The organism is Roseateles depolymerans (assembly GCF_003387155.1).
Taxonomy (GTDB): Bacteria; Pseudomonadota; Gammaproteobacteria; order Burkholderiales; family Burkholderiaceae_C; genus Roseateles; species Roseateles depolymerans.
In genome coordinates this window covers 821,066-1,050,556 of record NZ_QUMT01000001.1, presented here as the reverse complement: position 1 = coordinate 1,050,556, position 229,491 = coordinate 821,066, and the positions used below count along the sequence as shown (strand labels likewise).

The following is a 229,491-nucleotide window of genomic DNA, read 5'->3' as shown; positions in this document are numbered from 1 at the left end:
TGCTGGACCTGGCCCCCGGCGCCCTGATCCCCATCCATCTGGCCGACGCCACCGTGCTGGTGGAAGGCTCGCCGCTGATGCGCGCGGCGGTGGCCGAGCACCACGGCAAGCTGTGCCTGACCTCTTTTGAAGACCTGGAGTGATTGATGATGAGTGATACCGACCTGATCGCCGGTCTGCTGAATGAGCCGCCCGTGGAAGACGTCCCTGTGCTGGACCCGCGGCCGCCGTCGCGCGACCTGCCGGCCCTGATGCGCAAGATTCCGGTGACCCTCACGCTGGAGGTGGGCGAGGCGCGGCTGTCCCTGCATGACCTGGCCCAGCTGCGCAGCGACAGCGTGGTGGAACTGGACACCCTGGCCGGCGCGCCGCTGGTCATCAAGGTCAACGGCACGGCCATCGGCCATGCGGAAGTCGTGGTCAGTGGCGACAGCCATGCGCTGCGCGTGCTGGACATCGACGGGCTGGACCTGTCGTCGCTGGGCTGACATGGCCGCGGGCGCCGCATTGCGGAACCGGATGCTGGCGGCCCCTGCAGGGCTGCGCCGCGCCTGCGCGCGGACGGCCGGGCCGATGCTGGGGCTGGCGACCGGCCTGACCCTGAGCCTGGCCTGCCATCCCGCCGTGGCCACCACCATCAAGATCGCCGGTGGCAACGCCGCGGGCGGCGGCGGTGAGTTCACGCTGAAGACGCAGGTGCTGGTCATCATGACGCTGCTCGGGCTGCTGCCCGTGCTGGTGTTGATGATGACCTGCTTCACCCGCTTCGTCATCGTGCTGTCGCTGCTGCGGCAGGCGCTGGGGCTTCAGCAGGGCCTGCCCAACCGCCTGGTCACCGGCATCGCGCTGATCCTGACCATCCTCGTGATGCGCCCCATCGGCGTGCAGGTCTACGACGAAGCCCTCAAGCCCTACGACGACGAGAAGATCACCCTCAGCCAGGCGCTGCGCGTGGCCGAGGCGCCCATCTCCCGCTTCATGCTGGCCCAGACCAGCAAGAGCGCCCTGGCCCAGATCGCGCAGCTCTCCGGCGAGACGGCAGTGACCAAGCCGGAAGACCACAGCTTCCCGGTCAAGCTGGCCGCCTTCACGCTGTCGGAGCTGAAGACCGCCTTCCAGATCGGCTGCATGCTGTTCATCCCCTTCCTGGTCATCGACCTGGTGGTGTCGTCGGTGCTGATGGCCATGGGCATGATGATGTTGTCGCCGCTGGTCATCTCGCTGCCGCTCAAGCTGCTGCTGTTCGTGCTGGTGGACGGCTGGACGCTGACGGTCAACACGCTGGTCTCCAGCGTGCGGGGCGTGGGCGGCTAAGCCCGGAAGGAGCGGATGATGACGCCGGACATGGCCATCGACCTCATCGGCGAGAGCCTGAACCTTACCCTGGTGCTGGTGCTGGTGCTCATCGTGCCGGGCCTGCTGGTGGGGCTGATGGTGGCGCTGTTCCAGGCCGCCACCCAGATCAATGAGCAGACCCTGTCCTTTCTGCCGCGGCTGCTGGTCACGCTGCTGGTGGTGGGCGTGACCGGGCGCTGGATGGTCGGCATGCTGATGGACTTCTGCGTGTCCGTGTTTGAGCGGGCCGCGCAGTGGGTCGCCTGAGGCACCGCACGGGTACGGACACACGGACGGGGACCACGCCGTGGACATCGACTTCAACCAACTGACCGCCTGGCTCGCCGCGCTGTGGTGGCCCTTCTGCCGCACCATGGCGCTGCTCAGCGCCGCGCCCACCATCGGCGATGCCGGCATGCCGGTGTCGGTGCGGGCGCTGCTGTCGCTGGTGCTGGCGGTGGTGCTGATGCCGGTGTCGCAGACCACGGCGGTGACGGTGTCGGCGTTTTCGCTGCAGGGCATCGTGGTGGCGGCCGAGCAGGCCCTGCTGGGTTTGGCCCTGGGCCTGACCTTCCACCTGGCCATGGCCGTCATCGGCGTGCTGGGCTTCCTGCTGTCCTCACAGCTGGGGCTGGCCATGGCGGTGCTCAATGACCCGATCAACGGCAGCTCGTCCGACGTGGTGGGCGCGCTGCTCAATGTGCTGTGCGTGCTGGCCTTCTTCTCCATGGACGGGCATCTGCTGTTCACCGCCGTGCTGGGCGAGAGCTTCCGCGCCTGGCCGGTCGGCGCCGGGCTGTCGGCCATTACGCTGCAGAACCTGGTCTACAACCTGGCCTGGGTCTTCTCGGCGGCGCTGCTGCTGGCGCTGCCGGTGGTGGCCGCCACGCTGGTCGTGCAGATCGGCATGGGCTTCCTCAACCGAGTGGCGCCTGCGCTCAATCTGTTCTCGCTGGGCTATTCGCTGGTGACGCTGTTCGGGCTCTTCATGCTCACCCAGATGCTGGCCTCGGTGCCGGCCCACTACCTGCGCATGACCCAGCACCTGCTTCAGCTGATCGAGCAGGGCATGCGCGCGCCGGGAGGTCTGCATGGCTGAGGGCAGCAGCGGCGACAAGACCGAAAAGCCTTCGGAGCAAAAACTCCGCAAGGCTCGCGAGCAGGGCCAGGTGGCCCGCAGCAAGGACGTGGGCGCCGCCGTGGGCTTGCTGCTGGGGCTGAAGCTGCTGGTGTGGCTGGCCCCGCGCTACCTGGAAGATTTCGGCCGACTGTTCCGGCTGGTGCTGGCACCGCTGGATGGCGAGCCGGGCCTGGGCGCGCTGGACGCCCGCTGGGGTGACACGGCGCTGGAAGCGTTGTGGCTGATGGGATCGATGGTGCTGCCGCTGCTGGCCCTGCCGGCGGCGGTGATCCTGGCGACGCAACTGGGCGGCGGGCTGTCCTTCGCCACGCAGCACTGGGCGCCGCAGTGGTCCCGGATGAATCCCCTGTCCAACCTGGGCCGGCTCTTCAGCACCAAGCACTACAGCGACCTGGCGGCCACGCTGCTCAAGACCCTCGGGGTGCTGGCGGTGCTGATCTGGATGGTGGCCGGCATGGCCCACGATTATGTGCGGCTGCAGGGCCTGCCCCTGCCGCAGGCCCTACTGCAGGCCGGCAGTCTCACCATGGATGCGCTGCTGACGCTGGCCGTCGTGCTGGCGCTCTATGCGATGGTGGATGTGCCGCTGCAGCGGCTCTTCTTCCTGCGGGGCCAGCGCATGACCAAGCAGGAAGTGAAGGACGAATACAAGCAGAACGAAGGCCGCCCCGAGGTCCGCCAGCGCATCCGCCAGCTCCAGCAGCAGCTGGCCCGGCGCAGCATCCGCAAGGCGGTGCCGGAGGCGGATGTGGTGATCGTCAACCCGCAGCACTATGCCGTCGCCCTGCGCTACGACAGCCAGCAGGCCGAGGCACCCTATGTCGTGGCCAAGGGCGTGGACGAGATGGCGCTCTACATCCGTCAGCTGGCCCGTGAGTTCCAGGTGCAGCAGCTCGAACTGCCGCCGCTGGCGCGGGCCCTCTACAACACCTCGCAGGTACAGCAGCAGATTCCCGCGACGCTCTATCAGGCCGTTGCCCAGGTGCTGAGCTATGTGATGCAGCTCAAGGCCTTCCGCAGCGGGCAGCGCAAGACCGAACCGCGCCTGTCCACCGACCTGCCCGTGCCCGCGCATCTGTCGGACCCGCCGGGCAGCACCGACCCTTCTCCTGATCCGCGCCCATCCGAGGACCGCCGATGACCCCCTCCTCTCCCTTCCGCCAGCGCCTGGCCGACCTGCGTGAACTGCGGGTTGCCGCGCCGCTGTTCCTGCTGGCCATCCTGGCGATGGTCATCCTGCCGATGCCGCCGGTGTTGCTGGATGTCCTGTTCACCTTCAACATCGTGCTGGCCCTGGTGGTGATCCTGGTCAGCGTGAACAGCAAGCGGCCGCTGGACTTCTCCATCTTCCCGAGCGTCATCCTGGCGACCACGCTGATGCGGCTGTCGCTGAACGTGGCCTCCACCCGCGTGGTGCTGCTGCATGGTCATGAGGGCACGCATGCCGCCGGCAAGGTGATCGAGTCCTTCGGCAATGTGGTGATCGGCGGCAACTTCATCGTCGGCCTGGTGGTGTTCGTCATCCTGATGGTGGTGAACTTCATCGTGGTGACCAAGGGCGCGGAGCGGATCTCCGAGGTGTCCGCGCGTTTCACGCTGGATGCCCTGCCCGGCAAGCAGATGGCGATCGACGCCGACCTCAATGCCGGCCTGATCAACCAGGAGCAGGCGCAGAAGCGCCGCAAGGAAGTCGGCACGGAGGCGGACTTCTACGGCGCCATGGACGGCGCCAGCAAGTTCGTGCGCGGCGATGCGATCGCCTCCATCCTCATCCTGCTGATCAACCTGGTGGGCGGCGTCGCCATCGGCGCGTTCATGCATGGCCTGAGCCTGGCCGAAGCGATGCGCCAGTACGGGCTGCTGACCATCGGTGACGGCCTGGTGGCCCAGATTCCGGCGCTGCTGCTGTCGTCCGCCGCCGCGATCATCGTCACCCGCGTCAGTGATTCAGGGCAACTGGAGACGCAGGTCAGCGAGCAGATGCTGGCCTCGCCGCAGGTGCTCTACAGCGCCGCCGGCGTGATGCTGGTGCTGGCGCTGATTCCCGGCATGCCCTGGATGGCCTTCAGTGCCTTTGCAGTCGCCCTGGCCTATGCGGCCTGGCGCATGTCGAGCCGCCCCAAGGAGGCGGTGCAGGCGGCCACGCCGGTGGCCGCGGCCCTGGTGGCGGGCGCACCGCCGGAGATCGACTGGCAGGCCCTGCCGGTGGTGGAGGCCGTGTCGGTGAGCCTGGGCTACAAGCTGGTGAGCCTGATCGACCCCGGCCAGGGCGCGCCGCTGCAGACCCGCGTGCGCGGCATGCGGCAGTCCCTGAGCGAGACGCTCGGCGTGCTGCTTCCCACACTGCAGGTGCGGGACGACCTGTCGCTCAAGCCGAGCCAGTACGCCATCTCGCTCAGCGGTGCGGTGGTGGCGCAGGCGGAGCTGTATCCGGACCGGCTGATGGCGATTGCCTCCGGCCAGATCTTTGGCGATGTGGATGGCATTCCCGGCTTCGACCCGGCCTACGGCATGCCGGTCACCTGGATCACGCCGGAGGACAAGGCCCATGCGCTGGGGCTGGGCTACCAGGTGGTGGATGTGCCCAGCGTGGTGGCCACGCATGTCTCCAAGGTCATCCGCGAGCAACTGCCCGAGCTGCTGCGCTTTGACGACATGGCGGCGCTGATGGAGCGGCTCAATGCCATCGCGCCCAAGCTGGGCGCCGCTCTGGACAAGGCCTACACCCATGCCCAACTGCTGAAGGTGATGCGGCTGCTGCTGACCGAGGGCGTGTCGGTGAAGGACATCCAGACCATTGCCTCGACCCTGGTGGAAAACGCCGAGGCCACCAAGGACCCGATCCTGCTGGCGGCCGAGGTGCGCTGTGCTCTGAAGCGCCAGATCGTGGCGCAGTTGCAGGGGCCGCAGCAGGCGCTGTCAGCGCTGAAGGTGTTCAACCTGGGCAGCGAGCTGGAAAACCACCTGCTCAATGCGCTGAACCAGGCACGGGCGGGCGGGGCCAAGGTGCAGCTGGACAGCTTCCCGGTGGACCCGCAGTTGCTGTCGCAGTTGCAGCAGCACATGCCCGGCGCGCGGGATCAGATGAAGGCCCAGGGCACGGCGCCGGCGCTGCTGGTGATGCCGCAGGTGCGGCCGCTGCTGGCGCGGTATGCGCGGCTGTTTGCGCCGGGCCTGGCTGTGCTGTCCTACAACGAGGTGCCGGATCAGAAGGAAATCGCGGTGGTGGGGACGCTGGGTTGAGCCGGGTCCCGACCCTGCACCTGCCCGGGGGTCTGCCCCTGGCCCAACTGCGCCCGTCCAAACTCCTGCTGCACGAGCTGGTCGTACAGGGCCTGCCCGTCGTCCCAGCAGAGGTCCTGCGCCTGCGCGCCATTCCATGAGAAGCCCATGAAGAGCGTGATGCCGCCGCCGGTGCGCGGGTCCAGCACTCGGGCGCTGTAGTCCGCCAGGCCGGCCCAGTGGGCTCGCTGCACCGCATCCGGTGCCTTGCCCGCCGCTGCCTGCATCTGCTGACGCAACTGCTTCATCTCCTCGCGCATGAGAGTCCGGCTGTCATCCACGGCGGCGCCCGGCGCATTGATGCGCTCGGCCAGCAGCTCCAGATAACCGCGCTGCAGGTTGCGGCGGATCGGCGTCACGCGGTGGCCTGAGGGCAGCTCGGTGAAGATGCCCTGCCGCAGGTCCTGCAGCAACTGGTCCACCCCATAGGCCTTGTCGCCCAGCAGCGCGGACTGGTCCTGCATGCGGCGGGTGCGGGCCTGGTCCAGCAGGTAACGCAGCAGCGCGCGCTGGTAGACCTGCAGCATCATGTTGGGCTCCCAGGTGCGCAGCCGCTCGGTGACCGTTGGCTCCAGCAACCACTGCGGCGTGGCGAACAGCTGTTCATTGAGCAGCTTGACCGCACGCGCCTGCTGGACGCGCGACACCGGCTCGGACACCGGTCCGGGCTGGTCGTTGTGCTTGTTCTGCACACGGTAGCCGCCCACCAGCGCAATGACGTGGCTGAGCTCCCGGCCCCATTGACCCGCCAGGGTGCGGTAGAGCTGCTCCACCGTGCGGTCGTCCTGGCCGTCCCGCACCGTCGTGGACGGCAATTGGCGAACAATGCGCTTGAGGTTCTGGATGCCCAGCGTGGTGGCCGTGACCGCATCCGCATCCCCGATGGCCTCGACGTTCTCGCCGGCATCACCGCCGTCCGCCTTGGGCGAGGAGAAGCGCAGCCAGGGCTTGCTGTCCTGCTCGCGGGCCCAGGCATTGAGGGCGGGCAGTTCCTCCTCCGGTGTCTTCGCCGACGGGATGGGGGTGTAGCCCCAGCGGGTGGCGAATACGTCATAGGGGCCGACGCCGGGAATCAGCAAGGCCGGGTCGACCTTGTCCTCCGGCTGCACCAGGTAGTTGAAGCGCGCATAGTCCATCAGCGAGGGCACATGGCCCATGGTGCGCAGCCACTGCGGGTCCCGCAGCTTTTCCACCGGATACAGCGAGCTGGACTTCATGTTGTGCGGGAAGCCCAGCGCATGGCCCACCTCGTGGCTCACCACGAAGGTCACCAGCTCGCCCATCAGGTCGTCCGGCAGCGGCAGCTGGCGGGCGCGCGGATCGACGGCGCCGGCCTGGGTGATGTACCAGTCCCGCTGCAGCTGGAGGATGTTGTGGAACATCACGACATTGGCATTGAGGATCTCGCCGCTGCGGGGATCACTCAGGTGCGGGCCGTAGGCATTGGCCACCGGCGACGGCACCCAGCGGATGATGCTGTAGCGCACGTCCTCGGGGTCGAATTCCGGGTCTTCTTCCTTGGTCGGGAAACGGCGCGCCTGCACCGCGTTCTTGAAGCCTGCCGCTTCGAAGGCCTTGTTCCAGGCTTCCACACCCTTTTTCACGTACGGGACCAGCGCTTCGGGCGTTGCGCTGTCGATGTACCAGACGATGGGTTTGATCGGTTCGCTCAGGGGCGCGTCCGGGTCCTTCTTTTCAAGCCGCCAGCGGGTGATCAGCCGGTCGCGCTTGAGTTCCTGGCCGCTGGCGCCAAAGTCCACGCGGGACACGTTGAAGAAGCCGACCCGGTCATCCATGAAGCGCGGCCGCATGGCTTCCTTGGGCAACTGGACGATGTTGTAGGCGATGTTGACGCTGCCCGCGCGAGACGGCGAGGACGGCGGCACCACCGGCATGCCGGGGATGATCAGCGGCTGCGCGCCGATCTGGTAGGTCTGCACCGCATCGATGCGCACGCTGGCCGGGAAGGCCTTGGTCTGGTCGATGTAGCTGCGCGAGGGGTCCGGGCCGCTGCCGCGCAGCATGCTGCGGGCGCTGAAATCGCCGACCTCGCTCAGGAACAAGCGGCTGACCTCGATGACGGGTGCGCCGTCCTTGCCCAGCGTCTCGACCGGAAAGCTCGCCAAAATGGGGTCACGCTGGGAGCGCTGCACCGCGTCCGCATTCGGCTTGCCGGGGTCGGTGACGAAGGCGTGGGAGATCTGTTGCAGGTAGAGCCGGTTGTTCTTCAGGACGAAGCGGACCACGTCCTCGTTCAGCGCGCGGCCCACATGCTCCACCCCGGCCGGCACCTGGGTGGCATTGGCCACCATCAGCAGGGGCTGGTCCAGCAGTGCCTTCGGGATTTCGAAGTACAGCCGGGTCTTGATGGTGTGGATCTTGAACAGGCCGTCCTGGGTCTTGGCGTCCGGGGTGATGACCTTGTCGTAGGGCTTGGGCTCGGACGGGTCGATCGCCGTGGGCGCGCTGGCGGCGGAGGCGCCGGGGGTGGACACCAGAGGGACGCGGGACAGCGGCACCACGCCGCGTGGGCCGGAGGCGGGCTGGGCGGCCGGCGTCGGGGCGGCGGCAGCCTTGTCAGCGGTCTTGGGCGTACCAGGGCCAGTAGCAGCGCAGGCGCTCAGCAGCGCCACCGACACCATCGTGAGTCCGAACTGTCGTTTCATCTATCCCTCGGGGAAACCTTCCGTCGGGCTGATGCTAGCGCGTGCGGAGAGGGGGATCCGGGCAGAGGGAGAAATTTACCGAGGCGGCGAACCATTGAAGCGCGATTGCGAACGGCCTGACTGGACTCGCAAAAAAGAATGGCAGCCCTGACGGCTGCCCTTTTCATCGCGGATGTGCAAGGTCCCGCGAATGCCTCGAAGAGGGCCCTCCAGGGGCCCGCCGCATCACGACTTGGTGATCCGGAACCAGTTCAGGTTGTAGCCGCCATTGCGCACGGCAATGCCGAACTTGCGCTGGCCGGCCGGCAATTGCACCGTGTGCTTGACGGTCACCCAGTTCTGCCAGCCGCCGGTGGACGGAATGTTCACCGACCCATACACCACGCTGCCGCCCGCTTCTTCCAGTTGCAGGTTGCCGCCGCCATTCAGGCTCGCGACCCGGTATTCAATCGTGTAGGTGCCGGCCGTGGCGATGTTGACGGTCGGGTAGGACAGCCAGTCTCCGGCGTCCAGATAGCCGACATTGAGACCGCCGCCTGAATCGGTCGTGGCTTCGGTCTGCACGCCGCTCATCGCGTCAAAGTTTTCCGCTTGAATGGTGATGCCGCTGTCCACCGGATCGCCTGACCGGCTGATGTCCACCCAATTGAGGTTGAACCCGCCCGACTTCGCCACGATCCCCAGCGTCTGTTGGCCGGCCGGCAGGGAGACGGTCTGCGTCACTGTCGTCCAGTTCTGCCAGCCGCCGGTGGACGGCAGGTTCACCGTGCCATACACCGCGCCGCCACCGCCCTTTTCCATCTGGATGGTGCCGCCACCGGAGGCACTGGCCACGCGGTACTTGACCACATAGCTGCCAGCGGCCGGCACATTGACGTCATAGGTCAGCCAGTCGCCGGTGTCGATGTAGCCGACATTGCTGCCGCCATTGACGTCCGTCGTGGCTTCCACCTGCACGCCGGACATCTGGCAATAGGCTTCCGCCTGGATCTGCGCCGGAATCGAGACACGCGTGCAACCCGGTGTCGGTGCCGGGCCGGCGGGCCAGCCGCCGATGATCTGCTTGGTCAGGGCACCGGATGCGGTGAGCTGGCCCGCGGACCAGCCGCCCTGACTGCTGGCGCCCGGCACCAGGGCCGATGCGCCTTCGGACTTGTCATTCAGCGCCCAGTTGGCATTGCTGATGCCCTTGGCCTTCATGAAGTCCACCCAGGCCCAGGTCTCGCTGGTGGCGACGCCGCCATCCCCGCTGGCCCCGACCGAGCCCCATTCCGTCACGAACAGTGCAATGCCATTGTTCAGCGCGGTCTGGGCCTTGTCGCGCAGCCATTGGCCGTGACTGCCGGCGTAGAAGTGCAGCGTGTAGGCGATGTTGGCGCCGCTGATCGGGTCCCGCGAGGCGGCATCCACATCCTGAGACCAATTGGGCGTGCCCACAATGATCAGGTTGTCCGGGTCCACCGCGCGAATGGCATTGATCACCGCCTGCGCATACGGCTTGATGGTGCCGCTCCAGGAGATGTTCAGCGGCTCGTTGTAGACCTCGTAAATGACGTGATTGTTCTTGCCATAGGTGCGGGCCATTTCATCGAAGAAGGCCACGGCCTGGGCGCGATAGTCCTCGGCATGATGGCTGTGCCAGTCGATGATGACGTACATGTCGTTGGCAATGGCGGCATCCACTACGGCCTTGACGCGGGCCTTGTTGCCGGCCGGGTCCTGCAGGTAACCGCCCCCTTCGTCCACGCCCATGGCCACGCGAATGACGCGGGACTTCCAGTCATTCTTCAACCAGCTCACCACATTGCCGTTGTAGTACTTCTCGCCGCCCCAGCCGGTGTTACTCCAGAAGAGACTATTGCCGGCAAAGCTGGCGGGCTGCCCACCGGCCAGGATCTTGTTGCCGCTGACGGACAGCGGGGCAACGTCCGCCATGGCAATGGCGGTGTGGCCGATCAGCAATGCGGCCAGCAGCGCGTGACGCGCGGTGCACAGGGACTTCAGCTTCATGACGAGGCCTTTCTTGAGCAATGAATTGGAAGCGGACGAGTGCCCCTCCCAGGGCTTCTCAACGCCGGGAAAGTGTTCCATGCAAGCGTGTTAGCGTGCTCCCATCAACCAGCAACAGTTGGCAACTTGCTGCTAACGACGCAATGCCGCGGACGGCGGCTCGTGTCACCGATGGCAATGACAGTCCAGCATTCACGGATCTTCGTCATGGCCTTGAATGGATGCGAAACGCCGGCCGCGTTCCCGAAGTCAAGGCTGCAGATAATCAGCCGATGAATGCCACGCCCACCCTCGCCCCATCGACCGCCGATCCAGACCTCCTCCACACGCTCCGCGCCCTGGAAGTGGAGCTGCATCATCCAGGCGTACGCTGTAACGCTGAGCGGCTGGCGCAGCTGATGCATGAGGACTTCGATGAAGTCGGCCGCTCAGGACGCATCTACACGAGGGAGACGGTCACACGCTTGCTGCTCTCCCAAGAGCAGCCGCCGGCGATCGTGCCGGATCGCTTCCGGCTGGTGATGCTGGCCCCGGATGTGGCCTTGCTCACCTACCGAAGCGCCCATCGGCAAGCCGATGGCTCGTTGACCCTGCACACGCTGCGCTCGTCCGTGTGGACGCACAGCCTGCAGGGCTGGCAATTGCGGTATCACCAGGGCACGCCAGCCGCCGAGACCTGGGATCGTCCCGAAGAGACCGCGTTGACTCACACATCGCACCCATAGAAGCCTCGGCACACGTTCAGAAACGCAGCCGACGCAGAATTCACCGTCGGCCCTCCCGCCGCCGCTTCCGGTGCCCCCCTGATGTCGTCCATCTCCCCGCCCACCGAGCCCGCTCAATCGCCCGAGTTCTCTTTCCGCAAGATCGCCCTTCCGGCGTTCGGGCCGTCGTTGCTGTTCGGTCTGGGGGAAGGCGCCATCCTGCCCATCGTGCCGCTGATGGCGCGGGACCTGGGCGCTTCGGTGTCGATGGCCGCCTTCGTGGTCACGCTCATCAGCCTGGGGTCGCTGCTCAACAACGTGCCGGCCTCGCTGATCACGATGAAATGGGGAGAGCGCGGCGCCATCATCGCCGCGGGCATCTGGAGCGCGCTGGGCATGTGCCTGTCGGTGTTTACCCACGAGCTGGTGTTCTTCGCGGCGGGCTGCTTCATGGTGGGCATGTCCCAGGCGGTCTACAACCTGGCGCGGCAGAGCTACCTGACCGAGGCGGTGCCGCCGCTGTATCGGGCGCGTGCCTTGTCCACGCTGGGTGGGGTGATGCGGATTGGCATGTTCATCGGGCCCTTTCTGGCGGCCGGTGCCATTCATCTGTTTGGCGTGTCGGCGGCGTTTGCAGTGGGCATTGCCGGGGTGCTTTGCGCGGCGGCCATCGGGGCGCGCCTGCCGGACTTGCAGGCCCCTCCCCTGCCCGCTGGACAGGCCGCTCCGGCACCGGTGAACTTCCGCAGCATCTTGCGGGACCACCGGCATGTGTTTCTCACGCTGGGCCTGGGCATCTTGCTGGTGAGCGCCGTGCGCTCGTCGCGGCAGGCGGTGATTCCGCTGTGGGCCGATCACCTCATGCTGGCGCCTGCGGCTGCGTCGTTGATCTACGGTCTGTCCGGTGGCGTGGAGATGCTGCTGTTCTATCCGGCCGGTCGGGTGATGGACCTGAAGGGCCGGCGCTGGGTGGCGGTGCCGTCGATGGTGACCATCGGCGTGGCCATGCTGCTGATGCCGTGGACCACGGGCATGACCTCACTGCTGATCGCAGCCATGGCGGTGGGCATTGGCAACGGCATTGGCTCGGGCCTGATCATGACGCTGGGGGCGGATCATGCGCCGCGACTGGGGCGGGCGTATTTCCTGGGCGTGTGGCGATTCCTGTCGGACGTGGGTGGATCCAGTGGGCCGGCATTGCTGTCGGCGCTGATTGCGACGGTGTCGCTGTCGGGGGGGATTGCGGTCACTGGGCTGCTGGCATTGCTGGCGGCTTTGCTGCTCGGGATGTGGATTCCGCCGAGACGTTGATGAGCACCCTCCCAGACACCCCGCCAGCCGTCAAAGATGACAGCCGGGAGCACCCAATTGCGGGCGCCTGGCGTCCCATGCTTTGTGACATCGTCCGTTGCTTTGTGGAGGGTGATTACGCCCTTTCAAAAGGCGTTGATGGCGTCGATCCGGTTTCATCGGAAAAAGCCCAGCACATTCGTGACGCCTTGGAGGACTACGGCGCCACGCTGGTCGAACTGCCTGAAACGACGTGGGAGACGTCGGTGGCGCAGTGGACCGGCGACTTTTGGGACGTGTTCGTCGATCTGTGGACGGCCGAGGAAGGGCAGAGTGACCTGGTCCTTCAAGGGCGGGTCACGGAGTCTGAGGACGGTGCTCGGTTCTCGATACACCTGGTTTATGTGCCCTAGTGATTGGGTTACACAGCGCATGAAGCATCTTCTAGCCTGCATCCCTTTGGCGACAAGCCTTGTCTGCGGCTTGGCCCAGGCTGGGGTTCCTACACGGCCACCACCTTGGTTCTGATTCGGCCTTTGATGGGTGACCGGGAATGCAAGGTCGTTTCGACTTCGCCGCCCAGCGGGCTTTTAAGAATTCAGTCGGCGACCTGCCGATGAGGGGTCGCGACTCGCGCGAGGTGTGCCGTGTGTCCTCTGGCCGCCACCAGCGTGCGCATGACAACGGCCGGCAAGCAGAGGCGGACGGGTGGCTCCGGGTCGCTCATGCTGGGGTCTGATACTCCGGTTTACGCCTCAGTGTCGAAATGCCCCACTGCGTGGAGCAGGTCGTGATGACGCTTGCTGCTGATGCCGCTGCGTTGCTCGTGCGCCAGTGCGTGCGTGGCATTGGGCAGGAACAGGAATTTCGGGCGACTCCCCCCATTCTGAAACTCGACTTGAACCTCAAGGCTCATGGTCTCGGCATAGCCGGGAATGGTGTTGGCGAGAGTGCCGGTCGCCGTGGCACCTTGCAGGGCGTCATCGTGGAAGCCCGCGACGTAGCGATCATGAGTCGCCTTGTTGACCTCCACCCAGACGCCCCAGCAAAACTGGTCCTCACGTTCCTGGAACGGAAGAGGAAGAATTCCGCGCAGAAAGAATCTGGATTCGTCGAGCGTGCAGAGATCGGCATTGCTGCGCGACTTTGTGTAGCGCTCGAGGTAGTTCAATGCGTGCACTTCGTCGGGGAGACGGAAGCCATAGTCGGTCGGAAGACCCGCATGCACTTGGCCGCAGGTCGAGCAGGTGAAAGAGGCATCGGTCATTGGGTGTTGTCCTTCTCAATGATGACGAGGTGGAGTTCTCGTCTGGTCACTTGGTCATGACTCCGGTCTCTTCACTTCCCGCCATGGAGCAATCGCTGAAGGACGCTCCGCAGGGATTCTCGGTGACCGTGGACCGCCCCTGTCACAAGCACAAGCTCGATGGATTCAGAGTGCAATTGGGACATTCACATGGGAGACAACAAGCAACATCACGCATCGTCTTCATCAGCAAGAAGTTGCTGAAGGCGGCGCGGATAGTTGTTCAGGAAGTCCTGCGTGATGGCGTAGTGTTCCGTGTCTTCATAAGCCACCTCACTCAGACCAGAACTGTCGAACTGAATGATCTTCGCATGGGGATAGGACAGCAGGATGGGTGAATGCGTGGCAATGATGAACTGCGACTGATCCTCCACCAGCTGGTGGATGGCTCTGAGTGCCGCCAGTTGCCGGTTGGGTGACAGTGCCGACTCCGGTTCATCGAGCAGATAGATGCCGTTGCCGCGCAGCTTGTGAACCAGCACCGCCATGAAGGCTTCCCCGTGGGAGCGCTCGTGCAGCGACCCACCATACCCCTGCACGTAGCCGGTGCTGTCCATGTAGGACGCCACGTTGAAGAAGCTTTCAGCGCGGAGAAAGTAGCCATCCTTCGGCTGCGGCACCCCCTTGGCGATCCGCAGCGCGTCATGCAAGGGAGACACGGAATCCACGGTGCTGAACTGGACATTCTTCGTCCCTCCCTCCGGCCCGAAACCCAAGGCCACGGCCAGGGCCTCCATCACGGTGGACTTGCCAGATCCGTTCTCGCCGACAAAGAACGTGACATTCGGATGAAACTTGATGTTCTCCAATTCACGAACAGCAGGAACACTGAATGGATAGGTATCGAAATCGAATTCGACGTCTGGTTTGAAGGATGCGTGAAGCAGATACGGCTTGACTCGACGGACCATTGCAATTCCTAACGGTGGCTGACAAGGAAGCTGGTCACTTGGTCATGACTCCGGTTGCGCCAGTACGCAGCCTGGCGCAAGCCGACTCACCCGTACACCGACTCCTCCGGCCGCCTCGCCAGCACCGCAATCGGCGGTGCCCACCGCTCCCCACGCGGCTTCTTGCTGGTCACCAGCGTAATCTCCGACGGCTCGAACACTTCCACGTTGTGGGTGATCGGCGTCGTCAGCAGATACTGCGCCCGCGTGCTCTTGAGGAAGTGGCCCACCAGCTGGATGTTGCGCACGTCCAGGTGAGCAAACGGCTCGTCGATGAACACGAAGCCGCCCGGCGCATCGTCGTCCTTCATCAGCCCGACCAGCAGGATCAGGCTCTTGAGCACCTGCTGCCCGCCCGACGCTTCCCCGTCGTTCAGCCCCACTTCTCCCTTGCCGTCGAAGTTGAACTTCACATGCAGACCCGCCTGGGCCAGCACCGTGTCGTCGTTGTCCAGATGCGGCAGTTCCGCCTGGGCATGCACCCCGGCCAGCTCGCCCAGCTCCTGCACATTCTTCTTGTAGCGGCGCACGGTGGCGCGCAGCACATCGATGTAGCGCTCGCGGGCATTGAAGGCGGCAATCCGCGCCATCTCATTGCTGGCCCGGCGGTCGTCCAGCTGCGTGGTCTGCTCCAGCACCGCCACCTGCATGCGCGCATGACGGTCCTGCACCTGCGGGTCGGTTTCCCACACGCCGGTGTCCAGTTCCTGCTGCACGTGACGGGCCGCAATCTCGGCCTGCTTGGCATTCTCGAATTCGTCCCGCAGCGCGGCCAGTCGCGTGGGATGTGTCCAGGCCGACGGGAAGCGGGCCTTGGCCTCGCGCGACAGGCGGGCCTGTGCCAGCAGATCATCGCGGCGGGACGCCCAGTCGCGTTCGGCCTTGGAGACGTTCTCTTCGCTCGCCTTCAGCGAGGCCTGCGCGGCTTCATAGTCCCGCTCGCTGCGAGTGCCCTGCGCCACGGCGCGATCGTGTTCCTGGTCCAGCGCCGCCATGCGGGTGGACGCCTCGATCCGCGACTGGCGCAAGCCCGGCAGTCGTGCACGCGCCTGCGCGAACTCCTCGGCCCGCTCCACCAGCTCCTGCGCGGCCTTGTGGCCCTGAGCGGCCCGATGGGCGTCCTTGAGCTGACGTTCGATGTCGACCTGCTCCTTGGCAATGCGCGACAGCTCCAGGTCGTAGCGGGCCAGCTCCTTCTCCAGCGACGCACGACGCGCATCCAGCGCCGAGACCCCAAACTGGAATTCCCGAGGTTCCACCCACAGGCTGCGGCCCCCGCGGCCGTCGCGATAGTAGGCATCCGGCGTGATCCATTCCCCACCGACCCGCGCACCTTCCTCGGTATCCGCCACACAGCGGATCGAGGCCAGCTGACGCAGCAGCCAGCCCGGCGCCTTGGCATTGAACTTCAGCACCGACAGCAGGCTGTGCTTGGGGCTCACCGCCGGGGCCTGTTCCCCATCGGCCACCACGTAGTGCCGATACCGCTCGCGCGAGGCCAGGCGGTAGGCCTGCGCTTCATCGCTGCTGTGGGCCAGCACCACCACCCAGCGGGACGGGCGCAGGAAACCTTCCGCAGCGGCACGCCACTGGTCGTCGGAGATATCGATGCAGTCGGCCAGCACATGGTGCTGGATGCCGGCTTCATCCAACGCCTTGCGAAAGCGCGTGACTTCCTGCGGCGGCGGCGGCAAACGCTGGCCGCTGAGCGCATCCATGGCCGACTGGGCCTTGCGAAGCTGGTCGTTGTGGCGCGTGAAGCTCTCCCGCAATTCATGCTGGCGCGTGCCCAGCTCTTCCAGCCGAGTGGTCAGTGCGGCGCCGTCGGTCTCGACCGCCGCCAGCGCCTTGAGGTCTTCCTCGCGCTTGACCAGGGCTTCCATCGGACGCTCTCCGTCACGCGCCGCCTCGAAGGCCTGACGGGCTTCCTTGCGCTGCGACTCCAGCTCGCTCTGGCGGTTGCGGGCCGCCTCCTGCGCCTGGAACAGCGACAGCAGGTGGGCCCGCTTCTCGCTCATGCCGCGTTCGTCGGAACGGGCGAAGAGCCGCTGACGATGCAGGTCGCGCAGCTGCTGCGCGGTGCGCTGGCGCTGCTCGCTCCATTGCAGCACCGGCACCACTTCGGTGGCCAGGCGCTCGCGCTCTTTCAGGCGCAGCTGATATTGCTGATAGCTGTTGACGCGGTTGGACAGGTCGGAGAGCTGCGCCTGCGCATGCGAGAGCTCATGCGTGGCCTGCTCCACTTCCTTGAGCAGTTGCTGCTGATGGTTGCGGGCCAGTTCATAGCGGTCCAGCACTTCCTGGTCGCCAAAGACTTCAAAGACCAGCCGCAGCAGTTCCTTCGGGGACAGTTCGCACAAGCGGTCGGTCTGCCCCTGCTCCAGCGCCAGCACGCGGCCGATGGCCCGGGTCAGGCCGGCAGCCTCCAGCCGCTTCTTCCAGGCCTCGATGCCCAGCCAGTCCTTGTCGGCCTTCTGGTCCAGCGCCTCGATTTCATGGACGCCATCGGCCAGGATGTAGCGGCGCACCCAGTCCCCGCCCTGACGCGAGATGCGGCACGCCAGGGTCACCTGGTCCGAATAGAGCAGCGAGCTGGCAAAGGGCCGGCTGCTGTTCTGACGGCCGCGCGGACGGTTGTCCACCAGCGCACGCAGCCAGGCGGTTTCCGCATTGGCGTGGCGGGCATAGGTCTTGTAGGTGCGGCCGCCGGAGCATTCCAGGCCCAGCAGGGTGCGCATCGCATCCAGCAGCGTGGTCTTGCCCGAGCCGTTCGGGCCGGCAATGGTGATGATGTTGCCGTCCAGCGGCATCGAGACGCGGCGGCAATAGTCCCAGTGCAGCAGTTCCAGGGATTGGAGATGAAACATCAGGAATCGCTCAGGTCAGATTCTTCGTTGTGGCGCGCGGCCAGGATGGCGTTGAGCAGCGGGCTGGCTTCGCCGTCGGTGGAGCGGGCCAGCACATCGGCCAGCGCGCCGTCCAGGATGCGCGGCGCCAGGGTGTCGTAGTCCAGCAGCAGGTCCAGCAAAGGTCCTTCGGCAATGTCTTCGCCTTTGCGAGTGATGAAGCCCTGACGCTCCAGCAGCTTGAGGTTGGCGTCCAGCCGCATCTTCTTGCCCAGCTGGTTGCCGAAGTCCGCCAGCAGGCTGCGGTAGGACAAGGTCGGCGCACTGCTCGCGGCGCTGGGCATCGGTTTGTCGGTGGCGAACATCTCGCCCTGCCCTTCGGCGGCTTCCTCGGCGCGGGCCAACTGGCGCTGGCGCTTGGGCAGCACGATCAGCGCCCACAGCACCACCAGCAAGGCCACGCCGTCGCGCGGCAGGTCCAGGTTGTTGTTGGACGCCAGGCCGGTTTCACCAAAGACCGCCACCTCGGCGGGACGCAGCATGGCCAGACTGATGTGGTCGGCATAGACGTTGTCCACGATGCGCATGCCCACGGCGGCCAGGCGCTCGTTGACGGCGCGCCAGAGTTCCTGGTCGATCAGGGCCCGGCGCACCAGCGGCTGGTTGCGGGGCAGCCAGCGTCGGGCCAGCAGTTGGGCCGCCAGATGGGCGGCGTCGTCGAGAGAGGGGCTCATGGCTGTGAAGAGGCTTCAGGGACCGGGGTGTCGTCGTCGCCAACAGGGTCGGCGCGCAAGGTGGGTCCAGGCGATGAGAGGGGCGCTTGCGCGGCAGCGGTGCCGGCAAGTGCGTCGGGGACAGCCGGCGACGCGGCTGCGGTGTTGGGCGGGGGCGTTTCAGTGGTGACTGCTACGGTGGTGGCGTCCGCGGTGGAGGCTCCAGCGGTAGTGGCATCCGCAGTGGTGGCATCCGCGGTGGCGACGTCCGCGACTGGGGCTTCCGTTGTTGGGGCTTCCGTGGCGGAAGCACCCGCAGCCGGGGCCGCCTCCGCCACCTTCTTGCGGCGGCCACGCTTGGGCGGTTCAGCGGGCGGCGGCGGCGCCAGGGGCGAGCCTTCCGGCTCCCGCGGCGGTTCCACGTCGGCACCGTGCAGCACGCCTTCGCTCATCCAGCGCACGTACTCGTCCTGCACCGGCCCCTGCTGGGCCGACCAGCGCACCCGCCACGGCTGGCGGGCCATGTCGCCGGTGGCGCCGGCCAGATGCTGCGCTTGCGGGTCCCCGAGCAGCGGCAGCAACTGGGCGCGATAAGCCGCGCGGGCATAACTGCCGCCGAGCACCGCCGGCCGCAGGTCGTTCATCGAGATGCCGGCCTGGTTCCAGGTGCCCAGCAGCGTCTGCAGCTCGCCCATGTCCGGCGGCAGGCTCATCACGGCCAGCTTGCCTTCAGGCGCCTGCAGCCCGTCGGGCAGCGGTTCCACCGCGGGCGGCTTGGGTCGGTCGCGTTCAAACTCCGCTTCGCAGGTGTCCAGCAGTTCATGCTGGGCCACGAAGACCGGATGCACCGGGCGGGACAGCGCCCCCAGCGCCAGGTTCTCCAGGAAAGGCACTTCCTGCAGCCAGCGTCGCACGTCGGTGGTGGTGATGCCGGTGGAGCCCAGCGTCACCCGCTGGCGGTCGGCCTGTTGCAAGGCCCGGTTGAACTGGCTGGCCATGGCCAGCAGGCGCGCCTGGGCCAGGCCCAGTTCACGCGCCAGCCGCTCCAGCCGCGCATTGCCTTCGCTCTGCGCCTGCGAAATGATGGCGGACAGCGCCTCGCTGGCTTTTTCCACCAGCTTGAGCGCGCGCTCAAAGCGCATGCGGGCGCGGCGAAGATGGAATTCCGATCCGGACGCGATGGCGTCCGCGAACTCGTTGTACAGCCGCGAGAGCTGCGCCAGCAGATGGTGCAGCTGCGCCGGCTCCAGCGTGCCCAACTGCTGCGCGCCGGCCACGTTGGCCAGCAGGCCGACCAGGTCACCGTCCTGGTCCTGCGCCTGCGTCAGCGGAGACACCAGCGCCATCAACTGCTGCGCCAGCGGCGTCACGCCGTAATGCTGATTGGAGCCGTCCCAGGCCAGCAACTGCGCATCGCGCAGCCGTTTGAGGACGAGGTCCAGCGCCTCGTCGCGCAGGACGTGGAAGTGCCGGTTGAGGTCGTCGCGGGTCAGGCGCGAATGCGGCAGGGTCATCAGCTCGATGAACACCCACACGCGCAGCCGCACCAGCGTGGACGGGCCGTGGAACAGCGCGCGGTGCGCCGCCAGCAAGGCCTCGTTTCGCTCCAGCTGCCACCACAGGAGGGATTCCTGCGGCAGTTGCCCCTCGCGGAAATAGTCTTCGAAGGAAGGTTCGGGGAGATCGTCGCGCAGCGGATCGTCCGCCACGCTTCCCGGGATCGCAGTCATGCGGTGATTATCCCAGCCTCGGCGGCCCCTCTCGACCGTGCCGATGGGGGTGAACCCGAATCCGGGCGAATGCTTGACAGCAGCGGAGGCCGCAGGTGCGGAGCCCTTGACGCGACGCGGACCGTCGGTCAGGCCGCCACCAGGCTGCGGCGCATCAGGCGCGCATCCGGACCAAAGCTGTCCAGCTTGTCCTGCAGCGCGGTAGACAGGGGGGCCGCGGCGTCCTGGAAGCCCAGCCGCTGCCAATAGGCGCCGGAGTCCTGCACGGCCACCAGGGCCACTTCCTGCAGGCCCATGTCGCGGGCGCGGCGCAGCACCTGCTCCACCAGCTTGTGGCCCAGCTTGTGCGCACGTCCGGCGGGCGAGACGGCCAGGTCGTGCAGATACAAGGTGCGCGGTGCGCGGGCCGGGGCCCATTCCGGTGCATCCAGCCCCGGCAGCTGATCGTCATCGACCGGCAGGCTCACCACGTAGCCCAGCGGCTGCTCGCCCTGGACGGCCAGGAAGGAGCAATGCAGCCCGCGGGTCGCGCGCAGCTTGGCCTGGAAGGCATCGGCGCTTTCGTGGAACTGTGGCGCGTAGCACTGGGCCTGCAAGGCCAGCACGGCCGGCACGTCCGCCGTATCGATCACTTTCAACTGCAACATGACTCAGAACACGCCCGCGGCATGCGACCTCAGCAGAGACGGCACCAGCGGTGTGAAAACAAGGACAAACAACAGGATGTTGAGCGCGGTGCTCAACCAGAAGAAGCGCCGAAAGCTCGGCTTGGCGCTTTTGTGTCGAAGCAAGTGTTGCGCCAGCAAGGCGCCGGGCCAGCCGCAAAGCAGCGCCAGGCCATGCAGCGTGTTTTCCTTCACACGCCACTGGCCGAGCTTGGCCGCACGCTTGTCCAGCGCATACACGATGAAGGTGGCCAGACTCATGGCCATGTAGACACCCCACAAGGCATGGGGCAGTGGCCAGGCCAGGTGCGTCAGCAGCACCAGGCTGGCGAAGACGGGAATGAGCCAGAGCTCGGCGTTGCTGGCCGTGGATGAGCCCGCATTGCCTGCTGCTGGGGCGGCGCCGGCTGCGCGTGGACCGGCAGGGCCCGCGCGACCCGCGGCAGCGCCACCGGCCGCCCGGCCAGCGCCGCTGCGAGCGGCTCCCGCAGCACCGGCACCATGGGTGCCACCAGCGCCAGGCGCGGGTCCAGCCGGTGCGGGCTTGGGCTCCAGGCTCCGCACGTTCATCGCGCGCGACTTGCCCTGCCCGTCCAGCCCGACCTCGTAGCTGACCCGCTCCCCCACGAAGGGGCGACGCGAGCGCAGACCGAAGGCGCGGGCATGGACAAAGATCTTCGACCCACCGGCCGAAGGCGCAATGAAGCCGTAGCCTTTGGCGTCATCCCACTGGATGACCTTGCCTTCCACCCGCATTCGTCCGCTCCGCGCCGTCCGTCTCCTTCAGTCCCTCAAGGCGAGGTCAGAAGCCCTTGCGCGGACCGGTGCGACGGCCCTGGAAGCCACCGCGGTCCTGGCGGTCATCGCTGCGCGGACCACGCGGAGCACCCGGCTTGCCCGCGAAACGCGGCGCGCCTTCCGGACGACCTTCGAAGCGGGCGCGGTCGTCAAACCGGTTGTCGCCACCCCGGAAGGCCGGACGTTCCTGACGGTCGCCACGCGGCTCGAAGCCACGGTTGTCGGCGCCACGCTGCGGACGCGGCTGGAAGCCGGCACCGTCACGACGCTCGCCGCCACGGCCCTGGCCGTCGCGTTGGAACGGGGGACGCTGGTCACCAAAACGCGGCGCGTCGGGACGACGGTCACCACGCGGCTCGAAGCGACCTTCCGGACGTGCATCCGGACGACCTTCGAAACGCGGCGGACGGTTCTCGAAACGGGCACCCTGGTCGCCACCACGCGGCTCGAAGCGCGGGCCGCGGTTGTCACCACGGTCGAAACGCGGGTCGCCGCCACGGCCTTCACCGCGGTTGTCGAAACGGGCACCACCGCCATGACCTTGGCCATAGCCCTGGCCATAACCACGGCTCTGGCCGCCACCGAAGCCGCCACGGTTGCCACCGCGGAAGTCACCTCGGGTGTCGCCACCGCGGGCATTGCGGTCCCGCGGGGGATAGATGCGCGGCTCTTCATTGCGCGGCTCCAGGCCCTCGATGCGAGAGACCGGGATGGATTGGGTGGTGAACTGCTGGATGCGCTTGATCATCGACAGATCCTGGCGCTCGGCCAGGGTCACGGCGATGCCGGAGCGACCTGCACGGCCGGTACGGCCGATACGGTGCACGTAGTCCTCGGCCTTCATCGGCAGGCCGAAGTTGATCACGTGGGAGATGGTGGGCACGTCGATGCCGCGGGCAGCGACGTCGGTGGCCACCAGCACGCGCAGGTCGCGGCGACGCAGCATCATCAGCGTGCGGTTGCGCTTGCCCTGCGGCATGCCGCCATGCAGTGCGGCCACGCGGTGACCGATTTCCGCCAGCGCATCGGCCAGCCATTCGGTGTCCTGCTGGGTGCTGGTGAAGACCACGGCCTGGTCCACGTCACGCTCGCCCAGGATGTGCTCCAGCAGCTTGCGCTTGTGCTGGCCGTTGTCGGCCCAGTGCAGACGCTGCTCGATGTTTTCGTGGGTTTCGGTGTGGCCGCTGACGTCGATGCGCTGCGGGTCCTTCATCAGCTGCTCGGCCAGGCGACCGGTGTGGCCGGCGAAGGTGGCCGAATACATCAGGGTCTGGCGGGCCACCGGCAGTTGCTGGGCCACGAACTCGATGTCTTCGATGAAGCCCATGTCCAGCATGCGGTCGGCTTCGTCCAGCACGAACATGGTGACGTTGTCCAGCTTGCAGCGACCGCTGTTGATGTGGTCCAGCAGACGGCCGGGGGTGGCGATCAGGATGTCCAGCGGGCCGCTGAGCATGCGCAGCTGCAGGGCGTAGGGCATGCCGCCCAGCACCGTGGCCACGCGCAGGCCCTGGATGTGACGGCCATAGGTCATGGCCGACTTGGAAACCTGCATGGCCAGTTCACGGGTGGGTGCCAGCACCAGCACGCGCGGGCCTTGCACCTTGACCTTGGGGCCGGTGGCACGGGCGGCACGGGCTTCGAGCACCTGCTGCAGGGCCGGGAGGATGAACGACGCGGTCTTGCCGGAGCCGGTGCGGGACGAGACCATCAGGTCGGCGCCGCCCAGGGCCGGCGGAATGGCGCGGGCTTGCACGTCAGTGGCGTGCTCGTAGCCGGAGTCCTTCACGGCGCGCTGCAGCGCCTCGTGCAGACCCAGGGTGGAGAAGGCCACGCCGGACGGGGCGGCAGCCACGGGGGACGCCTCGACGTCGGCCTGCGTGTCCAGCGTGCCGGTCTCGGCATCCATCTGGTCGTCGATCAGGTCGGCGTTCTGGGGGGCGTTCAGTTCTTGGTTCACAGTCATCTCAAGTCCAAAGAAGCGCCTGGCTGTCGGTGCGGCATGCAATGCCCACGGATGGCCGGGTCGCTGTCCGCCCGCGGGACACACGGGTGCCGCGGCGGAGGGTCATGTCGCTGGGAGAAAGCTCGCGTCGATCACCTGGGCTTGGCATGAAGATGCGCAAGGAGCCGGGTGAGGCGCCGGGGAACAGTCATAGCGACGGCATCGCCGCCGACCGAACCCGAGGGCTTGCAGTGCATCAAACACGTGAAGGCCAGGACGGCCAGCGTGTTGCAGACTCCAAAGAATCCCGAAGGATTCTGGCGGCCTGCGACGGACTGCAAAGTGGTCAGAGGAGACGTACGAAACATCGGGCAAGGGCCAGTGCCAAGAACTGCCAGTGCAAAGCACAGGCCCGCCGATGAAGAGCGCGAGTATAGCCTCACTTTCGGGGTTTCCCCTAGCCCCTCCCCCGTGTGCGGGGATAGGGGCCTTGAGAGACCCTCAAGGGCGGGCTTTCGTCACAGCCCGTCCAGCAGGGCCGGCAGCACGGCCATCAGCGCCTGCACATCTTCGGCATCCAGCCAGGTCGGCGGGGCATCCAGCCAGTGCGGGAAGCTCAGGCCCTTGGCATGGGCCTGGCTCAGCCCGGCATCCAGCGAGCCGCTGATCAGCAGCAGCGCCGCAGGAACGCCGCAGCAGTCATCGCCGCAGGCCTGCATCACCCGCTCGTCCAGCGTGGAGGCTTGCCAGGGCAGGTCAGCATGGATCACCGCGACGCGGTCCTGCGACAGCAGTCCGGCCGGGACCGCTGCCAGCGCATCGTCACTGGCCATCAGCACACCGGCCGGCGCATCGCGCCAGGCCTTGAGGGTGGCCGCGCGCTGCTCGGCGCTGTCACCCGCACGCAGACGGTGAGGCGGCAGGCGGCGCAGTTGCGGCGACTGGCCCAGACTGTCGAGCAGCGTTTCGGAGCGGCTGCAGACCAGCAGACGGCTGGCCGCCGGCGTGGCCGACTCCACCCAGTCGCGCCGCACCGCCAGCACCGCTTCCGCCTTGGCAGCCAGTGCCTGGCGTGATGACGGCGGCAGCAGTGCCAGCGCTTCCATCAGCTGCTGCTGCTCGGCACTGTTTAGGAAGGGACGCGCGGCCCAGCGCTCCAGCGTCTGGCGCAGTTGCTTCAGCGGTCCTTGCGGCAGGCTGCTGCCGGCGGCGTCCAGCCACATCGGCGTCAGCAGGCAGGCGGGCAGGCGCTCGTGCAGCTCGCGCTTGCGGCGGGACAGGATCACTGCTTCCAGCGCCTCGCGCACCGCCTTCTTGCCGGCGTCCTGCGGCAGTGCCGACAGACGCGCCCAGGGGCCGCGACGGGCGCTGTCCAGCCAGTCCACCCACTTCGTCAGCGCAGGCTGGCCCAGCGGTTCCTGATGCGCGATCAGCAGCAGCTGCGCGCCGGTGCGGCTTTCCAGGGCGCGCAGCGTTTCCAGCCGCGTGTCATCCATGAGGTCGATGCCGTCCACCACCAGCAGGGCTGGCGCATGGCGTGCGGTAGGCGCTTCCGCGACCGTCACCGCTGAAGCGCCCTCCCCCAGCCAGCGGGACAGGTCGCGCTGCCAGGCCGCATGGGCAGCCGCCGGAGCGATCACCAGGGCCGGGCTGGCACCGAACAGGTGGTCCCACAGCCGGATGGCGGCAATGGCGGCACCCCGTTGGCCCAGGCCCAGGTCGTCGGCCACCAGGGCGCGGCCGGCGCAGACGGCAAACAGCGCGGCTTCCCACTGGTGAGGCGACAGCGTGTCCTTCAACAAGGCCTGTGCGGCGGCACCGTCGGCGAGGAAGGCTTCCAGTCGGGACACCCGCGCCTGGGCGTCACGACCCCAGGCCAGTTGCGGCCAGACGGGCGCGTCCACCCGCAAGGGCACACCGGCGGCACGCGCCTGCGCCACCAGCGATTGCAGCCAGTCCTGCGACAGTTCCGCATCCCGGCGGTGACGCTCGTCCAGACCCGGTTGGTCGCGCAGGGCCGCGGGCACGTCGTTGCCGGCGATCCACTGCAGGCGGCGCTCGTCACCCGGCACCAGCCAGACCTCGGCCTCGCGGGCGGGCCAGCCGCCCTCCAGCGTGTCGTCCTGTTCATCGGTGAACAGCGCCATCAGTTCGTCACCGTGTTCGCAGTCGCCTTGCGCCAGGTAGCCTGCGCAATCGCAGCGCCACAGCGACCGGCCCAGCAGACGCAGGCGGAAGGTGCCGCCGGTGTCGGCGTCGCGCAGCTCGTAGTCGCCGAAAACCGTGTCATCTTCGCGAGGGCCGAGGGTGAAGCGCAGAGGCGGTGGCGCGTCGGGATCGGCGTTTGCGGCGGCAGCGCTCAGGCTCGGCTTGCGGCGGTTGCGGGAGGGAGTGGGGGCTGCAGGGGCTTCGTCTGCAGGCACTTCACCAGGCTCGCTGGGGACGAAGGTGTCGCGGTGCGCGTCTTCGTCGCCGAAGGAATCGTCGGACTGTGAATGGCGGGCGCGCTGATCGTAGGTGCGGTCATCTTCACGGCCTTCCTCACGGTCGTCTGAGCGGTCGTACGAACTGTCCTCCGCATGGTCGTGCGCTTGGGGATATCGGTGTTCGTCCGACTGGTCGTCCGTCCGCTCGGACGCCGGCTGACGCCCTTTGCGCGCAGGCTTGCGATTGCGCTCTGGTCTGGGCGCCACGGGCGCAGGGTCGACCGGCTCGATCCCACCGACGGCCGCATCCAGGGCGGCGTCCGCTGCGAATGCATCGTCCTCATCGGACATCAGCGCCTGGAAGATGTCTTCGACGGCATCGTCGATGGACTCGGGCATGAGCGAGGCCGGCAGGACAGTGGGAGCCGGTGTCGGCGTAGCGGCAGCCCCGCGCGCGGATCGTGGCTTGGCCGGGCGCTTCGAGGCACGGGCGGCGGCTGCATCGTCGGAAACTTCCGATGCTGGCGAGGCGGCCGCCACGTCAGCGCCGATTACGGCGGCACCTGTTGCGCCAGCGCCAGCATCAGCATCAGCGACGTTGGCAGCGCCAGCGGCATCTCCAGCAAGAGTAGTGCCGGCGCCGTGCGCAGCAGCCTCGCCGACGGACGTGCTTGTGGGAGCTTGAGGGGTGGAACCGTCTCCGGCGATGGCTTCGTCAGCATTAGTGACCCCATCAGCATCGGTGGCCACCTCTGCACCAATGGCAGTCTCTGCATTGCTGACATCAGCGGCGGTTTTCGAAGCGCGACGCTTCGACGGCGCTGCGGCCTTGCCGGCTGCAGTCTTCGCGGCCTTGGCCTTCGGCGCGGTGGTCTTGGAGGCCTTGGTGGCTACAGGCTTGGCTTCCGCTGTCGCATCCGAAGGGGACTCGGTCGAAGCCGAAGCCGAATCCGACGCCAAAGGCGCCGCCGGCACGTCCGCCGGAAACAGATCCAGCGACACATCGCCAACGATCTCGGCAATGGCTTCCGCCGGCGCCATCGCGGCACGCGGCTTTCGCGCCGGAGCACGGCGCTTGGGGGGAGTGGTGGTCATGAAAGGTCCTGAGGCAGCAGCCGGGCGTCTCGCCAGCCGCGCACACTGTTGAAGACGGCAAGCGCATGGGCCCGCCGCAAATCGTCGAGATGGAGCCGGGCTTCGCGGATGCGGCCCTGCTCCAGCAGTTCTTCCCGCATGACGCCCGGCAGCAGGCCGGCGTCCAGCGGTGGGGTGAGCCAGGGGCCGTCCGGCCCGTCCAGCTGCACCGCCAGGTTGGTCAGGCAGCCCTCGGTGAGCTCGCCGTCCCGGTTGAACAGCAGCACATCCAGGCAGTCCGCCGGCTTGTGGTCCAGATGCGCCTGGTAGATCGCCCGGCGCGTCGTCTTGTGCTGAAGGAATTCGGCGTCCGGGCCGCGGGCATCCACCGGCGTGCGCGCCAGCGCCACCCACACCGGGGAGGTGTCATGCACCAGCGGCTGGATCTGCTGCGTCCATTCACCCTGGCGACCCACGGTGATCCGCACGCGCCACAAGCCGGCCGGATGCGCCGCTGCGATGGCAGCGAGCCGTTCCCGCACCGGCTCCAGCCCAGCTTGCAGATTGAAGTGGCGCAGCGTGCGATGCAGGCGCTGCAGATGCCGTGCCTCACGCTGGAAGACACCGTCCTCCAGGCGAAGCGTCTCCAGGGCCTCGATGGGGGCCTGCGCCCTGGAGAGGAATCGCAGCTTGGCACGCCACTCGTCGATCTCTGCCGCGGCGGCCGAATCCAGCGTGATGGCACTGCCGACGCCACACTCAGCACCCCCATCCTGCCGCAGCGTAACCGTGCGGATCGGCACGTTGAAGGTCGCCGCACCGCCGGGCTGCATCAGCCCAAGCGCGCCGGTATACCAGCCCCGCTGGCCTGGCTCCAGCTCGTGGATGATCTGCATGGCGCGGCGCTTGGGTGCACCGGTCACCGAGCCGCAGGGGAACAAGGCAGTGAACAGGTCGTCCAGCGCCAGCCCTGCACGGCTGATCGCGCTGACGGTGGAGGTCATCTGCCAGACCGTCGGCAAGGCATGCAGCTCGAACAGGCGCGGCACCCGCACCGACCCGGTCACCGCCACCCGCGACAGGTCGTTGCGCAGCAGGTCCACGATCATCAGGTTCTCGGCGCGTTCCTTCTCGCTGGTGCGCAGGTAGGCCTGCGCGGCCTCGTCGGCAGCGCGATCGCGGCCGCGGGGCGCGGTGCCCTTCATCGGCTGGGTCGAGAGCAGCCAGGTGTGGGTCGCCTCGGGCGTTTCCGGCAGCGGACGCCAGTCGAAGAACAGCTCCGGGGAGACGCTCGCGACGGTGTCGCCGTCCGCCAATCGCAGCAGCAGCGCGAAGCCGCCTGGCTGGGCCGCATGCAGGGCGAAAAAATAGGCGACGGGGTCGAAGTCGGGGCCGGCCTGCGCCCGCACGCGGGTGCACAGATTGACCTGGTAGCAGTCGCCCGCGCGGATGTAGTTGCGCACCCGCTCGATCTGGTCGGCCTCGGCGGCATCGGACTGCACGTCCTGCCAGGCCGACAGGTCATGCGCTCGCAGGGCTTCGGTGGCGGGCCACGGCTGCGGGGCAATGTCCCAGACCGCAAATTCGGCCAGCAGCGGCCTCGCGTCAACCGCACCGGCCGACATCGTGCCCTCGGCGTGCCCCCGTTCTGCGGGCGACAGCGGCAACGCCCCTGTCGCACGAGTCGTGGCAGAAGTCGCCTCAAAAATCGCCGCAGTGTCCAGCGCCGGATCCAGCGCCCCCGCCGCCTCATACCGCACCCCGCCCAGCACCCACGCCCCGGCCTGCGACGCCGCATGCGCCTCGCGCAGCACCGCCCGCAGCGACACCGGGTCGCGCGCGACCAGGCGACGCGCCGGCGGCTGCACAAAGCATCCGCGCACGCGTTCACCGTCCTCACGCGCCAGCGGGTGGCGCGGAAAGTCAAAAGCCGCCCACAGCATCGCCGGGCGGCGCGGGTCGTCCATGGTGTCCGGGCTCAGTCGAGCTTGAGGAAATGCTCGCGGTAGTGGATCAGCTCGTCAATCGATTCATGGATGTCCGCCAGGGCCGTGTGCTTCTGGGCTTTCTTGAAGCCTTCCATGGCAGCCGGCTTCCAGCGGCGAGCCAGTTCCTTCAGCGTGGAAACGTCCAGGTTGCGGTAGTGGAAGAAGTCTTCCAGCTTGGGCATGTAGTTGGCCAGGAAACGGCGGTCCTGGCAGATGGAGTTGCCGCACATCGGCGACTTGTTGGCCGGCACATAGGCCTTGAGGAAGTCGATGACGCGGGTTTGCGCCTCTTCCTCGCTGATGGTGGAGGCCTTGACGCGGTCGATCAGGCCGCTCTTGCCGTGGGTGCCCTTGTTCCAGGCATCCATCTTGTCCAGCGTCTCGTCGCTCTGATGGATGGCAAACACCGGCCCCTCCACGCGGATGGCCAGGGTGGGATCGGTCACCACCACGGCGATCTCGATGATGCGGTCGGTGTTCGGGAACAGACCGGTCATTTCCAGGTCGATCCAGATCAGGTTCTGGTCGCTCGGGGCCAGGACGGGCGTGGCGGCAATTGTGGCGGCAGGTGTGGCGGGCGTGGCGTCAATGCTCATGTGAATCCTTGTGGTGCCTCCAGGGGCGCAGACGGTGCCGCGCTGCGCCAAGGCAACAGCGGGGGACCGACATTGGGCGCGATTGTCGCAGCCCTGCGAGCGCTTCGGAAAGAAGTCCCCAATCCCGCTTTGCCGGCGCGCCCGGCCCCCGGGACCTACACTCCGGGACATGCTCAGTTCCGATTCCTGGTCCGTGTCCGCCCTCTCCGTCAGCCTGGCCTTCGTGGCGGCGCTGGTGCTGTCCTTCCTGGCCAAGCTGTGGCTCTCCGGCCGCCAGGTCCGCCATGTGGCGCAGCACCGCGACTCGGTGCCACCGGCGTTCGCCGGCACGGTGTCGCTCAAGGCCCACCAGAAGGCCGCGGACTACACCATGGCCCGCAGCCGCGTCGGCACCCTGCACCTGGCCTTTGATACCGCCCTGCTGGTGGGCTGGACGCTGCTGGGCGGGCTGGACCTGCTGAACCAGTGGATGCTGTCCTGGGAACCGCTGATCGGCCCGATGGGCTATCAACTGGGCCTGCTGGTGGGTTTTGCGCTGCTGTCCGGCCTGCTGGACCTGCCCTGGTCGCTCTACAACACCTTCCGGCTGGAGCAGCGCTTTGGCTTCAACCGCACCACGCTCCGGCTGTTCGTGATGGACGGCCTCAAGGGGATGGTGGTGGGGGCCGTCGTGGGCCTGCCCATCGCCGCCCTCATTCTGTGGCTGATGGGTGCGGCGGGCCACACCTGGTGGATGTGGGCTTGGGCCGTGTGGATGGGCTTCAACCTGCTGATGCTGGTGGTCTACCCCACGCTCATCGCCCCGCTTTTCAACAAGTTCGAACCGCTGGCCGATCCGACCATGCGTGAACGGGTGGAAGGGCTGATGGCCCGCTGCGGGTTTGCCGCCAAGGGCCTGTTCGTGATGGACGGCAGCCGCCGCTCGGCCCATGGCAATGCCTACTTCACCGGCCTGGGCGCGTCCAAGCGGGTGGTGTTCTTCGACACGCTGCTGTCCCGCCTCAACCCGCCCGAGGTGGAAGCCGTGCTGGCCCATGAGCTGGGGCATTTCAAGCGCCGGCATGTGCTGAAGCGGATGGTGATGATGTTTGCCTTGAGCCTGGCGGGTTTTGCCCTGCTGGGTCTGCTGAGCACCCTGCCCCAGTTCTTCCTGGGCCTGGGCGTGCGCCCCAGCCTGACGGCGCCCAACGATGCACTGGCCCTGCTGCTGTTCATGCTGGTGCTGCCCCCCTTCACCTTCTTCCTGACGCCGCTGATGGCCTTCTGGTCACGCAAGCATGAGTTCGAGGCCGATGCCTATGCCTGCGAGCAGTCCAGCGGCCGCGACCTGAGTGCTGCGCTGCTCAAGCTGCATGAGGACAACGCCGGCACGCTCACGCCCGACCCGGTGTTTGCGCGCTTTTATTACTCCCACCCTCCCGCGAGTGAACGACTCGCCGCCATCAGCGCCCTGAGCGGTCTGCCGACCGGCGTGGGCCGCCTGGACGGCGGTGCCGCATGAAGCCGGCGCAGATCGGGCTGGTGGTGCGCGGCCACGGCCGTCACTACGTGGTGGAAGACGAGAACGGCGAACGGGTGCATTGCCTGACCCGCGGCAAGAAAAGCGACTGCGTGGTGGGCGACCGGGTGCGCTGGCAGCGCAGCAGCGACCATGAAGGCGTCATCGACAAGCTCGAACCGCGGCGCAACCTGCTGTTCCGACAGGACGAGTGGAAGACCAAGAGCTTCGCGGCCAACCTGGACCGGTTGCTGGTGCTGGTGGCCGCCGAGCCACAGTTTTCCGAATCGCAGCTGACCCGCGCGCTGATTGCCGCGGACAGCGCCGGCATCACCACCGACATCCTGCTGAACAAGACCGACCTGCCGCAGGCCGAAGCGGCCCGCCAGCGCCTGGCGCCCTACAAGGCGATGGGCCAGCGGGTGCTGGAGCTGAGCCTCAAGGGTCGGCCGGACGAAGCACGTGAGACGCTGATGCCCCTGCTGGAAAACCAGGCCACGCTGGTGCTGGGGCCCAGCGGCACCGGCAAGAGCACGCTGATCAACCTGCTGGTGCCCGATGCAGGCGCGCAGGTGGGCGAGATTTCCCAGGCGCTCAACTCCGGACGCCACACCACGACCACCACGCAGTGGTATTGGCTGGACGACCGCCGCGAGACCGCGCTGCTGGATTCACCGGGCTTCCAGGAATTCGGGTTGCGGCAGATTCCCGCGCCGGAGCTGGCCAGTCACATGGCCGATTTCAAGCCCTTCCTCGGTGAATGCCGCTTCCACAACTGCAGTCACCGGCATGAGCCGGGCTGCGCCGTGCTGACGGCCGTGGAGGCAGGGAAGATCAGCCCGTCGCGCTACCGCATCTATGACGAGCTCTGGCAGGAGCTGAGCAGCCCGCCGCGTTATTGAGCGAGGACCAGCGCCGATCAGGGCCGATCAGGGCCGATCAGCGCTCCAGCCGCGGCTGCTGCTGCGGCACCTCGCGCACTTCCACGTCGACGATGTCACCCGCAGCGGGCGCGCCGAAGCCGCCCGCGCCACCGTGCATCGAGCCGCCCATGGACCCACCCATGGAACCGGCAGATCGACGGAAGGCCTGCGCGCGCATGTCCGCCGCCGTGCGGAAGACGCCGACGGTGGGCCGCTGCAGGCGACGCCCGCGGATCAGGCTCCACACCAGCAGCACGCCAAACACACACAGCCCCACCAGCAGCAGGGCCAGGAACAGCACGAGGAACAGCGCACCACGCAGGATGCGGGCCATCAGGGTCAGCAGTTCGGAAATCGTGTTCATCATCGAGTGAGTCAACCGCGCCCAATATAGGGCATCTTGGTGGCCATGACCGTCAGGAAAGGCACGTTGGCCGACAGCGGTAATTCCGCCATGTAGAGCAGTGCGCTGGCCGCATGGTCCACATCCATCACCGGTTCCGGCACCACGGCGCCATGCGCCTGCTGCAAGCCCTTGGAAAAGCTGGCGGTGAGATCGGTCTGGGCGTTGCCAATGTCGAGCTGGCCGGCGGCGATGTCGTAGGGGCGGCCGTCCAACGCCAGGGTCTTGGTCAGCCCGGTGATGGCATGTTTGGTGCTGGTGTAGGCCACCGAGCCCGGCCGCGGCGCATGCGCGGAAATCGAGCCATTGTTGATGATGCGGCCGCCCTGCGGGGACTGCGCCTTCATCATTGCAAAGGCCTCGCGGGCGCAGAGGAAGCTGCCGGTCAGGTTCACATCGACCACCGCACGCCACTGGGCGACGCTGAGCTGGTCGATTTCCATGCCCTTGGAGCCCATGCCGGCATTGTTGAAGAGCAGGTCCAGTCGGCCGAAGCGCTCCTTCACAGCGCGGAAAGCAGCCGCCACCTGGTGCTCGTCGCTGACATCGGTGGGCAGCACCAAAGCCTGTTGGGGCGCCGCTGCGGCGGTCTGCGCCAGGGCGTCTTCACGACGCCCCAGCAGGGCCACCTGCCAGCCCGCTTCCATCAGCTTCTGCGCGGCCGCCCGGCCGATGCCGGAGCCAGCGCCGGTCACCACGGCAATGCGGGACCGCGGTGCGGCCTCACGGTTCGTGGCAGCGCTGGATGCGCTGGATGCGCTGGAAGGCGCGGAGGAAGACAGGTCGGCGCTGGACGGCGCACGTTCGGACGTTGGGCGATCAGTCGAGTTCATGCCTCGATGATAGGACGACGTGCGTGCGCGTCCCTGCGCGGGGTTTCTTCCACCATGAGCGCCCACGTCGGCGCCGGCGTCTCCCCCCGCTAGCCCGCGCGGGCCAGTTCAGGCCGGCAGCAGGCCCCGTCCCTTGAGCATCGGCGCCACCTGCGCATCCCGTCCACGGAAAGCGCGGTAGGCCGCCCCGGGCTCGCGGCTGTTGCCCACCGCCAGGATGTTGTCCATCAAGGACCGGGCCGTGGCCGCATCAAACGGGTCTCCCGCTTCGACAAATGCCTCGTAGGCATCGCAATCCAGCACCTCCGCCCACAGGTAGACGTAGTACTGCGCCGCATAGAAGCTGCCCGAGAACAAATGCTGGAAGTGCGTGAGCCGGTGGTTCATGCCCACTGCCGCCGGCGCCCCCAGGCGCTGCAACGTCTCGCGCTCGAAGGCCACGACATCCGGCACGTCGCCGCTCTGCGCATGAATGGCCTGGTCCACCAGGGCCGACGCGCAGTAGCGCACCGTCTCGTAGCCCTGGTTGAAGGTGGCGGCGGCGTTGATCTTCTCCAGCAGTGCATCGGGAATCGGCTCCCCGGTGCGGTAGTGGCGGGCATGGCGCTTGAGCACTTCAGGCTCGGCCATCCAGTGCTCCATCAGCTGCGACGGCAGCTCGACGAAGTCCCGCAGCACCTGCGTGCCGGACAGCCGCTCGTACTCCACCTGCGACAGCAATCCATGCAGCCCGTGGCCGAATTCATGGAAGAGCGTGCGCGTGTCGTCGAACGACAGCAGCGTCGGCTCGCCCGGCGCGCCCTTGGCGAAGTTGTTGTTGTTCAGGATGATGGGCAGCGCCTCCATGCCGTTGCGGGCCTGCCAGCGCAGGGCATTCATCCACGCGCCGCTGCGCTTGGTCGGACGCGCGAAGTTGTCCTGCACGAACAGGCCGCGCAGATGGCCGTCGGCCTGGCGGACTTCGTAGACCTTCACGTCCGGGTGATAACCGGCGACCTGCGGCTGATGCACGAAATGCAGGCCGTACAGCCGGGTGGCGCAGTCGAACATGGCCTGCACCATGGCGTCCAGCGGGAAGTACGGTTTCACCTCCGCCTCGTCCAGCTGATAGCGCTGCTGGCGCACCTTCTCGGCGTAGTAGCGCCAGTCCCAGTCCTGGATGGCGTCGGGATGGCCCAGGCGCAGCCGCTCGGCATCCAGCAGGGCCCGTTCGCGTTCCACCGCGGCCTTGGCCGGCTCCCAGACCTGATCGAGCAGGCCCTGCACAGCGGCCGGCGAACCGGCCATGGTGTCGGCCAGCGCATAGTCGGCATAGTGCGCGTAGCCATGCAGCCGCGCCTGGTCGTGCCGCAGGCGCAGGATCTCGCGGATGATCTCGCGGTTGTCGCTTTCGCCCGCATGCTCGCCGCGGCTGACCCAGGCCCGCCAGGCCTGCTCACGCAGGTCGCGCCGTTCACTGAAAGTCAGGAAGGGCACGATCAGCGAGCGGGACAAGGTGATCACATGCGCCTGCTCGTCGGTCACGCCGCGGTCCAGCGCCGCTTGACGGGCAGCGGCGCGCACGAAGTCCGGCAGGCCGGCCAGTTCTGCCTCGGTGCGCAGCACGAGTTGGTAGCCGCCCTCGTCCGCCAGCACGTTCTGGCCAAAGCGCGTGTGCAGTTCCGCCAGCCGCTCCATCAGCGCCGCATAACGGCGACGCGCCTCGCCCTGCATCCGGGCGCCCGCACGGACAAAGTCCAGATGGATACGTTCCAGCAGGCGACGCTGCTGCGGGTCCAGGCCCAATTGATCCCGCTGTTCATGCAGCACTTCGATGCGCGCAAACAGCGCCGCATTCATGTAGACCGCATTGCTGTGCGCGGCCAGCGGCGCGGCCAGGCGGCGCTGCGCGGCTTGCAGTTCCGGCGAGGTGGCCGAAGCACTGAGGGTGGAGAACAGATGCTCCAGCGCCACCAGACGCCGACCACTGCGGTCGAAGGCCGCCACGGTGTTCTCGAAGCTGGGCGCCTCGTTCTGCGAGGCCATGAGCGCCAGCTCGGCCCGATGTTCGGCCAGGGCCTGCTCGAAGGCCGGCTCGAAGTGCTCCGCGCGGATGTCGGCAAACGGCGGCAAGCCGTAGGGCCCGTCCCAGGTTCTCAGCAGCGGTTGGGTCTCAGGCGACGCAGTCGTGGCGCGGGTAGCGGGCATTGGCATTCCTCAATGAAGATGGCGAGGATGCGCGGATCGCGCACACCCCGGCGTGCCGGACCATTGTAGGAATGCGATCCGTCCCCGCCAGTGCTCCAAAAGCGAAGTTGTGCGATTGAGAGGGGCTTGCCGTGCCGGCGCCCGCGCCTCAGACCACCAGCAGCCCCACCAGTACAGCGCACACCACCAGGAAAGGCAGGCTGATGCGGTGAAATTCCCGCAGTCCGTGCGGCTCGCGCGCCAGGCGCAAGGCGATCAGGTTGGCCATCGAGCCCAGCACGAAGCCGTACCCGCCCACGTTCACCCCCACCGCCAAGGCGGACAGCTGCGGCGTGCCACCAGCCAGCAGCAAGGTGGCCGGCACATTGCTGATGACTTGGGAGGTGAGGATGGACACGACATAGGTCGGCCACGCCACGTCGGTGGGCAGCTTCGCCATCCACTGGGCGATCCAGGGCAGCGCCACCAACTGATGCACCACCACGAACATCAGCACGAAGGTGGCCAGCAGGGCCCAGTCCAGGCGCATCAGCACCTGCCGCTGAAAGAGTGCAAAGGCCAGCACCACGATGCCCAGGGCCGGCAGCCAGACATGCAGTTCCAGCGACGCGACGAAGCCGATGAACAGCACGGCGGACAGCGCCAGCAGCCGGGGCTGGGTGCGCGCCGGCTCCTGGGGCGCGCCGACCTCGATCTTCGTGCCCGGCATGGTGATCAGGATGGTGATGAAGAGCAGCACCAGCATCACCCCCACGGCCGGGGCCATCATGCCCATGAAGCCGCCGAAGGACTCGCCGGTGCGGTGCCACAGGTACAGGTTTTGCGGATTGCCGATCGGGGTCAGCGACGAGCCGGCATTCACCGCCAGCGCTTCCAGCGCCACCAGCCGCGCCAGCGGCAACTGCGCCTGGGCGGCCAGTTCGCGGGTCAGCGGCACCAGCAGGAACAGGCTCACATCATTGGTGACCAGCGCCGCCAGCACGGCCGCCACGGCGCACAGCACCATCGCCAGTTGGCGGGCGGTGTGGGTGCGGGCCAGCAGCGCGCGGGCGGTGCCCTGCAGCACCCCGCTGCGCTCCACCCCCTGCGTGATGATGAGCAGGCCGGTCAAGGCGCCCATGGTCTGCCAGTCGATCATGCCCAGCCATTCCCGCGGCGACACCGGGCGCCACAGCGCAAAACCGATGGCCGCCACGGCCAGCCCCCACAGCAGGTGGTTGCCGCCGCCCGGCGCGTCCTGGGCAGCGGGCTCCTGGCGGGAGGGGGTCGGCGACGAAGGCAGGGCAGAACTCATGACAGGGTGGGCGACCGCAGCGCGGCCCCCGGAGTGGACGAGGACAGGCGCGCCTGACCGGTTTCCGGCATGCGCGCGGCAAAGAGCAGCAAGGCTGCACAGGCTACCAGGGCCAGCAGGGCGAATGCCGTGCCAGGGCCGGCGGTGTGCGCCAGATGCCCGGCCAGCAGGTTGCTGGCCGCGGCGCCCAGCCCCACACAGGTGCCGGCCAGGCCCAGCACCAGGCTGAAGTGGCCGCGGCCGCGCGTCAGGTCGCCGATGACCAAGGTGAGCATGATGCCAAACAGGCAGGCGCCCGCACCGTCCAGCAATTGCAGGGCCAGCAGGCCCAGGGGATGGTCCACCCGCAGATAGAGCAGGCCGCGCAGGGCCAGCACGGCGAAGGCGGTGAGGAACAGCGGACGGCGGGCGCGTCCCGGCGCCCAGCGACTCAGGGCCAGGCCGATGGGGATGCTGATGAGCTGAGTGGCGATCACGCTGCCCGAGAGCCACAGCGCGGCGCTGCCGTGGCCGCCGGAGCCGCCCAGGCCCGCGTCCCCGCGGTGGCCCAGCATCTGTGCCACCAGGGTGAGCATGGCGGCGTTGGCGAGGTGGAAGAGAAACGCGCAGGTGAGCAGCACTCGCAGGCCGGGGACTTGCCATAGGACGGTGGCGATCTGGCGCAAGCGCGTCATTGGTGACGTGGCGGTCAGGGCGTCGGCGGAGCCGTGCTCGGCGTCATGGTCCGCCCCTCGCGCCAGCCGCACATCGATGTCCTCACGGCGGATCATCAACGCCGCCCCCAGCGTGGGCAGCGCCAGCACCATCGCAAAGAAGAACATCGACCGCGGCCCGTAGCGATGGGCCAGCCAGCCGGTCCCCAGTGCCCACATCACGGTGCCGGCGGCGGACAGCGCACTGTTGCGGCCGATCCGCGCATCCAGGCCCTTGCGTCCCATCAGGCCCAGGCTCACCGCCGCCACCGCCGGGGCCACCAGCGCGCCGGCCACGCCCACCACCGACTGCCCCAGCAGGATCACCGCGAACGACGGCCAGTGCGCCATGACGCCGAGGCAAGCCGCGATCGTGGCCAGGGCCCCGGCGATCCAGCGCGGTGCATGGGCGCTGCGGTCGATCAGGGCCCCGGCCGGCGCCTGTGCAGCCAGGCCCGCCAGGGCAGACACCGACAGCACCGTGCCAATGCGCTGCGCGTCCCAGCCCAGCGCGCCCGACATGAACACGATCAGGAACGGCCCCACCCCGCCCTGCACGTCCGGCACCAGGAAGGCCAGAGCATCCAGGGCGCGGCGGCTTCGACGGGAGGGATGGAGAGTGGTCATGGCCGGTGCTGCAGGGGGGAGGTGGACGTGGACGAGAACGTGGACGTGGCGTTGGACATGGGCGTGGCGCTCGACGTGGCCGCGCCCGTCAGAGCGGACGACGCGGCACCGGGCCAGTCTCCAGCGGACGCAGCTCCCCGTTGCTGCCCGCCACCGCCGTCGCCTCCAGGGACGTGCCTTGCGCCGTCCGCGCGCCCCAGCCCTGCACCTTCAGCGAGGCACCGGTCTTCAGCTCCGTCGGCATGGCCGCGGCCAGATGCGGCGGGAAGCGGACGATGGTGCGGTCGGACAGCACCACGCCGTGCACATCGCCCCGGTCGTTGTAGAGCAGGCGCTCGATCCGCCCGCTGGCCGAGAGCTGGCTCAGCCCGCTGTCCGCTGCGCGGGGGCGCGGCACGGCGCCCGGCTGTGGCGGCTGGTCCGTGATGCTGCGCCCGTTGGCGCTCAGCGTCTGCATGCGCAGCACCGGCACGCCCGGCGCGCGCCAGCCACTGACCTGCACGGTGTCGCCCGGCTTGACGCTCTGCCCCACCGCATCGCCGACGTGCGGCGGGAAGGCCACCTGGGTCCCGTCGTTCAGCAGCAGGCCGTCGGCGTCCCCATTGGGATTCAGCAGGAACTGCACGACGGTGCCGGTGGCCGTGCTGTCGGCGGCCACGGGAGCGGGAGGCGGCAGCGGCGCTGCGGCGCCGTAGGGCATCGGTGCCGGTGGCAACGGACGCGCGCCGGGGGCTGCCGGTGCACCCGGACCGCCAGGGGCGGCCACCTGGGCAAAAGCGGCGGTGGCGGACATCAGGGTGGCAAAAATGGTCAGTCGCAGAGACATGGCGGACTCCTGTGGATGAAGGTCACCAAGCTCTCTCAAGACTTGTGCCAGCGACAAAACCTAGAGAAATCAACAGCTTGCGGATCAGACCCCGCATCTGGGCGGATGAATCTGAGACACCAGGTGTCTCGATTGCAGACACATCCGCGCAGCCGCGCGATGCACCGGATCGGGCTGACTACCATGGCAACGCCCCGTAACTTCATTGCCCCACCACCCCCGGCATGACTTCCCTGCGCACCCAGCTCACACTGTTCTGGATCCTGCTGCTGGCCGCCTGCGGCGCCCTGGCCGTCACCATGACCGTGCTCTACCGCTCCAGCGTCGGGGCGCAGGTCGCGGCCAGCCAGCAGGCGACGGAAGGGGCTTGCCGCACCTTGGCTGCCCGGCAGGCGCGGTCGGTGCAATCGGACCCATCCGCCGCAGGCCGCATCGACCTGATGCAGGTGCTGCTGCATCTGGTGCTGGTGGAAACGCCGCAGGTGGAAGGCGGCGTCTGGCGCGTGGGCGACGGCAATCTCGCGTATGCCTACCCGACCTATGAGGGCAGCGGTGAGAAACGCGATTTGCCTGCCGCCGAACAGCCCTTGATCGCCGAACTCGCGACCCAGGCTGCACACGACCAGGCCCTGCGGACCGACGTAGTGCGCGGCAGCCGGGAGGCGGTGGTGATCACCGCCTGCCCGCTGATGGGCGCCGGCCACGAACTGGCCGCCTGGACCATGACCCGTGCCAGCGGCAATGCCCTGGCGGCGCAGGGCACGCTGAGGGCGGGGCTGGGTGCGCTGCTGCTGGTGGTCCTGGGGTCGGCCGTGTGGCTGGGATGGCTGATGGCCAGCGGGCTGCGTCACGTCGGCGCCCTGCAGCGCCGCCTCGGCCAGGCCGCCACCGACGAGGCCGACATGCCGGCCCTGGACCCCACCGGCGTGCAGGAGCTGGACCGCATCGTCGACAGCTTCAATCGCTTTCGCATGCGCTTCAGTGCGGCGCAGGCCCGCATCCGTGAAGCGGACCAGCAGCGGGGCCGCGACCTGCGGCTGGCCACGCTGGGCCGCATGACCGGCGCCATCGCCCACGAGATCCGCAATCCGATTGCCGCGATGCGGCTCAAGGCGGAAAACGCTCTGGCCGCACCGGTGGAGCGGCAGGCCGATGCGCTGCGCAGCATCGTGGCCCAGGTGGACCGGCTGGACGATCTGGTGAAGAGCCTTCTGGGGCTGGTGCAGCCACTGCAGGTGCAGTGGCAGACGGTGGCACTCCAACCGTGGCTGGAGCAGCGACTGGCAGCGGCCCAGGCGGGGATGAGAACGAGCCTCCCGCCGGATGCGTCGCCGCCGGCGCTGATGCTGGATCTGTCGGGCATGTACGCCGATGAGGACGGCGGACAGGACGGCGGCGGGGACGGCAACACTCTCACTGCGCGGTTCGATCCGCTGCATCTGTCCCGCGCCGTGGACAACCTGCTGGACAACGCAGTGCGCCATGCTGCGCAGTCCACATCGGCCACATCGACAACACCGGCAGGGCCCATTGGCAGGGTGACGCTTCGGGCCTTGCGCACAGCCCAGGGCGGCTTGCTGCTGCAAGTGGACGACAACGGCGAAGGAGTTCCGCCGTCTCTGGTGCCCACTCTTTTCGAACCCTTCGCCACCGGCCGTGCGGACGGCACTGGCCTGGGCCTGGCGCTGGCCCGCGAGGTGGCATTCGCGCATGGGGGTGACCTGCGCCACGTGCCGCTGCCGCAGGCCCGCCCCGCCCCCATCAGCGGCAACAGCCACAGCCACAGCCACAGCCACAGCAGCCACAGCAGCAGCATCGCCACCGACGCTGGCACTTCCCCCGAAACGCCCCCTGCTCCCGGCACCCGTTTCGAACTGGAGATCCCATGGCACGCATCCTGATCGTGGACGACGACGCGGCCTTCCGCGAAGCCCTGCTCGAAACGGTGACCTCACTGGGCCACGACGCCGAGGAAGTCTCCCGCGGCGCGCAGGCCCTGAGCCTGATGAAACAGGACCACTTCGATGCCGTCCTGCTGGACCAGCGCATGCCCGGCGTGGACGGCCTGGGCGTGCTCAAGGCGCTGCGGGACCAGGGCGGCGCGGCGCCCCCGATCATCATGCTCACGGCCTACGCCGGCGCCGACAACACCATCGAGGCGATGCGCCTGGGCGCCTTCGACCACCTGGCCAAGCCCATCAGCCGCGACGCCGTGCAGGAGGTGCTGACCCGCGCGCTGCGCTCGCCCCAGCCGTCGACGCAGAGCGCGCAGCACCTGCCGGTGTCGGCAGGCCTGGCCGGCTTTGTGGGCGACAGCCCGGCCATGCGCGAGGTTCACAAACGGATCGGTCTTGCGGCGGCCAGCACCATGCCGGTCCTGGTGCTGGGCGAAACCGGCACCGGCAAGGAAATGGTGGCCCGCGCCCTGCACCGTCACTCGGACCGTGCGGCGCAGCCGTTCATCGCGGTGAACTGCTCGGCCATCCCGTCCGAGCTGCTGGAGAGCGAGCTGTTCGGCCACGTCCGCGGCGCCTTCACCGGCGCCACCGGCGACCGCCCCGGCTGCTTCCGCGCCGCCGACGGCGGCGTGCTGCTCCTGGACGAGATCGGCGACATGGCGCTGGAGACCCAGGCCAAGATGCTGCGCGTGCTGCAGGAAGGCGAAGTCACCCCGGTGGGGGCCACGCAGCCGGTGCGAGTAGATGTGCGGGTGGTGGCTGCCACGCACAAGGACCTGCCCGCGGCGGTGCGGGCCGGCCAGTTCCGCGAGGACCTGCTGTGGCGGCTGGACGTGCTGTCCATCCACATGCCGCCGCTGCGGGAGCGCACGGCGGACATCCTGCCACTGGCGCGGTATTTCCTGGAACGGGCCGCCGGATCGGGGCAGCCCAAGGCCCTGTCGCACGAGGCCGAGCAGGCGCTGCTGGCGCACCGGTGGCCGGGCAATGTGCGCGAGTTGCGCAATGGCATGGAGCGCTGCCAGGCGCTGAGCCCGCATCCGGTGATTGCGGCGGAGGACCTGCAACTGAACCGGTCCGGTCCGGGCCCGGAGACCGATACGGCGGGGCCCCTGCCGCCCTGGCTGGGCGGGACGCTGCCGGAAGCCGTGTCGCGGCTGGAGCGGGTGATGATCCAGCGGGCACTGGACGAGGCCCGCGGCAACCGCGCCGAGGCGGCGCGGTTGCTGGGCATTCACCGCCAGCTGCTCTATCGCAAGCTGGCGGCCTACGGGATGGAGTGAGTCCGTCCCGGCTTACTTCTTCAGGCCCAGTTCCTTCTTGACGGCCGCTTCGTCGGCTTCGTCGTAGGGACGGTTGGCGCAGCGCTTCTTCCAGTCGTCACGCTTGTCCTGCAGGGTCTCCACCGACTCGTTGAAAGCGTCCAGGGCCTTGCCCTGGGCATCCACGCGGTCATTGAAGGCCTTGTACTTCTCGGCGCGCTCGTTGCGCTCCTTGTTGAAGGCGTCGATCTTGGGCTGCAGGGTGTTGGCGCGGGCCTGGTACTCCTCCTGCTTGGCCTTGAGCTGGTCCTTCTCCATCTTGGCGGCATTGGCCTGGATGTCGGCGGCGAAGGCATTCAGGGACTCGATTTCGGCCTTGATGTCCTTGCTGCGGGTCTGCATCTCCTGCTCGCCCTTGTCCTGCTCGGCCTTTTCAGCCTTGAGCGAGTCGCGCTGGGCCAGAACTTCCTTTTCCTTGGCCTTCAGGGACACGCCCTCGTCGATCAGCGCCTTGTCTTCCTGCAGGCAGCTGCGCAGCTCGTCGCGGGTCATCAGCTTTTGCTTGGGCTTTTCCACCACGGGCTTGCTGACCTTGGCGTTCTTGGCATCGGCCTTGGGAGCGGGGGTTGTGGTCTGGGCGAAAGCCAGGCCGCAGGCCAGGAGAGTGGCCACGGCAGCGGTTGTACGCAGGGTGTGCTTCATGAAGATTTCTTTCGGTCCCGGTCCGGGATGTCTCGTCGGTGAGGCAGGAATGATAATGCGCCGCTTCAGTGTCCCCGTTTTCAAGGCCCCTCATGGCGCTCAAGGCCACCATTCACAAAGCCCAGCTTCAAATCTCGGACATGGACCGCCATGTCTACGGCGACCACAACCTGACCGTCGCCCGCCACCCGTCGGAGACCGACGAGCGGATGATGCTGCGCATCCTCGCCTACGCGCTGTACCAGCCGGAGAACGATCTGCGCGGCAAGCTCGAGTTCACCAAGGGCCTGTCCGAGGCCGACGATGCCGACCTCTGGCAGATCGACCTCACCGGCGAGGTGGTGCACTGGGTGGAACTGGGCCAGCCGGACGAGCGCCGGCTGCGCCAGATCCAGGGCCGCTCCGAGCTGGTGACGGTGCTCAGTTACGCGTCCAGCACCCCCGTGTGGTGGGCCGGCATCCAGAACAAGCTGACGCGCTCGCCCAAGCTGGCGGTCTGGCAGATTCCGGCCGACCAGTCCCAGGCGCTGGCGCAACTCGCCGAACGCAGCATGCAGTGGCAGGTGAGCATCCAGGACGGCACCGCCTATGTCACCACCGACAAGGGCGCCGTGGAAGTCACCCCGCAGTTGCTGAAAGGTCGTGAATGAAGGGCCGCGAATGAAGGGCCGCCAACATTGATCCCCCGGGAGCGTCGGTTGCAGCAGGCACCGTCGCCGCCCCCATCCTGATCCAGACGGAGACTCTCGTGACCGATCCGAACAGCACCATGACCGCCACGACCGACCCGGCCGCCGGCCCCGGCGACACCTCGCCCCCCGACGAATTCCTCTGGCTGGAGGCGCTGGACGGCGAAGACGGCGAGCGCGCCCTGGACTGGGTGCGGGCCCGCAATGCGGAGTCGCAGTCGGTGCTGCAGGCCCGAGCGGACTACGAGCCGATCCGTCAGGAGCTGCTGCAGTTGCTCAACGCCCAGGACCGCATCCCGCATGTGGCCCGCCGTGGCGACTGGTTCTACAACCTCTGGCAGGACGAAGCCCATCCGCGCGGCCTGTGGCGCCGCTGCCGCATCGAGGACTATGCGCAGCCCGAGCCGCCCTGGGTGACCGTGCTGGACCTGGATGCCCTGGGCCAGGCCGAGCAGCGCAGCTGGGTCTTCCACGGGGCCATCGCCCTGGCGCCGGACTACCGCCGCTGCCTGGTCTCGCTCTCCGACGGCGGGGCGGATGCCGCCGAGCTGCGCGAATTCGATCTGGAGACGCTGCGCTTCATCCCGGTCGAGGACGGCGGCTTCTTCGTGCCGGAGGCCAAGAGCGACGTGGAATGGCTGGACGAGAACACGCTGCTGGTGGGCACCGATCTGGGCCCCGGCTCGCTGACCGATTCCGGATATCCGCGCCAGGTGCGGCAGTGGGTCCGGGGCACGCCGCTGGCGCAGGCGCCGGTGGTGTTCGAGGGCGAAGCCTCGGATGTGTCGGTGGGCGCCAGCGTGGACCGCACGCCCGGCTACGAGCGGGTGTTCTTCAGCCGCTCGCTGGACTTCTACAACGAGGCCCGCTTCCTCTGGCGCGACGGCCAGCGCGTGCCCATCGACCTGCCCAGCGACATGAGCGTGCATGCGCACGGCCCCTGGTGGCTGCTGCGCCCGCGCAGTGACTGGACGGTGGCCGGCCACACCCATCCGGCCGGCTCCCTGCTGCTGCTGGACGACGAGGCCTTCTGGCGCGGTGAACGCCAGCCCCGCATCCTGTTCGTGCCCACGCCGGGACGATCGCTGGACGACTATGCCCTCACCCACCACCATGTGCTGCTGACCCTGAGCGAGCATGTGGCGAGCCGGCTGGAGGAATGGGACCTGTCGGCCCACCCGCCGGTGCTGCGCACCGTCCAGGCGCCGTTCCCCGGCACACTCAGCGTGCAGACCCTGCACGACCCGGAACTGCCGCAGGACCGCTTCGGCGACGACTACCTGCTGCACTACTGCGACTTCCTGACGCCGGACACGGTGAGCCTGGCCCATGCCGGCCGCGACGACCGCACGCCGCTGAAGCAGCGCGGCGCGCAGTTCGATGCCGCGGGCATGTCGGTGCAGCAGTTCTTCGCCCGCAGCGCGGACGGGGAGAACGTCCCCTACTTCGTCATCGGCGGTCCCGGTCAGGGCGCGGATACGCCCACGCTGCTGTATGGCTACGGCGGTTTCGAGGTGTCCCTGCAGCCCTGGTATTCCGGCACCAATGGCCGCGCCTGGCTGACCCGGGGCGGGCGGCTGGTGGTGGCCAACATCCGCGGCGGCGGGGAGTACGGTCCGCAGTGGCACCAGGCCGCCACCGGGGCGCACAAGCAGCGCAGCTTCGACGATTTCATCGCGGTGGCGGAAGACCTCATCCGCCGCGGCCTGACCCGGCCCGAGCGGCTGGGCATCATGGGCGGCAGCAATGGCGGCCTGCTGGTGGGCGCCTGCATGGTGCAGCGCCCCGAGCTGTTTGGCGCCGTGGTGTGCCAGGTGCCGCTGCTGGACATGCGGCGCTACCATCTGCTGCTGGCCGGTGCGTCCTGGATGGCCGAATACGGCGACCCGGACGATGCGCAGGACTGGGCCCATCTGAGCCGCTACAGCCCCTACCAGAACCTGAAACCGGGGGTGCGTTATCCGCGGGCGCTGTTCGCCACGTCCACGCGTGACGACCGTGTGCATCCCGGCCATGCGAGGAAAATGGCGGCACGCCTGCTGTCCCTGGGCCAGGCGTGCGACTACTACGAGAACATCGAAGGCGGGCATGGCGGCGCTGCGGACAACCAGCAGCGGGCGCAGTTGCAGGCCCTCGAGTTCAGTTATCTGTGGCAACAGCTCGGGGACCCGAAAGACCGCCAGTGATCCTGGCCGCTCCCGGTGAGACCCGGGGGCCTTTCGCCTGGCATGGAGAGCCCTGTGAATCTCGTCATCGAGCACCATCCGGACCAGCACTGCTTCCTGGCGCATCCGCAGCCGGGACTGAACTGCCGCCTCGACTATGAGCGGCACGGCGAGCAGTTGATCATCACCCACACCGGCGTGCCGGCCCAGTTGCGTGGGCAGGGGCTGGCGGGCCAGTTGGTGGAGACGGCGGCACGCTGGCTGGCCGCCCAGACCTTGCAACTGGTGCCGGGCTGCACCTATGTCCGTCACTGGCTGGCGCATCAACCGCGCTGGCAGCGCCTCACCGCGCCCACCGCCGCGCAGCGGGTGCTCAACGAATGGTTTGGCACGCCGGGGAGCGCGGAGGACGGCCAGATCCAGCCGAAGTGGTTCAAGAAGGATGCCGCGTTTGATGCCGAGATGCGCGAACGCTTCGGCGCAACGGTCGAGGCGGCGCTGGCCGGCGACTTCCAGGCCTGGGACCGCAACCCCTGGGGGGCCCTGGCGCGATTGCTGCTGCTGGACCAGTTCACTCGCAACATCTTTCGGGACACGCCGCAGGCGTTTGCTGGGGATGCCCAGGCGCTGGAGATCGCCCTGGCCCTGCGCCCTCATCTGCCCGCGCTGACGACCCTGGAGCGGTGGTTCGCGCTGATGCCGCTGGAGCATGCCGAATCGCTCGAGCGGCAGGAGGAATGCGTGGCCGCCTTCGAGGCACTGGTAGCGGAAGATGAGCGACTGGCTTCCGCGCTGGACTATGCCCGCAAGCACCGGGACGTCATCCAGCGCTTCGGGCGGTTCCCGCATCGCAACAAGATCCTGGGGCGGACGAGCACGCCCGAGGAGGAGGCCTTCCTGCGGGAACCCGGATCGCGGTTCTGAGGCCGCCCGGGCGGCCGGAACTACCGCGCGGGCGCGGGGGACGTCTGTCCCTGCTCCTGCTCCTGCAGCAAGCGCCACATCACCTTGCCGGAGCCGGACTTCGGCAGCGCGTCCACGAAGCTCACCAGCCGCGGCGCCTTGTACGGCGCCATGTGTTCATGGGCCCAGGCGATGATGTCCTGCTCGGTGGTCTTGCCCTTGGCCTCGGCTCGCAGCACGACCACGGCCTTGACCGTCTCGCCGCGGTAGGCGTCCTTGGATGCGATCACGCAGGCTTCCTGCACGGCCGGGTGCCGGTAGAGCAGCATCTCCACCTCCGACGGCCAGACCTTGTAGCCGCTGGCATTGATCATGCGCTTGAGGCGGTCGGTGATGAAGAAGTAGCCTTCCTCATCCATGCGGCCCAGGTCGCCGGTGCGGAAGAAGCGCTTGCCGTCCAGCTCGACGAAGGCGGCCTCGGTGGCCTCCGGCTGCTGCCAGTAGCCCTTGAACACCATCGGCCCGTGGGTGATGATTTCGCCCACCTCGCCCACCGGCAGCTCTTCCAGCGTGGTCGGGTCCACCACCCGCGAGTCAACGCCGAAGATCGGAATGCCCAGGCACTGCAGCTTGGCCCGCTCGGGCGGATTGCCGTGGCTGGGCGCGGCGGTTTCGGTCAGCCCGTACCCCTCGGCGAAGGTCAGCCCGAATTCCTCCAGCAGTCGCTCGGCCACCGCCTTGGGCATGGCCGCTCCGCCGCCGCTCAAGTAACGCAGGCTCGTCAGGTTGAAGCTGCGGTAGTTGGGGCTGGCGAAGAGGTCGATGATCATGGTGGGGATGCAGGTCCAGTGCGTCACCCGGTAGCGGGAGATCAGGCTGCCGCACAGCTCGCGGTCCCAGCGCGGCATGATCACCAGCGTCATGCCCGCATAGATCGGACCCAGCACCCCATACAGCGTGCCGGTGATGTGGAACATCGGCACCACCGCCAGCCCGACCGATTCCGCGCTGGCATAGCCCCATTGGCACCCGCCGCAGCTGTTGGACATCAAGGTGGCATTGGTGTGCACGCAGCCCTTGGGCAGGCCGGTGGTGCCGGAGGTGTAGGGCAGCATGGCCAGGTCATCCGGGCCGGCGGTGTGCGGGCCGGGCGTCAGCCCCTGGGCCAGCGCGTCGCGCCAGTCCACGGCACCTGCGGGCAGGTCGTGGCGGGCGGTCAGCCAGCTTTGCATCGACTCGGGCACCTGGCAGTCGGCGGCCGGGCCGTCTGGCGGCAGCATCTGCCAGTATTGGGTGACCAGCACCGCCGCCGGCCGCTGGGACGGATCCAGCCGGGCCGAGGCCGCGGCCACCACGCCGGCCAGCTCGCCGCTGCAGATCACCACCTTGGTCTGCGGATCGGTGAGGTAATGGCCGAACTCGTCTTCCCGGTTCATCGGGTTGACCGGCACCACCACGGCATTGGCGCGGTTCACCGCATAGAAGCTGACCAGGTACTGCGGGCAGTTCTGCATGAAGAGCACCACCCGGTCGCCGGTGCCCACGCCCTGCGCCTGCAGCCAGCCCGCCAGGGCCTCGGCCTGCGCGCGCATCGCGTCGAAGCTCAGGGTGGCCCCGAGGAAGACCGTCGCCGGTTTGTCGGGATAACGGGCCGCGGAGACCGCCAGGTTGAACCACAGCGAGGTCCGGGGAATGGCCAGCTCACGCGGCAGGCGGCGCGGCCAGTGGCTGTACTGCACCTGGGCCTGCGCCGGACGAGGGGTCACCACACGGGTCATGGTGTTGGTCTCCTTTTGTCTTTGTTCCATCTTCCCGCCAGCAGCCACGGATGTTTGTCCCGACAGCGACAACCCCGTCCGCAGCGTGCGGCCACCACACGCGCTTGGAGTGTGGTGTAAATCCTACTGGCCCTGCAAACGGGTGGTCCGGCTTGTGCCCCTGGCCCGTCGGTTGTTTAGCATCCGCAGTTTTATCGACGGCGGGGTCCCGCCAGCCTGCTCATGCGTGTGTTGCGCCGTTCAGCACTGTGGATGTGGATGCTCCTGGGGGCCATGGGCCTGTCGGCCCTGATGGGGCCTTCCGAGGCTCGCGCCGTGCCCGCCGAAACGCCCAGCCTGCAGGCGACCGCGAGTGCCGCCACCGGTCCGCTCCCCAGCCCGACCGGCCCGGTGGTGCTGAGCATCGGCGGCGCTCTGCGGCTGACCAACAAGGACGGGCTGGCGCAGTTCGACATGGCCATGCTCGAGCGCCTGCCGCAGACCAGTTTCCAGACCCAGACGCCCTGGTACGGGCAGCCTCGCAAGTTCACCGGGCCCCTGCTGCGGGACGTGCTGAATGCCGTGGGCGCCAACGGCACCGCCATCGAAGCCCGCGCCCTGAACGACTACCGCGTGACCATCCCCGTGGTGGACACCCAGCGGTATGACGTCATCGTGGCCCGGCTGATGGACGACAAGCCGATGCCGCTGCGCGACAAGGGCCCGCTGTTCATCATCTATCCCTTCGACCGGCATGCGGAGCTGCGCAGCAGTCTCTACTACGGCCGGTCGGCCTGGCAGCTCAAGCGGCTGGATCTGCGATGACCCGCAGCCCGACCTCCCGGGGCCTGAGCCCGACCCATCTGGCCGCACGCCGGCGGTGGCGGCTGCTCATGGCCGGCATCAGCCTGGTGCTGGTGCTGGCGCTGGCCTCCGTGGCCTGGCTACAGGCGCGTCAATACCAATTGCTCAACGGCACGCGGCGCTACCAGGACGACTATCTGGTCTGGAGCCTGTTCCAGTTCGAGACCGAATACCTGAAGCTGCGCCTGGCGCTGGAGCAGGCCGCCGGGCCCAGCCTGGCGGTGGATCCGGACCAGGTGGCCCAGCGCTACGAGATCTTCGTCAGCCGCCTCAGCCTGGTGGAGAGTGAGCATGCGGCGCAGGTGCTGTCCCACCATCCCGACTACCAGCGCACGGTGGCCCGCACCCAGGACTTCGTCCGATGGGCCGATGCGCTTCCGCTCAATGCCGCCCTGATCCGCGAGCATCCGGAGCGGCTGAACGAGGTCATCGAGCGGATGGAGCCGCTGGCCGATCCGATCCGGGAACTGTCGCTGACCTCCACCCATCATGTGGCGGAAGATGTGACCGAGCGCGATTCGGTGGTGCGCAGCCAGAGCCGGGTGGGCCTGGCGCTGACCCTGCTGCTGACCGGCCTCACCCTGTGTTTTGCATGGGTGGCGGTGCGCCAGTTCCGCCGGCTGGAGCGCTACGGCGTGAAGCAGCACAACCTGGCCGAACGCCTGCACGACGCCCAGCGGGAGGCCGAGGCGGCCAACCGCGCGAAGACGGTGTTCCTGGCCAACATGAGCCATGAGCTGCGCACCCCGCTGCAAGGGCTGCTGGGCATGCTGGGCCTGATGAAGGAAGCGCCGCTGACGCCGCAGCAGCAGGACCATCTGAAGGCCGCCAACGACTGCGCCCGTCACCTGCTCGCGGTGCTGGCCGACATCCTGGATGTCACCCGCATGGAAGCCGGGGGCCTGACCCTGTCGCCCGAGCCGCTGCAACTGGCCGCGCTGATGCGGGAACTGGAAGCGCTGAGCCGGCCGCAGGCCAGTGCCAAGGGCCTGACGCTGCATGTGTCCATCGCCGAGGACGTCCCTGGCTGGGTGGAAGCGGACCCGACACGGCTGCGCCAGATCCTGCTGAACCTGCTGAGCAACGCCCTGAAGTTCTGCGACCGCGGCCAGGTGGCCTGCAGCCTGCGCTGTGGCGTTGGGCCGCTGGGGGAAGACCTGCTGATCTTCGACGTCAGCGACACCGGGCCGGGCATGGACCCGGCCACGGTGGCGCGCCTGTTCCAGCGTTTCAGCCAGGGGGATGCGAGTGCGTCGCGGCGGCACGGCGGTGCGGGGCTGGGACTGGAGATTTCCCGGCGGCTGGCCCGTGCCATGGGCGGTGACATCCATGTGCAGACCGCGCCCGGGCAAGGCAGCCAGTTCAGCCTGGCGCTGCCGCTGCGGCTGGCGCCGCAGGCGGACCTTGCTGCGGAATCGAGGGTCGGTGCGAAGGTGGATGCGCTCCTGACGTCCACGACGCCGTGTTCGATGCAGCAGGTGGACGGAGATGGTCCGGTCACGGGTCTGCAGGTGCTGGTGTCGGAAGACCATCCCACCAACCGCTTGGTGGTCGAGGCCATGCTGCTGAAGCTGGGGCACCACCCCACGCTGTGCGAGAACGGCCTGCAGGCCTTGCAGCGGGTGCGTCAGCAGCGTTTCGACGTGGTGATGATGGACCTGCACACGCCGCAGATGGACGGGTTCGAAGCCACCCGCGCCATCCGCGCGCTGCCCGCGCCGAGGAGCCAGGTGCCGATCATCGCGTTTTCCGCGGATGCCTTCGATGAAACCCGCCAGCAGGCCCAGGAGGCCGGTGTGAGTGTGTTCCTGGCCAAGCCCGTGGAGCTGGAGGCGTTGCATGACTGCCTGCAGCGGGTGGCGCTGCGACCGGCCCGGCCCGAAGCGGCTTAGCGGCTCACTGCTTCAGCGGCTTGACGGCTGCCACGCCGCCTTCCATCAACGCGTGATCGAGCCGTCCGGCATTCAGATCACCACCGGCTCCGGCTCCAGCCGGATGCCAAAGCGCCCGTAGACGCTTTCCTGGATCGCCCGTGCCAGGGTCACCACCTCGGCCCCTCGGGCCTCGCCGCGGTTGACCAGCACCAGCGCCTGCCGGTCATACACCGCCGCACCGCCGACGCTCTTGCCCTTCCATCCGCAGGCGTCGATCAGCCATCCGGCCGCCAGCTTGAAGCTGCCGTCCGGCATCGGATAGTGAACGATGTGCGGATCGCGGGCGATGATGTCGCGACACTGCTCCGCGCTCACCACCGGATTCTTGAAAAAGCTGCCGGCATTGCCGATGCGGGCCGGGTCCGGCAGCTTGGCGCGGCGGATCTCGCAGACCCAGTCGAAGATCTGGCGGGCAGACGGCGCGGTGATGCCGGTCTCGGCCATCTTGCGCTCCAGGTCCAGATAACCCAGCTGCGGCACCCAGGGCTTGGGGCAGCGCAGACGCACCTTGGTGATGACGCTCTTGCCCGCCAACCCGCCGAAGCCGGTCTGCTTGAAGACGCTGTCCCGATAACCGAAGTTGCAGACCGAGGCCGGCAGGGTGACACGCCGGCCGGTGGTCAGGTCCACCACATCGACGTTCTCCAGGCGGTCCTTCACCTCGATGCCGTAGGCGCCGATGTTCTGCACCGGGGCCGCGCCCACCGTGCCGGGGATCAGCGCGAGGTTCTCCAGGCCTGGCACGCCCTGGTCCAGCGAGAAGGCCACCGCCTCGTGCCAGGACACGCCAGCGCCGGCTTCGATGATCCAGGCGTCGTCCCGTTCCTCCACCTGCAGGCCCGGGATCTCCATCTTCAGCACCACCGCGTCCACATCCCGCGTCAGCACCAGGTTGGAGCCGCCGCCCAGCACGAACTTGCTGGCGCGGCCCAGCTCCGGATGGTCCACCACCCGGCGCACATCGAGCTCTTCCCGGATGCGCACCAGCCGACGGGCCACGGCGGGCAGCCCGAAGGTGTTGTAGGGCTTCAGGTTGACGTCGGTCTCGATGAGCAGGCCATCTCGGCGCTCGGTCGGGGGGGTGGTGGGGGCAGACTGCATGGCAGAATTCTCGCCGAAGAATGCCGGTGGCCCCGGGCGCATGGCGCCCTGCCCGCCGCGCTGCTCCCAACAGACCCATCAGCAGTACATCCACATGCCCAGCTTCGACACCGTTCTCGAACCCGACATGGTCAAGGTCCGCAACAGCGTGGACGCCAGCGCCAAGGAAATCACCACCCGCTTCGATTTCAAGGGCACCAGCGCGTCCATCGAATGGAAGGACAAGGAAAAGGAAATCCACGCCACCGGCGACGCCGAGTTCCAGCTCGAGCAGATCGAGGCGGTGCTCTACGGCAAGCTGGCCAAGCAGGGCGTGGTGCTGGGCTTTGTCGACAAGCAGGAGAAGATCGAAAAACTCGGCGGTGACCGCGTCAAGCAGGTCTACAAGATCAAGTCGGGCCTGGAGGCCGCCGAAGCCAAGAAGGTGGTGGCCGCCATCAAGAACAGCAAGCTGAAGGTGCAGGCCGCCATTGAAGGCGACATCGTGCGCATCACCGGCAAGAGCCTGGACGACCTGCAGGCCGCCCAGGCCGTGCTGCGCAAGGAACTGGCCGACCTGCCGCTGAGCTACGACAACTACCGCAAGTAAACCGCCGCCGGTGCCTGCCTCAGGACAAGCATCGGCTCGACCCAAGAAGGGTCGTTGAGGCTGGCAGCGACAGGGCGCGCTGCGCGGGCGTGCGCCGCGCCTTACGCCGCGCACGCCACCGTGGAGGAGACGGGATGAGGGCATCACCAGGGCGTCCGGCGGGCGCAGAAGACGCCGCCGATGGGCAGGGACGACGCGCGCCCGCGCGCCAGACCGCGGGACTGTCGAGCGTGCCCGGCGCCCTCCACGGCGTGAGGCTCACGATCTCCGCGCTGGGCTTGAGCCTGGGCATGGGGGTGGGGCTGAGCCTCTGCGCCGCACCGGCATGGGCCGACAGCGTCAAGGCCTCCCAGTTCTACGAGGACGCCCTCAAGCGCTTTGAACGCCAGGACGTCGACGGCGCCATTCTCCAGCTCAAGAATGCCCTGCAGCAGGACGCGCGACTGCTGTCGGTGCATGTGCTGCTGGGCAAGGCCCTGCTCTCCCGCAGCGAAGCCGCCGCCGCCGAGGTCGAATTCAACGAAGCCCTGCAACTGGGCATCAACCGCGCCGAAGTGGTGGTGCCGCTGGCCCAGGCGCTGGTGGCGCAAGGAAAGCAGGCCGAGGTCTTCAAGCGTGCCGTGCTCACGCCGGACGGGCTGCCCGACGCGACCCGTCAGGCCTTGCTGCTGGTGCGCGCCGGTGCATCGTCCGACCTGGGGGATGCAACGCGCGCCCAGGCGCTGGTGGACGAGGCCCGCGCATTAAACCCGGCGCAGCCGGATGCCTGGATCGCCGAAGTGCCGCTGCGCATCCGCGCACGGCAGTTCGACAAGGCCGATGCAGCCGCAGACCGCGCCCTGCAACTGGCCCCGCGCAATGCCGAGGCGCTCTACCAGAAAGCCACCATCGCCCATGTGCAGGGGCGTCTGGACGAGGCCCTGCGCGGCTACGAGCAGGTGCTGGCCCTCGATGCGCGGCATCTGGAAGCGCAGGTGGCGCGGGCCGGCATCCTGGTGGATCTGGATCGTCGAGACACAGCCACATCCACCCTGCAGGCGCTGCTCAAGCAAGCGCCCAATGAACCCCGGGCGCTGTACCTGAGCGCGGTGCTGGCCGAGCGCCGCGGCGACGCAGCGGCGTCCGCGCAGTCGCTCAAGGCGGTGACCACGCAGCTCGACCCGGTGCCGATGGACTACATCCGCTACCGGCCGCAGGCCCTGATGCTCAACGGGCTGGCCCACTACGGACTGGGGGAGCTGCAAAAGGCCAAGCCCTATCTCGAAGCCGCGCTGCGCCAGCAGCCCGCCAGCCCGCTGGCCAAGCTGCTGGCCCAGGTCTATGCCGCCGAGCCCAATCCCGAGCGCGCCTCCGAAGTGCTGGAGGCCTATCTGAAGGCCTTCCCCGGCGACAGCCAGGCGCTGGTGATGATGGCGTCGCTGCAGATGACGCAGGGGCGCCATGCACGCGCCACGGCGCTCATGCAGGAAGCACTGCGAGGCCGGGATGCACCGGAGTTCCGCACGGCACTGGGCCTGTCGCTCATCCGCGGCGGGCAACTGGCTGGGGCGGCGCAGGAGCTGGAAAAAGCTTTCCAGAAGGATCCGAACCAGTCCTATGCGGGTCTGTCGCTGGCCACGCTCTACCTGCGCAGCGGCCAGGCCGCCAAGGCCACTGCCGTGGCGGACCGGCTGGTGAAGCAGCAGCCGCGCAACCCCAGTGCCTGGATGATGCAGGGCGCAGCGCGGCAGGCCAGCCAGGATGTGGCGGGCGCCCGCCAGTCCTACCAGCAGGCGCTGCAGATCGACGCGGCCCTGGTGGAGCCGCAACTGGCCCTGGCGCGACTGGACATCACCACCCGCAATGTCGACGCGGCGCAGGCCCGCCTGGACGGACTGCTGCGCACCGACGAGCGCAACCCGGACGTGCTGTTCGAACGCGCCCTGCTGAGCGAGGCTCGCGGCCAGACGGCCGAGGTGGAGCGCTGGCTGGCCAAGGCGGCTGATGCCAGTGGTCCCCGGCAGACGCGGGCAGACCAGGCGCTGGTGACCTGGCTGCTGAAGCAGGACCAGCCCGGCCCGGCGCTGGAAGCGGCCAAGCGCATGCTGGGCAAGGCGCCGGACGACACGCTGGCCAACATCACCTACGCACGGGCGCAACTGGCCAACCGGGACACCGCGGGCGCGAAGGCCACGCTCAACAGTGCATCGCGCCGGGCCGGCTTTGAGCCGCAGCCGCTGGTGGACATCGCGACCCTGCAACTCGCCGCGAAGGATCCTGCCGGTGCGGCCTACACGCTGGACAAGGCGCTGAGCGCCGCGCCGCAGCACGCGCCTGCGCTGGCGCTGTCGTCCACGGTCGCGCTGGCGCAGGGGCAAGCGGCGCAGGCCGAGAAGCAGGCGCGACAGGTCATCGCCCTGCAGCCCGGCCAGGCGCTGGGCCATCTGCTGCTGGCCGATGTGTTCCAGTCGCGCCAGCAGCCAACCCAGGCGCTGGAGGCCTTGCGCAAGGCGCACGAGGTGCAGCCCAGCAGCGGCACCCTGCTGGCGCTGATGCAGGCCCTGTCCCGCCAGGACGGCGGCAACAAGGCCGCGATCGATCTGGCCGAGCGCTGGCTGCGCGGTCGCCCTGATGACCTGGCGGCGTGGAAGGCGCTGGGAGACAGTCAGGCTCGCAGCGGCAACTTCGCGGCCGCGCGCAAGAGCTACGACAGCGCGCTGCGACTGCGGCCCTCGGACGTCGAGACGCTGAACAACCAGGCCAATGTGCTGATCCGTCTGGGAGAGACTGCCGCGGCGGTCCCGCTGGCGGATCAGGCGCTGAACCTGGCCCCGCGCAATGCCTCGGTGATCGACACCGCGGGCTGGGCCCATCACCTGGCGGGCCATGCCGACCGTGCGCTGCAACTGCTGCGGGATGCGCGGCTGCGAGACCCCGCCAATCCGGACATCCGCTACCACCTGGCCGCCGTGCTGGCCAAGGCGGGCCGGACCGCCGAAGCCCGGGAGGAACTGGAGGCCGCGCTCAAGAGCCGCAGCTTTGCCAGCGTGAAAGAAGCACAGGCCCTGGCGTCGACCCTCAGGTGAGGGGCTGCGTACGGTGTCAGGAAAATTTACATTTCCACCCCAACAGGGATAAAAAGATCCATAAGACGGCGCCAAGTGCTTGTCAGACAAGGCGATGGGCTTTCTGGCCCGGCGTTTGCTTCAAGACAGTGACTCAACGCCAACGGCCTTTAGGCCGGATCGATTTCGGGGGATACACATGCGGTTTGCGACTCAACGACTGATGCTGTGCGCGGCGTTTGCCCTCGGCGCGGCAGCGCCCCTGGTGGCCCATGCGGATGCCACCTGGACCGCCAGCAGCTGCACCACCAATTGCTCGGAGTCCGGCGACCCGGCCCCGAACGTCAGCTACAGCGCCTACTCGGCGGCGATCAACACCACCAATGGCGCTTATGTCAGCACCGGCGGATTTGCAAGCAGCACGCTGGCGTTCTACAGCGGTGGCGGTTTCGGTGTGGTGGCACCGTCGGGCGACACCCAGTCGCCCAATCACTCGCTGGACAACTACGGCTATCAAGACCTGATCCTTCTGAAGTTCGATGACCTGGTGAAGCTGACCCAGGTGAAGATCGGCTGGAGCCAGTACGACAGCGACATCTCCGTGCTGGCCTACACCGGCAATACGTCCGGCGTGAATGTGGCCAACACCATCAATGGCAAGACGGCCAGCACCCTGACGGGCAGCGGCTGGTCGCTGGTGGGCAGCTATGCCGACCTGGTGACGGGCACCAACAAGGCCATCAACGCGCAGGGCGTGAGCTCGAGCTGGTGGATCATCACCGCGTACAACTCGCAGCTGGGCGGCGCGCCGACCGGGGGGGATGGCAGCACCTCGGGTCTGACGCGCGGGCTGGGCACCAACTACGCCGGGTATGACTTCGTGAAGCTGTATTCGGTCAGCGGCACGGCCACCACCACCCGCCAGAACGTGCCGGAGCCGGCGACGCTTGCCCTGTCGGCCGTGGCGCTGCTGGGCGTGGCGGGCGTGCGTCGGCAGCGTCAGAAGCGTGTGAATGAGCGCGCGGAAGGTGAACGCGCGCAGGGTTAATGGATGTGCCGCCCAGGAGGCGGCGATCTCGCAAGATCAAGCACCCCGGAGGATGGACAGGGTCCGCCTCTGGGGTGTTTTTGCGTGGGCTGCTGAACCAGAGGCAGTTGGCGTTTCAGGGTACGAAGTCTCACAAACTGAGCGACGTGGAACGTCAATCGAAGTCTGATGTGCTAGATCGATACGCCTCTCACCAGAATTTCCACCAAGGTCTTTTGCCTTTTGCAGTCGGGGCTGGCTCAAGTAAAGCGACGATGGCGTCATGGCCTTGCAGCCGGGCAAGGTCCGCGGCTGTTTTCCCGGAAGCGGTCTTGATGGTGACGTCTGCGCCGCTCGCGAGAAAGAGCTGAACATTCTCAAGGCAGCCGTTCTCGGCGGCGCCATGAAGCGCCGTGTATCCATCCCCGCTATGCGCGTTCACGTCCTCGCCGGCCGCGAGTGCCTGCTTCAAGTGGCCCACTGCGGCTGGACTTCGAATTGCTGACCAATACTGAAGCGTGCTCATTGGCACAGCGTCGCCGAAGAGCGAATCCAAAGGGCTCCGTGAAGCTGCGTTCGCTTCGCCCACAACGCTCATCAGCAGTTTGTCTTGTTCCAGTGCCGACGCCTGCTCCGGCGTCAGTTGCAATGTCTTGTCCGTCATAAAGATTCCGTATCGAGTGGGGCCGAACGTGCGGTGGGCCGACGCACCACACACCCATGCTCATCGTTCCAAATGGAACAGGACGAGGTGCCAAAGCCTCGACTGCTTACCTTGGGTCAATCGCGCGGAAGAACGTTCCGCGAAGGATCGGCAAGAACATGATCAAGGGTGATGGGACGACCCGCGATTGAACGGTGGCGGGCGGGGACTGAGGTGGTCGTTAGTATGCTGCGGCCTGGCGCCTCGCCACCTCTGCAAAGCGCCTCCAGGGGCAGGACTCGGCAAAGGCTCTCAATTTCTCCACACATTCTTGCGTGGCGCCGCTGCGGTGCAGATCGTCTGCATCGGTCAGCGCAGCCATGAGCGCCTGATTCCATTTCCGCTCGTTGTCTCGCAGCGCAACAACAGCCAGAGCGAAGTCCTCGGGTGACAGCTCACCGGGCTGAGCATGCCCCGGGAGCGATTCCTCGACGTACTGCCGAAACCGCGAGCGGTGCTCTTCATCGGCCAACTGCGCCAGTTGCTCCACCGATCGCTTTGCAAACGCGTGGAACCAATCCACCAGATCTGGAGATACGTTGTCAGACATGTAGATCCCTAGTGGCCTCAGCGCACAAGCTCATCTTAAGCGGCCATCCTGTTTCTGACGATCCAGCTGGTTGTCATGCACCGTCCGTCGGCGCATTCGGGCGCCCATCACCCGCAGCGCCCGCATGGACAAATCCCCCACCCGGCACCCGGTAGATAATCGCCCCTGATGCGCCCCCGCGCCGGCCCACAAGGCCCGCTCCGGGCGCCGGTTGGAAACGAGGCGCCCACTCCTGCGTCCCTGATTTCTATACGTGATGGTGCCGTCCGCCGGCCTGGCCCCGCAGCCGCCCTACCCTGGCGGTGATGCAGGCGGCCTTGCCACGGGTCCTGCGTGACCCGCCGTGCGACGGTTCTTCAGACGATATTTATTTCAGCGACCCCCAATGCCCGCATACCGCTCCAGAACCACCACCGCCGGCCGCAACATGGCGGGAGCCCGCTCCTTGTGGCGCGCCACCGGCATGAAGGACGAGGACTTCTCCAAGCCGATCATCGCCGTGGTGAACTCCTTCACCCAGTTCGTGCCCGGTCACGTCCACCTGAAGGACCTGGGCCAGCTCGTGGCCCGTGAAATCGAAGCCGCTGGCGGCGTCGCCAAGGAATTCAACACCATCGCGGTGGACGACGGCATCGCCATGGGCCACGACGGCATGCTCTATTCGCTGCCCAGCCGCGACATCATCGCGGACTCGGTGGAATACATGGTGAACGCGCACTGCGCCGACGCCATGGTCTGCATCTCCAACTGCGACAAGATCACCCCCGGCATGCTCATGGCCGCCATGCGGCTGAACATCCCCGTCATCTTCGTCTCCGGTGGCCCGATGGAAGCGGGCAAGGTGCGCCTGGCCGTGCCCGGCACCGCCACCGTACAGATCAAGAAGCTGGACCTGATCGACGCCATGGTCATGGCCGCCGACAGCAAGGTCAGCGACGCCGAAGTGGCTGAGGTCGAACGCTCGGCCTGCCCCACCTGCGGCTCCTGCTCCGGCATGTTCACCGCCAACTCGATGAACTGCCTGACCGAAGCGCTGGGCCTGTCCCTGCCGGGCAACGGCACGGTAGTCGCCACCCATGCCGACCGCGAGCAGCTGTTCAAGCGCGCCGGCCGACGCATCGTGTCGCTGACGCGCGAGTACTACGAAGAGGAGAACGAGCGCGTGCTGCCGCGCTCGGTCGGCTTCAAGGCCTTCGAGAACGCGATGACGCTGGACATCGCCATGGGCGGCTCCACCAACACCATCCTGCACCTGCTGGCCATCGCCCGTGAAGCGGAGATCGACTTCACCATGGCCGACATCGACCGCCTCTCCCGCGTGGTGCCGCAGCTGTGCAAGGTGGCGCCCAACACCAACAAGTACCACATCGAGGACGTGCATCGCGCCGGCGGCATCATGGCCATCCTGGGCGAGCTGGACCGCGGCGGCAAGCTGCACACCGACGTCCCCACGGTGCATGCCCCTTCCCTCAAGCATGCGCTGGACCAGTGGGACATCGTCCGCACCCAGGACGACGCGGTGCGCACCTTCTACCGCGCCGGCCCCGCCGGCATCCCGACACAGGTGGCCTTCAGCCAGAGCGAGCGCTGGCCCAGCCTGGACCTGGACCGCGCCGAGGGCTGCATCCGCTCCGTCGAGCATGCCTTCTCGCAGGAAGGCGGCCTGGCCGTGCTCACCGGCAACATCGCCCTGGACGGCTGCGTGGTGAAGACGGCCGGCGTGGACGACAGCATCCTGGTCTTCGAGGGCAATGCCCATGTGACCGAGTCGCAGGACGAAGCGGTGGAGAACATCCTGGCCGACAAGGTCAAGGCCGGTGATGTGGTGGTGGTGCGCTATGAAGGCCCCAAGGGCGGCCCGGGCATGCAGGAAATGCTCTACCCGACGAGCTACATCAAGTCCAAGGGCCTGGGCAAGGCCTGCGCCCTGCTGACCGACGGGCGTTTCTCGGGTGGCACCTCGGGCCTGTCGATCGGCCACTGCTCGCCGGAAGCGGCGGCCGGCGGCGCAATCGGCCTGGTGCGCAACGGCGATCGCATCCGCATCGACATCCCCAACCGCAGCATCAACGTGCTGGTGTCGGACGAGGAACTCGCCCGCCGCCGTGCCGAGCAGGACGCCAAGGGCTGGAAGCCAGTCCAGCCGCGTCCGCGCAAGGTGTCGGCCGCGCTGAAGGCCTATGCCAAGCTGGTGATGTCGGCGGACAAGGGCGCGGTGCGGGATCTGTCGTTGCTGGACGACTGACTGTGTGCCTGCGGAGGTAGCGCCCTCGCGTGCCACTTCCGCACGTCGTTACGTCGTCACGTCACTACGTCGTCACGTCGTCACGTCGTCACGTCGTTAGGCCGTCAGCCTGTGACGCCTTGATGCCTTGGTGTCCCGACGTTTCAACCTTCTCATTCCCCGCCGTAGATCCCCACATACGGCGCCTGCCCCGGCCGCACCGAGCCGCGGTACATGCCCTCGGTGTTGAAGCCGAGGTGGACCGCGCCGTGGCGGTCGACGGCGATCAGGCCGCCGTCCCCGCCCACCTTCGGCAGTTCCTCGAACAGCACGCGCTTGCAAGCCTCGTCCAGGGACAGCCCGCCGATGCGCACCAGGGCCGCCACTTCATGCGCAGCCACCGCACGAATGAATGCCTCCCCCGTGCCGGTGCAGGAGACCGCCACGCTGCGGTCATCGGCATAACACCCGGCGCCGGGAATCGGTGAATCGCCCACACGGCCGGGGCGCTTGTTGGTCATGCCGCCGGTGGAGGTGGCGGCTGCCAGGTGCCCATGCAGGTCCAGCGCCACGGCTCCTACGGTGCCGAACTTGGTCTTCTCATCGATGGGCCCTCGACCCACTGCATCCTGCCCGTCATGGTCCAGCACCTGCCCCAGCGCGGACGCCTTCGCGTGCCGCAACTGCTCCAGCCGCTGCGGCGTGCCGAACCACTCCGGCGACACCATCTCCACGCCCTGCCCGATGGCGAAGTGCTCAGCCGCCCGGCCGATCATCAGCACATGGCCGCTGTGGGCCATGACTTCCCGCGCCGCCAGCACCGGATTGCGCAGACGCGTCACACCGGCCACGGCACCGGCGCGGCGGTCGCGCCCGTCCATGACGCTGGCATCGAGCTCATGCCGCTCATCAGCCGTGTAGACCGCGCCCTTGCCTGCATTGAAGAGCTCACATTCCTCTAGCTGGCGCACGGCTTCCACCACCACGTCCAGCGCGTTCTCACCCGCCTCCAGCCGGCGCCCACCGTCTTCGAGGATGACGCGCAGCGCTTCGCGATAACGCGCTTCAGCCTCGGGTGACATGGCCGCCCGGCGCAGGGTGCCCGCACCGCCGTGGATAGCGAGCACGGCACGTGCGGCGGCGCCGGGGCGGTCGCCAGCGGCAAGGGAGTCGGGCAGGGTCATGAGGATCTCCAGAGTGGCCGGACCATTGTCACAGCGGGCTGCCCCTTCATGTCCATCCTCGGCGGGGCATCACGCCCACCAAACGCACCGGGCGCTCCGAATGCCCCCCTGGCGGCTAGCTGCTTTGTCCCGCTTGAGACAGGGGGAAAACGAACGCTCGTGCTAAAAACTCCGGCAACGCCGGGGCGACCTGCCGGGCCCGCCCCCACATCCCGATCGAGGAGACACGCCATGGACCTGCAGTTCACGCCGGAAGAACAGGCCTTCCGGGCCGAGATCCGTCACTGGGTGGCCGACCACCTGCCCAAGGACATCAGCCACAAGGTGCACAACGCCCTGCGTCTGACCAAGGACGACATGCAGCGCTGGGCCCGCATCCTGGGCAAGCAGGGCTGGCATGGCTGGGCCTGGCCCAAGCAGTTCGGCGGCCCCGGCTGGAATGCGGTGCAGCGCCATCTGTTCGAGGAAGAATGCGCCCTGGCGGGCGCCCCCCGCGTGGTGCCCTTCGGCCCGGTGATGGTGGCGCCGGTGATCATGGCCTTTGGCTCCCGCGAGCAGCAGGAGCGGCACCTGCCCGGCATCATGAGCGGGGACGTCTGGTGGAGCCAGGGCTACAGCGAACCGGGCGCCGGGTCGGACCTGGCCTCGGTGAAGACCCGCGCCGAGCGCCGCGGCAATCTCTACATCGTCAACGGCCAGAAAACCTGGACCACGCTGGGCCAGTACGGCGACTGGATCTTCTGCCTGGTGCGCACCGACCCCACGGTCAAGCCGCAGGCCGGCATCTCCTTCCTGCTGATCGACATGAAGTCCCCGGGCGTGACCGTCCGGCCGATCATCATGCTGGACGGCGAACACGAGGTGAACGAGGTGTTCTTCGACAACGTCGAAGTGCCGGTCGAGAACCTGGTGGGCGAGGAGAACAAGGGCTGGACCTACGCCAAATACCTGCTGGCCCACGAGCGGACCAACATTGCCGACGTGAACCGCGCCAAGCGGGAGCTGGAGCGGCTCAAGCGCATCGCCAAGGCCGAAGGCGTCTATGAGGACAGCCGGTTCCGCGACCAGATCGCGCAGCTGGAAGTGGAGGTGGTGGCGCTGGAGATGATGGTGCTGCGGGTGCTGTCGGCCGAGAGCAGCGGAAAGCAGTCGCTGGATGTGGCGGGCTTGCTCAAGATCCGCGGCAGCGAGATCCAGCAGCGCTACAGCGAGCTGATGATGCTGGCCGCCGGGCCCTTTGCCACGCCCTTCATCCAGGAAGCGATGGAAGCCGGCTGGCAGGGCGACCACGTGGGCGCTGCCCACTGCGCGCCGCTGGCCAGCCACTACTTCAACTATCGCAAGACCACGATCTACGGCGGCTCCAACGAGGTCCAGCGCAACATCGTGGCGCAGACCGTGCTGGGCTGAGCGCCTTCATCGCCGCAAGGAGACCCTTCATGGATTTTGATTTCACCGAAGACCAGGAATCGCTGCGCGATGCGGTGCGCCGTTTTGTCGAACGGGACTACGGGGATGACCAGCGCCGCGCGATCCTCAAGGCCGGCGGCTTCTCCAAGGCCGCGTGGGACGGCCTGGTGGGCCTGGGCCTGACCGCGCTGGCGGTGCCCGAGGTGCATGGCGGCCTGGGCTTCGGCCCGGTGGATGCCATGGTGGTGATGGAAGAACTGGGCCGTGGCCTGGTGCTGGAGCCCTATGCGCAGGCGGCGCTGGTGGCGCCGGCAGTGCTGGCCCACGCCCCGGGGGAGCTGCAGGCCGACTGGCTGCCGCGCATCGCCGCCGGAGACGCCCTGCTGGTGCTGGCCCATCAGGAGCGGGCCGCTCGTTACCGCTTGGACGTTTGCGACACCCAGGCCACCGCGGATCACCGCGTGACCGGCCACAAGAGCGTGGTGAGCGCCGGCGCGCATGCCGATGCCTTCATCGTGCCGGCCAGGACCGACGGCGGCATCGCGCTGTACCTGGTGGCCCACGACGCGCCCGGCGTGGCCGTGCGGCCCTATCGTCTGCACGACGGCTCGGCTGCGGCTGAACTCACCCTGCGCGATGCCCCCGCCACGCTGCTGGTGTCGCCCGCTCATGGGCTGGCGGTGCTGGAGCAGGCCGTGGACATCGCCATCGCCGCGCAGGCGGCCGAAGCGGTGGGCGTGATGGACCGCTATGTGGCGCTGACGGTGGACTACATGAACACCCGCAAGCAGTTCGGCGTGGCCATCGCCAGCTTCCAGGCGCTGCGGCATCGCGTGGCCGATGTGAAGATGCAGCTGGAGCTGGCCCGGTCGATGAGCTACTTCGCCACGCTCAAGCTCAACGAGCCGGCCGAGGCGCGGCGCCGGGCGCTGTCCCAGGCGAAGGTGCAACTGGGCCAGTCGATGCGTTTCGTGGGCCAGCAGTGCACCCAGCTGCATGGCGGCATCGGCGTGACCGACGAGTATGTCGGCAGCCACTACTTCAAGCGGCTCACCGTGATGGAGATGCAGTATGGGGACACGATGCATCATCTGGGCGAAGTCAGCCGGCGCATGACGGACACCGCAGGCGTGTTCGCCTGAGCGGAGAACGGCGCGCAGCCGCGCGCCGCGCCCCCCGGTGCCGCGCAGGGGAACGCCAACAGGGTCCATGCGACCCTGGTCCCTGCGGCGCTGTCTACACTGGCCACTCCGCGTAGCAACCACTGGAGGGGCCATGGCGCCCGCTTCGTCTTCTGCATCCCCGTCTGCCTCGTCGGCCCCCGGCTCCTCGGGCAGCCTGTGTGATGTCGCCGGCCTGAGGGTCGGCCACTATCAGCATCCCCACGCTCCGACCGGCTGCACCGTCGTCCTCTGCGAGCAGGGGGCGGTCGCGGGCGTCGACGTGCGCGGCGCCGCGCCCGGCACGCGGGAAACCGACCTGCTGCGACCGGAGAACACCGTCTCCGTCATCCACGGTCTGGTGCTGAGCGGCGGCAGCGCCTTCGGCCTGGCCACCGCCGATGGCGTGATGCGCTGGCTGGCGGAGCGCGGCCACGGATTCCAGGTCGGCCAGGCGCGCGTGCCGATTGTCCCGGCCGCTGTGCTGTTCGATCTGTGGCTGCACGATGCACAGACGGCCCCGGATGCGGCGGCCGGACGAGCCGCCTGCGACGCTGCCACCGCCGACCAGCAGGCCAGGGGCAACGTCGGCGCAGGCGCTGGCGCGACCGTGGGCAAGCTGCTGGGCGTCCCCCGCGCCATGAAGGGGGGGCTGGGCATGGCCTCGCTGCGCATCGGCGGCGTGACGCTGGCGGCGATGGTTGCCGTCAATGCCGTGGGCGATGTGGTGGACCCGCGCACCGGCGAGGTCCTGGCCGGCAGCCGCGGCGCGGACGGGCAGCCACGCTCCTCGGTCCAGGCCCTGCTGGACGGCGAGCCGTTGGGCGGCGCCCTGTCCGGCAGTGCCACCACGCTGGGGGTGATCGCCACCGATGCCCGCCTCACCAAGTCCCAGGCCAACAAGCTGGCGCAGATCGCCCACGATGGCCTGGCGCGCAGCATCCAGCCGGTGCACACCGTCATGGACGGCGACGTGCTGTTTGCGGTGGCCACCGGCACGGCCGGCCAGGACGCCGACATGGCCCTGCTCGGCGCTGCCGCCGCGGAGGTGGTGGCACGGGCGGTGATCGACGCCATTGTGTCCGCCCGCTCGTTGCCGGACGTGCCGGCGGCCTGCGATCGGCCGGGCGCGGAGCAGCGACAATCGCCGGCATGAAAGCGTCTTCCCGTGCCCCCCGTCCCGTTGCCATCGACCAGATTCTTTTCAGCCAGGGTTTTGGCACCCGGCGTCATTGCGCGGCGCTGATCCGGCATGGGCTGGTGTCGGTGGCCGACCGTGTCATCGAGGACCCGGACGAAGCCTTCCTCACCGAGGGCCTGATCTTTGAAGTCGAAGGCAAGAGCTGGCCGTATCACGAGACGGCGCTGGTCCTGCTGCACAAGCCTGCGGGTTATGAATGCTCCCGCAAGCCGACCCATCATCCCAGCGTGCTGAGCCTGCTGCCGGCGCCGCTGCGCGAGCGGGACCTGCAACCGGTGGGACGGCTGGATGAAGACACCACCGGCCTGCTGCTGCTGACCGACGACGGTCCCCTGCAGCACAAGCTCACCAGCCCCAAGTACCACGTGCCCAAGGTCTACGAGGCCGTCTGCAAGGCCCCGGTGGACGACGAGCAGTTGCAGCGGCTGATGGCCGGCGTGCTGCTGGAAGAACGGGACCCGCGCCTGGCGGCGGAACCGGTGAAGGCCGCCCTGGCGCGTCGTCTTGCCGACGGACGGCTGGAGCTGACGCTGACCGAAGGCCGCTACCACCAGGCCAAGCGCATGGTGGCGGCGGTGGGCAACCGCGTGATGGCGCTGCACCGCCGGTCCATCGGCCAGCTCACGCTGCCGCAGGACCTGCCCGCCGGCGGCTGGTGCTGGCTGGACGAGGCCGGACGGCAGCAGGCGATGACCGCGGCTGATGCAGGCGCTTAAAGGTCTGCCCTTCTGCCGCCTGCCGCTCCACCGCCTGCCCCTCTGCCGCCGTCGCGGCTGACGCCCTCCCCTCTACCAGCGCCCGGTCTTCTTGCCCTGGGCCACCAGCAGGTCGGCCATGCCCAGCAGGCTGGTCAATTGGTCCGGCTCATCGGCCAGGTCCATGCTGTAGTGGGTGCACAGGTCGGTCCAGATGCCCTCCACCACTTGGTCCCGGTTGTCCGCCTGGAGTGCGCCTTCCTGGAAGCGGCTGTAGAGCTTGTCAGCCGCGGCGGCCATGACTCCGCGCCAATCGCCCGCGGGGCACTGGACGATGACCGGCGTGCCGGTCCCATCCGAGCGGAACCATTCCATGAGCTTGCCGATCTCCAGCAGTTCTTGAGGGGGCACGGCCTGGCCCTGCGTCAGCGGTGCGCGAATCAGCTCCATCGGACGCTGCGTGGGCACGATGTCCTTGCTTTGGACGAACACCGGCTCCCGGCTGACGTCCCGCGTCACGGGGGTCCCCCGAATCTGGGCCGACACTTCCATGCGGGTGGTCGTGGCGCCGAGTGCGTCTCCCAGCGGCACCTCACTGCGCCCTTGCCACTGGAATGTGGCGGAACTGTCCTCGTCGAACGGGCGCGTGCCGTTGTCCAGGGCATGGGCTTCGGCCGGTTCCGACTTGCCGCCCACATCCACCACGGCCGCGACGTTGTGCTTGAGGCACGCGACCGCCAATGCCAGCGCCTGCGCCGGCCCGGTCGGCTCCAGGATCAGCGTACCCGGGTTGGCCCAGGCGCCCACCAGCCGGGCGCCGCCCAGGCCCTTGAGCTGTGGATCGGTCGGGAACATTCGGTCGATCCGGATTCGATGCGGCGCGCCGGTGCTGCCCTTGAGCGGCGCGTACAGCGACGTGGTGGCCCAGCGGATCTGCTTCATCTGGTTGCAGATGTCGCGGGCGACTTTGGCGTGTCGGGTGCCGCTCGTGTCGCCAACGGTGGCCTGGGCCCCTGCCGCCATCGGGAAGGCCCGTTGCTGGATCTCGTCGGGATGGGGCGTGCCGCGCCGTTGGAAGGTGTCCCGCACCGTATGGGCCAGGGCCAGCAGCGCCGCCACGTGGACCGGTTCATTCAGCAATTGCGTGCTGCGGTTCATCTTCAACTTCACCACGGCTTCCTGCACCAGATCCTCGATGGCCTCCTGGTCCAGGCACTGGCCCGCCTTGCAAAGCCGGGAGACGTCCTGATAGATCTTCCATCCCGCTGCGAAAACGGCAGAGCGGTTGTCTCCGGACGGTGACTGGAACGCCACGTGGCAACCCGGCTGTGGCGGATCCGCCGCCAGCTCCCGGAATACCTTCAGCATCATGCTCGGCGGAATGGCGTGGGTCGGGTCCAGCGTCACGTACCAGTGGCGGCCGTCCGGGGTGGACCCTGCCGGCTGGATGCCCTTGGGGAAAGGCGTGGCCGTGCGGGGTACCAGGTCCAGGAGGACGGTCTCCAGGTCCGTCCCCAGACGCACCACATGCGTCACCTGATGCTCGTCCATGCCTTGCCGCCACAGCTGGCTCTGGCTCTGGGTCGGCGTGGCCATGGCCACAATGCCGCCGCCCAGCAGGTTGGCATGCAGCCGCTCGCTGAGCACCGGCCCGTTGCCGCCCCGGGTGGCGTCCAGCAGGGTGCTGGGTCGCACCGGCAGGGACGGGCCATGTTCGATGTACTTCTCCCCTTTGTTCAGGGCCTTCAGCGAATCCATCTGGCTGACGTCGCTCACCAGTTGCGCCGCGGGCTTCATCTGCGGGTGCCAGCCCGGCATGTCCCGGCTGTACTGGCCCGGAGGCAGCGGGAAGGACACGAGACTGCGGGGAGGGCTCACCTCCGGCGAAGCATCAGGCCCTGCATGAGGGGCAGCGAGGTCTCGCGTCGATGAAGAGAATAGTTTGTGAAGCAGCCTCATGAGGTCTCTCCTTGAAGGACAACTCACCCTCGGTGTTCCATGGCAATGGGTGGGGTGCCTACGTTGAGTCAACGGCGGGAGTTTTCAGGTGCAAACCAATCCCGCGTTGTCGATCAAACATTGATGCAATCGACAACCGAAGGCGGCCTCAGCGCCAGCGCATCGTCTTCTTGCCGATGTCGATCAGCAGTTCACTCATGCCCATCAGATGCGCCAGCTGTTCCGGGCTGTCGGCCAGATCGACGCTGTACTCCCGGCACAGGCCCGCCCAGATGTCATGGACGGCATCGAGGCGGTTGTCCTCGGTCAGCTCACCCTGCTGGAAGCGGCTGTAGAGCAGATCGGCGGCGGCCACCGCCGCGGCGCGCAGGTCACCGTCCGGGCATTGCAATGCGATGGTGTGACCCGGGCCATCCGCGCGGTAGCGCTCCATGATCACGGCGACGTCGTACAGCGCGCGAGGCGGCACCGGCTTGCCGGGCGGCAGGGGCGACTTGACCAGTTCCAGCGGCCTGATCTCCGCTTCTGTCTTTTCATCTTTCAGCGTGACCGGATCGACAGTGAGATCCCGCGTCACCGCCGAGCCGTTCACTCGCGCGGACACCAACATGCCGATCGAGGTGGCCCCGGGCAGATCCTCTTCCAGCGACTGCTCGCCCCGACGTCCCCACTCGAAGGCGGCGGTGCAGTGGCCGCCGAAAGACCGGCTGCCGTGGGCCATTGGATCGGGGCCTGCCCATGCGCTGAGCTCGCTGGGATGCGTGAGGTCAAACACCGCCGCGATGTTGTGCGAAAGGCAAGCCACGGCCAGCGCCAGCGATTGGTCCGCCGTCGGGCGCTCCAGCACCAGCGTCGCCGGTGTCGCCCAGGCGCCGCGCAGGTGCGCAGCTGCCAGGCCTTGCAGGCGCGCGTCGGGGATGAATCGACGCTCGCAACGAATGCGGCGCTGAAGGGCCCGGCTGCCTTCGAGCGGCCCGAATGACAGGCCCTGCAACGATGGGTCGTTGCGGATGGCGGCGCACCAGTCGCCAGCCCGGGCCCGCCGGAGGGCGGCGGCGTGCCTCGGCCCGGGCCGCACCGGCTCATCAGGCCCCAAGGATTCGAGCCTCACCTCGGGTTGCGGCAGGAATCGGACCCCCCGCTTTTGCAAACGGTCGCGCCACTGATGGCCCATGGCCAGCAGCGACGCCACATGGATCGGCTCGCTCAAGAGCTGCACACTGCGGTTGGTCTTCATCTGCAACACGGCCGCCGCCACGGCATGCTCGATGGCGGCGTCGTCCAGCGGCCGGCCGGCTTTTTGCAACTGACGCAGATCCTTGTACACCTTCCACCCCGCGCCGAAGACGGCGGACCGGTCGTCGCCGTCATACGACTGGAAGGCGACGTGAGCCTCGGGTGCCGGCGCATCGGCCATGAGCGCCTCGAAGGTGTCCAGCAGCAGGCTGGGCGGGATGGCCGTGGCCGGCGCGAGTTCGACGTCCCGATGGCGACTCAGCGCGCCATGGGCCTGGCCATCGGGCCTGCGCGAGCAGGCAGCCTCGGCGGCAGGGTCCAGGCCCAGATTGGCACGCTCCAATTCGCAGGACAGGCGCACCACATGGGTCACGCCATTCGCCTCCGCCTGCCAGCGCCACAGACGGGCCTGGGACACGGTGGGCGTGGCCATGACCACCACGCCGCCGGGCAACTTGTTGGCATGCAGCCGCTCCGACAACTCCGCCGGCCCTGACACCCGCTCGGGCTCCAGCAGCGAATGGGCCCGCACCGGCAGCGACGGGCCGCGCAGGATCAGCTTCTCGATGGGATGGCCCGCCACGGAATCTGGAATGTCTCCCAGCTCTTCCAGCAGCATCTGCGCGCGGCTGATTTGTGGAACCCACACGCTGTAGTCACTGGCCGGTGTATGGCTCGGCAACTCGATGAGGGGCGGGGTCGCCGCGGCCGCCGGCGATGGGCGGGCCGGCTTGATCGACGGTTCGAAGTGAGCAGCAAGACGACTGAACAATTTCAAGATCGTTCTCCTTTGCAAGACACGGGCGCCGCCACCAAACATGGAAGGCAGTGACTGGCTCAGTCCTGCGCAGGAGGTTTTCAGTTGCCAACCGTTGCCACGCTTGTCGTCAGAAACTTGATGCAATCGACAACTGACTGCGGTGGGACCCCTCCCCGACTTCGGTGGAAAACGAGCGCCAATCGCACAAACCAGGGCAGTCGGTGCGCTCTATCGACCGTTCAAGGGAATTCCCGACTCCCGGCCCCAACGGACTTGGGTAGAACCGGCGCCACAAAAGACGACCGGAACACACGCCCGGACGCGGCCGATTCGAATGGGAGCCACCGTGAACGTTGCAGGGCCGATAGACGGCGACACGCCAGTGGCCCTGGAGGTCCGGGCGGAGCGCTTGTCCGCGCTGCAGTCGCTGGTGCGTTTGCCGGCTGCCGTGGGCGCCCTGTTCAGCATCCTGCCGGTGGTGCTGCTGTGGCGGCATCTGGACCCCGCCGAACTGCTGTGCTGGCTCGCCGCGCGCTGGGCGATTTCCGCCTGGCGGGGCCTGGAGGCGCGCCGCTTCCTCAAAGGTCCGGTCCGGTTGCCGGACCTGCCTCGCTGGGAGCGCCGCTATCTGTCGGCACTGCTGCTGGATGGCCTGGCGTGGGGCATGGTCGGCGCGCTCTTCGCCACGCCCAATCTCCCGGAAATCGACGGGGCCGTCATGACCCTGCTGGTGGGCCTGGCCGCTTTCACCCAGGTGACGCTGAGTTCCTGGACCCGCGCACAGGCGCTGTTCGCCTCGCTGGTGCTGGCGCCGCTGATCGTGCGGCTGGGCCTGCAGGGCGGTGCGGTGGGCTGGCTCAGTGCCGGTGCCCTGGTGACCTTCTGGTTGCTGATGACCCTGGAATCGCGCCGGGTCGAAGCCCGGACGCTGGAGCTGCTGCGCCTGCGTTTCGAGCAGGCGCATCTGGCCGAGCAAAGCCAGCTGGCCCTGCATGCGGCGGAGGAAACCAGCAGCAGCAAGAGCCGCTTCGTGGCCATGATGAGCCACGAGATCCGCACACCACTGAACGGCATCCTGGGCATGGCGCAGTTGCTGGAGACGAGCGACCTGTCCGATCAGCAGCGACAGCAGGTGGACATCGTGCGCCGCTCGGGGCGGCATCTGCTGGGCCTGGTCAACGACATCCTGGACCTGGCCCGCATCGAGTCCGGCAAGCTGGTGGTCGAATCCCATCCGATGGACATGCGCGAAGTGGTCGGCGATGTCTGCCGGCTGCTGGGCGAGACCGCCCGCACCAAGGGCCTGCGTTTTGACTGGCAGGTGAGCGACGCCCTGCCCCCGCGAGTGATGGGCGATGCCTCCCGCATCCAGCAGATCCTGCACAACCTGGTGGGCAACGCCATCAAGTTCACCGACCAGGGCGGTGTGAGCGTGGAGGTCTCCCCGGTGCTGGACATGCGGGCCGGCACCCTGCTGCGCTGTGCGGTGCGCGATTCGGGGGAAGGCATTCCGGCGGATCAGCTCGAACGCATCTTTGCGCCGTTTGAGCAGGTGGTGGCGCGACGCATGCGTCGCCATGACGGCACCGGCCTGGGCCTGACCATCGCCCGTGAACTGGCACGCGCCATGGGCGGTGACCTGCGCTGCGCCTCCACGCCCGGCGTGGGGTCGGTGTTTGAGTTCTCGCTGCCGCTGCAGCCCGCCGAGGCCGGAGCGGCGGCCGAGCCGCCCGCGGCCCGCCCCCTGCCCACGCCCACCCAGGTGCCGCAGCTCACCGGGCGGGTGCTGCTGGTGGACGACAGCATGGTCAACCTGCTGGTCGCCTCCACCATGCTGCAGCAGTGCGGGCTGGCGGTCACCACCGCCGAAGACGGCCGGCAGGCGCTGGACCAGTTGCGCGGCCAGCGCTTCGACCTGGTGCTGATGGACTGCCAGATGCCGGAGATGGACGGCTTCAGCGCCACACAGGCCTGGCGGGAGGAAGAGGCCCGGCGCCGCCTGCCGCGCACGCCGGTGGTGGCGCTCACCGCCAGCGCCATCAACGATGACCGGGACCGCTGCACCCGCGCCGGCATGGACGACTTCCTGCTCAAGCCGTTCGAGATGGGGGACCTGCTGTCGCTGGTGGAGCGGCATCTGCCGTCATCCGCTGCGGCGCCTTCCGGCGTTGCGCCCGGCCCCCTGGCGGGACTCGCCACGCCCTGATGGAGGCCCGGCCGGGTCGCCCGCTTGCGCCTGCGCGCGCCGGGTCGGCGCCGCCAGCAGATAATCGGGCCCCATGCAGGTGTTTCGCGGCTTCCATCATCCGGGCATCGCGCCTCAGTGCGCGCTGACCATCGGCAATTTCGACGGCGTCCATCGCGGCCACCAGGCCATGCTGGCGTTGCTGCAGTCGGAGGCCCGTCACCGCGGCCTGCCGACCTGCGTGCTGACCTTCGAGCCGCATCCCCGGGACTTCTTCGCCCACAAGATGGGCCGCCCCGAGCTGGCCCCGGCCCGCATCGCGACGCTGCGCGACAAGCTCTCCGAGCTCGAACGCTGCGGGGTGGACCAGGTGGTGGTGCTGCGCTTTGACGAGCAACTGGCCAGTCTGTCGGCCCAGGACTTCATCCAGCAGGTGCTGGTGGACGGCCTGGGCGCCCGGTATGTGCTGGTGGGCGACGACTTCCGCTTCGGCGCCAAGCGCCAGGGCGACTACGCCACCCTGGACGCCGCCGGCCAGCGCCTGGGCTTCGATGTGGCCCGCATGATGAGTTACGAGGTGCACGGACTGCGGGTGTCGAGCTCGGCCGTGCGGGAATCGCTGCAGCGCGGAGACCTGGACGGCGCGGCGCGCCTGCTGGGCCGGCCCTATTCCATCTCCGGCCATGTCATCCATGGCCAGAAGCTCGGCCGCCAACTGGCTGAATCGCGCCCCGGCGCGCAGGACGGCTTCCGCACCCTGAACCTGCGCTTTGGCCATGACAAGCCTGCGGCCCACGGCATCTTCGCCGTTCGGGTGCACGGCCTGACAGGCCCGCAGGAGCCGCCGCTGGACGGGGTGGCCTCCCTGGGCGTGCGCCCCACGGTGGAGGACGCCGGACGGGTGCTGCTGGAGGTGCATGCGCTGGACTGGCCGGCCGCGCTGGCCGAGCGCCTGGGACCGGCCGAGGCCTACGGTAAACTCGTCCGCGTGGAACTGCTGCACAAACTGCGTGACGAAGCCCGTTTCAACGGTCTGGACGCCCTCACCGCCGCGATCTGGGAGGACGTCCGTCAGGCACGTGCGTACTTTGCCGATCAGGCCAGCACCCATGCGGCGGTGCGCCGCCAGACCACGCGCGACCGAATTTGAACCGCCCGCGTCCGCCGCCCCATGAGGAACGGCGGGCCCCGGCTCTCACCCCTGCTCGCGCGCCGACCGCCGTTCGGTCGCGCTTCCCTGCATCCCCGGCGCCCCAAGGCGCCGCTCCTGATTGCCACGCCACTTTATGACCGACGCCGCCGACGCCTCCTCCACCGGTTCCAACGCTGCGCCCACGGACTACCGGGCCACCCTCAACCTGCCGGACACCCCCTTCCCCATGCGGGGCGACCTGCCCAAGCGCGAGCCGGGCTGGGTGAAGGAATGGGAAGACCAGGGCATCTACAAGAAGCTGCGCGACGCCCGCTGCGGCAAGCCCAAGTTCGTGCTGCACGACGGACCGCCCTATGCCAATGGCCAGATCCACATGGGCCATGCGGTCAACAAGATCCTCAAGGACATGATCGTCAAGGCGCGCCAGCTGGAAGGCTTTGACGCGGCCTACATCCCCGGCTGGGACTGCCACGGCCTGCCCATCGAGAACCAGATCGAGAAGACCTACGGCCGCGGCCTGCCGCGCGACGAGGTGCAGGCCAAGAGCCGCGCCTACGCCACGCAGCAGATCGACCAGCAGCGCGTGGACTTCAAGCGCCTGGGCGTGCTGGGCGACTGGGACCATCCCTATCGCACCATGGACTTCAAGAACGAGGCCGGCGAGATCCGCGTGCTCAAGCGCCTGTTCGAGCGCGGCTTCGTCTACCGCGGCCTCAAGCCGGTGTACTGGTGCTTTGACTGCGGTTCCTCGCTGGCCGAGTTCGAGATCGAATATGCCGACAAGCAGTCCCCGGCCGTGGACGTCGCCTTCCTGAGCGCCGAACCGCAGAAGCTGGCGGCTGCCTTCGGCCTGCCGTCGCTGGACAAGGACGCCTTCACCGTCATCTGGACGACCACCCCCTGGACCATCCCGGCCAACCAGGCGCTGAACCTCAACCCCGACCTGCCCTACGCCCTGGTGAACACCGAGCGCGGCTACTTCGTGGTGGCCGAGGCGCTGGTGGAGAAGTGCCTGGCCCGCTGGGGCATCGAGGGCCAGGTGGTGGCGGTGACGCAGGGCCGTGCGCTGGAGCTGCTGAAGTTCAAGCATCCGCTGGCCCATGTGCATCCCGGTTTCGACCGCGAGAGCCCGATCTACCTGGCCGACTACGCCACCGCCGACGACGGCACGGGCGTGGTGCACTCGGCGCCGGCCTACGGCCTGGACGACTTCAACTCCTGCATCGCCCACGGTCTGGCCTTCAAGGACATCCTGAACCCGGTGCAGGGCAATGGGGTCTATGAGGCCGAGCTGCCGCTGTTTGGCGGCCAGCACATCTGGAAGGCCAACCCGGTCATCGCCGAGGCGCTGCAGAACGCCGGCCGCCTGATGGCCCACAGCAAGATCACCCACAGCTATCCGCACTGCTGGCGCCACAAGTCGCCGGTGATCTACCGCGCCGCGGCGCAGTGGTTCGTGCGCATGGATGAAGGCGAAGGCGTCTTCACCGTCGACAAGGCGCCCAAGACCTTGCGCCAGTTGGCCCTGGACGCCATCGATGTGACCAGCTTCTACCCGGAGAACGGTCGCGCGCGGCTGCACGACATGATCGCCGGCCGACCGGACTGGTGCATCTCGCGCCAGCGCAGCTGGGGCGTGCCGCTGCCCATCTTCCTGCACAAGGACACCGGCCAGCCGCATCCCAGGACGCTGGAATTCATTGAGCGCGCCGCGCAACTGGTGGAAGCCGGTGGCGTGGAGGCCTGGTCCAAGCTGGATCCGGCCGACTGGCTAGGCGCGGAAGCCGAGGCCTACACCAAGGGCCAGGACATCCTGGACGTGTGGTTCGACTCCGGCTCCACCTTCCAGCATGTGCTCAAGGGCAGCCATGCCGGCGCGGCGCATGAAAGCGGTCCGGAAGCCGACCTCTACCTGGAAGGCCATGACCAGCACCGTGGCTGGTTCCACTCGTCGCTGCTGATCTCTTGCGCACTGAACGACCGCGCGCCCTACAAGGGCCTGCTGACCCACGGCTTCACCGTGGACAGCAAGGGTCGCAAGATGAGCAAGTCGCTGGGCAACGGGGTGGATCCGCAGGAGACCAGCAAGCAGCTGGGCGCCGAAATCATCCGCCTGTGGGTGGCGGCGTCCGACTATTCGGGCGACATCGCCGGCGACAAGAAGATCCTGGACCGGGTGGTGGACGGTTATCGCCGCATCCGCAACACGCTGCGTTTCCTGCTGGCCAACGTGTCGGACTTCGATGCCGCCCAGCATGCCGTGCCGCTGGACCAGTTGCTGGAGGCCGACCGTTATGCGCTGGCCCGTGCGGCGCAGTTCCAGGAAGACGTGCTGGCCCACTACCAGCGCTATGAGTTCCATCCGGTGGTGGCCAAGCTGCAGGTGTACTGCTCGGAAGACCTGGGCGCGTTCTACCTGGACGTGCTGAAGGACCGGCTCTACACCACCGCCCCGGGCAGCCAGGCACGGCGGTCCGCGCAGACGGCGCTGTGGCACATCACGAATGCGATGCTGCGCTGGATGGCGCCGTTCCTGAGCTTCACCGCGGAGGAAGCGTGGAAGGTGTTTGCCGGCAAGCAGCCGGGCGAGACGCTCTTCACCGAGACCTTCTGGCGCTTTGATGCACCGGCCACGGAGCTGATCACCAAGTGGAACCGCATCCATGAAATCCGGGATGCGGTGAACAAGGCCATCGAGGACGTGCGCACCACCGGTGCCATCGGCGCTTCGCTGCAGGCCGAGGTGACGCTGGGCGTGCCGGCGGACGATCTGGCCCTGCTGCAGAGCCTGGGCGACGATCTGAAGTTCGTGCTGATCACGTCGGCCGCTTCGGTGGTGGCGGCGGACGCGCTCACCGTGACGGTGACGCCTTCGACGCACCAGAAGTGCGAGCGTTGCTGGCACTACCGCGCGGACGTGGGTGTGAACCCGGCGCATCCCACGCTGTGCGGACGTTGTGAGAGCAATCTGTACGGCGAAGGGGAAACGCGTCGGGTGGCTTGAAGACGGCTGCGCTCATCCGCAGCTTTAGTCGTCGGCTTTATTCGGCGACTTCAGCCAGCAGGTTGAGTGCGCCGCCTTGGTTGGCCGCTTGGGTCGGCCGCTTCAAACGGCTGCGTCCTGATAGGGACGCAGCCAATCCAGCCCAGCCGACGTGCCGCCCTGTGAAGGGTCGCGCCGGGGCCGGTATTCACAGCCGATCCATCCGGACCAACCGGTGGACGCGCTGATCTCGTCGATCAGGGCGAAGGCGTCCAAGGCAGGCAGTTCGCCCTGGTCCGGTTCGCCCCGATCCGGCACGCCCGCCACCTGGAAATGCCCCACCTGACCGGTGGGCAGCCACTTCTGGATCTGCGCCAGCACATCGCCTTCGGTGCGCTGGCAGTGGTAGAGATCCATCTGCACTTTCAGCCGGTCTGAACCGATGCGCGCCACCACGGCGTGCGCCTGGGCCTGCTCGCTGAGCAGGTAGCCCGGCATGTCGTGCGCGTTGATGGGTTCGATCATCAGGGTCAGGCCGCTGCCCTGGGTGGCGTCCAGCGCCCAGCGCAGTCGTTCTTCATAAACAGCCCAGGCGGTGGCGAGGTCCGCGCCCGGCGCCGGGCAACCCGCCAGGACGTGCAGACGCGGGCAGTCCAGTGCATGGGCCCAGTCGGCGCCCTGCTGCAGCGCGGCGCGGAAGTCGGCTTCCCGGTCCGGCAAGGCGGCCAGCCCTCGCTCTCCGGCGGCCCAGTCGCCGCAGGGTGCATTCATCAGCACCAGACGCATCGACACGTCGTTCAGCCGGTCCTGCAGGACGCGCAAGGGCCGGTCATAGGGGAAGGTGCATTCCACGGCCCGGAAGCCGTCGCGCGCAGCCGCCGCGACGCGGTCCAGGAACGGGAGATGGGGATACAGCCAGGAAAGGTTGGCAGCGAACTGAGGCATGGGCAGTGAGGTCCGGTCAGCGGCAAAGGGAACAACGAGGGAGCAACAAGGGGATGTTGGCCCTATGTGGGCGCTGGACACGCTTCCGCTTCACACGCTGACCGTAATCGTTTTGTAGAAAAGCATGCCGCAAATAATCGTTTTAAAGGCGCCGTATGCAAAAAGAAGAAAAACACGCTGGATCTAAGCCTTTGCCCGGCTGGATGCAACGTTCGGTGGGCACCTGCCCTTTGCACTGAAGCACAATGGGGCGCCGCGGATCAGCCGCGTTGGCCATCGCCTCACCGACCTCGATTCCAGTCCAGTTGTCGTCCCACGGAGAGCCTGAATGCGTGTTGCCTGCCTTGGACTGTTGGTGGCCTGCCTGACCGGACCTGCTCTGGCAGATGCACCCTCATGCTTCGGTGCCCGGCAAAAGGACAAAAGGAATGAACTGCAGGAACGGATTCTTGGCCAGACGCGGCAGCGCGCAGCTTCGCTTTGCGCTCAGCCCAAAGTGCAGTGCGACTTCCGCTGGCTCAACCTGGACAAGGGCAACGTTGCCGTGATGGTGTTGCTTGCGGTCGAAGACGGAGCGAGGTGCTTGTATCCCCTGGACGGCGGGTACATGGAGGTCTACGACCGTAAGGGCCGATTCATTCGCAAAGTGGACCACTGAGGAGCCGGGCTGACGCTCTTCAGCCGGGCCCGCTCCAATAACAAACGGCCCCTTGGGGCCGTTTGTCATGAGGGCTGCGCTTGCGCAGCTCCCTGGTCGCGGTCGCTGCACCGCCTCAACAGCACCTCCCGGTGCCACTGTTGAACCTCGCCTCCTGCCGTTGCCGAAAGAAGGCCTCATAGTCCAGCGGCGGCTGGTCCGGATGGGTGCGTTGCATATGCGCCAGGTAAGCGCCGTAATCGGCGCCCACCATCTGCTGATGCACCCCGCGCGCCATGTAGCGCCCGGCCTGCAGCAACTGCGCGGCAGCTTGCCTGAGCATGATCAGGCGTGACCCGTGGCCGTCGCGCCCGGCGGCAGCGGCTCGAACGGCGTTTCGTGCACCGTCGGCCGGCGCTCCGCCCGCGCCTTCAGGATGGCCTTCACGCTGTAGACCAGCACGCTCACCACCACGAACATGAAGACGCCGCACAGGGCCGCATCCAGACGGTCATTGAAGATCACCCGCTCCATCGCCTCCAGGCTCTTGGCCGGTGCCAGCACCTGCCCCGCCGCAAGCGAATCCGCATACTTCTGGGCATGGGCCAGGAAGCCCACCTTCGGGTCCGCGCTGAAGATCTTCAGCCAGCCGGCCGTCATCGTGCAGATCAGCAGCCAGCCTGCCGGCAGGATGGTCGTCCAGGCATAACGGTCCTTCTTCATCTTGTACAGGACCACCGTGCCCAGCAGCAGCGCCACGGCCGCCAGCATCTGGTTGGCAATGCCAAACAGCGGCCACAGCGTGTTGATGCCGCCCAGCGGATCCACCACGCCCTGGTAGAGGAAGTAGCCCCATGCCGCCACGCACAGACCGGTGGCGATCAGGTTGGCCGGCAGCGAGTCGGTGCGCTTGAGGGCCGGCACGAAGGTGCCCAGCAGGTCCTGCAGCATGAAGCGGCCCGCACGCGTGCCGGCATCCACCGCCGTCAGGATGAACAGCGCCTCGAACAGGATGGCGAAGTGATACCAGAAGGCCATCATCGCCTTGCCGCCCACCACCTGGTGCAGGATATGGGCCATGCCCACCGCCAGGGTCGGCGCGCCACCGGCGCGGGCCAGGATGGTGTTCTCACCCACGTCCTTGGCCGTTTGCACCAACATCTCCGGCGTGATCACGAAGCCCCAGGTGGACAGCGTGGCCGCCACCGCATCCGGCGTCTTGCCCACCAGGGCGGCCGGGCTGTTCATCGCGAAGTACACGCCCGGCTCGATGCAGGACGCCGCCACCAGCGCCATCACCGCCACGAACGACTCGGCCAGCATGCCGCCATAGCCGATGAAGCGGGCATTGACCTCGTTGTCCAGCATCTTGGGCGTGGTGCCCGAAGAGATCAGCGCATGGAAGCCCGACACCGCGCCACAGGCGATGGTGATGAACAGGAAGGGGAACAGGTTGCCTGCCCAGACCGGACCGTTGCCCTCCGCAAAGCGGGTGAAGGCCGGCATCTGCAGCGGCGGCGCCACCACGACGATGCCGATGGCCAGCGCGATGATGGTGCCGATCTTCAAGAAGGTGGACAGGTAGTCCCGCGGCGCCAGCAGCAGCCACACCGGGATGGACGCCGCAATGAAGCCATAGCCGATCAGCATCCAGGTCAGGGCCTTGCCGTCGTAGGTGAACAGCGGCGCCCAGGCCGGGCTCTCATGCACCCACTGGCCGCCCATGATGGCCAGCATCAGCAGCACGAAGCCGATGATGGACACCTCGCCGATGCGGCCCGGGCGGATGTAGCGCAGGTAAACGCCCATGAACAGCGCCACGGGAATCGTCGCCGCCACGGTGAACGTGCCCCAGGGCGAATCCGCCAGGGCCTTCACCACGATCAGCGCCAGCACCGCCAGGATGATGATCATGATCATGAAGGCGCCAAACAGCGCGATCACACCGGGCACCGTGCCCATCTCCTGCTTCACCAGGTCGCCCAGCGAGCGGCCGTCGCGACGGGTGGAGATGAACAGCACGATGAAGTCCTGCACCGCGCCGGCGAAGATCACGCCGGCCAGGATCCACAGCAGGCCGGGCAGGTAGCCCATCTGAGCCGCCAGCACCGGGCCCACCAGCGGACCGGCGCCCGCGATCGCGGCAAAGTGGTGACCGTACAGCACGTAGCGATGGGTGGGCACGTAGTCCAGACCATCGTTGTGTTTCCAGGCCGGCGTCTGGCGGGTGGGGTCCAGCCCCAGCACCTTGGTCGCCAGGAACAGGCTGTAGTAACGGTAGCCGATGAGGTAGACGCACAAGGCGGCCACAACGACCCAAAGGGCACTGACGGCTTCGCCGCGCGCCAGCGCCACGGTGGCCAATGCCACCGCCCCGAGAACGGCCACGCCCGCCCAGGCGAGGTGGCGACTCCAGTTGGACATGATGTCTCCTTATTCGGTGCGGCCGCAGGAGCGCGCACTCTGTATGCCAGTGCGGCAGTTTCGGTGCCTGACTGGTTCGGAACATCCGTCTCTTGGACTAGTCCTACGGCGTAGGACCACGTAGGGAATAACCCGGAAGGGGTAGGTTGCAGGAGGACCTCAGTCGTGGTCCCGATGCAGGCCGCGCGCATGCTCGACCGCATAGCGGATGAGGTCCGCCTGCCCGTCCAGTTCCAGCTTGCGCTTGATGTTCTGCCGGTGGGTCTCGACGGTGCGCACCGACAGGTTCAGCGCCTTGGCGATCTGCTTGCTGGATTCGCCCCGTCCCAGCGCGGTGAGGATCTCGCTCTCCCGCGGCGACAGCAGCGGCCGCGGCTGCTGGTTGCGGAACATGCGTCGGGACACGCCCGGACTCAGGAAGGTGCCGCCCGCAGCCACCGCGTCGATCGCGGCCACGATCTCTCCGCCCGGCGCATCCTTGAGCACATAGCCCCGCGCCCCGGCCTGCAGCGCACGCTGCACGTATTCGGGGTTGTCGTACATGCTGTACATCAGCACCCGCAGGTCGGCCTGCCGCTCCAGCATGGTCTGGGCCAGCTGGATGCCGCTCTGGCCGCGCAGGCCCACATCCAGCAGCACCACCTGCGGCTGGGTGGACACCAGCATCACCATGGCCTCTTCCGCCGACCCGGCCTCCCCCACCACCAGATACCGCGCTTCCCCCTGCAGCCGCGAGCGCACGCCCTCGCGCACCAGCGGATGGTCGTCCACCAGCAGGATGCGCACCGGGCCGGCTGGGGCCGACGAGTCTGGAACCGAAGTCTGGGCGTTCATGAGGCCGGATTCTCTCGCGCCAGACGACGGATGGCGGCCTCGCCCACGAAGGCCTCCAGCTGGGTGCCGTGGCCGGGGCTCGATTGCAGCTCCAGCGCGCCGCCCACCGACGCCATGCGCTCGCGCATGTTGCGCAGGCCGATGCCTCGCCGCGGGTCGCCCTGCTCGGCCGCGTCAGGATCAAAGCCCGCGCCGTTGTCCTGGATGCGCAGCAGCACGCCGCCGGCATCGGACCGGTCGGACTCGGGCGCGAAGTCCAGGGTCATGTCCACCCGGGTTGCAGCCGCATGCTTGACCACGTTGGTCAGCGCTTCCTGCGCCACCCGGAACAGCACGGTGTTCAGCAGCTCGGGCAGTTCCCGCGCCGTGCCGGCCACATGCAGGTCCACCTGCGGCGGGCCGGCTTCATCCAGCTCACGCGCCAGATGCGCCAGCGCCGCAGCCAGGCCCAGCGTGTCCAGCAGCGCCGGCCGCAGGTGATGCGACAGCCGCCGCACTTCCACCAGGCTGTGGTTGAGCCGCTCCAGCGCGCGGGGCAGCAGCATCGTGTCCCCGCTCTGCTGCACGGATTCGATCAGCAGCTTGGTCGAGACCAGCGTCTGGCTCACCCCGTCATGCAGTTCCCGGGACAGGTGCGCCCGCTCGTCTTCCTGCGAACGCACCACCTGATGCGCCAGCGCCCGCAACTTGGCTTCGGCCACGCGATGCTCGCTGAGGTTCAGGGCCAGCGCACTGGCGCTGATCAGTGCAACGCCAAAGACGGCGATGGCGGCAATCCACCACATGGTCTGGGCGATGTTGGCCTGCGCCTCCCGGTCCAGCTGTTGCAGCGTGGCCCGCATGCCGTCCAGATACAGGCCCGTGCCCACCATCCAGTTCCAGCGGTCCATGGCCACCACGTAACCGAGCTTGGGCGCCATGTCCCTGGACGACGGCTTGCGCCACAGGTATTCGACATAACCGCCGCCCGCGCGGGCCTGCCCGATCAGTTGCTGGATGGTCGGTCGGCCCAGCGGGTCGCGCAGCTCCCAGAGATTGCGGCCGATCAGGTCCGGCTGGCGGGAATGCATCAGCACCCGGCCCTGCAGGTCATAGACAAAGAAGTAGCCATCCTCGCCGTAGTCCAGCGCGGAGAGCAGGCGCAGCGCCTCGCGCTTGTCCGCTTCCACCTGCTCCGGACTGCCGGCATGGGCATACAGCGGCTGCAGCGTGCTGACGGCCAGCTCCACATAGTGGCGCAGTTCGTCGCGGCGGGCATCCATGTAGGTGCGCTCCATGGCCGCATGCTCCTGGGCGAGCAGTTGTCGCTCCTGCTGGCGGACGGCCACCGCGATCAGGAGCAGCGACGCCACCAGGGGCAGGATGGCAAGCAGCAGGATTTTCAGGCGCAGTCTCATGGCAGTCGCACTGTAGCGGCTGGCCAGGACCGCGCTGGCGGTACAGTTGCGGGTTTGATCCGCGTGCGTCCCCCCACATGGCCAAGTCCTCGTCTGCTGCCCCCTCCTCCGCCCGGCTGATCCAATGGCTGGGCCTGGCCCTGCTGATCATCATCGCGGACCAGTTCACCAAGGTGCTGATCCTCAACAGCTTCCAGTACGGGGACAGCCGCTACGTCACCAGCTTCTTCAACCTGGTGCGGGCCCACAACACCGGCGCGGCCTTCAGCTTCCTGGCCGGCGCCTCGGGCTGGCAGCGCTGGTTCTTCGTCGGCCTGGGCGTGGCCGCGACGGTCTTCATCATCTGGCTGCTGCGCCGTCATGGCCACCAGACCCTGTTTGCGACCGCGCTGAGCCTGATCCTGGGCGGTGCCGTCGGCAACGTGGTCGACCGCCTGCTGCATGGCTATGTGGTGGACTTCCTGCAGTTCCATTGGAACCAGTGGTACTACCCGTCCTTCAACGTGGCGGACAGCGCCATCACCGTCGGCGCCGTGCTGCTGGTGTGGGACGAGCTGCGGCGGGTGAAACGCAACTGAGACGGGCCGGGAGCCCGTTGTGACAGAGACGCTAAAAACGCGCTGTCATATCGATAACCAGGGCAGGAACGGGCGATCCTGACGGGGTTCGGGGCGATTGCCGCCAGGGGCCGCAGCGCCGCCCAGACGCGTCACCGTGACGCTCGTCGCGTTGTTTGCCACGCTCATCCACAGCGGAAGCAGCCCCGTGACGGAATAGGCATCACGCCGGATGCGCAGGCACGCCCGCGCGGCGACAATGCCTGCGTCCGAATGTAACCACGCGGCCACGACCCCACCGCTCCCATGCTCGATTTCTCCTGTCTGACCCACTACGACTGGCTCGATGTGCCGATGTGGGTCTATGACCAGGAACGGCAACGCAACCTTTGGGCCAATGCCGCTGCCCTGCAGTTCTGGCGCGCCGACAGCGCCGAAGAATTCCTCTCCCGCGATCTCACCGACACCAGCGCGGCCGTGGTGCAGCGTCTGGCCGTCAATGCCGCCGACCATGCCCAGAACAAGGTGGTGCGGGAGCAGTGGACCCTCTATCCCAAAGGCCAGCCCACCACGGTGATGCTGGTCTCCCGCGGCATCCGCACGCCCGACAAGCGCCAGGTGATGCTGTTTGCCGCCGACTCGCTGGTCAGCGGCGTGGACAAGAGCCTGCTGCGCGGGGTGGAGGCGCTGCAGCACACCTCCGTGCGCATCGCCGTGTTCTCGCTGCGCGACGGCAGCGTGCTGATGCGCAACCCCGCCGCCGCCATGTGCTTCAACGGCCTGCGCAAGACCATCGGCGCGACCGACTTCAGCGCCATGTTCCCCGATCCGGACCTGGCCAAGCGCATCGTCGCGCAGGTGCGTGCGGGGCAGACCTTCGGGGCCGAGCTGGAGCTGCACACGGCCAATGGCCGCCGCTGGCATGCGGTGGACGCCCGCCCGATGCGCGACCCGGTGAGCGGCGACGTGGTGTTGCAGCTCAATGCGCGCGACATCGGCGACTTCAAGGCCACCCAGGCCCAACTGGAAGCAGCGCGTGAAGCGGCTGAAGCGGCGAGCCAGGCCAAGAGTTCCTTCCTGGCCAACATGAGCCATGAGATCCGCACCCCGATGAACGGCGTGCTGGGCCTGACCGAGCTGGTGCTGCAGACCGAGCTGAACGAGCGCCAGCGCAAGTTCATCGAGCTGGCCCACAGTTCCGCCAAGGGATTGATGGTCATCATCAACGACCTGCTGGACATCGCCAAGATCGAGGCCGGCCGGGTCATCATCGACCAGGCGCCCTTCAGCCTGCACGACTGCCTGCGTGAAGCCCTGCATCCGCTGCTGCTGCAGGCACATGAAAAGGGCCTGCAGCTGCATGCCCGCGTGCAGCCGGGCGTGCCTCAGCATCTGCTGGGGGATGCGCTGCGACTGCGCCAGATCCTGGTGAACCTGGTGGGCAACGCTCTGAAGTTCACCGAGAAGGGCGAAGTGCGCGTGGAGATCGAACGCGCCGCCTCCAGCGAGGACAACATCGGCGGCCCGCTGCGCCTGCGCATCGCCGTGCACGACACCGGCATCGGCATGACGCCGGAGCAGATCGCCCAGATCTTCAGCCCCTTCACCCAGGCCGATGGCAGCATCACCCGTCGCTACGGCGGCACCGGGCTGGGCCTGACCATCGTCAAGCGTCTGGTGGAGCTGATGGGCGGTGAGGTGAAGGTGGAAAGCCAGGTGGGGTCCGGTTCCTGCTTCAGCTTTGAAGTGCGGCTGGCCCAGCCGGTGGTGCTGGACGAAGTGCTGCGCACCGAAACCGTGGACCTGCCGGTCGAAGACCAGGACGAGGACACCGACATCGACGGCCTGGCCCCCACCGTGCCGGCGGGGCTGGACGAATTGCCGTCCACCGTGGGCATCACCCGCATCAGCACGCCGCCGTCGGCAGTGGAAGACCCGCTGTCGGCGGACACCGTCGCGGCCGACTTCGACGATCTGCCGCCGGCCATCGGGCGTCAGCAGACGGCCTGATCCGGCACGGGCTGCCGCACGGCGGCGGCTTCGTGAGGGCTGGGCCCGCTCCGCCCTCCGTCCACCTGCGGCCAAAACGCTGCGCCTCGCCCCCCTGCTGAACTGGAGCGCCAGCGTTTCCACTATCTGGGATCCAACGCCTCGTGCCTTCCATCGTGTGGGGGCCGAGAGGGGACTTCCAACCGACCCACAGTGGATGCCTGCTGATGAGAGTTTCAGACCGGAGTGCCGGGGGGCTTGATCAAGCCGATCTGGCCGACGCACCCGATGAGCCAGCGCACGGAAGCGCCGAGGCTCCGCCACCTGCCCCTGGCGCCAAGGCCGACCTGGGACTCGATACCCGCTGCGGCGACCGCACTGAGCGTAGCGATGGCACCCGCCCCATCAGCCCTCACAAGGCAGCGTTCATGGCGCGAGCGGTCGTTCCCAGACCCATGACGCTCTCCGTGGAGGTGTACCGCCAGATCGCCAAGGACTACAAGATCCAGCATGGCATCGACATCCGGATCAACGGCGGCGACGACAACCCAATACTCCAGCAGGCGCAGCGGGAGTGGCTGCAAGAGGAAACCAAGGATCTGCAGGGTGACGAGACGGAGATCTCGAATGCGCTCCGCCAACTGACCATCAAGTCACAAACGGTGGGCCTGGCGCTGGGGCAGGCCGCTCAAACCATCATCGACCTGATGCCGCAAGCCGTCGCCCCCATCGCCTTCCTGCGTCCGTCTTTGGAGAAGCGCGTGACCGGCGTGACGACGGGGCCAAGTCATATGGCCGGGTTCATCATTACCCAGAAGCTCGTGATCGGCATCGCGCGTGACGAGCCGGAAATATACGGCGCTGCGGCGATATGCCCTTCACTGCGCTACGCAGAAACCAATCTCTCCAGTTTTATTCTGGAACCAAAGAAGGAAGTGGCTGCCCAAACGGATTCGAACTCTTGCGGTTCCCTGGCCATCAGTCTGCTGAAGGAGCTCTTGAAGAAGAATGCCCACCAGTTGCTCCATGACTGCCTCATCATCTCCAAGGCCGAGCATAAGGACCCTTCACAGGACCCGATCGTTGATCAGTTCCTGCCCTCACCGCAGTCCCTTCGCTACAGCCAATCGACCCTCTTCATCAAGGTCGCCCGAGCCATCGTGGCTGGCATGGAGCCGGAGGTCGATGTCCACCATCGGGGTCAGACCTATCGCGTGAGAACGCTGACGGGCCTGCAAGGGCTGGGCGCCCCCATGACCATGGTGGATGGCCGCCAGGCGGATGTGAGCGACTTCAGGGCCCGATGGTTGCAGCAATTCGACGAGGTCGCGATGCCGGCGCGGCGTGCCATGCAGTCCGGGCCTGAGGACGGCGGCAGGAACCTGTATCTGAACCATGTGGTCCACCGCCACGCCAGACGATTCAAACTCGCCGGAGGCGCGCTGGTCTAGCAGCACCACAACCCTCGAAGATTGGCTTTCTCCGAAAAGCCGCGCAGCACGGCTTTGGCGAAGCCTGCGCGTCAATCCAGCCGCAACACACTCGCGCCGGTCGTGCTGCGGCTTTCCATGTCGCGATGGGCCTGCTGCACCGCTTCCAGCGGGTACTGCTTTTCCACCTCGATCTTCACGTGGCCGCTGGCGACGACCCCGAACAGATCGTCCGCCATCGCCTGCGTGGCTTCGCGTGAACTCAGGTGGGTGAACAGGGACGGCCGGGTCAGGTAGAGGCCCTTGCCCGCCAGTGCGCTGGTGGGCACCGGCGGCACGATGCCCGACGCATTGCCGAAGCTGACCATCAGGCCGAAGTTGCGCAGGCAGGCCAGCGAACCCTCGAAGGTGCTGGCGCCCACCGAGTCATACACCACCTTCACGCCCTCGCCACCCGTGATCTCCTTGACCCGGTCGGCGAAATTTTCGCGCTGGTAGTTGATGGCCACCTCGGCGCCATGCTGCAGCGCCAGCTGGCACTTGGCATCGCTGCCGGCGGTGGCGATCAGCCGCAGTCCCAGCGCCTTGGCCCATTGGCAGGCAATCAGTCCGACGCCACCCGCCGCCGCATGAAACAGGACATGGTCCCCAGCCTGCAGGCCGCCTTGCGGCAGCGTCTTGCGCAGCAGGTACTGCACCGTCAGGCCCTTGAGCATCATGGCCGCGCCCTGCTCGAAGCTCAGGCTGTCAGGCAAACGCACCACGCAGCGCGCCGGCATGACACGCGCCGTGGCGTAGGCGCCAATCGGCTGGCTGGCGTAGGCCACCCGGTCGCCCACCTGCAGATGGGTCACGCCCTCCCCCACCGCTTCCACGACGCCCGCGCCCTCCAGGCCCAGGCCCGACGGCATCGGGATGTTGTAGACGCCGCTGCGCTGGTAGATGTCGATGTAGTTCAGGCCAGCGGCCTTCTGGCGGATGCGAATCTCGCCGGGCCCCGGATCCCCGACCTCCACCGTCTGTAGCTGCATGACTTCGGGACCGCCGGCCTGGCTCAGACGGACTGCACGTTCGCTCATGGGTGTCTCCTTCGAATGAGGGTGGAATCAGAGGTTCGGGGAGGTTCGGGACATCAGAAAGTGCCGGGGTAGGCGCCGCCGTCCAGCAGGATGTTCTGACCGGTCAGGTAGCCGGCATGGGCGCTGCACAGCATGGCGCAGAGGGCGCCGAACTCCGCCGCGCTGCCAAAGCGGCGGGCAGGAATGCCGGCGGCGCGTTGGTCCCGCACCTGGTCCAGCGGACGGCCGGACTTCTCGGCGCCGGCGGCTAGGGTTTTTTGCAGACGTTCCGTGTCGAACGCACCGGGCAGCAGGTTGTTGAGCGTCACATTGCGGCTGGCCAGTTGCGGCTGGCGGGCCAGGCCGGCGACAAAGCCGGTCAGACCGCTGCGGGCGCCGTTGGACAGGCCCAGCACGTCGATCGGCGCTTTCACCGCGCCAGAGGTGATGTTGACGATGCGGCCAAAGCCTCGCTCCGCCATGCCATCGACCGTCGCCTTGATCAGCTCGATGGGCGTGAGCATGTTGGCGTCCAGCGCGGCCAGCCATTGCTCGCGGCCCCACTGGCGAAAATCGCCAGGAGGCGGGCCGCCGGCGTTGTTGACCAGGATGTCCACCTGCGGACAGGCCGCCAGCGCGCTGGCGCGTCCCGCTTCCGTCGTGATGTCACCCACCACGGCCACCACCTGCACCTGGGGATTGAGGCCGCGCAATCGCGACGCCTGCGCCTGCAGCGCCTCTTCCCCGCGGGCGGTGATCACCACGTGGACGCCTTCGGCCACCAGCGCCTCGGCACATCCCGCGCCCAGGCCCTTGGAGGCCGCACACACCAGGGCCCAGCGGCCCGACAGTCCCAAATCCATCTTGTTCTCCTGCTAGTGTTGCGCCTCAGTATCCCGGAGCCTCGACAAACTTGCTGGGCACGGGCTACGCCGCTGGGCGCAGACCGAGCAGACCGGACTGTGGCGAAAACCCATCCGCCGCCTGTCCCCTGCCCTGTCCCATCCCGCGTGAATTCTCCACGCTTGTTACGAAGCGCTGCGCGGGCACCGCAAATTGACCTCAAGACGATTGGTTACAAGGTCGATCATTCCCAGACCGGCCCAGTACCGCTCGGCAGCAGGACCCGAGCACCTCCGGAGAGGCCGGCCAACAAGAATGATGGGAGCCGCCGGCCCAGAGGGCCAGGACGGCATCCTCTGCGAGAGAGGGACTCAGTGATGAGGTATTCGGAGAACATCGCCGAAAGTGCCAAGGCGCTGCGGGCTGCATTGCCGTTGATGTCGCGCCAGCGGGCGGCCTTGCATCCGGTGAGTTATGCGGTCTGGTATGAGCATGTGGTGAGCATGAATGCGGCGCTGAGCCGCGAGCTGCTGGCCTTGACCGAGGACGGCCGCTGCCTGGATGAGGCGCAGACCTGGTCGCTGTACCAGCGCCACATTGCCGAGCTGGACGAAGACCGGGCGGTGCATCTGTCCCGGGAGGTCGGGCAGGCGCTGGGCGGCGTGTCCGAGTGCACCGACCAGGCCAGCCACCAGATTCACCATTACGCCCGGGCGCTGGCCCATTGGCAAAGGGCCCTGGCCCAGGCCGGGCCCGGCCAGCACACCCAGGTGCTGGCCGCCGCCGTGCAAGGCACGCAGGACATGCAGGCAGCGGTCAGCAGCCTGCAGGCCCGCCTGGAGCTGACGCGGCAGGAAGTGGCCCGACTGCGGCAGGAGGTGCAACGGGTCCGCAATGAGGCGTTGCTGGACCCGCTCACCGGCCTGGGCAACAAGCGCGCGTTCGAGAAGGCCCTGGCTGGCTGCCTGCGCAGCCCCGACGCCGGCACGCCGGTGGCGCCCTGCCTGGTGCTGGGCGACATCGACAACTTCCATCAGTTGCGCCAGAGCCTGGACGAGCACCAGCTGGCGGACGTGGTGCACCAGGTGGCCAAGGTGGTCCGCAGCGTCGCCCAGAGTCACCATGTGGCGGTGCGGCTGGAGGAGCATGCCTTTGCCCTGCTGATGCCCGGTGCCGGTCTGCATGAAGCCCATCTGCTGGCGGAGCAATGGCGCCATGGCGCGGGACAGGTGGGACTGGATGCGGCCCACCGAGTCAGCCTGTCGGTAGGCGTGACGCAACTGGGCCGGGACGAGCCGGCCCAGCGTTTCCTGCTGCGCGCCCACGAAGCCTTGCTGGCTTCCCGTGCAGAAGGTCGCAACCGGGTGACGGTGCTGCCCTCGGATGAGCGTTTCGCGGCATGAGCGCGCCGTGCCTGCTTCGTCATAATCGGGCGTATCCCCCCGTCCGGGAAGGAAGGCTGCCGTGACCCTGATCCGAAGCTCGCTGCGCAATGCCGTGATGCTGGCCCTGCTGGTCGGGCTGCTGTTGCCCACCGGGGCCGTGCTGCTCTATGAACAGCAGCTCAGCCGGCAGACCGTCATGGACGATCTGCGCCGGGACCTGAACCGGGCGACAGAGGTGCTGGCGCTATCCCTGGCGGAGCCGATCTGGCAGGTGTCGCCGGATCTGGCGGAACCGATGGTCAAGGCGCAGGTGGACGACCCGCGATTCGTCTCCGTGTCCGTCACCGAGATTGCGGCGCAGCAGGCCTTCGTGGAGTTTCATCGGGCCGGCGGGGACCCACGGCTGACGCTCAGCGAAACCCGTCCCGTGCTGCGAGATGGTCGCGAGATCGCGAAGCTGACGGTGGTGATGAGCGCCGAGCCGCTGATGGCCCGCAAGCGGCTGGAGCTGTGGAGCATGCTGTGGCGCAGCCTGCTGACCTTGACGCTGTCGCTGGGCCTGATCCTGGTGGTGCTGCAGCGCCGGGTGCTGCATCCGATGGCGCGCCTGTCGCAGGCCGCCGATGAACTGGCAGCGGGCCAGTTGGACAAGCCGCTGGAGCTCGGCGGCGAGGATGAACTGGCGCGCGTGGGCAAGGCGATGGAGCGCATGCGGCTGGCGCTGCTCAAGGCCTTTGATGACTTGCGCGAACACGCCAGCACGCTGGAAGATCAGGTCGCGCAGCGCACCTATGAATTGACCCAGGCCAATGCCGAGGTCACCCAGGCGCTGGCGAACCTGAAGACGGCGCAACGGGAACTGGTGGAGTCGGAAAAGCTGGCCTCGCTGGGACGGCTGGTGGCCGGTGTGGCGCATGAGCTCAACACGCCGCTGGGCAATGCGTTGACGGTGGTGTCCGCGCTGGAAGACCGCTGGAACAAGCTGGACCGCATGCTCACCGACAACACGCCGATGCGTCGCAGCCAGCTGGAAGAACTGGTGAAGGACACCCGCCGGGGTCAGGACATCCTGCACCGGAATGTGCAGAAGGCGGCGGACCTGGTGCGGGACTTCAAGCAGGTGGCCATCGACCAGACCAGCGACACCCGCCGGGAGTTCGAACTGAGCCAGGTGGTGGAGGATGTGCTGGTGATGGTGGAGCCCAGCTTCAAGCACACGCCCTACCGCATCCGCACGGAGCTGGCGCCGGCGCTGCAGATGAGCAGCTTCCCCGGGGCGCTGGGGCAGGTGCTGACCAATCTGCTGATGAACACGCTGGTGCATGCCTTCGAGGGCTGCGAGCGCGGGCAGGTGATGGTCAAGTGCCGCCGGATCGACGAGCGCGAGGTGGAGCTGCGGGTGGAGGACGACGGGCGGGGCATGGATGCGTCGGTCGTGCGCCGGATTTTTGATCCGTTCTTCACCACCAAGCTTGGCAAGGGCGGCTCGGGGCTGGGCATGCACATCGTGCACAACATCGTGACGAATGTGCTGGGCGGGCAGATCGAGGTGATGAGCTCACCGGGCGAAGGCACGCAGATGGTGATGCGGCTGCCGGTGCAGGCGCCGCTGCGGGCGCAAGGGGATGACTCGCTCAGGGAATGACGCGCTCAAGGTATGGCGCGCTGATCGTGCGGACGCTGGGGCGGTAGCGGGTCGCGAGTAGCGAGTAGCGAGTAGCAAGTAGCGAGTAGCAAGTAGCGAGTAGCGGGCGGCAGCCGGGGGCGCCGCCCCAGTGCGCGCTTACTGCGAAGCGCCCGATGCGGCCGGCAGTGCCGCAGAGGCTGCAGCCATCGCCGCAGATGCAGCTTCAGACGCTGAGGGGCTCAGCGGCGCGGCGCTGGCCGCCGTGTCCGAATGGCCTCCGGTGACGTCATGCTTTTCGCCCGACATGTCGATGTTGCCGCCGCTGCGCATCAACACAAACAGCGCCAGGCCGGCGAAAACGATGAAGCCAAGGACGAGTTTCCACATGAGTCTATGTCTCCTGAATGCTGAAGAGGAATAGCTGCATTCTTGGGGGCTTGGCTGACACGAGGCTGAGGGCGCGCACGCGGCCACGCGCTCAGCCCACCGGAAAAGAACAACGGCCCCGGAGGGCCGTTGCATCTGTCATCGCTTCAAGCAGCGATCTCAGTCACGGGCGTAGATGTCCACATCCTTGGTCTCACGCACGAACAGCAGGCCGATCACCAGGGTGAGCGCAGCGATGCCGATCGGGTACCAGAGCCCGTGATAGATGTTGCCGTTCTGCGCCACCATCGCGAAGCTGATGGACGGCAGCAGGCCGCCGAACCAGCCGTTGCCGATGTGGTACGGCAGGCTCATGGAGGTGTAGCGGATGCGGGTGGGGAACAGCTCCACCAGCATGGCGGCGATGGGGCCGTAGACCATCGTCACATACAGCACCAGCAGCGTCAGGATGGCCACCGTCAGCGCGGTGTTGACCTTGGCCGGGTCCGCCTTGGTCGGATAACCGGCCGCCTTCATCGCATCGCCCAGTTCTTTCTTGAACGCGGCAATCTTCTTGGCGCTGTCCTCGTCGAACTTGTGGCCGCCCGCGGTCAGCGTGGCCGTCGGCACTTCGATGACGCGGTCACCCACCTTCACCTGACCGGCGCCTGCAGTACCACCGGCCACCGTCTCGTAAGTGGCGGCGGCCTGCGCCAATGCGCGCTTGGCGATGTCGCAGGGTGTGGTGAAGTCCACGTCACGCGCCACAGGGCTGCCTTGGAAGGAGCACTGGTTCAGGTCGGTCGTCAGCGTGATCTGCGCCGTGGCCTGGGCACGGGCCAGGTCCGGGTTGGCGGCGTTGGTCAGGGCCTTGAACAGCGGGAAGTAGGTCAGGATGGCCAGCAGCAGACCCGCCATGATGATGGGCTTGCGGCCGATCTTGTCCGACAGGGTGCCGAAGATCACGAAGAACGGCGTGCCAATCAGCAGCGCCACCGCCACCATGATGTTGGCCGACGCGGCTTCCACCTTCAGCACGCTGGTCATGAAGAAGAGCGCGTAGAACTGACCCGTGTACCCGACGACGCCCTGACCGGCCACCAGGCCGAACAGCGCCAGCAGCACGATCTTCAGGTTCTTCCATTGGCCGAAGGATTCGGACAGCGGAGCCTTGGAGGTCTTGCCTTCGGACTTCATCTTCTGGAAGGCCGGCGATTCATTCATCGACAGGCGGATCCAGACGCTGATGCCCAGCAGCAGGATGGACACCACGAAGGGAATGCGCCATCCCCAGGCGGCGAAGGTGGCCTCACCCAGCAGGGTGCGGGTGGACAGAATGACGATCAGCGACAGGAACAGACCCAGCGTGGCCGTGGTCTGGATCCAGGACGTGTACGCGCCGCGCTTGCCATGCGGCGCATGCTCGGCCACATAGGTGGCGGCACCGCCGTACTCACCGCCCAGGGCCAGGCCCTGCAGCAGACGCAGGCCGACGAGGATGACCGCCGCGGCCGGGCCGATGGTGTCATAGGTCGGCAGCACGCCCACGATGAAGGTGGACAGGCCCATGATCAGGATGGTCACGAGGAAGGTGTACTTGCGACCGATCATGTCGCCCAGCCGGCCGAACACCAGCGCGCCGAACGGACGCACGATGAAGCCCGCCGCAAAGGCCATCAGCGACGCAATGAACTGCGCCGTGGGGTCCAGCCCTGTGAAGAACTGCTTGCCGATGATGGCGGCCAGGGAACCGTAGAGATAGAAGTCGTACCACTCGAATACCGTGCCCAGTGACGAGGCGAAGATGACTTTCTTCTCCTCTTTGGTCATCGGCGCGCTGGTGCTGACTGCACTTGCAGTTGCCATGGGGTTGTCTCCTCGTTGTCACCCAGAATCTCCGACCGGGGATTCTTGAGCTGCGACTATCAAGGGGCCCTCTGACCTCTGTCTGACGCGATGCTTTCCGCTGGCTGACAAAACTGGGCCCAACCCTGAGCTGTCATTTCTTGATGCGGAATTTGGCCACCCTGTGCAGTGCAGCAAAGGGTATGTCCTAGCCTGCGTCTGTCAGGGTGCGCGGCGCGGCAGTGCGGACGGCAAGGACTGGGCGCGGTGCCAGTCCGGGCCGTCGAACCAAGGGTCCCCGTCCACGCAGGCACGCACCATCTCCAGCGCGTCCAGGCCCCAGAAGAGGCGCTCCCCCACGCCGATGGTCGGCACGCCAAATACGCCGCGGGCCACTGCGGCGTCGGTCGCCTCTCGCAGCGCGGCCTTCACCGCGTCGCCGGCCGGGTCCTGCACCGGGGCCAGGGCTTGTGTGAGACGCTGAAGGCGGTCCAGGTCGGTGGCCTCCTCGCCGCCTTGCCACACATGGCGCAGGACCGTCTCCACGGCATAGCGAGACGGCGTGCGGCCCGGCTCGGCCGTGCTCCACAGCAGGCGCAACAGCGCCAGCGGATTAAAGGGGTGGGTGGCCGGCAAGGTCAGCGGAATCTGCAGGCGGTGGCTCTGCCACAGCACCTGCCGATAAACCCAGTCCCGTTTGTGGAGCACCTCGGCCGGGCCCTTGTTGTCATGGGCCTTCAACACCGCGCCCAGGAAGATGGGGATGTAACGCACCGCCACGCTCCGTCCGGCCAGCGTCTGCGGCAGTTGCTCGAAGGCCAGCGCGGCGTAGGGAGAGATCGGGTCGAAGTAGAAATCCAGCGAGGTCACGGCAGCACTCCGTGGGTTTTCAGCAGGCTGCGCCGCTCCGGCAGCAGCGCCAGGATGCGGATGCGCTCGGCATCTCCCGCCTGGCCCCAGCCGGCGATTTCGGTGATCGTGCGGGCGCAGCCCTCGCACAGGCCGGTCGGTGCGTGCATCCGGCAGATGTTGATGCAGGGTGAGGCCACGCGGCCTTCCGGCGTGCGTGGGACCGTCGTCAAGATCGGAGTCGAGACAGGGATCGGGGCGCCAGCGTCGCTCATGACTGCATCACCTCGATCACCGGTGCGCCGGTCAGGCCGACCAACTGCTGCGGCGTCATCTGGAACACGCCGTTGGGATGGCCCGCCGCGGCCCAGATGACATCGAACCGGAACAGGCTGTCGTCGATGAACAGACGCGGCCCGGCACCTGCGTCGGCGGGCGCGAAGCCCAGCGGAGACACGCCCCCGATCGAGAAGCCCGTCCGCGCCTTGACGAAATCCGCATCAGCGCGCCCCAGCGGCCCGGTGTAGACCTGCAGCTTGCGCTCGTCCACCCGACGGTCTCCGGCGGCGATCACCAGCACCGCCGTGTCGTCCGCCTTGCAGCGGAACACCACACTCTTGGCAATCTGGCCCAGCGACACGCCCAGCGCATCGGCCGCTTCCTGGGCGCTGCGAGCCGAGGTGGTCAGCCAGAGCGGCTCATGGGCATGGTCCCGCTCGCGCAGGGCGGCACGCACCCGGTCAAAACCTTCCGACCGGGGTTCAACAGAGGGAGTGGACGGCGCATTCATGACCGGCATTGTGCCGCGTGCACACAGGGCCGGCGGTGTCTCCCAGGCGTCACCCCCTCAGGGCTGTCGCTAGGATGGGGCGTGCACGGGCTGCGGTATGGTGGACCGCATGAGCGAAGTCATCAGTCCCTTTGAACCGGCGTTCACCCGAAAGCTGTGCGAGATCTTCGAAGAATTCATCCGCTTCAACCAGGTGCTCGGCCTGAAAGTGGAGGCGCTGACCGAGACCACCGCCCGGGCCCATCTGCGGATGCGGCCGGAGCTGATTGGCCACTACGCCCATCAGCGCATGCATGGCGGCGTCATCAGCGCCACGCTGGATGCGCTGGGCGGGCTGGCCGCGATGGCGGCCATCAGCGCCCGGCACCGCGACGAAGCGCCGGACCGGCGCCTGGAACGCTTTGGCAAGCTGGGCACCATCGACCTGCGGGTGGACTATCTGCGGCCGGCCATCGGGGACTTGTTCCGCGCCGAGGCCGAGATCCTGCGACTGGGCAGCCGCGTGGCCAACATCCGCATGGCGTTCACCGATGAGCAAGGCCGCCTGCTGGCGACCGGGGCTGCGGCCTATATCGTGTCCTGAAGCGGAGCTGGACCGCCAGCACCGATTGGACCGATGGACCGGGCGGGGGCGATGGGGCCGACTGAGCCGGCTCAGCCGGCCAAGCTCGCCGGGTCGGCGGAACCGCCATTGGCGGGTAGCACCGCGTCCTTGACCGCGGCGATTCGGTACACACAGCGCCGCGCCCCCGCCAGCAGATGCTCAGACCGCTCCACGCTCACCCCGGGCCCCAGGCAGCGTTGGAACAGCGCGAGTTCCGAGCGACAGAAGCCCTGGCAGTGCGTCGCCGCCGCGCAGATGGGGCAATGGTCCTCCACCAGCAGCCAGTCACGCCCGGCCCGCTCGGCGCGGGCCATGTAGCCCTCCTCCGACCGCAGGCGGGCCAGTTCGCGCACCCGCTCGGCCAGGCTCTGGCTGCGCGACAGGGCGGCGGCATAACGCCGCTCACTGTCCTGTTCCCGGGCGGTGATGAGCTGGTCCAGGCCCGCGTCCCCGAACAGCACCCGGGCTTGCTGGATCAACTGCAGCGTGAGGTCGGCATGGCGATCCGGGAAGCGTCCATGACCCGCGGCGGTCAAGGCCCAGAGCCGGCGCGGTCGCCCGACACGGGCAGCCTGGGCCCCGTCGCCGCTGCTGTCGCGGGTGTCTTTGCGGGTGTCCTCGCGGGCGTCCACCAGCCCCATCGCCTCCAGCCGAGCCAGCAGCTTGTGCGCGCCCATCGGCGTGATGGCCAGCGCGGCCGCCAGCGTCGCCGCCGCCTGAGGTCCACGGCTCTTGAGCTCGAACAGCAGCCGGTCCTCGTTGCCGGTGGGCAGTTCGGTCGTCATGAATGCGTCCTCGCAAAGCGGATGAAACCCAGCGCGGCCAGCAGGCAGGTGCAGCCGCCCAGCAGCATGATCCACCGCGCGGACCACATGCCCAGCCCGCCGCCGATCAGGGCAATCAGGGTGTTGGACAGACAGAAGACCGTGGTCAGCAAGCCCATCACCCGGCCCTGCCCGTACGCGGCGAACCGCTCGGACATCCAGGCCGGCATCAACGCGTTGTAGAACGACAGCGGCACGCCCAGCAGCGGAATCAGCGCCAGACCCATCCAGGACGGCGCCAGGCTCAGGGCCAGCAGGCCGATGGACGCGACCACGGCAAAACGCGCTGCCCTGCGCAGCGGCGTGCGCCCGGAGCCGATGCGTGCCGCCAGCATGCTGGCCGCCGTCATCGCACCGCACTGGATGGCGGTGACCAGCGCGATGCCGCGGCTGTCCAGGCCCGCCTGCTGCACCATCCACAAGGGCGCGAATTCATACAGCGCATTCACGCCCAGGGTGTAGGCCATCTGCAAGGCGGCGAGGTGGCGCAGCACCGGGTCCGAGAGCAGACCCAGCGACTGCTGGCGTCGCATGGCCCTCAGCAGGGATTCCTGCGCTGGTGGCTGGGTGGACGCGGCTGCGGTCGCTCGCTGGGGCCGGTCATCCGGCAGGCTGTTGAGCAGCAGGGCCAGGCAAGGCACCAGGATCGCCGCGGACACCATGAACGGGACGGCCTCGCCCAGCGGCAGCGTCAGCCCGCCCAGCAAGGGGCCCACCAGCCAGCCGATGTACAGGCTCGCGTTGAGCCAGGCAAAGCTGCGGGTGCGGTCCAGTTGCGGATGCCAGTCCGCCAGCAATGCCCGCACGACGGCCACGTTGCCTTCCGTCAGGCCGGTCACGAACCGGGACAGCACAAACAGCGGGTAGTTGCGCTCGGCCAGCGCCAGGGCGCTGAGGCCATAACTGATCAAGGTGGCCGTCAGCGTGATGCTCAGCACCCGGCGGCGGCCGTAGCGGTCGGACATCGGCCCAACAAACAGACTGCCCACCAGGATGCCGGCCGGGTTGACCGCCAGTGCCAGGCCCATCAGTAGCTCTGGCGCCAGGCCGCCGAAATGGGTGAAGCTGTCCACCGGTCCGCCCACGAAGATGGGCGCCAGGATGGGGTACGGCAACGCCACACCGGCCGTGCTCATCAGCGACAGGGCACACACCGTCCACAGCAGCAGCTGGGGGTGGCGCAGGGGTGCTTGCGGCGCTGGCGTGGGCAAGGGCGTGGATGTGGACGTGGAGGCAGGGGCTGCGTCCCGGACCGAAGCGGAGGCGGGGGCCGGGGCGGAGGCGTCGGCCGGGGTGGGAGCGTCGGAGTTCTGCACAGCGCTCATTGTGCGGCCCCCAGCGGCTCCAGGCACAAGGCATAGCCGGGCCAGCCCCGATGCCGCCATTCCTCGCGGGCAGCATCGGCCAGCTTGATGCGATGGTCGTTCAGGCTCTCGAAGAGGCCGGGCAGAGCCCGTTGCCAGTCGGCTTCGTCGGCACGGCCCACATGCACCAGGCCCCAGGCGGGTTCGGGTCGGCGCAGGGCGATGTAGGCCGCCAGCAAGGCCCGCCAGAAGTTGCGCAGGATGCGCGGCAGGTCCAGGTCGAGCTCACGCGCCTGCGCCGCCTCGATCAGCACCCGCAAGGCATGGGTGCCGGTGACCAGGTGCAGCGCGGTGAAGTCATGGGTCGCCAGATAGATCGCCAGCGACGCTTCCGCCAGATCGTCCAGCGAGAGGCGAGGCCTGTCTGCGTAATCGTTGAAGCCGGGCAAGGCCTGCGCGGCTTGCAGCCGGGTCACGATCAGCGTGCCGCTGCGGGCCTCCAGAGGCAGCCGGTCATCCGCCCTCACCTGGGCCAGGGTGTCGCGCAGGGACAGCGCGCCGTCCAAGGTGCGGGGGGCTGCCTCCTCGTGCGCTTCCGGCGCTTTGGCCAGCCACGCCGCCAGGGCCGCTCGCTGTTCCGCGGCATGCCCCGACTGCAAGGCATAAGCCAGCCGGATGGCCGCATGGAAGGCGTCCTGCTCCGCAGACAGCAGCAGGCGCGGCAGCGCCTCCTCCAGCGTCGGCAGAGGGTCGGGCAGCGGCGATGCCGGCACCCCCAGACGGCGCCAGTGCTCGAGCTGGAGGCGATAGGCTTGCAACGGCGCCCCCAGGCGTCCCAGCGCGCCCAGCACCATCGGCAGGTGGTTGAACAGACGCAGGGATCCGGACGGGTAGTAAGTGTCGTAGCCCTGCGCTTCGTCCAGCGCCTCATGCAGGCCTTGCGGCCACGGAGGACCCTTGAGTTCCAGCTCGTTGCCGTCCGGGTCGAACAGATACAGCGAGGGCCCCTCCCCGTCCGCGCCGTAGCGCGAGCCGTAGCTGTCCACCGTCACGCCCTGGCGCTCCAGCCAGCGGCGCAGGCGCGGCTCGTCCAGCGTGTCCACCCGGAGGCACAAGTGGTCCATGTTGCGCCCCTCGCGGCCGGGGCCGGCACCACCGGCGCGACCGATGCGGCCGTCCAGCGTCACCAGGTCGATCAGTTGCGCGCCGGCCCTCAGCTGCACGAGCCCGATCTCGTCCTGACGCCGCTCGACCGAACAGCCCAGCAGGTCCACATAGAAATGCAGCGAGGCCGCGAGGTCGCGCACGCGCAGCACGAGATGGTCGATGCCCTGGACAGTGATCATGAAAGGCTCCTCGGCGAAATAGGCAAAGTGGGGCGGACTGACAAGCTGGAACCGATCTTCTCCGAAGGCCGTTAATAAATAAACTGTTTGTTTATTAACACCAACTGCGACAGGGAGACCGGACAATGTCGCCATGAGTTTTCGTGCCCTCCCCCTTCCTGACGACATCCCCGGCCGTCTGTGGCTGCACTCCATGCCCGGACGCCGTGAACGCTGGCCGGATTTCCTGGACGGCGCCCGGCTGCATCGCCTCAATCTGGTGGTGTGCCTGAACCCGCTGGACGAGGTCGAGTCGCTGTCGCCGCTCTACTTCAAGGCGATCAAGGAAGGGCGGCTGCCCTTTCGCTGGCTGCATCTACCGATGCTGAATTTCGGGCTGGCGTCGGAGGCGGCGGTGTTCCGCCAGGGCGTGGAACAACTGGCCCACGGCCTGAAGCTGGGCGACCGGGCCCTGGTGCACTGTGCGGCCGGCATGGGCCGCACCGGCACCCTGGCGGCCTGTGTGCTCAAGCGTCTGGGGCAAAGCGCCCAGGAGGCGGTGGAAGCGGTTCAGAAGGCGGGATCGAATCCGCAGTCCGCTGTGCAGACGGGGTGGATCGAGCAGTTCTGAGCGGGCCCTCAAGGGCCCCGGGGGATCAGGCCATCACGCCGAGCGGGCGTGCCGTCTTCCAGCGGCCGCGGGTGAAGTCCGGGAAGTCCTTGGCATTGCCGCGGTCGGCCACCGACTCGCAGGACAGCGGCAACACCGCCGACCATGCCGCCGCGTCATACACATCCTGGTCCATCGGCAGCCCCTGCCGCAGGTTGTAGATGACGCGCCACATCATGACGAAGTCCATGCCCCCCGCGCCGCCCTGCTGCGCCTGAGCCCCCAACTGCTTCCACAGCGGATGGTCGAAGCGGTCGAACCAGGACTTCATGTCGGTGTCCCATTCGCGCGAAGCGTCCTTCCCGGTGGCCGTCATCAGCTTGCGGCCGTCCATCGTCTCGATGGCGATCCGGTCGGGGAAGCCGCTGAAAACGCCGTTGGTGCCCACCACCGTGTTCAGCCGCGAGTAGGGACGCGGCGTGCTGGTGTCGTGCTGCAGCAAGATGGTGCGGCCAGAGGCACACTTGATCACGCTGGTGTTCACATCCCCGGTGATGTAGGGCAGCCGCGCATGAGGATGGCCGGGCGGCAATTCCCGGCTGGCATAAGCCGCCAGGCCCCGGGCATTGGAGCTCTGCGAGTTCAGGTAGTCGAAGCGGTCGCCCCGCTGGATGTTGAAGTACTGCGCCACCGGGCCGAGCCCGTGGGTCGGGTAGAGGTTGCCGTTGTGCTGGGCGTAGCGCAGCGTGCGCCAGGAGCCGGGGCCACGGGCCAGGTCCTTGAGCTGCTGGCGCAGGTCATGGAAATACGCGCCCTCCGCATGCACCAGCTCGCCGAACAGACCCTGGCGGATCATGTTCAGCAGCATCATCTCCTCGCGGCCGTAGCAGCAGCTCTCCAGCATCATGCAGTGGCGCTGGGTGGCCTCGGCGGTGTCCACCAGGAGCCAGCCTTCGTTGATCGTCAGCGCCGCCGGGGTCTCGATGAACACATGCTTGCCAGACTTCATCGCCGCCACCGCCATCGGCGTGTGCAGCTCCCAGGGGGTGGCGATGATCACCGCATCCACGTCGCCGCGGCCGATCAGTCGCTCCCACGCGCCGGAGCTGCCGGTGATGACCTCGGGCCGCGGAGCGCGGGCCTGGTTGATCACCGACAAGGTCTTGTCCAGGGCCTGGGCGTCGATGTCGGCAATGGCGGTGATGCGCGCGCCTTCGATGCGGCACAAGGTCTGCGCCAGTTCGGCGCCGCGCTGTCCCACCCCGATGAGCCCGACACGCACTTCCTGCAGCGCCGGCGCCTTCAGACCCATCACGCTCTTGTTGCCGGTGGGCAGCGGCGCCAGCGGGCCGCCCGAGGCGCAGCCTGCCAGGGCCGTGGCGGCGCCGGTGCTGAGCAGGCCGCCCAGCAGGCGGCGTCGGTCGGGGTGGTCGGGCCGGTCTTGGTCATCCATCGTGCGCATCTCCGCGTCTTGTGCCGCGCGATGATACGGTCGCCGCGACAATCACCCCATGTCCAACGCCCTCCCCCTGATGCATGTGGACGCACAGCGCATCATCATCCACAAACCGGCCGGCCTGCTGGCCGTTCCAGGCCGCGGCGAAGACAAGCAGGACTGCGCCTGGCATCGTGTGCGCGACGAGTTTCCCGAGGCGCTGGTGGTGCACCGGCTGGACCAGGCGACCTCGGGTCTGCTGGTCTTCGCCCGCGGTGAAGCCATGCAGCGCGCGCTCAGCGACGCCTTTGCGCAGCGGCAGGTGGAGAAGCGGTATGAAGCGGTGGTCAGTGGCCATGTGGATCAGGACCGGTTCGACATCGACCTGCCCTTGATCGCCGACTGGCCCAACCGCCCGCGGCAGAAGGTGGACTTCGAGGTCGGCAAACCGAGCCTCACCCGCGTGTCCGTGGTGCAGCGCGATCCGCAAGGCCTGACCACGCGGCTGTGGCTGGAACCGGTCACCGGTCGCTCCCACCAGCTGCGCGTGCATCTGCTGGCCTGCGGCCACCCCATCCTGGGCGACACGCTGTATGCGCCAGCACCGGTGCAGGCGCAGGCGCCGCGCTTGCTGCTGCATGCCCGTGACCTGTCGCTGCCGGCCTTGCTGGGCGAGCGCGCCCTGATCCTTCATTGCCCTGTCGAATTTTGAGGAGCTTCCATGGCTGAATCCCTTGCTTCCCCTTCCGCGCCTGCCGTCCGCGACTCGTCGGCGCCGCAGGCCTTCAGCGCGGCCGATGAGACGCTCAGCGCCGCCGGTCGCACCCTGACCCTGATCACCGGCAGCTCCCGCGGGCTGGGGGAAGCCTTGGCGCGTGAGTGCCTGCAGGCCGGCCATCAGGTGGTGGGCATTGCACGGGGGCGCAGCGACGCCCTGGAGCAGTTCGCCCGCGAGCACGGCTACCCGCTGCAGCAATGGCAGGCCGACCTGGCCGAGCCGCTGGTGATCGCCCGCCATGTCGGCGACTGGCTGCGCACCCAGCCTCAGGACTGGGCCGCCGTGAACCTGGTGAACAACGCGGGGGTGATCCCGTCGCCGGGGCCGGTGGAGGCCAGCACGCTGGAGGTCCTGTCCGGTGCGCTGCGGGTGGGCCTGGAAGCCACGCTGCTGATCAGCGCGGCCTTTCTGGAAGCGACCGCCACGTGGGCGGGGGATCGCCGCATTCTCAACATCTCGTCGGGCCTGGGTCGGCGGGCGATGGCCGGATCGGCGGTGTACTGCGCCGCCAAGGCCGGCATGGACAACCTGAGCCGCGCTATGGCGCTGGACGAGGCAGTGAAGGCGGCGCAGGGGCGGCCGTTCGCACGGGTGGTGTCGCTGGCGCCGGGGATCATCGACACCGACATGCAGGCCACCATCCGCAGCGGCGCCTCGGACGGATTCCCGGACCGGGACCGGTTCGTGGCGTTCAAGACGGAGGGCCAACTGGCCAGTGCGCAGGATACGGCCCGCAAGGTGCTGCGCTGGCTCGCCAGAGACGACTTCGGCCAGCAGGTGCTGGCCGATGTGCGGGAGGCATGAAACCCGGCGCTTGAGGCGCCGGGCGCTTCAGCCCAGCATGTTGGCGGCGCGCAGCAAGCCCATCAGCAGCATCCACAGCACCACCGACCGCCAGACCAGGCCCACCACGCTTTGCAGGTGGCCCAGCTGTGGCGGTTGGCCTCCCGTAGAGCCCTCAGCGCCGGTGGCGTCCATGTCGCCGCCCGCATCGAAGGTCTTGCTGCGGTCCGGCGTGACACCGGGAGCGGCACTGCCGCCCAGCTGCACCCCCACCGCCCCGGCGGCGGCCGCCAGGATGATGCCTTCGTTGCTGTGCGCCCACAGCGCAGCGTCCCGCCGCCAGCCGTTCACCGCTTCTTCGAAGTTGCCAACGATGGCAAAACCGGTGGCGGTCAGGCGGGCCGGCACGTGATCGATCAGCCCGAACAAACGGCGTGACAGCTGCATCAGCCGTTCATTGGTCGGTGCGTCCAGCGTGCGGCTCTTGAAGGCCCAGTAGCGGCCGGCAAACTCGGCCATGCGGTAGAGCACTGCACCGGCCGGGCCCAGGCCCAGCGCCGACAGCAGCACGAACCAGAAGAACACGCCGAACACATGCCGGTGCGCGGCCAGCAGGGAGTGCTCCAGCACATGCCGCAGCAGCTCGGTGCGGGGCAGCTCGCTTGCATCCAGGTGGCGCCATTCGGCCAGCAGGCGACGGGCTTCCAGCTCGTCCCCGCGCTCCAGGGCGTCGCGGATGTCAGTGAAGTAGTGGCTGAATTGCCGGAAGCCCAGGGTCAGGTAGAGCACCAGCACATCCAGCACCAGCGACAGCACCAGGCTGTAGCGGTGCAGCAGCATGGCCAGCAAGCCCACCAGCAGCGCCGGGCCCACCACCGTGATGGACCAGACCACCGCCGCATGGTGCGAGCGGCCGGCATCGAAATTGCGCCCCGTCCAGCGCACCCAGGCAATCATGCCCTGATGGACAGGATTGCCGTGCGGCAGAGGCTTGAGCTGCTCGCAAATCAGAGCGAGCAAGACCGCGATGAGGTTCATGGCCCGGGATGATAGCGGGACACCAGCGAACCCAGCCGCATTCGACCGGAATCAGATCAGCAGAAAACGATACAGATTGCGAAGCATGGCGGCCGTCGCCCCCCAGATGAAGAATTCGCGCGGGGCGGGCGGCGCGGCAGCGGGGGCGCTTGCAAGACCTGTCCCTGTCCAGGGCATGGAGAGGAACTGGCGGGAGCCGCCGTCCCATTCGAAGCGGTGGCGGCGGTGATGGGCCGGATTCATCAAGAAGGACAGCGGCACCTCGAAGGCCTCGGCCACTTCGCCGGTATCCAGCCGCAGATCGAAAGACGGCTGCACCAGCGCGACCACCGGCGTCACCTCATAGGCCGTCACCGTCCGGTACAGCGGCAACTGGCCGATGATGTCCACCAGCGGCGCCGGCAGGCCGATTTCTTCTTCGGCCTCGCGCAGCGCGGTGCGTTCCGGGGAACCATCCTCGGGTTCGGCCCGTCCTCCGGGGAAGCTGATCTGGCCGGCATGGTCCCGCAGATGGGCGGTGCGCTGCGTCAGCAGCACCGACAAACCCTGTGGACGCTGCACCAGCGGCACCAGCACCGAGGCCTGGGTGGGGGCTCGCTCGGTCAGCAGGCCGCCGTCGCCCGGAATCTCCGGATCAAAGGGCGGTGGACGGAGGAATCGCTCCCGCAGCGCCTCAGCGCTGAGCCGGTCGGCCGGGACCGCCGGCAGGTGGGCATCGGTGCCGGTGACGGGCACCAGCCAGGGTTCCTCGATGGCGGGACGAATCGGCAGCGTGGGCATGGAAAGGTCAGTGAGCGCCTGCAGTATGCCGGGAATGAAAAAACCGCTCCGAGGCGAGGCCTTGGAGCGGTTTCGAGCGGTTTTGCGCGGGTCCTGCGGGGACCTGAGCGGTCCGGCAGCGGCCAAAGAGCAGGCCAGCGAACCGACCCGCAATCTGGCCAACAATCAGGCCAGCTTTTCCTTGATACGTGCCGACTTGCCCGAACGCTGACGCAGGTAGTACAGCTTGGCACGACGGACGTCACCGCGGCGCTTGACTTCGATCGAAGCGATCAGCGGGCTGTAGGTCTGGAACGTACGCTCCACGCCTTCGCCGCTGGAGATCTTGCGGACGATGAAGTTGGAGTTCAGGCCACGGTTGCGCTTGGCAATCACGACGCCTTCGTAGGCCTGCACCCGCTTGCGGGTACCTTCCACGACGTTGACGTTGACGATCACGGTGTCGCCAGGACCAAACGCGGGGATGGTCTTGTTCAGGCGAGCAATTTCTTCTTGCTCGAGGATCTGGATCAGGTTCACAAATGACTCCTAGTGATCGTGCCCGCGCAAATGCGTTGTCAGAAACGATGGTGGGGCGTTGGACGCCCGGTGCATCATGTCTGGGGGATGGTGGTCTTGAGACACACGGTCTTGCGACACAAGGTCTTGAGACACACACCGCCCTTGGTAGGCCCGAGGAATTCGGAAAGCCTGGCCGGACAGAGGATCGGGAAAGCCCGCGATTATAGACGCGCAAACCGGACCGTCAAACAGCAAGAGGCCGGTGGGTTGTGGCTTTCGGCGCTTTAAGCGCTTTGGGCGCTTTAAACGACTTCAGGGCTCAAGCCCCGGACCGGCCCTTGGCGGTCTTGTCCGTGCCGGACAGGCTGGCCAGAAAAGCTTCGTCCTTGCGGCTGAGCTTGCCGTCACGCCGTGCAGCCTCGATCAGCTCCGGACGACGCTGCTGCGTCAGCGCCAGCGAGCGTTCCCGGCGCCAGCGGGCGATGTCGGCGTGATGGCCGGACAGCAGCACCGGCGGCACGGCCTGCACCCCGGCCGGTGTTTCCAGCACTTCCGGCCGGCTGTAGTGCGGACAGTCCAGCAGGCCATCGGAGAAACTGTCCTGCTCGTGGGAAGCCGCATCATTGAGCACCCCCTCCTGCAGACGGGTGACCGCGTCCATCAGCGCCAGGGCGGGCAGCTCTCCCCCGGAGAGCACGAAGTCGCCCAGGCTCACTTCCATCGTCACGTGACGGTCCAGGAAGCGCTGGTCGATGCCTTCATAACGGCCGCACAGCAGGATGGCGCCGGGCCCGGTGGCCAGTTCGCGCACCAGGGACTGGTCCAGATGGCGTCCCGTCGGGCTGAAGTGAATCACCACCGGCTCAGCCTGCGCGCGATCCGCCCGCACCGCCGTCATGGCCCGCTCCAGGGGTTCCACCAGCATCACCATGCCGGGCCCGCCCCCGTAAGGCCGGTCATCGACGCGGCGGTAGTTGTCCTCGGCGTAGTCGCGCAGCGGCCACAGGCGCACGTCCACCTGGCGGCTCTCGTACGCACGACGCGTCACGCCGGCCCGCAGGAAGGGCTCGAAGAGCTCCGGGAACAGGGTGATGACATCAAAGCGCATGGGGCTGGTCTGGACAGCGAAGCGGTGGGCGGTCAGCGGTGAGCAGGTCCGGGACGCAGCGCCGCACCGGCGGCCGGATCAGTAGTCCAGGCCCCAATCGACCGTGATGCGACGGCCGGACATGTCCACATCGCCCACATAGGCGGAGACAAAGGGGATGAGGATCTCCTGCTCGGGCTTGACCGGCGGCGTGAGACCGGGCGGCACGATGCGCAGGACGCAGTGCGGGCCGGTGTCGATCAGGTCGGTCACTTCACCCAGGGTCTGGCCTTCGCGGTTGACCACGGTCAGGCCAATGAGGTCGATCCAGTAATACTCGTCCGGATCGGTCTGGGGGAAGGTGGAGCGGGAAACAAAGATGCGCGCGCCCTTGAGCGCTTCGGCCGCACTGCGGTCCGACACGCCTTCGGCCTGGGCGACGATGCCGTCACCATGGTCGCGCACCGAAAGAATCTTGAGCACCGGCGGGACGGGGGTCCCGGCGGAAGGAGCGCCCGGGCGGGGCGGCGCACCATTCACCCGTTCGCTGGGCTTGAGGAACCAGCGGCGGGAATTGAACAGCGCGTCGGCATCGGCGGAATGGGACAGGATCTTGATCCAGCCCTTGATGCCCCAGGCGTCCAGCACACGCCCGACTTCAATGGCGTCCTCCGGCATGGCGGTGGACAGGTCATCGGTCAGGTCAGGCGCGTGTTTCATCGACAAATGTCAGACGTCAATCAGCTCAGGCAGCAGCGGCCGGAGCGACGGCAGCCTTCTTGGCCACGTCCACCAGACGAGCGACGGACGGCGACAGCTGTGCGCCCACGCCCACCCAGTACGCCACGCGGTCTTGAGCGACGCGCAGGGATTCGGCATTGCCCGAAGCCACGGGGTTGTAGAAGCCCACGCGCTCGATGAAGCGGCCGTCACGGCGGTTGCGGCTGTCGGTCACAACCAGGTTGTAGAACGGACGCTTCTTGGAGCCGCCGCGGGAGAGTCGAATCACGACCATGATCAATCCTTCAGTGTTTTCTAGCGTTCCACCGCACCAGGGAGACACACAGGGGCAAGCAGATCAAAGGGTAGAGTGGCGATGTGCGGCGCGCGTGTTGGGCGCATGGTTCCGCACAAAGACTCTGACGTGGCACTGTAGATACGCTGTCAGCCGCCCTCAACATCCAAGTTCCTCAGGGCTTTCACCCCAGAACTTCAGCCAAGAACTCACACCTGTCAGCCAGCGCCAAAACCGGGCATTATAAACTCGGGTTTGACGCTTTGTCCTCCTCCCCCAATGACCACATCCCCAAGCAGTACCGCTCCCCTCGTGATTCGTCCCAGCATGGAGGGTGACATCCCTGCCATCCAGCAGATCTACGAGCATGCGGTGCTCCATGGCACCGGCACCTTCGAGACCGACGTGCCCGACCGTGCCGAGATGGCGCGCCGGCGCACCGAAGTCCTCAGCCGCAGCCTGCCCTACCTGGTGGCCGAGCGGGACGGCCAGGTGCTGGGCTATGCCTATGCCAACTATTTCCGCCCCCGGCTGGCCTACCGCTATTTCGTCGAAGACTCGATCTACCTGTCCCCGCAGGCCCAGGGCCAGGGCATCGGCCGGCTGCTGCTGGCCGAGCTGGTGGCCCGCTGCGAGGCCGCCGGTGCCCGCCAGATGATTGCGGTGATCGGCGATTCCCAGAACCTGGGCTCCATCGGTGTGCACCGCACTTTGGGCTTCGAGCAGAACGGACTGCTGAAGTCGGCAGGCTGGAAGTTCGGCCGCTGGCTGGATGTGGTGCTGATGCAGCGCCAGCTGGGCCAGGGCGACACCAGCAGCCCGATCGCCACGCCGGCCGCCGCGGCCACGCCTGCCGGGGCCACGGCACCCGCTGCAGCCGCTGCATCGGCGGCCCCCTCCGCACCGTCAGCGCCCGCCGCTGACACCGCCCCCGCCGCATGAGCACCGTGGCCGGTCCTTCGCAGGAGCGGTCCTATCGCTCCAAGACGGTGGCGACCTGGCTGAGCTTTGCGCTCGGCAGCTTCGGTCTCCACCGCTTCTACCTCTACGGCCTGCAGGACCGCTGGGCCTGGGCCCATCCGCTCCCGACTTTGCTGGGCCTGTATGGCGTGCACCGCATGGACACACTCGGCCAGGACGACCATCTGGCCTGGCTGCTGATTCCGCTGCTGGGCCTGATGCTGGCCCAGAGCATGCTGGCGGGCATTCTTCACGGCCTGACGCCGGATGAGCGCTGGAACGAGCGCCACAACCCCGGCCTGCCGCCCCAGCGCACCGGTTGGGGGCCGGTGCTGGGCGTGGTGGCCTGCCTCATGGTGGGCGGCGCCTGCCTGATGGCGACGCTGGCCTTCTCGGCGCAGCGCTACTTTGAATCCCAGGTGGAAGCGGCGCAGGAACTGAGCCAGTAGCCTGAGCCAGTAGCCTGAGCGAGTAGCCCCATGACAAAGGCCCTGAGCCCCCGCTGAATCCAGCGGCCGGCATCAGGGCCTTTTTGTTGGTGCGGGGCGCTGCGCTCGAGATCGCCGCAGCGCCTACGCGACCTCAGAACAGCGTGAAACTCAGCCAGTAGAAGACACCACCGATGAAGGCCGACGCCGGGATGGTGAAGATCCAGGCCCAGACGATGTTGCCGGCCACGCCCCAGCGCACCGAAGACGCCCGCTGCGTGGAGCCCACCCCGACGATGGCGCCGGTGATGGTGTGGGTGGTGGAGACCGGAATGCCCAGGCCATTGGCCAGGAACAGGGTGATCGCCCCGCCCGTTTCGGCGCAGAAGCCGCCGACCGGCTTGAGCTTGGTGATCTTCTGACCCATGGTCCGCACGATCCGCCAGCCGCCGAACATCGTGCCCAGGCCGATGGCCAGGTAACACGCGCCGATCACCCAGGTGGGCGGCGAATGGTCGGTGCCGGAGGCATAACCGGAGGCGATCAGCAGCATCCAGATCAGACCGATGGTCTTCTGCGCATCATTGCCGCCATGCCCCAGGCTGTACAGGCCCGCGGACACCAGCTGCAGCCGCCGGAACCAGTTGTCCACCCGCAGCGGCGAGCTGCGCCGGAAGAGCCACGCCACGATCACCATCAGCAGCGAGCCCAGCACAAAGCCCAGCAGCGGCGACACGAAGATGAACAGCACCGTCTTGCCAATGCCGCTCATGACCAGGCCGTTGGTGCCGGCCTTGGCGATGGCCGCGCCCACCAGCCCGCCGATCAGCGCGTGGGACGAGCTCGACGGAATGCCATACAGCCAGGTAATGACGTTCCAGGAGATCGCCCCGATCAGCGCACCGAAGATCACATGGTGATCCACGATGCCCGGCGCAATGCTGCCCTTGCCGATGGTGGCCGCCACCTTCAGTTCGAAGAAGGCCACTGCCACCACGTTGAAGAAGGCGGCGAACAGCACCGCCTGCTGCGGCTTGAGCACCCCGGTGGACACGACGGTGGCGATGGAGTTCGCCGCATCGTGAAAGCCGTTCATGAAGTCGAACAGCAAGGCCAGCACCACGAGCATGGCCACGACCCAGAAGGCCACCTGCATCGTTCCCATCAGCCGACCCCGGATTACGAGTTCTCGAGGACGATGCCCTCGATCAGGTTGGCCACGTCTTCACAACGGTCGGAGATCGATTCCAGCTGCTCGTAGATCGCCTTGAGCTTGATCAGTTCGCGCACGTCCGGCTGCTCACGGAACAGCTTGGACATGGCGGCGCGCATGACGCGGTCCGCATCCGATTCCAGCTTGTCGATCTCTTCGCAGGTCTTGATGGCGGCTTCTGCCGTCAGCGACTCGCTCAGCTTGGGCAGCAGCGACACCGCATGCTGCACCCGCTCGCAGCACTTGGCGGACAGGTCGCCCAGGCGCAGCACCTCTTCCGGGATGGAGCGCACGTCGTAGAGCTGCATGGTCTCGGAGGAGTCCTGCAGCAGGTCCAGGATGTCGTCCATCGCATTGATCAGGCCGTGGATCTGCTCCCGGTCGATCGGCGTGATGAAGGTGCGATGCAGCAGGCGGTTCACCTCGGCGGTGATCCGGTCGGCATGGTGCTCGGCCTTGTCGACTTCAGCGGCGTATTTTTCACGCAGCGTGAGGTCGTTGTAGTTCTGGATCATCAGCATGAAGGCGCGGGCGCCCTCCACGATCTGGGCACCGTGCTGATTGAAGAGCTCGAAAAAATTGCCCTCACGGGGCAGTAACTTGCCGAAAAACATGGGTTCTCGTCACAAAAATTTCATCGCCGCGTCATACGGCAAGCCCGCAAGTGTAGCCGGGCCCACCGGATTGGGGATGGGGGCCCGCTGCCAGGCAGGCCGATCAGCAGGGAACACGCGCCGTTTTTTCCGCGATGTCCACGGGGTTCTGTGGGGCTTTGGCGCCGCGGGGAATGTGGGCTGACGCCAGGGAAATCCAGGGCCGGCGCGTCATGGCCGGGGCATACCGGAGGGGGCCCGAACGGGCTACGACGGCCACCAGAGGCCGCCTCAATCAGTCAGCGTTTGTGGGCAGGACCCAACGGTTCCCAAGTCAAGGGTTCGAGCGTTCGGGTCAGGGCCTGGTCCTGGACAGCCGCTTCATACTTGCTGAGCGGGCCCAGGCCCGGCACCACCAAGGTCGGCGCCAGCTCCAGCAGCGGCAGCACCACGAACGCCCGCTCATGCAGGCGGGGATGGGGCACCGTCAGGCGTTCCGTGCGGATCTGCTGGTCGTTGTAGAGCAGCAGGTCCAGGTCCAGTGTGCGAGGGGCATTCACATAGGGACGCTCACGCCCGTGGCGCTGCTCGATGGCCTGCAGGGCGTCCAGCAGGGGCAGCGGCGCCAGCGTGGTGTCGATGGCGGCCACTGCATTCAGATAGTCGGGCCCTTCGCAGCCCACGGGCGCACTGTGCCAGGCGCTGGAGACGGCCCGGAGCCGGATGCCGGGCCAGGCCGCCAGTTCGGCCAGGGCGGCCTCCAGGGTCGCTCGCAGGGCCCCGAGGTTGGCGCCCAGGGCGATGAAGGCGCTCGCAGAGGAAACGTCAGGCGTCACGAGGCGGCCCTTCGCTGGAGGGCCCCGTACGAGGCCCAGGGCTCACAGTCAGCGCTGCGGTTCATGGCTGCAAGCGCAGGGCTTCAGCCCTCTCCGCCAGCACTGCCCGCGCCGCCCGCTTCACCGCCGGCACTCCCGCCCGCAGCCTTGGGCTTGCGACGGCGGCGACGCTTGCGCGCCGGATTCGCGCGCGTGCTGTCCCCTTCGGCGCCGAAGTCGGCAGCGGGGTCGCGGTCGTCCAGGTCGTCGTCATCGCGATCGGCATCGCCTTGCCCGCGAGAATCGGCGGCTGCCCCACGGCCGGCTCCACCGGCGGAGCGAGCTGCCGGTTCCCCGGCCGCATCACTCACGGCGCCGCGCGCCACCTGGTGCACCCGGCCGCCGCCTTGCTTGCCGCGGCTCTTGGGCGAGGTCTGGCGCTGCGATTCACGCGCCTGGTCCAGCAAGGCACGACGTTCGTCCTCGTTGCCCAGCGCAAAGTCTTCCCACCAGTCGGCCAGCGTGGCGTCGATCTCGCCCGCCTCGGCCCGCAGGGCCAGGAAGTCGAAGCCAGCGCGGTAGCGCGGCTGCTCGATCAGGCGGTGCGGACCGCTGCCGGTGCGGCGCTCGAAGCGCGGCTGCATCATCCAGATCTCGCGCATGTCCGCCGCCAGCTTGCCGCGACCGGAGATGTCGCCCACGCGGGCATCAAACACCAGGTCGATGGCCTGCTGCAGCGCCGGCACCGGACCTTCGCCGCCCGCGATCAGGCGGGTCCAGCGCTGCTGCACCTCGCCCCACAGCATGCAGGCCAGCATGAAGCTGGGGGCCACCGAGCGGCCTTCAGCCACCCGCTTGTCGGTGTCTTCCAGGGCCAGGCGGACAAAGCGGCCATGCACGTTGTCCGGCAACGCGCCGTTGTCGTCCAGCACCGCGTCCAGGATGGGGAAGATGCCCCGCGCCAGACCCTGCTTGCGCAGCTCCTCCAGACTGGCCAGGGCGTGGCCGGTCTGCAGCAACTTGATCATTTCATCGAACATCCGCGAAAGCGGCACATTGGCCAGCAAGGCGGACATCGACTGGATGGGCGCACGGGTCTTGGGCTCGATGGTGAAGCCCAGCTTGGCGGCAAAGCGCACGGCACGCAGGATGCGGACCGGGTCTTCGCGGTAGCGCGTCTCCGGGTCGCCGATCATGCGCAGGATCTTCTTGCGGCTGTCGGCCAGGCCCCCGTGGTAGTCGACCACCAGCTGGCGCTGCGGGTCGTAATACATGGCGTTGACGGTGAAGTCGCGACGGGCCGCATCTTCCACCTGCGGGCCCCAGACGTTGTCCCGCAGCACCCGGCCGCTGGCGTCCACCACATGGGACTTGCCGGCCAGTGCGTCCTTGGACGTCTTTTCGTTGCCCTGCACCTGCTCGGCGTCGTCCTGCGTCAGCAGCGCGCGGAAGGTGGAGACCTCGATCACCTCATGCTCGCGGCCCCGACCGAACACCACGTGCACGATGCGGAAGCGGCGGCCGATGATGAAGGCCCGGCGGAACTGGTTCTTGACCTCTTCCGGGGTGGCATCGGTGGCCACGTCGAAGTCCTTGGGGCGACGGCCCAGCAGCAGGTCGCGCACGGCGCCGCCGACGATGTAGGCCTCGAAGCCCGCGTCGGTCAGGCCCTTGACGACCTTCACCCCCCGTTCATCCAGCAGGTCGGGGTCGATGCGGTGTTCTTCCGCGGTGATCTCGACGCGTTTGCCCAGCGGCGTCGCCTTCGAGGCGCTGCCCTCAGGCTTGCCCAGCAACTTGTTGATCAGTTTTTTAATCATTCGAACAACTTCAGTATTGGCCAGCCGCGCTCGCGCGCCAGCGTGTCCAGCGCCGCGCTGGGATTGGTGGCCACCGGATGGCTGACCTGCTCCAGCAACGGCAGGTCATTCATCGAGTCGCTGTAGAAATGCACACGCTCGAAGTCCTCCCAGCGCCGGCCCTGCTGCTCCAGCCACTGGCGCACCCGCACCACCTTGCCGCCCTGGAAGGACGGCACCCCGTCGATGCGGCCGGTGTAGCGGCCCTGCGAGTCCCGCTCCAGCCGGACCGCAATCAGATGGTCGATGCCGAAGACCTTGGGGATCAGTTCGGTGACGAATTCATTGGTGGCCGTGACCACCACCACCAGATCCCCGGCGTCCAGGTGCCGCTGCACCAGTGCGCGCGCATTGTCGCGCAACATCGGGGCGATCACCCGATCCATGAAAGCGGCCCGGGCGGCCAGGGCTTCCTCCAGCGGGCGGGCCCGCCACACCGAGGTGGCGAAGTCGATGTACTCGTCCAGCTTGAGCGTGCCGTTTTGGTACTGCTCATAGAACTGGTCGTTGCGCGCCGACCAGGCCTGGCCGTCCGCCCAGCCGATCTCCACCATGTAGGCGCCAAAAGCATGGTCCGAGTCCTGGGGAATCAGGGTGCCGTCCAGGTCGAACAGGGTCAGGTCCACGATGCGAGTTCCTTGGCAGGGGTGAGGGAATCAATGGGCATGCTGGGCGCCCTGGTCGGCCAGCATCTGGCGCAGCAGGGGCACGGTGACGGCCCGTTTGCTGGCCATGGCGAATTCGTCCAGGCCGTCCAGCAGGGTCATGAGGTGTTTGAGGTCCCGGGCGAAGCGGGTGAGCAGGTAGTCCATGACGTCGTCGCTCAGCACAAGGCCGCGGCGGTCGGCGTCGCGGCGCAGCACTGCCCGGATGTCGGACTCGGACAGCGGCTGCAGGGCAAAGGTCGGGCCCCAGGCCAGACGGGTCCGCAGGTCTTCCCGCAGGGCCAGGTCCACCGGCGGCTCGGTGCCGGTGGCCACCACGGCCAGGCCCATGGTCGCAGCCTCCACGAACAGGGCGAAGGCGGCATGCTGCTGGCCGGCATCAAAACGCTGGCAATCGTCCATCAGCAGCAGGCTGGGGTGGGCCGGCAGTTCCCAGGGCAGCGGGGTGTCGGCGTCGTACCAGCCGACCTGCGCGCCGGCGGCCTGCCAGCGCTGGGCCAGGGCCCGCAGCACATGCGTCTTGCCCGAGCCCGGCGGGCCCCAGAGGAAGACGGGCGGCGCGCCCGTGCCCAGCGTGAGCACGTGCGTCAGGGCCGCCACGTTCGCTCCGGGCAGCAGATTGTCAAAGGTGTAGTCGGGCTCGGGGCCCAGCGACAGCGGAATTTGCTTCAAACGACTCAAGCCTTGGAAGGGGGGCGCGGGCCAGGGAGGGCCTGACGTGCCGGGCGGCTGTCAGAGCCTGCGCCGGGCGGCGGTCATTGCCTGCCCCGCCCGTCCGGACTGGGCCCCGGTGGTGCCCACGGACAGCAAGGCGGATTCTAAAGGTTCAGTGCAGGGTGGCCGGACCGTCCCGGTCGCGGATCTGCGCCAGGCACTGTGCCAGCTCCGCCTTTTCCGCCTGATCGTCCGGCAGCAGGGCCACCAGCCGCTGCTGGATGGCCAGCAGGCGCGGCAGGTCGCCCTGCTCCATGTGGATCTGCTTGAGGTTACGCAGCATGCGGGCCAGGATCTGGCGCGGGGAGGCGGTGCCGAGGAACGCGTCCAGAGACATTGGTTCCCCCGGTGCCAGGCCCGCCCGCTCCCGCCAGGGGCTGAGAAATTCGTCCAGTTCGCTGCGCCCGAGGGACCGGCCGCTGAACGGGTCCAGCACCACTTCCCCCTGCGGCAGGCGCAGCTTCATCAGGAAATGGCCGGGGAAGCTCACCCCCTTGACCCGCAGGCCGACATGCGCGGCCAACTCCATATAGATGATGGCCAGGGTGATGGGAATGCCGCGCCGGGTCTGCAGCACCTCGTGCAGGTAGCTGTTGCCGATGGCGTAGTAGTCGTTCACGTTGCCCGCAAAGCCCAGCTCGCCATGGAAATACTGGTTGAGCATGCGCAGGCGGTGGCTGGGCGCTGCGTCGGACGGCAGCCGGCGCCGCAGGCGTTCGCCCAGGCGGTCGAGTTCAGCCATCACCTGCTGAACGTCCAGATGCGGCACGTCCACCAGCGCGATGGCCGTTGCCGCCTCCGCCAGGTTCAGCCCCTCGTCATCGGCCACCAGGGTGGCGAAATAGTCGAGTGCCGACGGCACTGCCCAATCCAACGGCAAATTCATAGGCTGGAGTCTACGCCCTGCGCGAGGATCGCACGGGCAGGGCGGACCCAACGCTTGTCCTCAGGGAGAAGGAATTGGCGCGACGCGCGATCAGGTCCGCTTGATGAAGTGGCGCACCTGGATGCCCGACAGCATCAGGAGTGCGAAATACAGCACGGCCGAGCCCGCCAGGCTCACGGCCATCCAGCCGGCGCGCACCAGTTCATGCTGCCCCAGCGCCACCCAGTCGAAGTGATGGGCCAGCCACCACTGCAGCGCGCCCATGGCGGCGCTGGCCAGCACCACCCGCAAGGCAAACCAGAACCAGCCCGGCGCCGGCTTGTAGCTGCCCAGCTTGCGCAGCCCCACCAGCAGCAGGCCCGCATTGACCACCGCCCCCAGGCCAATCGACAGCGACAGCCCGGCCACGCCGATGCCCAGCCAGAAGACAAAGACGCCGTTCAGAATCTGCGTCAGCACCAGCACCAGGATGGCCACGCGCACGGGTGTGCGGGTGTCGAGCCGTGCGTAGTAGCCCGGCGCCAGGATCTTCACCCCCACCAGCCCCATCAGGCCGACGCCATACCCCATCACCGCCTGGGCCGTGTGGTGCACGTCCGCCGCCTGGAAGGCGCCGCGCTGATAAAGCACCGCCACCAGCGGTTCGGCAAACACCAGCAGCGCCACCGCGCAGGGCAGCGCCAGCAGCAGCACCAGCCGCAGCCCCCAGTCCAGCAGATCCGAATATTGCTGGCCGTCCCCCTTGGCCTGCGCAGCGGAGAGCTGCGGGGTCAGCACGACGCCGAGGGCCACGCCCAGCAGCGCGATCGGGAATTCCATCAGGCGGTCGGCATAGGTCAGCCAGGACGCGGCGCCCTCCCCCACCGAGATCGCGATCTGGGTATTGATGACCAGCGACACCTGCGCCACCGCCACCCCCACCAGCGCCGGGGCCATCTGCCGCCCGACCTGCCGCACGCCGGGATGGGCGAGCGCGGCACGCAGCCCGGACCAGCGCCAGGAGATCCGCGGCATCAGATGGACACGCTTGAGCGCCGGCATCTGCACGGCCAGTTGCAGCACGCCGCCCAGCATCACGCCGATGGCCAGTGAATAGATAGGGCGGTAGCCCCAGCTCGCCAGCAGCGGGGACAAGCCGTACCCGGCGGCGATGGAAGACAGGTTGAACAGCACCGGCGTCACCGCCGGCACGACAAACCGCTTCCAGGTATTGAGGATGCCCGCAGACAGCGCCACCAGCGACATGCAGCCGATGTAGGGAAACATCCAGCGTGTCATGGTGACGGCCGCTTCGTGGGCCGAGTCGTTGAGGCTGGCGCCCAGGGCCAGCACCAGCAGCGGCGCCGCCGCCACTCCCACCACGCAGATGACGATCTGCACCCACACCAGCACGGTGGACACGGCGTCGATCAGGCCATGGGTGGCTTCGTCACCGTCGCGCGCGCGGGCGGCGGCCAGGGCCGGCACGAAGGCCTGCGAGAATGCGCCTTCGGCAAACAGCCGGCGGAACATGTTGGGAATACGGAACGCCACCTGATAGGCATCAGTCAGGGCGTTGGCGCCGAACAGCGCCGCAATCATCTGTTCGCGGACCAGGCCGGTGATGCGCGACATCAAGGTGAACACCGAAACCACCGAAGCAGTACGCAACAGATTCATGAGCGGTCGAGCGGGCCGGTGCAGGCACGTGTTGCCGGGGTGCGGGGAAGGCCCGTCCGGGTCGTGCAGCCCCGGCGTCAAGAATGGGGACGGCGCATTATCAGGCGATGGTTGCGCACCCTGGTTTGATTTTCACTGCCGCACTGCTATACTCTTTGTCTTTGCACCATCTGGACACCCAAGACAATGGCAAGCTCTTCCAAAGCCAAGAAGAAAACCGTGCGTCTGGCCTCTGGCCGTAAGCGCGCACGTCAAGACGTCAAGCTGAACGCCGCCAACTCGGCGCTGCGTTCGAAGTTCCGCACGGTCATCAAGAACGTGCAAAAGGCGATCGTCACTGGCGACAAGGCCAAGGCCGCCGACCTCTTCAAGATTGCCCAGCCCGTGATCGACTCCGTGGCTGACAAGGGCATCTTCCACAAGAACAAGGCAGCTCGTCATAAGAGCCGCCTGTCCGCCAAGATCAAGGCGCTGGCCGCCTGATAGCGACTTCCAGCTCTGGTGCAAATAAAAGCCCGCTCCGGCGGGCTTTTTCATTGGGGCTATCCATGGAACACCGCCATGGTCATCGTTCCATCGGCTCCACACTGTGGGGCCGTTTTCGTTTCTGGCTTCGCGTGGCGAGGTGCGCCTCATCGCCGCATGGCCGCATAGCCCCTCATGCCCGCAGCGGCATCGGTGCACTGCCCACCACTTCACGGGCATGCAGCCAATCCACCACATTGCGCGCCACCCAGTCGCCATCGTCCAGCGGCAGGTCGTGCCCGGCCCGCGCATGCAGACGCAGCGGCGCTCCCCAGGCCCGGCTGATGGCTTGTGAACAGCGCCAGTCCACCAGTTCGTCCCCCTGGCTGCACAGCAGCAGCATCGGCGGATACGGCCGGTTGTAGCTCGCCCGGTAACGCACCGCGGCCAGCAGCTGACGCAGGGCATTGCGCCGCCGCACCGGATGCTTGCGCTGCAAACCGACCCAATGGTCCAGCACCTGATCGGGCTGCCGCTGCAGGCGGGTGGTCATGGCCAGCACCCTCGCCTCCCGTTGCCTCAGGCTCAGCCGGAACAGGCTTAGCACCAGCAGCGACCAGTAGTTGCCTGGCCGCAAGCGCCTGAAAAAGGCGCTGAACGGACGCAGGCTGGTGTTGATCAGCACCACCGATTCCAGTTCCTTGGGATACCGCGACGCCCAGTCGCTGGCGACCATCGCCCCCAGGGACATCGCCAGCACATGGCAGGGCATCTGCACGCCCCGGCGCCGGAGCTCGATGCGGCAGGCCTCCACCATCTCCGAGACATGGGTGGGACTGTCCTGCCCGCACAGCTGGCCATTGCCCGGCAGGTCCAGCAGTTCCAGGCGCACGTCCGGTTGCTGCGCTCGCAATGCGCGCAGCAGACGCGCCGGAAAGTCGCCCCAATGGCCACTCTCGCGCGTCAAGCCTCTCAGCAATACCCAGGTCGTTTCACTCATGCCCGGTTCCGTCGGTACCAGCGAATCAGGGCCTGCTCGCCATGATCCCAGCGCGATTCCGGGCCCGGCAGCCACCGGGACGCGCTCTGTGTGGCGCGCATCATGAAGTCCATCCAGGCCATGTGTCTCCGCAGCACCCGCTGTTGTCTGTGTTCGATCAGCGGATTGAACATTCCGAGCCGGGAGAGTAGCTGCCTCGGATTTTTCTTCACCCACAGCCATGACCCCATTTCGAGCGTCAAAGGGAGGAAGATCCCCCGATCCAGGGTGACCGATTCGTCGTACAGGTGGTCCCAGAGGTCGCCGTGAGCCAGGTAGTGCTGGCTCTGCGGCTCCAGCACATAGGGATGCGGCGACAAGCCCTGGTCCAGCACCTCGCACAGCGCATGGACCTCCGCCAGGTGACGCATCGGGCGACGGCTGCGGGCATACGGAAACCAGATCCGGTCATGCAGACCGAAGCCGGAATGGCAGTCGATGCTGAGCGCAAACGGGCGGCCCAGCAGTTCCTCCCGCATCAGGCGGCACAGGGCTTCGCTTTCCGGTTGCAGCGGGGCGCCGGCTGGTCCGCGGTACCAGGGCGCCCAGGACCCCAGACGATGCCCGCCCACCAGCCAGGGGACGGCGCGGTCGGCGTCCTGCGGGCCGTTGCGCATCAGGTCCACGCCAGCGGGATTGGACCGCCGGCCCATGAGGATGCCGCCGGGATTGACCAGCGGCAGGAAGACCAGCCTCACCGATTCCAGCTGCTGATGCAGGCTCACATCCCAGCGCAGCCGGCGCACCAGGCTGCCGAGATAGGCCAGCGCCACCTGCGCACCGATGCGCTCCAGGCCATGCACGCCGCCGATGACCGCCAGGGCGGGGACGGAGGGGTCCGGATTCCCCAGCGTGACCGCCAGCACCGGCAGCTCCACGCCGCCTGCATTCACCTGCGCGAGTTCCCGGCAATGAAGCAAGGCGCCGCCCCGCTCCACAAGGCGAAGCAGTTCGTGCAGTTCTGGAAGTGCGGGAGCGGCGTGGACCGCCGCCTCGGGGAGGACCACGGCCATGGTGGAGGATTTCCGACGAAACCCGCAACACTAGGCGCAAATGGGAGGGAAAGCGATGGCCCGAAAGGATCAATCGGGCGGGAGCGCGCGATGACGCAGCGGCTCAACGCGGGGGATCAACGCGGCGCTGGCCCACCCGCAGGCGGATCCGGCAACAGGCAGGCATCGACCACCTGCAGCTTGTTGTCCCGGGCGAAATTCATGACGAAGTCCCAGGCCATGGGTTCCACGGCCTTGAGTGCTTCGCTGACGATGACGCACTTCACCCCGTTGATGACGCGCGGCACGCAGTAAGGCGAATACCCGATGTGCGCATCCCGCCCAGTGCGGACACCGCCAGGCCGAAAGCACGACATGGCACCTGCCAGACGCTCAGCCCAGTCGCTCGGTCGAAAGGTGCGGCCATCCGTGGTGATTCCCTGGATGAACACTTCTCGCGGCTTGGGCTGCTCAGTCATGCGTCACTCGATGATTCCGATTCCGCGCCGCAGGGCGCCGGGCAAAACCGTTATTGTGCCTCGGATGTGTTGCGTCGCAGCACTAGAGGGGCTCTGTGCGCCCGGATCTGCCGTGTGCAATGCCACGCCGCCCACGCGGCGGACCCATTTTTCAAACTCGACCCTTAGAATCAATCGCTCCTTCCGAGGAGCTTTTTTCATTGCCCCGCCCGCGGTTGCCGCCGGTCCGCAATGCCCTCTCACCGTTTCCCAACCCTGTCTCTGGAGACTTGATGAACGCCCAGGAGTCCACGTTCGCCGCCCCGACCGAACCCCATGTCATGCAAACCTATGGCCGTCTGCCCATCGCGCTGTCGCATGGCGAAGGCTGCCAGGTGTGGGATACGGCCGGCCGACGATACCTGGACGCGTTGTCAGGGATCGCCGTCAACACGCTGGGGCACAACCACCCCCGGCTGGTGGCGGCCTTGCGGGACCAGGTCGGCAAGCTGATTCACACCAGCAACTACTACCACGTCCCGCTGCAGGAGCAGCTGGCGGCCAAGCTCTGCGAGCTGTCCGGCCTGACCAACGCCTTCTTCTGCAACTCCGGCCTGGAAGCCAATGAAGCGGCGATAAAGATCGCCCGCAAGTTCGGCCACGATCGGGGCAACACCAATCCCGCCATCGTTGTCTTCGAGAAGGCCTTCCATGGCCGCTCGCTGGCCACGCTGTCGGCCACTGGCAATCCGAAGGTGCAGGCCGGTTTTGGTCCGCTGGTGCCCGGCTTCGTGCGCGTGCCGCTGAACAACCTGCCTGCCCTGGAAGAGGCGCTGGCCCAGAACCCCAACATCACCGCCATTTTCCTGGAAACCATCCAGGGCGAAGGCGGCATCAACCCCGCCCACATGCAGTTCCTCAAGGACCTGCGCCGCCTGTGCGACCAGCACGACCTGCTGCTGATGCTGGACGAGGTGCAGTGCGGCATCGGCCGCACCGGCAAGTGGTTCGCGCATCAATGGGCCGGCATCCAGCCGGACGTGATGCCGCTGGCCAAGGGTCTGGGCTCGGGCGTGCCCATCGGGTCGGTGGTCTGCGGACCGCGCGCGGCCAAGGTGCTGGGCCCGGGCAACCACGGCACCACCTTCGGCGGCAACCCGCTGGCGATGCGCGCCGGTGTGGAAACGCTGGCCATCATGGAAGCGGACGGCCTGCTGGACAACGCCACGCAGCGCGGCGGCGAGCTGAAGGCGGCGCTGGAAGCGGGCCTGGCCGGCGTGCCGGGCTTCGTGGAAGTGCGCGGCTACGGCCTGATGATCGGTGTTCAGCTGGACCGCCCTTGCGGCGCCCTGCTCACCCAGGCGGTTGAAGAAGCCCAGCTGCTGATCAGCGTCACCGCCGACTCCGTCGTGCGCCTGCTGCCGGCGCTGATCCTCACCCGTGAGGAAGCGACCGACATCGCGAACCGCCTGGTGCCGCTGATCAAGCGCTTCCTCGCGGCCCCCGCGCCATGAAGCCGGGAGACAGTCTGATGCGTCACTACCTGCAGTTCAAGGACCTGCGTGCGGAGGAGTACGCCTACCTGTTCGAGCGGGCGTCCATCATCAAGCGACGCTTCAAGAACTACGAGAAGTACCAGCCGCTGACCGACCGCACGCTGGCGATGATCTTCGAGAAAGCCAGCACCCGCACCCGGGTGAGCTTCGAGGCCGGCATGTACCAGATGGGCGGCTCGGTGGTGCACCTCACCACCGGGGACAGCCAGCTCGGCCGCGCCGAGCCGATCGAGGACAGCGCCCGCGTCATCAGCCGCATGGTCGACCTGGTGATGATCCGCACCTTCGAGCAGACCAAGATCGAGCGTTTCGCGGCCCATTCGCGGGTGCCGGTCATCAACGGCCTGACCAACGAATATCACCCCTGCCAGATCCTGGCCGACCTGTTCACCTTCATCGAACAGCGCGGCATGGACCGACGCGGCGCCATCGACATGGACTGCCTCAAGGGCCGTGTCGTGGCCTGGGTGGGGGACGGCAACAACATGGCCAACACCTGGCTGCAGGCGGCGGAGATCCTCGGCTTCACCGTGCATGTGAGCACCCCCAGCGGCTATGAGATCGATCCGGCCGTGGCCGGCATCAAGAACCGGGACTGCTACAAGGTCTTCAAGGACCCCAAGCAGGCCTGCGCCGGTGCCGACCTGGTCACCACCGATGTCTGGACCAGCATGGGCTACGAGGCCGAGAACGAAGCGCGTCGCGCCGCTTTCGCCGACTGGTGCGTCGATGCCGACATGATGTCGCGTGCCAAGCCGGACGCGCTGTTCATGCACTGCTTGCCCGCTCACCGCGGGGAGGAAGTGGCGGCGGATGTGATCGACGGCCCGCAGTCGGTGGTCTGGGATGAGGCGGAGAACCGCATGCATGTCCAGAAGGCGCTGATGGAGTATTTGCTCCTGGGCCGGATTGGCTGAAGGCTGAAAGTCCGGCTGGAGGTCCGGGCTGGAGGTCCGGACTGAAAGCTGGGCTCAAAGGCCTACTTCGTGGCGCTGGTCGCCGACGCCGGCAGTGCGGCGGCCGGTACCAGCGCCCTCATCCCCTCTTCATAGGTGCCCGGCGGATAGTGCCGCTGCATCGCTTTCCAGACCAGGCCACTGCGCACGGCCTTGTCCAGGGCCTCGGCCATGAGTTCCCGGTCGTTGGGAGCGAGCCGGGGCGACAGGTAGATGCCACTTTCCCCCCAGCCCAGGTCGCTCAAGGGCTCATAACGAAGGCGGTCCAGCAGGGCCCGCGTCCGGTTGTCCTGATGCAAGGTGCCAGTGAAGATGGCAGGCACCATCAGCGTGACGTCCGCCAGACCCCGCTCCATCGCGCGGGCCACGGCGCCGGCGTCCGCTTCCATCACCAGACGCTGCTGCTCTTTCAGGCGCGGAATCAGCTGCTGGTAGGCCTCTCCGTAGTCAAAACCCCGCACCAGCGCCACCCGCAGGTCCCGCCGCTCCAGCAACTCCTGAAGATTGGCGACGGCGGGACGGTCCGAGTTCAGTGAGATCAACACCGGACGGGCCTTCACAAGCGGCACGAACTGCCCTCGTGCATCGCGGGCGGGCGTGCGGGACGCCGGCATCAGCAGGTCGGCCTGACCGCTGATGAACATGGCCTCCAGCCGCGCGCGGGGCACGATCGAGAATTCAAACCGGCAGCCGGTCTCGGTTTCGATGCGGCGCAGAACGTCTGGATAGACACCACTCACGGCACCGCCAGACGTGACCACACTCAAACCGATGGGCGCCACAGGCACCCGGATCACCCGGGAGCAGGCAGCCTGGGCGGTCACGGCCAGACCCAGCAAGGCCGCGGCCACCAGGCCCGTTCGCGCGCCTGGGCAGCGCCCGCGGCGCCGGCGGACCTGCTTCGCAGCGTGTTCACCACCGTCACGCGACGATGCGGCCCGGTCCATCGCCGCCCTGCTCCGTGCGCCAAAAATCCGGACCCAGCGCATCACCCTGACTGCCTCTGCTTGCATGTTGTTCGTGTCCCGTTGCGGCACTGCACCGCTGTCGCCCCGGGTGTCTCCCCCGATGTTGCCTGCGAGCGTAACAAACAGACGGCGCTCCGGTCACCTCCAAGCGCGGGGCTGTGGCGGCGGCCCGGCATGCGACTTGCCGCCGCTCAGCCCATCGTCAGCCAGCCGTGGCATGCTTGGGACTCCATGAAGATTGCATTGATTTCAGACCTGCACGCCAATCGCGAAGCCTTCAGCGCCGTGCTCGCCCATGCCCGCAGCCAGGGGGTGGAAGGCTTTGCCCTGCTGGGCGACTACGTGGGCTATGGCAGCGACCCGGGCTGGGTGGTGGACCAGGTCCTGGCGCTGAAGGCGCAAGGCGCTGTGGCGGTGGCCGGCAACCATGACCTGGCGGTGGCCCGCGGGCCCAACCCGACCATGCATGAGGACGCGCGCAACGCCATTGAATGGACGCGCAACCAGCTCACGCCCGACCAGTTGCGCTTCCTGGGCGACCTGCCGCTGCACGAGGTGCGGGAGGACTGCCTGTTCGTCCACGCCAATGCCTTCGACCCGGCGGGCTTTGCCTATGTCCAGGGCCGGCTGGAAGCGATGCGCAGCCTGCATGCCACCGAATGCCGCTACACCTTCTGCGGCCACATGCATGAGCCGATGCTCTACCACCTCTCCGGCACCGGCAAGGCGGGCGACTTCCGGCCGCAGCCCGGCATTCCGATTCCGCTGCTGCCCAATCGCCAGTGGCTGGTGATTCCCGGCGCCTGCGGCCAGCCGCGCGACGGCAACCCGGCCGCCTGTTATGCCCTCTTCGATCACGACAGCGGCGACCTCAGCTTCCAGCGTGTGCCGTACGACGTGGAAGCGGCGGTTGCCGCCATCCGCGGTGCCAAGGGCCTGCCGCCGGCCCTGGCGGAACGACTGGCCCAGCGACTGGTGCTGGGGCGCTAAGCTCGCGGCGTTTGCGCCAAGGACCCTCTTCCCTCGATGACCGAAACGCCGGCCCCCATCCCCTACCCCTTGCAGCCCGGTCAGGTGCTGGACGGTTTTGTGCTGGAAGAGCGCCTGCATCAGGGCGGCATGGCCAACCTCTGGAAGGTGCGCCGCGAGACACCGGTGCCCGGCGAGGACTTCCCGCTCATCATGAAGGTGCCCCGCATCAAGGGCGGGGAAGATCCGGCCAGCATCGTCGGCTTCGAGGTGGAGCAGATGATCCTGCCCGCGCTCAAGGGCCCGCACGTCCCCCGCTTCGTGGCGCGCGGCGACTGGCGCCGCCAGGCCTACATCGTGATGGAGCACATCCAGGCGGACAGCCTGCGCCCGCTGCTGGACCGCGCCCCGCTGCCGCTGGTGGAGGTCGTGGAGATCGGCATCCAGGTGGCGCATGCGCTGACCGACCTGCATCACCAGCATTTGGTTCATCTGGACATCAAGCCCAGCAACATCCTGCGGCGCGCGGACGGATCGGTGGTGCTGGTGGACTTTGGGCTGTCCCGGCACGACTTCCTGCCGGACCTGCTGGAGGAAGAGTTTTCGCTGCCGATGGGGACCGGCCCGTACATGTCGCCCGAGCAGGTGCAGTTCGTGCGCAACGACCCACGCAGCGACCTGTTTGCGCTGGGCGTGATGCTCTACCACCTGGCCACCGGCGAGCGTCCCTTCGGGCAGCCGACGTCCGTGCGCCAATTGCGGCGGCGGCTATATGTGGAGCCGATTCCTCCACGGGCCATCCGCCCGGAGCTGCCGCCGTGGTTCCAGGAGGTGGTGCTGCACTGCCTGGAAGTGCGGGCCGAACGCCGCTACCAGAGTGCGACGCAGTTGGCCCTGGACCTGCAAAGGCCCGATGCCGTGCCGCTGACCGCGCGCGCCCACAAGGTGGAGCGCAGCGGCATGGTGAGGCGCTTCAAGCGATGGTTCCTGGCGTTGGGCGCGGAGCCGCACGCGCCGGCCTCGGTCGGTGCGCAGGTGGCACGCAGCCCGGTGATCATGGCGGCGGTGGATGTGCAGGGCGCCAGCGAAGGACTGCTGGAGGCGCTGCGCGACGTGGTGCAGCGGCTGCTGCTGACCGAGCCCGGTGCGCGGCTGGCCTGCGTAGGCGTGATGAAGACGGCCCGCATCGGCATGGACGAACTCACCGATGCACAAGGACGCAGCCATCATGTGCAGCAGTTGATCGCGCTGAAGAACTGGGCCCATCCGATGACTCACGACCTGGCGCTGGAAGACGGACGCCTGACCTTCCATGTGCTGGAGGCCCCGGATGCGGCGGACGCGTTGATCGAATTCGCGGCGAGGACCGGCGTGGACCATGTGGTGATGGGCGCGCGCGGCAGCTCCACGCTGCGGCGATATCTGGGCAGCGTCTCGACGCAGGTGGTGACGCAGTGCACCTGCACCGTCACCGTGGTGCGGGAGCCGCCGCTGCCAGAGCCGACCGTCAGCCCGGCTGCGACCTGAGCGCCCTACACTGCCGGCATGTCCTTCACCGCTACCGACAATCCTTGCACGCACTGCGGCGCCTGTTGCGCGAGTTTTCGCGTCGACTTCTCGCGTCAGGAACTGCTGAGCGAAGGGGGCACGGTTCCGGATGGACTGACGGTCTCCCTCACCGACCACCTCTGCCGCATGCGCGGCACCGACCACGCTGCACCGCGCTGTGCCGCGCTGCAGGGCCAGGTCGGCCAGAAGGCCAGCTGCGGCATCTATGAGTGGCGGCCGTCACCATGCCGGGAATTTGGTCTGCGCGCACCGCTCGGCCTGGGCGACGAAGCCTGCAATCGCGCACGGGCCCGGCATGGGCTGCCACCGCTCACGGCTTGAAGCTCGGCGACTGACTTGGCAGCAGCACAGCGCGACTTCGACCGCGCCGCCCTTGCTGTCCTCGCTTTGCCCTTTGTATCGCGCTGTACCCCGCTGTGCCGCTTTACCCGCTGTGCCTGCTGTCCGGGCTCTGCGTCGCCGTGTCGCTCAGTGCACCTTCGCGCGAAGGCTCTCCAGCTTGGCTGCATAGAGCTGCCGCTGGCGCACGCTGGTGCTCAGCGCTTCCGCCCGCGCCAAGGACGTGCGCACCTCCTCCCACCGCCCCAGCTTCGCATTGGCCAGAGCCAGCCAGAAGTGGAACTCGTGGTAGTAGGCTGAGCGGTCGATCTCCTTGAGGAAGTAGCGGCGCGCAGCAACAGCGTCGCCGTCTTGCATCGCCGCCACGCCCAGGTCGAAGAACTTGAAGGGCGGATAGGGCTCCAGCCTGGCCAACTGGTCTTCCAGGACCTTGGCCTCTGCGAAGCGGTCGGCATTGCGCAGCAACTGCGCGAGATTGGCCATCGACTGCAGATTGCCAGGTTCACGGCGCAGCACTTCGCGGAAGGCCTGCTCCGCAGGTCCCACGTCGCCATGCCGTCGGTACACCACCCCCAGCGTGTTCAGGGCCGCGGTCAATTGCGGCGCTTGCAGCCAGGCGGCGCGGGCCCACCAGTAGGCGCGGTCCAGCATGCCCTGCGCCATCCATTCGGCAGCACGGTTGTTCATGTACATGGCCACCACCGTGGCCTCATCCACCTCCATGGCGCGCTGGCGCCGGATCTGCGCACCCGGCACGAAGTCCACCACCAGAAGCGCCTCCTGGTCGCCCAGGATGCGGAAGTCGGTGGGACGGCGGCCCAGGCCGATGTTCACGTGGCCGGACACGACCTGCAGGTCTCCCACCCGACTCACCTGCTCTTCCTGATAGACATGCCGGAACAGCACCGGCACGCCCAGCTCGCGCGCGAAGGACGCCGTCATCAGCGTCAGCGAGAGGCAGTTGCCCATGCGGGCGTCGAAGGCTTCCGACGCGGTGCGGGTCATGTCGGCGTCGTATTCGAGCTTGAGTTCGCCCGGGGCACTGAGAGCTTCGACCAGCACCTCACGCGGCTCACGCCCCCGCAGACCACGGGTCAGGCGCTGCTGGATGAAGGCGCGCATGCCCTCGCTGGGGGCGAGGATGCGGTCGGCGCTGATGAGCTCGTGGTTGGGGGGGAAGAGCTCATCGTGCAGCAGTGCGGTCGGCGGCGGGGGCTGCTGCGTGGAGGGGGCGGCGCACGCGGACAGCAACAACGCCGTCAAACCCGCCGTTAACGCCGCCATCAAACCCGCCGTCAATGCGGACGTCAATCCGGCGGACCTGAGAGCCGCCCCCGCGTTCAAGACCTGCTTCAGGGACCGAGACAGCGGATGGACCATGGCACGCTCCGAAGCAGCCTCGGCAACGGGCTGCCAAGAGGGATGCTAGACCTATCGGCGTGTCCGCGCACCCCCGATCAATCCCGCGACGCCGGGCGCTCGGTCCGGCCATCGGCGTGTCTGGCGAACCGGTCCCCCACATTGCCATGGACCGGCGCCGGATCCGGCCACGGCCAACCGCCGAATTCGGTGCGGCGGTAGTCCTCGAAAGCCTGTCGCAACTCTTGCTCGGTGTTCATGACGAAGGGGCCGTACTGCGCCACCGGTTCGCCAATGGGACGGCCCTGCAGCATCAGCAGCTCGGCGGGCGCATCGCCATTGGTCAGCACGACATCGGCGCCCGCACGCACCTCGACGGAATGCCCGACAGTCAAGGGCTCTCCGGCCAGAGCCAGGCGGTTGCCGGCGAAGAAGTACAGCTTGCGTCGAGTGCCCTCGCCCACTGCGGCGGGGAGTGTCCATTGCGCGCCGGGCTCGAGCCGCAGGGTCCACATGGCCAGATCGGAATGAAGTCGAGAGGCCCAGGAATCCGGCGGCGGGGTGAGGGGACGGGCGGGGGGACGGGTGGATGAGCCCGCAGCGTGGACAGGCGCAGGGAGCGCACCGGCGATGACCACCACTTCGGTCGAGCGTCCTGCGTCGTCGGTGAAGGTGTGGCGCGGAATGTCCTCCGACCAGAACATCGTGAAATGCGGCTCCACCATCTTGCTGTCGGACGGCAGGTTCAGCCAGATCTGGAAGAGCTCCAAGGGGTTGGGCCGGTCGGTGTGCAGCAGCGGGAACATTTCCGCGTGGACGATGCCCTTGCCCGCCGTCAGCCACTGCACATCGCCGCCGCCGAAACGCGCGCCCGCGCCCAGGGAATCGGCGTGGTCGATGCGCCCTTGGCGCACGATGGTCACCGTCTCGAAGCCGCGGTGAGGGTGGGCCGGGAAACCAGGCACCTGCTGGCCGTGATACATGCTCCAGCCGTCCTTGCGCGAGAAGTCCGAGCCGATGTTGCGGCCCGCCAGCAGCGCAGCGTCCGGGCCGTGCGCGCCGTTGCCCTTGGGATAGGCGTCGTCGTGGTGGACGCAGAACAAGAAGGGGTCGATCGTTTCCCAAGGCATGCCTAAGGGCTGGACGGAGAGGACGGGCGATGTCGACGCCGCAGTGGAATCGGAGGTGGCAGATCTGTCGGATCTTTCGGAGATGTTGGTGGGCAGCGTGGTCATGGCGAGGGCCTGGTGGAGTCCTGACGATGGAGGGACCCTACCGCGAAACCGTGGGATGTGCTGGAAGGGGTCTACTGCGGTGTGCGAGGTTCATAGCGCCGAACGCCGCTAAGTCAAGCGACGTTTGCGGCATGGCTCGGCAGACCCCACTGAGATACAACGAACGCGGGAGCAGACGGCTCGGCCGCCCGCTGAACTCACCCCCTGCGCTGCACAGCCCCCACTGGCGGCCGGCGCACCACATTCGGAGACCCACCATGCACCAAGGCTCCTGCCATTGCGGCAACATCCGCCTGACGCTGCCGGACACGCCCACCGTGGCGACATCCTGCAATTGCTCCTTGTGCCGGCGCATCGGCGGCCCCTGGGTCTACTTCGAATTTGGTACCGTCAAGATCGAAGGCCATCCGGCGTCCACCACCGAATATGTGCAGGGCGACCGCACGATGCGAACCATCCGGTGCCAGACCTGCGGCTGCGTGACGCATTGGGAGCCGATCAATCCGGAGCCGGGGGCGAAGCAGGGGGTGCATCTGGGGAATTTCAGCCCGGAGCTGATCGCGTCGGTGCGGGTGCGTCGCTTTGATGGGGCGGATACGTGGACGTTTTTGGATGAGTAGCCGGGTCTGAGTCGTGTGGCGCGGCTGGTGCGTGGGTCGGATCCGCCGCAGGACCGCGCCCTATTCGTCGCAGGCGCGTGTCGATGAAGGCCGGTACATCGCGTCCGGGGACCACCACTCGTCAATCGCTCGGCAGGCTTCTTCCTGATGGGCGGATCCGTCGGTGAACGCGAGGAACTCGAGGAACTGCGTGATCGCCTCTTCCTGCCACTCGGTCAAGGTGGCGAGCCTGGACGGGTCTCGGTCCGGGGCGCAGAGGCTGCTGACAGTGGCTTCGCCCACCAGGGTGCCACGGGAAAAGTGGCGAATCGCGTAGTCCGCCAACTGCGGCAGGTAGTGGCGCCAGGAATCAGCGTCCAGGTGAGCAATGCCCCAGGGGTAGGTCTCGAGGTAGCCGTCAGTGACTGCGTCGATGATGGGGTCGAATGCATGCGGGACAGCGTGGTCATCGAGAGCATCGCCTGTGCGCAAGGTGATCGATGGGGGTTTGGCGATGTCTTCGCTGAAGGCGGCGCGGATCTTGTGGATGAGATCGCTCGCGGTCATTCGGGGCTGGATTTCTTGCATCGTGGAGGGAGAGCCTGTCAGGATTTTTCTGTGCGAGGCATAGCATGACGACCGCCCGCTATCGACCCAGAAGAGACATTTGCTGACCTAGCCTTGCCGCCGTATAGCTGTCAGCCGGTGTATTGCCACTCCGAAAGCTGAGGGGTCTGTCGAAATGCACCGCCGCCGTTCGTCGTATAAGGTCAACAACTTTGGGAGACTTTCATGCCCCGTTACATGATCCAAGTTCGCGCTACCTCAATGAGCGAGGCCGGCGACTTCCCTGATGACCCGACGCTCGTGCCGCGCATGATGGCCTTCCACGACGAGATGGCCAAGGCCGGCGTGCTGCTCGATGGCGCTGGCCTGCAGCCAAGCAGTCAGGGGTTTCGCGTGCAATACGACGCCGCCGGCCAGCCGAGCGTCATGGACGGTCCCTTCGCCGAGACCAAGGAATTGATTGCCGGCTACACGCTCATCGAGGTGCGATCGCATGACGAAGCGCTGGCCTGGGCACAGCGGTTTCCGGCGCCGTTCCCTGGCCAGCCTTGCTGCATCGAAGTGCGCCCGCTGATGGGCGGTATCGACTTGCCGCCTGAAGATGCCGAGCGCATCATCCGTGAACAACTGGCCTCCATCAAGCAGGGCAGATGACGCCTCCGATCGAGGCAGTCTGGCGCCTGGAAGCCACCCGCCTTATCGCGGCTCTGCTGCGCGCAGGTGCCAGTCTGGCGTTAGCCGAAGACTGCGTGCAGGACGCGCTGGTGGCAGCGATGCAGCGTTGGCCGGCCGAGGGCTGGCCTGAACGCCCTGGCGCCTGGCTGATGACGGTCGCGAAGCACCGACTGCTTGATCGAATGCGCCATGCGCAGATGGCGGCGCGGGAACAGCAAGCATTGGGCAATGACGCCGATTCGCGCGCGGCCCACTTGGCACCCGATCCGCTGGATTTGTTGCTGGCCGACGAGGCCGACGAGGTGGGTGACGACGCATTGAGGTTGATGTTCATCGCCTGCCACCCCAAGTTGGCGCGGGAGGCGCAATGGGCACTCACCTTGCGTCTAGTAGCTGGACTCACCGTGGCAGAAATCGCGCGAGCCCTGTTCGCCAAGGAGTCCACCATTGCGCAGCGCATCACGCGCGCCAAGGCGCAGCTGGCTGGTGAACCCTTTGAGCTGCCGCCGGCATCCGAGCGCACTGCGCGTCTGGAGGCCGTCTGCACGGTGTTGTACCTGATGTTCAACGAAGGCTATGTTGCCAGCAGTGGTGCCGAGTGGACAAGGCCGACGCTGTGCCACGAGGCTTTGCGCCTAGCACGACACCTCGCCGCCTTGCTTCCGACGGAGGCTGACGCGCAAGCGCTGCAAGCGCTGATGGAACTGCAAGCCTCGCGTCTGCCGGCGCGCACCGATGCACTGGGCCGTCCCGTGCTGCTGATGGATCAGGATCGAAGCCGCTGGGACCACCTGTTACTGCGACGCGGCCTGACCGCGTTGACCCGCTGCCGCAACCTGAATGCACTGAAATCACAAGGGCCTGGCATTCTCACCCTTCAGGCCGAGCTGGCGGCGGTGCATGCTCGCGCCACCCACGCCGAAGACACGGACTGGCCTCAATTGTTACGGTTCTACGACGCGCTGCTTGCGTTGCAACCCAGCCCGGTCGTTGCGCTTAACCGCGCCATTGCGCTGAGCCACGCGGTCGGGCCGGCGCAGGCGCTTCCGCTCGTGGAGGCGCTCCTGCTGACCGGCTATCCCTGGTGGGCCAGTGCCCGGGCCGATATGCTTCAGCGCTTGGATCGCATTGAGGAGGCGCGTGAAGCCCTGCGCCAAGCTATCGCCTGGACTGGCAACGAACGTGAGCGCGTGTTGCTAATGGAGCGCTTGGGGCACATGTAGGTACTACGCCATGCCGGCCCGATGGTTCAGCGCATGCGGCGAACTGGAGTGACCAAGGAGCCGCTCGTAGTCTCCAGCAAGCTGCCGCCCACGAACGGCTGCTTGTGGCCGGCTGCTGACATCGGCGGCCGCTGCTCTCAACCGCTGCATCTTGAACGCGAAGGTCACGCACGCCCCCTTGCCGGCAGCCAAGCTGGAGTGCGCGTCATCCGTGCGATTCAGCGCGCCGCGGCTTTCTCCACCACGAACACCACCACACTGCGCGCCGGCACCGTAAAGCGCCCATTCGGCGCATCCACGCTAGCCGTCTCGGCCACCACCCGATCGGCAGCCGACGCAGCCGCCTGCACCGGATGCAGCCGCCAGGCGCGTCCCGCCTCCGCAGGCAGCGTCACCGTGGTGGCCTGCGGATTGGCGTTGATCAGGTAGATCACGCGCTCAAACCTCGCGTCCGCCCTCCCCGACCCATCCAGCCGCCCCACGATGAGTCCGGGCTGCTGCTGCGGCCCCGTGTTGTAGAACCGCAGCCGCTGCTGCACCTCTTCAGCACTGCGCAGACGCAGTAGTGGCGTGCTGGCGCGAATGCGCAGCAGATCCAGAAACGCACGACCGGTCCAGTCGATCACCGCCGGTGACGGCTTGATCCGCGCGTCCGCCAGCAGCGGCTTGAGCAGCGCATAGTCGCCCCCGTTGTCGCTCTTGGGCGGCAGGCCACGACCGAATCCATTGTCCTCACCGCGCCAGTCCAGCGCATTGAACCAGTCCCCGGAGTCATAGCTGTTGCGGTCCATCGACTTGGACCGCAGCAGCTCCCCGCCCGCATGGAAATACGCCACGCCCTGGCTCAGCGCATTGATGCCCAGCGCCAGCAGTTGCACGCGGGCGCGGTCTTGCGGCGATGTGTCCTGCGGCAGCTTCAGCACCAGCGCATCAAAGAGCGTCTGGTTGTCGTGGTTCTCCACGTAGTTGACCGTCTCGCCCGGCACCGACGCATAGCCGGCGGGCTGGTCGCCATACCGCATCTGCTCGCCGCTGCGCGTCTCACCGTCCAGCGTCTCGAAGCGATAGCTGCGCAGCGTGCCCGCCAGCGCCAGTCGCAGCAGATCGGCCTGCCGAAGCCACTCGGCGCGGCGCGCTTCGTCGCCGTCAGGTGCCGGCACGATGAAGCCCGGCCGCGCCCGCGATGTCGCCGCATCGTCGCCCGCCGCGCCGCCACGCACCGCATCGCGGCCCCGGTCGCTGAAGGTGCCGATGCCAGTGCCGTTCAGCGACAGCTGCGAGGCCTGCACGAAACGCGCGCCATTGGCCACCTCGCCGAAGTTCCAGCCCTCCCCGATCAGCGGCACCTCGTGGCCCAGTTCCCGACGCAGCCGCGCCTGCAGCCGCTCCATCACCGCGCGCGGCTGATGGCCCATCAGGTCGAATCGGAACGAGTTCATGCCGTAGGCCTGCGCCCACAGCACCACCGAGTCGATGAGCAGCCGGCCCATCATGCGGTGTTCGGTCGCGGTGTTGTCGCAGCAGGTGGAGCGCTCTACCCGGCCCTGCCGGTCCAGGCGGTGGTAGTACATCGGCACGATGCGGTCCAGCACCGACTGCGCCTGCTGGCCTGCTGCGACCGTGTGGTTGTAGACCACGTCCATGCCCACGCGCAGCCCCGCGCGATGCAGCGCCATCACCATGGCCCTCACTTCGCGGATGCGCACGGCGCCATCGTCGGCATCCGTGGCAAAGCTGCCTTCCGGCGCGTTGTAGTGGAAGGGGTCATAGCCCCAGTTGAAACAGTCCTGGCCCGCCACCGCCTGCACCGCCGCCTGCTGCGCATCGCTGTCGGGCGCGGCGGTGGGAATGGCGGGCGCGCGGCAGCCCTGCTCCGGCACCGAGGCCAGATCAAAGATCGGGAGCAGATGGATGTCGGTCAAGCCCCCTGCCGCGAGCGCGCGCAGGTGGCGAATGCCCAGGGACTGGTCCTGGGTGAAGGCCAGGTATTTGCCGCGCAGCGGCTCGGGCACCGACGCATCGTCACGCGAGAAGTCGCGCACATGCAGCTCGTACAGCACCATGTCGGTCGAGGCGGCAGCCGGTGCCGGCGCGGCATGCTGGGTCCATCCGGCAGGGGCGAGCGCCGGGTCCGACAGGTCCGCGATATAGCTGCGACGCGAGTTGGCCGACAGGCTGATCGAATACGGATCGGTGACCCGGTTGCGGACCCAGCCGGTGCCCGGCACGAACACGTCCACGAGATATCGGTAGTACTGTCCGCTGCGCACTTCCGGCACCGTGGCCTGCCAGACGCCGGTGTGCGGATCTCGGCGCAGGGGCGCCATGCGCATTGCGACCGCCTGAGGCCCGGGGTAGACACAGACCGAGACCTGGCGCGCCGTCGGCGCCCAGAGCTTGAAACCCGCGCGCTCGCCCGAGAGCGGTTGCGCGCCCAATTGCGGCACTTCTTCGGCCGCCGCATACAGCGCATCGAGCGCGCGTGCAGGCTGCAAGGCCGTGGATTGCAGCACCCGCCCGTCGGGCGCCTCCAGCGTCAGCAGCAACTGGCCCTGAAGCAGCGCCTTGCGGCGAGCCGCGCTGAGGTCCTTGGGGAGCACGCCCTCAGCGCCCTCGCCCAGATAGGCATTCGCAGCGGCCAGGTCGGCCGGCAGCGGCGTGGGAGCTGCGCCCAGCGCGATGACCGCATCGGCGCCGGACATGCGGCCCGTGGTTGCCACCAGCGTCAGGCGACCGGACTCGGAATGATGGAGACGAAGCCGCTGGCCCGGCGCGATGGTCACGCCGGGCCAGCGCACGTGGGTGTCGTCCAGCCACGCGGCGCCGGCGGGCGTGTCCTGGCTCGTGAGGCCGGGGGCCACGCTGCGCAACACGGTGGTCAGGGGCGCTTCGCACTGCGACAGGTCATCGGGCAAAGCCGCCGCCTGCGCCAGCCCCGCCAGCCCCGCAAAGGCCGCCAGCAACGCCCACGTCGCCAAAGGACGGAAGCCTGAAAACACGGACGGCGGAACACACACGGGCATGAAGTCTCCTGATGGAATGGAATCGGTCGCCGCCTCTGCCGGGCGGCCACTCGTCGCGGCGGGCGGGTATCCGTGGGAGGTCAGTCCGATCACGTGGATGCATGGGGGCCCAGCCGCTCACCGCCCGGATGATGGTAGCAAAACTACATTGGCGGGACGTACCGGGTTTTCAGATGACGGCGTTCACCCTATGCTGCGGGGAGAAATGGGCGAGAGGCGTGGGTCAGGCGGCGGGGAGCGCAGATGCGCTGCAGGCCAGGATCGGCGTACTTTTGCTACAAGCATTGACGGAGACAGCGTAGTGACCACCCCTCTCATGGCCGGCCTGGATGGCTCGTCCAACACCCTGCATGCGGCGCCCTTGCGCGTCGGAAAAGCGCGGCGATTCAGTGCTTTGGCGCTTGCAATGACGGCGGTGATCGCGTCCTTGGCAGGGACGCCAACCAGTGCCAGTGCCAGTGCCAGTGCCAGTGCCAGTGCCAGTGCCAGTGCCAGTGCCAGTGCCAGTGCCAGTGCCAAGGTCACGGGATCCGGTGCGGCGCATCGCCCTGCCGCCCCCAAACCATCTCCACGCCCTCAACCCCCCGTCGACCTGAGCCCCATAGCGCCCGAGGTCCACCCCAGCCCCCTGCCCGATGGCTGGGAGCACGGTGCCTTCATGGAAATCTTCGTCCGCGGCTACCAGGACAGCGACGGCGACGGCATCGGCGACCTGCGCGGCCTGATCAGCCGTCTGGACTATCTGCAGGCCCTGGGCGTGAAAGGCCTCTGGCTGATGCCCATCCAGGCCAGCGCCGACCATGATCACGGCTACGCCACCGTCGACTACCGCCGGATCGAGCCGCAATACGGCACGCTGGAAGACTTCGACACCCTCATCCGCGAAGCGCATCGCCGCGGCATCGGGGTGGTGATGGACTACATCCTCAACCACAGCGCCCGTCAGCATCCGCTGTTCATGGCGGCGCAGTCCGATCCACGCAGCCCGTGGCGCGACTGGTTCGTATGGTCGCAGGCACCGCTCAAGGACTTGCAGGCCTGGTCCATCTTCGACCAGACGCCCTGGCATCTACCTGACGGCCCCGCCGACCCCGCCGCCCGAGCGACAAAAGGCCGTCCCGCAGCAGCGCCGTCGCGCTACTTCGCCACCTTCGGCAAGGACATGCCCGACTTCAACATGCGCAACCCCGCCGTCGTGCTCTATCACGAGGACAGCCTGCGCTTCTGGCTCAACCGCGGCCTGGACGGCTACCGACTCGATGCCGTGCCGCATCTGATCGAGAACAACGCGCGCGACTGGAACGACCAGCCCGAGAGCCGCGTCCTCACCGGCGCCTTCACCCGCCTGATCAAGTCCTACCCGGGGCGTCATGTGGTCTGCGAAGCCACCGCGGAACCCACCGTCTACGCGCAGCCGGACATCTGCGGCAGCGCCTTTGCCTTTGGCCTGGAGCGGGCGATCATCACCGCCGCCAAGGGCGAGGGGGAGGCCTCGGTGGAGGCCGCCGCCAAGGTGGCCGGCTGGTTCACGCGGGCGCCGCTGTCCATGGCCACCATGCTCAGCAACCATGACATCTTCGCCGGCCAGCGCGCCTGGGACCAGTTCGGCGGCAACGAGCGACGCTACCGGCTGGCGGCCGCCACCTATCTGCTGCTGCCGGGCACGCCCTTCATCTACTACGGCGAGGAGATCGGCCAGGCAGGCCTGACCGATCTGCCGGGGGACCAGCCCCTGCGCGCTCCGATGAGCTGGACGGCCGAGGGCGGCTTCTCCAGCGCACAGCCCTTCCGCCCGCTGTCGCCCAATCGCGCGACCCACAATGCGCAGGCGCAGGCGGCGGACCCGCAGTCGCTGCTGCACTTCTACCGGGACATGCTGGCGCTGCGAAACACGCAGCCGTCGCTGGCCCGTGGCAGCTACGAAGCGCCGGTCGCGCAGGGGCATGTGCTGGCCTTCCAGCGGGAATGGCAGGGCGAGCGCACGCTGGTGGCGATCAACTATGGGGAGACGCCGGCTCAGGTGACGGTGCCCACCTCGGCAGAGGTTGTGCTGCGACCGCTCTACCCGGCGGCGACGGGCGCTGCATCGGCCAGGGTGATGTCCGCAACGGCTGCCCTTGCAACGACCACGGACGGGATGAACTCGGACGCGGGTGCGCAAGGGAAGGAAGCGCCACGCAGGCCCGTCCCCCAACCCTCGACCCTTGAGTTGACCCTGCCGGCCCTGTCCGTGCAGGTCTATCGACTGCGCTGACCCGGCGCCATGCAACGCCGGCCCTTTCTTCTGTCCGCCTCATCCGCCATCTGGGCCGCCCTGGCCTCCCCTGCCATGACGAATACCTCCTCCGCTGCAGCCGCCCCATCCGCCCCATCCGCCAACAGCGCTACGGCCTCTTCCGCAGCCTCTGACCTCGTTGCCGCCACGCCAAGCCTGGACCGCATCGAGCCACCCCACTGGTGGGTCGGCATGGCGCGACGGGAGCTTCAAGTGCTGCTGCATGGCGCCGGCATTGCCGCGTTGAATGCGAGCCTGCTGCCGGCCCCTGGCGTGCGGCTGAAGGGCGCCCAGCGGGGCGACAGTCCCAACTACCTGTTCCTGGACCTGGAGATCGCCGCGGACGCGCCCGCGACCGAGCTGACGCTGCAACTGCACCGCGGCGACGAGCTCGTCCTGACGCATCCCTATGCCCTGCTCGCCCGCCGCCCTGGCTCCCGCGACCGCCAAAGCTTCGGACCCAAGGACGCTCTCTACCTCGTGGTGCCCGACCGTTTTGCCAACGGCGACCCCGGCAACGACCAGGTCCCCGGCATGCAGGAAGGCGTGGATCGCAGCCATCCGGACACCCGTCACGGTGGCGATCTGGCCGGCCTGCGCCGCCACCTGCCTTACATCGCGGACATGGGCTTCACCATGATCTGGCCCACGCCGCTGGTCGAGAACAACAGCCCGCGCTACAGCTACCACGGCTATGCGGCCACCGACTTCTACCGCATCGATCCCCGCTTCGGCAGCCACGACGATTTCCGCACCGTCGTGAAAGAGGCGTCGGCCCTGGGCCTGGGCGTCATCCAGGACATCGTGCTCAACCACATCGGCAGCAACCACTGGTGGATGAAGGACCTGCCGACGCAGGACTGGATCAACCAGTGGCCCACCTACACCGAGACGCATCATGCCCGGATCTCGCTGCAGGACCCCTATGCGGCGCCCAGCGACCGCCAGCGTTTCTCCGACGGATGGTTCACCCGCACCATGCCCGACCTGAATCAGCGCCAGCCGCTGCTGGCCACGTATCTGACGCAGATGACCCTGTGGTGGATCGAGGAGGCCGACCTGGCGGGCATCCGCACCGACACCTACAGCTACTCCGACCCGGCTTTCCTCACCGCCTGGTCGGCGCGCCTGCGGGAGGAATATCCGCAGCTCAACATCGTCGGGGAGGAATGGAGTCCGCATCCGGCGGTGGTCGCGTACTGGCAGGCGGGCAAGCACAACCACGATGGGTATGTGTCCTCCCTGCCCAGCCTGATGGACTTCCCGCTGTATGGCGCGCTGCTGGCCGGCCTCACCGACACGGACACCCATGATGGCGGCCTGATGCGCCTGTACGAGACCCTGGCCCATGACTTCGTCTATCCGAGACCGGACCAGCTGGTGGTCTTCGAAGGCAACCATGACACCCCGCGGCTGTTCAGCGTGCTCCACGAGGATGTCGCGCTGACCCGCATGGCCTGGACCTGGCTGGCCTTCATCCGCCGCATTCCGCAATTCCTCTACGGCACGGAGGTGTTGCTGACCAGTCCGCGTCACCGCGACGACGGCGCTGTGCGAGCCGACTTCCCGGGCGGATGGGCGGGGGACCGGGTCAATGCCGTGACCGGCGAGGGCCTCACCGACACACAGCGCCAGGCGCAGGCCTTCCTCAAGCGCCTGCTGAACTGGCGCAAGCACGAGGCCCTGGTGCACGAGGGCGGCCTGATGCAGTACGCGCCGCTGGACGGGACGCAGGTGCTGTTCCGTTACGCACCGGGCGACACCCGCGGGCACCAGCGCCGCCTGATGCTGGTGCTGAACAAGCGCAGCGAGCCCCAGCGCCTCGCGCTGGACCGGTTCCATGACATGGTGCGGCCGGGCGACCCCGCCACCGAAGTCATGACCGGCCGCAGCTTCACGCTCGGTCCGGTGCTGGAGGTGCCAGGCAAGACGGCGCTGCTGCTGGAAGTGGCCTGACGGCCCACGCGCGACTGGGCGACGCGCTCATTGCGTTCGTCACGACCTGACGGGCCATGCGCGGGAAGCGGCCCCAGGGAGGGCAGCGCCCGCCTTTCGGCGCAGCGGCCGCGTTCTGCGCCTACACTGATCCGAACGACCCACGCGACGGGAGGACGCATGCCGCTGAGCCTGGACGACAACGACGGTGATCTGGTGATCGCCGCCCGCCACCTCTCCCCCACCGAAGCCTACATGCTGTGCGGCTGCCTGACCGCCGCCGGCATCCCGGCCGAGGCGGGTGACACCCATCTGGTACAGGCGCATTCGCTGCTGTCGCTGGCCGTGGGCGGCGCCTGCATCCGCGTGCCCGAGCGTTATCTGCCGCAAGCCCAGGCGACGCTGGCAGCGCTGAAGGACGGGGACTTCAGCCTCGACGAGAACTTCGATCCCGGCACGCCCAGCGGCTGATCAGAAGTTGTGGCGCATGCCCATCGCCATCAGCGTGGGATGCGACCCTGCAGTCGCCCCTGGACTGTTGATGGCGAAGTCGTAGGCAGCAGCCGCTTCATTGCGAATGCGGCTGGCGATGGCAAAGACCGACGTGCGACGGGACAGTGCATAAGACGCGCCCACGGTGAGCTGGGCGGCCCCGGTGTCATCGCCGCTGCGCAGCGCCCCGATGCGCGCCGTGGACGGCCCCTTGCCCGTGCCGGCCAGGGTCAGCCCGCCCATGAGGCTGAAGGGTCCCCAGGCGTGGACGGCGGACACATACAGCGCATCGCGCCGCAACCGGCCGCTGGCGCTTCCATAGTCCAGCCGCTCCACCAGGCCCGACACCCGCGTCGCGCCGAGGCTCCAGCTGGCGCCCAGCTTCCATCCGCGGTCGGTGGACTGAGGGGTCTGGAAGTGGCGGTGTTGTTCATGCGCCAGCACGGCGGTGAAGGCGCCCTGGACATAACTGGCCGAGCCGGACCACAGCGACGGGCGCGCCCCGGTGATGGGGGACACGTCCTCACCCGGCGAATAGGCCAGCTTGCCGGACCAGCCCGCCCACGAGGGCGTCCAGTACTGCAGCACGTTCTGCTGGCGACGGTCGAAGGACGCGGTGTCGCTCACATTGCTGGCATTGGAGGCCGATCCATTGCTGATCAGCGACATGTAGCCGGCGGTTGTCGGATAGAACGGGTCGAAGCCGGCGGTGGCTGCGTTGTAGGGCAGCGTCCACACGCCGGCGAAGGCCGTGCCCCAGGGGCCGGTCAGGCCGATGCGGGTGTCGCGGTTGGCCAGGCTCGTGCCACCGCCGTTGTCCACCAGGACGGACCCTTCAATCTGCCAGACGACGCTCGACCCGTCGCCCAGCCCTTCCCGCCCCTGGAAGCCGATCACCGAGCGGTAGTTGCTCAGGCGGGCCTGGTGACCCCCTCCGCCACCGCTGACCGATTCCGCGGCAACGTTCAAGCGGCCGTAGAGGGTGACGTGGGAAGGGGAGTCGGCGTCGGCATCGGTGTCGGCCTGGGCGGACACGCCGGTCCACTGGATCGCGGCACCGGTCAGCAGCATGGCGGCGGCTTTGCGCCAGCGGGGCCGGCGCGCCTTTTGGCACCGGGGCGGAAGCGGGGAGGACAGCAACATCATGCCCCGATGCTCCCCGGCCGGGCGCCGGTTTCCCAGGCCCGTCCTAGCGGTTCCCCCACGCCACCGATGGCGGGGACACGCCCCCCGCCATTCGGGTGAGCTTCTCCCCCGAAAGCTGCTGACACGCGGTGGCAGCACCCGACAAATGGTGATTGAAATACTGGATAGGCATCCAGTATTCTTTTGCCTCAGACGCAAGCAGAGAGGAATGCCCCATGCGCAAATATGAAGTCATCCTGGACCGGGTGCCGGTCCCCTATCACGAGCGGGACCTGGCCCGCACCATTGCCAGCCAAGTGCTGGATGCACGACTGGGCGGTCCCCAGGGCGTCATCGACGCCTACGCCGCCTGCACCTCCATCACCGGCGGAGATGCCCGCTGGACCATCCCGGCCAGCGCGTCCCGGTCGGATTGCGCCGTCGTCAAACGCTGGCGCCGGGCCACGGAAGCGGCGCTGGACGCTATCCATACCGCCTTCGCCCAGGTGTTCGTCGGCATGCCGGAGGGAGACCTGGAACTGGCGCGTGCGGACGAGCATCTGAGCATCCGCCCGCTGCAGGACAGCACCCCGGCGGCCACGCAGCACATGCTGGCGGAGGCCAAGGTGGGGCTGCCCTGGACGGCGACCGCGGCGGTGCTGGTCACGGCCGTCAGCAATGCAGCGGCCATGGCGCATGCGGGGGCGATGGCGCGCTGATTCTCTGTGGGAGCCTCCGCAGGCGGGGAACGCCAACAGCCGGCGCTGTGACTTGGCGCTGTTACTTGGCGCGGTTACTTGGCGCGGTTACTCGGCGGTGGTGCCCTCGCCGTCATTCGCCCCTTGGCCCTCGCCCTCGCTATGCCGCTCGGGCTCGCGGGTGTGCAGGATCTCGTTGAGCACGGACGTGGCGTAGTTGCCCGGCGGCAAGGTGAAGCTCAGCACCAGTTGATCCGCCTGCGGCCAGTCCCAGCTCATCTCCAGCGGACGTGCCACCAGCGGGCGACGCTCCTGGTCCAGCCCGGCATGCTCCATGCCGTCGCACAGGGCGGCGTGACGCCCGGCAATGCCGTTCTCCAGCGCCTGTGCGTCGTCGGTGGTGGACACGCGGCCGCGTCCCCAGAGCGGGCCGGTGGGCAGCCCGGCCTCGTCCATCACATCGCCGGGCAAGGTCCGTCCCCACAGCCCCTGCTGGATGCGGGCCGCCAGCACTTCGTTGAACACAAACGACCGCACCGCCGACAGGTACAGCCCCTTCTTCTTCGGGTTGCGCACGCGGATCTCGCGCGCCAGCATCATCCGGCCCTGCTCGACATTGCCGCCGTCATGGCCGAAGCGCTGCGCGCCGAAGTAATTGGGCACGCCCTGGGACGCCACCGACTGGAGGTTGGCTTCGATGGCGGCGCGGTCGCCGGTCACTTCGCGCAGCACGATGCGGAAGCGGTTGCCCTGCAGGTCACCGGGCCGCAGCTTCTTCACATGGCGGCTCTGGCTCAGCACCTTGAATTCGGGATGCTGGAGCTGGGTCAGGTCAGGCGTGTCGCCCTTGGGCAGGTAGATGCTGAACCATTGGCGGGTAATGGCGTAGCGGTCCTTGAGACCGGCATAACCCACATCCTTGTCCTGCACGCCAGCAGCTTCGGCCAGTTGCTGCGCCACGAAAGCGGTGTTGGCGCCGTTTTTCTCGATGTCGAGCCAGATGTGCTCGCCGGCGCCCGAAGGCAGCTGCAGCGGCAGTTCGGTGACGTTGAAGTCCTCGTTAAAACTTTTCAGGGTGGCCGTGGCGCCGCTGGCCGGATAGGCGTTGGGCCAGGACGGCAGGCTGGTGTAGTGGAGATCGGTCATGGGGGCTCTGACGGCACCAGCTGTCGGCAGCACAGGCTGTGCCGTCGATCAGGGGCGGTCCAAGGGCGGATTGTCCCCGATCAGCCCGCAATGACTTACACAGGCCCGCACAGCCTCGCACAGGCGCGTTGGTGTTCTACGTCCACACGCCGCTGCCAGCGCTAGCTCGCCCGCAGGACCAGCGCCTTGATCCGCGCCAGGCGCGAGCGCACCATCGGCATGGTCAGCACGGTGGACGCCACCGCCATCAGCAGCAGTGCGGTGAAGGTCTCGCCGGAGATGATCCGCTTGTCCAGCAGCACATTGGCAAAGATGATCATGATCAGCGCCTTGGTCTGCAGCAGCCAACCGATGATGCTTGCCTCACCCGGCCCCCAGCGCAGCAGCCGCCCCGCCGCCTGCACTCCCAGCAGCTTGCCGGACACCGCGGCCAGCAGCAGCATGCCGGCGGCCGCGAACACCAGTCCGCCCTCCACGCCCCAGCGGGTGCGCAGGCCGGCGCTGAGGAAGTACACCGGCATCAGCACCAGCAGCACATGGTGGCGCAGGGCATCGCGCTGCTGTTCCTCGAACCACTGCGCATCCATCACCACGCCGGCCAGGAAGGCCCCGACCATGTAGTGCAGCCCGCACCAGTCGGCCCCGAAGGCGCACAGCACCAGCCACACCAGGCCCGCCATCCAGCGGTCCGCCGCGCCCAGGGCGCGCATCAGGCGGCGCATGAGCACGGTGGCCACGCCGAAGGCCAGCAGGAACAGCAGCTGCCGCCCCACCCGCTCCCAGTCCATCAGGATGACCGCCAGCACCGTCCAGATGGCCAGGTCGTCCAGGCTGGCATAACGCAGGATGCGCTGCCCCATCGGCTGCCGCAGGATCTCCAGCTTCTCCATCAGCAGGATGAGGATGGGCAGCGCCGTCACCGCGCAGGACATGCCCACGCCCACGATGAATTGCCAGCGCTGCGCCGCAGCGCCCATCCACGCGCCGTCCAGCCCCAGCATCAGGGTGGCGGCCAGCGCGCCAAAGACCATCGGCACGCCCAGGGCCAGCCCGGCGGTGATGCCGCTTTCCACCCGGTGCTCCCAGGCCTTGCCCAGGTCCAGCTCCATGCCGGCCAGCCAGACGAACAGGATCACCGCCCACCAGGAGACCCCGTTGAGCGCCAGCACCACCTCCGGCTTGAACAGCGCCTGGAAAGCCTCCGGGAAGGCCCCGCCCAGCAGGCCCGGGCCCAGCAGCACCCCGGTCAGGATCTGCACCACCACCAGCGGCGCAAAGTGGTCCGTGCCCCCCAGCCGCCAGATCAGGTAGGGAACGGCCAGGGTGACCGCCAGGGCGATCAGGAACAGCTCGGTGGTGCCCATGGTGTTGTCTCCGGCATCAGGTGCCAGCCGGAATTTTGACAACGTTGTCGGCACTCCGCATCCGAGGGAATGCCCGGGGCCTTACTCTGGCAGTTACTCCGGCAGGCCGGCCAGCGCGATCGGCGCCCGCCCGGCCGCGGCACTGATCAGGCCCAGCACCCGGCCCGGCTCGCTGCCCACCATGTCCCAGGTGAAGCGCCAGCCCCAGTTGCCGCCGAGGATGCCCGGCACGTTCATGCGGTGTTCGCTGCCCAGGCCCAGCACGTCCTGCATCGGATAGACCGCCATGTTGGCCACCGAATTGGCGCAGGCGCGGATCATGGCCCAGTGGATGTCATGGTCGCCGCAGGCCAGGTAGGTGCCGGCAAAGGCGCGCTCACGGGCGCTGGCCTGGTTCCACCAGCCCCGCACGGTGTCGTTGTCGTGCGTGCCGGTGTAGGCCACGGCCGCACGCGGCCAGTTCTGCGGCAGGAACTCGTGGGTGCCGTCGCCGCCAAAACCAAATTGCAGGATCTTCATGCCGGGGTAGCCCAGCGCGTCCCGCAGTTCATGGACGTCCGGCGTGATGAAGCCCAGGTCTTCGGCCACCACCGGTACCTCGCCCAGTTGCTTGGCAATCGCATCGAACAGGGCCTTGCCCGGGCCGGTCATCCAGCGGCCCTGGGTCGCGTCCGGGCTGCTGCCCGGGATCTCGTAGTAGGCGGCAAACCCGCGGAAATGGTCGATGCGGAACACATCCGCATTCACCAGGGCGCGCTGCACGCGGGCGGTCCACCAGGCGAAGTGCTCATGGGCCATCTTGTCCCAGCGGTACAGCGGATTGCCCCAGCGTTGGCCGGTGGCCGAGAGGGCATCCGGCGGCACGCCCGCCACCACCGTCGTCTGGAACTGGTCGTCCAGTTCGTAAAGATCGGGACGGGCCCAGCAGTCGGCACTGTCGTGCGCCACGAAGATCGGCAGGTCGCCCATGATGAAGACGCCGCGTTCATTGGCATAGCGCTTGAGCTCGCCGCACTGCACGTCGAAGCACCACTGCACGAACTGCCAGAAGGCGATCTCGTCCGCATACTGCTCCCGCGCACTGGCCAGGGCTTTCGGCTCACGGGCCGCCAGGTCACGCGGCCATTCCCACCACGGCTGGCCGTTGCGGGGCGAGCGGATGGCCATGAACAGGGCGTAGTCGGGCAGCCAGTGCTGCTGGCTGTCGCACCATTGCGCATAGGCCTCGCGCTGCTCGGGCGTGGCCTTGCTGAAGAAACCGGCGGCGGCAGCGCGCAGCTGCTGTTCACGCCAGGGCAGCACCTGCCCGAAATCCACCCGCTGCGAGGCAAAGCCGCCTTCGGGCAGCACCGGCGCTTCCAGCCAGCCCTGCGCCACCAGCGGCTCCAGCGCCACCATCCACTGGCTGCCGGCAAAGGCCGACACGCCCTGGTAGGGGCTCTCGCCGGGGCCGATCGGCGTGCTGGGCAGCCATTGCCAGATCGTCTGGCCGGCCGCCTGCAACCAGTCCACGAAATGGCGCGACTCCGGACCGAAGTCGCCGATGCCATGCGGGCCCGGCAGGGAAGTGATGTGCAGCAGCACGCCGGAATGGCGCTGGTTCAGGTCGATGCTCATGGCGGTTTCGGACTGTCTCTGGTTGTTGTGGGGAGTGTCGGGGGAATTCTCAAGCGGGCGCGGGTGCCGTCAGCAGCAGGAGCGAGCGGGACGGAACGGACAAGGCCAGCGTTTCCACGCGGCCGGTCGGCGTCACGCCGCTGCTGTCCAGCAGCACCGTCCAGGCCTGCCGGCTGCGGCCCATGGTGGGCGGGGGCAACTGGAAGGCCTGGTCGCAAGGCGAAGGGTTGAACAGCAGCAGCAGGTCCTCCGTGCCGTCGCTCAGGCGCACCGTCAGGGTCTGCTGGCCGCCGTCATGCCAGTCCTCCTGCCGCATGTCGCGCCCGGAGGGATGGAACCAGCGCAGGCTCACCGCATCGTCACCCACGCTGCTGAACCAGCGTCCGTGACGCAGCAGCGGATGTTCACGGCGGCAGCGCAGTACGTCGCCCACAAAGGTCGCCAGCGACTGGTCCGCGCGGTCCCAGTCCAGCCAGCCGATCTCATTGTCCTGGCAATAGGCGTTGTTGTTGCCGCCCTGGCTGTTGCCGATCTCATCGCCCGCATACAGCATGGGCGTGCCCTGCGACAGCAGCAGCGTGGCCAGCAGCGCACGCTGCACGCGGCGGCGGGTCTCGCGGATCTGTGGGTCGTCCGTCGGCCCTTCGGCGCCGAAGTTGTGGCAGAGCTCCCCATCGCGACCGTCGCGGTTGTCCTCGCCGTTGGCTTCGTTGTGCTTGCGGGAATAACTCACCAGGTCGGCCAGCGTATAGCCGTCGTGGACCGCCAGGAAATTGATCGAGGCCAGCGGCGACCGCTGCCCCTGCTGGAACACGTCGCTCGAGGCGGTGAAACGTCGCGCCAGCGCACCGCGGTCCACCGGCCCGCCGTCCGGCCCACGGCCCAGCCAGTAGCCCCGCACGCCGTCGCGGAACTTGTCGTTCCATTCCATGAAGCGGCCCGGGAAGTTCCCCAGTTGATAGCCCTGCGGGCCGGCGTCCCAGGGCTCGGCGATCAGGTGCACCTGCGACAGCAGCGGGTCCTGCCGCAAGGCGGTGTAGAACGCCGCGTGGGGGTCATGGCCGCAGTCGGTGCGGCCCAGCACCGGGGCCAGGTCAAAACGGAAACCGTCCACGCCCATCTCGCCCACCCAATAGCGCAGCGAGTCCAGCACCAGTTGCGTGACGCGTGGATGCTGCACCCGCACGGTGTTGCCGCAGGCGGTGAGGTTTTCCAGCTTGGACGGGTCGTCGGCCTGCAGGCGGTAGTAGCTCTTCTGGTCCAGGCCGCGCAGGGACAGCGTCGGGCCCCATTCGTTGCCTTCGGGCGTGTGGTTGTAGACCACGTCCAGCACCACCTCCAGCCCGGCGGCGTGCAGGGCCTGCACCATGGCGCGGAATTCCTGCGTCACGGCGGTCGGGTCGTGCCGTGCGGCCGCGCTGGCCAGGCGCGGGTCCGGGCAGAAGAAGCCCAGGGTGTTGTAGCCCCAGTAGTTGCGCAGGCCGGTGTGGGCCAGATGGGGTTCGTCGATGGTGTATTGCACTGGCAGCAGCGACAGCGTGGTCACGCCCAGGCGCTTGAAGTGAGCGATGGCGGCCGGATGCGCCAGGCCCGCATAACTGCCGCGCAGCGCCGGCGGGATGTCCGGATGGCGCATGGTGAAGCCCTTCACATGCACCTCGTAGAGCACCACCGAAGCAGGCGGATGACGCGGCGCATGGGCCCGCGGATCGACCATGCCACCCGGCTGGTCAGCACGCGGCGGCGCGACACGGGCCTTCAGTGCGATCGCACCGTTGTCCCGCGCATCCAGGATCAGGGGTCCGTCCGGATGGCCCAGCGGATAGCCGTGATGCTCCGCCTGCCAACTGAACTGACCGACGATCTCGCGCGCATACGGGTCCAGCAGCAGCTTGCTGGCGTTGAAGCGATGGCCTTCCTGCGGCGCATGCGGCCCGTGGGCGCGCAGACCGTAGACCAGCCCCGCCTTCGCGCCAGGCAGGAACCCCGACCAGATGCCGTCCACCGGCCCCTGCAGCGGATACCGGGCCAGCTCGCGCTGACCCGCCTCGTCATAGAGGCAGACTTCCACCCGCCAGGCGTGCGCGGAGAAGACGGCGAAATTCACGCCGCCATCGCGGACATGGGCGCCCAGCGGCTCATGCCGTCCGGGCTGGAGGGGAAGCGTCTTGGCCATCATCGTCATCAGGCAGTGGGGGCGTTGGCATCGGCAGGGGCCGTGTCTGCCGCTGGGGAGTGGACCGGGTCGCCGCCCACCAGGAACAGCGTGGACATGGGGGGCAGCTGCAGCACCAGGGCGCCATCTTCAGCACGGGGAGCGTCGCGACCGCTCAGCCACGCGGTGCCGTCGAACGCCTCCGCGTCCGTGTCCAGCAGCACGGTCCAGGTGCCCTCACCCGCTGCGCCGGCGGGCATCGGCAGGCGGTAGTCCTCCCGCGCCACCGGCGTGAAATTGCTGACCACCACCACCGTGGCCTCGCCCTGGCAGCGCCGGGCGAAGCCGAACACCGACTGCTCCCGGTCCTGGTCCTGCAGCCATTCAAACCCCGTGGGCTCCGCCTCCTGCCGATGCAGCGCCGGCCAGCGGCGGTAGATCGCGTTGAGCGCTTCCACCAGTTGCTGCACACCGGCATGTGCCGGATGTTCCAGCAGGGCCCAGGGCAGCGCTGACTGGAAATCCCATTCCTGCGTCTGGGCGAACTCCTGCCCCATGAACAGCAGCTTCTTGCCGGGGTGGCCCCACATGAAGCCGTAGTACGCCCGCAGGCCGGCGAAGCGCTGCCAGTCGCCGGGCGGCGTCCAGCGGTGGGGCGTGGCCTGGACCGCGGGCGGCATGTCCTCGACCGGTCGGTCGTCCGCTGGCATCTTGCTGATCAGCGAACCCTTGGCATGCACCACCTCATCGTGCGAGAGCGGCAACACGAAGTTCTCGTTGAAGGCATAGACCAGGCCGAAGGTGATCTTGTCGTGATGCCACTGGCGGAACAGCGGAAGCTCGCGCATGTAGTGCAGCGTGTCGTTCATCCAGCCGAGGTTCCACTTGTAGTGAAAGCCCAGCCCGCCCGAGGAGGTCGGCGCGGACACCAGCGGAAAAGCGGTCGACTCTTCCGCGATGGTGATGAACCCGGGCGCTTCCCGGCCCAGCACCTCGTTCATGTGGCGCAGCAGCGCCACGGCCTCGAGGTTCTCGCGTCCTCCATGGATATTGGGTATCCACTCGCCGGCCGGACGGGAATAGTCGCGGTAGAGCATGGAGGCCACGGCATCGACACGAAGCCCGTCCACGCCATGACGCTCCGCCCAAAACAGCGCGGCACCGCAGAGGAACTGCCGCACCTGCGGCTTGCCGAAGTCGTAGATGAGCGTGTGCCAGTCGTGGTGCCAGCCTTCGCGCGGATCGGCGTATTCGTACAGGGCCGTGCCGTCGAAGCGGGCCAGGCCGTGCGGATCTTCTGGGAAGTGCGCCGGCACGAAGTCCAGCAGCACGCCCAGGCCCGCGGCATGACAGGCCGACACGAAACGCTGGAGACCTTCCGGGGGCCCCAGCCTGGCCGTGGGCGCATGCAGGCCCAGGGTCTGGTAGCCCCAGGACGGATCAAACGGATATTCAGTGACCGGCAGCAGCTCCACATGGGTGAAACCCAGCGCCGCGGCATACGGCGGCAGTTCACGGGCCAGCAGGTCCCAGTCCGGGAACGCCTCGCCCTCGCGTCGCCAGGAGGTGGGATGCAGCTCGTAGATGGACAGTGGCGCATCGCGCCGGTTGGCCTCGGCCCGCCCTGGCGGAAGGGCCACCGGCGGCGGCAGACCCGAAACGATGCTGGCATTGCTGGGCCGCAGCTCGCCGCGGAAGGCATAGGGGTCCGCCTTGAGCGGCAGCGGCTGGCCCTGCGCGTCGGTCAGTGCGAACTTGTAGAAGTCGCCCACCGCAGCCTGCGGCACGAACACTTCCCAGATGCCGGACTGCGCGCGCAGCCGCATTGGATGCCGCTGGGCATCCCAGTCATTGAAGCTGCCCACCACGCTGACCCGCTGCGCCGATGGGGCCCAGACGGCAAAACGCACGCCCTCGACACCGTCCACCTGCAGCGGATGCGCGCCCAGCCACAACCAGGGCCGCAGGTGCTCCCCCGCGGCCAGCAGGCGCAGGTCCTCCTCCGGCAGCAGATCGATCAGCGGCACATCAACGGACATGGCGGAGAGACAACTTCCTAACGGTCACTTCTGCAGCGCGCAGGGGCCGCGTGATGCGCCCCCCACGCGTTGGCGGGGATCACCCCAGGCTCTTGGCAGACCAGACGCGGTCCACGTATTCCTCGATCGTACGGTCCGACGAGAACAGCCCCATGCCCGCCATGTTCAGCAGCACGCAGCGCGCCCAGGCCACCGGATCGCGGAACAGCGCGTCCACCCGCTCCTGCGCCTTCACATAGTCGGCGAAGTCGGCCATCAGCAGGTAGATGTCCTGGTTCAGCAGCTTGTCGACCAGCGCGCGGTAACGGCCGGAATCGCCCTGCGAGAAGTCGCCGCGCGAGATCGCCTCGATGACGGCGCGCAGCTGCGGGTTCTGCTCCACATAGTGGCGCGGCTCGTAGCCCACCTGCTTGAGCGCTTCCACCGCCTCGGTCCGCAGGCCGAAGGTGAACATGTGCTCTTCGCCGAAGGACTCGGCCATCTCGATGTTGGCGCCGTCCCAGGTGCCGATGGTCAGTGCGCCGTTCAGGGCGAACTTCATGTTGCCGGTGCCGGACGCTTCGGTGCCGGCGGTGGAGATCTGCTCCGACAGGTCAGCCGCCGGAATGATCAGCTCGGCCAGGCTCACGCCGTAATTGGGCAGGAAGACCAGCTTCAGGCGGTCGCCCACGCGCGGGTCGCTGTTGATCACACGGCCCACGTCATGCGCCAGTTGGATGATGGACTTGGCCATCACATAGGCCGAGGCCGCCTTGCCCGAGATGATCACCGTGCGGGGCACCCAGTCCGCGGTCGGGTTGGCGAGGATGGCCTGATAACGCGCGATCACATGCAGCACATTCAGGAGCTGCCGCTTGTATTCGTGGATGCGCTTGATCTGCACGTCAAACAGGCTGTCCACGGCCACCGTCACGCCCAGGTCACGACGGATACGGTCGGCCAGGCGCTGCTTGTTCTCGCGCTTGACGGCCATGAGCGACTCGCCCAGCGCGGGGTCGGCGGCCAGCGGCGTGAGACGCCCCAGCTCATCCAGACGCTGGCGCCATCCGATGCCGATGTTGCGGTCCAGCAGCGCGGACAGGCCGGGGTTGGCCTGCTGCAGCCAGCGGCGCGGGGTGACGCCATTGGTGACGTTGTGGAAGCGCTCGGGGAACAGCCGCGCATAGTCGGCAAAGATGGTCTGCACCATCAGCTCCGAATGCAGCGCCGCCACGCCGTTGACGCGGTGCGACGCCACGATGGCCAGCGAGGCCATGCGCACCCGGCGCTCGCCGCCCCAGTTGCCCTGGTGCCCGCCTTCGTCGATGAGCGAGACCCGGCGCACCAGCTCCCCGTCGCCCGGGTACTGCTGCTTCACCTGCTCCAGGAAGCGGTGGTTGATCTCGTAGATGATTTCCAGATGACGCGGCAGCAGGGCCTCGAAGAGGCGCACCGGCCAGGTCTCCAGCGCTTCGGGCATCAGCGTGTGGTTGGTGTAGCTGACCGCCTGGCGGGTGATGGACCAGGCCTGGTCCCACGACATGCCGTGTTCATCCAGCAGCAGCCGCATCAGCTCGGCCGGGGCCAGCGCGGGATGGGTGTCGTTCAGGTGGATGGCATTGGCGCGGCCCAGTTGCTCCAGCGTGCCGAATTCCTGCAGGTGACGGGCGATCAGGTCCTGCAGCGACGCGCTGACCAGGAAGGCCTCCTGCTTCAGGCGCAGCAGGCGGCCGGCCTCGGTGCTGTCGTCGGGATACAGCACCCAGTTGATCGCATCGGCCGCGACGCGGTGGGCCGCAGCGGCGTGATGGTCCCCGCGGCAGAAGGCGGCAAAGTCAATCGGCGCTTCGGCCTGGGCATGCCACTGGCGCAGCGTCGAGACACGCTGCGTGTGGTGCGCCGGCACGATGAAGTCATAGGCCTGGGCGACCAGATGGTCGGCCGGCACCCAGCGGCGGGCACCGCCGGCATCCACTTCCACATGGCCACCAAAACCGACCAGGTAGCGCAGCTCGGGCCGCATCACTTCCCAAGGGTTGCCCTGCGCCATCCAGTCATCCGGCGCTTCGACCTGGCGGCCGTTCTGGATGCCCTGCGCAAACATCCCGTATTGGTAGCGCAGGCCGTAGCCGAACGACGGCAGGCCCAGCTCCGCAAAGGAGTCCAGGAAGCAGGCGGCCAGACGGCCGAGGCCGCCGTTGCCCAGTGCGGCATCCGGCTCGCGTTCGAGCACGTCCGGCAGTGTGTGGCCTTCGGCCGTGAAGGCGCCGCGCACGGTGTCTTCCAGCCCCAGGGCCGCCAGCGCATTGCCCAGCGCGCGGCCCATCAGGAATTCCATCGACAGGTAATGCACGCGGCGCACCGAGGCCTTCAGGCCGCGACGGGCATCTTCGGCCTGCGTGTCCGCCCAGCGCTGGGCCAGCAGTTCACGGCAGGCATGAGCAGCGGCGCGCAGCAAGGCCTGCGGACTGGCGGATTCGCCGCCCACATGCAATTCGCGCTGCAGCGCCAGTTGGAAAGCGACGCTCAGGTCGGAAGAGGCGGTGGGAGTCGTCATGGCATCACCGGTGGGAAAGGTGGACAGGGCACGGGAGGCGGCAGTCATAGGGTGTTCAGCGATGGGGCCGGCAGCGCGCGACCTCTACAGTGCGGTAGACGGCTGAAGTATCACCCAAGCGCTTGTAGTTTTCTGTAGTTTGACTACATCGGGTTATCCCGAACACATCGCCAAGTGTTTGATTCATATGAATTCGCCTGCGAACACATGCGGTTTGCCGCGTTGTGACGCCGCAGTGCGCCATGTATATTCTCTACAAATGACAGCAGCGAGGCGGTTCATGACCGTCTCGCCATGCCGTCACATCCATATCTAAACGAGCGAGACAGGCAGTACCCGTTCCGGCGGGTCGCTGCGGAGGTATCAAGTGGCGGACGTGAAGCTGCAAGCCGTGGTCAAGGCCTATGGTGAGACCAAGATCCTGCATGGCATCGACCTGGAGATCCGGGACGGCGAATTCATGGTGTTCGTGGGTCCCTCGGGCTGCGGCAAGTCCACCCTGCTGCGCACCATCGCCGGCCTGGAAGACATCACCGGCGGAGAAATGCGCATTGGGGGCCGCCTCGTCAACGAGGTGCCACCGGCCGAGCGCGGTATCGCCATGGTCTTCCAGAGCTACGCCCTCTACCCGCACATGAATCTCTACGAGAACATGGCGTTCGGGCTGAAGCTGGCCAAGGTGCCCAAGGACGAGATCGAACGCGCGGTGCGGTATGCCGCGCGCATCCTGCACATCGAGCATCTGCTGGACCGCAAGCCCAAGGATCTGTCCGGTGGCCAGCGCCAGCGGGTGGCCATCGGCCGCGCGATCGTGCGCAAGCCGGAAGTCTTCCTCTTCGACGAACCCCTGTCCAACCTGGACGCGGCCCTGCGGGTGCGCATGCGCTATGAGTTTGCCAAGCTGCATGAGGACCTGAAGACCACCATGGTCTATGTGACCCACGACCAGGTGGAGGCCATGACGCTGGCCGACCGGATCGTCGTGCTGTCGGCGGGACGGATCGAGCAGGTGGGCACGCCCATGGAGCTCTATGAGCATCCGGACAACCTCTTCGTGGCTGGATTCATCGGCAGCCCGCGGATGAACTTCGTGGCGGCCGAGGTGGTGGAGGCATCCGCCGCCCATGCCGTGGTCCGGCTGCAAGGCGGGGCGCTGATCCGCGCGCAGGTGGATGCGGCGCGCGCCCGTGCCGGCGACAAGGTGACGCTGGGCATCCGCCCGGAACATTTCCAGGTGGGCGGCGACAGCAACCTGCTGCAGACCCGCGTGACCTTCGTGGAATCGCTGGGCGGCTCCACCCATGCCTACTGCGACTACCCCGGTGTGGAAGAGGCGCTGACCTGCGAGTTTGACGGTCGCACGCGTGTGCGTTCGGGCGATGAGCTTGCCCTGTGCGTGCCGCCGGAGGCAGCGTATCTGTTCGATGCCCAGGGCCTGGCCTTCCGCCGCCTCGGAGTGCCGGCATGAGAGCGGCTGGCTGGGCACTCGCGGTGACGCTGCTGGCGCCGATGGGCCTGCCGTCCGTGGCCCACGCAGAAACAGCGCCGCGCCTGCTGGTCTGGATCAATGGCGACAAGGCCTACAACGGCCTGCAGAAGGTGGGCAATGCCTTTGAGCAGGCCTCTGGCGTGAAGGTGGTGGTGGAGCATCCGGTCGATGCGCCGGACAAGTTCCAGCAGGCCACCGGCGCCGGCAAGGGGCCCGACATCTTCTGCTGGCCGCATGACCGCGTCGGCGAATGGGCCAAGGCCGGCCTGATCACGCCGGTGCAACCGCGCCGACAACTGTATGAAGAGCTCGAGCCCACCACCTGGGAGGCCTTCCGCTACCAGGGGCGCTTCTGGGGCTATCCGATCGCCATCGAAGCCAGCGGCCTGATCTACAACAAGGCGCTGGTGAAGCAGCCGCCGGCCACCTTCGAGCAGGTGGTGGCGCTGGACCGCACGCTCAAGGCCCGCGGCAAGAGCGCCATCCTGTGGGACTACAACAAGAGCTTCTTCACCTGGCCCATCCTGGCCGGTGCTGGGGGTGTGATCTTCAACCGCAATGCGCAGGGCGATTTCGACCCGGCGCAGGTGCAGGTCAACAACGACGGCGCCCTGGCCGGCGCGCAGGTGCTGGACCGTCTGATCAAGGACGGCGTCATGCCCAAAGGCGCGCGATACGCCGAGATGGAGTCCGGCTTCGCCCGCGGCGAGGTGGCGATGATGATCTCCGGCCCCTGGGCCTGGGACAACGCCCGCAAGGCAGGCATCGACTTCGGCGTGGCGCCGATTCCATCGGCCGTGGCGGGCAAGCCGTCGCGCTCGTTCGTGGGCGTGCTGGGCTGCATGATCGCCGCGCCCTCGCGCAACAAGGACCTGGCCCGCGAATTCATCGAATGGCACCTGATGCGCCCCGAGTCGCTGAAGGTGCTGGATGCCGACGTGCCCATCGGCGTGCCGGCCAACAAGGCGTTTTATGCGGAGCTGTCGGTCAATCCGCTGATCCGGGCCACGATGGAGAACGCCCGCGTCGGCGCCCCGATTCCCAACATCCCTGAAGTGGGACGCTTCTGGACCGCGATGGATGCGGCCCTGGAGGCCATCACCAACGGACTGCAAAGCCCCAAGGACGCGCTGGACGGTGCTTCGGGCCGCATGCTGCTCAAGCCATGAATGCCACCACTGCTCCCCCGACGCCGCTGCCGCCATCGCCCCTGGACGCCGGGCCGCGCGTCTCGCTGACCGACTCCCCGCTGGCCCATGCCTACACCGTGCAGCCGCCCAGCCTGCTGGCGCGTGTGGCCGGATGGCTCTACTGGCCGGTGGTGGCGGGGGTCGCCCTGGCGGCGCTCTACCTCGTCTACACCTTGTATGCCGGCGGGCAGACCTGGTGGGCGCTGGGCACGCTGGCCCTGTTTGGCGCCGGCTTTGGCATCTACCTGAACCAGAACGGCTTTGCCTGGCGGTATCTGTTCCCGGGCGTCACCGGCATGCTGGTGTTCATCGCCTTTCCGCTGCTCTACACCACGCAGATCGGCTTCACCAACTACTCCTCGGCCCACCTGTTGAGCCAGGAGCGGGTGCGCGACTATCTGCTGGACCAGCATGAAGCGGTGCCCGACCGCGTGCGGGACTATGCCCTGCATGCCCAGGGCCGCGAGTTCCGGCTGGTGCTGCGCCATCCGGACACCGGCGCGCTGGAATGGGTCACGCCGCCGCTGGCGCTGCGCGGCGACAAGCCGGTGGACGTCACGCTGCTGCCGGCCGCGCAGGCGGCCGATGGGGACATGGGCCCTGCCCTGTCCCTGCGGGACCTGGTGCAGCACCGCGAGGCCCTGGCCCGGCTACGCCTGCATCTGCCGGGTGAATCGAGTGAGGCGGACACCCTGCACTACCTGGGGCTGCGCGAATTCGGGCCGATTCGCCGCCACTTCGAGGAGCAGACGGATGGCAGCCTGGTGCGCACCGTTGATGGCCAGCGCTTTGCACCCAACGGCCGCACCGGCTACTACGAGAACCAGGCGGGCGAGCATCTGCAGCCCGGCTACAAGGTGATGGTGGGCTGGCAGAACTATGCCCGCATGGTGCTGGACGCGGACTTCCGCGGCCCCTTCCTCTCCATCTTTACCTGGACGGTGGTGTTCTCGCTGCTCACCGTCGTGTTCGCCACGGCCATTGGCATGATGCTGGCGGTGCTGCTCAATTGGGAAGACCTGCGTTTTCGCGGCACCTACCGCACGCTGCTGTTCCTGCCGTATGCGGTGCCGGGCTTCATCAGCATCCTGGTGTTCAAGGGGCTTTTCAACCAGAACTTCGGCGAGATCAATGCCATTTTGGATGCGCTGTTCGGGGTGAAACCGGCCTGGTTTGCCGATCCGCTGCTGGCCAAGACCATGCTGCTGATCGTCAACGTCTGGCTGGGCTATCCCTACATCATGATTCTGGCGGCCGGCCTGCTCAAGGCCATTCCAGCCGACCTGTATGAGGCATCGGCCATTGCTGGCGCCGGGCCGCTGACCAACTTCTTCAAGATCACCGCGCCGCTGATCATCAAGCCGCTGTCGCCGCTGCTGGTGGCCGCGTTTGCCTTCAACTTCAACAACTTCGTCGTGATCGCGCTGCTGACCGACGGGCGGCCGGACTATCTTTCCAGCAAGATCCCGGCGGGGCAGACCGACATCCTGGTGAGCTACACCTACCGCATCGCCTTCCGCGATTCAGGCTCGGACTTCGGCCTGGCCGCCGCCATCTCGACGCTGATCTTCTTCCTGGTCGCGGCGATGTCGCTGCTCAACCTGCGGCTGATGAGGAAACAATCATGAGCAAGGGAGCCCTCTGATGGCCATCGTTCGAGGCAAGCAGGCCCGCTGGCGGGTGTGGGCGGCGCATGCGCTGCTATGGGGATTCCTGGCGATCACGCTGTTCCCGTTGCTGGCGGTGATCTCGATCTCGCTGCGGCCCGGCAACTTCGCCACCGGCCAGTTGATCCCGACCGAGATCAGCCTGGAGCACTGGAAACTGGCGCTGGGCATTCCCTACCAGGCGCCCGACGGAACCCTGGTGCAACCGCCCTTCCCGGTGCTGACCTGGCTGTGGAATTCGATCAAGGTGGCGACCATCTCGGCCGTGGCCATCGTGGCGTTCTCCACCACGGCCGCCTATGCCTTTGCGCGGCTGCGTTTCCGGTTCAAGAGCACCATCCTCAACAGCATGTTGCTGCTGCAGATGTTTCCGGCGGTGCTGGCGCTGGTGGCCATCTATGCCATCTTCGAGACCATCGGAGCTTATGTGCCCTGGCTGGGCATCGAGACCCACGCGGGGCTGGTGGTGGCCTACCTGGGCGGCGTGGCCACGCACATCTGGACCATCAAGGGCTACTTCGAAACCATTCCGGTGGAGATCGAGGAGAACGCCAAGGTGGATGGCGCCACCCACTGGCAGGCCTTCCGGCTGGTGCTGCTGCCCATGGCCGTGCCCATTTTGATGGTGGTGTTCGTGCTGGCCTTCATCGGGGTCATCATCGAATACCCGGTCGCTTCGGTGCTGCTGCGGGAGGAAGGCAACCTGACCCTGGCGGTCGGCTCCAAGTACTTCCTGCATGACCAGCGCTTCCTGTGGGGCGACTTCGCGGCGGCGGCGGTCCTGTCGGGGCTGCCGATCACGCTGGTGTTCACCATCGCGCAGCGGTGGATCGTCTCGGGCCTGACCGCGGGTGGCGTGAAGGGCTGAAGGGCAGGAGCGTCGGATGGACAGGTTTGTCGTCGGTCTGGTCGGATCTCTACTGGCGTCGTCGGCATGGGCGCTAGGCTCGGAGCCGGTGCCAACAGCATCGGCCCCCGTGGGCTCTGCGGCCTGCACCTCACCCCCGCTATCGGGCCGGGACCTCTACCTGCGCGGCACGCTCAACAACTGGTCGGCGCCGGATGCCCAGCGGCTCTACTGGGCTTGTGACCATCACGAACTCATCACGACGCTCAAGGGCGAGCAGTCGTTCAAGATCGGCGACGAGGACTGGTCCCCCGATGCTGACTTCGGCGGTGACCCGCGCGCGATGACGATCAAGGGCTCCGCCGTCCAGCGGCGGTTCGACGGCGGCCTGCACCGCGTGGAGCTGCGATGGGCGCAGGGCACGCCGTCCCTGACCATCGTCCCTTGCCCGCCTGCACCCGCGGCCTGCTCCGCCTTTCCGCCGCCCGACCCCAACGCCAGCAGCGTGACCGATCCGGTGGCACTGAGCGTGCGCTTCGATTCCCGCAGCACGTCCTTCAAGCGGCCCTTCGGCGCCTTGCCCTCGGGCAGCTGGGTGGAGTTCGAGGTGAAAGCCCTTCCCGGCGTGACCCGCATGGAGCTGGTCGTCGACAAGCGGCGGCTGGAAGGCCATCAGGACGTGCTCGACTACACCGAGCAGGCCCGCGCCCCATTGCACCGCATGCCCGGCGCGCTGGATGGACAGGGGCGTGAGCGCTGGTCAGTGCGCCACCGCTTCGGCGCCCCGGCGGTGTATGGCTATTACTTCGTGGTCACCATCGACGGACGGCGCTACGTCTACGGCAACAACAAGGACAGCATCTACTGGACCCGCGAGAAGGGCTCGATGGGCGTGGGCATGATCGACGAGATGCCGGCCGAGAAGCGCCGCATCCGCCGCTATCGGCAGACGATCCACGCGCCCGATTTCACCGTCCCGGACTGGGCGCGGGATGCCGTCTACTACTACGTCTTCCCCGAGCGCTTCCGCAATGGCGACCGGGCCAATGATCCCAAGCCCGGCCGCGACCGCTACCAGGATCACGACATCGAGTTCCACACGAACTGGATGGACCGGCCCTACAAGCCAGGCAGCGGCGACGGCTCCGATGCGGTCTACAACAACGACTTCTACGGCGGCGACCTCGCCGGGCTGATCGACAAGCTGGATGACATCCGCGCGCTGGGCGCCAATGCGCTGTACCTCACGCCGCTCTTCAAGGCGGCCAGCAACCACAAGTACGACACGGCGGACTACAAGCGCATCGACCCGGCCTTCGGCAGCAATGACGATTTCAAGCGGCTCACCGTGGAGGCGGCCCGTCGCGGCATCCGCGTGATTCCGGACACGTCGCTGAACCATGTCGGCGCCGATTCGCCCTACTTCAATCGCTTCAACAACTACCCGGCGGGCGGTGCATTCGACGGGGGCCGCGTCAATTTGGCGTCTCCCTACGCAAGCTGGTTCAGCTTCGACACCACCCAGACTGACCCGGACCGCCAGTTCAAGGGCTGGATGGATGTGAAGGACCTGCCGGAGCTGAACAAGGCCAGCAAGGACTTCCGCCGCTTCGCCTTCGAGGCGCCGGACTCGGTGACCCAGTTCTGGCTGGACCATGGCGCGGCCGGATGGCGCATGGATGTGGCGCCGTATGTGCCGGATGATTTCTGGCGGGGGTGGCGCCGCGCGGTGAAAGGCCATCGACCGGACGCCCTCACCATTGCGGAAACCTGGTTCGATGCGAGCAAGTTCTTCCTGGGGGATAGCTTCGACGGAACGATGAACTACATCTTCCGCAACACGGTGCTGGACTATGCCGCGGGTGGCCGGGCGGACCGGCTCTACCAGAACCTGGAGTTGCTGCGGGAGGCCTATCCGGCGCAGGCGCTGTCGGCCTCGATGAACCTGTTGTCGACACATGACCAGCCGCGGGCCCTGCACCATCTGGGCGGTGAAGAAGGCGCAAGCCCGGAGGCGATGGCACTGGCCAAACGCCGACTGCTGCTGGCGATCTGGTTCCAGATGACCTGGCCAGGGGCTCCGACGATCTACTACGGGGACGAGGTGGGCGTGACCGGCGGCGACGATCCGTACAACCGCGCGCCTTATCCCTGGCCGGACCTGGGCGGGCATCCCGACGAGGCGCTCAAGGCGCAGGTGGCGCAGTTGGTGGCGATGCGGCGGCAATGGCCTGTCCTGCGGCGTGGGAGCCTGGAGGCGCCGCTGCTGCTGGACGAGCATCTGATCGTGCTGCTGCGGCGCGATGGCGCTCAGGCTGCGGTGGTGGCGCTGAACAATGCGGATGAGGCCAAGGCCGTGGCGGTGGAGCTGCCGCCCGCGCTGCGCGGCCAGCGTCTGCAGACGGCGGTGACGGGCGAGGAAGTCCGGGTGCCGGCGGATGGACGGGTGACGCTGAACGTGCCGGCGTTGTCCGGGCAGGTCTGGATTCGGCGGGACGCTCGCGCGCGCTAAGGGCCGTCCGAGGATGTCATGGAGCGAGGGGCCTCAGGGCCGCCCGCCCTTCAGCGCCCACTCTCGCTGTGAAGCCAGCGCTGGACGATCGATCTGCTCGGACAGCCAGTCGATGTCCTGATCGGTGACACCCAGCAGCCGGAAGTGCTGCTTCCATTGCGAGACCACGCGGGCCACCGCCGCCATGTCCTGCCGCGCCTGTTTCTCATCCAGTCCAAACTGCGCCGACTCCGACAAGGCGTTCTCCAGCGTCGCGTCGTGCCCCTGGGCCCCGACCCGCATCTGCTGGTAGCCGAGCGACTGGCCGGAGGGCAAGACGTCAAAGGCCGGCGAGAGTTCCAGCAGCGACGCGGGCGTCTGCAACAGCACGTGATTCTTCTCGTGGTCGTCGGTGTTGTCGATCAGGATGTTGAAGACCATGCGACGGAACAACTCCCGCATCTGGCGACGTGCCCGCTGGTCCTTGGCCACCCCACGACGCCGCAGCAGCTGGGCCAGTTCGGGATACCCCAGCTCCGAACCCGCGGCTTTCAGCGCCACGTTGGCGGACAGGGCGTGGATGCGATGACTGCCGGCACGGTCGAAGCGCTTCACGGCGATGGCATGCCCCCCCTGCGGCAAGGCCAACGCCCGCGAATCCGCCACTTCGATGTCCGCCTGCTGGCCCAGCGTCAGGGTGGCATGCTCGACCAGCGGCATGTTGAAGGCCTCGCCAGGTTCGGAGAACTTGACCACCCATTGCTCTCCAGCGATGTGAATGAGCGCCTTGGGCCGAGCACCGCCGAACGTGACGCCTGGCGCCACCAACCGGCGCTGGGACTCCTGCACCGGCGCTCCGGCGAGGATGTGCTGCACCAGCGTCTCGATGGCCGGCACATCCGGCAGGCTGGGCAGCGGACCCAGGGTGCGGGGCATGTAATCCGTGTCGGACAGCGACACGCCCAGCGCTCCGAAGCGTTCGTCTCCGGCGTAGTAGAGGAAGTCCAGGACGCTCAGCCGGCGGGGACGATCCAGGAAACGGATCACGCGCTCGCCCCAGCGGTCCGGCCTCGCGTCGTCCACGGCGCCGGCGGCGGTGTCCTTGTCCCGGGGCAGGAATTCACCGGTGGAGAGCGGGAGGTCCTCGCTGAGCGCGAAGCCGCTTTCCAGCCACTGGGCGTCGTAGCGCAGGGACACCCCGCGGAGCGCACGCGCCATCGCAAGTTCGCCGACCAACCGTGGGTGGTCCGGCTCGCCCATCCACCACAGGAACAAGGTGTCCGGCAGGTCGTTCGGGATGGCGCCGCTCATTCGGCCCTCCTGGGGGACACCGCGGCCCGCTTCGCCGCGGGCGCCTGCTTCGGTTGGTGCTCCGGTGTAGGCGCCTTGCCGGACGATTGGGCGGGCGCCAGCGCCACCTTCTTGCGGCGGATGGACCGGGCCTTCGCCGCCCGCACATCCGTTTCCAGGGCGCCGAGGTCCAGCTGAGGGTCGGCGGCCTCCGCCAAGGCGCGGCTGCGGCCCATCATCCACAGCGCCGTGGCGTACACCGCCATCGACACCGTGGGGTCGCCACGCTCCATGCGAGCCAGCGTGGGCTCGGAGACCCCGATACGGGAAGCCCAGGTTCCGAGGGTCTCCCGGCGTCGCTTGCGGGCGATGGTCAGGTTCTCGCCGAGCAGCCGCAGGTGGGCCGCCGCCTCGGCAGGCATCAGGTCAACAGCGGCAGAGCGTTTTGGCATGCGTATACGTTACCACGATGACTTTTATTCCAATCTATATGTTTGTTTTTGGCGCCATGCCGCCGTTTTCTGCTTTTTCTTTACCAACATATATTTTGGTTTTTATCGGCTTTTTGCCATTTATATATCGTCATCTTCTTCGGTGACCCAGTCCATCCACTTCCCATGCGCATGGGACCAGGCCAAGGGCGTCCCGCACTCGCCCTGGCGGGCACGCCAGTGAAGCGTCCAGAGGGTCGTGGTCTCGGGCGGCTCCTGTCCGCTGCCCTGCGGCAGCACGGGCACCGGTGCGAACTTGCCGGCCTCCGCGCTGATCCAGGCCAGGCCCCGTTCACGGATGAGGGCCGTCACCCTGTGCGTGAGGCTCCGGCGCTGCTCCTCATCCAGATAGGCGAGCACCCAGGTGTTGATCATGACCGGCAGCACCGGCCCCGGCAGGCTGCCCACCCAGTCGGTCAGCACCTGCAGTCCGTCCTGGCTGGAGATCAGCCGGTGCGGTCGATGACGCGCCCACTCGAGCGCCTGTCCCAGGCGCTCCCCGCGATGCGCATCGTGAGGCCAGACGCACGCCCGCAGCCAGCGGGTGGCGCGCTCGTCCGAAACCTCGACCGGCGACAGATCCACGCCCAGCGTTTCGGTGACCCGCCAGCGGTCGGGCCCACGCAGCCCCGCCGGTGGGGAGCGACGCCAGGTGCCCCGGATGGTGGGAGCGGCCGGGTCCACCGCGGGGCGCAGGTCCCAGCCATCGTCGTAGCCGTAGTCCTGCACGGAAAGATTCAGCCCCGCGCTGCAACCGAAATCGAACAGGGCGACTGGCTGCGGGGCCTGGGCCCCCAGGTCCAGGCGCTGCATCAACGCCTGCAAGGCCACGCGCAGCACCCCACAGCGGCCCACCTCATTGGTCTGGGTGCTGCGGGTACGGACGGTGTGCAGCAGACGATCCCGGTGGGCATGGACAAAGGCGAGCAGCGCTTCTGGCAGCGATTCGTCCGGTAGACGGGTGCCACCCGCGGTCGGATAGTAGGCGTGCAACGCCGAAGCCGGCACCTCAGCATCCAGCACGCAGTCGTGGATCGCCGCCAGCAGGAGGACCGGGAGCTGCTGGCCAGACGGCGCCGCCGCCAAGAGCCCGCACAAGCGGGGATCGTCCGCCATGCACCGGGCCAGGACCGCATACAGCGGATCGTCCTGCCCATCCTGATCGGCAAACTGCCGGAACCGCCGGGACATGCGGTTCAGGACGGTGGGGTCAACGGGCAGGTCGGTCGGCATGGGCATGGGCATCGGCGTCTGCATGGCAGCTGTCGTTCATGGAGGGCTTGGAGTCTCCATTGAATCGCGTGGCGGCCGATGCAATTGTCGGCTGCCCGACAATGCGCCATGTCCCGACGCCCTGCCCCCGCCCCGTCCCTGAACGCCGTTGTTCCAGCGCTTCCGACGCAACGGGGGCAACGCGACACCCGCCCGGTGCCCGACCTGCCTGCCTCGCTGACGGCTGCACTTCCGTCAGTCGAGATCCCGCACGACATGCTTCGACACCTTCACACCCTGGTGCCCTGCAAGGGCCTGCGCGCCGGCCAGACGCTCTTCGCCGAAGGTCAGGTGCCTCAGGCGTTTTATCTGGTGGCGGATGGAGAAATCGAGGCGCGCTTCATGTCCGAGGGCGGAGACACCTCCACCCTGGAGCGCATGCGCTTTCCGCGGCTGTTTGGCCTGGCGGCGTTTGTCACGCAGCGGCCAGCGCGTTACGAGGCTGCTGCGTTGACGGACAGCCGGGTGTGGCTGATCACCCAGCCGGCCTATCGATGGCTGATGGACGAGTGCCCCGGCTTTGCACGCGCCTTGATGCTGGAATTCGCCCGACGCTTCGAGGGCAACCTGGGATTGCTGGGCGCTGCCCGGCATGACTCCGCCGAGCAGCGTTTACGCCTGGCCTTGCGACAGCTGGTGCGCGAACGCGGCATCGCCGGCGCGGATCCGGAATGGCAGACGATCACCGCAACGCAATTGGAACTGGCTCGCAGTGCGCATCTGTCGCGGCAGACCGTCAATGCATTGCTCGCGACCGCCGAGACGCAGGGGTGGCTTCGACGCCAATACCGTCAGCTGAGCGTGAAGCTCGACGGACTCCCCTGAGTCCCGGCGCCTGCCGCTTCGACGCTTCAGGGAAAGTTGGTCACTGTCGGCGTATAGGACGCATTGCACCCGGTCTGCGCCCCGGTGTTGTTGATCACATGCACGATGCCGCCGTTGTTACCCAGGCACACCGAGATCATGTTGTGGAAGCGCACGTTGCCGGTGACCGGCGTCTCGATGGCACGGTCCAGCCAGATGTTGCCGTTGGTGAAGACGCTGTAGACACCCAGGCCCCAGGCTTCGTGGCTGGTCACCCAGTCGGCCACCTTGTAGGCCGCATAGCCACGGCCGGTGGGGCTGTTCCAGGCGGACTGGCTGGGCGGGTCGTAAGGAATTTCCGACTGATAGAAATACACCCGGCCGCCATTGCCATTCCACACCACCTGATGCTTCTGGAAGTGCTCCACGAACAGGCCGTACATGGTGACGTCATTGCCATTCACCCACAGACCGTTTTCCGACGGATTGCTGGCCCAGCCCACACCGGCGCCGTGGTCGGCACGCCAGATCCAGGTGTGGTCCACGATGGTGTTGTTGCTGTTGACGCTCAGCGCGATCTTCACGCGACCAGCGGCAGCGCCACCGACACGGAAGAACAGGTCATGCAGCGCAATCGGATTGGCGGCGTGATTGGCCGCGGCGCCATTGGGGCCGATCTCCACCAGCACGCCCGATTCCACCGCGCCTGCGTCCAGGAACAGGCCCGCCAGCGTCAGGCCGTCCACATCGGCGGTCTGGATCAGCGGCTGGCCATTGTCCGAGCGCAGCGTCGGGAAACCGATCCCCAGCACCACCGTGTTGGGGTTGTTCACCCGCAGGGTCTGGGTCAGCACATAGACGCCGGGCGTGAACAGCAGATGTTTGCCGCTGGCCAGTTGCGCATTGAGGGTCGTTGCCGAATCGCTGGGTTTGGCAATGTAGAACTGCGTGATCGGAATCGTGCGTCCCGGCGTGACGGCGCCATTGGCCCAGGAGATGCCGCTGCTGTTGTTGCGCAGCGAAGGAACGCGCACGGCATAGCTGCCGTCGGCATCGATGAAGAGATAGGGCTTTTCGCGAATGACCGGCGTCTGGGCGACCTTGGTATAGCGCTGACCTGCCGTCGGGAACCCACCGGCAGGTGCGGTCGGCACGCCGACGAACACCATGTTCCAGTTGGACCCCACCCAGCTGCCCCACTGGCTGTTGCGGGAGATCCATTGCTGCTGGCTGCCGGAATTGACCTGGCCATCCACCAACACGTCCGAGAACCAGCCGCCGCTGGACCAGCCACTATTCTGGTTCAGCTTGATGTTGCCCCGCACATGCATGCGGCGGAACGGAATGGCCTGGGACACGGCCCATTGCATGGTGTTGTTGCCAATGCCCAGGGTGGGCGTGACCGAGAAGTTCTCGGCGCCGCGCCAGAAGTTCTGCGTGGCGTTGTCGCCGTCCAGGTAGGCATTGGAGCGCAGGTCGCCGATCACCTGGACCTGGTCGGGATGGCTGCCCAGGCCCAGCACCTGGGTGTAGAAACCCACCGGAATGCGAAGGTTGTTGTAGGTGCCGGGAGTCAGCAGAATCGCATCACGGCGATTGCCGAAATGATTGGGTTGCTGGGCGTTGTAGATGTCGTTGATCAGGCCCTGGAGATTGGGCGTGTTCGGGTTGACCACCCGCACATTGGGCCCGAAGTCCGGCGGCGTGGTCGGCGTCACCGGCAAATCGCTGATGACGAATTGCTCCCACGCCGCCACCGAGCTGCGATTGGCCACCAGCGCGCCGCCGATGTTCAGGTCGGCAGACACGTAAAGGCCATTGGCCATCGACCGCAATGCCACGGTGCCATTGGACTGCGGCACCACGGTGAATTGCTCCCAGCCGGCAATGCTGCCGCGGTTGGCAATCAGCTTGCTCGTGTCCGGCGCGGACAGTCCGGTGTCGGCCGCCACATAGTTGCCGCTGATGGTGGCCTTCAGCGAAATGGTGCCGTTGGCATTGTTGACGACCTGGAACTGCTCCCAGGTGCTGGCCACAGGAGCGGTGGCCGTCAGGAAGGAGGTGCCGGTGGCCGTGGCGCTCACGTAGTTGTTGTTGGCGACCGCGCGCAGCGTGGCGGCATGCGCCTCGCGTGCGGACAAGGCCGTGGCCAGCACACAGACCACGGTCAGCAGCATGGCCTGCCCCAGGCGGGACGGGACCCGTGGGGGATGCATTCTTGAGTGTCGCGCCATCCTCGGCCTCCTTGTTCAAATTGACGGCGAGTCTAGGGAGGAACGCCGCGACGCTGGCAACGAGTGGTGTCGGCGTGTTTCCTAATGATCGCGCGGGGTGGTCAGCGTACTGGGTGACCTGTGGCTGGCGGGGGCAGCGGTCGTTTCGGACGCACCTCTCCTGGCGGTCACCGGATACGGCTCTGCACATCCAGCCGCCCCACGGCGTGGGATTTGGTCATCGGACTCATGGCTTGTACGGCTTCACGGTTTCTGCAATGAACAGGTCCAGCCCATAACGCCTCTCTTCCTTGGCATTGGATTCGTCGTCATGCTCCTTGCTTTGCTTGGCAAGCATGCGGCGGCCATTGGCCAGGGAGACACCGACATTAATGTCTCCCTTCTTGAAGCCAAACAACCCCATTTCGGCAAGCTTGAGGGAGGGGTCAAGGAACGCAGCCTCTGCCTGCTCGAAGTTGGTGATCGCTGGCATAGCGTGATTGCCGTTTCGACCCTGAACGACGAAGTCGGGGCGCAAGTCATGCTCATACCCATGCTTCGCAAACCACCGGTGCAAAGCCTTGGCCTGTTCCATGGCCTGATGCAAGTTGGTCCTCCCGGTCTGCACCGTCACGGTCATGTCCGTCACCCGGCCTTTCTTGACCGTGATGTTGGTCAACTCTCTCTGTCCGCCTAGATTCTCCAACTTCAGCTCAGCATCGCCATCGACGAACACCAAGTTATATGGCGTGGTGATCTGGAGGGCCAGGAAGTCACCAGCGAGGAGCGCTGATGGCGCTGTAGCAAACGGGTAGGTCGAACCTGCTTTCAACTGCGCGATGCTCATGCCGATTCCAACGCGAACCGTTGGGATCTCGCTGGAAGATTTGTCGCTTTGCGCCACGCAACTTCCGATGAGGCTGAGGAGTGGCAGGCACAGCGTCGCCCGCATCCATAGACGTCTATTCATAGTTTCCCATGCTGTCCGGGGCTGCAGTATCGCTGGCAGTTTAAAGAGGTTCATGCCCTCGTACAGGGTTGTGAACGTGACCCAGCGCATCCCACCGATCTTCCGTCAGGACACTGCCGACCGCATTTGCGTCCCTGAAGTTTGGAGCGCGGGAGACGCCGAGCCGCTGCACCTTCATCAAGCGTCCCATGGCGTCGAAGTGATGCAGGGTGACCTTGTCCAGCTCGTTAGTGAGCTTGCGGGCGTCGCCAAAGATGTCGTATTGGAATGTCTTTCGACCCTGGGCGGGGTGCTGCAGATCGATATGGCGCTTCGGCAACAAAAAAGCCTCAGACCTTTCGGCCTGAGGCTGGAGATGGTGCTTGCCCGCGCCGGGAGGCGCGGACCCCCGGCACCGATCAGAACTTGTAGTTGGCGCCCAGCAGGTAGGTGCGGCCCCACTTGATGTATTCCAGCGGGCGGTCCTTCGTGCCGGCGTAGGTGCGATAGGCCTCGTCGGTCAGGTTGTTGACCTGGGCCAGCAGGCCCAGACCCTTGAGCGGACCTTCGTTGAAGGTGTAGCCGATCTGCGCATCGACCACACTCTCCCCCACCACATAGCGCAGCGTGCGCGCACCGTTGAAGTTGCCGATTTCACCGATGAAGTCGGAACGACGACGCTGGCTGATGCGGAACTCGAAGCCGTCACGCTCGTAATAGGCCGTCAGGTTGTAGACCTGTTTGGACAAGCCCGGCAGCGTGATGAATCCATTGCCGACGCTGCTGGCGCTTTCCGGATCCTTCACCTGGATGTTGCTGTGGTTGAAGCTCGCGCTGGCGATGATGCCGAAGCCGTTGAGCGAGCTGCTCAGCAGATTCAGCGGCAGCGACGCAGTCAGCTCCACCCCTTGCAACTTGCCACCCTTGCCGTTGTAGGGGGCGGTGTAGGTGCCGGTCGGCACCACCGGCGGGCATTGCTGCGTGCCGTTGCCGCAGGTGCTCGGCGGGGTGTAGCCCGTGAGGAACTGCGAGAAATCGTATTGGCCGTTGGACTGCGTGTAGATGTAGCTGCGCAGGTCCTTGTAGTAGCCGGCAGCCGAGACGTAGGCTTTGGAGCCGAAGTACTTCTCATAGGACAGGTCCAGCGCATTGGCTCGCCACGGATCCAGCTTGGAGTTGCCGCCGCTGGCGCCCGGCTTGCCAGTCGCGTTGTCCACGCCGAAGTCCAGCGAAGAGCGCAGCTGATCGACCTTCGGACGTGCCATCTGCTTGGCCAGACCCAGGCGCAGCGTCTGCTCATTGCCCAGCGACCAGGCCAGGTTCAGCGCCGGCAGGAAGTCCGTGACCGTCTTGCCGCTGGAGGTCGGCTTGCGGCCACCGCTCGTGCCATCCCAATAGAACGACGAGGATTCCTGCTTCACATTGACCATCTGCAGGCCGATGTTGCCGCGCACCGGCAGACCGAAGGTGGTGGAGTCGATGTTGCCCTTGAAGAAGACGGTGGTGGTCTTCTCGGACACGTCCCAGGCCTTGTAGACCAGCCACGGCTGGTTGTCGGTGGGATTGAAGTCCATGTAGCGGCCGATGGCGCCCGGCACATTCCATGCGGGAGTGGTGCCCAGTCCCGCAAAGCCGAGATCGACAGGGCTGTATTGCAGATCAGCAGCGATGGCCGTGTCGGCGCCCTTCAGGGTCGTGCCGCCCTCCGGCTGGCGCTTCTTCTTCGAACGGTCGGCGTAGTTCATGCCGATGTCGAAGTCGGAGAACCAGCCTTCCAGCGCGGACGGTGTCGGCAGGTTGCCCACCAGCTTGAAGCCGGTCAGCTCATCCTTGACGCTGGGCACTTTGCCATAGCCGGAGCCGTAGATGGTGTTGGTCAGGAACAGCTTGGTCGGGTCCGAATAGTCGAGGGTGGGGACGATCTGGGAGAAGTTGCCCGAACGGTAGGCCAGTTGCACTGTGTCATACGGCACCGCGACGGCGCGGCTCAACTGGGTGTTGTTCTCCAGGCTCAGTTCGTCACGGGTGGCCTTGGAGTAGTTCAGGTCCGCCATCAGCGAGGCGCCATTGTCGAACTTGAGCTTGTTGTTCCAGCCGCCAGCAACGATCTTGTCGTCGCGCTTGTTGTAGATGCCGCGGATCAACGGATAGGCATAGGACAGAGTGCCGCTGGTCAGCGTGTTGTTGCTGTTGTAGGTCGGGCTGCTCCAGGTGGTGCAAGGCGTGGCTGGGGCGCAGGTGCCATTGCCGTTCCACGTCAGGCTCATTTCATACTGGTTGGCGGTGTCTTCCTGCTTGGCCTTGGTCCAGAAACCATCCACCACGCTGGTCCAGTTCTTGGACGGACGGAATTCCACCGTGGCCATCACGCCATTGCGCTCCGAACGACCGGTGCGGCGCAGAGCCTTGATGCCGCCCGTGTTGAAGGTGCCGGCTGCCAGGTCGCTGCGGTTGGTCGCTTCCCAGGGTTCGTACAGACCCACCTGGTTTTCCTGCTGCGGGGTTTCCTGATGGGCAAAGCCAATGGAGACACCGATGGTCCGGTTGGCAAACTGGTCGATGTAGCTGGCGCTGAACCGATTGCCGGTGGCGCTTTCGCCAGCGGCCTTGCCCAGCGAATTGCGGCTGCCACGGGCATTGAGCGAGACCACGCGGCTGCCGAAGTCCAGCGGACGCACGGTCAGCATGTCGATGGTGCCCGACAGGCCCTGGCCCACCAGGCCCGCGTCCGGCGTCTTGTAGATGGTGACGCCGCTGAGCAGTTCCGACGGATATTGGTCGAATTCGACGCTGCGGTTGTCACCAGTGCTCACCAGTTCGCGGCCATTGAGCAGCGTGGTGGCGAAGTCCGGAGACAGGCCCCGCACGCTGATGACCTGGGCACGGCCGGCCACGCGCTGGGCAGACAGACCCGGCAGGCGGGCAATGGATTCGGCGATCGACACGTCCGGCAGCTTGCCGATGTCTTCCGCGGAAATCGCCTCGACGATCGAGTCCGAGTTCTTCTTGACGGAGATGGCCGCTTCAATGCCGCGGCGGATGCCGGTCACGGTCACGGTGTCCAGGGTGCGGTCGGCCGATTTGTCGCCTTCGGCCGCGGGGGCCTGTTGCGCGTGGGCGGCACCGGCGGCCAGGAGGCCCAGCAGCATGCATCCAGCTGCAATGGGACGGATGCGGAATTGCTCGCGCTTGGCGTGCGAAGGGGTCATGTCTTTGTCTCCTCTTTTCGTCTGAACGTCTGCCCTGCCTGATGACCGTACAGCTTTGGTTTCCCGCGGCAGGACACAGAACCCAACAAACCTTGAGGAAATTTTGTACTAAAACTAGATCCACAACCAAGTCCGCGCAAACCCTTGAACAACGTACAACTCAAAAATCTGCCTATTTAGCAGCGCCAAATCGCATGCAAGTGCTTGATTTAGCGTTGTTTGCCTGATTTTTGGATGAGCCTGCTCAATTTGTCGATGTAGCTCGACTACAACTTTCACCAAGAAAGTGCATGTAATGGGGAGGGGATGGCCGCTTCGAGGATTTGGGGCGGCATGAAAGGCGCTGAACTTGGCGACCTCGTCTTGAGGTTCAGCAGCAGGCTACGAGCGTCCTGCTGCGGGTCGAGCAGGCCAAAAAGGTAACAAAACTACAGCACTCCAACAAGAGCGTTCTCCCGTGGCTGCGCCCCTGGTAGCGATCTCATTAAACTGCGGACCAGACGCTGTTTTGACCCGTATCCCAGACCGCCTCGTGAAAGGATGTCCGCGAAGCCTGTACGGCGCTTCCCGCCTCCGTGGCTGTAGTGCCACTACAGCCCGCCGCCTCGTCGGCATGCGTCCTCGTGACGCACGCCATAATCGCCCATCCCTCGGCTGGTGCGCCGGCCTGTGCCGGTGCCGGCGCGGGTGAGTTCCTGCTTCTTCATGCGTGATTTCGACAGTCCCCGGCTGATGGCCGACATCGGCAGCACCTTTGCCCGCTTTGCCCTTGAGACCGCGCCCGGAGAGTTCGAGCACGTGGTCTCGTTGCGCTGTGACGAGCATGCGGACTTCCACGCTGCCGTCCGGGCCTACATGGATCAGTTGCCGCCGCTGCCGATCGACCATGCGGCCGTGGCCATCGCGAATCCGGTGGACGGGGACCTGGTGCGGATGACCAACTACCACTGGTCGTTCTCGATTGAAGAGACCCGCCTGCAACTGGGCCTGGAGACGCTGGTGGTGGTGAACGACTTCACCGCCCTGGCCATGGCCCTGCCCCGTCTGCGATCGACCGAGGTGCGGCAGGTGGGCGGCGGCGAGGCGCGGCCCCACAGCGTGATGGGACTGCTGGGTGCAGGGTCGGGGCTGGGCGTGTCCGGACTGATTCCGGCCGGTGACGGCTGGGTCTCGCTCGGCTCGGAAGGCGGACACACCACCTTTGCGCCCCGGGATGACCGCGAAATCGCCCTGCTGCGATTTGCCTGGAATGAATTCCAGCATGTGTCGTTTGAACGACTGCTGTCCGGCCCGGGGCTGGAGCTGATCTATCGCGCCATGGCGGCGTATCTGCGCCGACCGCCCGAGGCACTCAGCGCGCCGGACATCACCGCCCGCGCCCTGGAGGGCTCGGACCTCGTCTGCGGCGAGACCCTGGAGCTCTTCTGCACCCTCATGGGCACGGCCGCGGCCAACCTGGCCGTGACGCTGGGCGCGCATGGCGGCATCTACATCGGCGGCGGCATCGTGCCGCGGCTGGGTGAGTATTTCGATCGGTCCCGTTTCCGGGAACGCTTCGAGGACAAGGGGCGATTCAGCCCTTACGTCGCGGCCATTCCCACCTTCGTCATCACCGCGGAACACGCCACCTTCACCGGCACCTCGGCGATCCTGGAAGCCCAACTGCGCAGCCTGCAAAGCAGCAGCAGCAGCGGCACCTCCGCCATCCTCGGCCAGATCCGCCGCGCGCGGGACAACCTCTCCCCGGCTGAGCAACGCGTCGCCGACCATGTGCTGGCGCATTCGCGCAAGGTGCTCAACGACCCCATCGCGGAAATCGCCAAGGCCGCCAATGTCAGCCAGCCGACGGTGATCCGGTTCTGCCGGTCCCTGGGCTGCGAGGGTCTGTCCGATTTCAAGCTGCGCCTGGCCTCCGGCCTGACTGGCACCGTCCCGGTCAGCCACACCCAGGTGACGCAGGACGACTCGATGGTCGAGCTGGGCGAGAAGGTGCTGGGCAACACCGCCTCGGCAATCTTGCAGGTCCGCAGCCAGCTCAACCGCGACATGATCGATCGAAGCATCGAACTGCTGCTGAGCGCCGCCCGCATCGAGTTCTTCGCGGTCGGTCATTACGGTGTGGTGGCGCAGGATGCGCAGTTCAAGTTCCTGCGCCTGGGCATGGCCTGCAATGCCTATGTGGAGCCTCGCCTGCAACTGCTGGCCGCGCAGACGCTGCGGGCCGGTGATGTGGCCGTGCTCATCAGCGGCAGCGGCAAGGTGCCGGAGCTGATTGCGGTGGCCGATGCGGTGAAGGAGCGCGGCGCCGCGGTGCTGGCCATCACCGCCAGCCAGTCACCGCTGGCGAAGAAAGCCGATGCGCTGCTGATCGTGGACCATGTGGAGGACGTGGCCACCCACATGCCGATGATCAGCCGCATCCTGCACCTGCTGGTGATCGACATGATGGCCGTGGGCGTGGCCATGCGGCGCGACCCGGCGCATCAGTCGATCGACGTGCCCACGCTGACGGTGGATCCGGAATCGGATCATCGGGAGCCGCAGCCCGGCTTGCGCGCCGGCGCCGGCAGCACGGCGCTGGCGACACCGCTGTCGAACCTGACGGCACACAGCCGCTGATCGCAACCGATCAGAACGCCGCGATCCCGGTCTGCGCGCGGCCGAGGATCAGCGCATGGATGTCGTGCGTGCCCTCATAGGTGTTGACCACCTCCAGATTGACCAGGTGGCGCGCAATGCCGAATTCGTCGCTGATGCCGTTGCCGCCGAGCATGTCACGCGCGGTGCGCGCGATGTCCAGGGCCTTGCCGCAGCTGTTGCGCTTCATGATGGAGGTGATCTCCACCGCCGCCGTGCCCTCGTCCTTCATCCGGCCCAGCCGCAGGCAGCCCTGCAGGCCCAGCGTGATCTCGGTCTGCATGTCCGCCAGCTTCTTCTGCACCAGTTGGTTGGCCGCCAGCGGCTTGCCGAACTGGTGGCGGTCCAGCACGTATTGACGGGCGGTGAACCAGCAGCTCTCGGCCGCGCCCAGCGCACCCCAGGCAATGCCAAAACGCGCGCTGTTGAGGCAGGTGAACGGGCCCTTGAGCCCGCGCACCTCGGGGAAGGCGTTCTCTTCGGGGCAGAAGACGCCGTCCATGACGATCTCCCCGGTGATCGACGCCCGCAGGCCCACCTTGCCGTGGATGGCTGGGGCGCTCAGGCCCTTCCAGCCCTTCTCCAGCACGAAGCCGCGGATCTGGCCTTCATCGTCCTTGGCCCACACCACGAACACGTCGGCGATGGGGCTGTTGGTGATCCACATCTTGCTGCCGGTGAGCGAATACCCGCCGTCCACCTTCTTGGCCCGGGTCACCATCGAGGCCGGGTCGGAACCATGGTTGGGCTCGGTGAGACCGAAGCAGCCGATCCATTCCCCGCTGGCCAGCTTGGGCAGATATTTCTGGCGGGTGGCTTCGTTGCCGAATTCGTGGATGGGCACCATGACCAGCGAGCTCTGCACGCTCATCATCGAGCGGTAGCCGCTGTCCACCCGCTCCACCTCACGGGCGATCAGGCCGTAGCAGACATAGTTAAGGCCCGCGCCGCCGTAGGTGTCGGGGATGGTGGCGCCGAGCAGGCCCAGCTCGCCCATCTCCCGGAAGATGGAGGCGTCGGTCTTCTCGTGGCGGAAGGCCTCGACCACGCGCGGGGCCAGACGGTCCTGGCAGTAGGCATGGGCGGCATCGCGCACGGCGCGTTCATCGTCGGTGAGCTGCTGCTCCAGGAGCAGCGGGTCGTCCCAATGGAAGTGAGCCTTGGGAGCCTTGGGCGCCTTGCCGGCCTTGGGGTCTTGCGTCGGGGAGGATGATGTCGGGTTCATGAGTGTCTCTCTCGCTGGCGGAACGCCGTCTGCACTGGGTGCCATGCTGCATGGTAGTGCGGTCGCGGGGTCCATCGTGTCACCACCATGCCAGCACTGCACGTCGCAAAATTGATCGCACCGGTACGCACGCGCCTTCTCCCCTGTTGGAATTAACCGACACCACGGGTCCAGGCCCCACGATAAGGTGCGCGCCGTTGCCCCGTTGCCCGGGAACTCCCGTCCGCCGGACTGCCTGCCCACATCGCCATGAGCCACAAGACCCTTTGGGACATCTCCCCGGTGGTTGCACCGGATTCGCCGATCTTCCCCGGCGATGAACCGTACGCCCTGCGCTGGACGGCCCGTTTGTCGCCGCAGTGCCCGGTGAACCTGAGTGCCGTGACCCTGTCGCCGCACGTGGGCGCGCATGCCGATGCGCCGCTGCATTACGCCGATGACGCGCCGTCCGCCGCGGAGGTGGCGCTGGACCCCTACCTGGGCCCGTGCCGCGTCATCCACGCCATCGACTGCGGGCCGCTGATCCGCATCGAACATCTGGCCCATGCCGAGGCGAATCTGCCGCCCCGCGTGCTGGTGCGCTGCAACCGCCAGGCGGACACCGTCTGGAATCCTGACTTCACCGCCTACGCCCCTGAAACCGTCGAATGGCTGGCGGCTCGCGGCGTGCGCCTGATCGGTCTGGACACACCGTCCGTCGACCCGGCCAGCAGCAAGACGCTGGACAGCCACCAGCGCCTGCTGCGCCTGGACCTGCGCGTGCTGGAGAACCTGGTGCTGGACGAGGTGCCTGAAGGCGACTATGAGCTGATCGCCCTGCCGCTGAAGCTGGCTGGCGCCTGCGCGTCGCCGGTGCGTGCGGTGCTGCGGGCGCTCTGACCCCGTATCGACCCGGCACCATCGGATCCGCCCCGCCCGGCCGCCCCTCCAGCTCCGTTTTCTAACGACGCGTTTTCAACGACTAAGTCCACACCCGCCTCACCCCATGACCACAAGACAAGACTGCCAGGCCCTGGATGCGGCCGACCCATTGGCCCCACTGCGACAGCAGATGCTGCTGCCGCCGGGCGTCATCTACCTGGACGGCAACTCGCTGGGCGCCATGCCCGCCGCCACCCCGGCGCGGGTGCAGCAGGTGGTGACGCAGGAATGGGGCCAGGACCTGATCAAGAGCTGGAACACCGCCGGCTGGATCGACCTGCCCACCCGCATCGGCGACAAGATCGCCCGGCTGATCGGCGCCGGCCCAGGCGAAGTGGTCGTGGCGGACTCGACCTCGCTCAACATCTACAAGGTACTGACGGCGGCGGTGCGAATGATCCAGGCCGAATCGCCGGGCCGCACCACCATCGTCACCGAGCGCAGCAACTTCCCGACCGACCTCTACATCAGCCAGAGCGTGGCCGAACAGCACGGCATGCGCCTGGTGCTGGTGGACAGCGCCGAAGAACTGGCCGCGCAGCTCAATGACGACCTGGCGGTGCTCTTGATCACCGACGTGAACTACCGCACCGGCGCCTGGCACGACATGGCGGCGCTCACCCGCGCCGCGCATGAGGCCGGCGCGCTCACCATCTGGGACCTGTGCCACTCCGCAGGCGCGGTGCCGGTGGACCTCACCGGTGCCGATGCGGACTTCGCCATCGGCTGCGGCTACAAATACCTCAACGGTGGACCGGGCGCGCCGGCCTTCGTCTGGGTGCATCCCCGGCATGCCGACCGCTTCTGGCAGCCGCTGTCCGGCTGGCTGGGTCATGCGGCGCCGTTTGAGTTCAGCCCGGACTACCGCCCCGCGCCGGGCATCCGACGCTACATCTGCGGCACGCCCGCGATCATCTCCATGGCCGCCCTGGAATGCGGTGTGGACACGCTGCTGGCGGCCGAGCCAATGGGCGGCATGGCGGCCTTGCGCCGCAAGTCGCTGGCCCTGACGGAGCTGTTTGCCCGGCTCGCCGAGGAACGCTGCGGCCACCTGGGCGTGACGGTCGTGTCGCCGCGCGAGGATGCGCGTCGCGGCAGCCAGGTGTGCCTGGCGCTGAAGCCGCCGCTGGAGCGGGCCAGCTATGCGGTGGTGCAGGCGCTGATCGAGCGCGGCGTCATCGGCGACTACCGCGCTGGCGACCCGGACCGGCTGGACCAGGTGCCGCACATCCTGCGGTTCGGCTTCACACCGCTGTATGTCGGGTTCACCGATGCTTGGGACGCGGTGGAACACCTCTACCAAGTGCTGACGCGCGAAGAATGGCGCGAAGCCCGCTTCAACCAGAAGGCGGCCGTGACATGAGTTGCCCGCACCACACCACCGCGGCGGCCACCGGCGCCGCTGACGCCACCGGCATCGGCACCGGCACCACCGAACGCATCGTCCAGGAAGAAGGCGCGCAGCTCGATTTCTCCCGCGACATGAGCTATGGGGACTACCTGCACCTGGACCAGGTGCTGAGTGCCCAGCATCCGCTCTCGCCGGACCACAACGAGATGCTGTTCATCGTGCAGCACCAGACGTCCGAGTTGTGGATGAAGCTGATGCTGCATGAGTTGCAAGGCGCCGTCCGCGAGGTGGCCGCCGACCATCTGCCCGAAGCCTTCAAGATGCTGGCGCGGGTCTCGCGCATCATGGAGCAACTGGTGCATGCCTGGGACGTGCTGGGCACGATGACACCGCCCGAGTATTCCGCCATCCGTCCCTATCTCTCCAACAGCAGCGGCTTCCAGAGCGCCCAATACCGGCGCATCGAATTCATGCTGGGCAACAAGAACGCGGCCATGCTCAAGCCGCATGCGCATCGTCCGGACCTGCTGGCGGATGTGCAGGCCGCGTATGAAGCGCCGTCGCTCTACGACGAGGTGCTGCGCCTGATGCAGCGCCGCGGCATCGAGGTGCCGGCGTCCCACCTGTCCCGCGACTTCACCCGCCCTTACGAAGCAGACGATGGCGTCAAGGCCGCCTGGCTGCAGGTCTACCGCGACCCGCGCCAGTACTGGGACCTCTACCAGATGGGCGAGGAACTGGTGGACCTGGAAGACGCCTTCCGCCTGTGGCGCTTCCGCCATGTCACCACGGTGGAGCGGGTCATCGGCTTCAAGCGGGGCACCGGCGGCACCGGGGGCGTGAGTTATCTGCGCAAGATGCTGGACGTGGTGCTGTTCCCCGAACTCTGGGCGCTTCGCACGGAATTGTGAACAGAAGTGAAGTCGGCCCTGCCGTGACGCCATGCCGACCGGCATGGGTGGGGCCAACTCCTACAATCGGGCCACGTTGATGCAGCTCACAAGGCCCGCCCATGGACACCCGCATTTCCCAGATCAAGCTGCGCATCTCCCGCCTGCGGGACGCCCTGCGCGACGCCGACGCCCACGCCATCCTGGTGCCCTCCGCCGACCCTCATCTGTCGGAATACCTGCCCGAGCGCTGGCAAGGCCGCGAGTGGCTGTCGGGTTTCACCGGCTCCATGGGCACCCTGGTCGTGACCCGGGACGCCGCCGTGCTGTTCGCCGACAGCCGTTACTGGACGCAGGCCGAGCGTGAGCTGGAAGGCAGCGGCATTTCGCTGTTCAAGATTCCCACCGGCGCGGCCACCCATCATGTGGGCTGGCTCGCTGGCGTGCTGCAGCCGGGCCAGACGCTGGTGGTGGACGGCCAGGTGCTGGGCCTGGCCATGGCGCAGCTGCTGCGTCAGGCACTGACGCCGCGCCAAATCCGCATCAAGACCGACCTCGACCTGCTGGAGAGCACCTGGGAGGGCCGCCCCGGCCTGCCCGATGCCCCGGTCTATGAACACACCGCGCCCCACGCCACCGTCAGCCGTGCCGACAAGCTGGCGCAGGTGCGCGAGGCCATGGTCAAGCAGGGCGCCACGCACCACCTCATCTCCAGCGTGGATGACGTGGCCTGGCTGTTCAACCTGCGTGGCTCGGACGTCAGCTACAACCCGGTGTTCGTCGGCCATGCGCTGCTGACGCTGGACGGCGCGGAACTGTTTGTGCAGCCCGGCAAGATCGATGCGGCATTGAGTCAGCGCCTCGCGGCCGACGGCGTGCAGGTGCGTGCCTATACCGATGCGCGGCAGGCCCTGGCCCAGATCCCCGCCACTGCCACCGTGCTGATCGACCCGCGTCGTGTGACCCTCGGCCTGCGCGAAGCGCTGCCAGCGGCTGCGCAGGTGATCGAGGCCATCAATCCCAGCACGCTGTTCAAGAGCCGCAAGAATGCCAAGGAAGCGCAGTTCGTGCGCGAAGCCATGGAGCAGGACGGCGCCGCCATGTGCGCCTTCTATGCCTGGTTCGAAGCCGCCCTGGCCCGCGGTGAAGCCCTGGACGAGCTGAAGGTGGACGAGCGGCTGAGCGCGGAGCGCGCCAAGCGGCCGGGCTTTGTCGGCCTGTCCTTCTCCACCATCGCCGGTTTCAATGCCAATGGCGCCCTGCCCCACTACCGGGCCCTGCCGGAGCTTTTCTCCGAGATCAAGGGCAACGGCCTGCTGCTGATCGACTCCGGCGGACAGTACCTGGGGGGCACGACCGACATCACCCGCGTGTGGCCGATCGGCCAGGTCTCCGACGCGCAGCGCCGGGACTACACGCTGGTGCTCAAGGGCACCATTGCGCTGTCCCGCACCGTCTTCCCGCGCGGCACGCTGAGCCCGATGCTGGACGCCATTGCCCGCGCGCCGCTGTGGGCGTATGGGCTGGATTATGGTCACGGCACCGGTCACGGCGTTGGCTACTTCATGAATGTGCATGAGGGCCCGCAGAGCATTTCCAAGGCCGTGCCGGATGCCAACATGGCCATGGAGCCGGGCATGATCACCTCCATCGAGCCGGGGCTGTACCGGCCGAATCAATGGGGCGTGCGCATCGAGAATCTGGTGCTGAATGTCCAGCACGAGACGCCGGAGAACGGCCAGTTTGGCGAGATGCTGGCCTTCGAGACGCTCACGCTCTGCCCGATCGACACCCGCTGCATCGAGGTGTCGCTGCTGTCCGATGAAGAGCTGGACTGGCTCAACCGCTACCACGCGGAAGTGCGCCGCCGTCTGTCGCCACTGGTGTCGGGCGATGCGCTGGCCTGGCTGACGGTGCGCACGGAGCCGCTGGCGCGCTGACTGGGGGTCTGGACTGTGTGGGCGGCCTCGCGCGCCCACGCGTCACATCTGCCGGAACAGGTGCAGGTAACTGCGGCTCACCGGCAGCACCTCCGGCCGGGCTTTCAGGTGCAGATCGGCCGTCTCGTTTGGCCCGCGCGTCACGTGGCTGATGGCATGCAGGTTCACGACCACCGAGCGGTGCACCTGCACGAAACACTGCGGGTCCAGCCGCTCGATCAGGTCGCGGATCGGCGTGCGAATCAGCGCTTCGCCGTCAGCAGTGGCCACCAGGGTGTATTTCTCGTCCGAGCGCAGGAAGAGGATGTCATCCACCGGAATCAGCTTGAGCGTGCTGCCGACGGAGGCGCGAATCCACTGCAGGGGACCGGTGTCCGACGCCAGGGAATGGGCGGCCGGGCTCGCTGCGGCTTGGGCACTGGCCAGGTCGGCCGGATTAACTGGGTTGGCTGGGTTGACTGGGTCACGGGCCGTCCCCATGGCGGACACAGGCCGTGCAATGCGCCGCGCCAGTTCCTCGATCACCGTCTCCAGGGCCACCGGCGCCTGGGCGGGGGCGGAGGTCTGCAGCCGGTCCTTCAAGCGCTCCACGGTGTCGGCCAGCCGCGCCTCGTCGATGGGCTTGACCAGATAGTCGATCGCGCCGCGCTCGAAGGCCTGCAACGCATAGTCCTGGTAGGCCGTCACGAAGACGATATGGGCCTGCCGGGCAATCTGGCGGGCCGCCTCCATGCCATTGAGGCCCGGCATGTGAACGTCCAGGAACACGACATCCGGCCGGTGCCGTTCAAACAGCTCCACCGCCTCCCGACCGTTGCGCGCCTGCGCCACCACGGTCAACGACGGCCAGGCCGCTGCCAGGCTGCGCTGCAGGCTGTCGCGCAGCAGCGGTTCATCATCGGCAATCAGGGCAGTCGGAGCGGCGGCGGTCATGGGGTGTTTAGGAGTTCGCGTCGATCTGTCGGGCGATCAGGAGGTGTCAGGGCGCCGGGAAGCTCACCTCGGCCCGCAGACCGTGGGGCTGATTCTCGGTGAGTTCCAGCGTGGCGGAGAGCCCGTAGAACAGCGTCAAGCGCTCTCGCAGGTTGCGCAAGCCGGTGCCCGCGCCCATCTCGTGCTGCAGCCCGACGCCGGTGTCACTCACCCACAGGCGGATGCGTCCGTCCTTCGTCTCGCCGCCCACCTCGATACGGCCACCGTCCTCGCCGGGATCGACGCCGTGCCGCACCGCGTTTTCCACCAGGGTCAGCAGCGCCATCGGCGGAAAACGAAGGCCGCTGAGCGCTGGCGACACCTCCACCGTGAAGCTCAGACGGTCCGGCATGCGCAGATGCATCAGCTCCAGATAGGCCTGCACCAGAGCGAGCTCGTCTCCCAGCGTCGTGCTCTCTCCTTGCAGGCGTGGCATGGCCGCGCGCAAATAGGCGATGAGGCTGCGCAGCACCGGCGCCGCCTGGGGAGATCCCGTCTCCACCAACGCGCGGACATTGGCCAAGGTGTTGAACAGGAAATGGGGCTCCACCTGCGCCTGCAGCAGGCGAAGGCGGGCGTCGAGTGCCTGACGTTCCAGTTCGCTGCGTTCCAGCTCGAAGCTCAGCGCCTGGTTACGCGCTTCCGCATCCCGCTGGCGGTACAGCGCCCCCATGGCCAGCAAGGGGCCAACGACCAGCCCCGAGCCGGCAATCCACATGAAGCCCAGCATCCGGGCTTCGGACTGCACGAGGCTGGCCAGGTCGCCGCCGACGGCCACCAGGTAGACCACCAGGGTCGCCACCGGCACGGCGGCAGCCACCACCACCACCTGGAAGAACCAGCGCGCCCACCAACGCGGCAGCCGTCGCGGCCACTGCCCGGCGGCGGAAAACGCCAGCAGCGCCAGCATGCCGACGAACATGGTCCGGCCCAGCAGCACCGGGAAGGGAATGATGAAGATGGGGTCCAGCGCCACGGCAGCGACCGTGGCCAGCACCAGCGCCAGGGCCAGGCGGCGAGGCGTCAGGTAGGAGACAAAGCCGTGCCAGGGCTGGCCCGGAGCACGGAAGCTGGTCGGAGGAGTCGCGGACGGCGGTAAGGACATGCCCGCACGATAGCGGCCGGCCCCTGCCGCTCCAAGGGCGGAACACCGGTGACGCGACGAAAGACGGTCTGGGCCGCTTGAGTGGCGCCCGGCATCCCGCCATGCGCACGGTGGCGAGTGGCCGGCACCCGCATCGCCCACGGCGCGTCAGCCGTCTGGCGGGGCGGGAGGGCCAGGCCGTCCCGCGCGGCGCAGCGCGGCGCGGCGTCCACCACCAGCCGGACCGGGCCCACCACCACCAGCGTGCGGCGGCGACCGGCGTGACGTGCGTGGGCCACGGCTCAGGCCTGCATGCCGATGCTGCACATCACGGCTTCCTTGCCGGCATTGATGGCAAAGCGCAGCGCCTCGGCCGGGGTGGCCCAGCCATATCCGCCGGCGAGGTTCTCGTCCCGGTAGGCTTCCCGCTTGTCCGGCCGGCCCTGGCGCATGACCACCACGGCAGCCACATAGCCGAACTGGCGAGGACGCTCGATGGCTCCGGCATAGATGCGATAGTCGCCTGTATCCACTTCAGCGAAATGCATGTCCGTCTCCTGCATGGCCCAACGGCCACGATGGATGGACTGTGCGCGGGATGGGAGGACATCGCTACCCACCTGAGGTGGGCCCACCAATGGGGGTGGGACGCCGGAGGGGGAGCGGGGGTGGGCCGCAGACCGACGTCAGTGGCGGGCGGGGGCGACAAAGCGGCCGCAGACGGGCCGCGGCTGCTGCATCTCGGTAGGCGCAGGCTTAGTCGCCGCCTCGTGCCACGGCGACGTATTCCCGCAGTTCCTGGCTCACCCGGGGCGGCACCGGGGCAGCCTTGGGCTCGACGCCTTCCGGGAACTGCTCCAGGTCATAGGCCTTCTGCTCCGCGGCGGAGATCACCCCGTCCTCATTGCTGTCCGCCGGCGCGTAGATCAGGTTGGGCACCAGGGACAGATCCGACGTCGACGACGCGGTGGAGGAAGCGCTGCTGGCCGGTGGCGCGGCGGCCCGCGCAGGACCGGTGAAGGTGGCGGTTTCCGGCGCGGCGCTTTGCGGGGCGGCCGCGACCGGTGCGCTGACCGCCTCGGCGGCTTGAGCCGTCTGAGCCGGCTCGGGCACCTGAGCCGTCTGCGCCGTCTGAGCTGTCGGAGCCGTTTCAGCGGCCTGCGGCGCTTGACGCACGGCAGCGGACGCGCTGGCCGTGGTCGCGGCCACACGCGGCCCTGCGGGCGTCGTGCTGGCCGACGGCGCCGTCCTGGTGTTGTTGGCCGTTGTAGCCGGCGTGTTCACGGCGACGGACGTGGACGCATTGGCCGCCGCCGCCAGGGATGCGCCGGCAGCGGACAGGGTGACGACCGCCGACGCTTCCGGAGCGTCCACGGTATTGACGGACTCCTGCTCGCGGCTGCGCAGCGGCACAGCGCTTGAAGCGGAGCTGGTCGCGGTTGTTGCGAGAGCAGAGATCATGATGTGCCTCCACGAAGGGTTCCGCGGAATCGGCCAGCGGATGCCGGGCGGGGAGAAGTCCCCACCTGCTTACCTTTTCAGGGCATGTTCGGTTTTTCGGCCCGCTCCCGGATGACTTTAGGGCGATTTATGAAACCGATACACTTTTTTTCCGGCGGGTTGACGGATTTGGCAGTTCATCGGGGGGTGACGCCGGGAATTCAAGGGTTTACCCTGAAACTCCATTTGCGGTCACAACACCGCATACCGTCCCGGTCGATGGTTCACGGCGATGAACAGATTCATCACCACCGCAGCCAGCACCGAATACGCCACCCGCTCCGGTGAGATGACCGTCAGGGCCAGCAGCACGATGGCGCAGTCCATGGCCATCTGCACCTTGCCGGCGCGCCACCCCTTGGCCTTTTGCAAATAGAGCGACACGATGGTCGCACCGCCCAGGCTGGCACGGTGACGCGCCAGGAACAGGCAGCCCGACCCCAGCAGCAGGCCGCCCAGCACCGCCGCATAGGCCGGATGCAGCCGGTCGATGGCGAAGAGCCGGGGCGAAAACTCCGTCATCAGGGACAGCAGCGCGATCGAGATGAAGGTCTTGATCGTGAATTCGCGGCCCATGCGCGTCCACGCGAACCAGTAGAACGGCAGGTTGATCAGGAAGAACAGCCGCCCCAGGTTCACATCGGTGGCGTAGTGCAGCACAAACGCGGCGCCCGCCGTGCCGCCCGTGAGCAGTCCTGCCTGCGCAAACAGGATCAGCGCCAGTGAGACAAACAAGGTGCCGGTGAATATGGCCTGGGCATCCTCAAACAGGGTGTGTGAGCGGATGGTCAGGTCGTCCATCGTCGCCGGCGCCGGGGTGGTGGCAGCGGCATCGACGGGGGGGTGCAGGGGTAAGTCACTCATCCCGTAGACGAAGCAGAAAACGTGCCGGCGAGTATCCCCCGGGAGAACCCTGAGAAGGGTCGAGGCCACGCTCTAAAGGAGGCGAACGGCGGTCATCCTGCGCGGATTGGGGCGGCTGAACGCGAGAAGATGCGCCGGCATGCGCGGCGACCTCAGCGGCGCGACTCGATGTCAGCCGCGTCCCGCTTCATTTCTCGGGCATCAGGGCCAGGACTTCCTCGAAGGAATAGGCCGTGCGGCGGGGACGGCCCTCGGCAATCGGGTCCTTCGTGGACTGCCCGGAAGGCATCACCAGCACCACATTGGCATTGGGCAACTGCGCCAGGCAGTCGTTGAGCAGGCGAGCCTCTTCAGGGTCGTGCTCCTCCACCGAGGCGCCCACCACAAAGACCGTGCCAATTGCTTCCAACTTCGCCTCATCGGGCGCGCCGGTCAGCTCCTGCGCCGTGACGTGGCGGGCGTCGAAGCGGCTGTCCCGCAGCACCCGCACGAGGATCTCCGCCACCAGATGCGCGCCGCGGCCGCCCATGCTGATGCACAGCATCACCGAGCCGGCCGGCACATCCAGCGCGCCCTGCCACTGGCCTTCGGTCTGCAGACGATCCTGGCGCAGGCGCATGCCAAGGTCGGCGCCGTCCAGCACGGCGGCCTTTCGGCGCCGCGGCAACGGGGTGTGCGTCAGGCTGGCGAAGACCTGCGCGATGACCTGCTGCGCGGCCAGGCGCTGCTCCGGGGTAATCAGGTTCTGCTCGAAGTCGCGACGGGCCAGCTCCATCGCCGGCATCACCACTCGGTCGCAGTAACGGGCCAGGGTGCGTCGCTTCAGGTAGGCCCGCGCATCCGCCAGGATCTCCACCGCATTGCCGCTGATGCTGCGCTGGTAGAAGCGCTGGCTGTGGTCCAGCGCCGGCGCGTCCCCCAGCAGCACATCGAGAAACGACAGCGCCTGCACATGGCGACCGGCCACCACCAGGCACAGCGTCAGCGGCGTGGAGAGCAGCAGTCCCACCGGCCCCCACAGGGCGCTCCAGAAGATGGCCGACACCACGACCGAAAACGGCGACAGCCCGGTTGCATGGCCATACAGCTGCGGCTCGATGACATGCGCCACCACGACTTCCACCGCCAGGAAGATCAGCAGCGTGGACACCATCAGGTCCCAGCCCGGTGCCATCGCGGCGGACATCACGCCCGCACACAGCGCTGCAGCGGGAAAGCCTACATACGGGATGAACCGCAGCAAGCCCGCCAGCACCGCCCAGATGGTGGCGTGCGGCACATGGGTGATGAACAGCAGCAGCCCAATGACCAGCCCGACGCCGACGTTCACCAGGAACTGCGACACGAAATAACGCGACAGCCGCTGGCCGGCGTCGTTGAAGGCTGCCGTGGCCGCACGCACATCGTGGCCGCCCACGAGTCGGATCAGGCGGTCACGCAGGGCGTCCTGTTCCAGCAGCGCGAAGATCAGCACCAGCACAACGATGCCCACGACGCCGACCGGTCCCCACACGGCGGCCAGGAACTGGCGGATGAGCGTGGCGCTGGTGTCGGGCTTCGGGTCGCCCGCGCCGGCAGACCGGTCGTTGCCGTCGGCGTCGTTGCCGCCCATCGAGCGAGAACTGCTGTCGGCGGGCACGGCCAGATCGCCAATCATGCGACCGGCGCGGCCTTGCGCTTCCTGCAACTGGTCCAGCGTCATCATGCGCAGCCGCGTGACCTTGGCGCGCACGTTCTCCTCATAGGCGGGCAGCTCGCGCGACAAGGCGCCCAGCTGCATCACCAGCACCATCGCAATGCCGGCCACCACCAGACCGGCCAGTGTCAGCGTACCGATGGCCGCCGTGGTCTGGTTGAGCCCGAGGCTGCGCAGCTTGCGGACCACAGGCGCCATCAGGAAGCTCAGCATGGCGGCCAGCGTCAGCGGCTCCAGCACTTCTCGGCCCAGGTACAGCACGGCCAGCACACCGAGCCCAACCAGGAGTTTGACGGGCAGCGGCGTGGCGGCGGCGGGAGGGGTCGTCTGGGCGCTCATGCGGGCTCGCTGTGCTTGCTCATGAAGACGCTGTTGGGGTCTTCGGCGTAATCACCGAAGGGGCCGCAGCGGCGGTATCCCAGCCGTTCGTACAAGCCGATGGCGTCGTGCTGGAGATAGCCGGTCTCGAGGGTGAACTGGCGCACGCCCCGGGCTCGGGCTTCCGATTCCAGCAGCGCCAGCAGCGCGCGGGCGATGCCCTGACCGCGATGGCTGGGCAGGGTGTACATGCGCTTGAGTTCTCCGTAGTCCGCCCCCACCACGATGGCGCCGCAGGCGACGGCCCTGCCCTCCCCGTCTCGTGCCACAGCAAACAGCACGTGGGGCTGGGACAGCGCGGCCATGTCGATGCCGTGGTGACTCTCCGCGGGATACAGCGGGATCTGATAGGCGTCCAGCGCCTCGATGAGCGCGATGACGTCCGGCTGGGCGGCAGGTTCGAGCGATACGGTGATGGCGGTAGGCATGGGAACCGTCGGGCGCCGGAGAGGCGCCGGGGGAGTGCTGGGCAGGACATTCGGCGCGCAGGGGCGCCGTTGGGGGCGGAGTCTACGGGGTTTCGGTGACGGGCGCGGGTGCTGTGTCAGGACGGGCGACGTTGCGCGAGAACGGTTTCATAGACCGCCAGGTCGGCTTCGGAAAAGCAGCAGAAAGTGACGGCGACCGGCAGCGGCTGGGCGGTCAGCCACGCGTCGACCGAGGCGACCGCCACCTGCGCCGCCAACTCGATCGGATATCCATAGGAGCCGGTGCTGATGCTGGGAAACGCAATGGATTCGATCGAGTGATCCCGGGCGAGCTCGAGGCTGGTGACATAGCAGCTGCGCAGGAGGGCTTCCTCGCCATGAGCGCCTCCGCGCCAGACGGGACCGACCGTGTGAATGACATGACGGGCGGCGAGCCGAAACCCGGCGGTGATCTTGGCCTGCCCGGTCTTGCATCCATTCAGGGCGCGACACGCCTGTAGCAGGTCCGGGCCCGCGGCCCGATGGATGGCACCGTCCACCCCACCGCCGCCGAGCAAGGACGAATTGGCCGCATTGACGATGGCATCGACCTCAAGGGTGACGATGTTGGCGCGGACGGCGTCGAGTGGTCGCATGGTGGAGGTCCTTGTTGCTCAGGGTTCACCGCGGGGGCTGAAGGTCCGCGGAAAGAAGACCGGCATGGAGCGGTCCTTGAGCCGGTATCCCATCGGCGGGCGATGGGACGCACTCTCCACCACGCCCGCTTCCTCCAGGAAATCAGCCGCCATCATGCGCGTGCGAAACCCGCTTTTATCGACGGGACGTCCCAGAACGATTTCATAAGTTTTCTGGAGCTGCGGCAAGGTGAAGGGCTCGGCCAGGAGAAAGGCGGGCAGCGACGTGTACTCGACCTTGCCGCGCAGGCGATCGACCGCGGCTTTCAAAATCTGTGCGTGGTCGAATGCGAGTGAGGGTCCGGCGAGCGCGGCGTCTGCCTCGAACCAGGCCACATCGGCCGCATTGGCGCCCTTGGCCAATTGCACGTCCTGGGCCGGCATGAGCGCGAAGTAAGCATGTGTGGACGACCAGCCGCGCGGGTCTCGCGTGGCACTGCCCCAGCTCCCCAGTTGCTCCAGATAGGGGCTTCGCACGGCCGTCTTTTCCAGCAGCTTGCGACGTGCGCAGGCCAACAGGTCTGCATCCCGCTCGATGTCCACAAAGCCGCCGGGCAGCGCCCAGCGCCCCGGGTATGGGTCGGAGGTGTCCAGCGGGCGTTGCACCAGAAGCACCTTTAGCGCTTCGTCCAGAACCGTGAAGATCACGACGTCCACCGTGGTGTACGGGCGTGGGAAATCCGGCTGTTGCTGGCGGGGAACTTTGGGGGCCATGGCTTGAAACGACTTGACGCGTGGCATCGGATGGTTGTACTGTACACCTTATTAAGATGTACAAAACAACTAATCGATCATCGCCATATGGGATGGGACGAGGTCGAATCATGGATGGACATCGGGAATGGCCTTTGCAGGCGTCCCGAATCAGAGGAGGAATGGAAATGCAAACACCGTCGAAGCTGACGTCGATCAGCAAGTTTTTGAGTCTGGTGCTGCGCCACCAGCCGGAGAAGATCGGACTGGCGCTGGATGCCTCCGGCTGGGCCCGCGTGGACGATTTGCTTCAGAAGATGGAGGCGGCCGGCCAGCCCCTCTCCCGCGAGGCATTGAGGGAGCTCGTCAACGCCAGTGACAAGAAGCGATTCGCGCTGAATGACGATGAGACGCTGATTCGCGCGAATCAGGGGCACTCGATTGACGTGGACCTGGACTTGCCCGTCATCACGCCGCCTGCGGTGCTTTATCACGGCACCGCCTCACGCTTCGTGGAATCCATCCTGAGCGGCGGGCTGGACCGGCGCGCTCGGCATCACGTGCATTTGACCGAGGACGTGAGCACCGCCGTCGCCGTCGGGACGCGGTATGGGGATCCTGTGCTGCTGCGCATTGATGCCGCACGGATGGCCAGCCTGGGGCATCAGTTCCGCTGTTCGGCCAATGGGGTGTGGCTGGTGGAGGGCGTGCCGCCGGAATTCATTGAACGCGTGGAATCAGGAACTGACAGCGAGAGCATTTGAATTGCGTCTGCGGTCTGCCGAGTGATGCTCATAGGGCGGGATCTTGCAATCGTCGGCCCTAGGCTGGGAATGGGCGCTCGACTAGTCGTCGATGAATGTCCACGAGTCCGCACCATCGAATCGGCGGATCTGGACATGCTGAAGCAACTCCGGCGGGAACATTCGCAGATTGACCCCATGCCAGGCGTCCGGCTGAGGCCGCAAAGGCTCCCAATGCGTGGCACACCCGCAGACCCGGCACCGCATGGTGCGCAAGGTCTTCTCGCCCCAGATGTATTCCTCCAGCGCCCTCGGCTCAGCGCTCAGCCCGACAGTCGTCCAGTCGAATACGCCCCATAGGGCGCCTAGGCGGCGGCATATGGAGCAGTTGCACTCGGTCGCTCGAGAGGGAAGATGCGGCAGGCGTAGCTGGACCGCTCCACAGTGACATGAGCCATGCAGAAGATGCTCCACCGGAATTGCTCCAATGCCCCAATGAAAGCGAGTGTCCGGTATCGGGGCATCATCGAAGTGATCGGCAATAAAAAAAGCCAGTCCGAAGACTGGCTTTAATGCCTTGGCTGACAAGGCGATCTTGGCGGGAAGGGGGGGATTCGAACCCCCGGTACGGGGTTACCGTACGCCTGATTTCGAGTCAGGTACATTCAACCACTCTGCCACCTTCCCTGATTCGGTGACGCCCTCATTCGCCGGCTTTCGCGAAAGCTTCTGAGGTTCAACGCGCCAGCCCTGAAAAGTTCTTCGAACTTCGTTGAGCCGTCCGCGCCTCGCTGGTTGACTGCGAGAAAGACCGAGAGTGTAGCAGCGTTTTCAGGCGCCGAACAAGTGCCCGCGCATCTGCGTGCGATTCATCGCAAACACGCCCCCGGCACCTCATCAGCAGCTCATCAGCACCGTTCCGAACCGCTGAGGCCCGTGAAGCACCTATCACCAGATTAGGGCCCAGGGCTTTGATGCCCTAGGCCTTCAGGCCCTCAAGCCTTCAACACCGCCTGCCCACCCAAATAGGGCCGCAGCGCCTCCGGCACCTCGATGCTGCCATCTGCCTGCTGATAGTTTTCCAGCACCGCCACCAGCGTGCGCCCCACCGCCAGGCCAGAGCCGTTGAGCGTATGCACCAGCTCATTCTTGCCCTGGGCATTCTTGAACCGCGCCTGCATGCGACGCGCCTGGAAGCCTTCGCAGTTCGAGCACGAGCTGATTTCGCGATAGGTGTTCTGCGCCGGCAGCCACACTTCCAGGTCATAGGTCTTGGCCGCGCCAAAGCCCATGTCCCCGGTGCACAGCGACATCACGCGGTAGGGCAGCCCCAGCTTCTGCAGCACGGCCTCGGCGTGACCCACCATCTCTTCCAGCGCTTCGTAGCTCTTCTCCGGATGGACGATCTGCACCATCTCCACCTTGTCGAACTGATGCTGGCGGATCATGCCGCGCACGTCCCGACCGCCGCTGCCCGCTTCCGACCGGAAGCACGGGCTGTGCGCCGTCAGCTTGATCGGCAATTGCGACGCGTCCAGCACCTGGTCGCGCACGGTATTGGTCAGCGAGATTTCCGACGTCGAGATCAGGTATTGCTCCACGGCTTCCTCATCGCCACCGCGCAGCACCCAGAACATGTCTTCCTTGAACTTGGGCAACTGGCCGGTGCCTTCCAGCACCTCGCGGTTGACGATGTAGGGCGTGTAGCACTCGGTATAGCCGTGCTGCTGGGTCTGCAGGTCCAGCATGAACTGCGCCAGTGCGCGATGCAGCCGGGCGATCGGCCCCTTCATGAAGGTGAAGCGCGAACCGCTCAGCTTCGCACCCGTCTCGAAGTCCAGGCCCAGCGGCGCGCCCAGGTCCACATGGTCGCGCGCAGCAAAACCCAGCTCGCGCGGCGTGCCCCAGCGGCGCACTTCCACATTGCCTTCTTCACCGCTGCCCACCGGCACGCTCTCATGCGGCAGGTTGGGCACGCTCATCAGCATCTGGGTCAGTTCGGCCTGGATGCCGTCAAGACGCTCGGCGCCCGCTTTCAGTTCGTCGGCAATGCCGCCCACTTCCGCCATCAGCGCGCTGGCGTCTTCGCCCTTGCTCTTGAGCTGGCCGACCTGCTTGGACAGCGAATTGCGCTTGGCCTGCAGTTCTTCGGTGCGCATCTGCACCTGCTTGCGCTCGGCTTCCAGCGCTTTGTAGCGGTCCACGTCCAGGTAGGGCTGTGGCGTCTTGCGAGCCTGCAGACGGGCGATCACGCCGTCCAGGTCCTTGCGCAGTTGGGTAATGTCCAGCATGGGAGTTCTCTTCGATGTTCTTGGAGGGTCAGGCCGACGCGCGGTGACCATCACGGCGCGTCAGGGAGAGGTCGAGTCGCAGGAGCGCTCGAGGTCGAGGCGGGTGCCGCGGGCGCCATGCCCGTGGCCCTGCCCGGCAGCGATCAAGATCGTTCGCTGGTGACCTCGGCCATGGACTTGTCACCCAGGCCCATCGGCAGCGGGAAGCGCACATGCTCTTCCACACCCGGCAGCTTGCGCACGGTGGTCGCGCCCAGCTGGCGCAGGCGATCGATCACGGCCTGCACCAGCACATCCGGCGCCGACGCACCGGCCGTCAGGCCCACCTGGCTGCGGCCGTCCAGCCATTCGGCCTGGAGGTCTTCCGCGGCGTCCACCATGTAGGCGGGGGTGCCCAGCCGCTCGGCCAGTTCACGCAGCCGGTTGCTGTTGGAGCTGGTGGGGCTGCCCACCACGATCATCACGTCCACCTTCGGCGCCAGCACCTTGACGGCGTCCTGGCGGTTCTGGGTGGCGTAGCAGATGTCCTGCTTCTTGGGCTCTCGCACCTGCGGGAAATGGCGCTTGACCGCTGCCAGGATGTCCGCGGCATCGTCCACGCTGAGCGTCGTCTGGGTGACGACGGCCAGCTTCGACGGGTCTTTCACCCGCACATGGGGCACGTCCGCCGCTTCTTCCACCAGGTAGATGCCGTCGCTGAGCTGCCCCATGGTGCCTTCCACCTCGGGGTGGCCCTTGTGGCCGATCATGATGAACTCATACCCCTCGCGGTTGAGCTTGGCCACTTCCACATGCACCTTGGTGACCAGCGGGCAGGTGGCATCAAAGACCTGGAAACCCCGCTGCGCCGCTTCCTGGCGCACGGCCTGGCTCACGCCGTGGGCCGAGAACACCAGCGTGGCGCCGGGCGGCACGTCCGCCAGGTCCTCGATGAAGATGGCGCCCTTGGCCTTGAGGTCGTTCACCACGTAAGTGTTGTGCACGATCTCGTGGCGGACGTAGATGGGCGCGCCGAATTTCTTCAGCGCCCGCTCGACGATCTCGATGGCCCGGTCCACGCCCGCGCAGAAACCGCGCGGTTCCGCCAGGATGATGTCCTTGTTCAACTGCATGTCCGCTCCGCTCACAACACACCAATCAGTTGCACTTCAAAGCTCACCGGCTGGCCCGCCAGCGGATGGTTGAAGTCGAACAGCAGCCAGTCCGGCCCCACCTCACGCACCACGCCCGCATACTGGCCCTGGCCGTCCGGGGTCGGAAACTGCACCACATCCCCCACCTGATAGACCTCGGTCGGGTCGCCCAGCTCGCGCATCAGGCTCAGCTTCACCCGCTGCATCATCTCCGGATTGCGCTCACCGAAGGCTTCGCCCGGCCCCAGTTCCAGCACGGTGCGGCTGCCCTCCGCCAGCCCGATCAGCCGGGCCTCGATCGCGGGCGCGAGCTCGCCGGTCCCCAGCGACAGCGTGGCGGGCTTGTCGTTGAAGGTGTTGATCACGTCCTGGCCATCCGGGCCGGTGAGCCGGTAATGCAGGGTCAGGAACGATCCAGGTTGGACGAGGTTCACAAGTCAGGGGTATTTTGGAAATCGAAGCTGGATTTTAGGCTTGAGCGCTGCCCAACTCCCGAGAGCGCTTCAGATGACCTTCCTGAACCTGCCCATCGACGCCCGCCCGCGAGAAAAACTGCTGGCCCGCGGCCCTGACGCCCTGTGCGACAGCGAACTGCTGGCGGTGCTCCTGCGAACCGGCCTGCCCGGCCAACCGGTGCTGGCCCTGGCCCGCGAACTCCTGGACCGCTTCAACGGCCTGGCCGGCCTGCTGCGGGCCTCGCCCGAGGACCTGGCCGAGGTCCGCGGTGTGGGCCCCTCCAAGCAGGCCATGCTCGCGGCCGTCATGGAGCTGGCCCGGCGCGGCCTGCGTGAAGGCCTGTCCGACCAGCCGGTGTTCGAATCCGTGGACGCGGTGCGCACCTACCTGCGTTTGCAACTCGATGCCCTGCCCTACGAATGCTTTGCCGTGATGTTTCTGGATGTCCGCCACCGTCTCATCCGCATGGACAACATGTTCCGGGGTACCCTATCCCATACCATTGCGTACCCCCGCGAGGTGGTGAAGCGCGCGCTGGCCCTGGAGGCCGCCGCGGTCATCCTGGCGCACAACCATCCCTCCGGCCATGCCCAGCCGTCCGACGCTGACATCCGGCTCACCCAGGCCATGAAACAGGCCCTGGCACTGGTGGACGTGTCGGTGCTGGACCATTTTGTGGTCGGCGCGGGGAACGTTGTTTCCATGGCCGAATTGGGTTTGATGTGAACGATCGCCTGCGCAGCCTGCAAGACCTGCAGACGCTGCACCGAGAACTCCGGATCCGCCAGCGGGCGGAAGAAGAGCGTCGCGAACGCGAGGCGGCGCAGGCGCGCCTGCTCGAGCAGGAGGCCCGCATCTTCGAGCTGACGGTCGGCCCGGTGGTGAAGATGCCGCAGGCCAATCGCGTGCTGCTGAGCGGCGACCGCCCGGCGCCCGAGCCGGTGCAGCGCATGCTGGATGAACAGCAGGCCTGGAAGCAGGCCCTGTCGGACGACTTCGACGTGGACTCCCTGCTGGAGACGGACGACACCCTCTCCTTCCGCCGTCCGGAAATCACCCAGGAGTCGGTCCGCAAGCTGCGCCGCGGTCACTGGGCCCTGCAGGGGCAGATTGATCTGCATGGACTGCGCCGCGACCAGGCCCGCGAAGCGCTGGGCCAGTTCATCCACGACAGCGCCCGGCGCGGCCTGCGCTGCGTCCGGGTGGTCCACGGCAAGGGCAATGGCTCCCCCGGTCGGGAACCGGTGCTAAAGGCCCGGGTGCGTCGCTGGCTGGTGCAGAAGGAAGAGGTGCTGGCCTTTGTCCAGGCCCGTGCCAGCGACGGCGGCAGCGGCGCACTGATGGTGCTGCTCAACGCCACCTGAGTCGCCTGCCCTCGCCGCCGCTGCGGCCTTCCCCGGCTCCACGGCGTCCCCTCTCTCCGCCCTGCCCCGCAGCCCGTGGCCGACACCCCGCGGGTTTGCACCCGTTGTTTTGATGCGTGGCGCGCTGAAAAGCCGTTGACGGTCCCGCGAACAGCCCCTAGTCTGGCCTCACGCCGGCGTTGTTGACATCTATTCTCAACTACGTATCCATCGATTCGATGGGGAGGGATTCGCATGCCTTCAGTAACCGTTCGCCCATGGGGCGCGCCCGGTCACACCCGCACGGCGGGTTTGATCCTGGTGGCCGTCGTGCACGTGGCCATGGTGGCCGCCCTGGTGGAGGGCTTTCGGCGCCACGCGGCGCCGAAGCCGCCGCCGCTGACGCAGGTCCAAATAGACATCGCCCGCACGCCACCGCCGCCGGTCACGCCGGTGGAGACGCCGCCGATGCCGCAGATCATGGAACCGACGCCCCGCTTCGTGGACGTGCCCGACATACCGGTGACCCCTCCGCCGGTGGCGCCGTTGATCTCAACCGAGACCGTCACGCCGACGGTCCCCGGCAACATCAGCCCCAGCACCGAGGGAGGCGCTGCCCTGAGTACCGGCAACACGGGCGGCACCGCGGGCACCTCGGGTCTGGCAACCCGGGACCCGGTGGCCCCTGGCCTGGTCTGCACGTCGATGGGAGCCCCCGTCATGCCAGCGGTGCAGTGGAGCGGCGAAGCCGCCTTCCGGGCCGTGGCCGAGGTGCAGGGCGGGCGTGTGGTGGCGGTGGACATCCGGGCGCTGCAGGGCGGCATGGATGCCCGCACCCTTCGGGCCTTCACCGCGTCCATTGAGACGGCGCTGCGGCAGACCTATGTCTGCCCGGGCAACCACCGCTTCCAGCAGGACTTCGGCTTCCGAGTAGATTGATCGCTGAAAGATCGCTGATCCGCGCTCCCGCGCGGGTCGGCGATCTCAATGCAAGGTCATGCTGACTTGCGGGTGGAAGCTGGAGGTAAAGACGTGCAGCAACTGCTCCGGCCGGAAGGCGCCGACCGCGTCAGCCCCCTGCCAGTGGGTGTCGATGGCATGTTCCAGCCCCTTGAGCACGCAGAAGGACATGAAGGCCCCTTCTGCTTCCTCGCTCTCCATGTCCACCAGTTGCAGCCGCAGGCAGGCGGAGCGCAGGAACTCCAGCATCAGGCGCGGGTTGGACGTGTTCGGGCATTGCCCTGCACAGATCTCGATGTCCTGTCGCGCATCGTCGGACAGCCAGAGCTGGCCGTCTTCGATACGGACATGGAGCAGGTCGGGATTGGCATCGATGCCGACCACATCGTCTTCATACGGTGTGAACATCATGGGCTCAACGGTAGACCATGGCGCCGCGCCCGTGTTCATCGAGCCCCCGACGGGAAGGCCAGTGCTGTTAGAAATGCACGCGTCAGAAGACCTTGCGGACGGGCGGCGCCTGGTTGACCATCCAGTCGGCGGTGTTGCCGAAGGCCGCCGTCAGGCGCTCCCGCAAGGTGGCGTCCAGGCCGCATTCGGTCATGGCCTGCGTCATGCAGGCCATCCACTGGTCGCGCTCGACATGACCGACCCGAAACGGCATGTGCCGCGCGCGCAGCCGGGGGTGGCCGAAGCGCTCCACGAAATAGTCCGGCCCGCCCAGCCAGCCGCAGAGGAACCAGAACAGCTTGTCCCGGGAGCCTTCCAGCGTGGTGGGATGCACCGAGCGCAGCTCGGCAAAGCCCGGTTCCAGGTCCATCAGGTCATAGAAACGGTCCACGAGGCGACGGACCGCCTCCTCGCCGCCGACCCACTCGAACGGAGTGGCCGGGGCTGCCTGTCCGCCTTCGCTCATGGCTGCGCGGCCCGCTGCTCCAGCAGCTTGGTGGCCAGGGCGCGGATGGCCTGCGCTGCGTCAGAGCCGGGATAGTGCTCCAGCAGCAGCTGCCGCTTGAGCACCGCCTGACGCACCATCTGGTCGTTTTTCACTTCCGACAGCAGTTCCAGCTTGAAGGTCTGGCCCGGCGTGGGCCCGACAAAGCGCTGCAGCACCTGCTGCAACTGGCCGCAGATCAGCTTACCCTCGCCCGGACGGTTGGCCTGGTTGATCACCAGACCCACATGGCGGCGGTTCTGCTGGGTGGCCAGCACCTTGATGGTGGCGTAGGCATCGGTCAGCGAAGTGGGCTCGGGCGTGGCCACCACCAGCACGTCGTTGGCCATGGAGACGGCAAACAGCACGACGTCCGAGATGCCGGCGCCGGTGTCCAGCACCACCCAGTCAAAACGAGGCTTGACCGTTTCCAGGATGTGCAGCAGCTTGTCCCGCACATCGGGGGTCAGGCGGGAATACTCCACCATGCCAGAGCCGGCCAGCAGCACATGGAAGCCGCCAGGGGCCGGCAAGATCGCCTGTTCCAGGGTGCAGCGCTCGGTGAAGACGTCGTGCAGGGTCAGCTTGGGGTGCAGGTTCAGCACCACGTCCAGATTGGCCAGGCCCAGGTCCGCGTCCAGCACCAGCACGCGTTCGCCGCGCGCCGCCAGGGCCGCCGCCAGGTTGGCAGAGACGAAGGTCTTGCCCACGCCGCCCTTGCCGCTGGTCACGGCCAAGGTGCGGGCGCCTCCTCGGGCAGGTCTTGCAGCAGGAGCTGTTGTCATGCTCATTCACTATCCTGTTGCGTTACGGCGAACAACATGCCTTTTTCTTCGGCGGTGACCAGGGAGTCGATATGGCTCTCCAGGCAGGCGCGGTTGCGGCCCTCGGCCTTGGCACGGTAGAGCTGGCGGTCGGCCCGCTCTGTCCACAGCAACGCGGAAGACCTCACCCATTGCGGCGCAAAAGCCCCCCCGATGCTGATGGTGGTGGTCAGCGGCGCGCCTTGGCCAACCTCCACCGTCAAACTTTCCACCCGCTCGCGGATCCGCTCCGCCACGGTCACCCCATAGGTGGTGGGGCAACTGGGCAGGATGATGGCGAATTCCTCGCCGCCGATCCGCGCCACGGTATCCATCGGACGCACCATCTGGCCGATGGAACGCGCCACCGCCCGGATGACCTGGTCGCCCGCCGCATGGCCGTGGTTGTCGTTGATCGCCTTGAAGTGATCAATGTCCAGCACCAGCAGCAGGGCCGGCTCACCGGAGCGGGCGACCCGGTCCAGTTCCCGGTCCAGGGCCATCTCGAAGCTGCGTCGGTTGACCAGCCCGGTCAATGCGTCCTTGCTGGAGAGGTCACACAAAGCATCCACGATGCCTTGCAACCACACCTGCGTGTAGGGCTCGGCATCCGGAAGCATGGCACCGGCCTGCTGCAGCAACTGCAGGGCAAGTTCCAGGCGCAAGGCATGCGCTGGGATGAGACGGGGCGGTTGATCCAAGGCGATCCGGCGGCGCGAGGGGTGATTCCGAAGCAGTCTAGCAGTGCCATCCCCCCACATGGGGTCAAAAAAAGAGGCTGGAGTCCCACCTCTTTCACACATCTTTTTACGCTCTAGCGCTCAAACTAGCGATTGCCGACAATGGCGTTCACCATAACGGGGTTTGTTGGAAGGTTTGATCGACCCCTTGGTGCTACGGCATCCCTAACATCAAAGAAGTTCTGCCCTATGCGCCCTGGACCCACGGCTGCGGCCTCCCCCGTTGAGGCGATCGACCATGAATTCAGTTTCAGCCGGGCGGACTTCGACCGCGTCCGGCAACTGATCTACCAGCATGCCGGCATCAGCCTGCACGACGGCAAACATGCCATGGTCTATAGCCGGCTGTCCCGGCGCCTTCGAGACACCGGCCACCGCTCCTTCGCCAGTTATCTGGAATGGCTGGAGAGCATCAGCGGCCCGCAAGGGGAGCAGGAATGGCAGGAATTCGTCAATTGCCTGACGACCAACCTGACCTCCTTCTTCCGGGAAGAGCATCATTTCCACTCGTTGACGGATGACCTCAAGACGCTGACCGGGAAACCTATCCGCATCTGGTGCTGCGCCGCCTCTACCGGCGAAGAGCCTTATTCCATCGCCATGACCTGCCAGGAATCCCTGGGCAGCAGTTCCGGCGTGCAGATCATTTCGAGCGACATCGACACCAATGTGCTGAACACGGCGCGTCGCGGGGTGTATTCCGCCGAGTCCCGGGGCTTATCTCCTCAGCGCTTGCGGCAATTTTTCCTGCGCGGCACGGGTGCCAACGAGGGTCGCATCCGCGTGAAGCCCGAATTGGCGCGCATGATCGAGTTCCGGACGCTGAACCTGATGAATGCGCAGTGGTCTCTGGGAGATCCCTTCCACATCGTGTTCTGCCGCAACGTCATGATTTATTTCGATGCCCCGACGCAGCGCAAGGTGCTGGAGCGCATCCATCGGGTCATGCGTCCGGGGGGGCTGCTGTTTGTGGGCCATTCCGAAAACTTCACCGAGTCGCGCGACCTGTTCCGGCTGCGCGGCAAGACGATTTACGAGCGCGTCGGCTGACCGGCCGCCTCGCTGCTGCGCACAAGATCCCGATGTACAACCCCTTTGGATTGTTGACCTCATGAGCATGCCCAACGCCTCTCAAGCCCTGCTCAACAGCACGGCGCTGGCCAGTGCCGGTGCGGCACGGGTGGCCCAGCTCAAGACGCAATCGCGCAAGCAGGGAGAAGCCTCGTTCTTCTTCTACGACGCGCATTTCAAGAATGCCGCCGTGAAAGTGCTGCCCGGCGAGTACTTCGTGGACAACGAGGACCTGCTGGTGATGACCACGCTGGGGTCCTGCATCGCAGCATGCCTGTGGGACCGCCATGCGCAGATCGGCGGCATGAACCACTTCATGCTGCCCGAAGGCCACGGCGACTCCGGCCGCTACGGCTCCTTCGCGATGGAACTGCTCATCAACGAGATGATGAAGCGCGGCGCCAGCAAGGGCCGGATGGAAGCCAAGATCTTCGGCGGCGGCGCAGTCATCGCCGGCATGAACACCATCAACGTGGGCGAGCGCAACACCAACTTCGTGCTGGACTACCTGAAGACCGAACGGATTCCGGTGGTGTCCAAGGACGTGATGGATGTCTACCCCCGCAAAGTCTGCTTCCTGCCGCGCAGCGGCAAGGCCATGGTGAAGCGGCTGGCGGCCACCAACGCGGATGCACTGGTGCAGCAGGACAAGGTCGCCGCCCAGAAAGCACAACCTGTGGCCAGCTCGGGCGGGTCGATCGACCTGTTCTGACCCGGCTGCCGTATCGAGGAGTAAAAAGAGATGGCCAAGACCACAGTCGTCGTGGTGGACGATTCCGCCCTGGTGCGCAGCATCCTGACCGAGATCATCAACCGGCAGCCGGACATGCAATGCATCGGCGCCGCCAGCGACCCGCTGGCCGCCCGGGAGATGATCCGCAACCTGAATCCCGACGTGATCACGCTGGACGTGGAAATGCCCAAGATGGACGGGCTGGATTTCCTGCAGCGCTTGATGCGGCTGCGGCCGATGCCGGTGGTGATGGTCTCCACGCTGACCGAACGCGGCGCGGAGGTCACGCTCAAGGCGCTGGAGCTGGGCGCGGTGGACTTCGTGGCCAAGCCCAAGATCGGCGTGGCCGACGGCATCCGTGCGCTGGCGCAGGACATCACCGACAAGATCCGCATTGCGGCCAAGGCGCAGATCCGCCGCCTGCCGCCGGCACCGACCGCCGGCGCCGTGGGCGCGACCGCGGCCCACAGCACGGCCGCGGCCCGGCCTGCGGCGCCGATCGCCAGCCTGGGTCGGTTGTCCACGGAAAAAATCATCTTCATCGGCGCCTCCACCGGCGGCACCGAAGCGACCAAGGACGTGCTGATCAACCTGCCGGCCGACTGCCCGGCCGTCTGCATCACGCAGCACATGCCGCCGGGTTTCACCCGCAGCTATGCCGCGCGACTGGACGGGCTGTGCAAGATCCGGGTCAAGGAAGCGCAGGACGGTGAACGGATCCTGCCCGGTCACGGCTACATCGCCCCCGGGGGCATGCATTTCAGCGTGGAGCGCTCCGGCGCCAACTACATCGCCCGCGTGCAGGACGGGGAGCCGGTGAACCGGCACAAGCCTTCGGTGGAAGTGCTGTTCCAGTCCGCCGCCCGGGTGGTGGGCCAGAACGCGCTGGGCATCATGCTCACCGGCATGGGGGCCGATGGCGCCAAGGCGATGAAGGTCATGAAGGACGCCGGCGCCTACAACTTCGTGCAGGACGAGGCCACCTGCGTGGTCTTCGGCATGCCGCGCGAAGCGATCAACGCTGGAGCGGCCGACGAAGTCCTGCCGCTGCAGCAGATCGCCACCCGGCTGATCGAGCGGCTGCGCAGCACCGCGGGCATGTCGCTCAACCGCGTTTAAATTCGGGGGGATGAACATCCCCTCTTCCCGAAGACCTCAGGTCTGCGTACTCGGCAGCGCAGAGCCGGGCTCCCAAGCCTATGAATTGGCCGGCCTGGCCGGTGATCTGCTGGCGCGACTCGGCGTGACGCTGGTCAGCGGCTGCGGAAGCCCCGCGACGCGAGTGGCGGCAGAGCGAGCCGTGGCGGCGGGTGGCCTGGTGCTCAGCATCGTGCCCGCCGGGGAGATGCCGCCGCCGGATTGGCCCGCCACCGTGGTGGTGCCCTGCGGCATGGGCGATGCACGCAACCTTCTCATGGCCTTGTCTGGCGACGCCTGCCTGGTCATCGGTGGGCGAGCCGGCACCATCTCCGAAGTCTGCCTGGCCTGGCTTCACAAGCGTCCGCTGCTGCCTCTGGTGGGCTGCGGCGGTTGGTCGGAATCGCTGCCGGACCACCCGCCCGATGAGCGGCAGAACTCCCCCATCCTGCCCTGGTCCTCGGTGGAGGAGCTCGAAGGGCAGTTGCGCCAGTTGGGCCTCATCCGCTGATCCCTCGCGCCGTCCTTTGTGCCGTGCGGTGCGGGGATGGAGGCCTGAGCCAGCACCGTGGTCGCGGTGGTGGCCTTGGCGGCTCGTGCGACGCCTGACTGCGCAGCCTGCTCCTGCCGATTGCGGGCCTGCATCTGGAGGTCGGCATTCTGGTCGGTGAAGCCGAATGCGGCGCTCGCCAGCAAGAGCGAAGCGAGCACACTGGCCAGCGCCAGCAGCAGCTGACTCGGGACCCACGGGAGGTCCACGTCCGAAAACTGATTCAGATCGGGCTCATTCATCGTGGCCTCCTGGCGGTGGCATTCAAGGCGGGGGTGGTGGCGGGACGTCATGGGGTTATGCTAGGTAGCCAAACCAACCAATCCAAACGCTTTATCCTGGCCTGACTGGTAAGCCCCTCTAACCAATCAGCGGAACTTGGCCCGCTGACCCGCCCGATGCGCCCGCCCCGCCTGCCCCTCCAATACCTGGCCGCCTTCCGCGCCGCCGCGCTTGCGCAGAACCTGCGCGCCGCAGCGGAGCAACTGAGCCTCACCCACAGTGCCATCAGCCAGCAGATCCGCGCGCTGGAGCTCCAATTGGGCTTCCCCGTCTTCGACCGGCAAGGCCGCCGCGTCGTGCTCAACGCAGCCGGTCGCGCGCTGCTGCAAGCGGTCGAGCGGGCCTACCAGGAACTGGACGCCGGACTGCGCTCCGCCACCGCCGCCCATGGCCTGGAGCAGCGCAGCCTTCGCATCACCGCCCTGCCCTCCTTCTGCCAGCGCTGGCTGATGCCGCGACTCAACCGCTTCCATGCCCGTCACCCCGAGGTGGCGCTTGAGATCGACGCCAGCCAGCGGCTGATGGACCTGGAGCGCGACGGTTATGACGTGGCCTTGCGGCAGGGCAAGGGTTCATGGCCGGGACTGGTCAGCGAGCCGCTGTTCGATTCCACGCTGCTGCCGGTCGCGTCCCCGGCGCTCGCCCATCAATTGATCGGGCTGCCACTGGAAGCGCTGGCCGAGCAGCCGCTGCTGGGCGATGCCGATCAATGGTCCGACTGGTTTGCGCTGTGCGGCGTCAAGCGACAGGTCACGCCGGTGGCCACCTTCAACGACGCAGGCCTGCTGCTGATGGCCACCGAGCAAGGCATGGGCATCGGCCTGACCCGCGAGCTGCTGGCGGCCGATGCGCTGCTGGAGGGGCGCCTGGTGCGGGTGGCCCCGCGTCAGCCGGTGCTGCATGAGCCGCAGCACTATCACGTGGTCTATCCACCCGGCATGAAGGGCAACCCCGCGCTGACCGCCTTTGTGGATTGGCTGCACGCCGAGACGGCGCAGTCGCGGGCGGCGCTGGATGCCGCGCTGGAGGGTCTGAGCGGGATTAGCGCCTCATGAGCGCCTCATGAGCGCCACACCAGCGTCAGCGTCGAACGCGACAATTCTGCAGCGTCCGACGCCAGGCTCAAACGTCCGGCTCAAGAAGTCCAGCTCAAGACGCCAGGAACAGCGCCTGCAGGTCACTCAGGAAATCAAACCCTAGCGGGGTCGGACGGATCACGGCGGGGTCCGGATCCAGCAGGCCCTTGGCCCGCCCTTGCGCCATTGCCTGCGCAATGCTGGAAGGCGGCAGACCGGTGCGCTCCAGGAAGCTCTGCATCGACACCCCGTCCTTCAGACGCAGGGCATTGAGCATGAACTCGAAGGGCAGCTCCGATCGCGCCACTTCGTTTTCGTTCGAGACCGCCTGCCCTTCCAGCGCCTTGGCCATGTAGGTGGCCGGATCGCGCCAGCGGACCTGCCGCAGCAGCCGATGCGCAAAGGACAGCTTGCCATGCGCGCCGGCGCCGATGCCGAGGTAGTCGCCGAACTGCCAGTAGTTCAGGTTGTGCTGGCAGCGATGCCCGTCGCGCGCATAGGCCGACACCTCATACCGTGACAAGCCCTGGATGGCGGTGCGGTCGGTGATCAGGTCCAGCATGTCGCTGGCCAGGTCCGGATCCGGCAGATGCTCCGGCGGCTGGTTGGCAAAGCGGGTGTTGGGCTCGATGGTCAGGTGGTAGACCGACAGATGCGGCGGGCGGTAGGCCAGTGCCTGATCCAGGTCCTGGGCCAGGGCGTCCAGCGTCTGGCCGGGCAGCGCATACATCAGGTCGATGTTGAAGGTGCCAAACGACCGGGCCGCTTCCTCGATGGCCGCATGGGCCTGCTCGCTGCTGTGGACACGTCCCAGCGCTGCCAACTGCGCGTCGTCGAAGCTCTGCACACCGATCGACAGCCGCGTCACACCCGCCTGCGCAAACCCTGCAAAGCGCTCGCGCTCGAAGGTGCCGGGGTTGGCTTCCATCGTGATCTCGCAGCCGGGCTCCAGCGGCAGCCGGGCCCGCAGGTCGGAGATCAGCTCCGCGATCTGCGACGGCTTGAACAGGCTGGGCGTGCCGCCGCCGATGAACACGGAGATCACCGGCCGCCCCCACACCAGCGGCAGCGAGGCTTCCAGGTCGGCGCGCAGGGCGGCGAGGTAGCGGGCGGCGGTGTCGTCGTCCAGTTCCTTGCCGGCGCGGAACTCGTGCGAATTGAAGTCGCAGTACGGGCACTTGCGCAGGCACCAGGGCAGGTGCACATACAGCGACAGCGGCGGCAGCGCCGACAGGCTCAGCGTGCCGGGGCGCATCATGCGGATGATGTCAGCCAAGGTGCCAGGCCTCGCGCATCTGCCGCAGCAGGTCTTCGGACGCCAGGGCCCGATGGCTCAGGCGGTTCTTCTGCTCGGCACTCAGCTCGGCCACGCTCTGGCCCAGCGACGGAATGAACATCAGCGGGTCGTAGCCGAAACCGGCTTCACCGCGCGCCGACTGGAGGATCTCGCCATTCCAGCGACCCATGGCGATCAGCGGCTCGGGGTCGGTGGCCGAGCGCACGGCGACCAAGGCGCAGACAAACCGCGCACGGCGGTCGGCCTGGCCGGTGAGCTTGTCCAGCAACACGCGGTTGTTCTCCGCGTCGCTCTTCTCGAAGCCGAACAGCGTGGCATAGCGGGCGGACAGCACGCCGGGCGCCCCGCCCAGCGCCTCCACCGCCAGGCCCGAATCGTCGGCCAGCGCCGGCAGGCCGCTTTCGCGAGCGGCATGGCGGGCCTTGGTCAGGGCGTTCTCCACGAAGGTGTCGAACGGCTCCTCGGCTTCAGGAATGCCCAGGCTGCCCTGGGTGACGAGTGCCAGACCGAGCGGCTGGAACAGCGCCTGCAGTTCCTTGAGCTTCTTGGCATTGTTGGAGGCCAGGACCAACTTCATCGCTTGCTCCTCCGCAGACGTTCAAAGACCCAGGGCCTGTCGCTGAGCAACCAGCAAGTCGCGGATGCCCTTCTCGGCCAGGTTCAGCAGCACGTCCACTTCCGCGCGGGTGAAGGCCACGCCTTCGGCGGTGCCCTGCAGTTCCACGAAGTGACCGGCGCCGGTCATCACCACATTCATGTCGGTGTCGCAGGTGGAGTCTTCCACGTATTCCAGATCCAGCAGCGCCTGGCCGTCCTTGATGCCGACGGAGATGGCGGCCACCGCGTCCAGCAGCGGCGACTGCGTGATCTTGCCCTGCGACAGCAGCCAGCTCACTGCATCATGCGCCGCCACATAGGCGCCGGTGATGGCTGCGGTGCGGGTGCCCCCGTCGGCCTGCAGCACGTCGCAGTCCAGCTGGATGGTGCGCTCGCCCAGCTTCTTCAAGTCGAAGACCGAGCGCAGCGCGCGGCCGATCAGACGCTGGATTTCCTGCGTGCGGCCGGTCTGCTTGCCACGGGCGGCTTCGCGGTCGCTGCGGGTGTGGGTGGCACGCGGCAGCATGCCGTATTCGGCGGTGACCCAGCCCTCGCCCGAGCCCTTCTTGTGCGGCGGCACCTTCTCTTCGACGGAGGCGGTGCACAGCACCTTGGTGTCGCCGAACTCGATCAGCACCGCGCCTTCAGCGTGGCGGGTGTAGTGGCGGGTGATGCGAACCGGGCGCAGGGCGTCGGCCGCGCGCCCTTGCGGGCGGCTGGCAATGGCGGTCATGGAATGTTCCTTCAGCGGGGTTTCTTGCCAGCGCGACGGATGGCGTCCTGGATCTCGCGCACGGCGCTGTCGATCTCGGCTTCGTCGAGCTGTTCCTGCCCGGCGCCCTGGATGGTGGAGGCAAAGCCCTGGTCGTCCAGGTCCTGCGTGGAAATGGAGTCGGGCGCATCGCCCTCGCCTTCCCATTCCACCGCCAGCGCGGTGACGTTGTCACTGCGGGCGCCGGCCTGGCGCAGCGCCTGTTCCACCAGCTCGGGCACCGCATCGGCAACGGTGCGGGCTTCGCTGAGCAGGCGCAGGATGTCGGCGTCGCTGACCGAGCTCCACAGACCGTCGGAGCACAGCAGCATGCGGTCGCCGTTTTGCAGCAGCACGGGGCCGTTCACATCGATCATCGGCTTGCCCGGACTGCCCAGGCAGGTAAAGAGGACGTGACGGTTGAATCGCTCGGCACCGGTCGCATGGCGGCCGAGGGCTTCCTGCAGCTCGCTGTAGGAATGGTCCCGGGTGCGGGCAATGAGTTCGGTATCCCGGGCCAGGTACATGCGGGAGTCGCCGCAGTGGGCCCACCAGATCTGACCCTGCTGCATCACCGCCACCACGACGGTGGTGCGCGGCGTGTCGCTCATGCCGCGCTCGGCGGCATAGGCCAGCAGTTGCTGGTGAGCCAGCAGCACGGCAGTTTCCAGGAACTGGGTGGGATGCGGCAGCACGGGCTGCGCATCGCGTTGATACAGCGCGGCGACGTTCTGCAGCGCCATGTGCGCCGCGACTTCGCCGTCCGGGTGGCCGCCCATGCCGTCGGCCAGGGCAAAGAGACCGGACTCGCGGGTATAGCAATACCCCATGCGGTCCTCATTCTTTTCCCGGCCGCCACGGCGGCTGACCTGATAGACGGAAAACCTCACGCCTTGGCTCCGGTCTTGAGGTTCTCGAGCTGCAGCTTCAGGCGTTCACTGAAACTGAGCTTGGTGTAGCGGCGCTCGGTCTCCCGCGACAGCTCCTTCTGCAGCGCAAACACGCTCTGCGGACGGGTCAGCGGGTCCAGCGACATGCACCATTCGGTCACTTCCAGCAGGTTGTCCGAATACACATTGCGCAGGCGCGACAGGCTCAGGCCCAGGCGGTCCTTTTCCAGGCGCTGCGGCGCATCGTTGGGCGGATAGCCCTGCATGCAGGCGTAGATACAGGCGCCGATCGCGTAGATGTCGGTCCAGGGGCCCAGCGATCCGTCGCGGCGGTACATCTCCGGCGCGGCAAAGCCCGGGGTGTACATCGGGCGAATGAAGTTGCCTTCCTTGGACAGCACTTCCCGCGCCGCGCCGAAGTCCAGCAGCACCGCCTTGTTGTCGTTGGTGATGAAGATGTTGGCCGGCTTAATGTCCAGGTGCAGCATCTTGTGCTGGTGCACGATGCGCAGCCCTTTCAGGATCTCGTCGAACAAGGACCGGATGGTGGACTCCCGGAAGACCTTGTCTCGCTTCAGATCCCGTGCGGTCACGATGAAGTCCTGCAGCGTGTCGCCCTGCAGGTAGTTCATGACCATATAGACGGTCTCGTTCTCTCGCAGGAAATTCAGCACCGAGACAACGCTGGGGTGCGAAATTTGCGCGAGTGAGCGGCCTTCTTCAAAAAAGCTGCGCAGCCCCAGTCTATAGAGGGGCTGTTTTTCCGGTTTGACGCGGGGCGTCAGTTCTCCGGGTGATCGTTCGGCCAGTGATGACGGGAGGTATTCTTTCAGGGCCACCAAATGATGGTCGGGGTCTTCGGCGAGGTACACCACGCCGAAACCACCCGCAGCCAGTTTTTTGATGATCTGATAGCCACCCACCACCGTGCCTGCGGGCAGGGGCGCCGGTTTCGGCTTTGACATAATCGCGGTTCGATTTCTCTACCGATAGCTGATGCCAGTTTACAGCATGACCGGTTATGCCAGCGCCACGGCACAACCGACGACCTCCGGCGAAACCCCTAGTGCTCCCGTCGCCGCAGGCGTCACCGTGGAGGCCCGGTCGGTGAACGGGCGATTCCTGGATTTGAGCTTTCGCATGCCCGACGAGCTGCGCGCATTGGAGCCCGCCTTGCGGGAACTGGTGACCAGCCAGGTCAAGCGCGGCAAGATGGAATTGCGCATCGCGATGCAGCGCGAATCCGAGAGCACGGTGCCCAATCCGCAACCCGATCAACTCAACCGGCTGGCGCGTCTGGAAGAGCAGATCAAGGCCTGGCTGCCGAAGGCGCAAGGCCTGTCGGTTCAGGAGGCTTTGCAGTGGTGCAAGGGCGGCAGCGGCGGGCCCGCTCCTGCCGATGAACAGGTGCTGGAAGCCGCGCGGCAGTGTCTCAAGGGCTTCCTCGAAGCGCGTGAGCGCGAGGGTGCCAAACTGGTGACGATGCTCAAGCAGCGCGTGGCCACTTTGCGGCAGTTGGCCGACCAGGCCGAGCCGCTGATTCCGGCCGCCGTGCAGCGTCAGCAGGAGCGTTTCCTGGAGCGCTGGAAAGAGGCCCTTTCAGCGGCTGGCGCGACCACGTCAGTGTCCGAGCAATCACTGCAGGAACGTGCGGTGAATGAGGCCGCGGCCTATGCCCTTCGCATTGACGTTGCCGAGGAATTGACCCGCCTTCGCTCCCACCTGGATGAGGTGGAACGCCTGCTGAAAAAGGGGGGCGACATCGGAAAACGGCTGGACTTCCTGATGCAGGAGTTACACCGTGAAGCCAATACTTTGGGTTCCAAGGCGGTGGCAATCGAGCTGACCAATATCTCGGTCGAGATGAAAGTCGCGATTGAGCAGCTTCGCGAGCAGGTGCAGAACATCGAATGACCGGGCCCTGCGGGGCCTGGCGCTAAAATTGCCCGATGGAATACCCCGGTAATTTGTTCGTTGTGGCCGCCCCCAGCGGGGCTGGCAAGTCCAGTCTGGTCAAGGCGCTGCTGGAGCTGGATGCCAAGCTGACCGTCTCCGTCTCGCACACCTCCCGGGCGCCGCGCGGCCAGGAGCAGCACGGGCGGGAGTACCTGTTCGTCGGCCCGGAGGAATTCCGCGCGATGGTCGCCCGAGGCGAATTCTTCGAATGGGCCGAGGTGCACGGAAATCTCTACGGCACCTCGCGCAATGCCATCGAGCAGCGCATCTCTCACGGCGAAGACGTGGTCCTGGAGATCGACTACCAGGGCGCTCTGCAGATCAAGAAGCTGTTCCCCCACGCGGTGCTCATCTTCATCCTGCCGCCCAGCTGGGATGAGCTGCGCCAGCGCCTGATCCGCCGCGGCGACACCGAACCGGAGGTGATCGCCAAGCGCATGGAAAACGCCCGCAACGAGGTGGCCCAGGCCCGGCACTTCGATTTCGTGGTCATCAATGCCGTGTTCGAGACGGCCTTGTTCGACTTGAAAGCCATCGTGCAGGCACAACGGCTAAAATACCTGACTCAGCAACGGAACCGCTCCGCCGTGTTCCGGGCGCTCGATCTCATCGAGTGAGTTCAAAGCCCGCCCCTCGCTGGCTTTCAACCCACTCCCTTCACCCTCCTCCAGGACATCAGCATGGCCCGCATCACCGTTGAAGACTGCCTGACCAAGATCCCCAACCGCTTCCAGCTGGTGCTCGCCGCGACCTATCGCGCTCGCATGCTCAGCCAGGGCCACGCCCCGAAGCTGGAATCGAAGAACAAGCCGGGCGTGACCGCCCTGCGTGAAGTCGCCAACGGCGACGTCGGCGTGGAAATGCTGCGCCGCGTGCCGGTCTGAGCGCACAACGCCCCTTGCGAAAGGCGCCCCCTGGGCGCCTTTTGTTCTTTTGAGGCCTCAGCAGTAGCCCCTGCACAGGAAAGCCTGCATGCCATGGGTTAAATTTGGCATATGGGTCTCCGCTCCTTCGCTACCGCACACATTCCTGGCCTGACCGGGCTCGCTGGCCCGAAGGCAGCGCCTGCCCCTGCGTCCGAGGCGTCGTCCTTCGACACCCTGGTGACCCGGCTTCACTACCTGCCGAAGTCCGACATCAAGCGCATCCGCGAGGCCTACAAGTTCGCCGACGAGGCCCACCTGGGTCAATTCCGCGCCAGCGGTGAACCCTACATCACCCATCCCATCGCCGTGGCGGGGCTGTGCGCCGACTGGCGGCTGGATGCGCAGGCCATCATGGCCGCGCTGATGCATGACGCCATGGAAGACTGCGGCGTCACCAAGACGGAACTCATCGAGCGCTTCGAGGCCCCCACCGCCGAACTGGTGGACGGCCTGACCAAGCTGGACAAACTGCAGTTCTCCACCCGGGAAGAATCGCAGGCCGAGAGTTTTCGCAAGATGCTGCTGGCCATGGCGCGGGACGTGCGCGTCATCCTCATCAAGCTGGCGGACCGGCTGCACAACATGCGGACCATGCAGCACATGGCGTTCGACAAGCGCCGCCGCATCGCCCGTGAAACCCTCGACATCTACGCGCCGATCGCGCACCGCCTGGGCCTGAACGAGATCTACCGGGAACTGCAGGAACTCTCCTTCCAGTACATCCACCCCTGGCGCCACGCCGCGCTGGCCAAGGCCGTGACCAAGGCCCGCGGCCATCGGCGTGACCTGGTCACCCGCATCGAGCGCGACGTGCAGAAAGCCTTCGCCGAAGCCAATTTGCGGGTGGAGATTCAAGGGCGTGAGAAAACGCTGTTCAGCATCTACAAAAAGATGAGCGAAAAACACCTGAGCTTTGCCCAGGTCAGCGACATCTTTGGCTTTCGCGTCATCGTGCAGGACCTGCCCCAGTGCTACTGGTCGCTTGGCGTGCTCCACCAGCTCTACAAGCCGCAGCCGGGCCGCTTCAAGGACTACATCGCCATCCCCAAGCCCAACGGCTACCAGTCGCTGCACACCACCCTGGTCAGCCCGCTGGGCACCCCGGTGGAATTCCAGATGCGCACCGAGGCCATGCACATGGTGGCCGAAAAGGGCGTGGCCGCCCACTGGCTCTACAAGAGCAAGGGCGACTCCAAGGCGGCGCAGCAACTGGGCTCGCGCTGGCTGCAGTCGCTGCTGGACATCCAGGACGAAACCCGCGACGCGACCGAGTTCCTGGAGCACGTCAAGATCGACCTGTTCCCCGACGCGGTCTACGTCTTCACGCCCAAATCCAAGATCATGGCGCTGCCCAAGGGCGCAACGCCGGTGGACTTCGCTTATGCGATCCACTCCGACGTCGGCGACCACTGCGTGGCGGCCAAGGTCAATGGCGAAGCGGTGCCGCTGCGCACCGAGCTGCGCAGTGGCGACGTCATCGAGATCGTGACCGCTGCCGGCGCGCGTCCCAATCCGGCCTGGCTGAGCTTCGTGCGCACCGGCCGAGCCCGCTCCAAGATCCGCCACTTCCTGAAGAATCTGGAGCAGGAGGAATCCCGCGAGCTGGGCCACAAGATGCTGGCGCAGGCCCTGCGCGCCGAGGGCCTGGCCCTGCCCAGCCTAAACGAGGAAGAGACCGAAGCCGCCGCCCTGTGGCAGGACCTGGCCCGCTGGGCCGGCAATCGGCATGTGGACGAGCTGCTGGTGGAAATCGGCCTGGGCCGCAAGATTGCGAGCATCGTGGCCAAGAAGCTGGCACGCACCCTGTCCGAGCAGGGACAGCGGCCCGACGCCGTGCTGCTGACCATGGGCCGCTTTGCCACCGACGATGCGCCGTCCCAGGGCCAGGTGCTGATCGACGGCAGCGAAGGCGCCTCCGTCCGGCTGGCCACCTGCTGCCGCCCCATTCCGGGGGACGACATCAAGGGGTATCTGGGTCGCGGCGAAGGCCTGGTCATCCACACCGGTGAATGCGCGGTGGGCCGCCGCCTGTTCCAGCGGGACAGCGAGCACTGGATCGCCGTGGGCTGGGCGGAAGAATTGAGCCGGAGCTTCGAGGCGGAAGTCGGCGTGCTGATGCGCAATGGCAAGGGCGTGCTGGCGCAGATCGCCACCGCCGTCAGCAGCGCGGAAGCGGACATCACCCACATCGCCATGAGCGACGATGCCGCTCAGCGCGAGACGGCCGAGATGACGCTGCTGCTGGCCGTGCGCGACCGTCTGCACCTGGCCGACACGCTGCGCACGCTCAAGCGCTCCAATGCGGTGATGCGGGTCTGGCGCGTCAAGCCTTGACGGGAGCCGGGTAGGAGACCTCGATCACTTCGATGGTCTCCACGCCCACCGGCGTCACCAGTTGCAGCTCATCGCCCTCACGGGCCTTGAGCAGCGTCCGCGCAATCGGCGACACCCAGCTGACCTCGCCGGCCAGGCTGTCCGATTCATCGATGCCCTTGATGGTGATGGTGCGCTCGACGCCCTTGCCGTCGGCATAGGTGACGGTGGCGCCAAAGAAGACCTGGTCGCTGCCGTAGTGTGCGCTGGGGTCCACCACCTCGGCGATGTCCAGGCGCTTGGTCAGGAAACGAAGGCGGCGGTCGATTTCGCGCAGCCGCTTCTTTCCGTAGAGATAGTCGCCGTTCTCGGACCGGTCGCCGTTCTTGGCCGCCCAGGACACGGTCTCGACGATCTTGGGCCGCTCCACATCCAGCAGCTGCATGAATTCGCTGCGCAGCCGGGCGTAACCGGCCGGCGTCATGTAGTTGCGCGAGCCCTTGGGGATGGCCGGGAGCGACGGGCTGTCGTCGTCATCCGGATCCGCTGCGTCACTTTCCTTGGTGAATGCCTTGCTCATGCCTGCATTGTGGCGCCATCGAGGGCTGAGCGCGCAGCGGACCGGCCGATCCAGGCGGCTTAGCGGAAGCGGCCGGGGTCGCTCAGGTTCAGGATCGCGTCATTGAAGTCGCCGTCGCCGTTGCCGCGCTGGTCTTCAAAACCGAGGGTGTAGCCATTGGCGGTGCGATTCACCCGGCCGTGATCCAGCCCATCGACATTTCGGGTGGTACCGGCGCGGAAGGTGTTGCCCTCAGGCGTCTGAATGCGGAACTGGACTTCAGAGCCCGGCGACGCATGAATGATGGATTTGTCGCCCGCATCTTTGGAGTGGGCCAGATGCTGCCAGGGGCCGCCGTTGACGCGGTATTGCATGTTGTCGTTGAAGGCCGCGTCCGATTGGCCCACCTTGACCTGCAGGCTGCCGCTGGACCCCATGGTGTAGCTGCCTCGCTCGGCATTCCAGCGACCTTCACGCGGTGCGCCGCCACCATGGCCGCAATGGGCGCCAAAACCCCCGCCGTGGCCCCAACCGGCTCGGCTGCCGCAGCCGCCCCAGCCACCCCAACCGTGACTCAGGCCATGGCTGGCATGCTGCATCCAGCCGTGGGCCAATCCACCACCGAAGCCGTGAGGGGGTCGAAAAAAGGAAGGACTCGCGGCGCGACCCCACCCCTGAGTCGGGCTGAAGAAGCTCGACGCCCAAGGGTTGAAATGCATATTGAAGTTGTTCATGAATGGACGATGACTTGAATTGATTGGAATGCATGCATCGTCTTGGAGTTGGACGTCTGGGACGTTCACAACAGATGCACGCGACAACTCAAGTGCGGCTTATCCACAAACCGGTTCAACTGACTTCGGGGGGCGTCCCTTGCGCTCACAACCTGCGCGCGCAAAAGAAAGAGAAAAAGAAAAAGAAAAAGGCCAGTGCTGTGAAGCACTGGCCTTCTGATTTGGTGCGGCTGGCAGGATTCGAACCCACGACCCCTTGGTTCGTAGCCAAGTACTCTATCCAACTGAGCTACAGCCGCACGACTTTTGAATGTCAGACGCTACCGTCGTGGAAGCAACGTCTGCAGTTTATGGTGAATCGATCTAAGTTTGAATCAAAGCTTCAAGCCTGATCGATGTCACTGTTTTTCTGGTGCGGCTGGCAGGATTCGAACCCACGACCCCTTGGTTCGTAGCCAAGTACTCTATCCAACTGAGCTACAGCCGCTGAAAGACTGCGACTATAGCATGCATTTTTGGGCCTCAGCAAGAACTGGCTGCGCGATTGCGAGTACCGCTCGGTAATCGCCCACCTACACGGTCCCCGCGCTCAGTCCCGCATTGAGTCCCGCGCTCAGTCCCCGAGCCGCGCAGCCGCTTCAAAGCAACGTGCACGGCGCTCCGCGTCCCCATCGTTGTCGGCCATCTCGGCCAGACGCAGCCAACTGCGGCGACGCCCAGCCACCGACAGCTCCCGGTCCTCCCCCGCCTGCTCCAGCATCAGCCGGGCCTTGCCCCACAACTGACGCTCGGCCAGTGCATGACCCAATGCATACGCCATGGTCATGTCGCGCGGGAACCGTTGCACGGCAAACTCCAGCCGCTGCAGCCACTCCGGCCCCAGGCCTGGCATGCAGGGCACCAGTGCCTCGGCCAGCGCGCGCCGCTCATCGTCGCCCTGGTCGCCGATCGCGTCCCAGAACGGACGCAGCCAGCCCCGGCCGTCCTCCGGCGCGCCCAGCGCAGCCGCTTTCTGCGCGGCGCGGGCCGCCACGAAGACATCACGCCGGTCGGCCGCATCCAGTTGCTGCCAACTGGCGCGCAACTGATCCACGTCCCGCGCTTCCTCCAGCGCCTCACAGGCCAGCGAGCGCAGCAGGCCTTGTGCTGCCGATTTGGAGAAGCCCTGATGCTTGGCCAGCAGCCGCGCCGTACGCAGCGCCTCCAGCGGCTCATGCGCCAGTCGGCTGCCTTGCAGCTTCAGGCGCAGCGCCTGGGTGCGACGGGCCACGCCCGGGCCCAGTTCCGCCAGCAGCGACAGCGCACGCTGCGCATCCCGGTCGTCCAGCGCCCATTCCGCGGCCAGCAGCCGCGCGCCCTCTTCCTGGGGACGTGCGCCGGAGCTGCCCTGCGCGGTCTGCAGCGCCAGCCGCAGATGCTCATCCCGGCCGCGCCGGTCCTGCAGGCGATGCGCACATTGCGCCGCCACCAGATGGGCCAGCGCCATGAAGGCACCGTCCTGCGCCAGGTCCGGCGTCATCGCCTGGATGTTCAAGGCCCGCTCGGCGGCCTTCTGCGCCCGGCTGTAGCGGGCACCGAAGAATTCCGCCAGGGCTTCGCGCAGGGCGATCTGGGCACTGCGCTCGCGCTGCGCCATGCGCCACAGCCGGGCGCGCTTGGGCAGCGTCAGCAGCGCATCCAGCGACTGCATCAGCGTCATCAGCGCAAAGCAGCCGCCAAACAGCAGCAGCAGGAACAGATTCAGCGACAGGTCCATGCGCCAGCCGCGCCAGTAGAAACTGGCCAGACCGTCGTTGTTCCCCAGCGTCAGCGCCGCCACCACGGCAGCGACAAACAGCAGCACCAGCCAGATCACCATCCGCATGGCGCTGTCCTCAGCGGGCGACCGCGCTCAGCGCGGCCAGCGTGTCATCGGGACGCGGCACCTGCACCTGGCGGGCCTGGCCTTGCACCTGGCGAAGCAACTCGGTGGTGATGGCCAGCTTGCGCGAACGGTCGTCAAAGTAGCGCTCCAGCATGCCCTGCGCTTCGCGCAGGTCGTTCTGGGCGGTGTCGAACTGGCGGCTCAGCAGCGCCAGACGGGCATTGAGCAGGCGCAGCTTGAGGTTCTCGCGCAGGAAGAACATCTGCTCGGGCGCCATCAGGGCCGCTTCCGGATGGTCGATGCGGGTCACGCGCAGCAGGCCGCGGGCTTCACGCCAGACGTCGCTGGAGAGCTGGTCCCACTTGTCCCCGGCGCCGTGCCAGACGCGTTCCCACCAACCCGCATTCGGGTCCAGCGGCGCGCTGGGCGCAGGCGCCGCTGCTGCGGCGGGACGCGCCCCCCGGCCGGCGGTGGCCGGCGCACGCGGAGTATCCAGGCCCGGCTGGCTCACGGCCAGCAGCGGCAGGTCGTCGACCTGACGGGCCACTTCGTCGAGTTTGATGGTGAGGGTGGACACGTCCACCACGCTCACCGCCTTGATCCGATCCAGGTCCCGCACCACCGCGCGGCGCACCCCTTCGAGTCGCGGCTGGTGATAGCGGGCCAGCCGGTCGTCGGCCTGCCGCAGCGCCGACACCAGCGGCTCTGCACTGCCGGTGATGGCCGACTGCTGCATGGCCACCCGCAGCGAGGCTTCGATGTCGCCCACCACGTTCTCGTCCCGCGACCGGGTCATGGACTGGATCAGCGTTTCCAGCTGCTCGCGCTGCAGGGCGACTTCCGCCAGCTTGGCGTCGAGCAGGGCCACCTTGGCGGCGGTGTCCCGGGCCAGTTCCTGCGCCTGGCGGGACTGGTCACGGGCGATGTTGGCATCGCTCTGGCTGCTGTCCTGGCGCCGCACCAGTTCCTGCTCCGCCTGTTTCAGGCGTTGCTGGCTCTGCCAGGCCAGGCCCAGCGCCAGCAGGGCGATCAGGCCGACAACGGCCACCACGGCCTGCGACAGCGTGGCGCCGCCGGTCCGCGGCGACGGGGTGGGGGTGGAAGGCGCCGAAACGTCGGCCGCTGGGGTGTTGGTCTCGCTCACGTCGGGGATTCTAGGGGGGACCCTGCCAACCGTCGGAAAGCCTCGGCCACTGCGGCGGCGTCAGGTCGCACCAAAACCACATGTACGAGGCCCAGCGCACGTGCGCGGGCAGCGATTCGTTCATGGGTGGCGACGGCGCGGACGATGCGCCAGTCCACCGAGATCGCGGTGCCCGCCGACCCGCCCGTATCGGCGTCCGTCCCGCACTCCGGTGACGTGGGGGCGCCTGAAGGGCCAGAAGGTTCTCCGACCATGTCCGCCAGGTAGCCGACTGCTTCCGAGCTGCTGAACAGCCACACATGGTCCTGCGGCAGACGCAAGGCCGTGGCCAGACGCTCGCGCCCGGCCGAATCCAGCACCGGGCATTGCCGCCGGTAGACGCTGACCGCCTCGACCTGCGCCCCGGCCTCCCGCAACCGGTCTCCCAGCCATTCCCGGCCGCCATCGCCCCGCACCATCAGGGCGGCGCGCCCCGTCCAGTCGTGACCCGCCACCCGCTGGATTTCCGGCCACAGATGCTCGGAATCCAGGCTGTCCGCCCCGGGCGGCGGCTGCACGATCAGCCCCGCCGGCACACCCGCCGCCTCCAGCGCCTGGGCGCTGCCGGGCCCCACCGTGGCGGCCAGCACGCCGTCCGGCCAGGCCATGGCATCGGGTCGATGATCAAAGAAGTGACGCACCGCATTCGGGCTGACAAACATCACCAGCGCCTGCCGGTGCAGATCGGCCCAGGCCTGACGCGCCGGCCCAGCCTCCTCGTTCGGCACGATGTCGATCAGCGGGAAGGCCAGCGTGGGCACGCCCAGCGCCGCCAGTCGTTCGGACCAGTCCCGGGCCTGCGCCAGCGGACGGGTCAGCAGCAGCCGCGGTCCGTCCGCCATGGGCTCAGACGTCCCCGAGATAACCGGCGGCGCCACGGTCGCGCAGGGCCTGGGCGGCCTGCTGGCCGAGGGCCTCGGCACTGGCCAGGTCCGTCACGGTGGACGCGGCCGCCGCGCGCAGCAGGGGGCGGTCGGTCTCGACGGGATGGCCCAGCGCGGTGGTGAGCTTGAGCACCCCCGCCTCTTGCCAGACCGCATGGGCGGCCAGCGGCATCGAGCAACTGCCGCCGAGGGCGCGGGAGACGGCCCGCTCCGCCACCACGGCCAGGTGCGTGGGGGCATCGGTCATGGCCTGCAGATGCGGACGCAGCGCCTGATGCGTCGCACGGATCTCGATGCCCAGGGCACCTTGCCCCGCGCAGGGAATCATCTCATCGACGCTGAACCACTGGCGGATGCGATGGTCCATGCCCAGCCGCTTCAGGCCCGCGGCGGCCAGCAGAATCGCGTCGTACTGTCCTTCGTCCAGCTTGCGCAGCCGTGTGTCCAGGTTGCCCCGCACCGGCTCCACCCGCAGGTCGGGGCGCAGGTTGCGGATCTGGGTGACCCGGCGCAGGCTGGACGTGCCCACGCAGGCGCCCTGCGGCAGCTCGGCCAGCGACGCGTAGCGCGGCGACACCAGCGCATCCCGCGGGTCCTCACGCTCGAGCACGGCGGCCAGCACGAAACCCTCGGGCAGCTCCATCGGTACATCCTTGAGCGAATGCACCGCCAGCTGCGCCCGGCCGTCCTCCAGCGCGTTCTCCAGCTCCTTGACGAACAGCCCCTTGCCGCCCACCTTGGACAAGGTGCGGTCCAGGATCTGGTCCCCTCGCGTGGTCATGCCCAGCAGGGACACCTGCAGGCCGCGCGACTGCAGCAGCGCCTGCACATGCTCCGCCTGCCACAGCGCCAGGCGGCTTTCGCGCGTGGCGATCACGAATGCTTCTGTTTGCGTCATGGGGCCGCATCGTAGCGGAGCGCGGCCTCGCAGCCATCAGGCCTCCCACCCAGACGAAGTGTTGGTTGAGCGATATCGAGGTTTGTGGGGGCCGTGCGCGTCAGTCGCCCGGGTGGAAACTGATACAGTCAAATGCAGGTAACTCGGTTACATCGCCCCGCCCTGCCACTCCCCCTCAGCCGCAAGACGACGCCATGCCCGCCAGCTCCGCCTCCCGCTCCCGTTCCGCCAAGGCCGCTTCCGCGGCTGCCGCTGCGCCCGCCCCTGCGCGTGCCGCCAAGACCCCGCGCAGCAAGGCCCCGGCGCCTCGCGGCAAGGTCAGCCCGCCACCGGCCGCCAGCCGCGCGGCCAAGGACAAGAATCAGCCGTTGATGGAGGACATCCGTCTCCTGGGCCGCATTCTGGGCGAGGTGATCCGGGAACAGGAAGGCCGCGAGGCGTATGAGCTGGTGGAAAAGGTCCGCCAGCTGTCGGTGGCCTTCCGCCTGAAGCGGGATGCGCAGGCCGGCAAGCAGATGGACAAGCTGCTCAAGAGCCTCTCCGGCGAGCAGACGGTGAGCGTGATCCGCGCCTTCAGTTATTTCTCGCACCTGGCCAACATCGCGGAGGACCGCCATCACGTGCGCCGCCGCGAGATCCACGACCGGGAGGGCAGCCTGCAGCCCGGCTCGCTGGCCTATGCGCTGGAGCGCCTGTTCGAGGCGGGCGTGCGGCCCGGCGAAGTGGCGCGCACGCTGCAGAACGGCTTTGTCTCGCCGGTGCTGACGGCCCACCCGACGGAAGTCCAGCGCAAGAGCATCCTGGATGCCGAGCGCGCGCTGGCCGAGCTGGTCACCCAGCGCGACCACCTGCACACCGACCGCGAAAAAGCCGCCAACGAAAGCCTGATCCGCGCCCGGGTCACCCAGCTCTGGCAGACCCGCATGCTGCGCTACTCCAAGCTGACGGTGGCCGACGAGATCGAGAACGCGCTGAGCTACTACCACGCCACCTTCCTGCATCAGATCCCCAAGCTGTATGCGGAGCTGGAGGAAGCGCTGCCCGGTGAATCGCTGTCGTCCTTCCTTCGGATGGGCCAGTGGATCGGCGGCGACCGGGACGGCAATCCCAACGTGACGGCCGACACGCTGCAACTGGCCCTGCGCCGTCAATCGGAGGTGGCGCTGCGCCACTACCTGACCGAGCTGCATGCGCTGGGCGCAGAGCTGTCGATCTCGCTGCGGCTGACGGGTGTCACGCCGGCGATGCAGGCCCTGGCCGAGCGCAGCCCGGACCGCAACGAACACCGCATGGACGAGCCTTATCGCCGCGCCCTGACTGGCATGTATGCGCGACTGGCCGCGACGCTGCAGGAACTGACCGGCACGGAAGCGCTGCGCCACGCAGTCGCGCCGCAATCCCCCTACCTGACGCCCGACGAGTTGCTGGCCGACCTGCGCACCATCCAGGCCTCGCTCGAAAGCCACCATGCCCAGGCCCTGATCGCGCCGCGCCTGAAGCCGTTGATCCGTGCGGTGCAGGTCTTCGGCTTCCACCTGGCCACGCTGGACCTGCGACAGAGCTCGGACCAGCACGAAGCCGTGGTGGCCGAGCTGCTGCGCACCGCGCGGGTGTGCGACGACTACAGCGCGCTGGATGAATCCGAACGCCGCGCGCTGCTGCAGCGCCTGCTCAACGAAACCCGCCCGCTGCGGGTGCTGGGCATCGAGTACAGCGAGCATGCCCGTCGTGAGCTGGCCATCTTCGAGACGGCCCGTGAATCCCTGCGCCGCTACGGCCGTGAAGCGCTGCGCCACTACATCATCTCCCACACCGAAGATGTGAGCGACCTGCTGGAAGTGCAGCTGCTGATGAAGGAAGTGGGCCTGCTGCGCGGCACGCTGGACGGCGAGGCGGTCAGCGACCTGATCGTCGTGCCGCTGTTTGAGACCATCGCCGACCTGCGCCATGCGCCGCAGATCATGCGCAGCTTCTACGAGCTGCCGGGCATGGCGGCCCTGGTGCGGCGCTCCGGCGGTGAGCAGGACATCATGCTGGGCTACTCCGACTCCAACAAGGACGGCGGCGTCTTCACCAGCAGTTGGGAGCTCTACCGCGCCGAGATTGCGCTGGTGCAGCTCTTCGATGAGCTGCGCCAGCAGGGCCCGCTGACCCTGCGCTTGTTCCATGGCCGCGGCGGCACGGTCGGACGGGGCGGCGGCCCGAGCTACCAGGCCATCCTGGCCCAGCCTCCCGGCACGGTGAACGGGCAGATCCGGCTCACCGAGCAGGGCGAGGTCATCAACTCCAAATACGCCAATCCGGAGATCGGCCGGCGCAACCTGGAAACGCTGGTGGCGGCCACGCTGGAGGCCACGCTGCTGCATCCGACCAAACCCGCACCCAAGTCCTTCATGGAGGCGGCACAGGCGCTGTCGGACACCAGCTTCGCCGCCTACCGCGGGCTGGTCTACGACACCCCGGGCTTTGCCGACTTCTTCTTCGCCGCCACGCCGATCCGCGAGATCGCCGAGCTCAACATCGGTTCCCGGCCGGCGTCACGCAAGGCCACCCGCGCGATTGAAGACCTGCGCGCCATTCCCTGGGGCTTCAGCTGGGGACAGTCCCGCATCACCTTGCCGGGCTGGTGCGGTTTCGGCTCCGGCGTGGCGAGCTTCCTGGGCAAGGGCGCGGACCGGGACGAGAAGCTGGCACTGCTCAAGCGCATGTTCAAGCAGTGGCCCTTCTTCCGCACCCTGCTGTCCAACCTGGACATGGTGCTGGCCAAGGCGGACCTGGACATTGCGCAGCGGTATCTGGAGCTGGTCGAGGACAAGCGGCTGGGCAAGAAGATCTTCTCCGCCATCCAGGCTGAGTTCCAGCGGACCGAAGAGGCGCTGGCGCTGATCACCGGCGACGGGCACCGCCTGGCGGCCAATCCGGCGCTGGCGCGCTCCATCGAACACCGCTTCCCCTACATCGATCCGCTCAACCACCTGCAGGTGGAACTGATGCGACGGTATCGCGCCATTCCCGTAGAGAAGCGCGCGGAAGATCCGCGCATGGAGCGGGTGCAGCGCGGCATCCATCTGTCGATCAACGGGATCGCGGCGGGGCTGCGCAACACCGGCTGAGGCGCCGAATGGGAACCGCCGTGGCAGCTCAGCGCTGCCCGGCGAGCGCCTCCCTCACGGCGGCGACCTGGCGGCGTGACACGGCCAGCCATTCATTGACATGGGCCACCCGCACGGCCCAGCCCAACTCCCCTCCCGCTTCCCCGTCGCCGTCCCCCACCGTGGGCACGTGCCGCTCCAGTTCCCGCACCGCGGCCTTGGCCACCAGCGCATTGCGATGCACACGCAGGAAGCGGTCGCCCAGGCGCTGCTCAAGATCGGTCAGGGACCCGTCCATCACATGGCTGTGGGTGGCGGTGCGCAGCGTCAGGTACTTGAGCTCCGCCTTGAAATACAGCACCTCGGCCAGCGGCACGCGCAGCAGCCGTCCGCGCTCGGTGATGTTGATCACCGGCCCGTCGTCCGCCGGCGGCGCCTCTTGCGGATTCCGGGACTGGGCCGCTGCACGCTCCACCAGCCGCTGCGCCGCGCGCGCCAGGCTGGCCTGCAGCCGCTCACGCCGCACCGGCTTGGTCAGGTAGTCCAGCGCTTCCAGCTCGAAGGCCTGCAGGGCGTGCTGGGCATGCGCCGTCACGAACACAATGGCCGGTGCCAGGGGACGCCCCATCAGCGCCTGCGCCAGCCCCAGCCCGTCCAGGCCCGGCATCTGCACATCCAGCAAGATCAGGTCGCAGGCATGGTCCCGCAGCCAGGTCAGGGCCTGCTCACCGCTGGCCGCCTCGGCCGCCACTTCGGCGCGTGGCTCTGCGTTGGCCTCCACCAGGCCGCGAAGCCGCAGCCGCGCCAGCGGCTCGTCGTCCACGATCAGCACCTTCAGCGTCGGTTGGGTCAGCATGTCGTTCCCTGTTCGATCAGCCAAAACACTCAGCGCGGCAGCAGGATCCGCACCATGAAACGGGTGGGCGACGGGGCCACCTCGATACGCGCCGCGACGTCATGCATCAGCCGCAGGCGCTGCTTCACATTCTTCAAGGCCAGCCCATGACCGCGAGTGCGCGCCGGGGCGCCCACGGTGTTGACCACCCGGATCTCCACCTCGCTGCCGCGCACGCGGGTGAGGATGCTCACGTCCCCGCCGCGGTCGTTGGGCTCCACCCCGTGGCGCACCGCGTTCTCCACCAGCGGCTGCAGCAGCAGCGGCGGCACGCGCACATCATTGCCGTGCGGATCAATCTGCCAGTCGATGCGCAGCCGCTCGCCAAAGCGCAGTTGCTCAATGGCGAGGTAACGCCGCGCCAGGTCCACTTCCTGGGACAGCGGCACGCCTTCCGTGCGCGGGCCCGTGTCGGCCAGTGCCACCCGGAACAGCTCGGCCAGGTCTTCCAACACCTCCTCGGCCCGGGACGGATCGACGCGCACCAGCGCGATGGCCGTATTCAGCGTGTTGAACAGAAAGTGCGGCCGGATGCGCGACTGCAGTTCCACCAACCGGGCCAGGGCCTCGGCCGGCGCTTGAGCGCGTTCGCGCAACATCAACCAGAACAGCAGCAAGCCAGCGCCCAGGGCACCAAAACCCGCGGCGCCAACGCGCTGCAGCGGTGTCAGCAGGTCCACCCCCAGCAGCACCAACAGCCCGGTGCCCAGATGGGCGCAGGCGGCGCCCAAGGCGATGGGCAGCCCCCACTGCGCGAACTGCGGCAGCCGGGCCAGCAGGTGCTTGAGGCCGCAGACGATCAACAGCCAGGACAGCAGCGCCGTCATCGACGCCACGGTGCCCGTGCCCATCGCCCAGGCCCATCCCACCAGCGTCTCATGCGCCATGGCCAGGCCCAGGGCCTGCACCAACTGCACGCCCAGCACGGCCCGCAGCACCAGTCCCACATGGCACACGTCAAACCGGCGGCGCGGGTCGATCAGCGGGGTGGGCGGCATCGGCCGGGTTTCCAGCCGCGTGTCCTCCCAGGCCGCCTGTGTGGAGGGTGCCGCCTGAGACTGTTGTGCGCGTGTTGGGGGATGCGCCCGATCGGCCATGGGGTCTTGGTCCTCGCCCTTTAGAATCGTGCGCATTCTCTCCCACCGGGTTGCCGCTGGCCGCCCGGTTCGCCACAAGACGTGACAGACCGCTCACCCGCCGCGCTTCCGATCCCCCGCCCCGCGCCCTCCCGGCCGGCCAGGGGTGCACCGGCGCCGCGCGAGGACGAAGGCCGGTTACGACTTGCTCCGAAGTTACTGTCCGTCCGCTGAGTCCGCGATGTCCAATCCCTCCGACAACCAACTGGCCAACAAATCCCAGGCCTGGTCCGCCCTCTTCTCAGAGCCGATGAGCGACCTGGTCAAGCGCTACACCGCCAGTGTCGATTTCGACAAGCGCCTGTGGGACGCCGACATCCGTGGCAGCCTGGCCCATGCCGACATGCTGGCCGCCCAGTCCATCATCAGCGCGGAGGACCATGCGTCCATCCAGCGCGGCATGGCGCAGATCCGCGAAGAGATTGAATCCGGCCGCTTCGAGTGGAAGCTGGACCTGGAAGACGTGCACCTGAACATCGAAGCGCGCCTGACGGAACTGGTGGGCCTGGCCGGCAAGCGGCTGCACACCGGCCGCAGCCGCAACGACCAGGTCGCCACCGACGTGCGCCTGTGGCTGCGCGGCGAGATCGACGTGCTGGTGGGCCTGCTGACGGAACTGCAGAAGGTGCTGGTGCGCCAGGCCGAGCGGCATGCCGACGTCATCCTGCCGGGCTTCACCCATCTGCAGGTGGCCCAGCCGGTGAGCTTTGGCCACCACATGCTGGCCTATGTCGAGATGTTTGCCCGCGATGCCGAGCGGCTGCTGGACGCGCGCAAGCGGGTCAACCGCCTGCCGCTGGGCGCCGCCGCCCTGGCTGGCACCAGCTACCCGCTGGACCGTGAACGCGTGGCCCGCACGCTGGGCATGGAGGGCGTGGCGCAGAACAGCCTGGATGCCGTCAGCGACCGGGACTTCGCCATCGAATTCAGCGCGGCTGCGTCGCTGATCATGGTGCACATCTCGCGCCTGTCGGAAGAGCTGATTCTCTGGATGAGCCAGGCCTTCGGTTTCATCGCCCTGCCCGACCGTTTCTGCACCGGCTCCAGCATCATGCCGCAGAAGAAAAATCCGGACGTGCCGGAACTGGCCCGCGGCAAGAGCGGCCGGGTGGTGGGCCACCTGATCGGTCTGATCACCCTGATGAAGGGCCAGCCGCTGGCCTACAACAAGGACAACCAGGAAGACAAGGAGCCGCTGTTCGACACCGTCGACACGCTCAACGACACCCTGCGCATCTTTGCGGACATGATGGACGGCCTGACGGTCAAGGCCGACGCCATGGAGCGCGCCGCGCTCAAGGGCTATGCCACCGCCACCGACCTGGCCGATTACCTCGTCAAGAAGGGCCTGCCCTTCCGCGACGCCCACGAGGTGGTGGCCCATGCGGTCAAGACCGCGCAGGCCCAGGGCGTGGACCTGTCCGCGCTGAGCCTGGACGCGCTGCGGCAGTTTGACCAGCGCATCGAGAACGATGTGTACGAGGTGCTGTCGCTGCAGGGCTCGCTCAATGCCCGCAATGTGCTGGGCGGCACCGCGCCGGCACAGGTGCGTGAGCAGGTGAAGCGTCATCTGGTCAGGCTGGGTGGCTGAGAGGGGCAAGGTGCCGTGAAGCCGTGAAGCCATTAAAGCCCGCGACTCCCATGACGCCGCCCCGTCGCCCCATCATCGCGATTGCCACGGCAATCGCCCCTATCTAGCGAGGACATCCCCATGAGCACCCTGGACTGGTCGGACACCCTGGTATTGAACCAACCGGAGCTGGACCACACCCACGAGGAATTCGTGGACCTGCTCAACCGCTTCGGCGACACGCTGGACCGCGGCGAAGACGCACTGCCCGCCTTCAAGGCGCTGCTGGCCCACACCGAAGAGCACTTCGCGATGGAAGAGCGCTGGATGGCCGCCACCGGTTTCGAGCCGGAGAACTGCCACAGCAGCCAGCACGCCATGGTGCTGAACGTGATGCGGGAAGTGGTGCGCTACGCCGAGGAACTGGGCGACCGCGAGCCGATGCCCATCGTGCGCCAGGAACTGGCGCAGTGGTTCCCCGGCCACGCCGAAATGATGGATGCAGCCCTGGTCTACACCATGCAGCAGCGGGGTTTTGATCCGGCCACCGGGGAAGTGAAAGAACCGGCCCTGGAAGGCGCCACGGCCGGCGGCGGTTGCGGCAGTTCCAGCTGCGGGCACTGAGCCGCTTCACGCAGTCGGCCGATGGCCGCAGGTAGTAGCCACGGGAGCCGGCTCTTGGCCCCTGCTGACAGCCTCTGCCCTCTGTGCCGCCACAATGCGTCATGGCTGATTCGACGCCATCGCTGCCCGATCGCCTGATCGCCCATCTGGACATGGACGCCTTCTATGCGTCCGTGGAGCTGCTGCGTTATCCGGAGCTCAAGGGCCTGCCGGTGGTGGTGGGCGGACGTCGCGCCCACACCCCGCAATTGCGGCCGGACGGCACGCGCGAGTTCCACAAGCTCCAGGACTACACCGGCCGCGGCGTGGTCACCACCTCCACCTATCCGGCGCGTGCGCTGGGGGTGTTCTCCGCCATGGGGTTGATGAAGGCCGCGCTGCTGGCGCCCCAGGCCATCCTGCTGCCGGCGGACTTTGATTCTTACCGCCACTACTCCCGGCTGTTCAAGGCCGCTGTGAGAGAGATTGCGCCGGTCGTCGAGGACCGCGGCATCGACGAGATCTACATCGACCTGACCGACGTGCCCGGCGTGCGGGACGCGGTCGGCCACGACCCGCTGGGCGGCGTGCGATCGGTGGCCCGGGAGATCAAGAATTCAGTGTTCAGCGCGACCGGCCTCACCTGCTCGATTGGTGTGACGCCCAACAAGCTGTTGTCCAAGATCGCTTCGGAGCTGGACAAGCCCGACGGGCTCACCGTGCTCACCATGGACGATCTGCCCACCCGCATCTGGCCGCTGCCGGTGCGGCGCATCAACGGCATCGGCCCCAAGGCGGGGGCGCGGCTGAATGAGCTGGGCATCGAGACGGTGGGGCAACTGGCGCAGGCGCCGCAAGAGCTGCTGTCGCAGCATTTCGGGCCGGGTTACAGCGTCTGGCTGCATCAGGCCGCCTGGGGGCTGGATGACCGGCCGGTGGTGACCTACAGCGAGCCGGTGTCCATCAGCCGCGAGACGACCTTCGAGCGGGACCTGCATGCCAAGCGAGACCGGGCCGAGCTGTCCGCCATCTTCACCGCGCTGTGTGAGCAACTGGCGTCGGACCTGCAGCGCAAGGGCTACCAGGGGCGGACCATCGGCATCAAGCTGCGTTTTGAAGGCTTCCGGACGGTGACGCGAGACCTGACGCTGGACGCGCCGGTGCAGGATGCGGCGTCCATCCGCCATGCCGCCGGCCAGTGCCTCAAGCGGGTGGACCTGACGCAGCGGCTGCGGCTGCTGGGTGTGCGGGTCGGGAAGCTCAGCCGGCCTGGTGCGGAGGAACCCGGGCGGCGCGGCAAGCGAGGCGCGGGCAGCAATGCGGGAGCGCCGCAGGCGGCTGGACCGGTGCCGGAGACTTTGCCGCTGTTTGAATGAGTGCGTGATCGCGGCGGGTCACTCGCCGTCGGGCGGCGTGCTTGGGTTCGGTGCGGTGGGTGCGGTGGGTGCGGTGGGTGCGGTGGGTGCGGTCGGCACCGCAGTTGGCAGCCTCCACATCCACACGCCGACGCACAGACAAACCAGCGCCGGTAACCAAGGCAGCACCGGCATCAGCCACGCAGAGATCAGCGAGCTGACGGCCATCATGCCCCAGGCCATCTGCTTGGCTCGCAGCGGGATGGCCCGGGTGGCGCGCCATTGCCGGACCATCGGACCGAAGCGGGGGTGGGTCAGCAGCCAGGTCTCGCAGCGCTCGCTGCCCCGGGCGAAACAGAATGCCGCCAGCAGCACGAACGGCGTCGTGGGCAGCAGCGGCAGCACGATGCCGATGATGCCCAGCAAGAGGCTCAACCCGCCCGCCAGCATCCACGGCCAGCGACGCCAGTGCGGCCGTGCGGCGACCCGGGCGGCAACCTGGGTGGCGTCCTGCGGCGGGGGCACCTCTTGCGGTTTGATCATCCCGCAACTGTAAAGGACGACGCCTCGCACGCTCCGCACAAACGCCTCTCCCCGACCGCGGTCAAAAGTCCTAGCATCGGCGGCATGAGCGTCATCACCTGCATCGAAGACCTGCGCCAATTGGCGCAGCGGCGTGTCCCCCGCATGTTCTACGACTATGCGGACTCCGGCTCCTGGACCGAGAGCACCTACCGCGCCAACGAGTCCGACTTCCAGTCGATCAAGCTGCGCCAGCGGGTGGCGGTGAACATGGAAAACCGCAGCACCGCCACCGAGATGATCGGCCGGCCGGTGGCCATGCCGGTGGCGCTGGCGCCTACGGGGCTCACCGGCATGCAGCATGCAGATGGCGAGATCCTGGCGGCGCAGGCGGCGGAGGCCTTTGGGGTGCCGTTCACGCTGTCCACGATGAGCATCTGCTCCATCGAGGACGTGGCCGCCCACACCAAGGCGCCGTTCTGGTTCCAGCTCTACGTGATGCGGGACCGGGGGTTCATCAACAGCCTGATCGACCGGGCCAAGGCCGCGCGCTGCGGGGCGCTGGTGCTGACGCTGGACTTGCAGATCCTGGGTCAGCGCCACAAGGACCTGCGCAATGGTCTGTCCGCGCCGCCGAAGCTCACGCTGGCGAATCTGGTCAACATGGCCACCAAGCCGCGGTGGTGCATGGGGATGCTGGGCACGTCACGGCGTCAGTTCGGCAACATCGTCGGGCATGTGAAGGGGGTGGAGAACATGGGGTCGCTGTCCGAGTGGACGGCCAAGCAGTTCGACCCGCAGCTCAGTTGGGACGACGTGCAATGGATCCGCGACCGCTGGGGCGGCAAGCTGATCATCAAGGGCATCATCGATGAGGAAGATGCGCGGCTGGCGGCGAAGACCGGCGCGGATGCGCTGATCGTGAGCAACCATGGCGGGCGTCAGCTGGATGGGGCGGAATCGAGCATTCGCGCGCTGCCGCGCATCGTGGAGGCGGTGGGGGACCAGATCGAGGTGCATCTGGATGGCGGCATTCGCTCGGGGCAGGATGTGCTGAAGGCGTGGGCGCTGGGGGCGAAAGGCACCTACATCGGGCGTGCGTTTCTGTATGGGCTCGGCGCTATGGGGCGGCCCGGGGTCACGAAGGCGCTGGAGATCATCCACCGGGAGCTGGATCTGACGATGGCGTTCTGCGGGCACCGGCAGTTGACGGCGGTGGATCGGAGTATTTTGCTGCCGGGGACGTTTCCGGAGTAGCGGGGAAGTGGGCCGCGGCGGCAGGCTGCCGCAGCCTCGTTCGAACAGAGGCAGCCGACATCGTCGTCCAGCCGGCGCATGAGCTGCGATGCAACATTCAAGCGTGCGTTTTGCGCGTCTTTTGCATGAGGACGATGAGCGCTAACAGCTCAAAGTTAACATTGGGACCATGAAAGGGGCCATTGACCCGTCCTCCTTCCGGCGCGCGGCGAACCTCGCAGTCGGTCCCGCCTCACTTCGAACTTCAGGCCGCTCTATGTTGCGCACTACATTGCCCAAGCTCTTTGCCGTTGTTGCCATGTTTCCCGTTCTCGCAATGGCCGACTGCAATAGCAAAGACATCATGGAGCTGGGAAAGACGGCATTTCTACCGATTGTCAAGAGCGACCTCAATGCAAGTGATGGACTCTTTCCGTTTCGCGGACAGCTGCAGGCGAAGAACTGCAGCGGCATGTACTGTTCGCTTGACTTCAAGGTCATTGACGTCGTCTACGACGATATGGCGGAACTCTATCGAAAGAAATTCGAGATAGATGTTCCACCGATAGAACAGATCACCACAAGTGGGAAAATCGACTTCCTGCCCATCGAATCATTGGTGGTTGGCAGTGAATGGCTTGTCACCGTTACCAGCTTTGTGATAAGCCGCCCTTCGTCTAATGCCCCGCTGACGCCAAGATGCGTTGAGTGGTTGGCTGAGATAAGGAACAACCAGGTCATATACCATCGCGGCAAATTGCGCCTTCCCTATAGCGCTGCGAAAGCCAAATTACTCGAACCGCTAACCAGCGACGGAGGTGCAGCAGTTGAAAGAGCATTTGACGATCTGTTTCAAACGCTGTGCCAGCAAATCCTGCAAGTGGACGAAGCGAGCACGGACCCTGAATTGCATCGGGCCTGTGCGAAAGCCCGCGCTGGCAAGTGATCTTGAACGCTGACGTGAGCTTCGCGGCGAGCCAGATCGCCGGTCGCCCAGTGGACCGCGCCTGACCTCACGGCGAGCTCGGCTGAGGCTGTCGAACGGGTTTTGCAGACCTTCCCTATAACCTCATGCGTAGCGTCGGTGGTTAGTTCAAAACTTACGAACCTCTCGTCCTGCGTAACGAGGAGTCCAAAAAGCTGAGGCATTCCGGGGAAGTCAATTTTTAGATTGACAACGATGGAAGTCCCCCAGTGAATGCCTTTCCCTTCCCCAACCGTTCTCAGCGCTCCGGGCAAGGGGTTCTGCCGCCAATGTCGCCTCAGATCGAATCCGGCGCTCAACTTCAGCATTCTGCTGCTGCACGTTGCGCTGCTTAGGTGGTCCTTGTCGCATGGGACGCCTAACTTTGAAGATCAGCGGGCAGCAAATGCCTTCGCTGCAGCGACGTTTTAGCTGCCACAGCCGCGAATCTCACGGCTTAGGCCGGAAGCTGATGATGAGTACAGACGGCACCTTCCCATCAACATCGCGAGGCATTCGATTCGCTTTCAGTACTGCCCTTCGGACCGACTTATCCCAACTTTCGCTGCCGCTGCTCACGATGACCTCAGCGTCGATCACTTCGCCATTGGGTCGGGTGGAGACTCGGATCTCTGCGACAGGATTCCCTTCAACGTCATCTGGGAGAAGGATGTACGGAAGGATCACAGCACGAACGCGCTGCGCGTAGCTACCCTCAGCCTGACTTGCGGCAACCGGCGGAACCAGCGTGGGTTCTGGTGCAGGGGTTGCGCCGACGCCAGCGCTCGACATCAAGATCGAAATGGACAGTAGTTTCCGCAACGTCATCTTATCCCTAAAGTTTGACTGCCCCGCCCGCTGAAGGCAATTTGCTGCACGCATGGGTTAACCATGCGGGTTGCCGGCAACTGCGTACTGAATCTCGCCAGTGTCCTGCCACAGCTTTGACGTATAGAAGATCACCCATCCCCAAGGCTTTTCGACGGTGGCTGAATCGATCACCCCCCATTCATCGCCAGGCGGCAACTCCTCGGACTGCGCCAATTGACTCGCGACGCGCTGGCGAGCTTCTTCGAAGGTCATCATGGCAATGGCTGAAACTAATGGAAGTTCACTCGACCGGGTGGTTATACAGCACATTGTTGATGTGCCGTAGGCGCCGCCAACCATTGCGTTGCCGCCAGCGTCAATGCGCGGCGCCCGTAGCGCTGCACCCATTGCACCGCATAGCCATTGCACCTGGAGTGGCCAACCCTCACGACCGACAACTTGCGCATCGACGATGGCTGCTACGAAATCCGTGGCCGGGACGCTGACGGCAATTGGGTGACCCTGACCTTCGAACCTGCCACGCTGGCGGTCCTGGAGCTGGGAGTCCGATTCCGCCCTGGTGCCGACACCTCGCGCTACTGGGCGGGCACACGCGGTCAAGTAGGCAAGTCCAACAAGCCGCATCCCACCAACTAAGTAAGAGCGG

Annotated in this window: 198 protein-coding genes, 3 tRNA genes and 2 pseudogenes (1 of these 203 running past the window's edge); 86 read left to right on the top strand and 117 right to left on the bottom strand. The window is 67.2% G+C overall.

The genetic code is table 11. The annotated features are described in order from the left end of the window. The 7 genes in view from DES44_RS04550 to DES44_RS04520 are tightly spaced (at most 40 nt apart) and all read left to right on the top strand, a layout consistent with a single transcriptional unit that may run on beyond the window. Positions 1-143: the final stretch of a FliM/FliN family flagellar motor switch protein gene (locus DES44_RS04550; RefSeq protein ID WP_083525749.1), read on the top strand. It extends 769 nt beyond the left edge of the window; the window shows 143 of its 912 coding nt (coding positions 770-912); its start codon lies off the left edge, out of view; it ends in the stop codon at positions 141-143. 3 nt (positions 144-146) lie between these two features. Continuing rightward, positions 147-488: a FliM/FliN family flagellar motor switch protein gene (locus DES44_RS04545; RefSeq protein WP_116001403.1), complete on the top strand. Its 342-nt coding sequence runs from the start codon at positions 147-149 to the stop codon at positions 486-488. Between the two features lie 31 nt (positions 489-519). Then, positions 520-1,314 carry a flagellar type III secretion system pore protein FliP gene (fliP, locus tag DES44_RS04540; RefSeq protein ID WP_083525750.1) on the top strand — a complete coding sequence of 265 codons (795 nt, stop codon included), beginning with the start codon at positions 520-522 and terminating at the stop codon, positions 1,312-1,314. A 15-nt stretch (positions 1,315-1,329) separates the two neighbouring features. Further along, complete coding sequence (gene fliQ, locus DES44_RS04535) at positions 1,330-1,602, top strand: flagellar biosynthesis protein FliQ (protein ID WP_058936024.1); 273 nt, start codon at positions 1,330-1,332, stop codon at positions 1,600-1,602. 40 nt (positions 1,603-1,642) lie between these two features. After that, on the top strand, positions 1,643-2,434 hold the full coding sequence (locus DES44_RS04530; RefSeq protein ID WP_058936025.1) for a flagellar biosynthetic protein FliR: 792 nt from the start codon (positions 1,643-1,645) through the stop codon (positions 2,432-2,434). Next, on the top strand, positions 2,427-3,617 hold the full coding sequence (flhB, locus tag DES44_RS04525; RefSeq protein WP_058936026.1) for a flagellar type III secretion system protein FlhB: 1,191 nt from the start codon (positions 2,427-2,429) through the stop codon (positions 3,615-3,617). Before DES44_RS04530 ends, flhB begins: the two co-directional genes overlap by 8 nt. Next, a complete protein-coding gene (locus tag DES44_RS04520; RefSeq protein WP_058936027.1) occupies positions 3,614-5,719 on the top strand; it encodes a flagellar biosynthesis protein FlhA in 2,106 nt (701 codons plus the stop codon). The genes flhB and DES44_RS04520 overlap by 4 nt, the downstream gene beginning before the upstream one ends. Here the strand turns inward: DES44_RS04520 and DES44_RS04515 are convergent. Continuing rightward, positions 5,683-8,424 carry a zinc-dependent metalloprotease gene (locus tag DES44_RS04515; RefSeq protein ID WP_147306946.1) on the bottom strand — a complete coding sequence of 914 codons (2,742 nt, stop codon included), beginning with the start codon at positions 8,422-8,424 and terminating at the stop codon, positions 5,683-5,685. The genes DES44_RS04520 and DES44_RS04515 overlap by 37 nt on opposite strands. Before the next feature lie 225 nt (positions 8,425-8,649). Next, complete coding sequence (locus DES44_RS04510) at positions 8,650-10,434, bottom strand: carbohydrate-binding protein (protein ID WP_058936029.1); 1,785 nt, start codon at positions 10,432-10,434, stop codon at positions 8,650-8,652. A 272-nt stretch (positions 10,435-10,706) separates the two neighbouring features. Here DES44_RS04510 and DES44_RS24955 point away from each other — a divergent pair, with 272 nt between their 5' ends. From DES44_RS24955 to DES44_RS04495, 3 genes are all read left to right on the top strand, one after another. After that, positions 10,707-11,159 (top strand): nuclear transport factor 2 family protein, encoded by a 453-nt coding sequence (locus tag DES44_RS24955; RefSeq protein WP_170156598.1) that lies wholly within the window; start codon positions 10,707-10,709, stop codon positions 11,157-11,159. Between the two features lie 81 nt (positions 11,160-11,240). After that, the gene (locus tag DES44_RS04500) at positions 11,241-12,449 is read left to right on the top strand and encodes an MFS transporter (RefSeq protein WP_058936032.1); all 1,209 of its coding nucleotides are present in this window, start codon (positions 11,241-11,243) and stop codon (positions 12,447-12,449) included. Then, positions 12,449-12,841, top strand: coding sequence for a DUF7668 domain-containing protein (locus DES44_RS04495; RefSeq protein ID WP_116001300.1), 393 nt, complete (start codon positions 12,449-12,451; stop codon positions 12,839-12,841). Before DES44_RS04500 ends, DES44_RS04495 begins: the two co-directional genes overlap by 1 nt. 335 nt (positions 12,842-13,176) lie before the next feature. On the opposite strand, the gene DES44_RS04490 is transcribed toward DES44_RS04495, so the two are convergent. From DES44_RS04490 to orn, 11 genes are all read right to left on the bottom strand, one after another. Then, positions 13,177-13,695 carry a DUF2199 domain-containing protein gene (locus DES44_RS04490; protein WP_058936034.1) on the bottom strand — a complete coding sequence of 173 codons (519 nt, stop codon included), beginning with the start codon at positions 13,693-13,695 and terminating at the stop codon, positions 13,177-13,179. Positions 13,696-13,904: 209 nt separating this feature from the next. Next, a complete protein-coding gene (locus tag DES44_RS04485) occupies positions 13,905-14,645 on the bottom strand; it encodes an AAA family ATPase (protein WP_058936035.1) in 741 nt (246 codons plus the stop codon). Between the two features lie 86 nt (positions 14,646-14,731). Further along, positions 14,732-17,551 carry an ATP-binding protein gene (locus DES44_RS04480; RefSeq protein ID WP_058936036.1) on the bottom strand — a complete coding sequence of 940 codons (2,820 nt, stop codon included), beginning with the start codon at positions 17,549-17,551 and terminating at the stop codon, positions 14,732-14,734. Next, positions 17,551-18,264 (bottom strand): hypothetical protein, encoded by a 714-nt coding sequence (locus tag DES44_RS04475; protein ID WP_058936037.1) that lies wholly within the window; start codon positions 18,262-18,264, stop codon positions 17,551-17,553. Before DES44_RS04475 ends, DES44_RS04480 begins: the two co-directional genes overlap by 1 nt. Then, positions 18,261-19,973 (bottom strand): hypothetical protein, encoded by a 1,713-nt coding sequence (locus tag DES44_RS04470; protein ID WP_116001297.1) that lies wholly within the window; start codon positions 19,971-19,973, stop codon positions 18,261-18,263. The genes DES44_RS04475 and DES44_RS04470 overlap by 4 nt, the downstream gene beginning before the upstream one ends. 128 nt (positions 19,974-20,101) lie before the next feature. Next, entirely contained in the window at positions 20,102-20,620 is a 519-nt protein-coding gene (locus DES44_RS04465; RefSeq protein WP_058936038.1) for a GNAT family N-acetyltransferase, read from the bottom strand. A 3-nt stretch (positions 20,621-20,623) separates the two neighbouring features. After that, positions 20,624-21,394, bottom strand: coding sequence for a DUF1294 domain-containing protein (locus DES44_RS04460; RefSeq protein WP_058936039.1), 771 nt, complete (start codon positions 21,392-21,394; stop codon positions 20,624-20,626). A gap of 46 nt (positions 21,395-21,440) precedes the next feature. Beyond that, the gene (locus DES44_RS04455) at positions 21,441-23,402 is read right to left on the bottom strand and encodes a DEAD/DEAH box helicase (protein ID WP_232309812.1); all 1,962 of its coding nucleotides are present in this window, start codon (positions 23,400-23,402) and stop codon (positions 21,441-21,443) included. Between the two features lie 497 nt (positions 23,403-23,899). Continuing rightward, the gene (locus DES44_RS04450; RefSeq protein WP_147306945.1) at positions 23,900-26,902 is read right to left on the bottom strand and encodes a DEAD/DEAH box helicase; all 3,003 of its coding nucleotides are present in this window, start codon (positions 26,900-26,902) and stop codon (positions 23,900-23,902) included. After that, complete coding sequence (locus DES44_RS04445) at positions 26,899-28,848, bottom strand: chorismate-binding protein (protein ID WP_058936042.1); 1,950 nt, start codon at positions 28,846-28,848, stop codon at positions 26,899-26,901. The genes DES44_RS04450 and DES44_RS04445 overlap by 4 nt, the downstream gene beginning before the upstream one ends. An 11-nt stretch (positions 28,849-28,859) precedes the next feature. Then, entirely contained in the window at positions 28,860-29,465 is a 606-nt protein-coding gene (gene orn / locus DES44_RS04440; RefSeq protein WP_058936043.1) for an oligoribonuclease, read from the bottom strand. A gap of 169 nt (positions 29,466-29,634) precedes the next feature. Between orn and DES44_RS04435 the strand changes: the two genes are divergently transcribed. Together DES44_RS04435 and rsgA are read left to right on the top strand one after the other, a co-directional pair. After that, entirely contained in the window at positions 29,635-30,966 is a 1,332-nt protein-coding gene (locus tag DES44_RS04435) for a M48 family metallopeptidase (protein ID WP_058936044.1), read from the top strand. Continuing rightward, on the top strand, positions 30,963-31,865 hold the full coding sequence (gene rsgA, locus DES44_RS04430; protein ID WP_058936045.1) for a ribosome small subunit-dependent GTPase A: 903 nt from the start codon (positions 30,963-30,965) through the stop codon (positions 31,863-31,865). The genes DES44_RS04435 and rsgA overlap by 4 nt, the downstream gene beginning before the upstream one ends. Before the next feature lie 37 nt (positions 31,866-31,902). Here rsgA and DES44_RS04425 read toward each other — a convergent pair whose 3' ends face one another. From DES44_RS04425 to DES44_RS04400, 6 genes are all read right to left on the bottom strand, one after another. Beyond that, a complete protein-coding gene (locus DES44_RS04425) occupies positions 31,903-32,250 on the bottom strand; it encodes a hypothetical protein (protein ID WP_147306944.1) in 348 nt (115 codons plus the stop codon). A gap of 11 nt (positions 32,251-32,261) precedes the next feature. Then, positions 32,262-33,122, bottom strand: a complete 861-nt coding sequence (locus tag DES44_RS04420; RefSeq protein ID WP_083525752.1) for an SDR family oxidoreductase — start codon at positions 33,120-33,122, stop codon at positions 32,262-32,264. 108 nt (positions 33,123-33,230) lie between these two features. After that, the gene (locus DES44_RS04415; protein ID WP_058936047.1) at positions 33,231-35,309 is read right to left on the bottom strand and encodes a M3 family metallopeptidase; all 2,079 of its coding nucleotides are present in this window, start codon (positions 35,307-35,309) and stop codon (positions 33,231-33,233) included. A gap of 148 nt (positions 35,310-35,457) precedes the next feature. Then, a complete protein-coding gene (locus DES44_RS04410; protein ID WP_058936048.1) occupies positions 35,458-36,603 on the bottom strand; it encodes an SLC13 family permease in 1,146 nt (381 codons plus the stop codon). Continuing rightward, a complete protein-coding gene (locus DES44_RS04405) occupies positions 36,600-37,922 on the bottom strand; it encodes an MFS transporter (RefSeq protein ID WP_058936049.1) in 1,323 nt (440 codons plus the stop codon). The genes DES44_RS04410 and DES44_RS04405 overlap by 4 nt, the downstream gene beginning before the upstream one ends. A gap of 88 nt (positions 37,923-38,010) precedes the next feature. Next, positions 38,011-38,748 carry a hypothetical protein gene (locus DES44_RS04400; protein ID WP_058936050.1) on the bottom strand — a complete coding sequence of 246 codons (738 nt, stop codon included), beginning with the start codon at positions 38,746-38,748 and terminating at the stop codon, positions 38,011-38,013. A 224-nt stretch (positions 38,749-38,972) separates the two neighbouring features. On the opposite strand from DES44_RS04400, the gene DES44_RS04395 reads away from it, so the two are divergent. Both DES44_RS04395 and DES44_RS04390 read left to right on the top strand, forming a co-directional pair. Further along, entirely contained in the window at positions 38,973-40,649 is a 1,677-nt protein-coding gene (locus DES44_RS04395) for a sensor histidine kinase (RefSeq protein ID WP_083525753.1), read from the top strand. Continuing rightward, positions 40,634-41,989, top strand: coding sequence for a sigma-54-dependent transcriptional regulator (locus DES44_RS04390; protein WP_058936051.1), 1,356 nt, complete (start codon positions 40,634-40,636; stop codon positions 41,987-41,989). Before DES44_RS04395 ends, DES44_RS04390 begins: the two co-directional genes overlap by 16 nt. Positions 41,990-42,001: 12 nt before the next feature. Here the strand turns inward: DES44_RS04390 and DES44_RS04385 are convergent, their stop codons facing one another. After that, complete coding sequence (locus tag DES44_RS04385; RefSeq protein WP_058936052.1) at positions 42,002-42,670, bottom strand: hypothetical protein; 669 nt, start codon at positions 42,668-42,670, stop codon at positions 42,002-42,004. Positions 42,671-42,762: 92 nt separating this feature from the next. On the opposite strand from DES44_RS04385, the gene DES44_RS04380 reads away from it, so the two are divergent. The 3 genes from DES44_RS04380 to DES44_RS04370 all read left to right on the top strand — a co-directional run bounded on the left by DES44_RS04380 (position 42,763) and on the right by DES44_RS04370 (position 46,448). Next, positions 42,763-43,320 (top strand): YaeQ family protein, encoded by a 558-nt coding sequence (locus DES44_RS04380; RefSeq protein WP_058936053.1) that lies wholly within the window; start codon positions 42,763-42,765, stop codon positions 43,318-43,320. Between the two features lie 98 nt (positions 43,321-43,418). After that, entirely contained in the window at positions 43,419-45,545 is a 2,127-nt protein-coding gene (locus DES44_RS04375) for a prolyl oligopeptidase family serine peptidase (RefSeq protein ID WP_232309813.1), read from the top strand. Positions 45,546-45,599: 54 nt separating this feature from the next. Further along, the gene (locus DES44_RS04370; protein ID WP_170156597.1) at positions 45,600-46,448 is read left to right on the top strand and encodes a DUF924 family protein; all 849 of its coding nucleotides are present in this window, start codon (positions 45,600-45,602) and stop codon (positions 46,446-46,448) included. A gap of 20 nt (positions 46,449-46,468) precedes the next feature. On the opposite strand, the gene DES44_RS04365 is transcribed toward DES44_RS04370, so the two are convergent. Continuing rightward, positions 46,469-48,205 (bottom strand): long-chain fatty acid--CoA ligase, encoded by a 1,737-nt coding sequence (locus tag DES44_RS04365; RefSeq protein ID WP_058936054.1) that lies wholly within the window; start codon positions 48,203-48,205, stop codon positions 46,469-46,471. A 252-nt stretch (positions 48,206-48,457) separates the two neighbouring features. Here DES44_RS04365 and DES44_RS04360 point away from each other — a divergent pair, with 252 nt between their 5' ends. Continuing rightward, positions 48,458-49,009 (top strand): putative pterin-binding protein, encoded by a 552-nt coding sequence (locus DES44_RS04360; protein ID WP_233441632.1) that lies wholly within the window; start codon positions 48,458-48,460, stop codon positions 49,007-49,009. Continuing rightward, positions 49,006-50,940, top strand: coding sequence for an ATP-binding protein (locus DES44_RS04355; RefSeq protein ID WP_058936055.1), 1,935 nt, complete (start codon positions 49,006-49,008; stop codon positions 50,938-50,940). Before DES44_RS04360 ends, DES44_RS04355 begins: the two co-directional genes overlap by 4 nt. A gap of 72 nt (positions 50,941-51,012) precedes the next feature. Here DES44_RS04355 and murB read toward each other — a convergent pair whose 3' ends face one another. Continuing rightward, a complete protein-coding gene (murB, locus tag DES44_RS04350) occupies positions 51,013-52,038 on the bottom strand; it encodes a UDP-N-acetylmuramate dehydrogenase (RefSeq protein WP_058937526.1) in 1,026 nt (341 codons plus the stop codon). A gap of 139 nt (positions 52,039-52,177) precedes the next feature. On the opposite strand from murB, the gene DES44_RS04345 reads away from it, so the two are divergent. From DES44_RS04345 to xdp1, 3 genes are all read left to right on the top strand, one after another. Further along, a complete protein-coding gene (locus DES44_RS04345) occupies positions 52,178-52,672 on the top strand; it encodes a YajQ family cyclic di-GMP-binding protein (protein WP_058937527.1) in 495 nt (164 codons plus the stop codon). A gap of 134 nt (positions 52,673-52,806) precedes the next feature. Beyond that, positions 52,807-55,737, top strand: a complete 2,931-nt coding sequence (prsT, locus tag DES44_RS04340; protein ID WP_083525755.1) for an XrtA/PEP-CTERM system TPR-repeat protein PrsT — start codon at positions 52,807-52,809, stop codon at positions 55,735-55,737. Positions 55,738-55,915: 178 nt separating this feature from the next. Then, a complete protein-coding gene (gene xdp1 / locus DES44_RS04335; RefSeq protein WP_170156596.1) occupies positions 55,916-56,764 on the top strand; it encodes an exosortase-dependent surface protein XDP1 in 849 nt (282 codons plus the stop codon). 190 nt (positions 56,765-56,954) lie between these two features. Here xdp1 and DES44_RS04330 read toward each other — a convergent pair whose 3' ends face one another. After that, on the bottom strand, positions 56,955-57,407 hold the full coding sequence (locus DES44_RS04330; RefSeq protein WP_058936058.1) for an ankyrin repeat domain-containing protein: 453 nt from the start codon (positions 57,405-57,407) through the stop codon (positions 56,955-56,957). A gap of 220 nt (positions 57,408-57,627) precedes the next feature. Then, a complete protein-coding gene (locus DES44_RS04325; RefSeq protein ID WP_058936059.1) occupies positions 57,628-57,996 on the bottom strand; it encodes a hypothetical protein in 369 nt (122 codons plus the stop codon). 385 nt (positions 57,997-58,381) lie between these two features. Between DES44_RS04325 and ilvD the strand changes: the two genes are divergently transcribed. Further along, complete coding sequence (gene ilvD, locus DES44_RS04320) at positions 58,382-60,241, top strand: dihydroxy-acid dehydratase (protein WP_058936060.1); 1,860 nt, start codon at positions 58,382-58,384, stop codon at positions 60,239-60,241. A 152-nt stretch (positions 60,242-60,393) separates the two neighbouring features. Here ilvD and DES44_RS04315 read toward each other — a convergent pair whose 3' ends face one another. Then, positions 60,394-61,404 (bottom strand): isoaspartyl peptidase/L-asparaginase family protein, encoded by a 1,011-nt coding sequence (locus DES44_RS04315; protein ID WP_058936061.1) that lies wholly within the window; start codon positions 61,402-61,404, stop codon positions 60,394-60,396. 231 nt (positions 61,405-61,635) lie between these two features. Here DES44_RS04315 and DES44_RS04310 point away from each other — a divergent pair, with 231 nt between their 5' ends. From DES44_RS04310 to DES44_RS04295, 4 genes are all read left to right on the top strand, one after another. After that, complete coding sequence (locus tag DES44_RS04310; RefSeq protein ID WP_058936062.1) at positions 61,636-62,814, top strand: acyl-CoA dehydrogenase family protein; 1,179 nt, start codon at positions 61,636-61,638, stop codon at positions 62,812-62,814. Positions 62,815-62,843: 29 nt separating this feature from the next. Then, positions 62,844-63,956, top strand: a complete 1,113-nt coding sequence (locus DES44_RS04305; protein ID WP_058936063.1) for an acyl-CoA dehydrogenase family protein — start codon at positions 62,844-62,846, stop codon at positions 63,954-63,956. A 133-nt stretch (positions 63,957-64,089) separates the two neighbouring features. Then, positions 64,090-65,130: a P1 family peptidase gene (locus DES44_RS04300; protein ID WP_058936064.1), complete on the top strand. Its 1,041-nt coding sequence runs from the start codon at positions 64,090-64,092 to the stop codon at positions 65,128-65,130. Further along, complete coding sequence (locus tag DES44_RS04295; RefSeq protein WP_058936065.1) at positions 65,127-65,891, top strand: pseudouridine synthase; 765 nt, start codon at positions 65,127-65,129, stop codon at positions 65,889-65,891. Before DES44_RS04300 ends, DES44_RS04295 begins: the two co-directional genes overlap by 4 nt. A gap of 72 nt (positions 65,892-65,963) precedes the next feature. On the opposite strand, the gene DES44_RS04290 is transcribed toward DES44_RS04295, so the two are convergent. Further along, positions 65,964-67,727, bottom strand: coding sequence for a hypothetical protein (locus DES44_RS04290; protein WP_058936066.1), 1,764 nt, complete (start codon positions 67,725-67,727; stop codon positions 65,964-65,966). 250 nt (positions 67,728-67,977) lie between these two features. Next, complete coding sequence (locus DES44_RS04285) at positions 67,978-69,843, bottom strand: hypothetical protein (protein WP_147306942.1); 1,866 nt, start codon at positions 69,841-69,843, stop codon at positions 67,978-67,980. A 328-nt stretch (positions 69,844-70,171) separates the two neighbouring features. On the opposite strand from DES44_RS04285, the gene DES44_RS04280 reads away from it, so the two are divergent. The 3 genes from DES44_RS04280 to ileS all read left to right on the top strand — a co-directional run bounded on the left by DES44_RS04280 (position 70,172) and on the right by ileS (position 76,167). Continuing rightward, positions 70,172-72,031: an ATP-binding protein gene (locus DES44_RS04280; protein WP_170156594.1), complete on the top strand. Its 1,860-nt coding sequence runs from the start codon at positions 70,172-70,174 to the stop codon at positions 72,029-72,031. Between the two features lie 73 nt (positions 72,032-72,104). Beyond that, positions 72,105-73,160, top strand: a complete 1,056-nt coding sequence (locus tag DES44_RS04275; protein WP_058936069.1) for a bifunctional riboflavin kinase/FAD synthetase — start codon at positions 72,105-72,107, stop codon at positions 73,158-73,160. Positions 73,161-73,296: 136 nt separating this feature from the next. Next, the gene (gene ileS, locus DES44_RS04270) at positions 73,297-76,167 is read left to right on the top strand and encodes an isoleucine--tRNA ligase (protein ID WP_058936070.1); all 2,871 of its coding nucleotides are present in this window, start codon (positions 73,297-73,299) and stop codon (positions 76,165-76,167) included. A 102-nt stretch (positions 76,168-76,269) separates the two neighbouring features. Here ileS and DES44_RS04265 read toward each other — a convergent pair whose 3' ends face one another. After that, entirely contained in the window at positions 76,270-77,091 is an 822-nt protein-coding gene (locus tag DES44_RS04265; protein WP_058936071.1) for a hydroxypyruvate isomerase family protein, read from the bottom strand. A gap of 328 nt (positions 77,092-77,419) precedes the next feature. Here DES44_RS04265 and DES44_RS24450 point away from each other — a divergent pair, with 328 nt between their 5' ends. Then, the gene (locus DES44_RS24450; protein WP_147306941.1) at positions 77,420-77,749 is read left to right on the top strand and encodes a hypothetical protein; all 330 of its coding nucleotides are present in this window, start codon (positions 77,420-77,422) and stop codon (positions 77,747-77,749) included. A gap of 115 nt (positions 77,750-77,864) precedes the next feature. Here DES44_RS24450 and DES44_RS04260 read toward each other — a convergent pair whose 3' ends face one another. From DES44_RS04260 to DES44_RS04245, 4 genes are all read right to left on the bottom strand, one after another. Continuing rightward, positions 77,865-78,071, bottom strand: coding sequence for a YbdD/YjiX family protein (locus tag DES44_RS04260; protein ID WP_058936072.1), 207 nt, complete (start codon positions 78,069-78,071; stop codon positions 77,865-77,867). 2 nt (positions 78,072-78,073) lie between these two features. Continuing rightward, positions 78,074-80,152: a carbon starvation CstA family protein gene (locus DES44_RS04255; protein ID WP_058936073.1), complete on the bottom strand. Its 2,079-nt coding sequence runs from the start codon at positions 80,150-80,152 to the stop codon at positions 78,074-78,076. Positions 80,153-80,311: 159 nt separating this feature from the next. Next, positions 80,312-80,986: a response regulator transcription factor gene (locus DES44_RS04250; RefSeq protein WP_058936074.1), complete on the bottom strand. Its 675-nt coding sequence runs from the start codon at positions 80,984-80,986 to the stop codon at positions 80,312-80,314. After that, the gene (locus tag DES44_RS04245) at positions 80,983-82,383 is read right to left on the bottom strand and encodes a cache domain-containing protein (RefSeq protein WP_058936075.1); all 1,401 of its coding nucleotides are present in this window, start codon (positions 82,381-82,383) and stop codon (positions 80,983-80,985) included. Before DES44_RS04245 ends, DES44_RS04250 begins: the two co-directional genes overlap by 4 nt. Positions 82,384-82,460: 77 nt before the next feature. Between DES44_RS04245 and lspA the strand changes: the two genes are divergently transcribed. The 3 genes from lspA (at position 82,461) to DES44_RS04225 (ending at position 86,380) form a co-directional block, all read left to right on the top strand. Further along, positions 82,461-82,961 (top strand): signal peptidase II, encoded by a 501-nt coding sequence (gene lspA / locus DES44_RS04240; protein WP_058936076.1) that lies wholly within the window; start codon positions 82,461-82,463, stop codon positions 82,959-82,961. 285 nt (positions 82,962-83,246) lie between these two features. Further along, a complete protein-coding gene (locus DES44_RS04235; protein WP_058936077.1) occupies positions 83,247-84,950 on the top strand; it encodes a hybrid sensor histidine kinase/response regulator in 1,704 nt (567 codons plus the stop codon). A 206-nt stretch (positions 84,951-85,156) separates the two neighbouring features. Then, complete coding sequence (locus tag DES44_RS04225; RefSeq protein ID WP_147306940.1) at positions 85,157-86,380, top strand: hypothetical protein; 1,224 nt, start codon at positions 85,157-85,159, stop codon at positions 86,378-86,380. 71 nt (positions 86,381-86,451) lie between these two features. Here the strand turns inward: DES44_RS04225 and DES44_RS04220 are convergent, their stop codons facing one another. Next, positions 86,452-87,438: a quinone oxidoreductase family protein gene (locus DES44_RS04220; RefSeq protein WP_058936080.1), complete on the bottom strand. Its 987-nt coding sequence runs from the start codon at positions 87,436-87,438 to the stop codon at positions 86,452-86,454. Positions 87,439-87,491: 53 nt separating this feature from the next. Next, the gene (locus tag DES44_RS04215) at positions 87,492-88,280 is read right to left on the bottom strand and encodes an SDR family oxidoreductase (RefSeq protein ID WP_058936081.1); all 789 of its coding nucleotides are present in this window, start codon (positions 88,278-88,280) and stop codon (positions 87,492-87,494) included. Positions 88,281-88,637: 357 nt separating this feature from the next. Between DES44_RS04215 and DES44_RS04210 the strand changes: the two genes are divergently transcribed. After that, on the top strand, positions 88,638-89,663 hold the full coding sequence (locus DES44_RS04210; protein WP_058936082.1) for a GGDEF domain-containing protein: 1,026 nt from the start codon (positions 88,638-88,640) through the stop codon (positions 89,661-89,663). 61 nt (positions 89,664-89,724) lie between these two features. Beyond that, positions 89,725-91,290, top strand: coding sequence for a sensor histidine kinase (locus tag DES44_RS04205; RefSeq protein ID WP_058936083.1), 1,566 nt, complete (start codon positions 89,725-89,727; stop codon positions 91,288-91,290). 138 nt (positions 91,291-91,428) lie between these two features. On the opposite strand, the gene DES44_RS04200 is transcribed toward DES44_RS04205, so the two are convergent. From DES44_RS04200 to DES44_RS04180, 5 genes are all read right to left on the bottom strand, one after another. Beyond that, positions 91,429-91,659: a hypothetical protein gene (locus DES44_RS04200; RefSeq protein ID WP_058936084.1), complete on the bottom strand. Its 231-nt coding sequence runs from the start codon at positions 91,657-91,659 to the stop codon at positions 91,429-91,431. Positions 91,660-91,818: 159 nt separating this feature from the next. After that, positions 91,819-93,504: an MFS transporter gene (locus DES44_RS04195; RefSeq protein WP_058936085.1), complete on the bottom strand. Its 1,686-nt coding sequence runs from the start codon at positions 93,502-93,504 to the stop codon at positions 91,819-91,821. Between the two features lie 201 nt (positions 93,505-93,705). Further along, on the bottom strand, positions 93,706-94,353 hold the full coding sequence (locus tag DES44_RS04190) for a 2-hydroxychromene-2-carboxylate isomerase (protein WP_058936086.1): 648 nt from the start codon (positions 94,351-94,353) through the stop codon (positions 93,706-93,708). Continuing rightward, on the bottom strand, positions 94,350-94,565 hold the full coding sequence (locus tag DES44_RS04185) for a DUF1289 domain-containing protein (RefSeq protein ID WP_232309814.1): 216 nt from the start codon (positions 94,563-94,565) through the stop codon (positions 94,350-94,352). Before DES44_RS04185 ends, DES44_RS04190 begins: the two co-directional genes overlap by 4 nt. Positions 94,566-94,603: 38 nt before the next feature. After that, positions 94,604-95,122, bottom strand: a complete 519-nt coding sequence (locus DES44_RS04180) for a YbaK/EbsC family protein (RefSeq protein ID WP_058936087.1) — start codon at positions 95,120-95,122, stop codon at positions 94,604-94,606. Between the two features lie 109 nt (positions 95,123-95,231). On the opposite strand from DES44_RS04180, the gene DES44_RS04175 reads away from it, so the two are divergent. Further along, positions 95,232-95,705 (top strand): thioesterase family protein, encoded by a 474-nt coding sequence (locus DES44_RS04175; RefSeq protein ID WP_116001401.1) that lies wholly within the window; start codon positions 95,232-95,234, stop codon positions 95,703-95,705. Positions 95,706-95,776: 71 nt separating this feature from the next. On the opposite strand, the gene DES44_RS04170 is transcribed toward DES44_RS04175, so the two are convergent. The 4 genes and pseudogenes from DES44_RS04170 to DES44_RS25450 all read right to left on the bottom strand — a co-directional run. Continuing rightward, complete coding sequence (locus DES44_RS04170; RefSeq protein WP_058936089.1) at positions 95,777-96,511, bottom strand: helix-turn-helix transcriptional regulator; 735 nt, start codon at positions 96,509-96,511, stop codon at positions 95,777-95,779. Next, positions 96,508-97,875, bottom strand: a complete 1,368-nt coding sequence (locus tag DES44_RS04165; protein ID WP_116001293.1) for an MFS transporter — start codon at positions 97,873-97,875, stop codon at positions 96,508-96,510. Before DES44_RS04165 ends, DES44_RS04170 begins: the two co-directional genes overlap by 4 nt. Next, on the bottom strand, positions 97,872-98,777 hold the full coding sequence (locus tag DES44_RS25455) for a questin oxidase family protein (RefSeq protein ID WP_375137509.1): 906 nt from the start codon (positions 98,775-98,777) through the stop codon (positions 97,872-97,874). Before DES44_RS25455 ends, DES44_RS04165 begins: the two co-directional genes overlap by 4 nt. A 24-nt stretch (positions 98,778-98,801) precedes the next feature. Further along, positions 98,802-99,200: pseudogene (locus DES44_RS25450) on the bottom strand (VOC family protein); the annotation flags it as partial. A 133-nt stretch (positions 99,201-99,333) separates the two neighbouring features. Between DES44_RS25450 and DES44_RS04155 the strand changes: the two are divergent. After that, the gene (locus DES44_RS04155; RefSeq protein ID WP_058936090.1) at positions 99,334-99,810 is read left to right on the top strand and encodes a protein-tyrosine phosphatase family protein; all 477 of its coding nucleotides are present in this window, start codon (positions 99,334-99,336) and stop codon (positions 99,808-99,810) included. A gap of 25 nt (positions 99,811-99,835) precedes the next feature. Here the strand turns inward: DES44_RS04155 and DES44_RS04150 are convergent, their stop codons facing one another. After that, on the bottom strand, positions 99,836-101,242 hold the full coding sequence (locus tag DES44_RS04150; RefSeq protein ID WP_058937529.1) for a Gfo/Idh/MocA family protein: 1,407 nt from the start codon (positions 101,240-101,242) through the stop codon (positions 99,836-99,838). Between the two features lie 58 nt (positions 101,243-101,300). On the opposite strand from DES44_RS04150, the gene DES44_RS04145 reads away from it, so the two are divergent. Beyond that, complete coding sequence (locus DES44_RS04145) at positions 101,301-101,936, top strand: pseudouridine synthase (protein ID WP_058936091.1); 636 nt, start codon at positions 101,301-101,303, stop codon at positions 101,934-101,936. 9 nt (positions 101,937-101,945) lie between these two features. Beyond that, on the top strand, positions 101,946-102,806 hold the full coding sequence (locus tag DES44_RS04140; RefSeq protein ID WP_083525761.1) for an SDR family NAD(P)-dependent oxidoreductase: 861 nt from the start codon (positions 101,946-101,948) through the stop codon (positions 102,804-102,806). Positions 102,807-102,833: 27 nt separating this feature from the next. Here the strand turns inward: DES44_RS04140 and DES44_RS04135 are convergent, their stop codons facing one another. From DES44_RS04135 to rpsP, 6 genes are all read right to left on the bottom strand, one after another. Beyond that, positions 102,834-103,823, bottom strand: coding sequence for a CobD/CbiB family protein (locus tag DES44_RS04135; RefSeq protein ID WP_058936092.1), 990 nt, complete (start codon positions 103,821-103,823; stop codon positions 102,834-102,836). Between the two features lie 51 nt (positions 103,824-103,874). After that, positions 103,875-104,603 (bottom strand): NUDIX hydrolase, encoded by a 729-nt coding sequence (locus DES44_RS04130; RefSeq protein WP_058936093.1) that lies wholly within the window; start codon positions 104,601-104,603, stop codon positions 103,875-103,877. A 165-nt stretch (positions 104,604-104,768) separates the two neighbouring features. Next, a complete protein-coding gene (gene rplS / locus DES44_RS04125) occupies positions 104,769-105,122 on the bottom strand; it encodes a 50S ribosomal protein L19 (protein ID WP_058936094.1) in 354 nt (117 codons plus the stop codon). 301 nt (positions 105,123-105,423) lie between these two features. Further along, positions 105,424-106,212, bottom strand: coding sequence for a tRNA (guanosine(37)-N1)-methyltransferase TrmD (gene trmD, locus DES44_RS04120; protein ID WP_058936095.1), 789 nt, complete (start codon positions 106,210-106,212; stop codon positions 105,424-105,426). A 78-nt stretch (positions 106,213-106,290) separates the two neighbouring features. Then, entirely contained in the window at positions 106,291-106,911 is a 621-nt protein-coding gene (rimM, locus tag DES44_RS04115) for a ribosome maturation factor RimM (protein WP_083525762.1), read from the bottom strand. Positions 106,912-106,936: 25 nt separating this feature from the next. Continuing rightward, positions 106,937-107,206 carry a 30S ribosomal protein S16 gene (gene rpsP / locus DES44_RS04110; RefSeq protein ID WP_058937532.1) on the bottom strand — a complete coding sequence of 90 codons (270 nt, stop codon included), beginning with the start codon at positions 107,204-107,206 and terminating at the stop codon, positions 106,937-106,939. A gap of 279 nt (positions 107,207-107,485) precedes the next feature. On the opposite strand from rpsP, the pseudogene DES44_RS04105 reads away from it, so the two are divergent. Then, a pseudogene (locus tag DES44_RS04105) lies at positions 107,486-108,028 on the top strand (GNAT family N-acetyltransferase); the annotation flags it as partial. 116 nt (positions 108,029-108,144) lie between these two features. Continuing rightward, on the top strand, positions 108,145-108,615 hold the full coding sequence (locus DES44_RS04100) for a TM2 domain-containing protein (RefSeq protein WP_058936096.1): 471 nt from the start codon (positions 108,145-108,147) through the stop codon (positions 108,613-108,615). Positions 108,616-108,748: 133 nt separating this feature from the next. Here the strand turns inward: DES44_RS04100 and DES44_RS04095 are convergent, their stop codons facing one another. The 8 genes from DES44_RS04095 to murJ all read right to left on the bottom strand — a co-directional run bounded on the left by DES44_RS04095 (position 108,749) and on the right by murJ (position 116,998). Beyond that, entirely contained in the window at positions 108,749-109,759 is a 1,011-nt protein-coding gene (locus DES44_RS04095; protein ID WP_058936097.1) for an inorganic phosphate transporter, read from the bottom strand. Positions 109,760-109,773: 14 nt separating this feature from the next. Next, a complete protein-coding gene (locus DES44_RS04090) occupies positions 109,774-110,421 on the bottom strand; it encodes a DUF47 domain-containing protein (RefSeq protein ID WP_058936098.1) in 648 nt (215 codons plus the stop codon). A gap of 278 nt (positions 110,422-110,699) precedes the next feature. Beyond that, positions 110,700-111,236 carry a 2-amino-4-hydroxy-6-hydroxymethyldihydropteridine diphosphokinase gene (gene folK, locus DES44_RS04085; RefSeq protein ID WP_058936099.1) on the bottom strand — a complete coding sequence of 179 codons (537 nt, stop codon included), beginning with the start codon at positions 111,234-111,236 and terminating at the stop codon, positions 110,700-110,702. Positions 111,237-111,319: 83 nt separating this feature from the next. Continuing rightward, positions 111,320-113,035, bottom strand: a complete 1,716-nt coding sequence (pcnB, locus tag DES44_RS04080) for a polynucleotide adenylyltransferase PcnB (RefSeq protein WP_058936100.1) — start codon at positions 113,033-113,035, stop codon at positions 111,320-111,322. Beyond that, a complete protein-coding gene (locus DES44_RS04075) occupies positions 113,032-113,700 on the bottom strand; it encodes a histidinol-phosphatase (protein ID WP_058936101.1) in 669 nt (222 codons plus the stop codon). The genes pcnB and DES44_RS04075 overlap by 4 nt, the downstream gene beginning before the upstream one ends. A 30-nt stretch (positions 113,701-113,730) precedes the next feature. Beyond that, positions 113,731-114,411, bottom strand: a complete 681-nt coding sequence (gene hda, locus DES44_RS04070; protein ID WP_058936102.1) for a DnaA regulatory inactivator Hda — start codon at positions 114,409-114,411, stop codon at positions 113,731-113,733. 154 nt (positions 114,412-114,565) lie between these two features. Next, positions 114,566-115,339 (bottom strand): SirB1 family protein, encoded by a 774-nt coding sequence (locus tag DES44_RS04065; RefSeq protein ID WP_083525764.1) that lies wholly within the window; start codon positions 115,337-115,339, stop codon positions 114,566-114,568. 90 nt (positions 115,340-115,429) lie between these two features. Beyond that, a complete protein-coding gene (gene murJ / locus DES44_RS04060) occupies positions 115,430-116,998 on the bottom strand; it encodes a murein biosynthesis integral membrane protein MurJ (RefSeq protein ID WP_058936104.1) in 1,569 nt (522 codons plus the stop codon). Between the two features lie 186 nt (positions 116,999-117,184). Between murJ and rpsT the strand changes: the two genes are divergently transcribed. Then, the gene (gene rpsT / locus DES44_RS04055; RefSeq protein ID WP_058936105.1) at positions 117,185-117,481 is read left to right on the top strand and encodes a 30S ribosomal protein S20; all 297 of its coding nucleotides are present in this window, start codon (positions 117,185-117,187) and stop codon (positions 117,479-117,481) included. A 175-nt stretch (positions 117,482-117,656) separates the two neighbouring features. Here rpsT and DES44_RS04050 read toward each other — a convergent pair whose 3' ends face one another. From DES44_RS04050 to DES44_RS04040, 3 genes are all read right to left on the bottom strand, one after another. Then, positions 117,657-118,463, bottom strand: coding sequence for an alpha/beta fold hydrolase (locus DES44_RS04050; protein WP_058936106.1), 807 nt, complete (start codon positions 118,461-118,463; stop codon positions 117,657-117,659). After that, the gene (locus DES44_RS04045; protein ID WP_058936107.1) at positions 118,460-119,515 is read right to left on the bottom strand and encodes a M14 family zinc carboxypeptidase; all 1,056 of its coding nucleotides are present in this window, start codon (positions 119,513-119,515) and stop codon (positions 118,460-118,462) included. Before DES44_RS04045 ends, DES44_RS04050 begins: the two co-directional genes overlap by 4 nt. A gap of 116 nt (positions 119,516-119,631) precedes the next feature. Next, positions 119,632-119,973, bottom strand: a complete 342-nt coding sequence (locus DES44_RS04040) for a DUF3579 domain-containing protein (RefSeq protein ID WP_058936108.1) — start codon at positions 119,971-119,973, stop codon at positions 119,632-119,634. Positions 119,974-120,245: 272 nt separating this feature from the next. Between DES44_RS04040 and DES44_RS04035 the strand changes: the two genes are divergently transcribed. Both DES44_RS04035 and argF read left to right on the top strand, forming a co-directional pair. After that, positions 120,246-121,466 (top strand): aspartate aminotransferase family protein, encoded by a 1,221-nt coding sequence (locus tag DES44_RS04035; RefSeq protein WP_058936109.1) that lies wholly within the window; start codon positions 120,246-120,248, stop codon positions 121,464-121,466. Then, positions 121,463-122,425 carry an ornithine carbamoyltransferase gene (argF, locus tag DES44_RS04030; protein WP_058936110.1) on the top strand — a complete coding sequence of 321 codons (963 nt, stop codon included), beginning with the start codon at positions 121,463-121,465 and terminating at the stop codon, positions 122,423-122,425. Before DES44_RS04035 ends, argF begins: the two co-directional genes overlap by 4 nt. 62 nt (positions 122,426-122,487) lie before the next feature. Here the strand turns inward: argF and DES44_RS04025 are convergent, their stop codons facing one another. Continuing rightward, positions 122,488-123,315 carry a substrate-binding periplasmic protein gene (locus tag DES44_RS04025; RefSeq protein ID WP_232309816.1) on the bottom strand — a complete coding sequence of 276 codons (828 nt, stop codon included), beginning with the start codon at positions 123,313-123,315 and terminating at the stop codon, positions 122,488-122,490. Positions 123,316-123,663: 348 nt separating this feature from the next. Here DES44_RS04025 and DES44_RS04020 point away from each other — a divergent pair, with 348 nt between their 5' ends. The 3 genes from DES44_RS04020 to DES44_RS04010 are packed head-to-tail and all read left to right on the top strand — an operon-like array spanning position 123,664 to position 126,291. After that, a complete protein-coding gene (locus DES44_RS04020) occupies positions 123,664-124,422 on the top strand; it encodes a metallophosphoesterase family protein (RefSeq protein ID WP_058936111.1) in 759 nt (252 codons plus the stop codon). Positions 124,423-124,458: 36 nt separating this feature from the next. Further along, positions 124,459-125,928 carry a serine/threonine protein kinase gene (locus tag DES44_RS04015; protein ID WP_058936112.1) on the top strand — a complete coding sequence of 490 codons (1,470 nt, stop codon included), beginning with the start codon at positions 124,459-124,461 and terminating at the stop codon, positions 125,926-125,928. Positions 125,929-125,946: 18 nt separating this feature from the next. Then, positions 125,947-126,291 carry a YkgJ family cysteine cluster protein gene (locus DES44_RS04010; protein ID WP_058936113.1) on the top strand — a complete coding sequence of 115 codons (345 nt, stop codon included), beginning with the start codon at positions 125,947-125,949 and terminating at the stop codon, positions 126,289-126,291. A 147-nt stretch (positions 126,292-126,438) separates the two neighbouring features. On the opposite strand, the gene DES44_RS04005 is transcribed toward DES44_RS04010, so the two are convergent. Both DES44_RS04005 and DES44_RS04000 read right to left on the bottom strand, forming a co-directional pair. After that, positions 126,439-127,620, bottom strand: a complete 1,182-nt coding sequence (locus DES44_RS04005; protein ID WP_157592976.1) for a tetratricopeptide repeat protein — start codon at positions 127,618-127,620, stop codon at positions 126,439-126,441. Between the two features lie 146 nt (positions 127,621-127,766). After that, entirely contained in the window at positions 127,767-128,798 is a 1,032-nt protein-coding gene (locus tag DES44_RS04000) for a pirin family protein (protein WP_232310052.1), read from the bottom strand. Between the two features lie 362 nt (positions 128,799-129,160). Between DES44_RS04000 and DES44_RS03995 the strand changes: the two genes are divergently transcribed. Further along, positions 129,161-129,523: a GFA family protein gene (locus DES44_RS03995; protein ID WP_058936116.1), complete on the top strand. Its 363-nt coding sequence runs from the start codon at positions 129,161-129,163 to the stop codon at positions 129,521-129,523. Between the two features lie 60 nt (positions 129,524-129,583). Here DES44_RS03995 and DES44_RS03990 read toward each other — a convergent pair whose 3' ends face one another. Beyond that, positions 129,584-130,069: a DUF6714 family protein gene (locus tag DES44_RS03990; protein ID WP_058936117.1), complete on the bottom strand. Its 486-nt coding sequence runs from the start codon at positions 130,067-130,069 to the stop codon at positions 129,584-129,586. Positions 130,070-130,294: 225 nt separating this feature from the next. Here DES44_RS03990 and DES44_RS03985 point away from each other — a divergent pair, with 225 nt between their 5' ends. Together DES44_RS03985 and DES44_RS03980 are read left to right on the top strand one after the other, a co-directional pair. Continuing rightward, a complete protein-coding gene (locus DES44_RS03985) occupies positions 130,295-130,723 on the top strand; it encodes a YciI family protein (protein ID WP_058936118.1) in 429 nt (142 codons plus the stop codon). Further along, positions 130,720-131,967, top strand: a complete 1,248-nt coding sequence (locus DES44_RS03980) for an RNA polymerase sigma factor (RefSeq protein ID WP_058936119.1) — start codon at positions 130,720-130,722, stop codon at positions 131,965-131,967. Before DES44_RS03985 ends, DES44_RS03980 begins: the two co-directional genes overlap by 4 nt. A 218-nt stretch (positions 131,968-132,185) precedes the next feature. Here DES44_RS03980 and pulA read toward each other — a convergent pair whose 3' ends face one another. Continuing rightward, the gene (gene pulA / locus DES44_RS03975; protein ID WP_083525767.1) at positions 132,186-134,990 is read right to left on the bottom strand and encodes a pullulanase-type alpha-1,6-glucosidase; all 2,805 of its coding nucleotides are present in this window, start codon (positions 134,988-134,990) and stop codon (positions 132,186-132,188) included. Positions 134,991-135,291: 301 nt separating this feature from the next. On the opposite strand from pulA, the gene DES44_RS03965 reads away from it, so the two are divergent. From DES44_RS03965 to DES44_RS03955, 3 genes are all read left to right on the top strand, one after another. Further along, positions 135,292-137,244, top strand: coding sequence for an alpha-amylase family glycosyl hydrolase (locus tag DES44_RS03965; protein ID WP_198164805.1), 1,953 nt, complete (start codon positions 135,292-135,294; stop codon positions 137,242-137,244). A 75-nt stretch (positions 137,245-137,319) separates the two neighbouring features. Continuing rightward, complete coding sequence (locus tag DES44_RS03960; protein WP_058937533.1) at positions 137,320-139,221, top strand: glycoside hydrolase family 13 protein; 1,902 nt, start codon at positions 137,320-137,322, stop codon at positions 139,219-139,221. A 159-nt stretch (positions 139,222-139,380) separates the two neighbouring features. Next, the gene (locus tag DES44_RS03955; protein WP_058936122.1) at positions 139,381-139,671 is read left to right on the top strand and encodes a hypothetical protein; all 291 of its coding nucleotides are present in this window, start codon (positions 139,381-139,383) and stop codon (positions 139,669-139,671) included. On the opposite strand, the gene DES44_RS03950 is transcribed toward DES44_RS03955, so the two are convergent. After that, positions 139,672-140,763 (bottom strand): porin, encoded by a 1,092-nt coding sequence (locus DES44_RS03950; protein WP_083526092.1) that lies wholly within the window; start codon positions 140,761-140,763, stop codon positions 139,672-139,674. It abuts the gene before it with no gap. Positions 140,764-141,053: 290 nt separating this feature from the next. On the opposite strand from DES44_RS03950, the gene DES44_RS03945 reads away from it, so the two are divergent. Continuing rightward, positions 141,054-141,536, top strand: a complete 483-nt coding sequence (locus tag DES44_RS03945; RefSeq protein WP_058936123.1) for a hypothetical protein — start codon at positions 141,054-141,056, stop codon at positions 141,534-141,536. 87 nt (positions 141,537-141,623) lie between these two features. Here DES44_RS03945 and truD read toward each other — a convergent pair whose 3' ends face one another. The 6 genes from truD to DES44_RS03915 all read right to left on the bottom strand — a co-directional run bounded on the left by truD (position 141,624) and on the right by DES44_RS03915 (position 152,420). Further along, positions 141,624-142,661, bottom strand: a complete 1,038-nt coding sequence (gene truD, locus DES44_RS03940) for a tRNA pseudouridine(13) synthase TruD (RefSeq protein ID WP_058936124.1) — start codon at positions 142,659-142,661, stop codon at positions 141,624-141,626. Positions 142,662-142,822: 161 nt separating this feature from the next. Then, positions 142,823-144,025, bottom strand: a complete 1,203-nt coding sequence (locus DES44_RS03935; RefSeq protein WP_058936125.1) for a cation:proton antiporter — start codon at positions 144,023-144,025, stop codon at positions 142,823-142,825. A gap of 93 nt (positions 144,026-144,118) precedes the next feature. Then, a complete protein-coding gene (gene malQ / locus DES44_RS03930) occupies positions 144,119-145,642 on the bottom strand; it encodes a 4-alpha-glucanotransferase (RefSeq protein WP_058936126.1) in 1,524 nt (507 codons plus the stop codon). A gap of 49 nt (positions 145,643-145,691) precedes the next feature. After that, positions 145,692-147,818 (bottom strand): glycogen debranching protein GlgX, encoded by a 2,127-nt coding sequence (gene glgX, locus DES44_RS03925; RefSeq protein WP_211326923.1) that lies wholly within the window; start codon positions 147,816-147,818, stop codon positions 145,692-145,694. 8 nt (positions 147,819-147,826) lie between these two features. Continuing rightward, positions 147,827-149,836 (bottom strand): 1,4-alpha-glucan branching enzyme, encoded by a 2,010-nt coding sequence (gene glgB, locus DES44_RS03920; RefSeq protein WP_058936128.1) that lies wholly within the window; start codon positions 149,834-149,836, stop codon positions 147,827-147,829. Positions 149,837-149,915: 79 nt separating this feature from the next. Continuing rightward, positions 149,916-152,420, bottom strand: a complete 2,505-nt coding sequence (locus DES44_RS03915) for a glycogen/starch/alpha-glucan phosphorylase (protein WP_232309818.1) — start codon at positions 152,418-152,420, stop codon at positions 149,916-149,918. Between the two features lie 319 nt (positions 152,421-152,739). Between DES44_RS03915 and DES44_RS03910 the strand changes: the two genes are divergently transcribed. The 5 genes from DES44_RS03910 to DES44_RS03890 are packed head-to-tail and all read left to right on the top strand — an operon-like array spanning position 152,740 to position 160,077. Continuing rightward, entirely contained in the window at positions 152,740-153,840 is a 1,101-nt protein-coding gene (locus DES44_RS03910; RefSeq protein ID WP_058936129.1) for an ABC transporter ATP-binding protein, read from the top strand. Next, positions 153,837-155,030, top strand: a complete 1,194-nt coding sequence (gene malE, locus DES44_RS03905) for a maltose/maltodextrin ABC transporter substrate-binding protein MalE (protein WP_058936130.1) — start codon at positions 153,837-153,839, stop codon at positions 155,028-155,030. Before DES44_RS03910 ends, malE begins: the two co-directional genes overlap by 4 nt. Beyond that, a complete protein-coding gene (malF, locus tag DES44_RS03900; RefSeq protein ID WP_083525770.1) occupies positions 155,027-156,679 on the top strand; it encodes a maltose ABC transporter permease MalF in 1,653 nt (550 codons plus the stop codon). Before malE ends, malF begins: the two co-directional genes overlap by 4 nt. A 16-nt stretch (positions 156,680-156,695) precedes the next feature. Continuing rightward, positions 156,696-157,586 (top strand): maltose ABC transporter permease MalG, encoded by an 891-nt coding sequence (gene malG / locus DES44_RS03895; protein ID WP_058936131.1) that lies wholly within the window; start codon positions 156,696-156,698, stop codon positions 157,584-157,586. Between the two features lie 16 nt (positions 157,587-157,602). Then, entirely contained in the window at positions 157,603-160,077 is a 2,475-nt protein-coding gene (locus DES44_RS03890) for a glycoside hydrolase family 13 protein (protein WP_083525771.1), read from the top strand. 33 nt (positions 160,078-160,110) lie between these two features. Here DES44_RS03890 and DES44_RS03885 read toward each other — a convergent pair whose 3' ends face one another. The 3 genes from DES44_RS03885 to DES44_RS03875 form a co-directional block, all read right to left on the bottom strand. Next, positions 160,111-161,367 (bottom strand): type II toxin-antitoxin system HipA family toxin, encoded by a 1,257-nt coding sequence (locus DES44_RS03885; RefSeq protein ID WP_058936133.1) that lies wholly within the window; start codon positions 161,365-161,367, stop codon positions 160,111-160,113. Further along, positions 161,364-161,798 (bottom strand): hypothetical protein, encoded by a 435-nt coding sequence (locus tag DES44_RS03880; RefSeq protein WP_083525772.1) that lies wholly within the window; start codon positions 161,796-161,798, stop codon positions 161,364-161,366. The genes DES44_RS03885 and DES44_RS03880 overlap by 4 nt, the downstream gene beginning before the upstream one ends. Positions 161,799-161,918: 120 nt before the next feature. Next, on the bottom strand, positions 161,919-163,094 hold the full coding sequence (locus DES44_RS03875) for a DUF2332 domain-containing protein (protein WP_058936134.1): 1,176 nt from the start codon (positions 163,092-163,094) through the stop codon (positions 161,919-161,921). 231 nt (positions 163,095-163,325) lie between these two features. On the opposite strand from DES44_RS03875, the gene DES44_RS03870 reads away from it, so the two are divergent. Further along, on the top strand, positions 163,326-163,934 hold the full coding sequence (locus tag DES44_RS03870; RefSeq protein WP_211326922.1) for a Crp/Fnr family transcriptional regulator: 609 nt from the start codon (positions 163,326-163,328) through the stop codon (positions 163,932-163,934). 26 nt (positions 163,935-163,960) lie between these two features. On the opposite strand, the gene DES44_RS03865 is transcribed toward DES44_RS03870, so the two are convergent. The 4 genes from DES44_RS03865 to DES44_RS03850 all read right to left on the bottom strand — a co-directional run bounded on the left by DES44_RS03865 (position 163,961) and on the right by DES44_RS03850 (position 170,284). Then, the gene (locus tag DES44_RS03865) at positions 163,961-166,129 is read right to left on the bottom strand and encodes a pectate lyase-like domain-containing protein (protein WP_198164806.1); all 2,169 of its coding nucleotides are present in this window, start codon (positions 166,127-166,129) and stop codon (positions 163,961-163,963) included. Between the two features lie 244 nt (positions 166,130-166,373). Further along, the gene (locus tag DES44_RS03860; RefSeq protein ID WP_147306937.1) at positions 166,374-166,973 is read right to left on the bottom strand and encodes a hypothetical protein; all 600 of its coding nucleotides are present in this window, start codon (positions 166,971-166,973) and stop codon (positions 166,374-166,376) included. 163 nt (positions 166,974-167,136) lie between these two features. Beyond that, entirely contained in the window at positions 167,137-167,415 is a 279-nt protein-coding gene (locus DES44_RS03855; protein ID WP_147306936.1) for a hypothetical protein, read from the bottom strand. Between the two features lie 79 nt (positions 167,416-167,494). After that, positions 167,495-170,284: a TonB-dependent receptor gene (locus DES44_RS03850; RefSeq protein WP_198164807.1), complete on the bottom strand. Its 2,790-nt coding sequence runs from the start codon at positions 170,282-170,284 to the stop codon at positions 167,495-167,497. Positions 170,285-170,989: 705 nt separating this feature from the next. Between DES44_RS03850 and DES44_RS03845 the strand changes: the two genes are divergently transcribed. Then, the gene (locus tag DES44_RS03845; protein ID WP_058937539.1) at positions 170,990-172,903 is read left to right on the top strand and encodes a glucokinase; all 1,914 of its coding nucleotides are present in this window, start codon (positions 170,990-170,992) and stop codon (positions 172,901-172,903) included. A gap of 10 nt (positions 172,904-172,913) precedes the next feature. Here DES44_RS03845 and DES44_RS03840 read toward each other — a convergent pair whose 3' ends face one another. Continuing rightward, on the bottom strand, positions 172,914-174,146 hold the full coding sequence (locus DES44_RS03840; RefSeq protein ID WP_058936138.1) for an acyl-CoA dehydrogenase: 1,233 nt from the start codon (positions 174,144-174,146) through the stop codon (positions 172,914-172,916). A gap of 249 nt (positions 174,147-174,395) precedes the next feature. Between DES44_RS03840 and kynB the strand changes: the two genes are divergently transcribed. From kynB to DES44_RS03820, 4 genes are all read left to right on the top strand, one after another. Then, on the top strand, positions 174,396-175,025 hold the full coding sequence (gene kynB, locus DES44_RS03835) for an arylformamidase (RefSeq protein ID WP_058936139.1): 630 nt from the start codon (positions 174,396-174,398) through the stop codon (positions 175,023-175,025). A 106-nt stretch (positions 175,026-175,131) separates the two neighbouring features. After that, positions 175,132-176,430, top strand: coding sequence for a kynureninase (gene kynU, locus DES44_RS03830; RefSeq protein WP_058936140.1), 1,299 nt, complete (start codon positions 175,132-175,134; stop codon positions 176,428-176,430). Next, positions 176,427-177,329: a tryptophan 2,3-dioxygenase gene (kynA, locus tag DES44_RS03825; protein WP_083525775.1), complete on the top strand. Its 903-nt coding sequence runs from the start codon at positions 176,427-176,429 to the stop codon at positions 177,327-177,329. The genes kynU and kynA overlap by 4 nt, the downstream gene beginning before the upstream one ends. Positions 177,330-177,430: 101 nt before the next feature. Then, complete coding sequence (locus tag DES44_RS03820) at positions 177,431-179,248, top strand: aminopeptidase P family protein (RefSeq protein ID WP_058936141.1); 1,818 nt, start codon at positions 177,431-177,433, stop codon at positions 179,246-179,248. A gap of 42 nt (positions 179,249-179,290) precedes the next feature. On the opposite strand, the gene DES44_RS03815 is transcribed toward DES44_RS03820, so the two are convergent. The 9 genes from DES44_RS03815 to DES44_RS03775 all read right to left on the bottom strand — a co-directional run bounded on the left by DES44_RS03815 (position 179,291) and on the right by DES44_RS03775 (position 187,558). Beyond that, positions 179,291-180,181 carry a LytR/AlgR family response regulator transcription factor gene (locus DES44_RS03815; RefSeq protein WP_058936142.1) on the bottom strand — a complete coding sequence of 297 codons (891 nt, stop codon included), beginning with the start codon at positions 180,179-180,181 and terminating at the stop codon, positions 179,291-179,293. 46 nt (positions 180,182-180,227) lie between these two features. Beyond that, positions 180,228-181,325 carry a sensor histidine kinase gene (locus DES44_RS03810; RefSeq protein ID WP_058936143.1) on the bottom strand — a complete coding sequence of 366 codons (1,098 nt, stop codon included), beginning with the start codon at positions 181,323-181,325 and terminating at the stop codon, positions 180,228-180,230. A 281-nt stretch (positions 181,326-181,606) separates the two neighbouring features. Beyond that, the gene (locus tag DES44_RS03805) at positions 181,607-181,852 is read right to left on the bottom strand and encodes a hypothetical protein (protein WP_083526093.1); all 246 of its coding nucleotides are present in this window, start codon (positions 181,850-181,852) and stop codon (positions 181,607-181,609) included. Between the two features lie 208 nt (positions 181,853-182,060). Continuing rightward, positions 182,061-182,765 carry a hypothetical protein gene (locus DES44_RS03800; RefSeq protein WP_147306935.1) on the bottom strand — a complete coding sequence of 235 codons (705 nt, stop codon included), beginning with the start codon at positions 182,763-182,765 and terminating at the stop codon, positions 182,061-182,063. A 231-nt stretch (positions 182,766-182,996) separates the two neighbouring features. Next, positions 182,997-183,668: a YitT family protein gene (locus DES44_RS03795; RefSeq protein ID WP_116001289.1), complete on the bottom strand. Its 672-nt coding sequence runs from the start codon at positions 183,666-183,668 to the stop codon at positions 182,997-182,999. A 187-nt stretch (positions 183,669-183,855) separates the two neighbouring features. Then, the gene (locus DES44_RS03790; protein ID WP_058936147.1) at positions 183,856-185,703 is read right to left on the bottom strand and encodes an AI-2E family transporter; all 1,848 of its coding nucleotides are present in this window, start codon (positions 185,701-185,703) and stop codon (positions 183,856-183,858) included. After that, the gene (locus DES44_RS03785) at positions 185,700-186,170 is read right to left on the bottom strand and encodes a GNAT family N-acetyltransferase (protein WP_232309819.1); all 471 of its coding nucleotides are present in this window, start codon (positions 186,168-186,170) and stop codon (positions 185,700-185,702) included. Before DES44_RS03785 ends, DES44_RS03790 begins: the two co-directional genes overlap by 4 nt. A 116-nt stretch (positions 186,171-186,286) precedes the next feature. Beyond that, positions 186,287-186,805: an O-acetyl-ADP-ribose deacetylase gene (locus tag DES44_RS03780; RefSeq protein ID WP_058936148.1), complete on the bottom strand. Its 519-nt coding sequence runs from the start codon at positions 186,803-186,805 to the stop codon at positions 186,287-186,289. 18 nt (positions 186,806-186,823) lie between these two features. After that, a complete protein-coding gene (locus DES44_RS03775; RefSeq protein WP_058936149.1) occupies positions 186,824-187,558 on the bottom strand; it encodes an NUDIX hydrolase in 735 nt (244 codons plus the stop codon). Positions 187,559-187,725: 167 nt separating this feature from the next. Here DES44_RS03775 and DES44_RS03770 point away from each other — a divergent pair, with 167 nt between their 5' ends. Further along, a complete protein-coding gene (locus tag DES44_RS03770) occupies positions 187,726-188,301 on the top strand; it encodes an RNA 2'-phosphotransferase (RefSeq protein ID WP_058937542.1) in 576 nt (191 codons plus the stop codon). Between the two features lie 81 nt (positions 188,302-188,382). Here DES44_RS03770 and DES44_RS26120 read toward each other — a convergent pair whose 3' ends face one another. The 5 genes from DES44_RS26120 to DES44_RS03745 form a co-directional block, all read right to left on the bottom strand. Beyond that, the gene (locus tag DES44_RS26120; RefSeq protein WP_445677796.1) at positions 188,383-188,754 is read right to left on the bottom strand and encodes a GFA family protein; all 372 of its coding nucleotides are present in this window, start codon (positions 188,752-188,754) and stop codon (positions 188,383-188,385) included. Between the two features lie 122 nt (positions 188,755-188,876). Continuing rightward, a tRNA-Ser gene (locus DES44_RS03760) sits at positions 188,877-188,967 on the bottom strand. Positions 188,968-189,275: 308 nt separating this feature from the next. Then, on the bottom strand, positions 189,276-190,571 hold the full coding sequence (gene serS, locus DES44_RS03755; RefSeq protein ID WP_058936150.1) for a serine--tRNA ligase: 1,296 nt from the start codon (positions 190,569-190,571) through the stop codon (positions 189,276-189,278). Positions 190,572-190,714: 143 nt separating this feature from the next. Then, positions 190,715-191,683: a 4-hydroxy-3-methylbut-2-enyl diphosphate reductase gene (gene ispH, locus DES44_RS03750; protein ID WP_058936151.1), complete on the bottom strand. Its 969-nt coding sequence runs from the start codon at positions 191,681-191,683 to the stop codon at positions 190,715-190,717. An 11-nt stretch (positions 191,684-191,694) separates the two neighbouring features. Continuing rightward, the gene (locus DES44_RS03745; protein WP_058936152.1) at positions 191,695-192,138 is read right to left on the bottom strand and encodes an FKBP-type peptidyl-prolyl cis-trans isomerase; all 444 of its coding nucleotides are present in this window, start codon (positions 192,136-192,138) and stop codon (positions 191,695-191,697) included. A gap of 73 nt (positions 192,139-192,211) precedes the next feature. Between DES44_RS03745 and radC the strand changes: the two genes are divergently transcribed. The 3 genes from radC (at position 192,212) to DES44_RS03730 (ending at position 194,442) form a co-directional block, all read left to right on the top strand. Next, positions 192,212-192,886 (top strand): RadC family protein, encoded by a 675-nt coding sequence (radC, locus tag DES44_RS03740; protein WP_058936153.1) that lies wholly within the window; start codon positions 192,212-192,214, stop codon positions 192,884-192,886. Beyond that, the gene (locus DES44_RS03735) at positions 192,883-193,524 is read left to right on the top strand and encodes a Smr/MutS family protein (protein ID WP_232309820.1); all 642 of its coding nucleotides are present in this window, start codon (positions 192,883-192,885) and stop codon (positions 193,522-193,524) included. Before radC ends, DES44_RS03735 begins: the two co-directional genes overlap by 4 nt. Before the next feature lie 234 nt (positions 193,525-193,758). Then, positions 193,759-194,442, top strand: coding sequence for a hypothetical protein (locus DES44_RS03730; RefSeq protein WP_147306934.1), 684 nt, complete (start codon positions 193,759-193,761; stop codon positions 194,440-194,442). Between the two features lie 45 nt (positions 194,443-194,487). Here DES44_RS03730 and DES44_RS03725 read toward each other — a convergent pair whose 3' ends face one another. The 4 genes from DES44_RS03725 to DES44_RS03710 form a co-directional block, all read right to left on the bottom strand. Further along, a complete protein-coding gene (locus DES44_RS03725; RefSeq protein ID WP_157592977.1) occupies positions 194,488-194,871 on the bottom strand; it encodes a hypothetical protein in 384 nt (127 codons plus the stop codon). Between the two features lie 85 nt (positions 194,872-194,956). Further along, on the bottom strand, positions 194,957-195,379 hold the full coding sequence (locus DES44_RS03720) for a group II truncated hemoglobin (protein WP_058936157.1): 423 nt from the start codon (positions 195,377-195,379) through the stop codon (positions 194,957-194,959). Continuing rightward, entirely contained in the window at positions 195,376-196,188 is an 813-nt protein-coding gene (locus DES44_RS03715) for a MinD/ParA family protein (RefSeq protein WP_058936158.1), read from the bottom strand. Before DES44_RS03715 ends, DES44_RS03720 begins: the two co-directional genes overlap by 4 nt. Further along, positions 196,185-196,865: a GGDEF domain-containing protein gene (locus tag DES44_RS03710; RefSeq protein ID WP_375137501.1), complete on the bottom strand. Its 681-nt coding sequence runs from the start codon at positions 196,863-196,865 to the stop codon at positions 196,185-196,187. The genes DES44_RS03715 and DES44_RS03710 overlap by 4 nt, the downstream gene beginning before the upstream one ends. Before the next feature lie 264 nt (positions 196,866-197,129). Between DES44_RS03710 and DES44_RS03705 the strand changes: the two genes are divergently transcribed. From DES44_RS03705 to DES44_RS03685, 5 genes are all read left to right on the top strand, one after another. Beyond that, positions 197,130-197,990, top strand: coding sequence for a CheR family methyltransferase (locus tag DES44_RS03705; protein WP_058936160.1), 861 nt, complete (start codon positions 197,130-197,132; stop codon positions 197,988-197,990). A gap of 61 nt (positions 197,991-198,051) precedes the next feature. Then, entirely contained in the window at positions 198,052-198,723 is a 672-nt protein-coding gene (gene cheD, locus DES44_RS03700) for a chemoreceptor glutamine deamidase CheD (protein WP_058936161.1), read from the top strand. A gap of 30 nt (positions 198,724-198,753) precedes the next feature. Continuing rightward, on the top strand, positions 198,754-199,863 hold the full coding sequence (locus DES44_RS03695) for a protein-glutamate methylesterase/protein-glutamine glutaminase (protein ID WP_058936162.1): 1,110 nt from the start codon (positions 198,754-198,756) through the stop codon (positions 199,861-199,863). A gap of 10 nt (positions 199,864-199,873) precedes the next feature. Beyond that, complete coding sequence (locus DES44_RS03690; RefSeq protein ID WP_058936163.1) at positions 199,874-200,392, top strand: SLOG cluster 4 domain-containing protein; 519 nt, start codon at positions 199,874-199,876, stop codon at positions 200,390-200,392. Between the two features lie 437 nt (positions 200,393-200,829). Further along, positions 200,830-201,768 carry a LysR substrate-binding domain-containing protein gene (locus tag DES44_RS03685; protein ID WP_058936164.1) on the top strand — a complete coding sequence of 313 codons (939 nt, stop codon included), beginning with the start codon at positions 200,830-200,832 and terminating at the stop codon, positions 201,766-201,768. A gap of 94 nt (positions 201,769-201,862) precedes the next feature. On the opposite strand, the gene hemW is transcribed toward DES44_RS03685, so the two are convergent. The 5 genes from hemW to DES44_RS03660 are packed head-to-tail and all read right to left on the bottom strand — an operon-like array spanning position 201,863 to position 206,289. Beyond that, positions 201,863-203,119 (bottom strand): radical SAM family heme chaperone HemW, encoded by a 1,257-nt coding sequence (gene hemW / locus DES44_RS03680; protein ID WP_375137508.1) that lies wholly within the window; start codon positions 203,117-203,119, stop codon positions 201,863-201,865. Beyond that, complete coding sequence (rdgB, locus tag DES44_RS03675; RefSeq protein ID WP_058936165.1) at positions 203,058-203,663, bottom strand: RdgB/HAM1 family non-canonical purine NTP pyrophosphatase; 606 nt, start codon at positions 203,661-203,663, stop codon at positions 203,058-203,060. The genes hemW and rdgB overlap by 62 nt, the downstream gene beginning before the upstream one ends. Before the next feature lie 21 nt (positions 203,664-203,684). Next, positions 203,685-204,416 carry a ribonuclease PH gene (gene rph, locus DES44_RS03670; RefSeq protein WP_058936166.1) on the bottom strand — a complete coding sequence of 244 codons (732 nt, stop codon included), beginning with the start codon at positions 204,414-204,416 and terminating at the stop codon, positions 203,685-203,687. 11 nt (positions 204,417-204,427) lie between these two features. Continuing rightward, entirely contained in the window at positions 204,428-205,324 is an 897-nt protein-coding gene (locus DES44_RS03665) for a PP2C family protein-serine/threonine phosphatase (protein ID WP_058936167.1), read from the bottom strand. Next, entirely contained in the window at positions 205,321-206,289 is a 969-nt protein-coding gene (locus tag DES44_RS03660; RefSeq protein ID WP_058936168.1) for a serine/threonine protein kinase, read from the bottom strand. The genes DES44_RS03665 and DES44_RS03660 overlap by 4 nt, the downstream gene beginning before the upstream one ends. Positions 206,290-206,320: 31 nt before the next feature. On the opposite strand from DES44_RS03660, the gene DES44_RS03655 reads away from it, so the two are divergent. The 4 genes from DES44_RS03655 to DES44_RS03640 all read left to right on the top strand — a co-directional run bounded on the left by DES44_RS03655 (position 206,321) and on the right by DES44_RS03640 (position 210,540). Continuing rightward, positions 206,321-207,238, top strand: coding sequence for a YicC/YloC family endoribonuclease (locus DES44_RS03655; RefSeq protein WP_058936169.1), 918 nt, complete (start codon positions 206,321-206,323; stop codon positions 207,236-207,238). A 35-nt stretch (positions 207,239-207,273) separates the two neighbouring features. Continuing rightward, positions 207,274-207,897, top strand: a complete 624-nt coding sequence (gene gmk / locus DES44_RS03650; RefSeq protein ID WP_058936170.1) for a guanylate kinase — start codon at positions 207,274-207,276, stop codon at positions 207,895-207,897. Between the two features lie 63 nt (positions 207,898-207,960). Next, positions 207,961-208,164, top strand: a complete 204-nt coding sequence (gene rpoZ, locus DES44_RS03645; RefSeq protein WP_058936171.1) for a DNA-directed RNA polymerase subunit omega — start codon at positions 207,961-207,963, stop codon at positions 208,162-208,164. A gap of 111 nt (positions 208,165-208,275) precedes the next feature. Further along, complete coding sequence (locus DES44_RS03640) at positions 208,276-210,540, top strand: RelA/SpoT family protein (protein WP_058936172.1); 2,265 nt, start codon at positions 208,276-208,278, stop codon at positions 210,538-210,540. Here DES44_RS03640 and greB read toward each other — a convergent pair. From greB to hemC, 8 genes are all read right to left on the bottom strand, one after another. Then, entirely contained in the window at positions 210,530-211,099 is a 570-nt protein-coding gene (gene greB / locus DES44_RS03635; RefSeq protein ID WP_058936173.1) for a transcription elongation factor GreB, read from the bottom strand. The genes DES44_RS03640 and greB overlap by 11 nt on opposite strands. A gap of 59 nt (positions 211,100-211,158) precedes the next feature. Beyond that, positions 211,159-211,677 carry a DUF4114 domain-containing protein gene (locus DES44_RS03630; RefSeq protein ID WP_058936174.1) on the bottom strand — a complete coding sequence of 173 codons (519 nt, stop codon included), beginning with the start codon at positions 211,675-211,677 and terminating at the stop codon, positions 211,159-211,161. 357 nt (positions 211,678-212,034) lie between these two features. Further along, positions 212,035-212,111: transfer RNA gene (locus tag DES44_RS03625), tRNA-Arg, on the bottom strand. Between the two features lie 111 nt (positions 212,112-212,222). Then, positions 212,223-212,299: transfer RNA gene (locus tag DES44_RS03620), tRNA-Arg, on the bottom strand. A gap of 126 nt (positions 212,300-212,425) precedes the next feature. Then, positions 212,426-213,676, bottom strand: a complete 1,251-nt coding sequence (locus DES44_RS03615; RefSeq protein WP_058936175.1) for a heme biosynthesis HemY N-terminal domain-containing protein — start codon at positions 213,674-213,676, stop codon at positions 212,426-212,428. Between the two features lie 10 nt (positions 213,677-213,686). Then, complete coding sequence (locus DES44_RS03610) at positions 213,687-214,820, bottom strand: uroporphyrinogen-III C-methyltransferase (RefSeq protein WP_058936176.1); 1,134 nt, start codon at positions 214,818-214,820, stop codon at positions 213,687-213,689. After that, positions 214,817-215,701 (bottom strand): uroporphyrinogen-III synthase, encoded by an 885-nt coding sequence (locus DES44_RS03605; protein ID WP_058936177.1) that lies wholly within the window; start codon positions 215,699-215,701, stop codon positions 214,817-214,819. The genes DES44_RS03610 and DES44_RS03605 overlap by 4 nt, the downstream gene beginning before the upstream one ends. Positions 215,702-215,705: 4 nt before the next feature. After that, a complete protein-coding gene (gene hemC, locus DES44_RS03600) occupies positions 215,706-216,641 on the bottom strand; it encodes a hydroxymethylbilane synthase (protein ID WP_058936178.1) in 936 nt (311 codons plus the stop codon). Between the two features lie 371 nt (positions 216,642-217,012). On the opposite strand from hemC, the gene ppc reads away from it, so the two are divergent. Further along, positions 217,013-219,754, top strand: coding sequence for a phosphoenolpyruvate carboxylase (ppc, locus tag DES44_RS03595; protein ID WP_232310055.1), 2,742 nt, complete (start codon positions 217,013-217,015; stop codon positions 219,752-219,754). A 28-nt stretch (positions 219,755-219,782) separates the two neighbouring features. On the opposite strand, the gene DES44_RS03590 is transcribed toward ppc, so the two are convergent. Continuing rightward, positions 219,783-220,589, bottom strand: a complete 807-nt coding sequence (locus tag DES44_RS03590; protein WP_058936179.1) for a LytR/AlgR family response regulator transcription factor — start codon at positions 220,587-220,589, stop codon at positions 219,783-219,785. A 29-nt stretch (positions 220,590-220,618) separates the two neighbouring features. Continuing rightward, positions 220,619-221,626 carry a sensor histidine kinase gene (locus DES44_RS03585; protein ID WP_058936180.1) on the bottom strand — a complete coding sequence of 336 codons (1,008 nt, stop codon included), beginning with the start codon at positions 221,624-221,626 and terminating at the stop codon, positions 220,619-220,621. Positions 221,627-221,945: 319 nt separating this feature from the next. Between DES44_RS03585 and argH the strand changes: the two genes are divergently transcribed. The 3 genes from argH (at position 221,946) to dinB (ending at position 225,313) form a co-directional block, all read left to right on the top strand. Beyond that, positions 221,946-223,355 carry an argininosuccinate lyase gene (gene argH / locus DES44_RS03580; RefSeq protein ID WP_058936181.1) on the top strand — a complete coding sequence of 470 codons (1,410 nt, stop codon included), beginning with the start codon at positions 221,946-221,948 and terminating at the stop codon, positions 223,353-223,355. 120 nt (positions 223,356-223,475) lie between these two features. Continuing rightward, entirely contained in the window at positions 223,476-223,958 is a 483-nt protein-coding gene (locus DES44_RS03575; RefSeq protein WP_058936182.1) for a hemerythrin domain-containing protein, read from the top strand. A 101-nt stretch (positions 223,959-224,059) separates the two neighbouring features. Beyond that, entirely contained in the window at positions 224,060-225,313 is a 1,254-nt protein-coding gene (gene dinB / locus DES44_RS03570) for a DNA polymerase IV (RefSeq protein ID WP_058936183.1), read from the top strand. A gap of 18 nt (positions 225,314-225,331) precedes the next feature. Here dinB and DES44_RS03565 read toward each other — a convergent pair whose 3' ends face one another. Beyond that, a complete protein-coding gene (locus DES44_RS03565; RefSeq protein ID WP_083525779.1) occupies positions 225,332-225,835 on the bottom strand; it encodes a YbaN family protein in 504 nt (167 codons plus the stop codon). Between the two features lie 84 nt (positions 225,836-225,919). On the opposite strand from DES44_RS03565, the gene DES44_RS03560 reads away from it, so the two are divergent. Continuing rightward, on the top strand, positions 225,920-227,071 hold the full coding sequence (locus tag DES44_RS03560; protein ID WP_058936184.1) for an alpha-hydroxy acid oxidase: 1,152 nt from the start codon (positions 225,920-225,922) through the stop codon (positions 227,069-227,071). A 169-nt stretch (positions 227,072-227,240) separates the two neighbouring features. Then, complete coding sequence (locus tag DES44_RS03555) at positions 227,241-227,996, top strand: hypothetical protein (RefSeq protein WP_147306932.1); 756 nt, start codon at positions 227,241-227,243, stop codon at positions 227,994-227,996. Positions 227,997-228,464: 468 nt separating this feature from the next. Here the strand turns inward: DES44_RS03555 and DES44_RS26045 are convergent, their stop codons facing one another. Both DES44_RS26045 and DES44_RS03545 read right to left on the bottom strand, forming a co-directional pair. Next, positions 228,465-228,806, bottom strand: a complete 342-nt coding sequence (locus DES44_RS26045; protein ID WP_375137507.1) for an energy transducer TonB — start codon at positions 228,804-228,806, stop codon at positions 228,465-228,467. Positions 228,807-228,899: 93 nt separating this feature from the next. Beyond that, positions 228,900-229,100, bottom strand: a complete 201-nt coding sequence (locus DES44_RS03545) for a YrhB domain-containing protein (RefSeq protein ID WP_058936186.1) — start codon at positions 229,098-229,100, stop codon at positions 228,900-228,902. Between the two features lie 183 nt (positions 229,101-229,283). Here DES44_RS03545 and DES44_RS03540 point away from each other — a divergent pair, with 183 nt between their 5' ends. Beyond that, positions 229,284-229,481, top strand: coding sequence for a PepSY domain-containing protein (locus DES44_RS03540; protein WP_198164809.1), 198 nt, complete (start codon positions 229,284-229,286; stop codon positions 229,479-229,481). Positions 229,482-229,491: the final 10 nt, after the last annotated feature.

Bases quoted from the DNA above. Each gene is read 5' to 3' on its own strand.
- DES44_RS04545 (WP_116001403.1), top strand. From the start codon at position 147: ATGATGAGTGATACCGACCTGATCGCCGGTCTGCTGAATGAGCCGCCC.
- fliP (WP_083525750.1), top strand. From the start codon at position 520: ATGCTGGCGGCCCCTGCAGGGCTGCGCCGCGCCTGCGCGCGGACGGCC.
- fliQ (WP_058936024.1), top strand. From the start codon at position 1,330: ATGATGACGCCGGACATGGCCATCGACCTCATCGGCGAGAGCCTGAAC.
- flhB (WP_058936026.1), top strand. From the start codon at position 2,427: ATGGCTGAGGGCAGCAGCGGCGACAAGACCGAAAAGCCTTCGGAGCAA.
- DES44_RS04520 (WP_058936027.1), top strand. From the start codon at position 3,614: ATGACCCCCTCCTCTCCCTTCCGCCAGCGCCTGGCCGACCTGCGTGAA.
- DES44_RS04515 (WP_147306946.1), bottom strand. From the start codon at position 8,424: ATGAAACGACAGTTCGGACTCACGATGGTGTCGGTGGCGCTGCTGAGC.
- DES44_RS04510 (WP_058936029.1), bottom strand. From the start codon at position 10,434: ATGAAGCTGAAGTCCCTGTGCACCGCGCGTCACGCGCTGCTGGCCGCA.
- DES44_RS24955 (WP_170156598.1), top strand. From the start codon at position 10,707: ATGAATGCCACGCCCACCCTCGCCCCATCGACCGCCGATCCAGACCTC.
- DES44_RS04500 (WP_058936032.1), top strand. From the start codon at position 11,241: ATGTCGTCCATCTCCCCGCCCACCGAGCCCGCTCAATCGCCCGAGTTC.
- DES44_RS04495 (WP_116001300.1), top strand. From the start codon at position 12,449: ATGAGCACCCTCCCAGACACCCCGCCAGCCGTCAAAGATGACAGCCGG.
- DES44_RS04490 (WP_058936034.1), bottom strand. From the start codon at position 13,695: ATGACCGATGCCTCTTTCACCTGCTCGACCTGCGGCCAAGTGCATGCG.
- DES44_RS04485 (WP_058936035.1), bottom strand. From the start codon at position 14,645: ATGGTCCGTCGAGTCAAGCCGTATCTGCTTCACGCATCCTTCAAACCA.
- DES44_RS04480 (WP_058936036.1), bottom strand. From the start codon at position 17,551: ATGTTTCATCTCCAATCCCTGGAACTGCTGCACTGGGACTATTGCCGC.
- DES44_RS04475 (WP_058936037.1), bottom strand. From the start codon at position 18,264: ATGAGCCCCTCTCTCGACGACGCCGCCCATCTGGCGGCCCAACTGCTG.
- DES44_RS04470 (WP_116001297.1), bottom strand. From the start codon at position 19,973: ATGACTGCGATCCCGGGAAGCGTGGCGGACGATCCGCTGCGCGACGAT.
- DES44_RS04465 (WP_058936038.1), bottom strand. From the start codon at position 20,620: ATGTTGCAGTTGAAAGTGATCGATACGGCGGACGTGCCGGCCGTGCTG.
- DES44_RS04460 (WP_058936039.1), bottom strand. From the start codon at position 21,394: ATGCGGGTGGAAGGCAAGGTCATCCAGTGGGATGACGCCAAAGGCTAC.
- DES44_RS04455 (WP_232309812.1), bottom strand. From the start codon at position 23,402: ATGACTGTGAACCAAGAACTGAACGCCCCCCAGAACGCCGACCTGATC.
- DES44_RS04450 (WP_147306945.1), bottom strand. From the start codon at position 26,902: ATGACCACCACTCCCCCCAAGCGCCGTGCTCCGGCGCGAAAGCCGCGT.
- DES44_RS04445 (WP_058936042.1), bottom strand. From the start codon at position 28,848: ATGGACGACCCGCGCCGCCCGGCGATGCTGTGGGCGGCTTTTGACTTT.
- orn (WP_058936043.1), bottom strand. From the start codon at position 29,465: ATGAGCATTGACGCCACGCCCGCCACACCTGCCGCCACAATTGCCGCC.
- DES44_RS04435 (WP_058936044.1), top strand. From the start codon at position 29,635: ATGCTCAGTTCCGATTCCTGGTCCGTGTCCGCCCTCTCCGTCAGCCTG.
- rsgA (WP_058936045.1), top strand. From the start codon at position 30,963: ATGAAGCCGGCGCAGATCGGGCTGGTGGTGCGCGGCCACGGCCGTCAC.
- DES44_RS04425 (WP_147306944.1), bottom strand. From the start codon at position 32,250: ATGAACACGATTTCCGAACTGCTGACCCTGATGGCCCGCATCCTGCGT.
- DES44_RS04420 (WP_083525752.1), bottom strand. From the start codon at position 33,122: ATGAACTCGACTGATCGCCCAACGTCCGAACGTGCGCCGTCCAGCGCC.
- DES44_RS04415 (WP_058936047.1), bottom strand. From the start codon at position 35,309: ATGCCCGCTACCCGCGCCACGACTGCGTCGCCTGAGACCCAACCGCTG.
- DES44_RS04410 (WP_058936048.1), bottom strand. From the start codon at position 36,603: ATGAGTTCTGCCCTGCCTTCGTCGCCGACCCCCTCCCGCCAGGAGCCC.
- DES44_RS04405 (WP_058936049.1), bottom strand. From the start codon at position 37,922: ATGACCACTCTCCATCCCTCCCGTCGAAGCCGCCGCGCCCTGGATGCT.
- DES44_RS04400 (WP_058936050.1), bottom strand. From the start codon at position 38,748: ATGTCTCTGCGACTGACCATTTTTGCCACCCTGATGTCCGCCACCGCC.
- DES44_RS04395 (WP_083525753.1), top strand. From the start codon at position 38,973: ATGACTTCCCTGCGCACCCAGCTCACACTGTTCTGGATCCTGCTGCTG.
- DES44_RS04390 (WP_058936051.1), top strand. From the start codon at position 40,634: ATGGCACGCATCCTGATCGTGGACGACGACGCGGCCTTCCGCGAAGCC.
- DES44_RS04385 (WP_058936052.1), bottom strand. From the start codon at position 42,670: ATGAAGCACACCCTGCGTACAACCGCTGCCGTGGCCACTCTCCTGGCC.
- DES44_RS04380 (WP_058936053.1), top strand. From the start codon at position 42,763: ATGGCGCTCAAGGCCACCATTCACAAAGCCCAGCTTCAAATCTCGGAC.
- DES44_RS04365 (WP_058936054.1), bottom strand. From the start codon at position 48,205: ATGACCCGTGTGGTGACCCCTCGTCCGGCGCAGGCCCAGGTGCAGTAC.
- DES44_RS04360 (WP_233441632.1), top strand. From the start codon at position 48,458: ATGTGGATGCTCCTGGGGGCCATGGGCCTGTCGGCCCTGATGGGGCCT.
- DES44_RS04355 (WP_058936055.1), top strand. From the start codon at position 49,006: ATGACCCGCAGCCCGACCTCCCGGGGCCTGAGCCCGACCCATCTGGCC.
- DES44_RS04345 (WP_058937527.1), top strand. From the start codon at position 52,178: ATGCCCAGCTTCGACACCGTTCTCGAACCCGACATGGTCAAGGTCCGC.
- prsT (WP_083525755.1), top strand. From the start codon at position 52,807: ATGAGGGCATCACCAGGGCGTCCGGCGGGCGCAGAAGACGCCGCCGAT.
- xdp1 (WP_170156596.1), top strand. From the start codon at position 55,916: ATGCGGTTTGCGACTCAACGACTGATGCTGTGCGCGGCGTTTGCCCTC.
- DES44_RS04330 (WP_058936058.1), bottom strand. From the start codon at position 57,407: ATGACGGACAAGACATTGCAACTGACGCCGGAGCAGGCGTCGGCACTG.
- DES44_RS04325 (WP_058936059.1), bottom strand. From the start codon at position 57,996: ATGTCTGACAACGTATCTCCAGATCTGGTGGATTGGTTCCACGCGTTT.
- ilvD (WP_058936060.1), top strand. From the start codon at position 58,382: ATGCCCGCATACCGCTCCAGAACCACCACCGCCGGCCGCAACATGGCG.
- DES44_RS04315 (WP_058936061.1), bottom strand. From the start codon at position 61,404: ATGACCCTGCCCGACTCCCTTGCCGCTGGCGACCGCCCCGGCGCCGCC.
- DES44_RS04310 (WP_058936062.1), top strand. From the start codon at position 61,636: ATGGACCTGCAGTTCACGCCGGAAGAACAGGCCTTCCGGGCCGAGATC.
- DES44_RS04305 (WP_058936063.1), top strand. From the start codon at position 62,844: ATGGATTTTGATTTCACCGAAGACCAGGAATCGCTGCGCGATGCGGTG.
- DES44_RS04300 (WP_058936064.1), top strand. From the start codon at position 64,090: ATGGCGCCCGCTTCGTCTTCTGCATCCCCGTCTGCCTCGTCGGCCCCC.
- DES44_RS04295 (WP_058936065.1), top strand. From the start codon at position 65,127: ATGAAAGCGTCTTCCCGTGCCCCCCGTCCCGTTGCCATCGACCAGATT.
- DES44_RS04275 (WP_058936069.1), top strand. From the start codon at position 72,105: ATGCAGGTGTTTCGCGGCTTCCATCATCCGGGCATCGCGCCTCAGTGC.
- ileS (WP_058936070.1), top strand. From the start codon at position 73,297: ATGACCGACGCCGCCGACGCCTCCTCCACCGGTTCCAACGCTGCGCCC.
- DES44_RS04265 (WP_058936071.1), bottom strand. From the start codon at position 77,091: ATGCCTCAGTTCGCTGCCAACCTTTCCTGGCTGTATCCCCATCTCCCG.
- DES44_RS24450 (WP_147306941.1), top strand. From the start codon at position 77,420: ATGCGTGTTGCCTGCCTTGGACTGTTGGTGGCCTGCCTGACCGGACCT.
- DES44_RS04260 (WP_058936072.1), bottom strand. From the start codon at position 78,071: ATGCTCAGGCAAGCTGCCGCGCAGTTGCTGCAGGCCGGGCGCTACATG.
- DES44_RS04255 (WP_058936073.1), bottom strand. From the start codon at position 80,152: ATGTCCAACTGGAGTCGCCACCTCGCCTGGGCGGGCGTGGCCGTTCTC.
- DES44_RS04250 (WP_058936074.1), bottom strand. From the start codon at position 80,986: ATGAACGCCCAGACTTCGGTTCCAGACTCGTCGGCCCCAGCCGGCCCG.
- DES44_RS04245 (WP_058936075.1), bottom strand. From the start codon at position 82,383: ATGAGACTGCGCCTGAAAATCCTGCTGCTTGCCATCCTGCCCCTGGTG.
- lspA (WP_058936076.1), top strand. From the start codon at position 82,461: ATGGCCAAGTCCTCGTCTGCTGCCCCCTCCTCCGCCCGGCTGATCCAA.
- DES44_RS04235 (WP_058936077.1), top strand. From the start codon at position 83,247: ATGCTCGATTTCTCCTGTCTGACCCACTACGACTGGCTCGATGTGCCG.
- DES44_RS04225 (WP_147306940.1), top strand. From the start codon at position 85,157: ATGAGAGTTTCAGACCGGAGTGCCGGGGGGCTTGATCAAGCCGATCTG.
- DES44_RS04220 (WP_058936080.1), bottom strand. From the start codon at position 87,438: ATGAGCGAACGTGCAGTCCGTCTGAGCCAGGCCGGCGGTCCCGAAGTC.
- DES44_RS04215 (WP_058936081.1), bottom strand. From the start codon at position 88,280: ATGGATTTGGGACTGTCGGGCCGCTGGGCCCTGGTGTGTGCGGCCTCC.
- DES44_RS04210 (WP_058936082.1), top strand. From the start codon at position 88,638: ATGAGGTATTCGGAGAACATCGCCGAAAGTGCCAAGGCGCTGCGGGCT.
- DES44_RS04200 (WP_058936084.1), bottom strand. From the start codon at position 91,659: ATGTGGAAACTCGTCCTTGGCTTCATCGTTTTCGCCGGCCTGGCGCTG.
- DES44_RS04195 (WP_058936085.1), bottom strand. From the start codon at position 93,504: ATGGCAACTGCAAGTGCAGTCAGCACCAGCGCGCCGATGACCAAAGAG.
- DES44_RS04180 (WP_058936087.1), bottom strand. From the start codon at position 95,122: ATGAATGCGCCGTCCACTCCCTCTGTTGAACCCCGGTCGGAAGGTTTT.
- DES44_RS04175 (WP_116001401.1), top strand. From the start codon at position 95,232: ATGAGCGAAGTCATCAGTCCCTTTGAACCGGCGTTCACCCGAAAGCTG.
- DES44_RS04170 (WP_058936089.1), bottom strand. From the start codon at position 96,511: ATGACGACCGAACTGCCCACCGGCAACGAGGACCGGCTGCTGTTCGAG.
- DES44_RS04165 (WP_116001293.1), bottom strand. From the start codon at position 97,875: ATGAGCGCTGTGCAGAACTCCGACGCTCCCACCCCGGCCGACGCCTCC.
- DES44_RS04155 (WP_058936090.1), top strand. From the start codon at position 99,334: ATGAGTTTTCGTGCCCTCCCCCTTCCTGACGACATCCCCGGCCGTCTG.
- DES44_RS04150 (WP_058937529.1), bottom strand. From the start codon at position 101,242: ATGGATGACCAAGACCGGCCCGACCACCCCGACCGACGCCGCCTGCTG.
- DES44_RS04145 (WP_058936091.1), top strand. From the start codon at position 101,301: ATGTCCAACGCCCTCCCCCTGATGCATGTGGACGCACAGCGCATCATC.
- DES44_RS04140 (WP_083525761.1), top strand. From the start codon at position 101,946: ATGGCTGAATCCCTTGCTTCCCCTTCCGCGCCTGCCGTCCGCGACTCG.
- DES44_RS04135 (WP_058936092.1), bottom strand. From the start codon at position 103,823: ATGAACCTCATCGCGGTCTTGCTCGCTCTGATTTGCGAGCAGCTCAAG.
- DES44_RS04130 (WP_058936093.1), bottom strand. From the start codon at position 104,603: ATGCCCACGCTGCCGATTCGTCCCGCCATCGAGGAACCCTGGCTGGTG.
- trmD (WP_058936095.1), bottom strand. From the start codon at position 106,212: ATGCGCTTTGATGTCATCACCCTGTTCCCGGAGCTCTTCGAGCCCTTC.
- rimM (WP_083525762.1), bottom strand. From the start codon at position 106,911: ATGAAACACGCGCCTGACCTGACCGATGACCTGTCCACCGCCATGCCG.
- rpsP (WP_058937532.1), bottom strand. From the start codon at position 107,206: ATGGTCGTGATTCGACTCTCCCGCGGCGGCTCCAAGAAGCGTCCGTTC.
- DES44_RS04100 (WP_058936096.1), top strand. From the start codon at position 108,145: ATGAGCACCGTGGCCGGTCCTTCGCAGGAGCGGTCCTATCGCTCCAAG.
- DES44_RS04095 (WP_058936097.1), bottom strand. From the start codon at position 109,759: ATGGGAACGATGCAGGTGGCCTTCTGGGTCGTGGCCATGCTCGTGGTG.
- DES44_RS04090 (WP_058936098.1), bottom strand. From the start codon at position 110,421: ATGTTTTTCGGCAAGTTACTGCCCCGTGAGGGCAATTTTTTCGAGCTC.
- pcnB (WP_058936100.1), bottom strand. From the start codon at position 113,035: ATGATTAAAAAACTGATCAACAAGTTGCTGGGCAAGCCTGAGGGCAGC.
- DES44_RS04065 (WP_083525764.1), bottom strand. From the start codon at position 115,339: ATGAATTTGCCGTTGGATTGGGCAGTGCCGTCGGCACTCGACTATTTC.
- murJ (WP_058936104.1), bottom strand. From the start codon at position 116,998: ATGAATCTGTTGCGTACTGCTTCGGTGGTTTCGGTGTTCACCTTGATG.
- rpsT (WP_058936105.1), top strand. From the start codon at position 117,185: ATGGCAAGCTCTTCCAAAGCCAAGAAGAAAACCGTGCGTCTGGCCTCT.
- DES44_RS04050 (WP_058936106.1), bottom strand. From the start codon at position 118,463: ATGAGTGAAACGACCTGGGTATTGCTGAGAGGCTTGACGCGCGAGAGT.
- DES44_RS04045 (WP_058936107.1), bottom strand. From the start codon at position 119,515: ATGGCCGTGGTCCTCCCCGAGGCGGCGGTCCACGCCGCTCCCGCACTT.
- DES44_RS04040 (WP_058936108.1), bottom strand. From the start codon at position 119,973: ATGACTGAGCAGCCCAAGCCGCGAGAAGTGTTCATCCAGGGAATCACC.
- DES44_RS04035 (WP_058936109.1), top strand. From the start codon at position 120,246: ATGAACGCCCAGGAGTCCACGTTCGCCGCCCCGACCGAACCCCATGTC.
- argF (WP_058936110.1), top strand. From the start codon at position 121,463: ATGAAGCCGGGAGACAGTCTGATGCGTCACTACCTGCAGTTCAAGGAC.
- DES44_RS04020 (WP_058936111.1), top strand. From the start codon at position 123,664: ATGAAGATTGCATTGATTTCAGACCTGCACGCCAATCGCGAAGCCTTC.
- DES44_RS04015 (WP_058936112.1), top strand. From the start codon at position 124,459: ATGACCGAAACGCCGGCCCCCATCCCCTACCCCTTGCAGCCCGGTCAG.
- DES44_RS04010 (WP_058936113.1), top strand. From the start codon at position 125,947: ATGTCCTTCACCGCTACCGACAATCCTTGCACGCACTGCGGCGCCTGT.
- DES44_RS04000 (WP_232310052.1), bottom strand. From the start codon at position 128,798: ATGCCTTGGGAAACGATCGACCCCTTCTTGTTCTGCGTCCACCACGAC.
- DES44_RS03995 (WP_058936116.1), top strand. From the start codon at position 129,161: ATGCACCAAGGCTCCTGCCATTGCGGCAACATCCGCCTGACGCTGCCG.
- DES44_RS03990 (WP_058936117.1), bottom strand. From the start codon at position 130,069: ATGACCGCGAGCGATCTCATCCACAAGATCCGCGCCGCCTTCAGCGAA.
- DES44_RS03985 (WP_058936118.1), top strand. From the start codon at position 130,295: ATGCCCCGTTACATGATCCAAGTTCGCGCTACCTCAATGAGCGAGGCC.
- DES44_RS03980 (WP_058936119.1), top strand. From the start codon at position 130,720: ATGACGCCTCCGATCGAGGCAGTCTGGCGCCTGGAAGCCACCCGCCTT.
- pulA (WP_083525767.1), bottom strand. From the start codon at position 134,990: ATGCCCGTGTGTGTTCCGCCGTCCGTGTTTTCAGGCTTCCGTCCTTTG.
- DES44_RS03960 (WP_058937533.1), top strand. From the start codon at position 137,320: ATGACGAATACCTCCTCCGCTGCAGCCGCCCCATCCGCCCCATCCGCC.
- DES44_RS03955 (WP_058936122.1), top strand. From the start codon at position 139,381: ATGCCGCTGAGCCTGGACGACAACGACGGTGATCTGGTGATCGCCGCC.
- DES44_RS03950 (WP_083526092.1), bottom strand. From the start codon at position 140,763: ATGCTGCTGACCGGTGCCGCGATCCAGTGGACCGGCGTGTCCGCCCAG.
- DES44_RS03945 (WP_058936123.1), top strand. From the start codon at position 141,054: ATGCGCAAATATGAAGTCATCCTGGACCGGGTGCCGGTCCCCTATCAC.
- truD (WP_058936124.1), bottom strand. From the start codon at position 142,661: ATGACCGATCTCCACTACACCAGCCTGCCGTCCTGGCCCAACGCCTAT.
- DES44_RS03935 (WP_058936125.1), bottom strand. From the start codon at position 144,025: ATGGGCACCACCGAGCTGTTCCTGATCGCCCTGGCGGTCACCCTGGCC.
- malQ (WP_058936126.1), bottom strand. From the start codon at position 145,642: ATGAGCATCGACCTGAACCAGCGCCATTCCGGCGTGCTGCTGCACATC.
- glgX (WP_211326923.1), bottom strand. From the start codon at position 147,818: ATGGCCAAGACGCTTCCCCTCCAGCCCGGACGGCATGAGCCGCTGGGC.
- glgB (WP_058936128.1), bottom strand. From the start codon at position 149,836: ATGTCCGTTGATGTGCCGCTGATCGATCTGCTGCCGGAGGAGGACCTG.
- DES44_RS03915 (WP_232309818.1), bottom strand. From the start codon at position 152,420: ATGACTGCCGCCTCCCGTGCCCTGTCCACCTTTCCCACCGGTGATGCC.
- malE (WP_058936130.1), top strand. From the start codon at position 153,837: ATGAGAGCGGCTGGCTGGGCACTCGCGGTGACGCTGCTGGCGCCGATG.
- malF (WP_083525770.1), top strand. From the start codon at position 155,027: ATGAATGCCACCACTGCTCCCCCGACGCCGCTGCCGCCATCGCCCCTG.
- malG (WP_058936131.1), top strand. From the start codon at position 156,696: ATGGCCATCGTTCGAGGCAAGCAGGCCCGCTGGCGGGTGTGGGCGGCG.
- DES44_RS03890 (WP_083525771.1), top strand. From the start codon at position 157,603: ATGGACAGGTTTGTCGTCGGTCTGGTCGGATCTCTACTGGCGTCGTCG.
- DES44_RS03885 (WP_058936133.1), bottom strand. From the start codon at position 161,367: ATGAGCGGCGCCATCCCGAACGACCTGCCGGACACCTTGTTCCTGTGG.
- DES44_RS03880 (WP_083525772.1), bottom strand. From the start codon at position 161,798: ATGCCAAAACGCTCTGCCGCTGTTGACCTGATGCCTGCCGAGGCGGCG.
- DES44_RS03875 (WP_058936134.1), bottom strand. From the start codon at position 163,094: ATGCAGACGCCGATGCCCATGCCCATGCCGACCGACCTGCCCGTTGAC.
- DES44_RS03870 (WP_211326922.1), top strand. From the start codon at position 163,326: ATGCTTCGACACCTTCACACCCTGGTGCCCTGCAAGGGCCTGCGCGCC.
- DES44_RS03865 (WP_198164806.1), bottom strand. From the start codon at position 166,129: ATGCATCCCCCACGGGTCCCGTCCCGCCTGGGGCAGGCCATGCTGCTG.
- DES44_RS03860 (WP_147306937.1), bottom strand. From the start codon at position 166,973: ATGAGCATCGCGCAGTTGAAAGCAGGTTCGACCTACCCGTTTGCTACA.
- DES44_RS03850 (WP_198164807.1), bottom strand. From the start codon at position 170,284: ATGACCCCTTCGCACGCCAAGCGCGAGCAATTCCGCATCCGTCCCATT.
- DES44_RS03845 (WP_058937539.1), top strand. From the start codon at position 170,990: ATGCGTGATTTCGACAGTCCCCGGCTGATGGCCGACATCGGCAGCACC.
- DES44_RS03840 (WP_058936138.1), bottom strand. From the start codon at position 174,146: ATGAACCCGACATCATCCTCCCCGACGCAAGACCCCAAGGCCGGCAAG.
- kynB (WP_058936139.1), top strand. From the start codon at position 174,396: ATGAGCCACAAGACCCTTTGGGACATCTCCCCGGTGGTTGCACCGGAT.
- kynU (WP_058936140.1), top strand. From the start codon at position 175,132: ATGACCACAAGACAAGACTGCCAGGCCCTGGATGCGGCCGACCCATTG.
- kynA (WP_083525775.1), top strand. From the start codon at position 176,427: ATGAGTTGCCCGCACCACACCACCGCGGCGGCCACCGGCGCCGCTGAC.
- DES44_RS03820 (WP_058936141.1), top strand. From the start codon at position 177,431: ATGGACACCCGCATTTCCCAGATCAAGCTGCGCATCTCCCGCCTGCGG.
- DES44_RS03815 (WP_058936142.1), bottom strand. From the start codon at position 180,181: ATGACCGCCGCCGCTCCGACTGCCCTGATTGCCGATGATGAACCGCTG.
- DES44_RS03810 (WP_058936143.1), bottom strand. From the start codon at position 181,325: ATGTCCTTACCGCCGTCCGCGACTCCTCCGACCAGCTTCCGTGCTCCG.
- DES44_RS03805 (WP_083526093.1), bottom strand. From the start codon at position 181,852: ATGCATTTCGCTGAAGTGGATACAGGCGACTATCGCATCTATGCCGGA.
- DES44_RS03800 (WP_147306935.1), bottom strand. From the start codon at position 182,765: ATGATCTCTGCTCTCGCAACAACCGCGACCAGCTCCGCTTCAAGCGCT.
- DES44_RS03795 (WP_116001289.1), bottom strand. From the start codon at position 183,668: ATGAGTGACTTACCCCTGCACCCCCCCGTCGATGCCGCTGCCACCACC.
- DES44_RS03790 (WP_058936147.1), bottom strand. From the start codon at position 185,703: ATGAGCGCCCAGACGACCCCTCCCGCCGCCGCCACGCCGCTGCCCGTC.
- DES44_RS03785 (WP_232309819.1), bottom strand. From the start codon at position 186,170: ATGCCTACCGCCATCACCGTATCGCTCGAACCTGCCGCCCAGCCGGAC.
- DES44_RS03780 (WP_058936148.1), bottom strand. From the start codon at position 186,805: ATGCGACCACTCGACGCCGTCCGCGCCAACATCGTCACCCTTGAGGTC.
- DES44_RS03775 (WP_058936149.1), bottom strand. From the start codon at position 187,558: ATGGCCCCCAAAGTTCCCCGCCAGCAACAGCCGGATTTCCCACGCCCG.
- DES44_RS03770 (WP_058937542.1), top strand. From the start codon at position 187,726: ATGCAAACACCGTCGAAGCTGACGTCGATCAGCAAGTTTTTGAGTCTG.
- serS (WP_058936150.1), bottom strand. From the start codon at position 190,571: ATGCTGGACATTACCCAACTGCGCAAGGACCTGGACGGCGTGATCGCC.
- ispH (WP_058936151.1), bottom strand. From the start codon at position 191,683: ATGCAGTTGAACAAGGACATCATCCTGGCGGAACCGCGCGGTTTCTGC.
- radC (WP_058936153.1), top strand. From the start codon at position 192,212: ATGACCTTCCTGAACCTGCCCATCGACGCCCGCCCGCGAGAAAAACTG.
- DES44_RS03730 (WP_147306934.1), top strand. From the start codon at position 193,759: ATGCCTTCAGTAACCGTTCGCCCATGGGGCGCGCCCGGTCACACCCGC.
- DES44_RS03725 (WP_157592977.1), bottom strand. From the start codon at position 194,871: ATGTTCACACCGTATGAAGACGATGTGGTCGGCATCGATGCCAATCCC.
- DES44_RS03720 (WP_058936157.1), bottom strand. From the start codon at position 195,379: ATGAGCGAAGGCGGACAGGCAGCCCCGGCCACTCCGTTCGAGTGGGTC.
- DES44_RS03715 (WP_058936158.1), bottom strand. From the start codon at position 196,188: ATGAGCATGACAACAGCTCCTGCTGCAAGACCTGCCCGAGGAGGCGCC.
- DES44_RS03705 (WP_058936160.1), top strand. From the start codon at position 197,130: ATGCGCCCTGGACCCACGGCTGCGGCCTCCCCCGTTGAGGCGATCGAC.
- cheD (WP_058936161.1), top strand. From the start codon at position 198,052: ATGAGCATGCCCAACGCCTCTCAAGCCCTGCTCAACAGCACGGCGCTG.
- DES44_RS03695 (WP_058936162.1), top strand. From the start codon at position 198,754: ATGGCCAAGACCACAGTCGTCGTGGTGGACGATTCCGCCCTGGTGCGC.
- DES44_RS03690 (WP_058936163.1), top strand. From the start codon at position 199,874: ATGAACATCCCCTCTTCCCGAAGACCTCAGGTCTGCGTACTCGGCAGC.
- DES44_RS03685 (WP_058936164.1), top strand. From the start codon at position 200,830: ATGCGCCCGCCCCGCCTGCCCCTCCAATACCTGGCCGCCTTCCGCGCC.
- rdgB (WP_058936165.1), bottom strand. From the start codon at position 203,663: ATGAAGTTGGTCCTGGCCTCCAACAATGCCAAGAAGCTCAAGGAACTG.
- rph (WP_058936166.1), bottom strand. From the start codon at position 204,416: ATGACCGCCATTGCCAGCCGCCCGCAAGGGCGCGCGGCCGACGCCCTG.
- DES44_RS03660 (WP_058936168.1), bottom strand. From the start codon at position 206,289: ATGTCAAAGCCGAAACCGGCGCCCCTGCCCGCAGGCACGGTGGTGGGT.
- DES44_RS03655 (WP_058936169.1), top strand. From the start codon at position 206,321: ATGCCAGTTTACAGCATGACCGGTTATGCCAGCGCCACGGCACAACCG.
- gmk (WP_058936170.1), top strand. From the start codon at position 207,274: ATGGAATACCCCGGTAATTTGTTCGTTGTGGCCGCCCCCAGCGGGGCT.
- rpoZ (WP_058936171.1), top strand. From the start codon at position 207,961: ATGGCCCGCATCACCGTTGAAGACTGCCTGACCAAGATCCCCAACCGC.
- DES44_RS03640 (WP_058936172.1), top strand. From the start codon at position 208,276: ATGGGTCTCCGCTCCTTCGCTACCGCACACATTCCTGGCCTGACCGGG.
- greB (WP_058936173.1), bottom strand. From the start codon at position 211,099: ATGAGCAAGGCATTCACCAAGGAAAGTGACGCAGCGGATCCGGATGAC.
- DES44_RS03630 (WP_058936174.1), bottom strand. From the start codon at position 211,677: ATGCAGCATGCCAGCCATGGCCTGAGTCACGGTTGGGGTGGCTGGGGC.
- DES44_RS03615 (WP_058936175.1), bottom strand. From the start codon at position 213,676: ATGCGGATGGTGATCTGGCTGGTGCTGCTGTTTGTCGCTGCCGTGGTG.
- DES44_RS03605 (WP_058936177.1), bottom strand. From the start codon at position 215,701: ATGGCGGACGGACCGCGGCTGCTGCTGACCCGTCCGCTGGCGCAGGCC.
- hemC (WP_058936178.1), bottom strand. From the start codon at position 216,641: ATGACGCAAACAGAAGCATTCGTGATCGCCACGCGCGAAAGCCGCCTG.
- ppc (WP_232310055.1), top strand. From the start codon at position 217,013: ATGGAGGACATCCGTCTCCTGGGCCGCATTCTGGGCGAGGTGATCCGG.
- DES44_RS03590 (WP_058936179.1), bottom strand. From the start codon at position 220,589: ATGCTGACCCAACCGACGCTGAAGGTGCTGATCGTGGACGACGAGCCG.
- DES44_RS03585 (WP_058936180.1), bottom strand. From the start codon at position 221,626: ATGCCGCCCACCCCGCTGATCGACCCGCGCCGCCGGTTTGACGTGTGC.
- argH (WP_058936181.1), top strand. From the start codon at position 221,946: ATGTCCAATCCCTCCGACAACCAACTGGCCAACAAATCCCAGGCCTGG.
- DES44_RS03575 (WP_058936182.1), top strand. From the start codon at position 223,476: ATGAGCACCCTGGACTGGTCGGACACCCTGGTATTGAACCAACCGGAG.
- dinB (WP_058936183.1), top strand. From the start codon at position 224,060: ATGGCTGATTCGACGCCATCGCTGCCCGATCGCCTGATCGCCCATCTG.
- DES44_RS03565 (WP_083525779.1), bottom strand. From the start codon at position 225,835: ATGATCAAACCGCAAGAGGTGCCCCCGCCGCAGGACGCCACCCAGGTT.
- DES44_RS03560 (WP_058936184.1), top strand. From the start codon at position 225,920: ATGAGCGTCATCACCTGCATCGAAGACCTGCGCCAATTGGCGCAGCGG.
- DES44_RS03555 (WP_147306932.1), top strand. From the start codon at position 227,241: ATGAAAGGGGCCATTGACCCGTCCTCCTTCCGGCGCGCGGCGAACCTC.
- DES44_RS26045 (WP_375137507.1), bottom strand. From the start codon at position 228,806: ATGTCGAGCGCTGGCGTCGGCGCAACCCCTGCACCAGAACCCACGCTG.
- DES44_RS03545 (WP_058936186.1), bottom strand. From the start codon at position 229,100: ATGATGACCTTCGAAGAAGCTCGCCAGCGCGTCGCGAGTCAATTGGCG.